This window comes from Brevundimonas sp. Bb-A, assembly GCF_009394735.1.
GTDB lineage: Bacteria > Pseudomonadota > Alphaproteobacteria > Caulobacterales > Caulobacteraceae > Brevundimonas > Brevundimonas aurantiaca.
This window is the reverse complement of the sequence record NZ_CP045456.1, coordinates 2,646,549-2,867,770: the sequence shown is the minus strand read 5'-3', so window position 1 is coordinate 2,867,770 and position 221,222 is coordinate 2,646,549. Positions and strand designations below refer to the sequence as shown.

Below are 221,222 nucleotides of genomic sequence, written 5' to 3'. Positions count from 1 at the left end.
CGTGATAGGCGATGTAGAGCGGGTCGGTGGTCCCGCACCAGCCGCAGCGGCCCGAGGCATGTGAGTCGGTCATACGGCGATGTTGCCGGTTTGTTCGAACGTGTCCAGTTCGCTCTCCCGTTGGGAGAGGGCTTGAGCGCCCGAGAGCGTAGCGATCGGTCTTGCGCGAAAGGGTGAGGGGCGCGGTGGTGCGAGCTGGCCCATCGGCGGGCCCTCATCCGGCCCTTCGGGCCACCTTCTCCCCTAGGGAGAAGGGAAGGGAGCGGGGTTCAATCCCGCACCAGTCCCCCGTCCACCACCAGGTTCTGACCCGTCACTGCGCGGCTCCAGGGGGAGGCGAAGAACAGGGCGGCGTCGGCGAATTCCTCCGGCGTCGTGACCGACCGCAGCGGGGTCATGCCGGCGATCAGGTCGAAGACGGCGTCCGGCGTGGCGGCGCTGGCGTCGGTGGTGCGCAAGAGGCCGCCGGAGACCATGTTGACGGTGATCCCGTCCGGACCCAGGTCGCCGGCCGCCGTGCGGGTCAGGGACAGGAGTGCGGCCTTGGCGGCGGTATAGTCGTGATAGGGCACGACCGGGTTCTGGAACAGGTTGGTGCCGATGTTGATCACCCGCCCGAACTTGCCGGCGGCCATGCCCGGCGCCGTCGCCTGGATGGTGTTCAGGGCGCCGCGCACCACGGTCGAGAACTGGGCCGCCAGTTCGTCCCAGCCGATGTCGGTCATCTGCGACCGGGCGTCGCCGTTGAAACTGTAGTCCAGGGCGTTGTTGACGACGGTGGTGACGGGGGCGCCGAAATGGCCTTGAGCGGCGGCGACCAGGGCGTCGACGGCGGCGCGGTCGGCCACATCGGCCTGAAGGGCGACGGCGCGGTCGCCGATCTCGGCCGCCAGGGCCTCGGCGGCCTCGCCGCTGGCGCGCCAGTTGATGATCACGCGGGCGCCTTCGCGGGCGAAGGCGCGGACGGCGGCGGCGCCGACGCCGCGCGCGCCGCCGGTGACGAGGACGATCTGGTCGGCGATCTTCATGGAAGGGTCTCAGTCGGTGGAGGAGGGGAGGACGTCCTGACCCATCCAGGCGGGCCGGCGCAAGCGCACCGGCCGACCCTCGACGGTCAGCTCGCCGTCGAGACGGTCGATGCGCAACAGGGCCATGGCCGAGCCGTCTCGGCCCGAAAGCACCTCGCCCGCGCGCAGCTCGCCCTTCAGCACCTCGGCGCCGAAGGGGGGCGGGGGGCCGTCGAAGTCGAGGACCAGCATCCGGTTCTTGATCGAACCCCGGCGTTTCATCCGCGAGGTGGTCTCCTGGCCGACGAAACAGCCCTTGTGGAAGTCGATCCCGTTCAGCAGGTCGAAATCGGCCTCGATCGGATAGGTCTTGTCCTGGGGGGCGTCGGCGGCCGGATCGGGCACGCCGACCGACAGGCGATGGGCGTCATAGTCGGCCTCGGTCGCGTCGGCTGTAGCCGGGCCATAGAGGCGGCCGCCCATCAGAGGTGTTCGGGGGTCGGGAATGAAGCCTGTGGGCGCGTCGGGCCAGGCGGCGAAGACGGGGCGGTCGTCGGCGGCCACCTGGACCCGGGCCCTCAGTTTGTACATCGACAGCCGCTGGATCAGGGCGTCGCGGCGGTCGGCGGCGACGTCCAGCAGGACGCCCTCGGCCTGGCCCAGGATGAACAGGTCGAACAGCAGCCGACCGGGCGGGGAGAGCAGGGCGCCGAACCGCAGTTCGCCTTCGGACAGGGTCTCGACGTCCTGGGTCAGCAGATTGTGCAGGAAGGGCCGGGCCTCGGGGCCGGTGACGGCGATCAGGGCGCGGCTGGACAGGCGGGCGACGGGCATGGCGCCTAGATAGGCAGGCCGGAGCCTGGGCATAAGGCGGCGGGACCGAAAATCTGGGCCTCAGACCACGGCGTAGCGGGCGACCACCCCGTCCGGCTGGAAATCATGGCGGTCCAGCCGGTCCAGCGACCGCATCAGCCGATCCAGGAAGTCGGCGGGATCGCCCTCCTCAACGGCCGGGCGCAGCCAGTCGGTGACGACCGCGCGGGCGGGATAGGTCCCCACGGGGCCGGGGACGCTGAGCGCCACCTCCACCCCTTCGGCGATCCAGCCGGCGATGGTGGCGAACAGGTCGACGGAGGCCAGGAAGTCGCTGCGCCGCAGGACGTACAGGGTGATCACCCCGTCCTCGATCCCATCCGGGCGGATGATGACGCCGCTGCGGTCCGGCCGCCAGTCGTCGGACAGTTCGACGACCCGCCACAGGCAGAACCAGATGCGGCAGGTGTTCGGCCGCACGGCATGGACCGAACAGCCCGCCGCCTCGACGCAATAGGCGCACAGCTCGCCGGTGGGCTTGGCCAGTTCGGGCAGGTCCAGCGGAATGGCCCGACAGCATTCGACGCAGGCGCCGCAGGTCCGGTCGGGCAGGAGGGGCAGGCTCAACCGACCGACCGCTCCAGCCGGGCGATGCGGCGGTCCATGTCGGCGACCACGGCCTGAAGCCGCGTCTTCTCAGAGGCCATGTCCACGGGCGTTCCGTCCTCATAGGTGATGACCGCGCCCTGGTCGATCAGGTCCAGCCGATAGAGGGCCGTGACCCGTTGAGCCTTGAAGCGTTCGAGGGCGGCGACGGCGGCCGGATCGGGGGTTTGAACCATGGCCGGGCTCTAAACCATTGCGGCCTGCGGGGAAACCGTCGGGCGAGGCGCAGACCCGCAGTTGGGGATTGGCGCTGAATCCCGGCGAGAATCCCTTTATACGGTGCACGGATGATCGGGCGCTTTCCCATCCTCTATATCGCCGAGGCGGACGCCGAGGACGCCGTCCTGTCTTCGGGCGTGCTCGCCTATCTGGTCGAGAGCCTGCCCAACGCCGTCTTCACCGTGGTGGGATCGGCCGCCAGCGCGCCCCTGTTCGCCGACACGCCCCGGCTGGAACGGCTGCTGGTGCTGGAGCGCGAGGGGCGGTTCGACTGGATCGCCCTGTGGAACCAGGTGCGGGGGACCCACTGGGGCCTGGTCGTGGACATGCGCGGCTCGACCCTGTCGGGCAAGCTGAGGCGCCAGAAGCGGGCGGTGCGGGGGCGCGATCCCGAGGGCCTGCATGCGGTCGAGGCCGCCGCCGCCGTGCTGAAGCTGGAGCCGCATGAGGCGCCGTCGCCCCGGCTCTATGTCTCCGACATCACCCAGGCCCAGGTCGAGGCCCTGATCCCCGCGACCGGCGGCGACGGCCCCATATTGGCGGTCGGGCCGGGGGTGGAGTGGATGGGGCGGCGCTGGCCGGCCGAGCGCTACGCCAAGGTGGCGACCAAGCTGTTGGCCGACGACGGCCCCCTGGCGGGCGGGCGTCTGATGATCGTGGGCGAGGAGATCGACCGGGAAGCGGCCCACACCATCCGCTACGCCGTGCCGCGCGCGCGGGTGATCGAGCTGCAAGGCCGGCTGACGCGGCTGCAGACCGTCGCGGCGCTGTCCAAGGCGCGGCTGTACATAGGGGCGGATTCGATCTGGACCCATCTGGCGACGGCGGCGGGCGCGCCCGTGGTGGCGGTCTTCGGCCCGTCGGACGAGACGCGGCGCGGCCCCTGGAAGGGGGTGACGGTGCGCGGGCCCCGATCGTTTGCGGAGTTCAAGACCCTGGACCCCCGGCTGAACCAGGCCATCCAGCATATGATGGACCTGCCGTGGGAGCGGGTGCTGAAGGCGGCGCAAAGGGTGTTGAAGGAGCGGGGCTGACCCACGCCGCCGTCATCCTCGGGCTCGACCCGAGGATCGAGGGTTCCGCACACGGGGCGCCTTCCGGTAGAAGCACACAGCCCATGCGTCTTCTGCCGTGACGCGGACGGTCCGATCCTCGGGTCAAGCCCGAGGATGACGGTGATGAATAGTCAGGAGCCCGCCCCATGACCCAGACCTATGACCTGATCGTCCGCGGCGGCGAGGTGGCCAACCATGCGGGGCGGGGCATGGCCGACGTCGGGGTGATCGACGGCAAGATCGCCTTCATCGGCGACCTGTCCCAGGCCTCGGCCGGAGAGACTTTCGACGCGACGGGCCTGACCGTCCTGCCCGGCGTCATCGACACCCAGGTTCATTTCCGCGAACCCGGCCTGGAGTGGAAGGAAGACCTGGAGACGGGCAGCCGCGCGGCGGCTCTGGGCGGGGTCGTCGCCGTGTTCGAAATGCCGAACACCAATCCCAACACCACCGATCCGGACACCATGGCCGACAAGCTGGCGCGGGCGAAGGACCGGATGTGGACCGACCACGCCTTCTATGTCGGCGGCACGCATGAGAACGCCGACTATCTGGGCGAGCTGGAGCGGCTGCCCGGCTGTTGCGGGGTCAAGGTCTTCATGGGCGCCTCGACCGGCGACCTGCTGATCGCCGACGACGAGGGGGTGCGCAAGGTTCTGTCGAACGTGCGCCGCCGCGCCACCTTCCACTCCGAGGATGAATACCGGCTGGTCGAGCGGCGCGGCCTGGCCCGCACCGGTGACTGGACCAGCCACCCCGAGGTGCGCGACGCCGAGAGCGCCATCCGCTCGACCCGCCGTCTGGTCGGCCTGGCCCAGGAGACGGGCGCCCGCATCCATGTGCTGCACGTCACGACCAAGGACGAGATGGAGTTCCTGCGCTTCCACAAGGATGTCGCCACCGTCGAGATCACGCCGCAACACCTGACCCTGGCCGCGCCCGAAGCCTATGAGCGGCTGGGCGCCTATGCCCAGATGAATCCGCCGATCCGGTCGCAGGAGCATGTGGACGCCCTGTGGCTGTGGGGCATGCAGCAGGGCGTGGCGGACGTGCTGGGCTCCGACCATGCGCCGCACACCAAGGAGGAGAAGGCCAAGCCCTATCCGGCCTCGCCGTCCGGCATGCCGGGGGTGCAGACGCTTGTGCCCCTGATGCTGACCCATGTGGCGCAAGGGCGGCTCAGCCTGGAGCGCTTCATCGACCTGACCTCGGCCGGCGCCCAGCGGGTGTTCGGCACGGCCAACAAGGGACGGATGGCCGTCAGCTATGACGCCGATCTGACCATCGTCGATCTGAAGGCCAAGAGAACAATCACCCACGACCAGCAGGCCTCGCGCTGCGGCTGGACCCCCTTCGACGGGGTCGAGGCGACCGGCTGGCCGATGGCGACGATCGTGCGCGGGCGGGTGGTGATGCAGGACGGCGAACTGATCGGCGCGCCCCACGGACGGCCGGTGCGGTTCATGGAGACACTGTGAGGGAAAAACTCGGCCTGATCGGCTTCGGCGCCTTCGGGCGGCTGACGGCGCGGCATCTGTCGTCCTGGTTCGACATCTACGCCCATGACCCGGCCGCTGAAGACGGCGAGGGCTGGGCGACCCTGACCGATCTGGCGACCGCCGCCGCCTGTCCGACGGTGATCCTGGCCGTGCCGGTCGAGGCGCTGGAGGCGACCCTGGGCGCCATGGGCCCCCATCTGGCGCCGGACGCCCTGGTCCTCGACGTCGGTTCGGTCAAGGTGAAGCCGGCGCGACTGATGGACGATAGGTTGGCGCCCGGCGTGCGCGTCGTCGGAACCCACCCGCTGTTCGGCCCCCAGAGCGGCAAGGCCGGGATCGCCGGGCTCAGGATCGCCGTCTGCGCGGTGCGTGGCGACCGTGACGCCCGCCGCGTCGCCGCCTTCTGCCGGAAAGCCCTGAAGCTGAGGGTCTTTCTGGTCACGCCCGAAGATCATGACCGGGAGGCGGCCGTGGTCCAGGGCCTGACCCATCTGATCGCCCGTGCGCTTCTGGCCATGGAGCCCCTGCCGACCCGCATGACCACCGCCAGTTTCGACCGGCTGATGGAGGCGGTGGACATGGTGCGCCACGACAGCCCCGCCGTCTTCCGCGCCATCGAACGCGACAATCCCTTCGCGGCCGAGGTGCGCGAGCGGTTCTTCACCCTGGCGGATCAGGCGCGGGGGGCGTTGGGGGAGGGGTAGGGGGCGTCTCTTTTGGGGCGTAGGCTGGATGGGTGCTATCGATCCGTTGCGGACGTTTTCCTTGAGGATCAAAGAGCCACGCATGGCACCGCTTACGGTTTATTCCTTCCGAGATTGGGCTTTCAGTCCAAGAGGCGACACTCACGTCTGCATCGTTGAGCGTGAAGCGTTGAAAGCATTCATGTCGCCGAAGGAAATCTCCGCCGCGTTCAGTGGGCATGTGGTCTATCGCCGTGGCGTCTTTGCTCGCTACGTCGGCGTTTGGGGGCGAAGAAACGGTAAGCGGCTTAGACGTTTCCTTTCAGAGCGAGGCGCGACCGTTGCCATCGTGCGATGCAGGCCCACTGGCGCACGCATTGCGATCTTCGAGACGCGAGCAACTCGTGAAAGGATTAGAGACATCGCGATGGTGGACGCTTAGGCGGTAAAGTCCGCTCCCAGCCCATGAGCGACGCTGAGTATGTCCGCTTCCCAAGTTGAACTCAGTGTTCATCGTTCGCCCGAATGAACGCCCCCACGTCCTCCGCCACCCCCGGCGCGAGCGGCAACGCCGGGTCGGCGTAGGTGGCCAGGTTGGCGGAGCGGGCGGCGGGGGCGGTTTTCAGGATGTGGTTGACGCCGTCCCACAGTTTCAGCGTCGCCCTGGGGTCGGCGGCGGCCAGGGCCTGGGCGTCGGCGATCCCGACCTGAAGGTCCGTGGTCCCCTGGCCGATGAAGACCGGGCCGTCATAGGCGGCGAGCAGGGCGGCGGGGTCCAGCGGCAGCCAGGAGATCAGATAGGGCTGGACCGAGGGACGGAACAGGGCCGCCAGGGCCGGGGGCGGATCGGCGACGGTGCGGCCGGCCTCAAGCTCGGCCAGGGCGGCGAAGGCCGGGGCCTTCAGCGGCTCGGGCAGGCCCTTTTCCAGCTGTTCGCGCAGGACCACGCCCGCGGGGCGGCCGGCGCCGGACAGCAGGACCAGGCCGCAGACCTTATCGTCTCCACCCTCGACCGCCTTCAGCGCGACCAGGGCGCCCTCGCTGTGGCCGATCAGCCAGGCGCAGGGCTTGTCGGCGCGACGGGCGGCCTCGGCGGCCCAGGCGCGGGCGTCGGCCACATAGGCGTCGAAGCGCAGATCGGCCTCGGCCGGACCCGCCGCCGCGCTGGCGGCTATGCCGCGCTTGTCGATCCGCACCGTGGCGATCCCCTGCGCCGCCAGTCCCTCGGCCAGCAGGCGATAGGTGGAGGCGGAAACGCCCATGGGGCTGTTGCCGTCGCGGTCCGTCGGTCCTGAGCCCGGCAGGATCACGGCGACGGCGGCGGGGCTGTCGGGCGCCAACAGGGTTCCGTGCAGGGGCGCGGGCTGTGCGGGCAGGGTCACCTCGCTGGAGACGGGACCGGCGAGCAGGGCGAGGGCGAGGCTGAGCATAGCGTCTCCTTTGAAGAGGGGGGGCGTTCAGAAGGGTGGCGGCTCTCGACCCTAGTCCCCTGAGCCGGTGCGGCAAGATGGCCGGGCGCCGAACACCGCCTTGCCATTGCAAACCAGTTGCAGAAGCGCGTATGGAGCCCGCCTTTCTGTTCTTGAGAATATGTTGCAGATCATGGCCCGCCCGATCCGTCTCGCCTGCGCCGTCAGCCTCCTGGCCCTGAGCCTCGCCGCCCCCGCCTTGGCGCAGCAGGGGCCGGCCGCGCCGACCGAGCTGGGCGAGATCGTGGTGACGGGGTCGCAGGTGAATCTGACGGCGCCGGCGGCGGGCGGCCAGGTGGCGCGGGGCGGTCGGGTCGGCCTGTTGGGCAATCTGGACATGATGGACACGCCCTTCTCCACCACCAGCTACACCGAAAAACTGGCGCGGGATCAGCAGGCGCGCGGGATCGGCGACGTGTTGCAGAACGATCCGACGGTGCGGGTGACCAAGGGCTTCGGCAACTTCCAGGAACTGTATGTGATCCGGGGCTTCCCGGTCTATTCGGACGATATGAGCTACAACGGCCTGTACGGCGTTCTGCCGCGCCAGTTCGTGGCGGCCGAGCTGATCGAGCGGGTCGAGGTCTTTCGCGGGGCCAGCGCCTTTCTGAACGGGGCGGCGCCGGGCGGAACCGGGGTGGGCGGCGCCTTCAACCTGACGCCCAAGCGGGCCAATGGACCGCTGACCCGTCTGACGGCGGGCGTGTCCGGCGCCGATGAAATCTACGCCGCGGCCGATCTGGCGCGCCGGTTCGGCGATCAGGATGAATGGGGCGCGCGCCTGAACGTCGCCGGCCGGGGCGGCGAAGCCTCGGTCGAGGACCAGACCAACACCCTGCGCGTGGTGGGCCTGAACCTGGACCGGCGGGGCGAGCGGGCGCGCTTTTCGGCCGATCTGGGCTGGCAGGACCACCGGATCGACGCCCCGCGCCCCAGTGTGACGCCCGGCGCCGCCATCCCCGAGGCCCCCTCCGCCGATCGGAATTTCGCCCAGCGCTGGACCTATACGGATGAGGAACAGCTGTTCGGCGCGGTGCGGGGTGAGTTTGACATCACCGACAGCGTCACCGCCTGGGCCGCCTTCGGCGGGCGTCAAGGCGAGGAAGACAACAGCCTGGCCAATCCGCGAGCCGACGCGGCGGGCGCCATCCGGGGCTATCGCTTCGACAATATCCGCAAAGACACGGTCTGGTCCGGCGACGTCGGCCTGCGGGCGGACCTGACCACCGGCCCGGTTGGGCACCGACTGGTCGCCTCGGCCTCTCAGATCCAGTCCAAGTCGAGGAACGCCTGGGCGGGGTCGAACTTCGCGGGTTACAGCTTCGGAACCCTAACCGATCCGATCCTGTCGCCGGCGCCGGCCATCGCCAGCGTCTCGGGCGACCTGAGTGACCCGAAGGTGACCGAGCGGGTCAAGAACACCAGCGTCGCCGTGGCGGACAGGCTGTCCTTCCTGGACGGCCGCCTGCTGGCGACCGTCGGCGTGCGGTATCAGGAGATCGAGACCAAGTCCTACGCCTATGCCGACGGCGCCTTCGGCTCGGGCTATGCCAGCGAGGCTGCGACCCCGGCCTTCGCCCTGGTCTACAAGCCCAGCGACCGGGTTTCGCTGTACGCCAACTATGCCGAGGCCCTGACGCCCGGTCGGGTCGCGCCTGCGGTGGTCAACGGCGCAGCCGTGGCGAACGCCGGCGAGGTGCTGTCGCCCTTCCGCGCCGAACAGGCCGAGGTCGGGGCCAAATATGACGCCGGAACCTTCGGCGGGACGCTGAGCCTCTTCAGGACGACCCTGCCCAGCGCCTTCTTCGATCCCGCCTCCCGCCTCTATTCCGACGGGGGCGAACAGGAGAACCGGGGCGTCGAACTGACCGTCTATGGCGAGCCGATCGACGGCCTGCGGCTGATCGGCGGGGCGACCTGGCTGGACGCCGAGGTCAAACGGTCGCTGACGGCGGCGAACGAAGGCAAGTCGGCCATCGGCGTGCCGGACCTCCAGACCAATCTGAACGTCGAATGGGACGTGCCGCGCCTCAGCGGCCTGACGCTGGAGGGGCGGGTGGTCCACACCAGCGCCCAGGCGGCGAATGCGGCCAATACGCTGGAGCTGGACGCCTGGACCCGGTTCGACGCCGGGGTTCGCTACGCCTTCGAGGCCGGCGGGCGTCCTCTGACGGTCCGGGCGCGGGTCGAGAACGTGGCCGACGAGGACCAGTGGGTCGCCGTCGGCGGCTATCCGGGCTCCAACTATCTGACCCTGGGCGCGCCGCGCACCCTGTCCCTGTCGATCTCGGCGGAATTCTGATCGGATGAGGACGCGGACGATCCGCGCCTGGTCCTGGACGCACAAATGGTCGAGTCTTGTCTCGACCCTGTTCCTGCTGATGCTGTGCGTCACCGGCCTGCCGCTGGTCTTCACCGATGAGATTGAAGAGGTGCTGCTGGAGCAGGCGTGGACGCCCGCCGCGCCCGACGGGCCGTTGTTGAGCCTGGACGAGGTGCTGGCGGCGGCTCTGGCGCGTCATCCGGGCGAGGTTCCGGCCTTCATGAGTTTCGACGTGGATCGGCCGGTGGTGAACGTCACCAGCGTCGATCCGAACGGCCCGGCCGGTCGCTACAGTTTCGAGCCGATCGACCAGACCAGCGGCGCCGTCGCCCCGCCGGTCGCCGGCCATCCGGTGATGGAGTTCCTGCTCCAGCTGCACACCGACATGTTCCTGGGCCTGCCGGGCATGCTGTTCCTGGGCCTGATGGGGCTGATGCTGATCACGGCGGTGGTGTCGGGGGTGGTGCTGTACGCCCCCTTCATGCGGCGTCTGCCGTTCGGGACGGTGCGGGCGACGAAGTCGGCGCGGACGCGCTGGCTGGACTATCACAACCTTCTGGGCGTCATCACCGTGGCCTGGGTGCTGGTGGTCGGGGCGACGGGGGTGGTCAACACCCTGGCGACGCCGATCCTGGCCTATTGGAAGAATACGGCGCTGAAGGAACTGACCGCCGCCCATGAGGCCCCGGCCTCCGTCGGCGAGCGGGCCTCGCTGGACCTGGCGGTGGAGCGGGCGAAACAGGCCCTGCCGGGCAGGACGCTGCAGTTCATCGCCTTTCCCGGAACCGACTATTCGACCGATCACCACTATGCCGTCTTCTTCCACGGCGACACGCCGCTGACGACCCATCTGACGACCCCGGCCCTGATCGACGCCAGGACCGGCGAACTGACGGCCGTGGCCCCGACGCCCTGGTATGTGAAGGCCCTGTCTTTGTCTCAGCCGCTGCATTTCGGCGACTACGGAGGGCTGGGGCTGAAGATCCTGTGGGCGCTGCTGGACCTGGCGACCATCGTCATCCTGGGGTCCGGCCTCTATCTGTGGCTGGGCAAGGGACGGCGGAAGGGGTCATGAGCCGCAAGGATCGCAGCCTGTGGGCCATCTTCGGCGCGCCGTTTTGGGTGTTCGTGCTCAGCCTGACGGGGCTGATCGGGGCCCTGCTGGAGGACGGCCTCTGGGACGCCGTCTTTTCGGCCCTCTTGGCTTCGAGCGTGGTCGTCACCGTCTGGGCCCTGATCCGGCGCCGACGGTGATCGGCGTCAGATCGAGAAGCTGACGCCGCAGCCGCAGCTTGAGGCGGCGTTGGGATTGCGCACCACGAACTGGGCGCCGGCCAGTTCGTCGACATAGGCGATCTCGGAATTCTTCAGGAAGGGGACCGAAACGGGGTCGATCAGGGCCGTCTGGCCCTGGGCCTCGATCCGCAGATCGTCGTCCTCGGCCGTCTCGACCAGTTCGAACCGGTACTGAAAGCCCGAACAGCCGCCCCCGTCGACAGCGACGCGCAGCATCAGGGACTTGCCCTCGGCCGCGCTGAGCCGGGCCAGACGATCGGCGGCGCTGGCGGCCAGGACGATGCCTTCCGGCGCGCGCGTGGCGACGCTGAAGGCGGGTGTGGACGGTTCTGTGGATTGGACGGTGCTCACAGCTGTCTATATGAGGCGCGTGCGGGCGTTCGCAAAGGCCCCGTCCGATCAAAGCCGCTTCAAAGTTGACGACTTGAGCCCGATGACTCTCGCCCCCTACGCCGAACGCGCCGATCTGACCAAGGGCCGTCGCTTCTTCGAACCGCCCAGCCGCACCCGCACCGCCTTCGCCCGCGACCGCGACCGGATCATCCACGCCACCGCCTTTCGTCGCCTGAAGGAGAAGACCCAGGTCTTCGTGGCCCATGAAGGCGACCACTATCGCACCCGCCTGACCCATTCGCTGGAGGTGGCCCAGATCGCCCGGTCCCTGGCCCATGCGTTGCGGCTGGACGACGACCTGGCCGAGACCATCGCCCTGGCCCACGATCTGGGCCATCCGCCCTTCGCCCATGCGGGCGAGGATGAGCTGGTGATCCAGATGGCCGACTACGGCGGCTTCGACCACAATGTGCAGAGCTTCCGCGTCATCACCGAGCTGGAGAACCGCTATCCCCAGTTCGACGGGCTGAACCTGAGCTGGGAGACGGTCGAGGGCGTCATCAAGCACAACGGCCCGGTGTCGCACCGGCTGGACGAGGCGGCCTGGTCGGTGGTGCGGCCCTATCGCGCGGGCGGGGAGGCGGGCTGGGACCTGCGTCTGGACAGTTTCGCCTCGCTGGAGGCCCAGTGCGCCGCCATCGCCGACGACATCGCCTATAACAATCACGATGTGGACGACGGGGTGCAGGCCGGGCTGATCACGCTTCAGGATCTGGATCAGGTGCCCCTGATCGGCCCGACCCTGGCCGAGGTGCGGCGCGACTGGCCCGCCATCGACGACCGGATGCTGCGGATCGAGGCCGTGCGGCGGATGATCGGCGTCATGGTCGAGGACGTGCTGGCCGAGACGGCGCGAAGGCTGGAGGAGGACCGGATCGGCTCGACCGAGGATGTGCGCAACGCCTCGCGGACTTTGGTGGACTTCTCGCGGTCGATGCACGCGGACCTGGCGATCCTGCGCAAATTCCTGTTCGAGCGGATGTATCGCCACTACCGCGTCAACCGCACGCGCAGTCAGGCGCGGCGGGTGCTGTCGCAGCTGTTTGAACTGTTCATGGCCGAGCCGGAGGTCATGCCGCCGGAATGGGGCGTGCCGGCCCAGACCGAGGATCGGACCCGCAGGGCGCGCGCCGTCTGTGATTACATCGCCGGCATGACCGACCGCTATGCGATCGAAGTCCACCAGAAATTGTTCAGCCTCGACCTGGCGCTCGATCTGTGATTCGAAAGACGGCGGCGGGGCGTTAAACTAACCGTTCGACGCGCCGATTCGCTGCGTCGGACAGACGGCGGAGCGACACCATGTCTTTCGATGACGAGAACCGACCCGGCCGAGGCGCCTATACGCCTCCGACCGACGACGACCTGCCGTTCCGCCGGAACACCTATGACCCGCGCGGCGGCGGCCGAAACGTCGGCTCGGGCGGGGGCAAGGCGCCGCCCGTGACCCTGATCGTCAGCGGCGTGGTGCTGCTGGTGCTGATCATCGCCGTCATCTTCTTCTATCGTTCGGGCATGCGGGCCTCGACCGACGCCCCGCCGGCCGTGGGCCAAGCCGTCGGCGAGATGAAGACCGCCGCCCCCCTGGACGCCCAGCCGGTCGATCCGGCCGAGGGCGTGCGCGTCTATCGCGACGAGACCGAGACCGCCGACGCGCCCGTGACCTTCACCCCGCCGCCCGAGACGCCCCAGCCGCGCCCGGCCGCACCGCCGACCGCCGCGCCGACCGGCCAGGGCCTGCCGCCCGCCGCCGCTGCGCCCCGTCCGGCCACCCCGGCGCCCAAGACCGAGGCGCCGACGCCCGCCGCTCCCGCGCCGACGGCTCCCGCCGCCGCCGGCGGTTCGGCCTCGGTCCAGATCGGCGCCTTCTCCTCGACGGAGATCGCCGACCGGGAATACGCCGCCGTCGCCGGCCGTTTCAGCCAATATGCCTCGGGCGCCGAAAAGCGGGTGACCGAAGTGACCTCGTCCAGCGGTTCGACCCTGTACCGCACCACCTTCACCGGCCTGTCGCGCGAGCGGGCGGTCGCCTTCTGCAACGCCCTGAAGGCCGCCGGGCGGGATTGCATCGTTCGGTGACCTCCGCCGCCATCTACGGCTGCGCGGGTCACCGGCTGACGGACGACGAACGCGCCTTCTTCGCCGAGGCGCGGCCCTGGGGTTTCATCCTGTTCCGGCGCAATATCGACAGCCCGGAACAGGTGCGGGCCCTGACGGACGAGCTGCGCGCCGCCATAGGCGACCGTGACGCGCCGATCCTGATCGACCAGGAGGGCGGGCGGGTCCAGCGGATGGGGCCGCCGCACTGGCCCAAATATCCACCGGGGAACGCCTATCTGAAGGCGACGAACGACCCGGCGGACGCGCGCGATCTGGTGCGTTTGGGGGCGCGGCTGATGGCGCACGATCTGCGCGAGGTCGGAATCAATATTGATCTGCTGCCGGTGCTGGACGTGCCCGTGCCCGGGGCCCACGACATCATCGGCGACCGCGCCTATGGCCGCGACCCGCAGAACGTGGCCCTGCTGGGACGGGCGGCGGCGGAGGGTCTGCTGGCGGGCGGGGTCCTGCCCTGCATCAAACACATGCCGGGGCACGGTCGCGCCTTCGCCGACACCCACAAGGACCTGCCGACGGTCCATGCCGATCTGGAGACGCTGGACGCCTGGGATTTCGCCCCGTTCAAGGCCCTGTCCGACATGCCGATCGGCATGACGGCCCATATCGTCTTCAGCGCCATCGACCCCAAACGCCCGGCCACCCAGTCCAAGAAGGCGATCCGGCTGATCCGCGAACGGCTGGGCTTCGGCGGTCTGTTGCTGTCGGACGATCTGGTGATGAACGCCCTGTCCGGCTCTCTGACCCAGAGGGCGCACAAGGCGCTGAAGGCGGGATGCGACGTCGTCATCCATTGGAACGGCGACATGGACGAGATGCGTCAGGTCGCCGAGGGCGTCGGTCCGCTGAAGGGCGGTGCGAAACGGCGCGCCGAGGCGGCCCTGGCCCGGATCGTGAAGACGCCGGAGCCGCTGGATCCCGTCGCCGGGCACGAACGCTTCTTCCGCGCAATGGCGGGCAAGACGGACGCGGCTAAGGGACCGGACGTGGGGGAGGCGCAGGCGTGAGCGAGGCGTTTCAGCCGAACCTCGATTTCAGCGCCGAGGAGGTCGAGGAACGCGAAGCCTTCGTCGTCGATCTGGACGGCTATGAGGGGCCGCTGCACGTCCTCCTGGCCCTGGCGCGGACGCAGAAGGTCGATCTGCTGAAACTGTCGATCACCCAGCTGGCGGAACAGTATCTGGCCTTCGTGCACGAGGCGCGGCGGCGCAACTTCGCCCTGGCGGCCGATTACCTCGTGATGGCCTCCTGGCTGGCCTATCTGAAGTCCCGGCTGCTGCTGCCGCGCACCGAAAAGGGCAAGGGCGAGGAGCCGCCGGCCGAGGCCATGGCCGCCGCCCTGGCCTTCCGCCTGCAAAAGCTGGAGGCGATGCGCAAGGCGGTCGAACAGCTGATGGCCCGGCCCCAGCTGAAGCGCGACGTCTTCACCCGCGGCGATCCCGAGGCCACGGTGATCGTGCCGTCCGACCGGATCGACGCCAGCCTGTATGAGCTGATGAGCGCCTATGTGACCCAGCGCCGACGCGAGGAGGCGCGACGCTATTCGCCCGGCCAGCGGGTCGAGGCCTTTCCGCTGGAGGCGGCGCGCGACTGGCTGCGCGAGATCATGCCGCGTCTCGCAGACTGGACCCCGCTGGACCAGGTCGCGCCCCGTCCCGAAGACCCTGAGGGGCCCAGCCAGGCCAGCTATACCGCCTCGACCCTGTCGGCCAGTCTGGAGCTGGTGAAGGAGGGGGCCATGGACATTCGCCAGACGGCGCCGTTTGCGGACCTGTATCTGAAGCGGCGGGGCCTGGGGCAGCCGCTGGAGCTGACGCCGTGATGCGTGTTGGTTTTTGCACCGTCAAGGCCGTCATCCTAGGGCTTGTCCCTAGGATCCAGAATCCCGGCGCCGGGCATGGGCGCATCTTCGGAGAAACCGGGAGTCTGGATCCTCGCCACAAGGGCGAGGATGACGAACTTTGGGCTAGGGGCGTCGGCGCCGAAAGTCGGGAGTTGGCCCATGTCTGACCTGCCCTCTCAGCCCGATGAGGCCGAGATCGAGCGCCGGGTTGAGGCCCTGCTGTTCGCCGCCGCCGGCCCGCTGAGCGCCGCCGAGATTGGGGCGCGCCTCCCCGAAGGCGCCGACGTCGGCCGCGCCCTGTCGGGCCTGCGCGCCCGTTACGAGGGGCGGGGGGTGGAGCTGGACTGTGTGGCCGACCGCTGGCGTTTCCGCACGGCCGCGGACCTGGCCTTCATGATGAGCCAAGAGCGGGAGGAGCCCCGCCGCCTGTCCAAGGCGGCGCTGGAGACCCTGGCCATCATCGCCTACCACCAGCCCGTGACCCGCGCCGAGATCGAGAGCGTGCGCGGCGTCAGCCTGTCCAAGGGCACGCTGGACCTGTTGCTGGAGATGGGGTTCGTGCGTCTGCGAGGGCGGCGGCGGACAGCGGGTCGGCCCGTAACCTACGGCACCGCCGACCGGTTCCTGGAGCATTTCGGCCTGGCCAGTCTGTATGACCTGCCGGGGGTTCAGGAGATGAAGGCCGCCGGCCTTCTGGACCTGTCGGCGCCCGTCGGGTTCGAACTGCCCGACCCCAGTCGTGCGACCGGGGCGGATGAGGAGGAGGCGCCCCTGCTGGACGAAGACAGCCCCGAGTTCGCCCAGGACTTCGTCGGCGAGGAGCGATAGCCGTCGGACGCCGCGCTCAGGCGGTCAGCTGGCGCGGCAGTTTGAAGGTCACGGTCTCACGCGCGCCGGCGTCCTCGGTCACGGTGGCGTCGAACCGTTCGGCGATGGCGTCCACCAGGGCGGCGATCAAAGGCTCGGGCGCCGAGGCGCCGGCGGTGACGCCGACCGTCTGAACCCCGTCGAACCAGTCCCAGTCCACCTGGGAGGCGTCATCGACGAGGCGGGCGTCGCGGGCGCCGGCGCGCATCGCCACCTCGACCAGCCGGGCCGAGTTGGACGAGTTCTTCGATCCGACCACCAGCACCAGTTCGCAGCCCTCGCCCAGCACCTTGACCGCCTCCTGGCGATTGGTGGTGGCGTAGCAGATGTCTTCCTTGTGCGGATCGGGCAGTTCGGGGAAGCGCCGCTTCAGCACCTTCAATATGCCGGCCGTGTCGTCGACCGACAGGGTGGTCTGGGTCGCATAGGCCAGGGGGGCGTCGCCGGGGCGTTCGAAGGCCTCGGCGTCGGCCTCGGTCTCGACCAGGCTGATGGCGCCCTCGGGCAGCTGGCCCATTGTGCCGATCACCTCCGGGTGACCGGCGTGGCCGATCAGGATGATGTGGCGGCCTGCGGCATGATGACGCTCGGCCTCGACATGAACCTTGGACACCAGGGGACAGGTGGCGTCCAGGAACAGCAGCTCGCGCGACCGCGCCGCCGCCGGCACGGACTTGGGCACCCCGTGGGCCGAGAAGACGACCGGTCGGTCGTCGGGGCATTCGTCCAGTTCCTTGACGAAGACGGCGCCCATGGCCTTCAGCCGCTCGACCACATGGCGGTTATGGACGATCTCGTGGCGCACATAGACGGGGGCGCCGAACTTCTCGATGGCGCGCTCGACGATCTGGATCGCCCGGTCCACCCCGGCGCAGAAGCCCCGCGGCGTCGCCAGCCGCACGGCGATGGGGCGGCGTTCGGGCGCGGGGGAGGGGACGTGCATGGTCATGGCCGCCAACCTAATGGTTCGCGGCCCATATCGCCATGCGGGGCGAGCGAATCCGGACCTCCAGGCAGCGACGCATCGCCACGGTCGGCTGGCGTGCGATTAAAATTCATTGGGAACAAAGATTTAGACTAAGTTCACGACGCCTTGACCAACCGGCCGCTCACGATTAGTTTCCGCGCCGAATTCAGACCTGCCTCAACACATTGTTCGGGCGCTGAGCGCACAGGCCATGTCCCCAATGTCGGAATCGCGCGAAGAGGCGATCAAACGCCTCCAAGACAGCGCATCCGCGTTGGAGGACAAGACGGCTCAGAAGGCGTCGGAGCACCTCGCGGCTCAGGCGGTGACGAGCCAGGCCTACAAGATCGTCGCCGAGCTGCTCGGCGGGGTCTTTCTGGGCTTGGGGCTAGGTTTTGGGGCGGACCGACTGTTCGGGACCAATCCCTGGGGTATCATCGGCGGAGTCCTTCTGGGCTTCGCTCTGTCGATTTACATGGCGCGCCGCACGGCCAACCGGCTGATGGCGCAGGCGAAGGCGAGCGGGATCGAACCGAAATCGGTCCCCTTCGACGACGAGGAAGACGAGGACCGATAGGCTGATGGCCGATCCGCTTCACCAGTTTAAGATCCAGCCGCTCGTCGATTTCGGCGCGGTGAACCTGCCTGTCTTCGGCCACACCCAGCTGGCGATCACCAATTCGCACGTCGCCATGACGGTCGCCTTCGTGGCCATCGTCCTGTTCCTGCAGTTCGTCACCTCAGGCGCCAAGGTGGTGCCTGGCCGCTTGCAAACGGCGGGCGAAAGCCTGTTCGATATGATCGACGGGGTGACCGATTCGATCATCGGCCACGACGGCCGCAAATATTTCCCGTTCGTCTTCAGCCTGTTCCTCCTGGTGCTGGTGATGAACCTGTTGGGCATGTTCCTCAGCTTCACCGCGACGTCGCAGCTGGCGGTTACGGTCACCTTCGCCGCCCTGACCATCCTGCTGGTCATCGGCGTGGGCTTCCTGAAGAACGGCCTGGGCTTCTTCAAACTCTTCTGGCCGGCCAGCGCGCCTCTGGTGCTGCGCCCTGTCGTCGGCGCGATCGAGTTCCTGTCCTTCCTGCTGCGTCCGGTGACCCTGGCTCTTCGTCTGTTCGGCAACATGCTGGGCGGCCACGTCGCGCTGAAGATCTTCGCCGGCTTCGTCGTGGCCCTGGGCGCCGGCGCCTTCGTCGGCGAGGGCCTGGGCCTCTGGGGCCTGCCGATCGCCGCCCTGTCGATGACCATGGTCGTCGCCCTGACCGCCCTCGAATTCCTCGTCGCCTTCCTTCAGGCGTTCGTGTTCGCCGTTCTGGCCAGCATCTATCTCAATGATGTGGTCAACCTGGGTGAAGGCCATTAAGGCCCGGCCCAGTTCGAGAACTCCCTTCTTCCAACCCACCTGACTGAAACAAGGATACTCACCATGGAAGCTGAAGCCGCCAAGTACATCGGCGCCGGCCTGGCCACCCTCGGCATGATCGGCTCGGCCATCGGCGTGGGCAACATCTTCGCCAACTTCCTGAACGGCGCGCTGCGCAACCCGTCGGCCGCCGCCTCGCAAGTCGGCAACCTGTTCGTGGGCGCGGCTCTGGCCGAAGCCCTGGGCATCCTGGCCTTCGTGCTGGGCATCCTGATCCTGAACTCCTGATCTATCCGGGGTTCGGGGCGGCGGCGGCTTCTCGCTGAGGCCGTCGCCGCCTTTCTGCTTTTCGGACGAACGGACACCATGGCCGCACCCAATTCTAACGACACGCACGCGACCACCGAGGCCGAAGGCCACGGCGGCGGCGGACTGCCCCAGTTCGAGACCCAGCACTGGGCCGGGCAGATGGGCTATCTGCTGGTCCTGTTCTTCCTGCTCTATTTCCTGATCGCCAAGGTCTTCGCGCCGCGCCTGCGCCGCGTGATGGATGAACGTCGCGAGACCATCTCCGGCGCCGTCGCCACCGCGCGTCAGGTCCAGGCCGAGGCCGCCGAACAGGCCGCCCAGGCCCAGGCCGATCTGGCCAAGGCCCGCGCCGACGCCCGCGCCACCGCCGCCGCCGCCAAGGCGCGCGTCACGGAAGAAGCCAACGCGCGCCAGGCTGCTGAAGAAGCCGTGGTCAATGCCCGCATCGCCGAAGCCGAGGCCGCCATCGCCAAGACCCGCGACGCCGCCATGGGCAATGTCTCGACCATCGCCTCCGACGCCGCCGCCGCCATGGTGGAGCGCCTGACCGGCCAGGCCGCGACCAAGGCCGAACTCGACCTCGCCAAGGGAGCCGCCTGATGAACCTGATCTTTGAACCGGGCATCTGGGACCTGTCGAATCCCGAGATCTGGGTCGGCGTCGGCCTGCTGATCTTCTTCGGTATTCTGATCGCCGTCGGCGTGCCCAAGATGGTCGCCGCCCAGCTGGACGCCAAGGGCGCCAAGATCCAGGCCGACCTGGACGAGGCCGCCCGTCTGCGCGCCGAGGCCGAAGCCCTGCTGGCCCAGATCCGCAAGGAGAAGGCCGAGGCAGAGGCCCAGGCCGCTGATATGATGGCCCAGGCGGAAGCCGACGCCCGTCGTCTGGAAGTCGAATCCAAGGCCAAGCTGGAAGAGACGCTGGAGCGTCGCCAGAAGATGGCCGAGGCCCGCATCGCCCAGGCCGAGGCCCAGGCGTCCGCCGAGGTCAAGGCCGCCGCCGCCGACCTGGCCGCCAAGGCCGCGGAACAGATCCTGGCCGCCCGCCTCGCCGGCGGCGCCAAGGATCCGCTGCTGGACGCCGCCATCGCCCAGATCGGCGACCGCCTGAACTGACGACCTCAAGTCTGACCGGGTCTCAACGCCCGTCCTTCGGCCGAAATCGCTCTGGCGGTTTCGGCCGAAGTCGTTTTGGGGCGGCCCCTCAGCGCCCGATGACGCCGCTGACCGTCAGAACCACAGCGATCATCACCAGGATGAAGACGATGACCCCGCCCATGATGCGGAAGGGCGGGCCGCTTTCACTGCGGCGGCTGAAGCCGTCTGGATCGCGGTCGGGCTCAGTCATCGGTCTGCATCGGCTGCGGGGGCGGCGTCGAGGTCGTGGAGCCGTTCAGGGGCGCGCCGTCGCCGCGCACGGCCGACTGGCCGCGCAGGGCCGGATTGTCGCCGGGCGCCACGGCGGGCGCGCTGGGCGGGACGGCGCCGCCGGGCGGCGGCACGACGGCCGGTTGGACTACGGCCGTCTCGCTGTCGCTGGCGGCCTGAGGATTTCGCCAGATCACCTCAGCGACGAGGTAATAGGCGATCAGGGCCAGGACCACGCCGCCGACCAGCAGAGGCTCCCAGCGGATGCGCCCTCGGCGCGTCGGATCTTCCTTGCGGTTCATCGCAGGGGAAGCCGTCGGCCCACCGTCCGGTTCGTCTGTGTAGAAAGCCGGACGCAGGGACGGCCTGGAGACCAGGCCGTCCGGCCCGCCGAGATCAGTGGGCCGTGGCGCCGCCGATCACATGGGGCGTCTGGCGCTTGTCGCGCGCGACCAGCCGGGCATAGACATTGCCCAGGACGATCCCGAACACGGCATGGGTGACCAGAAGCCAGGCGATGGTGCCGAAGCCCGAGCCGGCGTTGAAGGTACGGTAGTCGCCGACGATGAAGACGCCGGCCATCATCACCACCCAGGCGCCGACCGCAAAGACGATGCCCTTGGTCTCGGGCGTGTCGGTGGGCAGTCGCGGGCAGAGGTAGGCGAACAGGGGGCCCAGGATCAGCACCCCGGCCACCGCATGAAGAACCCAGCCCACGGCCAGGGCGTCGGGCATGCCGATCAGGGCGGCGATGACGCTCTGGAACGGGTCGAACCAGTTCAGGAACAGATTGGGTATTTCCAGCAGGGACACGGCGACCGTGGCGGCGAAACCGGCGATCAGACCTTTTTGTAAGCGTGACATCATGACCTTAGCGCCTCCCAACGCTTTTCTGGTTCTCTGATAACGCTGGGACAGAATACGCCTGACTCGGACGGTCGGCGTTCACGTTGCCGTGGTTAGCGAACGCAGCAACGCAAGCGCGAAATGATCGCTGATGCGCGCGCGGTCAGCGGAACAGTTTGCGGATGTAGCGGCGAAGGCCCTTGCGCAGACGGATCAGGCCGCGCCGACGCCGGGTCAGGATCACCTTTTCGGCGCGCAAGGCCTGTTGCCAGAAGACCGGCGCGAACTCCGGCTTTTTCCGCATCAGCCGCCGGAAGGGATAGACCCATTTGGGCCGGGCGTACTGGGCGCGGATGAACTGTCGCTTGGCCCAGAAGGAGCTCTTCAGGATCAGCATCAGGCCGACCGCGATCACCGGGACGCCGCCGGGGCCGGGCAGGGGGGCGATCAGAATGCCAAGCAGGACCACGAACAGCCCGCCCGCCATTAGGGCCCAACGCTTCAGCACCCGCAGCTTGCGGCTGCGAGGCGAGGCGGAGGACAGGACGAGAGCGGGTGCGGAGATCACGAGGGCGCCGGGAGGGAGGAGGACTGACTGAGGTGTGACAACGGTCGCCACGCCCACCCGATCCCAAGCCGGGAAGGGAAAGAGCGACCGTGGCGAGGTTGTCACATAACCCCTTAAGATCCGGTTCGATGGCCGATCCGTGGCTTTCCTATGAAGCTTTGGTCATGAAGCCGGATTGTCGCACTCTGTGTCCCACAGGACGCGGCTGGGCCTTGGTCAGCCGTAGTGGACGCCGGTCAGGCGTTCGGACTCGGACCACAGGGCGCGGGCGGTTTCGACATCCAGCGCCTGGGGCTTGATGAGGGCGCGGCCGGGCGCACCCCGCATCTCCTGCCAGCCCTGAGGGCCGTAATAGGCGCCGGGTTCGGCCTGGGGCAGGGTCGCCGCCATCAGGATCGGCAAGGCGCCGTCGGCCGCCGAATGGCTGGCCACGCGCGCCAGAAGGCGGCTGACCAAGGCGAAAAGTCCGGGCGGGCTGCCGGCGTGGCCGTTGGCGATCAGATCCGTCCGGGCGAAACCGGGATGGGCGGCCACGCTGGTCAGGCCCCAATCTTCGCGATCGCTGCGGCGCTGAAGCTCCAGGGCGAACATCAACATCGCCAGTTTGGACTGCTGATAGATGGGCCAGGGCCGGTAATTGGAGCGATAGTTCAGATCGCTGAGCTGAATCCGACCGCCGCGATGGGCGACGCTGGACAACTGCACCACTCGCGCCTGAGCCGCCGTCAGCAGTGGCAGGAGCCGGCCGGTCAGGGCGAAGTGGGATAGATAGTTGGTTCCGAACTGCATCTCGAAACCATCGATGGTCGTTCGGCGACGGGGCACGGCCATGACGCCCGCATTGTTGATCAAAATGTCGACCGGCCGACCCGCCGCCAGGAGGGCCTCGGCGAAGGCGGCGACAGAGCTGAGGTCCGCCAGGTCCAGCCGTTCGAACCGCACGAGGGCCTCAGGGTGGCGACTGCGGATCAGCCGTTCCGCCTGATCGCCCTTGTCCGGATTGCGCGCGGCCAGAACGACCTCGGCGCCCTTTTCAGCCAGAACGAGCGCCGCCTCCAAGCCGATGCCGCCGGTCGCCCCGGTGATGATGACCAGCTTGCCGCTCTGGTCGGGAATATCGGCTGTCGTCCATTGGGTCATTGCGGCTATCCTGGGGTGAACTGAATTTCCGAAGGGCTCCGGCTTGCATATCTGCATCCGGTGCAAATATGCAAGAAGTGCAAGAAAAAGTTTTTCCTGACGAGCAGGGTCTGCGTGCGCGAAAGCGGCAGGAAACCCACGCCCGCATTCAGGCCGAAGGCCTGCGGCTGTTCATCGAAAAGGGATTTGACGGCGCCACCCTGGACGAGGTGGCGGCGGCGGCGGGCGTATCGCGCCGCACCCTGCTGAACTATTTCGGCTCCAAGGAAGAGATCGTCTTTTCCCTCAAGGCCCAAATCCCTGAGATGATCGCCCAGGCGGTGGCGGCCCGGCCGTGCGACGAACCGCTGCTCGATATGGTGGAGGGGGGGCTGGCCGATGTCGCCGCGCGCTTCCAGACGCCCGACATGCTGGACCTGACGCGGCTGATCCATCAGACGCCCGCCCTTCAGGCCGGTGATCACGCAAAGTATGAAGGGGTGGAGCGGCTGCTGGCCCAGACGCTGGCCGAGCGGAAGGGATTGGCCCCGGACGACGTCGCCTGTCGCGTCGCGGCGGCGATCGGCGTCAGCATCATGAAACTGGCCGGCGAGGCCTGGCTCGCCCATCCGGGCGAAGGGCCTGAACGGTTCGGCCGCGAAGCCTTCGCCGTCCTGAGACGCATGGCGGGCCAGCGTCCGCCGCCCTGATCCAGGACGGCGGACGCCAAGAGCGGCTTAGGCCGCCTGGTTCGAACCCGCAGGGGCGGTCCAGCGCAGCACCGGCGAGCGGGCGGCGCGGGTTTCGTCCAGACGACGCAGGGGGGCGTGGAAGGGGGCGCCCTTGAAGCGGTCGACGTCGCCGGCCTTGGCCGCCTGGGCCAGCAGGCGCATGGCCTCGATGAAGCGATCCAGCTCGGCCTTGGACTCGGTCTCGGTCGGCTCGATCAGCATGGCCCCGTGGACGACCAGGGGGAAATACATGGTCATCGGGTGGAAGCCCTCGTCGATCATCGCCTTGGCGAAGTCGAGCGTGGTGACGTCCGTGCCCTTCAGCCATTCGTCGTCGAACAGGGCCTCGTGCATGCAGGGGCCGTCGGGGAAGGCTGCGCTCATCAGGTCCGACAGGCGGGCCTTGATGTAGTTGGCGTTCAGCACCGCATCCTCGGCGACCTGACGCAGGCCGTCGGCGCCGTGGCTCATCATGTAGGACAGGGCGCGCACATACATGCCCATCTGCCCCTGGAAGGCGCACAGGCGGCCGAAGGCCTGGGCTGCCTCGCCTTCTTCCCGTTCGATCAGCGCGTAACCGCTATCGTCATGCACGACCCAGGGGGCGGGGGCGAAGGGCGCCAGGGCCTGTGACAGCACCACCGGACCCGCGCCCGGCCCGCCGCCGCCGTGCGGCGTCGAGAAGGTCTTGTGCAGGTTGATGTGCATGGCGTCCACGCCCAGATCGCCCGGACGAACCCGGCCGACGATGGCGTTGAAGTTGGCGCCGTCGCAGTAGAAATAGGCGCCCGCCTCGTGCGTCAGGCGGCTGATTTCCAGAATGTCGCGCTCGAACAAGCCGCAGGTGTTGGGGTTGGTCACCATGATGGCGGCGACGTCGTCGCCCAGCTTGGACGCCAGGTCGGCCACGTCCACGCGGCCGTCCTCGGTCTGGGCGACCTCGACGACGGTATAGCCGACGAAGGCGGCGGTGGCCGGGTTGGTGCCGTGGGCGCTGGTGGGCACCAGCACCTTGCGGCGCTTCTCATGCTGGCCCGAGGCCTCGTGCGCGGCGCGGATGGCCATCAGGCCGCACAGTTCGCCGTGCGCTCCCGCTTTCGGAGATAGCGCGACGGCGGGCATGCCGGTCAGGGTCTTTAGCCAATGGGCCAGCGTATCCATCAGCTCCAGCGCGCCCTGAACCGTCGACATCGGCTGCAGGGGGTGGATGTCCGAAAAACCGGCCAGACGCGCCATCTTCTCGTTCAGGCGCGGGTTGTGCTTCATCGTGCACGAGCCCAGCGGATAGATGGCCAGGTCGATGGCGTGGTTCTTCTGCGACAGGCGCACATAGTGGCGCATGGCCTCGGGCTCCGACAGGCCGGGCAGGCCGATCGGATCCTTGCGGACCAGGTCGCCCAGGTCCGACGCATCGGTCTTCGGTTCGGGCAGGTCGACCCCGGTCTTGCCCCAGCCTTCGCCTTCGAAGATCAGCGGCTCGTTCTGCAACAGGCCGCGCCCGCCGGTCAGGGTGGCGGGCTTGGTCTGTACCTGGTTCGGGGCGGTCGGGCGGCCGACGGTGTTCATGGTGCTCATGGTCTTGTCTCCGCTCAGGCCGCCAGCACCTTGGCGAGGGCGGTCGCCAGGAGCTTGATGTCGGCGTCAAGGGTGGTTTCGGTCGCAGCGACCAGCAGGACGTCGTCCATGCCGGCGTCGGGGGCCAGGCGGCTGTAGGGCACGCCGGCCAGGACGTGATGGGCGGCCAACTGATCCACGACCTCGGCCGCGTTCTTGGGCAGGCGCACCGCGAACTCGTTGAAGAAGCGGTCGGTCAGGATTTCGACGCCCGGAACGGCGGCCAGGGCGTCGCGCGTGGCGAGGGCCTTCTCGTGGTTCAGCAGGGCCAGTTTGCGCAGGCCCGTCTCGCCCAGCAGGCTCATGTGGATGGTGAAGGCCAGGGTGCAGAGGCCGGAATTGGTGCAGATGTTCGACGTCGCCTTGTCGCGGCGGATGTGCTGTTCCCGCGTGGACAGGGTCAGGACGAAGCCGCGCTCGCCGTCGGCGTCCACGGTCTCGCCGGTCAGGCGGCCGGGCATCTGGCGGATCAGCTTCTCGCGCGTGGCGAACAGGCCGACATAGGGGCCGCCGAAGTTCAGTGCGTTGCCGATCGACTGGCCCTCGGCGGCGACGATGTCCGCGCCCATCTCGCCGGGCGACTTCAGCAGGCCCATAGACACGGCTTCCGTCACCACGACGATCAGCAGGGCGCCGGCTGCATGGGCGGCCTCGGCGATCTTCGTGACATCCGTTGCGGCGCCGAAGACGTTCGGGGTCTGAACCACGACGCAGGCGGTGTCGGGACCGATCTGGTCGATCACGGCGGCCTCGGCGTCGACGGCGGGAGCCAGGACTTGCGTCTCGACGCCGACGGCGTGGACCACGGTCTCGGTCGCCTTGACGTAGTGGGGGTGCACCCCGCCCGAGATCACCGCCTTGTTGCGGCGGGTCACGCGGGTCGCCATCAGCACGCCCTCGGCCATGGCGGTCGAACCGTCATAAAGCGAGGCGTTGGCCACCGGCATGCCGGTCAGGTTCGCGACCTGGGTCTGGAACTCGTACAGATACTGCAGAGTCCCCTGGGCGATTTCCGGCTGGTAGGGGGTGTAGCTGGTCAGGAACTCCGACCGCTGGATGATATGATCCACCGTCGCCGGGACATGGTGCTTGTAGGCCCCTGCGCCGCAGAAGAAGGGGACGGCGCCGGCTGTGGCGTTCTTGGCGGCCATGGCGGACAGGGCGCGCTCGACCTCCAACTCGCCCGCCACCCGCGGCAGGTTCACCGGCCCGTCCAGCCGCGCCGCCTCGGGCACGTCCACGAACAGGTCGTCGATCGATTTGGCGCCGATGGCGGCGAGCATCGCCGTGCGGTCGTCGGGCGTCAGGGGGAGATAACGCATTGCCGGTTTCCTTCACCCGTCATCCTCGGGCCTGACCCGAGGATCGGATGTTGTGCGGCTCGTGCGTCTAAGGCTTCGCACGAGTGGTTGATCCTCCGACCCTCGGGTCAAGCCCGAGGGTGACGGAGTTTGAGATTAGAGGGTGGCGAGGAAGGCGTCGTAGGCGGCCTGGTCCATCAGGGCGTCCAGTTCGGCAGCGTCCGACACCTTGATCTTGGCGAACCAGCCGTCCGCTTCCGGGGCCGAGTTGACGGTTTCCGGAGCGGTCGACAGGGCGTCATTGGCCTCGACCACTTCGCCCGAGACGGGGGCGTAGACGTCGGACGCCGCCTTGACGCTCTCGACCACGGCGAAGCTGGCGCCCTTGGCGACGGTTTTGCCGACTTCCGGCACTTCCACGAACACCACGTCGCCGAGGGCGTCGGCGGCGTGTTTCGAGATGCCCACGGTGGCGATGTCGCCGTCCAGGCTGACCCACTCGTGATCCTTGGTGAATTTCATTTCTCTTCTCCATCTCCCACCCCGTCATCCTCGGGCTTGACCCGAGGATCGGAGGCGGATCGTTCTCTGTGTTGATCCCGACGCAATGCGGCGGATAATCCGGCCCTCGGGTCAAGCCCGAGGGTGACGGGGTGAATGTTACGCCTTCGGCTTCCGGTAATAGCGTTGCGCCACGAAGGGCATGGCGACGACTTCGGCGGCGGCGGGCTTGCCGCGCACGATGACCTTCAACTCCGTGCCCAGCGCGGCATGGGCCGGCGGCACGAAGCCCATGGCGATATTCTTGCCCAGGGTGGGGGAGGGGCCGCCCGAAGTGACCTTGCCGATGACATTGCCGTCTGCGTCGGCGATCTCGGCGCCTTCGCGGGCCGGGGCGCCTTCCTTGACGATCAGGCCGATGCGGACGCGAGACGGGCCATCGGCCAGTTCCTTCAAGATGCGGTCGGCGCCGGTGAAGTCGGCGCGCTCCTTCCTCGACTTGGACAGGGCGAAGGTCAGGGCGCCTTCGACCGGGCTGGTGGTCGGGTCGATGTCGTGGCCGTGCAGCGGCAGGCCGGCCTCCAGGCGCAGGCTGTCGCGGGCGCCAAGGCCGATCGGCTTGACGCGGGCGTCTTCCAGGATGGCGTTCCAGACGCGCTCGGCCTGGTCCGCCGGGACCGAAATTTCATAGCCGTCCTCGCCGGTATAGCCCGAACGCGAGACATAGCAGTCGACGCCGAACAGCATCAGCCGGGCGCATTCCATAAAGCCCATTTCCGCCAGGATCGGTTCGTGGGCGGCCATGACCTCGGCGGCTTCCGGCCCCTGGATGGCGATCAGGGCGCGGTCGTCCAGCACCGTCAGCTTGGCGTCGCCTTCGAGGTTCGCCTGCCAGAAGGCGAAGTCCTCGTCCTTGTTGCCGGCGTTGACGACGACGAACAGGCCGTCGTGATCCGGGCGGCCGGCCATCAGGTCGTCGATGATCCCGCCGTCCTTGTTCAGAAGCAGCGAATACTTCTGCTTGCCCGCCTTCAGGATTTCATAGTCGCCGGGCACGAACCGCTCGAACTGGGCGGTGGCGTCGGCGCCGGTGATCTTGCACTGGCCCATGTGGGACACGTCGAACAGGCCGGCGTGTTCGCGGGTCCAGCGGTGCTCGGCCAGGACGCCCTCATACTGGACCGGCATGTCATAGCCGCCGAAGCCCACCATCCGGGCCCCCAGGGCGCGGTGCGCGGCGTTCAGGGGCGTGGTCTTCAGGGTCTGATCGGTCATGGTTCAGGCTTTCACGGTCGCGTGTTGTGGCGGAGCTCCGCCGTCCTCGCGCCCCCGCTGTCCTGAAGCCTGAGAGATTCCGGCGACCAAATCATGTCGCCTTGCTCCGTCGGCGCGCCCGTGAAGAGCGGCTTTCCAGCGTCCGTATGCTTCGCGGTCCGTTTGCCTGAGCGTTTCCGGGGCGGTTGCGCCTTCGGCGTCGACCCGCCGAGGCGTGCCGATCTCTCCCGCGAGAGCAACCGACCTAAGCCACCGACTCCGGCCGCAAGTCAAGCGCAGGCGTGTTTTGACGCCGCCTTGTCGCACTTCCTGACGTCCGGCGTCGGCTCGCCCTTGCTCTCCCTGCGTCCGCCCGCCAAGAACGGAGCGTCCCTCTCCGCCGCTCCGGACCGATCCCATGACCGCCGACCGCACCCGCCTCGACGCCCACATCGCCGCCCTGGAGGTTCCGGAAGGGCTGAAGACGGTCCTGACGGTCGCCGCCGCCACCTGCGCCGACATCAGCACTCTGGTCGCCGGCGGCGCCCTGGCCGGGGCCTTGGGCGCCTCGGGCCAGATCAATGTTCAGGACGAGGAGCAGAAGAAGCTCGACGTCATGACCAACGACATGCTGACCGACGCCCTCCTGGCCTGTCCCGCCGTCGCCGGCGTCGCCTCGGAGGAGATGGACGAGGTTCAGCCGGCGGCCAATTCCACCGGCCAATATCTGGTCCTGTTCGATCCGCTGGACGGCTCGTCCAACATCGACATCAACGCCATGGTGGGGACCATCGTCTCGGTGCTGAAGTCTGCGACGCCTTCGCCGACCGAGGCCGACTTCATGCAGCCCGGCCGCAATCAGGTCGCCGCCCTCTACGCCCTGTACGGTCCCCAGACCATGCTGGTCCTGACCACGGGCGCCGGGGTCAAGGGCTTCACCCTGTCGAACGACGGCGACTGGATCCTGACCCACGACGACATCGCCATCTCCCTGGACACCAAGGAGTTCGCCATCAACATGTCGAACCTGCGCCACTGGGCCGAGCCGGTGCAGACCTATGTGGGCGATCTGCTGAAGGGCGACGAAGGGCCCCGTGGCAAGAATTTCAACATGCGCTGGGTCGCCGCCATGGTCGCCGACGTCCACCGCATCCTGATGCGCGGCGGCGTCTTCTACTATCCGTGGGACAAGCGAGAGCCGAACAAGCCCGGCAAGCTGCGCCTGATGTACGAAGGCAATCCGATGGCCTTCCTGGTCGAACAGGCCGGGGGCAAGGCGACGACGGACGGGACCCAGCCCATCCTGGACATCCAGCCCGAGCATCTGCACCAGCGCATCCCCGTCGCCTTGGGCTCGGCCAACGAGATCGACGCCTACGCGAGCGCATGATGAAGATAGGTCCGACTGACGCCCTTCTGGTCATCGACCCGCAGAACGACTTCTGCGAGGGCGGTTCTCTGGCGGTCGCGGGCGGGGCGGGGATCATGCCGCTGATCAACCGGCTGGCCGAACGGTTCGACCGGGTGGTCCTGACCCAGGACTGGCACACGCCGGACCAGATTTCGTTCGCCTCCAACCACCCCGGCGCGGCCCCCTTCACCGAGATCGAGGTCGGCTACGGCAGCCAGATGCTGTGGCCCGACCACTGTATCCAGGGCTCGCCCGGCGCCGACTTCCACCCCGACGCGGCGCCCACGGTGCAAAAGGCCCTGGCCGTGATCCGCAAGGGCTATAACCCCGCAGTGGATTCCTATTCCGGCTTCTTCGAGAACGACCATCGCACCTCCACCGGCCTGGCCGGCCTGCTGCGCGACCTGGGCGTGACCCGCGTCTTCCTGGCCGGCCTGGCCTTCGACTACTGCGTCCGCTTCACCGCCGAGGATGCGGTGCGCGAGGGTTTCCAGGCCGTGGTCGTCACAGGCGCCAGCCGCGCGATCGCGCCACAGACCGAGGCGGCGGCGCGGGACAGCTTCCGGGCGCTGGGGGTTTCGGAGATGGGGGCTACAGCCCTACTCGGCTGACCCCGATACTGTCGTCATCCTCCGGCAAGCCGCGTCTTCGCGGCGCAGACCGGGGGACCCAGCGGCGCCGTCAGGCGAAATCTCAACACCGCAAGATGTTGGAGGACCGAGTCCGCGACAGGTTCGCACTCACGCGCGCCGCTGGGTCCCCCGGTCTCGCTAAGCTCGCCGGAGGATGACGAAAGGGAGAAGGATTCACCCCCTCTTCGCGTAGGCCTCCACCTCCGCCAGATACGCCGCCTTCTCCGCCTCGCCCAGGAACGACCCCTCGAAACTGTTCTTCGCCATCTGTGTCACCTGTTCGCGGGTCAGGCCCACCGCGGCCGCCAACCGGCTGTAGTTGTCGTTCACATAGCCCCCGAAATAGGACGGGTCGTCCGAGTTCAGGGTGACGTGCAGGCCCCGGCGCAGCATCTCCGGCACGGGGTGGTTCTTCAGATCGTCGACCACGCAGAGCTTCAGATTCGACAGGGGGCAGACGGTCAGGGTCATCTGCTCTCGGGCCAGCCGCTCCACCAGAACCTCGTCCTCCATCGAGCGATTGCCGTGGTCCATCCGGTCGATGTGCAGCAGATCCAGGGCCTCGTGGACATAGGCCGGCGGGCCTTCCTCGCCCGCGTGGGCGCACAGTTTCAGACCCAGGTCGCGCGCGGCGGCGAAGACGCGCTGGAACTTGGACGGCGGATGTCCGACCTCCGACGAATCCAGCCCCACCCCGATGAAATGGTGCAGATAGGGTTTGGCGGCCTCCAGGGTCGCGAACGCCTCCTCCTCGGTCAGATGACGCAGGAAGCTGAGGATCAGACCCGAACTCACGCCCAGTTCCGCCTTGGCCCGGTCCATTCCCGCGATCAGCCCCTCCACCACCACGCCGAAGGGCACGCCCCGGTCGGTATGGGTCTGGGGATCGAAGAAGATCTCGGCGTGGCGCACGTTGTCGGCGGCCGCCCGCTGGAAATAGGCGAAGGCCAGATCTTCGAAATCCTGGCGCGTCAGAAGGACCGCCGCCCCGGCGTAATAGATGTCCAGGAAGTCCTGCAGGTTCGAGAAATCATAGGCCGCCCGCACCGCCTCGACGCTGTCATAGGGAATGGACACGCCATTGCGCTGCGCCAGTTCGAACATCAGCTCCGGCTCCAGCGAGCCCTCGATGTGCAGGTGCAACTCCGCCTTGGGCAGGCCGGCGATATAGGCGTCTAACGACATGGGGCATCCTTCGAAGAGAAGGCGTCAATTCGACACCACCAGCCGCAGATGTCCAGCCTTGGTCTTCCCCGCGTCGTTCGTCGGCGGCGGATCGGGGGGCGGGGGCAGGCTGGGGCGGGCGCTCCAGGCCTCGGGCCGTTCGACCCAGCCCCTGGCCGTCTTCAGCCGGTCGGGCAGCATGGACCCGGCCAGCAGATTGGGCCCGATCCCGACCAGTTCGTCGGTCCAGGCGGCGATCTGGCGATTGTGCGCCCGGCCGGGCGGGGCGACGCTGACGATCCGCTTTTCCGGATAGGCCTCGCGCACGTACCGCACGGTGGCGGCGTGGTCCCCGTCGGTGGTCAGCAGATAGACGGAATCGACCCGGTTCGCCGCCACATCGTCCGCCACCGCCAGGGCCAGGTTGACGTCGCTCTGCTTCTCCGTGGACGCGCTCCAGACATTGCCGCAGGCGCGGCAGTGTTCGCCATGGACGATGAAATGGCCCATCAGGCAACGAACCTTGCGCGCCCTCAGCGCCGCCTCATAGCGGAACAGGGCCTCCATCCGCGAGCGGGATTGGGGCTTGTGGGCGCTGACCCAGACCACGCCGGCCAGCCGCTCCGTCGGATCGATCAGGCCCCGCCCCAAGGCCTGCAAGTCCAGCCACAGCCATTCGCGCCGCTTCTGGTTCAGCAGGGCGTGGAAAAGGTTGTAGCCGTCCACATAGAGGATCGCCCGGCGCTTCAGGAACGGCGGCGTCAGATCGCGGGGGCCGAACGGCCGCAGGGCGCCGTCCGCCACGCGGATGCGTCCCCGATGCTGACCCCAGCGACGCCCCTTAGACTGCTGACCGCCGGTCCCCATCCGTCGACCGCTCCCTGAACCCGGCGAAGGTTAATCAGAGCTGAAGAGCAGAGTCCGCGTCTTTCAGGTCACAGAACGGCGGTCACATCCGTTCGGGCGTCTCGATCCCCAGCAGGTTCAACGCCGTTTCCAACTGCAGCAGCGCCGCCGCCGACAGGGCCAGGCGCGAGGCCCGCGTCGCCTCGTCCGGCGCCACCAGCACCGGGCAGGCGGCGTAGAATTTCGAGAACGATTGCGCCACCCGATAGGCGTGTTCCGCCACCAGATGCGGCATCCGCTTGTCATAGGCGTCCGACACGGCGGTCGAGAAGGCGTCCAGCGTCAGGGCCAGATCCCGTTCCGCCTGTTCGGCGATGACGATGGCGCCGGGCGCGGCGCCCTGTTCGGCGGCCTTTCTCAGCAGGGATTTGATCCGCACCGCCTGGTACAGCAGATAGGGGCCGGTCTTACCCTCGAAGCTCATGAACCGGTCCAGATCGAAGACGTAGCTGGTGGTCCGCGCGTTCGACAGGTCGGCGAACTTCAGGGCGGCGATGGCCACCTTGTGGGCTATGGCCTCGAACTCTTCCGGCGACAGGTCGTCGCCCAGCTTGGCCTCATGCAGCCGCTCGCGCGCCTTGTCCGTCGCCTGGTCGATCAGGTCGCGCAGCTTCAGCACCCCGCCCGCGCGGGTCTTGAACGGCTTGCCGTCGGCGCCGTTCATGGTGCCGAAGCCCAGATGCTCCAGCGACCCTTCCGCAGCGTAGCCGACCAGATAGGCGGCGCGGAACACCTGTTCGAAATGCTCGGCCTGGCGTTCGTCGACGACGTACAGGGCCAGGTCCGGCGCCAGGGCCTTCTTGCGGTCCAGGATCGTGGCCAGGTCGGTCGTGCCGTACATGGCCGAGCCTTCCGAGCTGATCACCAGCAGGGGCGGGGGCGAGGGCGCCTCGATCACCGAGCCGTCGGCCAGCTTCTTCTTGCGGGTCTCGCCCGGCTTGGCGACATGCACCACCTGGGCGCCGTCGTCCTCGACCAGCAGGCCCGTCGCCTTCAGATGGGCGATCATCTCGTCCATCAGGGGATCGGCGTCGCTCTCGCCGTTCCACAGGTCGAAATCGACCGACAGGTCGCCGTATTCGCGCTTCAGCGCCTCGCGGCTGACCGCCACGAAATGCGACCACAGGGCGCGATAGCCGGGGCGGCCGTTCTGCAGCTCCGCCGTCGCCTTGCGGGCCCGGTCGCGGAACGCCGGGTCTTCCTTGGCCTTGCCGGCGGCCTGCGGATACAGCCGGTCCAGATCGGCCAGGGTCACCGGGCTTTCGGCGGGGAAGGGGCCGTCGCCGTCGGCCATGAAGGCGTCGGCCAGACCCTCGTCGCCGCACGCCGTGATCAGCAGCCCCATCTGGAAGCCCCAGTCGCCGAAATGGGCGTCGCCGGTGACATGGTCGCCGCGGAAGCGGAACAGCCGCTTCAGGCTCTCGCCGATGATGGCGCTGCGCAGATGGCCGACGTGCATCGGCTTGGCCACGTTCGGACCGCCGTAGTCGATCACCACCTTGCGCGGATCGGCCACGACGGCTGCGCCCGCGTGCTCGGCGTCGGCCGCCACCTCTGCGGCGCGTTCGGCCAGGGTCGCGTCGGCGATCTTCAGATTGATGAAGCCCGGCCCCGCCACCTCGACCGAGACGAAGCGGGCGTCGGCGGTCAGCCGCTCGGCGATCTTGCCGGCCAGTTCGCGCGGATTGGCCTTCAACGCCTTGGCGGCGGCCAGGGCGCCGTTCGACTGGAAGTCGGCCAGGTCGGGGCGGTCCGACGGGGTGACGCGCGCCAGGGCCGCATCCACGCCTTCGGCGGCGAAGGCGGCGGCGACCGCTTCGCTGAGGACGGTCTTCAGATCAGACATTACTGGCTCGGCGCAGAGGCTTGGGCGGCTCCGGCGTTGACGCGGAAGCGGCTGCCGGACCGGTTGAACTCGGCCATTTCGGGCGTGACGTCGAAACCGATCAGAACTTCGAAATTGCCACCGCTGGTGGTGGCCTCGGCGCGGGGAATGATGATGGTCCGCTGTTCGTTGACCGAGGCGGTGCGCTGGCCGTCGAACTTCACCGGCAGGTCGAAATATTCCTTGGCCAGGACGGCGCTGTTCCGTTCGGTCACCGCGACCCAGTAACGATAGGTCTTCTGATCCTCGGTCGCCTGGGCGCCGCGGCCCAGCTGGAACAGGATGTCCATGTCCAGTCGGATCGGATCGGCTTCGCGATATTCGCAATCGGCCGAGACGCCTTCGATCTCGCCGGTGTAGCCGACGTTGGCGATGGCGGCGCGACCGCCTTCCAGCTCCACATAGCGGGCGGCGTCGTACAGCACCTTGACGAAGGGGCAGGGGCCGGCGTTGGCGCGGCGGCGCAGGGGCGCGATCCGGGGCGCGCGGGTGGACGGCGCATTCTCCGACCCGTCCGCCTGCTGTCCGCTGGAACCGCGTTGACGCTGACGTTGCTGCGCCTCGGCGGCGACAGGCAGGACGGAGGCCGCGATGGAAACGGCGGCCAGGGCGGTGAGCAGGCGACGCATCAAATGATTTCCGACAGCGAAAGGACCAACGCCGCAGCCGGCGTCCGACAAGGGTTCGACCGGTTTACAGACCCGGCAGTTTGAAACCGCCGCTGCGACGCGGGGTGATGGTGATGGCCTCACGACCGCCCGTCAGGGCCTGAAGCCGGGCGGCCTCGGTCGAGGCGTCGATCGTCTGCTGGCCCTCGGCGGTCTGGCGGGTGGTGGCCGCCTGGGTCGAGGCGTCGTCCTTGCGCCAGAACATCACGCGGTTGGCGAAGCTTTCGTCCTTGTGGGCGATGTCGCCGAACTCGTCGTCGACGACGTAGCGGGCCAGGGGGTCGGCCTGATCGGCGCCGGCCTGGGCCACCAGGACCTGTTCGCCGGGGGTGCGGGTGACGGCCTGACGCTGACCCAGCAGAATCTGACGGGCGGCGCTTTCGGGCGCCAGCTCCTGCGGGCGGGGCTGGCCGGGCGCAGGGGGACGCAGGCCGTATTCCGGCGGCACGCTGAGCGGCGCGGTGGAGACGGTCACGAACTCGTCCGGCACGACCTTGGTCAGGCCGATGCCTTGCTTGAGGCTGCCGCAGGCCGAGACGGCGAGGGCGGCTGAGGCGGCGAGGGTCAGGGCGGCGACGCTGCGGATACGCATGGGTTCAGGCTCGATCGGCTGATGCACGGAGCGCCTCTGCGGGCGCTGTTGGCATAGTGAAGACGGGGTGATTACGACTTTTCGGGGGCCGCGCCAACCTTGCAGCCGTTTTCAGGCCTTGGAGGCCCGGTCGGACAGGAAGCTGTCGATGATTAGAAGGACGACCCCGATGGTGATGGCGCTGTCGGCGACGTTGAACACCCAGGGAAAGACGCCTGTGCCCGAAACGTCGATGAAGTCGACCACATAGCCGAACCGCACCCGGTCGATCACATTGCCCAGGGCGCCGCCGATCACCAGGCCGATGGCGGTGATCAGCAGACGACGATCGGCCCGCGTCGCCCACCAGGCCAGGGCGCCCGAGACCAGGACGGAGAAGATGGTCAGACCCCAGCGCGCTTCGCCCCCGCCGAACAGGCCGAAGCTGACGCCGGTGTTCTGGACGAAGGTGAATCGCAGGATCGGCGGGAACACCTCGGCGAAGACGTAGCCGACGGGGATTTGCTCGATCGAGGCCACGTCCGGAAGGCTCAGTATCCAGGCCTTGGTCAGCTGGTCCAGGACGATGATCAGAAGGGCGAAGCCATAGGCGGCGAAGGCGATGCGGGGGATCTTCATGCGGCGGCGGTTAGCAGGAAGCGGCTCAGGCGCGAAGCGGAAAAGCGGGACCGGACGTCAGAAGAGGTCGCCCTGGTCCGGCGCGGGGCGCTTGGGCCGAGACGTCGGTCGTGGAGTCGACTGGGGCTTTGACTGGGGCGTCGCAGAGGGCGGCGTAGGCGGCGGGTTCTGCGCCGCGCCGTCGATGACGGCCTCGCGCGCGCCGTCGCCGAACACCAGTCGGACAGTCTGGCCCGATTCCAGCCCCGCCGCTGCGGTGATCCAGCCGCCGTCGGCGCGCTCGACCCGGGCGAAGCCGGGTTTGGGGCGGCTGGGATCAAGCGTCGCCAGGGCGCGGGACAGGGCGTTCAGCCGGGCTCGGTCGCCGTCCAGTCGACGGGGGATGACGCCGTCCAGGCGCGCGGAGACCGCGTCCAGCCTGGCCTGGCGCTGGTCCAGGCGGCGGTGCAGCGGTTCGGGCGACAGGCGGCCGCCGATCTGCAACAGCCGTCGCTCGCCGCGCGCGACACCCGCCTGAAGCGCCGCCCCCAGCCGGTCCCCCGCGCCGCGCAGTCGATCCTGACCCCGCTCGATCCGGGTCCGCAGCAGCCCGGGGCTCAACTTTCCGCCGGTCACGGCCAGATGGCGTTCGTGAAGGGCGATGTTGCGTTGCAGGCCCGAACCCAGACGGCTGGACACATGGTCCAGCCTCTGTTGCGCCAGGGCCGTCAGGTCCTCCGGCCGAGCGGGCAGTCCGCGCGCCACGGCGCGCAGCCGGGTCCGCCGATCCTCGATCAGCCGCCCGCCCGCCAGCACCAGCCGTCGATCCAGGTCGGCGACGGCGTATCTCAGGTCGGCCAGCACAGGCGTGGCCATCTCGGCCGCCCCCGTGGGCGTCGGCGCGCGCCGATCCGAGACGAAGTCGATCAGGGTGGTGTCCGTCTCGTGTCCCACGGCCGAGATGATCGGAATCCGCGCCGCCGCCACCGTGCGGGCCAGCCCCTCGTCGTTGAAGCACCACAGGTCCTCAACCGACCCCCCGCCGCGCGCCACGATCAGCAGATCCGGCCGGGGGATGGGTCCGTCGGGCGTCATCGCATCAAAGCCGCGAATGGCGTTCGACACCTGGCCGCACGCCGCCTCGCCCTGGACCACCACGGGCCAGACGATCACCCGGCACGGCCAGCGTTCGGCGATTCGGTGCAGGACGTCGCGGATCACCGCCCCGGTCGGGCTGGTGATCACGCCGATTGCGCGCGGGAACTGGGGCAGGGGCTTCTTGCGCCCCGGCTCGAACAGGCCCTCATCGCGCAGGCGAACCTTCAGCCGCTCCAACTGGGCCAAGAGGGCGCCGGCCCCCGCCGCCTCCATGCTCTCGATCACGATCTGGTACGAGGACCGCGCCGGATAGGAGGTGATCTTGCCGGTGACGATGACCTCCAGCCCCGCCTCGGGCTGGACGCCCAGGCCGCGCACCGACCCCTTCCAAATCACGCCGTCGATGGCCGACTTGTCGTCCTTCAGCGTCAGATAGACATGGCCCGAGGCGTGGCGATTGACCTTGGACACCTCGCCCCTCAGCCGGACGTGGCCGAATCGCTCCTCCAGCGTCCGCTTCAGGGCAAAGGACAGTTCCGAGATCGACAGGGGCGGATTGTTGTCGCGCGGGGCGGCGGCCTCGGCTGGGCCTTCGAACACATAGGAGTCGTCGCTCATGACGCCACTCTAGCCCGAGGCGGATCGTTTTCGCACCCGTTTCCAAGGAAGAGGCGATATCGCGGACGCCCGCCGCTTGACCGCCTCGCGCGGTGCGGTCATTGCCGACCTTATGAACATTCTCCTCGTCGGATCGGGCGGGCGTGAACACGCCCTGGCCTGGAAGATCGCCCAGTCGCCGTTGGTCACCCGCCTTGTCGCCGCGCCCGGCAATCCCGGGATCGAGGCCGTGTGCGAGCTTCGTCCAGTCAAGGCTGACGACGCCGAGGGCCTGGCGGCCCTGGCGCGCGAGATCAAGGCGGACCTGGTGGTGGTCGGGCCGGAGGTCGCCCTGGCGGCCGGTCTGGCGGACCGGCTGGCCGCCGCCGGCATCCCCTGTTTCGGCCCCACCGCCAAGGCCGCGCAGCTGGAGACGTCCAAGGCCTTTTCCAAGGCCTTCCTGGAGCGTCATTCCATCCCCACCGCCGGCTACGGCGTCTATGAGACGGTTCAGGAGGCCAAGGCCGCGCTCGACGCCTTCCAGCCGCCCTATGTCATCAAGGCCGACGGCCTGGCCGCCGGCAAGGGCGTGGCCATCAGCCCGGATCGCGCCGACGCCGAGGCCGAGGTCGAGCGCATGCTGGGCGGCCGCTTCGGCGCCGCCGGCGCCCGCGTGGTGATCGAAGAGTTCATGGACGGCGAGGAAGGCTCCCTTTTCGCCCTGTGCGACGGCAAACAGGCTGTCCTGTTCGGCGGCGCCCAGGACCACAAACGCGCCTTCGACGGCGACACCGGACCCAACACCGGCGGCATGGGCGCCTATTCACCGGCCCCTGTCTTCACCGCCGACCTGGTCCAGCAGGCTGACGAACGCATCGTTCAGCCCACGATCCGCAAGATGGCCGTCGAGGGCGCCCCCTATCGCGGCGTCCTCTACGCCGGGCTGATGGCCACGACCGACGGACCCAAGGTGGTCGAGTTCAACGCCCGCTTCGGCGACCCGGAATGCCAGGTGCTGATGATGCGCATGGCCGGCGACATCGTTCCCTATCTGCTGGCTTGCGCGCGTGGCGACGTCTCCGGCCTGCCGGCGCCGGCGTTCAAGCCTCAGACGGTCATCTGCGTCGTCATGGCGGCCAAGGGCTATCCCGACAGTCCGCTGGAAGGCTCGATCATCCGCGGCGCCGATCAGGACTTCGGTCCCCATGTCCAGGTCTTCCACGCCGGCACCAAGCGTCGCGACGACGGCCAGCTGTGCGCCGCCGGCGGCCGCGTCCTGAACGTCTGCGCCGAAGGCGACGACATCGCCCAGGCCCGCGAGCGCGCCTACGACGCCATCAAGAAGATCGACTGGCCCGGCGGCTTCAACCGCGCCGACATCGGCTGGCGGGCCCTGGGCCGGGGCTGACCGTATCGGCGGGGTGTGGTAGGCTCGCGCCATGGCTGATCCCGCGTACCACGAAGATGACGACGAGCCGGGCGTCTTCGACATCGCCGACGACGCGGCGGACGAGGCGGCGACCCTGCGTGGCCTCGCCGACGCCGAGGCCGGGCGGGTCGTGAGCCATGAAGCCGTAAAGCGGTGGCTTCTGTCTTGGGGAACGGACAATCCGCTCCCGCCGCCGAAATGCGGCGAGTAGTCTGGACCGAGCAAGCTCGGGAAGACCTGATCGCCATCCAATCCTATGTGCAAGGTTTCAGCCCGCCAGCGGCGATTCGCCTGGCGGTTCGCCTGATCGATCTGGCCGAAAGTCTGAGCGCCTTTCCGGATCGCGGCAGGCAAATACGCCATGGGCTTCGCGAGGCGGTCTCGATCCGCCCCTATGTGATCCGCTACGCCATCCTGCCCAGCGAGATTCGCATAATCACCATCCGCCACTCGGCCCGACGCCCCGAGCGATAGGCCTTACGCCCAGGCGAACAGCAGCCGGCCTTCGCCCATCCGCTCGCGCAGTTCCGGCAAGTCGGTATGGGCCACCGAGAAACAGCCGTAGCTGCGGCCCAGCTTGCCCTCCCGCGCCAGGAAGTCCGGGTCGGCGTAGTCGGCGCCGTGAACGATGATGGCGCGCTCGCGGGCCTTGTCATTGGTGTATTCCAGCCCGTCCAGCAGGACGTTCGGCCCCTGCTGCTTGCCCCAGCTGGCGCCGGCCGTGGCGTAGGCGCCGATCGAGGACATGTTGGAATCGGGCGTGTTGGAAAAGCGGCGCGCATAGCCGGAATGGTCGGGGTCGGAGCCCCGGCCGTGGCAGGTCCGCAGCACCTTGACCTCGCCTGCGATCAGATCGACCTCGTACAGCCGCTCGTCGCCCGAGAACTTCTTGAAATCGACCAGATACATCCGGTCACGCAGGGGGAGTTTGCGGTGGTGGATGTCCAGGGCCGCCATGGCCCGGTCCATCAGATCTTTCGGAACGGCGCCGCGAGGATCCAGCGGCGGCGGGGTCACGCTGACGGTCTGAACCGGGGGAACGACCACCGGGGCCGCGACGGGCTGGAGCGCCGCCGTCGTCACGGGGGCCGTGGCGCTGGCGCTGGCGCACCCCGCCAGCATGGCCGAGCCGCCCAGAATGAGTCCTCGTCTCGAAAGCCGCATGCGACGCCCTCGTTGCGGTTTGTCTTCGGAGGTGTTTGTTTCAAACCGTTACGACCGAGGCAACCTGAGCCTTGTGGGGCGATTTTGCGGCGAGGCGTCGCGGGAGGGCGATCAATGAAGCGTTTGATCCTGGCTTTGTCGGTGCTGCTGGCGTCCGCTTCGGCGGCGGCGGCTCAGCAAACCCCCGCAGGGGTTGGACTTTCCGGACCCCCTGTGGTCACCTTCGTCGAGGCGGGGCGGCTGCTGGCGGATCCGTCGAACGGCGTTGTGCAGCGCAGTAAAACTCTCGTGATCAGCGGGAACCAAGTCGTCGATATTCGCGACGGCTTCGTCGGCGATCCGGCGCAGGGCCGGGTCATCGACCTGCGGGACTCCTTCGTTTTGCCGGGGCTGATCGACAGCCACGTCCACCTGACCGGCCAGCAAAACCCCAATTCGCGGCTGGAGGAGGTGACCCAGTCTGAGGCCGCCCAGGCCATGGTCGGCGCCCGCTATGCGCGCCGCACCCTGATGGCGGGCTTCACCACCGTCGCCGATCTCGGGGCCGACAACGAAGCGATCTTCGCCCTGCGCGAGGCGGTGAAGGCGGGCGACGTGCCGGGGCCGCGCATCATTGCAGCGGGCTCGGCCGTGTCGGTTCACGGCGGCCATGGCGACGCCAACGGCTTCCGCGCCGACGTCCTGCACCTGCTGTCGCCGGAAAGCGTCTGTTCGGGACCGGAAGACTGTATGCGCGCGGTCCGCACCCAGATCCGCGCCGGCGCCGACATCATCAAGATCACGGCCACCGGCGGGGTCCTGTCCAACACCGCCGCCGGTCTGAACCAGCAGTTCAGCGATCCCGAACTGACCGCCATCGTCGAAAGCGCCCACCGGATGGGCCGTCAGGTCACGGCCCACGCTCACGGCGTCGACGGCATCAACGCCTTCCTGCGCGCCGGCGGCGATTCCATCGAACACGGCACCTATCTGGACGACCAGTCGATCCGCCTGTTCAAGCAGAACGGCGCCTGGCTCGTGCCGACCCTGCTGGCGGGGGATTTCGTCGCGCGCGTCGCCTCCGGGCCCGACAATTTCTTCACTCCCGCCCAGACCGCCAAGGCGCTGGAGGCGGGGCCGAAGATGCTGGAGATGGCGCGCCGCGCCCACCAAGGCGGCGTCAAAATCGCCTTCGGCACCGACAGCGGCGTGTCCGCCCACGGCGACAACGCCAAGGAGTTCGCCCTCTTGGTCCGCGCCGGCCTGACTCCGCTGGAGGCCGTCCAGGCCGCCACGGTCGGCGCCGCCGAACATCTGCGCATCTCCAGCGAGGCCGGGCGGATCGCGCCGGGCATGCCGGCCGACATCGTCGCCGTCTCCGGCGATCCCCTGAGCGACGTCACCGAGCTGGAGCGGATGAGGTTCGTGATGAAGGGCGGCGTGGTCTACCGCGCCGACTGAACAGCCTGGGTCAGGAAGGCGGCGAAGCCGGCCTCATCCTCAAACCGAGCGACGACCGGCCAGGCGGCGACGCGTGCGCGTTGATCGGGCGTCAGCCGCACCCAGTCCTTTTCGGTGGTGACCAGGCCGGCGCCGTAAACCGCCGCCCGTTCCGTCAGAAACACCATGTCCTTGTCGCTATAGGCCGCATGGTCAGGGAAGGGGACGAAGTCGGCGAGGTCGCACCCCGCCGCCTTCAGCGATCGTTCGACCTTCCACGGCTTGGCGATGCCGGCGAAGCCCACCTGTGGGCCGGCCGGCGGCGGGCCTTGGGGCGTCAGCCGCGCCACGAACACCGGCAGACTGTCGAACAGCGCCAGCAGTTCGGGATCGGCGGTCTCCAGATCGGTCGGCAGCATCACCACAACGGCGTCGGCGCGCGCCAGCCCCGCTTTCAACGGCTCGCGCATCGGGCCGGACGGAAAGACCGAGCCGTCCCCGAACGGCCATTCATCGCCGCGGGTCTCTCCATCCGCGACGATCAGGCTGACGGTCTTCTTCAAGGCGGGGTTCTGGTGTCCGTCGTCCAGCACCAGGGCGTCGGCCCCGTCGGCGACGGCCGCCTCGGCGCCGGCGACCCGATCGCGGGAAATCCAGACCGGCGCGTCCTGGGCCAGCATCAGGGGTTCGTCGCCGACGTCCTCGGCCGTGTGGGTCGCGGGATCGACGCGGACCGGCCCGTCCAGCCGCCCGCCATAGCCGCGCGACAGACCCTGCGCCTGCACGCCCGCCGCGCGCAGCAGCCGCAGCGTCTCGCGCGCAACCGGCGTCTTGCCTGAGCCGCCGACCGTCAGGTTGCCGACCGAGATCACCGCACAGCCTGGGGCGTGGGGAACCGTCCGCGCGATGCGCCGCGCCGTGACCCCAGCCCAGATCCAGCTCAGCGGCTTCAACAGGGTGCGCGTCATGCGGGCGTGATCGCGGTCGCGCACATACCACCAGCGGGGCGTGTTCAGCTTCATCGCCGGGGTCTCTTCTGCGGCGTGAGCGGAGAGAGCCAGGACCATAGCCGCTCCAGATCCCCGCCCGCCTCGGCCGCCGCGCGGCGGGCGCGCTCGCCCATGGCCTTGGCCGCCGCCGGATCGGCCAACAGGGGGCCGATCGCCTGGGGCAGGTCCCAGGGCGCCTGGACCGGGATCAGCCCGCCCGATTGGGCCAATGCCGCCGTCACGCTGGCCCAGTTGGAGGCGTCCGGTCCCGTCACGACGGGCCGGCCCAGTCGCGCGGGCTCCAGCGGATTGTGACCGCCGACCGCGGGCAGGCCCAGGGCGGGGGCGAAGGAGCCGCCCATCACCACCACATCGGCCAGACGCAGGAACAGACCCATCTCGTTCAAGGTGTCGGCCAGATAGACGTCCGTGTCGCGCCCGATGGTCTCGCCCCGCGAGCGCATGGCGAAGGCTGCGCCGTCCCGGTGCAGGGCCTCCGCGATCAAGGGACCGCGCTCGGGGTGGCGCGGCAGCAGGATCAGGCAGACGCGCTCGCTCAGCTTGTCCAGGGCGCGGACGATGGCGATCTCTTCGCCCTCATGGGTGCTGGCGGCGACGATGACGGGCCGGTCGCCGATGGCGGCGCTCAGACGGCTGAAGGCGGCCGTATCATGGGGCAGGGGCTCGCCCGCCAGCTTCAGATTGACCAGGCCGTCGATACAGGCGCCCATCCGCTCCAGCCGCTCGGCGGAGGCGGCGTCCTGGGGCAGGACAAGGTCGAAGGCGCGCGTCACCGCCTGAGCCGAGGCCGGAAACCGGCGCCAGCCCTCGACCGTCTTGTCGGTGATGCGGGCGCTGACCAGGGCCAGCTTCACCCCGCGCCGGTGGGCCTCCAGCAGCAGATTGGGCCATAGTTCGCTCTCGACGAAGACCGCAAGCGCAGGCCGCCAGTGATCCAGGAAACGGCCGACCGCGCCCGGTCCGTCCACCGGCGCATATTGGTGGATCACCCCCTTCGGCAGCCGGTCCTCAAGAATCCGGGCGGACGTCACCGTGCCCGACGTCACCAGAACCGTCAGGTCCGGTCGCGCCTTGGCGAAACGTTCGACCAGGGGCAGCAGGGACAGGGTCTCGCCCACGCTGACGCCGTGCAGCCAGACCAGGTCGCCCTCAGGCCGTTCGACACGGGTGAAGCCCATCCGTTCATCGACACGGGCGGGGTCTTCCTTGCCCCTGGCGGCGCGGGCGTCCAGCAGGCGCGGCGCCAGGGGCTCCAGGGCGCGGGTCAGCAGCCGATAGGCCAGCAGGGGCAGGGGCGTCACGGCTTCAAACCCGTGATCGCATCCGCCCGCGCCTCGACCGCATTCAGCCGCGCCGTCCAGTCGCGCGTCACCTGGGCCATGTCGGCTCCCTCGGGATAGTCGGCCCGATCCCAGACAATGGCGCCCTTGCCGAACGGCAGGGGCAGGACCGCTCGATCCCAGCTGTTCAGCCGGATCGCCGGATTGCAGGACAGGCCGATGAACAGGACAGGGGCGCCGGACAGTTTCGCCATCAGCGGCAGGCCCTCGGCCATGATGTTGACCGGGCCGCGCGGGCCGTCCGGGGTGATGGCCAGGGCGCCGACCTTGAGCTGCTTCAGCCCGTCGCGCAGGGCCTGGGAGCCGCCCTTGGCCTTCTGCGCCTTGTCCTTATTGGCCGATGAGCCGCGCACGGCGGGAAAGCCCTGGCGCGCCACCGCCTTGGCGATGAACTCCCCGTCGGCCGACAGAGAGATCAGGGCCTTGGCCGGCTGGGCTCGGTCCAGCGGCCAGCAGGCGGGCGACAGGCCAATGCGCGAATGCCAGAAGACGCACAGAACCCCGCCGCCCTGCGCCCAGACAGCCTCGGCCGCCTGCTGGTTCTCATGGGTCCAGCGGATGGTGGCGAAACAGACCTGCATCCATTTGGCCAGGGTCCAGGCCAGGGCGGACTGGATGATCGGATTGCGCAGCGGCCTCACGCGACGGCCTCGACCGCCGGGGTTCCGTCCAGCGACTGTTGCCGGGCCAGGCGGGCGTAGAGTCCGCCACGGGCCACCAGGGCGTCATGCGTCCCTTCCTCGACCACCCGCCCGGCCTCGATCACATAGATGCGGTCGGCGTTCCTGACGGTGGACAGACGGTGGGCGATCATCAGGGTGGCGCGCCCCTCCATCAACCGCTCCAGCGCCGCCTGGACCAGGGCCTCGCTCTCGGTGTCCAGGGCGCTGGTCGCCTCGTCCAGCAGCAGGATCGGCGCGTCCTTCAGGAAGGCGCGGGCGATGGCGATCCGCTGGCGCTGCCCCCCCGAAAGGCGCAGGCCCGCCTCGCCCGCACGGGTGGCGTAACCGTCCGGCAGGCTCGTGATGAAGTCATGGGCGGCGGCGGATCGCGCGGCGTCCTCGATCTGGGCTTGCGTCGCGCCCGGCCGGCCATAGGCGATGTTGGCGGCGATGGTGTCGTCGAACAGGAAGGGCTCCTGGGTCACCAGGGCGATGTGGTCGCGCAGATCGCTGATCCGCACCTGACGGATATCCATCCCGTTCAGCCGCACCGCCCCGGCCGTGACGTCATAGAAGCGCGGCAACAGGCTGAGGATGGTGCTCTTGCCGCCGCCGGAGGGGCCGACCAGGGCGACCGTCTCGCCCGGCGCGACCCGCAGGGAGACGGCGTCCAGGGTCGGGGCGTCCGTCCCCGCATAGGCGAAGGACACCTGATCCAGCGCCACCTCGACCGGGCCGGACGGTAGGGTCTCGGCGTCGGCCGCCTCACGGATTTCCGGCTCGATGTCCAGGGCGGCGAACAGGCGACGCGCGGCGGTGAAGCCTTCGCTCATCACCGTGGCCAGGTTCGTGACCTGGCGCAGCGACTGGCCGGCCGCCAGCAACAGGCCGATGAAGGCGGCGAACCCGCCCACCGTCATCTCGCCCGACTGGGCCCGCCATCCGGCATAGGCCATGACGGCGGCGACGACGACATAGGCGACCAGATCGCTGGACGGGCCGGCGAAGGCGCGGGCGTTGGCGCCCTTGATGACGTGGCGCTGGCGACGGGCCACCACCTCGGCCACGCGATCCTGCTCGGCCGCCTCGCGGTTCTCGATCTTGATCAGGCGAACCCCGTCCAGATTCTCCATCAGGGCGGTGGACAGGTTCTCGGTCTCGGCCATGGCGCCGACGGCGGCCTTGCGCGTCCTTCGCCCGAACCGGCGCAGCACCAGGGCCACCAGGGGCACGCCCAGCAGGACCACCATGGTCAGCTGCCAATCAATGATCCCCATATAGATCAGCACCGCGATCAGGGTCAGCAGGTTCTGGGTGTAGTTGACCACGCCCGAGGTGAAGGCCTCGCGCACCAGATTGGCGTCGAACAGGACCGAGGAGACGAAGCCGCCCGAATGCTGGCTGCGCAGTCGGGCCAGATCGGCGCGGATCATGGCGCCGAACAGGCGGATCTGGATGTCGCCGACGATCGTATGGCCCAGTCGATTGACCAGGGCGGCCTGCCCCAGGGCCGCCAGGGTCCGCACCACCGCCACCGTCAGAATGGCGGCGGGGATGACGATCAGGGCCTCGTCCGCCGGGAAGCGGAAACGGCCGAACAGGACGATCGGCTGGTCGCCGCCGAGGAACAGGCCGTTCACCGCCGGCTCCAGCAGCTTCAGCAGGGCCGCCGTCAGCAGACCTGTCGTGGCGGCGCACAGGATCGACAGGATCAAAGATCCCTTGCGGCTGCTCAGATAGTCACGCCAGATCCGCGCCAGCAGGGCGCGCAGGGGCATGGAGGGGGCGGGCTCGCTCATCGGCCTTCGGTCGTCCGAGCCGCCCCTCAAGTCAAGGCTTGTCAGGCGCCGGCGTCAGCGGACGCCCCGCCTCGTCGGCCCGGATCAGGGTTTCGCCCGGGGCATCATCGATCCTCATCGCCGGGGGGACGGTGGGATTGGAGGCGTAGCGTCGCCCGTCGAATGGCACGGCGGCCTCATAGCCCTGGATGATCCCGCCGCCCGCCACCTGCACGCCCAGAGCGCGCCGGCCGTGATCCTCGCGTTCCAGAAGACGAATGGGCGCGCGGGCCACGCTGATCTCGCCGACCGAGCGATAGGAGGACCCGTCGCGGTCCAGAACCAGCAGGCGGCATCCGCCCGATCCGCACCAGGCCGGTCCGGTCAGATAGACCAAAGCCGTCTTGCCGTCGGGGGTGAGGGCGGCGGTGTAGCGGGTCGTGTCCGCCGCCTCGCCGGCGCGCTGTTGCAGATAGGCGATCAGGGACGGGTCTTCAGGCGGCGTGCTCTGGGCGACGGCGCCGCCCGGCAAGGCGACGGCGATGACGGCGGCGAAGATCTTCATGGCGGCCTTTCGGGGTGAGGAGCTTGGATGTCTGAACGCCTGAACGCCCAGGTGGTTGAAGATCAAGCGGCCCCTTTCTAAGTAGGGCGGGCAGGTTCGCCTGCGGTGTTCTCAGGGCGGGGTGCGATTCCCCACCGGCGGTAAGGCGGCGACGCCAAGCCCGCGAGCGCTCCCCCCGCTTGGGGAGGTCAGCAGATCCGGTGCGATTCCGGGGCCGACGGTATAGTCCGGATGAAAGAGAACGGGACCCAACGCCTCGCGGCGTGCGTCGCTCTTGCTTGAGCGGCGGGCGCGGCGCGTCGTCGCCCGTAACCCTGGAAAACTGGTTACGGAAAGGACGACCAATTGAACCAGATTTCCTCGTCTTCGCTTCGCGCCCCCGCCTTGGGGGCGCTGTTGATGCTGTCGGCCAGTCTCGTCTTCGCCTGCGGCAATATCCTGCAATCCCTTTTGCCCCAACGGTTCGGCATGAGTTCGACCGGAATGGCCTTCTGGCAGTATCTGATCGCCTCGGTCCTGATGCTGCCCATCGTTCTGCGGATCGGCCTGAACAGGCTGAGGACGCGCCGTCCTCTGGCCCATCTGATCCGCGCCTTCGCCTCGGCCCTGGGCGTCCATGTCTTCGTCTACGGCTTCGCCTCGGGCGTGCCGATCTGGCAGATGGTGACCCTGCTGGCGACCGGCCCCCTGTTCGTCATCATCGGCTCGACCCTGTGTCTGGGCGAGCGGGTGTCGAGCCCCCGGATCGTCGCGGCCATGGTCGGCTTCCTCGGCGCCGTGATCGTTTCGGGGGTCGGGTCCGAAAGCCTGGGGTGGGCCGCCCTGACCCCGGTCCTGGCCGCCGCCCTGTGGGCCGTCACCGATGTGATGACCCGCTGGCTGGCGAGGGAGGAGACGCCCGAGACCCTGACCCTCTCCCTGCTGGTCCTGATCACGCCCAACCATCTGGCGCTTCTGTTGCTGGCGAACGCCTTCGCCTTCGCCTTGCCGGCCGGGGTGGCGACGGACCTGCCCTTCGCCCTGCCTCAGGGTGCGGGCCTGCTTCTGTTGCTGGCCCTGGGCGGCCTGACGGCGGCGGCGCAATATCTGCTGGCCTTCGCCTATCGGCTGGCCGACGCCGCCTATCTGCAGCCCTTCGCCGATCTGAAGGCGCCGCTGGCCGGGCTGGTCGGTTGGCTTCTGCTGGGACAGACGCCGTCGCCCTGGTTCTGGCCGGGCGCCGCCCTGATCGTCGGAGCCTCGATCTTCATCTTCTGGATCGAGGGTCGGGCGCCGCAAGACGGGGCGGCGACGGCCCCGGTTGCAAGCGGAGGATGACGCGGCGGCCCCGGATCGCTATCTGGCGGCCATGGCGCGCTTTGACCTTTCGACCGCAATGGGCCGTTTCCGGGCCCATTGGCATTATTTCTGGGCGGATCACGCCTTTCTGCGCCTGGTCTTCTCCAACGCCCACTGGCTGGGGCCGGACCTTGTCCGCACCAACCAGCCGTCGCCGCGCCAACTGGCCTATTGGAAGTCCAAGGGGGTCAAGACCGTCATCAATCTGCGGGGCGAGCGGGACGAGGGCTATTACTGGCTGGAGAAGGAGGCCTGCCGGCGGTTGGGTCTGACCTTGATCGACGCGCCGCTTGACTCGCGCGACCCGCCGCAGAGGGATCGCATTCACCGGGCGCGCGACCTGTTCAAGACCATCGACTATCCGGTCCTGATCCACTGCAAGTCCGGCGCCGATCGTGCGGGGATGATGGCGGTCTTCTATCGCCACTTCCATCTGGGCGAGCCCATATCGGTCGCCATGAAGCAGTTGTCGAAGAAATATCTTCACTCGCGCGAAGGGCTGACCGGCGTCCTGGACTATACGCTGGAGAAGTACGTGAACGAGGTCGAGCCGCAGGGCGTCAGCTTCATCGACTGGGTCGACAGTCCCGACTACGACCCCAAGGCCATCCGCGCGGAGTTCAAGGCCGGCTGGTGGGGCACGCTGCTGACCGAAAAGCTGCTGAGGCGGGAGTAGGGGCCGACACCGTCAGCCCCAGGGGCCGGTCTTCGGTCTTTCGTCGTCTTCGCCGGCCTGGCGCGCCTCGGCGGCCAGTTCGGCGTCCCGTCGCGCCTTGCGTTCGGCCTCCCACCGCTTGAACCAGCGCGCATAGCCGATGTGGCCTCGCAGCGAAAAGCTGAACAGGGCCAGGACAGCCAGCAGGCTGACCAGTTGAAAAATCTGTTGGGGTTCCAGGTTGATCACGGTCGTTCAGCGTCCGTGTCAGGGAACGGGTTCCCGCTCCCTGACGTCGCACTCAGGCCGCGTCGCCGCGCGGGTCGATCAGCTTGTGGGCGTGCAGGATGAAATAGCGCATATGGGCGTTGTCCACGGTCGCCTGGGCGCGCGCCTTCCAGGCCTTCTTGGCTTCGTCATAGCTGCCGTAGGCGCCGACGAACTCGACCTGGGACAGGTCGCGGAAGACGGGCTCCTTCGGGTGGCGCAGTTCGCCGCCGATGACCAGGTGCAGCAGTTGCGTGGGGACGGAGGATTGGTCGACCATCGGATGTCCTTGAAAGGCTCGGGTGGGGCTCTGGCCGGGGCATAGGCCGAGAACGGCTAAGGATCAATGTATGACGGGGTTTTCAGACCCTGCCTTACGTCGAAAGCGGCACGTTTTTACAGCCGCGCTCCCGTTTGCCCGTCATCGCAGCTTGGGGCATTATGCGGTCATGAGCAGTGATCCGGAAAATCTGACGCTGGTGTTCCTGCGGCGGATCGACGCCAAGATCGATACGCTGGCGCTTGATCTGCGTGAGTTGAAGGAACGGGTCTCCGGCGTCGAAATCGGGCTGACGTCCGTGCGGCGCGATATCGCCGGGTTGGCGGAGACTGACGCTCGCCTCCAGGTGTCTCTGGACCGAATGCGAGACGATGTGGGCCGTATTCAGCGTCGGCTCGACCTGCATGAAGAGCCGGCCGCCTAGGTTTCAGGTCGAAAGCGGCACGTTTTTACAGCGCCGTATGATCAGCGGATGCAGGGCCGGGGCGGCGCAGACCAGACTGGCCTGGCGTGGATCGGCCCGGTTGAACCGCCAGGGGCGGCCGTGGTGGTCGGTGACGCGCGCTCCCGCCTCTTCGGCGATCAGACTGCCCGCCGCCACGTCCCAATCCCATTTCGGCGTCAGGGCCAGGGCGGCGTCGAAGGCGCCGGCGGCGACCAGAGCCATCCGATAGGCCAGGGCGTTGCGCTTGGAAAACCGCAGCGGCGGCCAGGGCTCGTCCCAGTGCGGCCCCTCGATCATCCGGGCGTCGCCCAGCACCGAGGCGTCGTCCAGCGTGTCCACGTCCGAGGCCCGCACCGGGGCGCCGTTGCGCCAGGCGCCGCCGTTCCGAACCGCCGCATAGGTTTCCTGAACCTCCGGCGCATGGATGACGGCGGCGACCACCTGGCCGTCCTCGACCACGGCGATAGGGGTGCACCACCAGGGTTGGCGCTTCATATAGGCCACCGTGCCGTCCACCGGATCCACCACGAAAATCCGGCATTTGGACAGGCGCTCGGACGAATCCGCCGTCTCCTCCGACAGCCAGCCATAGTCGGGGCGGGCGGCCAGCAGACGGTCCTTCAGCATGGCGTCCACCGCCAGGTCGCCGCTGGTCACGGGCGAACCGCCGACCTTCGCCTCAACCTTCAGCCCCGCCTCACGTTCGGCGAGCGCCAAGGCGCCGGCGTCGAGCGCGGCCTGGCGGATCAGTTCGAGGTCGGCGTCCAGGTCCGTCATTTTCCGGCTATGGCCACCGCGTCGAACATCAGGCTCGGCACGTTGAAACTGCCTCGGAACTCCAGGTCCGAGCCCCGAACCAGCCGCAGATAAAGGTCGGGCAGCTTGCCCGCCACGGTCACCTCATTGACCGGATAGGCGATCGCGCCGTTCTCGAACCAGAAGCCCGACACCCCGGCGGACCAGTCGCCGGTGTTTCCGTTCAGCGACGGCCCGAACATGGAGGTGACCAGAAGTCCGGTCCCTGCATCGGCCATCAGTCCCGCCAGATCCCGCTCGCCCGGCTCCATGTGCAGGTTGTGGGTCGAAACCCCCGCTGATCCCGCCAGGCCGCGCGAGGCGTGGCCGGTGGACTCCAGCTCCAACTGCCGGGCCGAGGCGCTGTTCAGCAGCCAGGTGGTCAGCACCCCGTCGTCGAACAGGGCGAGCCGTTCGACCGCGACGCCCTCATCGTCGAACGGGGTCGATCCCAGGCCGCGCGGCCGGAACGGATCGTCGATCAGGGTGACGCCTTCGGCGAACACCCTCTGGCCCATCCGGTCCTTCAGGAAGGAGGTGCCGCGCGCGATCGACGGCCCCGAAATCGCGCCGATCGCCGGCGAGACGATCTGGCCGGCCATGCGGTTGTCGAAGATGACGGGGGCGGTGGTCGAGGCGATCTTGCGCGCCCCGGTCCGGGCTGCGGCGCGTTCGCCGGCCGTTCGCCCGATGATTTCGGCGCCCGGCAGGTCCGACAGATGCCGGGTCGAGCGGCTCTCGCCGCCGCGCTCCATCGCTCCGTCCTTCTCGGCGATCACTCCGACGCCCAGCGAGAAGGCCGAACCCTGATAGTCCCCGTCGAATCCATGCGAGGTCACCAGTCGCCAGCGGCTGGACGACCAGGACGCATGCCCGCCCTCGGACCGGGCGACGCCCTTCACGGCCAAAGCCGCGGCCTCTGCCTCGGCGGCGGCCTGCTCCAGCGCTTCCGCACTGCGTTCGCTGGGATCGAACAGGTCCAGTTCGGCGAAGGGCGCCTGCGCCAGCCGATCCTGCGGCGCCAGACCGGCGTGGGGGTCTTCCGGCGCCAGCCGCGCCATGGCCACCGCGCGTTCGACCAAACGTGTGCGAGTCGCCGGCGACAGGTCCGAGGCGGAAACCGAGGCCTGCCGCTGTCCGACGAAGACCCGCAGGCCCAGATCGCGCGACTCTTCGCGTTCGACGTCCTCCAGCCTTCCATTGCGCACCCCGACCGACAGGGCGCTTCGGTCGGCGCTGACCGCCTCGGCGGCGTCCGCGCCGGCTTTCAGCGCGGCCTGGACGATGTCATGCAAAAGATCGGTGGAGGCGGAGGCGTCGCGGGCTTCAGTCATGCCCCGATATGGCGGACCCTTTGCTGCGTCGCAACCTCGCGCCTCACACCACGGCGAAGGCGATCAATCCGACCGCCGCCGTCAGCAGGGCGACCCAGGTCAGCAGCATGCCGATCACCCGACCCAGCGAGGGCCCCGTCTGGAACAGAAGGCCCAGGGCATGGGCCGAGCGCCCCACGAACAGGGTCGCCCCCACCCCATGCACCATCCAGGCGGGCGCTCCGACGGCGGCCAGAAGCAGCATGGCGATCATGCCGGGCGCGGCGTATTCGGCGCAATTGCCGAAGGCGCGCGTGGCGGCCGCGAGGTCCGCGATACCGCCGTCCCCCAGCGACACCATATGTTTGCGGCGGCCGCTGACCACAATGCCCGACAGAACCAGGAGCAGCAGGATCAGCAGGCCGCTCCACAGGGCGGCGGCCTGGACGGCGTACATCATGGGGGTGGTCATGGATCAGTCCTCGCGCCCGACGGGATAGAGCAGATAGCGGTCGTCATAGAAGGGCGTCCGCTCATAGAACCAGGCCAGCCGCGCCTGCGGATCAGCCGCGAACGCCGGTTCGGCCGCCAGCTTGGCCTCGAACTCGGCCTTCAGCGCCGGATCGGCCGCCAGCATCTTCTCGGCCAGGGGCGCGATGGCGTAGGCCTCGATATATTCGACCCGGCTCATGACTTCGGGGAACAGGCCCCAGGCGAAGAAGCTCTCGCTGGACTGCGGCTCCAGCAGCAGGACGACGACGTCGCCCAGCGGCTGGTCAGTGGGCACGCGCACCGAGCCGGTCGGGAAGGTCCAGTCGTGGCGCTCGACCTCGACCGTCTTCACCGAGGCCTGGACGTGGCCCTCGTTGGCCCGCGTCGCCAGTTTCGGCTCGACCAGGCGCAGCATCGACAGGTTCACCGTGCGCGGCGCCGCCAGCGTCTCCATCTCGACGCCGTGGATTTTCAGCCGCTCGATGATGTCGGTGCGATAGCTCGGCACCCAATAGGCGGTCGGGCGGTTCAGGGTCAGCGTCGGCTTGGATCCGTAGAAGGGCATCTGCCACAGCTCGGGATCGGGCCGGCCCAGCCAGCGCACCTCGTCGCGACCCGAGGCGGGGCTGTGATACATCTCGTACAGCATCCCCTTGAACGGGCGGGTGGAGGAGGGGGTCTCTTCCGCCTGGAAATTCGCCAGGATCTGCGCCGGTCGCAGGGCCCGGTCCTGATCGGTCGCCGCCTTCAGCGCCGCGCCCTGATCGGCCAGCAGCCGCATCGCCTCCTCGATGAAGACATAGGTCCCCAGCACCCGCTGCTCATGCGGTTTCAGACTGTGGTTTTCGATCAGAATGGTCGGCACATGGGCGGCCGCGCCCCAGCCGTTGGAGTAGCGTTCGCCCAGGCCGCCGTCTGACAGGCCCTTCTTCGGTTCGTCGTCGTCGATGCCGAACACCAGTTCGCCGGGGATATGGCCCTCGCGCTCCAGGGCCGCGTTCATCGCCGGTTTGAACACCGTATCCAGCCAGGCCGAGCTGTTGGGCGAGCGGCTGAAGGTCCCGTCCTCGCCGTTGAAGCCGTAGGTGACGTCGTACTGATAATCCAGGCCGTCGGTGACGTGGACGTCGACATAGAGGTCCGGCCGGTACTTCAGGATCAGGCCCCGCACCGCCCGCATCTCTGCCTGGTCCAGTTTCAGATAGTCGCGGTTCAGGTTCTGGTTGGTCGCCGTATTGCGCCAGCCCTGGATGCGCGGCCCGCGCTGGTTCGGGCGGGAATAGGGGCCGGCGCGCTCATGCCCGTCCACGCTCAGGATCGGGATCAGGATCAGATTGACCCGGTCCAGCAGGGCGTCCTTGCCGTAGAAGGCGATGTCGCGCAGCACCATCATGCCCGCGTCCTTGCCGTCGATCTCGCCGGGGTGAATGCCCGCCTGGATCATCAGCACCGGCTTGGCCGGATCGAAGGCCGCGCCGTCCTTCGAGGCGATCACCGCATAGATGGGCCGACCCTCGGGCGAGACGCCGAACTGTTCGATGCGGATCAGGTCGCTGGCGGCGTCCAGTCGGTCGAACCAGGCGCGGGTGTCGACATAGTTCGGTGAAAAGTCATGGCCCCGATCCGCCTCGAACGGCGTCACCCAGGGATCGCTCGCATCGCGCAGCAGGGCCTTCGACGCCCCGTCCCAGGCCGGCGTGGGCGGCAGGAAGGGCTGGTCCCAGGGCGCGATATTGGAAAGAACGGGCGGACGGCCCGGCGACTGGGACATGGCGGGACTCGAGACTAGGGCCGCGACGGCGGCGAACAGAAGCGCGTGACGCATGGATGAAGTCCTCGACCGATCCGGTCCTTATGGCAAGCCCGCGGGCTCAGCCGGCGACGGCGGCGGGCGGGGATGGGGCGGGGGCGGCGAGGGTCGCCGGCAGGCAGGCCAGGATCAAATAGATGGCGACGTGCAGGCCCAGCAGGATGGCGAAGGTCCGCCTGCTGCGCGTCAGGGCCGCCGGAACGACCAGCACCAGATACAGCGGATAGGCGATCGCATAGTTGATCAGCAGCAGGGTCGCACCCGGCTTGCCGAGTATTTGAGAGATTGAGACCGCCACCATCAGCGTATTGGCCACGGTGGTCAGGATCAGCACGATCCTCTTGTTGCCCCAGAAATGATCGTCCAGGTCCATGCCGTCGACGATCTGATGCGGAAAGACCAGAGAGGCCGCGATGAAATAGACCATGGCGATCGCCAGGCCGATCACCAGCATGCCGTAGCTGAACGGGGCGTCTCGGAAGGTGTGCCAGGCGGCGTCCCAGAAGGTGGCGATGTCCAGGCCGACGAACAGGGCCAACAGGGGCGTCAGCCAGCCGATGCGCAGGGTCTTGCGATGCTGGATCGCCGCAGCCAGGCCCGTGGCGATCACCGCCACCGACAAGCCGAGCGCCAAGCCATAGAAACTGAAATAGAATTCGAACGCGCTCACCTGTCCCCCGATCTGACGCCACGCCCAGATATGGAGTTATCGCGCTTGTCTTGGCAAGCGCGCCTCGGCGGCCGATCCGCGATCGGCGGACTATTCCTTCGCCACCAGGGACCAGCCGCCCTTTTCAACCAGGGGCGCCGCAGCCCGGCTGATGTTCAGGCCGTAATAGGCCAAGAGCGCGATCAGCGCCGCCTTCACGATCCAGGGGCGGCGCGCCAGGGCGGCGATCAGCGTCAGACCGGTGAACAGACTCACGCCGAACCAGAAGAACCAGCTCTTGGCCACCAGATGCAGTTCGCCCTGGGCGGCCGCGACGCCGACGATCAGGCTGGCGACAATGACATTGGCGCTCAGCAGAAGCAGAAGGATGGTGCGCTTGTTGCGCCAGAAATGGGCGTCCAGATCCTCGACCTGATCCTCGTCACGCGGAAAGACCAGGGTGGCCGAGATGTAGAACAGGCCTGCGATCACCAGGCCCAGCATCAGAAGGGCCAGATTGAACGGGGCGGGGCGGAAGATGATCCAGGCCTGGAACCAGAAGGTGGTCACATCCAATGCGGCGAACACCACCAGCAGCGGCGTCAACAGGCCGAAGCGCGGCCTTGGATTACGGTTCAGCGTCCGCGCGAACCCGCCCAGCAGTTCCGCCACCGACAGGCCCAGGATCAGCCCATAGAAGCTGAAGAAAAATTCGAACGCGCTCACATCGCCCCCTCGGCGTGAATCAAGGCTTCCGCCCTATTTCCAGATCGACCTCTTGTCGCCGGGCAAGCCGAGCGTGTCCCAGATAGCGTCGATCCTTTCGACCACCGCCTGGTCCATCCGGATCTCCTCGCCCCATTCGCGCTTGGTCTCGGGCGGCCATTTGTCCGTCGCGTCCAGGCCGATCTTGGAGCCCAGGCCGCTCTCGGGGCTGGCGAAATCCAGATAGTCGATCGGGGTGTTCTCGATCACGGTGATGTCGCGCGCCGGGTCCATCTTGGTCGAGATGGCCCACATGACGTCCTTCCAGTCGCGGGCGTCGATGTCGTGGTCCACGACGATGACCCATTTGGTGTACATGAACTGGCGAAGATAGCTCCAGACGCCCAGCATCACTCGCTTGGCGTGGCCCGGATAGGCCTTCTTCATCGACACCACCGCGATCCGGTAGCTGCACCCCTCGGGCGGCAGCCAGAAGTCGACGATCTCGGGGAACTGCTGGCGCAGCAGGGGGATGAAGACCTCGTTCAGCGCCTCGCCCAACACGCTGGGCTCGTCCGGCGGCCGTCCGGTGAAGGTGGTCAGATAGATGGGGTTCCGCCGCATGGTGACGGCGCTGACCTTGAAGACCGGGAACTTTTCGACCGAGTTGTAATAGCCGGTATGGTCGCCATAGGGGCCTTCGTCCTCGAACGCGTCCAGCAGGACGTGGCCCTCCAGCACGATTTCGGCCTGGGCCGGGACCATCAACGGCACGGTCTTGCAAGGTACCAGCTCGGCCTTGGCGCCGCGCATCAGGCCCGCGAACTGATATTCCGACAGGGTGTCCGGCACCGGCGTCACCGCCGCCAGGATGGTCCCCGGATCGGCGCCCAGGACGACGGCGCAGGGCAGGGGCTCCTTGGGCCGCGCCTTCTTGTGCCGGGCGTAGTGCTGGGCCCCGCCGCGATGGGCCAGCCAGCGCATGATCGCCCGGTCCTTGCCCAGGACCTGCATCCGATAGATGCCCAGGTTGAAGTCGTCCTCGCGATCCTCGCTGGGCCCCTTGGTCACGACCAGACCCCAGGTGATCAGGGGCGCCGGCTCGCCGGGCCAGCATGTCTGGACGGGCAGGGCGGCCAGATCGATCTGGTCGCCCTTCAGCACCACCTCCTGCACCGGCGCCTTCTTCACCGTCTTGGGCCGCATCGACATGACGGTCTGCGCCAGGGGCAGCATCTCCATGGCGTCGCTTAAGCCCCGCGGCGGCGTCGGATTTCTCAGGAAGGCCAGCAGTTCCCCGACCTCGCGCAGCTCGCCCGCCGTCGTGCGGTTCTTGCCCTCCAGCGTCACCCCCATGGCGACCCGTTTCACCGTGCCGAACAGATTGGCCAGGCAGGGGATGGGGCTGATCGTCCCGTCCGGCATGACCGGCTTTTCGAACAGCACCGCCGGGCCGCCGTTGCGCAGCAGCCGGGTCTGGATCTCGGTCATCTCCAGCACGGTGGAGACGGGTTCGGACACCCGCACCAGCTCGCCGTCGGCTTCCAACTGGTCGATGAAGTCACGCAGGGATTTATAGGCCATGGCTCCGCCTAAAGCGCCGGGGCCGAACTGTCACGCCTCGTTCGGCTTAAGACCCGGTCCATCCCGACCAGCGCCGATCCGACCAGCAGGAAAAAGACCAGCAGCCCGCCGAACGTCGCCAGCACCCGGCCCAGCCCCAGGGCGTCAACATTGACGAACCCATAGGGCCACCAGTGGGTGGCGAGCCCGTGACCCAGGGTCCATGCGCCGAAGATCAGCGGAAATCCGAGGGCCTTCACCGGGTCGATCCACCGCAACGCGCCCCTCGGCGTGAACCAAAGCCAGTCCAGCAGGAAGGCGGCCAGCATGACGTAGTGCAGCACCAGATTGACGGCCAAGGTCAGCCCCTCCGGCCGCCAGTAGGGGGCGATCATGAAATGATACACCAGCCCGACGATCAGAATGTAGGTCGTCACGGCGGCGCGGAAGGTCGGCGACGCCGTCCAGCGGGCCAGGGGCCATGTCGGTTTCAGCAAAGGCCCGGTCAGGGCCAGGGCGACCAGTATATTGGTCAGAATCGTGAAGAAGCTGAAGTACTGGACGGTCCGCGTCGCCACCGCCCAGCCGTCCGCCGGCCCCGCCATCAGCAGATACTGCAACGCCAGCGCCGCCCAGCCGATGACGGCGAAGGCGGCGCGCCACAGACGCGGCCGATCTCTTTCCCGCACCATGCGCGCCTCCTCTGATCAGGCGGCGGACTTGTCCCATTCGTAGGCGGGGTCCAGCCAGTCGCCCAGCCGTTCGCCCCGGTCCAGGGCGTCCATCCGCTGCATCTCCTCGCCCGACAGTTCGAAGTCGAAGATGTCGAAATTCTCGCGCGCCCGGCTTTCCTTCGTCGTGCGCGGAATGGCGATGATCCGGTTCTGGATCAGCCAGCGCAGGGTGACCTGGCCATTGGTCTTGCCATGGGCCTGGGCGATCTCGGAAATCGTGGCGTCGTCTGCGATCTTGCCCTGGGCCAGGGGCGACCAGGCCGTGATCGACGACCCCAGCTCGGCCGCCGTCGCGACCAGGGCGTCAACGCCCAGATAGGGATGGTGTTCGACCTGATTGGTGATCAGCCGCGCCTTGGACAGGGCCTGGGCCTGCCGGAATTCCTTGGACGGGAAGTTGGACAGGCCGATGTTGCGCGTCAGTCCCCTGTCCTTGGCCTCGTTCAGCGCGCCCAGGGTCTCTTCGAAGGTCGGCGTCGGCTTGGGCCAATGCAGCAGCAGCAGGTCCGGCGTGGTCCCCAGGCTCTCGGCCGATTCCTCGGCCTGTTTCAGCAGGGCGTCATGGGTGAAATGCTCGACCCAGATCTTGGTGGTCAGGAAGATGTCCTCACGTGGCACGCCCGAATCCCGGATGCCTTCGCCGACCGCCTTCTCGTTCTTGTAGATCCAGGCCGTGTCGATGTGGCGATAACCGATCCGCAGGGCCTCGGCGACCATCCGGCGCGCGTCCGCCGGCTCCAGCTGCCAGGTGCCGAAGCCGAGCAGGGGAATCTCGACGCCGTCGACGCTGAGGGTGGGCTGATCGCCATAGGTCATGGGGGGAACACCTTCTTACTGGGGGAGCCGAACAGTTAGGCGCCGGGTCCAGCCTTCGAAACCCCTGCGTCGAACCAATCCAGAATTTCCTGCCACAGCGGCTCCAGTCCCTTGCGGAAGGCGCCCTCGTGGCCGATCCGTCGGGCGCCGTAGTCTTGGGAGCGTCGCACCACGATCTCGGACGAGGCGTTGGGATAGGCCTTCAGCAGGGCCGCGCCTGTGCCCGGTGTGGCGATGGGGTCGTCGGGAAAGATCCAGGACCGGATCGGCGCCCGAACCTTGTCGAACCCCTGGGGCTCAAGGGCGCCGGACCTCAGCTCGTCCAGGAAATAGGCGGGCTTCAGGCACCACCGCTTCCAGGTCTGAAACACCCCGCGCGGCAGGTCGGTCCCCCGCCACAGCCGGCCCGCGCGGATATAGCCGTGGCGGCGCAGCTGGTGCGGTCCGAAACCGAACCAGAAGAAGAGCTCCACCGGATTGTACGACCGATGATGTCCGCCCCACCATCCGGTCCCGACCGAGACGAAGGCGTGGCGGGTGATCTCGCCCTGGTTCGGCATGAAGCCGACGAAATGACCCCCGACGCTGTGTCCGACATGGAAGATCGGCAGGCCCGGCGCCGCCTTCTTCAGAGCCTTCAGCGCCGCCGGCATGTCCAGCCGACCCCAGTCCGGATAGTCCATCTCCATGGCCGCCAGATCCTCGGGCCGCGACCCGCCGATGCCGCGATAGTCATAGGTCAGAACCACGCCGCCCCGTTCGGCCATCCACCGCGCGAACCGGGCGTAAAAGCCGCGCGGAAATCCCGTTCCGGCCGAGACCAGCACCGCCATTCGCGGCCTGTCGCCCCGAAACAGGGTCGCTTCCAGCGGCCAGCCGTCCTCGGCCTTGATCGACCGGTCTTCGACCGTCAGCCCCATGTCGTTTCCGTCCGTTGCTATTTTCAACGGACCCTGACTTATTTCCCCGACGTCAGGTCAAGCCGCGTCATGGGCCTTCACCAAGCGCTTCGGCGCGACCTTGCGCCACCGTTTCCACAGCGCCGCCTTCAGCCAGACGGGATCGACATGGGCGATGCGGGCCAACACGATCGGATAGTCGCGGTAGTGGTCCGTGAAATGAAAGGCGTCGGGGTCCATCTCGATCAGCAAATCCCGCTCGTCCAGATTATCCAGGTGCACCACGATACTGTCGTCCAGCTTCGGACGCAGCCAGGTGAAGAACTTCCCCGCCACCTTGAACGACGGTTCCCCATAGGAGACGCCGTCCTCGACGCCGGGAAAGGACAGCAGCAGAGCACGCACCTCTTCGTGGGTCATTTCCGAACGCCAATCTCAATAGGCCCAACCTCAATAGGCCAGGGCGATCCCGTCCTTGCGCATTTCGGTCGCCGCGCCATAGGTCCAGCGCCCGCCCGGGTTCATCTGCTTCATCACGTTCTGATAGCCGCCGAAGCCGCCGTCCGGCTCGCCCAAGGTCCAGCCCATGGCCCGCAGCTGCGCCTTGGTCGCCTCGGGCACGCCGCTCTCAAGGTGCAACACCCCGGTTCCTTCCTGCGGCTGGCCGGTCGGTTCCGACGAGCCATAGTGCTGCCAGCGCGGCGCATCACCCGCCGCCTGGGGCTCCAGCCCATAGTCGACCATGTTGATGATGATCTGGGCCTGGCCCTGGGGCTGCATGGCGCCGCCCATGACGCCGAACGCCATCCAGGGCTCGCCGTCCTTGACCGCGAAGCCGGGGATGATGGTCTGGAACGGCCGCTTGCCCGGCGCATAGATGTTGGGGTGGCCGTCGGTCAGGGCGAACAGTTCGCCCCGGTCCTGGAACATGAAGCCCAGCGGTTCGGAGCCGTTGTCGGGCGCCAGGCCCGAACCCATGCCGCGATAGTTGGACTGAATCCAGCTGACCATCATCCCGTCAGCGTCGGCGACGCTGAAATAGGTGGTGTCGCCGTGGTGCGGGGCGTCGCCCGGCATGACGCGGTCCATGACCCGATCGGGCCGGATCAGCTTGGCCCGCTCGGCCGCATAGGCCTTGGAGTTCAGCCATTCGACCGGCGTCTTGGAGAAACGGTCGTCGGCGAACCAGCGCGCCCGGTCCTCGAACGCCAGCCGCTTGGCCTCGGCTTGGACGTGCAGCGAGGCGGCGGACTGGAAGCCCATGGATTTCAGGTCGAACTGTTCGCAGATGTTCAGGATCTGGTTGGTCGACAGGCCCTGGGTGTTCGGCCCCAGGCCGAAGACGTCCACCCCGCGATAGTTGGTCTGGATCGGCTCGACCCATTCGGTGCGATGGGCCGCCATGTCGGCGCGGGTCATCCAGCCGCCGATCCGCTTGAAATAGGCCTCGATCTGATCGGCGATGGGCCCGTCATAGAAGGCGTCGCGTCCGCCCTCGGCGATCATTCGCAGCGTCTTGCCCAGGAAGGGATTGGCGAAGACCTCGCCCACCTTGGGCGTCGCCCCGCCCGTGGCCCAGATGCGCTTCCTGTTGTCGTTTTCCTCGATCGGGATCCGGCCCCGGTCGAAGGCGGCCATGTTGCGTTCCAGGTAGTAGGCGATGACCTGGGGCACGGGCGCGCCCTGTTCGCACAGTTCGGCGACCGGCAGCAGGACCTCCTTCCACGGCAGTTTCCCATACCGCTGGTGCGCGCTCCACCAGGCGTCCACCGTGCCCGGCACATTCACCGTCACCGCGCCGTAGCGGGGCAGATAGCCGTCGATGGCCCTGGACCGCGCGGTCTCCAGACTCAGGCCCCGCGGGCTGGGGCCGGACCCGTTCAGCCCGACCACCTTCTTCTGCTTCGGATCCCACAGCATGCAATAGGCGTCGCCGCCGATGCCGTTGGCCACCGGCTCCAGAAAGCCCAGGGCCGCATTGATGGCGATGGCGGCGTCTATGGCCGATCCGCCACGTCTCAGGGTGTCGATCCCGATCAGGCTGGCGGTCGGATGGGCCGTCGCCGCCGCCCCGTTCATGCCCCAGACGGTCGAGCGGCCCGTGAACCTGGGTCCCGTGATCCGATCTCCGATGCCGATCCCCGCATAGGGATCAGCCGGACGGGCGGGGGAGGGGGCAGCGCCCGCCGCCTGTCTCGCCTCGGTCCCGGTCGCGGCCAGGGCGCCGGCGGCCAGGGTTCCTGCGGGCAGGGCGGATAGGAAGGTGCGACGGCGCATGGGCGGACTCCTCGAACAGCCGGAACTTATCAAGTCTGCCTCTGGCGCGTCCGACAAGCTTCACCGCAAAGAAAAAGGCCGCGCCCCTTTCGGAACGCGGCCCTGATCCTGGATAGACCCCAGGTCCTATTCGATGTCTTCGTTCAGCAGGCCGACCTTGAAGAAGCCGTTCTCCTGCATCTTGTTCATGACTTCCATGAACTGCGAATATTTCACTTCCGGCTGGGCGCGGACGAAGACGCGCTCTTCCTGGCAGGCGCCGCCGCCCAGGGCGGTGCAGACGTCAGCAGCCAGGTTGTCGATCGAGGTCTGCTTGTCGGAGATGAACAGCTGACCGTTTTCCTGGATGGTGATGTACACCGGTTCCTTCTCTTCGGTCGGATTGGTGGGCGGCTGCGCCGGCGGCAGGTCCAGGCGGATCGAGACCGTCGCCATCGGCGCGGCGACCATGAAGATGATCATCAGCACCAGCAGAATGTCGATGAACGGCGTGATGTTGATATCCGCCGTCTGTTCGATGGTGTGCTTGTCCCCGCCGGAACCACCGATCTTCGCAGCCATGCACCGTCTCCGTTACTCGCCGGCCGTCGTATGCGCCGACATTCCCTATGGATCGCCCGAAAGCTTGATCGGTTCTTGGCGTTCCGATCGCCGCTTGTAAAGCGCTTCTAAACGATCGCGCCTTCCTGCACGTCAATTATATGCGACAGCCATATATATGCGACAGCCATATGCGACAGGGTCGCCGGCTCAGCCCTTCGCCAGCTTCAGGAAACGCTCCGCCAGGGCGGGATCGGACTTGAAGGCGCCGGTGAAGCGGGTCGTGACGGTCGAGACGTGCCGGTGATGCACGCCGCGGGTGGTCATGCACTGGTGGGCAGCGTCGATCATGACCGCGACGCCCTTGGGCTGAAGCTGCGATTCGATCGCTTCGATGATGTCGTTGGTCAGGGTTTCCTGATTCTGCAGCCGCCGGGCGAAGATCTCGACCACCCGCGCCAGCTTGGAGATGCCCACCACCTTCTCGCCGGGCAGATAGGCGACATAGGCCTTGCCCAGGAAGGGGGCCAGGTGGTGCTCGCAGTGGCTCTCCACCTCGATCTCGCGCAGGATGACCATGTCGTCATAGCCGGTCACGTCCTCGAAGGTGCGGCTCAGCTCCTTGGCCGCGTCGGCCTCATAGCCGTCGAACCACTCCCCATAGGCGTCAACCACCCGCTTGGGCGTGTCGATCAGGCCTGGCCGGTCGGGATTGTCGCCGGCCCAGGCGATCAGGGTCCGCACCGCCTCCAGCGCCTGTTCGCGGCTGGGACGCTGCACAGCCGCATCGCTGACGAGGACGGGTTTGGCGGGGGTGACGCTCATGGACTGGATTTCCGGCCGGCGCGGGCGAGGGCGCCCGGTTGTATCTCAGGCCGCTATATGGGACGGACCCTCCGTCCTGCAAGAAAACCTGCCGAAGACCGCTCCATGCCGCTGCACATCCACGACACCCTGCGCCGTGAAAAGCGCCTGTTCGAACCGCGCGATCCGAACCGGGTGACCCTCTATGTCTGCGGCCCGACGGTCTATGACTACGCCCATATCGGCAATGCGCGCCCGCCGGTGGTGTTCGACGTCCTGGCAAGGCTGCTGCGAAGGCAGTACGGGGCGGACAAGGTGCTTTACGCCCGCAACGTCACCGACGTGGACGACAAGATCAACCAGAAGGCCGCCCGTGAAGGCGTGCCGATCGGCGAGGTCACGGCCCGGTACGAGGCCGCCTATCTCGCTGACATGGCCCTGCTGAACGTCTCGCCGCCCGACCTGGCCCCCCATGTCACCGACTATATACCGGCCATTGTCGATCAGATTCAGGCCATCATCGACGCCGGCTGCGCCTATGCGGCGGAAGGGCATGTCCTGTTCGACGTCTCGGCCTATCCGTCCTACGGCGCCCTGTCGGGCCGGAACCTGGACGACATGATCGCCGGCGCCCGGGTCGAGGTCGCGCCCTACAAGAAGAATCCGCACGACTTCGTCCTGTGGAAGCCGTCCAAGCCGGACGAACCGGCCTGGCCCTCCCCCTGGGGCGAGGGGCGTCCAGGCTGGCATATCGAATGCTCGGCCATGATCGAACAGACCCTGGGCCTGCCGATCGATATCCACGGCGGCGGCGTCGATCTGGCCTTCCCCCACCACGAGAACGAAATCGCCCAGGGCGTCTGCGCCCACGGCTGCGCCCATGCCGAGAACGCCCACGACCACTACGCCCGCTACTGGATGCACAACGGCTTCCTGACCGTGGACGCCGAGAAGATGTCCAAGTCGATCGGCAACGTCCTCTTGCTGCACGACCTGGTCCAGTCCATGCCGGGCGAAGTCGTCCGCTGGGCGCTGCTGAGCGCCCACTACCGCCAGCCGCTGGACTGGAACCAGGGCCTGCTGGAACAGAGCCGCAAGAATCTGGACCGACTTTACGGCGTCCTGCGCGACGCCGACGCGGCCCTGGCCGACTTCGATGAGGCCACGCTGGACGAGGCCGAGCTGGAGCTGGCCGAGAACGCGCTCGATCCAGTGCTGGACGCGCTGGAGGACGATCTCAACACGCCCGGCGCAATAGCTCAGCTCTTCGGGCTGGCGAACGCCTTGCGCGATCTGCTCAATGACGCCGAGACCGACATCAATGACGTCGCCATGGCTCGCTGGAGCCTGAAAGAAGCCGCCGGCCTGCTCGGCGTGCTGTCGCTGACGCCGGACGCCTGGTTCGAGGGCGGTGATCCCGCCCTGAAGGCCGAGGTCGAGGCCCTGCTGGAGCAACGCGCCGCGGCCCGCGCCGCCAAGGACTGGCCCGAGGCCGACCGCATCCGCGACCGCCTGAACGAACTGAACGTCGTCGTCATGGACGGCCCCGACGGCGCCGCCTGGCGGCTGAAGGGGTAAATCGTCCTCCCTCCCGTCACCCTCGGGCTTGTCCCGAGGGTCCACCTCGATACCGTTCGAAACAGAAGAGGGGCGCACGATCTGTGCGCCCCTCATACGTTTTGAATCGGCTCGATCCGTAGCCCCTCAGGACAAGCCCGAGGGCGGCGGAGTGCTGGATCAATACCGCGCCCGCAGCGTGATCCCCACCGTGCGCGGATCGCCGGGGTTGCCGATCACCAGGCCCGAGTTGCCCGACTGGATGCTGACGAACTGCAGATAGTCCTGATCCAGCGCATTCTTGACCCAAAGCGACGCCTCCCAGCCGTTATCGGCGCGGAAGCCCGCCCGCAGGTTCAGGATCGTATAGCCCTCGATCTCGGTATAGCGAGAGACCGAGGCGTCGGAGTTGTAGGTCGAGCGGAAGCTGGCGTCCGCCCCGCCGTAGAACTGACCCGGCAGACCCAGGAAGCCCCCGTTCCCGTGCACTTCGCCGCCCGCCGACGCCGCCCAGGGCGACACACCCGGCAGGTCCTTGCCTGACAGATCGCAGGCCACGGTCGAGGTTCCGATCCGCTCCAGCGGGCAGGGGCCGTTGGCGAAGGAATCGTACTTCGCATCGGTCCAGGCGACGTTTGCGTACAGGTCCAGGTTCTGGTTCGGCCGCGCCACGGCGTCCAGTTCGATCCCCTGGATCACCACCTTCTCCGCATTGGCCAGATAGCCGCGCAGGGCGCCGGGACCGCTGTCGACCACATTGGCCTGATAGTCGTCCACGTCGGTGCGATAGGCGGCCAGATTGGCCGTCGCCCGGCGATCGAAGCCTTGCGTCTTCAGCCCCAGCTCATAGGTGGTCACCACCTCGGGCTTGACCACCGCATTGGCCAGCGAGGGCTGGCCGTTCGGCAGATTGGGAATGCCGGCCATGTTGATGCCCGCCGACTTGTAGCCTCGCGCCACGCTGCCGTAGGCCAAAACGTCGGTGCGGACGTCATAGGACAGCGACAGCTGACCGGACAGGTCGTCGTCCGACAGGTTGGCGGCATAGGCCTGTGGCCGAGCCACGCCCAGGCGGCGTGAAATCAGCGTGGCGTCCGCCGTCGCCAGCCCCCCGGTCGTGGTGGCCGTATAGGCGCCGGCCTTGTCCTCGTAGGTGTAGCGCAAGCCCGGGGTCAGGTGCAGCCGGTCGGTGATGTCCCAGGTCAGCTGGCCGAAGACGGCGTAGGAGTCCGTCTCGATCCGGCTGTCATTATAGACCGTGTAACCGTCCAGCAGGGCGTTCGGCAGGCTGGGGCTCAGCAGCCAGTGGGTGGCGTCAGCCCCGTATTCGGTGACCCCGTGGGTCTCGACAGCCTGGTGGAAGGCGTACAGGCCGGCGGTCCAGTCGATGCGGTTGTTTCCGTTCGAGGACAGCCGCAGCTCCTGGCTCCACTGATCCTGCCAGGAGGGGTTGGCCGACTGCCGAACGATGTCCAGCGCCGTATAGTCGCGGTCGTTCTTCGGTCCCCAGTCCCAGGCGCGCCAGGCCGAGACCGAGGTCAGGGTGGCCCAGCCGAAGTCGTAATCGACGATGGCCGAGACGCCGCGATGGATCTGATCGGCCTGAATGTCGCTGTCGACGTCCGCCAACCGGTCATAGGGATTGGTGCTCGCGGGGGCGTAGCCGCGCCCGGTCGCCAGGGCGGCGAACTGCTGGGCGGCGGGTTTCAGCGTCTGGCCTGCCGTCACATAGACCTGGGTGCAGCATTCCGGCGTCAGGTCGGCGTAGTCGGCGAACAGCCGCACCCTCAGTTGGTCGGTCGGCTGGAACAGCAACTGGCCGCGCAGGCTGATCGAGTCCTGGGAATTCTGCTTGGTTCCGGTCGTGACATTGTCCAGCACCCCGTCGCGCCGGGTCGAGACCACCGAGAACCGCCCGGCGACCTTGTCGTCCACAATGGGGCCTGAGACGCTGGCCTTGGCCTGCAGGAAGCCATAGTCGCCGAAGCTCAGCTCGGCCTGGCCCTCGGGCGTGAAGGACGGGTCGCGGGTGGTGATGTTCAGGGCGCCGGCGGTGGTGTTCTTGCCGAACAGCGTCCCCTGCGGCCCGCGCAGGATCTCGATCCGGTCCAGATCGACGAAGTCCAGCGTCGCCGTGGCGGGGCGGCCGTAATAGACCTGGTCCACATAGATCCCGACGCCCTGTTCCAGCCCGTCGTTCGCCAGGCCGTAGCTGGCCCCCAGGCCCCGGATGGTGATGGCGGTGTTGCGCGGGTTCGAGGTCAGCAACTGCACGCTAGGGGCCAGCTGGGTGACCTGGCCGACGTTGTAGGCGCCGGTCCTGTCCAGCAATTCCTCGTTCACCACCGTCAGGGCGATGGGCACGTCCTGCGCCCGTTCGTCCCGCCGACGTGCGGTGACGACGATGTCGCCCAGGCTGGCGGTCGGCGGGGTGGCGGACTGTCGCGCCTGCGTCGAATCCGCAGCGGCGCCCTCCGCCTCCGCCAGGGCGACGGCGGGTACGCTGAGGCAAGCCGTCAAGGCCGCAACCGAAGCCAGAGTGCGGGCGGACGCCCTGGTGACGACAGACATGTTCCCCTCCTGTGATCCGAAGGGAAATGCGCCCTAATTAAATCTACCAATCAACTAGGAATTTCTAACACCGGTGTATAGCGCCGCTGGGGGGCGCTCCTCAACTCGCCTTCAGCAGCCGGATCAGCGCGGTCTCGAACCCCTTGGCGTCCGGTCCCGGCAGGGCGGTCTTCAACGCGCCGCTCTCGAACAGGGCCATCACCTTCGGATGGACATAGGAGGCCCGGCACACCGTCGGCGTATTGCCCAAGAAGCCCGCCACCGCCTTGACGCAGACGGTGATCTTGCGTTTCGCGTCGGTGGGCGAGGTAGGGGGCTCCATCTCGCGCAGGGCCCGCGCCGCCGAGACCGTGCCCGCCCAGGTGCGGAAATCCTTGGCCGAGAACTGGTCGCCCATGGCCGCGCGGATATAGGCGTTCACATCGTCCGAGGTGACCGGGCACAGATGGCCCTCGGCGTCGCGGTATTTGAACAACTGGCGCCCCGGCAGCTCCTCCAGGGTCCGAACCACCCGCGCCAGCCGCCGGTCGCGGACGCTGACCCGGTGGTCCTTGCCGCTCTTGCCGCGGAACTCGAACGTCAGGGCGGCGCCGTCCACCTCCAGATGCCGCTTGTTCAGTGTGGTCAGCCCATAGCTGCGGTTCTGCCGGGCGTAGGTCGCATTCCCGACCCGGATCAGGGTGATCTCCAGCAGGCGCACGGCGGTGGCCAGAACCTTGGCCTTCACCGGCCCGCGCAGGCCCAGATCATGTTCCACCTGCGCCCGTAGTTTCGGCAGGGCGCGCGAAAAGGCCGGCAGCTTGTCGAACTTGTTCTCCGACCGGGCCGTGCTCCAATCGTTGTGATAACGGTACTGTTTGCGGCCCTTCAGGTCTCGGCCCGTGGCCTGGATATGGCCGTTGGCCTTGGGGCAAATCCAGACGTCGGTCCAGGCGGGCGGAATGGCCAGGGCGCGGATCCGGTCCAGAACCTTGGGGTCCTTCACCGGCCGCCCCTCGGCGTCGCGATAGGACCAGCCCTTGCCGGCGCGGCGGCGGGTCAGGCCGGGGTTGTCGTCGCTGCACCAGCTCAGCCCCTGCGGAACCTCGACCACGGGGTCGAAGCCATGCGATCCGTCCGCCATCCCGGCGTTTCCTTTTCAGCGGTCTTTCAGCGGCTTGCCTCAGACCTGCGACGAACGCGGCGCCGCCTTGGCGAGTTCCCCTTGACCCTGCGCGCCCGGCGCGACACGAGGCGGCATGAACTATCGCCACAGCTTCCACGCTGGAAACTTCGCCGACCTGGTCAAACACGCCCTGGTGCTGTGGCTGGTGAAGGCCCGCGCGGCGGCGGGCCCGCTGACGGTGCTCGACACCCACGCCGGCGCCGGCCTCTATGACCTGTCCGGAGACGCCGCCCGGTCGAAGGAGGCCGAGGCCGGGGTCGCGCGCCTGATGACCGGCCCGGATCGTCCGCCGCTGATGCAGGCCCTGGCGGATCGGGTGGCGGCGCTGAATCCCGACGGCGGCGCCCGCTTCTATCCTGGCTCGCCGGTGCTGATCGCCGACGCCCTCGGGGCGGGCGGAACCTATGTCGGCTATGAGCTGAACCCGCCCGTCCGCGCCCTGCTGGATCAAGCCCTGGCGGAGCGCCCCAACGCCGAGGCGCGCGAGGGCGACGGCTACGCCCTGGCCACGGCCGAGGCGGCGCGGGCCAAGGCGCCCCTGATCCTGATCGACCCGCCGTTCGAGAAGCCCGACGACTATATCCGCTCGGCCGAAACCGCCCTGGCGGTGATTCGCCGCGATCCCGCAGCGACCATCGCCGTCTGGACCCCGCTGAAGGATCTGGAGACCTTCGACGCCTTCACCCGGCGGCTGGAAGGCCGGGCCGGCCCGACCCTGGTCGCCGAGGCCCGCCTGCGGCCCCTGACCAATCCGATGAAGATGAACGGCTGCGCCCTCGTGATCGTCAATCCGCCGCCGGGCGCCGAGGACGCGGCCCGCCAGGTGTGCGGCTGGGTGGCCGATTGTCTGGGCGATCCGGGCGGCCGGGCTGAAATCTGGTCCTTCTGATCGGCGCGCGGCCCGTCTATGGTCGGGTCATGACCCGTATCGCCATTCTGGAAACCGGCCATCCGCCCGCGGCCCTGAAGGACAGTTTCGACGACTATCCGGCCCGGTTCCGCGCCCTCCTGGGCGAAAACGTCCCGACCACCCGGTTCGACGTCCAGTCCGGGCATCTGCCCTCCGACCCGTCCGCCTTTCAGGGGGTGATCGTCACCGGCTCGGCCGCCGGCGTCTATGACGACCTGCCGTGGATTCCCCAGCTGGTCGACTGGCTGCGCGCGGCGCGGGGGCGGACCCGGATCGTCGGCATCTGCTTCGGCCACCAGGTCCTGGCCCACGCCTTCGGCGGCGAGGTCGTGAAATCGGACAAGGGCTGGGGCGTCGGCCTGCACCGTTACGACGTCCTCAGCGACGAGCCCTGGATGCACCCCCGCGCCCGCACCATCGCCATTCCGGTCTCGCACCAGGATCAGGTCGTGGCCATTTCGCCCGACGCCCGCGTCCTCGCCTCCAGCGGCTTCACCCCCTACGCCGGCCTGGCCTGGGGCGAAGACGCCATCTCCTTCCAGTGCCATCCGGAGTTCCAGCCCGACTACGCCGCCGCCCTGGTCGAGACCCGACGCGGTTCGCGCATCCCCGAACCCCTGGCCGACGCCGCCCTCGAAAGCCTGAAACGCCCCAACGACCGCGCCGTTCTCACCGCCTGGATCCGCGCCTTCCTGCTGCTGACCCCGCCGCCGGTGGAGGACCAGGGCAGCGGGATCTGATCATTCCTTCGTCATCCTCCGGCGAGCGCAGCGAGACCGGGGGACCCAGCGGCGCGCGTGAGCGCGAACCTGTCGCGGACACTGGCTTCAAACAAGGAGCGGCGGATGGATTTCGCCTGCCGGCGCCGCTGGGTCCCCCGGTCTGCGCCGCGAAGGCGCGGCTTGCCGGAGAATGACGAAAGTGGAAGGGCTAAACCCCCAGCACCGCGATCAGCCCCAAGCTCAGCCCCACCAGGGCCGCCAGCGACAGCACCACGGCCGCCGCCACTCGCCCGCCGGCGCGCGCCACGGCCCGGATGTCGGTCTGCAGCCCCAGGGCCGCCATGGCCGCCACGGTCAGCAGGCCCGACGCCGCCGCCATCGGCTCCAGCGCCGCCTGCGGAATCAGGTCCAGGTTCCGCAGGGCGATCATCCCCAGGAAACCGACGATGAACCACGGCAGCAGCCGGTGCAGACCCGGCCCCGTCTTGCCCGCCGCCCGGTCCCGGAAGATCAGCGACAGCACCAGGATCACCGGCCCCAGCATCAGCACCCGCGCCAGCTTGACCACCGTCCCCGTCTGGGTCGCGACCGCGCCGAACGGGGCGGCCGCCGCCAGCACCTGGGGCACGGCGTAGACGGTCAGCCCGGCCAGGGCGCCGTACTGCAGGCCGCTCATGGACATCAGCCCGCCCAGCAGCGGCAGGGTCAGAACCACAACCACCCCCAGCACGGCGGTAAAGGCGATGGAGGCGGCCACCTCTTCGCCGTCGGCGTCGATCACCGGGGCCACGGCGGCGATGGCCGAGTTGCCGCAGATGGCGTTGCCGCACGCCACCAGCAGGGCCATGCGCGGCGTCAGTCCCAGCAGACGGCCGATCCCGAACCCGACCAGGATGGCGGCGGCCACCAGGGCGAAGACCCCCGCCACAAACCCCAGGCCCAGCGAGGACAGGGTCGCCGCGCTGACCGAGGCACCCAGCAGGACCACGGCGACCTCCAGCAGAATTTTGGCGCTGAAATCGATCCCGACCCTGAACCGCTCATCCGGCGTCCAGGCCGCCCGCACCCCGGCTCCCAGCAGAATGGCCAGGACCAGCGGCTCCAGCCAGACCTTGCCGACCGCCTCGCGTTCCAGGCCGCCCAGGCCCACCGCCGCCAGGGCGACCACCAGGCTCATCATCAGGCCGGGCCAGACCGAACGGGCAAACGCGCCGAGCCGCGCCGCCAGGCCGACGGGGCGGGGCAGGGACGGGGTCGCGACGGCGGCAGAGGCGGCGGACTTCATGGTTCCGCTTGATGCGCGCCCGCTCGACCTCGGTCCAACGGATTGTTATGGTCGTTTCAATCCGATTTGGAGATTGATTGTGACTTTGGAGCGCCTGCGCATCTTCGTCGCCGTGGCCGAGCGTCAGCATGTGACGGCGGCGGCGCGGGCGTTGAACCTGACCCAGTCGGCCGTCTCCAACGCCATCGCGGCGCTCGAGGCCGAGCACGACGTCCACCTGTTCGACAGGGTGGGGCGGGGCGTGGTGCTGAACCAGACCGGCCAGGCCTTCCTGCCCGAGGCCAAGGCCGTTCTGGCCCGGGCGGCGGCGGCCGAAGCGGCGCTGGCGGATCTCAGCGCCCTGCGGCGCGGCCGCCTGACCGTCTTCGCCAGCCAGACCATCGCCTCCTACTGGCTGCCCCGTCGCCTGGTCGCCTTCCACGCCGCCCATCCGGGCATCGAACTGGACGTCCAGATCGGCAATACGCGCCAGGCCGCCGCCGCCGTTCTGGGAGGCGAGGCCGAGATCGGCCTGGTCGAGGGCGCGGTCGACGAATCCGCGCTGGAACAGACCCGGATCGGCTCGGACCGGCTGGCCGTCGTGGTGGCGCCGGACCACCCCTGGGCGGGCCTGCGCCGTCTGTCGGCTCAGGATCTGACCACATCCCCCTGGGTGCTGCGCGAAGCCGGCTCGGGCACCCGTTCGACCCTGGAGGAGGCGGTGCGCCAGGTCGGGATCGATCCCGCCGATCTGCCCGTCGCCATGACCCTGCCGTCGAACGAGGCCGTCCTGGCCGCCGCCGAGGCCGGGGCCGGCGCCACCGCCCTGTCCGAAAGCGTCGCCTACGCCTCCGTCGCCGCCGGCCGCCTGGTCACCGCCGCCTTTTCCCTGCCGGAACGCCCCTTCCGCCTGCTGCGCCACGCCGAACGCTACCGCAGCCGCGCGGGCGACGCCTTCACGGCGGCGATGGGGTGAGCGGACGGGCCCTGGGCTCCTCATTCCGCTCTGGGCCACACACTCCCGTCATCCTCGGGCTTGACCCGAGGACCGGGCTGTCCGCCGCATTGCGTCAGCGGCGGGCGCACAGCCCGATCCGCATCCGGTCCTCGGGTCAAGCCCGAGGATGACGGGAGTGTGGGGTGCGGCGGCTTACAGCCCGAACCGGGGAAACACGAACCGCTCCAGCAGCAGCGAGGCCGCGAAGTAGAAGCCGATCACCACAAACAGGGTCAGCGGAATATCCGGCTGCTTCGCCAGGACCAGATAGATCCCGTACAGCACGGCGAACAGCACCGAGGTGGCCAGGGGCCGCAGCAGGATCTTCGCGAGGGGGGATTTCACGGCCATTTCACCACCGGGGGCATGGAGCTGAGGATCGAATCGACGTTGCCGCCGGTCTTGAGGCCGAACATGGTGCCACGGTCATACAGCAGGTTGAACTCCACATAGCGCCCGCGCCGCACCAGCTGCTCCTCGCGCTCCTCCGGCGTCCAGGCCTCGCCCATCCGCCCGGCGACGATCTTCGGATAGACGTCCAGGAAGGCCAGGCCCACGTCGCGGGTGAAGGCGAAGTCCCGGTCGTGATCGCCGCTGTCGTGGTGGTCATAGAAGATGCCGCCCGTGCCGCGCGGCTCCTGCCGGTGCGGCAGGAAGAAATACTCGTCGCACCAGGCCTTGTACTTGGCGTGCCAGTCGGGGTCATGGGCGTCGCAGGCCGCCTTCATCGCGGCGTGGAAGGCCAGGGTGTCGGGGTGGTCCTGGCGCCGGTCCGCCTCCAGCACCGGCGTCAGATCGCCCCCGCCGCCGAACCAGCTCTGGGTCGTGGCGATGAAGCGGGTGTTCATATGCACCGCCGGAACCCTGGGGCTGACCGGATGGCAGATCAGGCTGATCCCGGTGGCGAAGAACCGGGGGTCTTCCGCCGCCCCCGGAACCGTCTTGGCGTAGTCTGCAGGGAATGTTCCGTGCACGGTCGAAACATGGACCCCGACCTTCTCGAACAGCCGGCCGTGCATCATCCCCATCACGCCCCCGCCGCCTGCCTCGCGCGCCCAGGGGGTCCGCACGAACCGTCCCGGCTCCCCCGGAAACAGATCGTCGGGCGCCGCATCCTCCAGCGCCTCGAAGGCAGAATGGATGCGGTCGCGCAGATGCTCGAACCAGGCGCGGGTCTCGACCTTCTTCAGGTCGAGCGGATCGGAGAAGGCGGCGTCGCTCATGCCGTCTCTTAGACCTTCCCCCGCTTGGGGGGGAAGTGTCAGGTCGTGGCGCGCAGCGACACGCCTGACGATGGGGGAGGTCTTCTTATGGGCGAGACTTCCCTCTCCGTCGCTGGATCGGCTTTGCCGATCGACGCGACACCTCTCCCGCAAGCGGGAGAGGGTTCTTTTCTCGAGGTCGGTCTGTCAGTGTGCGTCGCAACAAGGGAGTCGCATCATGATCCGTCGTCTTCTGGCCGGCGTCGCCGTCGCCGCCATCGCCACCGTCGCCCACGCTCATTCGGCCAATGAGGCCAGGGTGATGGAGATCCTGAAGACCACCCCCCTGATCGACGGCCACAACGACCTGCCCTGGGCCCTGCGCCAGCAGTACGGCAATGACGTCTATGCCGTTGATCTGACGACCAATCTCGAAGCGACGACACGGCTCCACACCGACATCGCCCGCCTGCGCGCCGGCGGCGTCGGCGGCCAGTTCTGGTCCGTCTACGTCCCCGCCAGCCTGACCCCGCTGGAGGCGGTCGAGGAGACCTTCGAGCAGATCGACACGGCCAAGCGGATCATCGCCGCCCACCCCGACGTCTTCGGTCTGGCGACCACGGCGGACCAGGTGGACGCCGTCTTCGCCTCGGGTCGGATCGCCAGCCTGATCGGCATGGAGGGCGGCTATTCTATCGACGACTCCCTGGCCCTGCTGCGCGAATTCTATCGCGCCGGCGCCCGATACATGACCCTGACCCACTCCAAGACCACCACCTGGGCCGATAGCGCGACCGACGCCCCCAAATGGGGCGGGCTCAGCCCCTTCGGCGAGGATGTGGTGCGCGAGATGAACCGCCTGGGCATGATGGTGGACCTCAGCCACGTGTCCGAGGACACCATGCTGGACTCTATGCGGGTGTCCGACGCCCCGGTCATCTTCTCCCACTCCTCGGCGCGGGCGATCACGGCCCACCCGCGCAACGTGCCCGACCGGGTGCTGCGGATGATGCCCGAGGACGGCGGGATCGTGATGATCAACCTGGCCCCCGGCTTCGTCTCCGAACGGGTCCGCGCCTGGAACGCCGACCGCGCGGGCGAGGAGGCGCGGCTGAAGACCTTGAACCCCGGCGATCCGACCGCCGTCGAGGCCGGCCTGACCGCCTGGTCCGCCGCCCATCCGACGCCGGAGGCGACCCTGGCCGACGTCGTCGCCCATATCCAGCATGTGCGTCAGGTCGCCGGGATCGATCACGTCGGCCTGGGCGCCGACTTCGACGGCATCGGCAGCCTGCCCGAGGGCATGACCGGGGTGGACGCCTATCCGCGCATCCTCGCCGCCCTGATGGACGCCGGCTGGACCGAGGCCGACATCCGCAAGATCGCCGGCGAGAACCTGCTGCGCGTCATGCGCGCCGTCGAGGCGACCGCCGCCGCCAAGGCGAATGAACGACCGTCCCTGGCCAAGCCGAGCGCCGGCTAGGTCGTCAGCCCCAGGCTTCGACCGCGCCGCGACGTCGGATCGGCGCCGCGCTGGCCAGCTGGGTCCGCGGCTCGGCCTCGGCCCGGCCGAACAGCCAGCCTTGGCCGTATTCGACTCCCAGGGCCTTCAACTGATCGGCGACCTGGTCGGTCTCGATCATTTCGGCGATGGTCTCCAGCTTCATCGACCGGCACAGATCGACGAACCCGCGGATCAGGCCCTGCGTCATGGGATCGCCCAGCCCCCCGACCAGATCGCCGTCGATCTTGACCGCGTCCACCGGCAGTTTGCGGACATAGTCATAGGAGGTCGCGCCGGCGCCGAAGTCGTCGATGCAGACCTTGATGCCCGTCTCGCGCAGGGCGGCCAGGCGTCTGTTCGCCGCCTCCAGATCCGCCAGGGCTGAGGTTTCGGTCACCTCCACGATCAGCCGCTTGCGCTCCTCGGGGGAGCCGGAGGTCATCTTCAGCAGGTTCTCGACATAGGTGTCATCACCCAGCGACGCCCCCGACACATTGATCGCCATCTTCAGCAGGCCGGCGCCGGGCGCCCGCATCCGCTTCAGGACCTTTTCAGCCACGGCCAGGTCGAAGGCCTCGATCATTTTCAGCTCTTCAGCCATGCGGATGGCTTCGGCCGGGCCGTTGGGGGTATTGAACCGCGCCAGGGCCTCGAAATGGTGGACCGCCCGCGAGTCCAGTCGGACGATCGGTTGGTAGTGGACCTGGAAGTCGCGAGCCTTGACCACGCCGCGGAACGCCTCGGCGTCGCGGAAGGTCCGCTTCAGGGACTCGGTGAAGGCGATCTGAGGATTGGCCAGGCCGCCGTCCTTCAGACATCCCTCAATGGCGAAACGCATGGCGCGCAGCACGCACAGGCTGTCCGCGCCCTGGGGAACGGGGGCGGTGAAACTCTCGGCGGCCAGTTCGGCGCCCTCCGCTCGTCCGGCCTCGACCACTTCCGCCGCCAGGTCGCGTTTGTCGGTTTCCGGCCGCAAGAGGGCGAAACGCTCCTGGGTGATCTGGGCGGCGGAGGATCCGTGAACGGCGGCCGACTGAAGCGTGGCCTCGATCCGGCGTTGAACCCGGTCCGCCAGCGCCTCCGGCAGCTGCTCCAGGCCGTGAACGTCCAGGAAGCCGAACGCCAGATCGCGCGAATTGTCGATGATGCGGGGCGCGTCGATCAGGAAGCGTTCGGCGTCGATCAGCGGCGGAACGTCCAGTTCGCCCAGCGGGATGGCCGGACCCTCATAGGCGATGGCGCAGGATATCGCGGGCGCCAGCTGGGGCAGGACGAAGGCGCGGATCGAAGCGCGTCGCACTCGGTCGGCGCCGGCGGTCAGAAGAATCTGCAGGGGCGCGCTGCGGGCGCCCGCTTTGCTGTTCATCAGCGTCTGGAGGACATGATCGCCCTGATGAAGCAGTTCGGTCAGGGGTTTGCCGGTCCACAGGGCGCCGACGTCCTGTCCCGCAGCGGGGCCCGCGCCCAGGGCGAAGCCGACGCGCCCTTGGGCGTCGATTTCCACCAGGGCGTCGGCGGACGCAAAGGCAAGTCCCAAAAGGCGCGTGGTGATCGGCATGGGGCGACTATGATCCCCGTCGCTTAAAAAACCCGCAACACGGCGGGAACGAGGCCCGCAGAAATCAAAAAATGTCGCTTAAGCCTTGCGGTTGAACGCCACCGCGCGTCCGTCGCCCATGGCCGCCCGTCCATCGGCGGCATAGGCGGCGGCCGGCGTTCGGGCGGCTGCGACCTCATGGGCGATGGCCCGCACCAGGCCCTCGGAAATACGGCGGGCGGCCTCAACAGCGCCGGCGTGACGGGCCAGGACGGCGTCGAAGGCGCGGGTGGCCTCGATCAGAGCGGACCGATCAGCCGAAGGCGCGTCGGCCAGAAGGGCGGGGTTGGCCTTCACATGGGCGGAGTCGCGGCGATAGAGGTTGGCCATCTCCTGGGTTTCGGCCAATCCCTTGGCGACCTCCTGGGGGCGCCCCTCTTGGAAGGCGCGCGTCTCGGCCGCCAAACGCTCGGTCAGGCGCCGCGTCAGATCCAGCAGTTGGCGCACGCGCGCCCCGGCCAGTTCAGCGTCGCTCATGGCCGCGCCTCCTGCATCTTCAGCATTTCGTTCATCACCGGCCCGGCTAGGCCGATCCCGCCGGCGGCCACGGTCTTCTTGGCCATTTCGTCCAGCAGAAAACTGCGCCAGGTCGCCTCGCCCTGACCGCCGCCGAACAGGCCGTCGGTCGACAGGCCTTCGAACATCGGTTTCAGCATCTGAGACAGGAAGCTGGCCTCGAAGGCTTCCGCCGTGGCCTTGATCTTCTCACGGCTCGCGCCGGCTGCGGCCGTCGCAGCGGCGGGCAGGGGCCGGATCAGTTCGGCGGGGGCGGACAGGTCCGTCATGCTCACATCACCTCGATCTCGGCCTGCAAGGCGCCGGACGCCTTGATCGCCTGCAGGATGCTGATCATGTCCCTGGGGCTGACCCCCAGGGCGTTCAGGCCGTTCACCAGGGTGGACAGGCTGGTTCCGCCGCCAACGAGCCGCATCTGGGTGCCCAGATCTTCTTCGACATTGACCTGGGTGCTGGGCACGACCGCCGTCTGTCCCTGGCTGAAGGGGGCGGGCTGGCTGACAAAGGGCTGTTCATCGACCGAGATGGTCAGATTGCCCTGGGCGATGGCCACCCGCGAGATCCGCACCGCATCGCCCATGACGATGACGCCGTTCACCTCGTCGATGATGACCTTGGCGGGTGAATCGACGGTGACGGGCAGGTTTTCCACACGGCTGATGAAGCCGGCCATACCCATTTGTCCGGGCGCCCGCAGGGCCACGACCGTTCCGTTCTCAGCCAGGGCGGTTCCGGGGAAGGCGGCGTTGACGGCGGCGGCGACGCGCTGGGCGGTGGTGAAATCCGGATTGCGCAGATTCAGCCGGACCTCGTTCATATTGGCCATTTCGAAGCCTGTCTCGCGCTCGACAGAGGCGCCCGAGGCGATCCGGCCGGCCGTCGGCACCCCCCGCGTCACCGAAGAACCTGATCCTCCGGAGGCCGAGACGGCGCCGGTCTGGACCGAGCCCTGGGCCACCGCATAGACCTGACCGTCCGCGCCCTGAAGGCTGGTCACGACCAGAGATCCGCCCAGCAGGCTCTTGGCGTCGCACATGGAGGAGACGTTGACGTCAATGCGCGAACCCGGCGTGGCGAAGGCCGGCAGTTCGGCCGTGACCATGACTGCGGCCATATTCTTGGTGTTGGCGTTTGCGCCGCGGATATTGACCCCGAGCCGCTCGGTCATGCCTTCCAGCGACTGCCGGGTGAAGGGACAGTTGCGCAGCGAATCGCCGGTGCCGTTCAAACCCATGACCATGCCGTAGCCGACCAGTTGGTTGCCGCGAACGCCTTCAACGGCGGCGATGTCCTTGATCCGCGACTGGGCTGCGGCCGCGGACGCGCTGACGCCCAGGGCCAGGACGGCCAAGGGCGTGACGAGGCGGGCGAGCAGATTCTGCATGGGTCGGACGTCTCTGAGGCTTCTTCTGATGCCTTATGCCAGGATCGTGCCGTGATCTAAGCTGTTGAAAATATGGTGGTGTGGCGGCTTGTGGGTGGATGGTGAGGGCAAATTCTGCCCAGCTGTTAACCAAACGGTCACTCCGTTCCTCAAGGATATGATCATGAGCCGGAGCATGCGCGGATGAAGGTCACAGGGACCACGGGCCCCCAAGCCCCGACCAGCGGCAAGTCCGCTCGCTCGGCCAGCGGCTTTTCGCTCGGTCAAGCCGGCGGGGCGTCGGCGCCCACCGCCGCTTCAGCCGCCGCCGCACCGACGAGCGTCGCCGACGTCTCGGCCCTGATGGCTCTCCAAGGCGTGGAGGGGCCGCTGGAAAAACGTCGGCGCGCCATCAAGCGGGGCGCAGGGCTTTTGGACCGGCTCGACGAGATGAAACTGGCTCTGTTGTCCGGCGAGGGCGATCCCGCCTTGTTGGAACGGCTGGCCCGCAATCTGCGCGAAGAGCGCCCCGATGGCGGGGATGCGGGGTTGAACGCCGTGCTGGATCAGATCGACCTGCGCGCCGCTGTGGAACTGGCCAAGGCCGAACTGCGTCGCGGCGAGGCTTGATCGTAAAAGCTTCGGCTTTTCAAGATCGAGGACGGGGCCTTAGCTGGGTTCCTATTTCATCAAGGCGCTCACGGAATCATGATCACGGAATCGCGAACGCCGTTGCCGCGACTCGTCGGGCTGACTATACGGCCCCTACGCCACAGGGGGGCGTGATTAGAGAGCGTGAGTGGGATGAGCGCCTTGGCGTCCGTTGTGTCCGACGAAACCGGTCCTTACCGCCCGTCGGACGACGAGCCGTTCATGAATGAGCGGCAACTGGCTTACTTCAAAAAGAAGCTGCTGGACTGGAAGGATGAAATCCTTCGCGAGTCCAAGGGGACGGTCGTCAACCTGAAGGCGGAGACGGAAAACCATCCCGATCTGGTCGATCGCGCCTCTTCGGAGTCGGATCGCGCCCTGGAATTGCGGACCCGCGATCGGCAGCGCAAGCTGATCTCCAAGATCGACGACGCCCTGCGGCGGATCGAGGACGGCTCCTACGGCTATTGCGAGGACACCGGCGAACCCATTGGCTTGGGTCGTCTGGAGGCTCGCCCCACCGCGACCCTGTCGGTCGAGGCGCAGGAGCGCCACGAACGCCGCGAGCGGGTTCACCGGGACGACTGAAGTTCGAGGGACCCAAGCCTTGACTTCGCGGGGTTGCGGCGCGACCTAGCCGCCTCGCTTTTGAGGTCTAGGTCTTCATGTCCGTCAAGGTTCGTTTCGCCCCGTCGCCGACGGGTAAGCTGCACGTCGGCAATGTCCGCACCGCCCTGGTGAACTGGCTGTTCGCAAAAGGGCAGGGCGGATCCTTCGTGCTGCGGATCGACGACACCGACCTGGCGCGCTCCACGCCGGAGTTCGAGCAGGGGATCGAGGACGATCTGACCTGGCTGGGGCTGACCTGGGACGAGCGCTATAATCAATCCAAGCGCTTCGACCGCTATGAGGAGGCCGCCGCCAAGCTCAAGGCGTCGGGCCGGCTCTATCCCGCCTATGAGACGGCCGACGAATTGGATCGTCGCCGCAAGGTGCAGCTGTCGCGCGGCCTGCCGCCCATCTACGACCGCGCCGCGCTGGACCTTACGGACGCACAGAAGGCGGCCTATGAGGCCGAGGGGCGTCGTCCTCACTGGCGGTTCAAGCTGGAGGGCAAGCGGGTCGCCTGGGAAGACCTGGCGCGCGGCCACGCCGAGGTCGATACCTCCTCCATGTCCGACCCGGTTCTGATCCGCGAGGACGGCCTGTTCCTCTACACCCTGCCGTCTGTGGTGGACGACATCGACATGGCGATCACCCACGTCATTCGCGGCGAAGACCACGTCACCAACACCGGCGCACAGATCGAGATCTTCGAAGCCCTGGGGGCGACGGTTCCCGGCTTCGCCCACATGCCCCTGCTGGTCGGCGCCGACGGCGCGGCCCTGTCGAAACGGTTGGGCTCCCTGTCGATCAGCGACATGCGCGACCAGGGTTACGAGCCGATCGCCATCACCAGCCATCTGGGCCGGATCGGCACCTCCGACCCCTTGGAGGTCGCCGCATCGGTTCAGGCCCTGGGCGAGAGCTTTGCCTTCACCAAGATGGGCCGGTCGCCGGCTCGGTATGACACGGCCGATCTGGACCGGCTGAACGCCCAGGCGCTGCACGTCATGGATTATGCTTCGGCTCAACCCCGGCTGCAGGCTCTGGACGCGGATCTAGGCGAGACCTTCTGGTCCGTGGTGCGGGGCAATCTGAACAAGTTCGCCGATGTGGTTGAAATGGCGAAGGTCGTGCGGGGGCCGATCCAGCCCGTCATCGAGGACGCCGCCTTCATCGAGGCCGCCGCCGGCCTGTTGCCCGAGGTCATTGATGAGACGGCCTGGTCCGCTTGGACGAACGCCGTCAAGGCCGAGACGGGCGCCAAGGGCAAGGCCCTGTTCATGCCCTTGCGGCTGGCGCTGACGGGCCAGGCCCATGGGCCGGACATGGCGGCCCTGGCGCCGCTGATCGGTCGCGAGACCATCCAGCGGCGCCTGAAAGGCGAGGCGGCCTAAGCCGCCTCACGCCTGGATCAGGCGTTGCAGGCGGCCAGTTCTTCGGCGCTGAGCGTCTTGCCCTTGTAGGAGAAGGCCGTCACCGGGCCGAACTTCTGCACCACGCGGCGGCAGGCGCGCGTCGCCGGCTGTTCCGTGCCGCCCGAGGCGGTGCAGGCCGAGCCCTCGCAGGACCAGCGCGCGCCGTCGATGATGGTCGGGCGGGCGGGGGCCTTGGCCGCATCCGCCAGGACCAGGCTGGTGGGGGCGGGCGTCTGGGCGACGGCGGGGGCGGCGGCGAAAACGGCGGCGGCGATCAGCAGGACGCGCATGAAAACTCTCCGAAATTGAAGAACGGCGTCGTGCCGTCGGGCGTCAATGTCAGTTTTCGATAAAAACTGTCAAGATGCGCGGCGTCGATTGTGACCGGCGATCACCTATCGGCGATCATAGATACGCGCCCCGTCCATGGGATCCGTCTGAATCTGCTCCAGCGCAGCCTCCACCGTGTCCGCCACCGTCCAGGCGTTCAGGAAATCGGCCGGCGTCATTCCCTCGTCGACGCTGTGACGCATCAGATCGAAAAAGCCGTTCCAGAAGCCGTTTAGGTTCAGGAAGACCACGGGCTTCTGATGGAGATCCAGCCGCTTCCAGGACAGCAGTTCGACGACCTCTTCCAGGGTTCCGATGCCGCCCGGAGCGACCACGAAGGCGTCGGACTGGTCGTACATCAGTTGTTTGCGTTCATGCATGGAGGTCACGACGACCGTCTCGACCTCGTCGAACAGGCGCTCGCGGCTGCGCAGGAAGGCCGGCATGATCCCCAGCACGCGTCCGCCCGCCTCATGGGCTCCGCGCGCCGAGGCGCCCATCAGGCCCACGCCGCCACCGCCATAGACCAGGCGCCATCCCGCCTCGGCCGTCGCCCTGCCAAACTCTCGCGCGGCTTGGACGTAGGTGGGATCGGCCCGATCGGACGAACCGCAGAACAGGCAGACGGAGGGGCCTTCGAAAGGCTGGATCGAAACAGGGGGCAGGGACATGAGGCCTCGAAATGAACGGATGCGCCGTCGGCCATGGCCAAACGGGCGGCGATCGAGCTAACAGACTCTCGGCCGCTGGGCGCCAGCCATATCGTGTCGGAACCAAGGATGAAACGCTGGATCGTCGCCAAGGCGGCCCTATCGACGGCTCTGGTCCTTGTGGCGCCGACCTTGAGCGCCTGTTCGGAAAAGAAGGACGCCGCCGTCGCGTCCGAGCCGGGCGCTCCGGTGGAATCGCCCTGGACGCAGCCGCCGATGGTTGACGCCGCCCGGCGCGAGGGGGGGCAGGTGGTGGTGCGGGGCGCGGCGGCGCCCAACGCCCGGGTCGTGCTGCGCGCGGGGGACGGAGCGGCCGTGGCGGTCAGCGCAGACGCCGCCGGCCGGTTCGAACTGCGGGCGCCCTTGACCTCAGGCGACATGCGGTTGAGGCCGGAGGTGCAGATCGGAGAGGACGCCGCGCCCTCGCCCGAGACCTTGGTGCTTCTGCAAGGCGGCGCGGGGCCGATCATCCTGATCGCGGCCGGAGAACCCACGACCCGGCTGGACGGCCGGGGTCGGTTGGATGCGGTGGATTCCGACGGCGCGGTCCTGATCGTCTCCGGTCGCGCGAACGGACCGCCGCCGGAGGTGACGATCAACGGAAGGCGGGCGCCGGTCCTGAGCCGCACCGGCGGCAGTTGGCGTGCGACGGCCCCCGACGGGGGTGCAGCGTCGATCGTCGTGGACGGCGAACGGTTCGACTATCCCGGCGTCGGTTCTCAGGCGGACTTTCAGTCGCAACGGGCCGGCGACGGATGGCGGCTGACCTGGCCGACCGGACCGAGCGGTCGTCAGACCACATGGCTGCCGGATCGCGGCGGTTAGGACTTCGTTAACCGAAGCGGCGGACAGATGAATCTGTCCCGTTCTGGGACACGCCATCACCGAACTTCCATTCAAAGCCCGGCGCCTGCGTCGGGCTCTTTTTTCAGACGGCCAGGTTGTCGATAAGCCGCGTCTTGCCCAGCCAGGCGGCGGCGAGAATGCGCGCGGGGGCGTCGACCACGCCGTCGCGAAAGACTGACAGGTCTTCGGCCCGCCGGACCGCCACATAGTCGATGCGCTCAAAGCCGGCCTTCAGCACGGCGGCATAGGCGTCTCGTTCGACGCCGGGCAGGGGACGCCCCGACGCGGCATCGGCCGCCGCCGCCGCCAGGATGCGGTTGAGCCGGCGGGCCACGGCCAATTCGTCTTGCGACAAATAGGCGTTTCGCGACGACAGGGCCAAGCCGGCCTCGTCCCTCTGGGTCGGAACGGCGACGATGTCGATCGGCAGATCCAGGTCGCGGACGAAGCGCCGGATCACCATCAGCTGCTGATAGTCCTTCTCGCCGAACACGGCCAAGTCCGGCTGAACCTGGTTGAACAGCTTGGTCACCACCAGGGCGACCCCGCCGAACATCTGAGGCCTGAAATCGCCTTCCAGGCCCATCGCCGGACCCGTCACGGCGATGCTGGTGGCGAAGCCTTCGGGGTACATGTCCTCTGGCGCGGGCGCGAACATCAGAGGGCAGCCGACGCCGGACAACAGCCGCGCATCCTCCGCCTGCTGGCGTGGATAGCGGGCCAGATCCTCGGTCGGGGCGAACTGGGTCGGATTGACGAAGTTGGAGACCACCACCCGATCGGCGCGCCGAACGGCTTCGCGCACCAGGGCGAGATGGCCGTCATGCAGGGCGCCCATGGTCGGAACCAGGCCCACCGTCAGGCCTTGTCTCTTCCAGTCGCTTACCGCGGCGCGCAGTTCCGCGACGGAGCGGACGACGAGGAGAGAAGCGGGCTGGGTCATGGTGAACCGGTTAACCTTGTGCCTTAAGCGTGTCGATGCACCAGACCTCAAGCCCTGGCGACTAGGGTGGTGCTTATGACGCCAGCAGCAGCGACCCGTCCAGTTCTGATCGCCCTCACCCTCGGGCTTGCGGGGTGCGGGGCCGTCGAAGGCGACCGTCATTCCTTCCAGTCCGCCGCCGATCGGATCGCTGCGATCGAGATTCCGATGGACCCGGACGCCCCGAGGCCCGCAACTGCGCACGAAACTCGCGCCGAAACCCAGGGGTTGCGGTCCGCAAAATTCTCGCCCGTGAAAATCGCCCTGATGACGCCCTATGAGATGTGGGACGCCCGCGACGCCATGGCGGGGCGGCTTGGCGCGGACGAAGGGCGGACGGAACCCGAGCCTGACCGGGAACCCGGTCTAAGGGGGGCGGTGACGCGGATGGTCCAACCGGCCGTGCAGCCCGCCATGCGCGCCGCCGCTCCTGCGCTTGTCGAGGCGGTTGATCGGGCCGACAGGCCGGTCTTGCGCCCCGCCGTCATCCGATCGGAGGCGCGGCCGACGTCGTCGGCGGAAGGCCGACTGATCCAGCTGGGCGCCTTTTCCAGCGAAGCTGCGGCGCGGGCCGCCTGGGCGCGGCTGAGAACCCAGGCGGATCTGTCCGACTTTTCGCCGCGATTCGAGGACGTCGAGGTCGCCGGTCGTCGTCTGACCCGGCTGCGGGTTGGGCCTATTCCAACCGAGACCGCCAGCGCCCTGTGCGCGGCCGCCCAGGTGGCCGATCCCTGGTGCCGTCGCGCCGGCTGACCGGCGGGCGTCCCTTCCACCAGAGCAAAGTCCACAGATGGCCGTTAACGCCGCGTTGACGTTTGGCCTCTGTGCGCCGAGTCTAAGGCGTCCGAAGGCCGCGCTGCACTGAGTCGCGTCGGCCGCCACAGAGGGTTTCCTCCATGACGCAGCCACACGTGATCGTCCTCGGCAATGAGAAGGGCGGGGCGGGCAAGTCCACCCTGGCGATCCACATCGTCACCGGCCTGCTGCATGCGGGGCGGACGGTGGCGATCATCGATCTGGATCTGCGCCAGCGCTCCATGCAGCGCTTCTTCACCAACCGTCAGGCTTGGCTGGCCGCGAACGGCCAAACGCTGCCCCAGCCGTTCATGCCCGACATGGGCGACGGCAAGGCCTTGGCCAAGGGCGGGACAGATGAGCAGATCGCGGCCTTCGAAAAGGCCTTCGCCGAGGCTGCGGCCGCAGGCGTGGACGCCATATTGATCGACACCCCCGGCGGCGACACGGCGGTGTCCAGCGCCGCCCATGCGCGCGCCGATCAGATCGTGACCCCCATGAACGACAGTTTTGTCGACTTCGACCTGCTGGGCGAGGTGGACCCAGTCTCGCTGGAGCTGCTGAAGCCCTCCATCTATTCCGAAAGCGTCTGGGAGGCCCGCAAGGTCCGGGCGATCACCCAGGGCCGGCAAGCGACCATCGACTGGCTGGTCGTGACGAACCGTCTCGCCGTCGCCGAGGCGCGCAACCGCAAGCGACTGGAAGAGCGGATGAACAAGCTGGCCAAGCGGGTCGGCTTCCGCGTCGGGCCGGGCTTGCGTGATCGGGTCATCTATCGCGAGCTGTTCCCCTTCGGCCTGACGGTTGCAGACCTGTCCAATGAGGTGCGGCCGGTGGCGGTGTCCCTGGCCCATGTCGCGGCCCGCCAGGAGCTGCGCAATCTGATGAAGGCCATGGGTCTGGAACAGGCCCTGGCGCCGCTGGACGTGGCGGCCTGAAAGGCCGGATGACCGCGTGGCTCTGATTGGACTGGCCCTGGCGGCCGTCGCCGTCTGGGCCCTGGTGCGACTGGGACGACAGACGGAAAGACGTGGTCGGGCCCATTGGCGGGTGACGGCGACCCTGCTCGCGTCTGCGCTTCTGGCCGGCGGGGCTTTGGCGGCCTTCAGGGGCGCTTGGCTGTGGGGCGCAGGCCTCGCGGCGGCGGGCCTCTATCTGGTCTGGTCGTCGCGGATGCGGACGCCCGTACGTTCCGAGCCGATCACCGAGGCCGAGGCGCGCGCAGTGCTCGGCGTCCCTCCGGACGCGGACGAGGCGCAGATTCGCGCGGCTTGGAAACACGCCATGAGCCGCGTCCATCCCGACCAAGGCGGCACGGCCGGGTTGGCGATCCGAGTCAATGCGGCGCGGGACCGCCTCCTGAAGAAGAACAGAGGCGCTTGAGACGCGCGATCAGCTGACCAGGCGAAGCGGCGGCGGCGCGTCCAGCAAGGCCTCCAGGCCTTCCCGCCAACTGGGATAGGCCGGTCGCCAGTCCAGTTCGGCCTTGGCCAGGGCGTTCGAGACCCGCTTGGAATCGAGATAGAAGCGGCGCATCGCCTCGCTGACGCTGTCATCGGTCCAATCGACTTCCGGCGGACGGGGCAGGCCCATCCGGTCGGCCGCCCATTCCACCACCATGTTGGCGGGCGAGGGCTCATCGTCGGTCAGATTATAGGCGGCGCCGGGCCTGGGCCGGTCCATGGAGGCGAACAAGGCCGAAACCACGTCATCGACATGGATGCGGTTGAACACCTGGCCCGGCTTCCGAACGAGTCTCGCCGTGCCGTCTCTCAGCCGATCGATGACGCTGCGACCGGGGCCGTAAAAACCGGGCAGACGGAAAATCTGGACTGTCAGCCCCATGCCCTGCGCCCCGTCCAGCCAGTCGCGTTCGGCCCGCACTCGACGGGCGCCCTCCAGGCTGGCGGCGTTCAGCGGCCCGTCCTCGACCACCCAGCCGCCGGCTCGGTCGCCATAGACGCTGGTTGATGACACATAGCCGATCCAATCCGGCCAAGCCTGGGACGCGACGGGCGCCAGGGCGCGCAGGCCCGGACAGCCATGGGCGTCCGGCGCCGCGGTGATCAGCACTGCCGTGGCCGATTCCAGCGCAGTCTTGAGGGCGTCAGAGTCTGCAGGATTGATCGCGGAAACACCTTCCGCCGCAAGGCAGCGTCGGCGTTCGGGATCGCGAGAGGTCGCCGCCGCCTGTCCCCCTCGCTTCAAGGCTTCGCGCGCTGCGGCCCGCCCCAGATAGCCGCCGCCGAAGACCAGTAGGGAGGGGGCGGTGACAGGGCGGTTCATCGGCAGGCTCAGGCGGTCAGGATGTTGGGCGAACCGGGCGAACTCGCGCACGGCCGCGCTTGGCTTTCCAGCGCCTTGGCGCGGCGTTGGTTCCAGGCCGAGACGCAAGGAATGCGGCTCAGATCGGCCCGCTCGGCGTAGCGCCGGGCGATCTCGGTGACGTCCTGCATCAGACCTTCAGCCAAGGTGATCGGCTTCAGCCCCAGTTCCCGGAACTGGTCGTTGGCGACGACCAGATCGTTTTCGTCGGCCTCTTGGCGGGGGTTGGGCACATTGTGGACTTCGGCGCCGGTCATGTCGGCGACCATCCGGGCCAGGTCGCGCACACGCCGACTCTCGGTCATCTGGTTCAGGATCTTGACCCGATCGCCGCGCTTGGGCGGATTGTTCAGCGCCAGTTCGACGCAGCGCACCGTGTCCTGAATGTGGATGAAGGCCCGGGTCTGGCCGCCCGATCCGTGCACGGTCAGCGGATAGCCGACCGCCGCCTGCATCAGGAACCGGTTCAGCACCGTGCCGTAGTCGCCGTCGTAGTCGAAGCGATTGATCAGACGTTCGTCCAGCCTGGTCTCGGCCGTTTGGGCGCCCCAGACGATGCCCTGATGCAGGTCTGTGATCCGCAGGCCGTCGTTGCGGGCGTAGAACTGGAACAGCAGGGCGTCCTGAGTCTTGGTCATGTGATAGATGCTGCCGGGGTTTGGCGGGAACAGAATCTCCTGCTCGGCCGGGCCGTTGTCGGTCTGGACCGTCACCTTCAGATAGCCCTCGGGGATGCGCAGGCCCGCAGTGCCGTAGCCATAGACCCCCATGGTGCCCAGGTGGGCCAGATGCACGTCAAGCCCGCTTTCGACGATGGCGGCCAGCAGGTGGTTGGTCGCGTTGATGTTGTTGTCGACCGTGTACAGCTTGTGCCGCGCCGACTTCATCGAATAGGGGGCGGCGCGCTGTTCGGCGAAATGGACCACGCTGTCGGGCGTCAGGTCGCGGATCAGGGCCACCAGACGGTCGAACTCCTTGCCCACAGTCATGTTGACGAAGCCGATGTCGCGGCCTGAGACCTCTTTCCAGGCCTTGATCCGCTCGCCCATGGTGCGGATCGGCGTCAGCGACTGGACCTCCAGCTCATTGTCGATATTCCGCCGACTGAGATTGTCGACGATGGTCACGTCCCAGCCCTGGGCCGAGAGATGCAGGGCCGTCGGCCAGCCGCAGAAGCCGTCGCCGCCTAGAACCAGAACCCGCATGGAAGAATGCCTCATCGTCGCCTTAAAGAACCTGCCTAGCCCACCCGACGCTCGTCGGCAAAGCGGAGCCGTGGTTCAAGGTGCGACGCTTTGTCGAAAACCCCTTGGAAAGGGACGGCGCACACGCTAAGTCTCTCTCGTCTCCCACTCAAACGCAGCTTTACGGGTTTTCGCCCGGCTGTTCGCGGCTTGAGCCGGCCATGACGGTCGGTCCCCACAGGGCCGGCGCACCATGCGGGCGACAAGGCATTCCGACAGATCGACAATCGGGGATCGGCCCCGAGCGAAACGGAACCACGAAACGGACGGACCCGGCCCGACGGCTTGGCTCCATCCCTGCACACGGTAGCGCGAATGAGAGATTTCAAGGGCATGAAGCGTCAGCGCGGACGCAATCGGAACAAGGCGGGCGCCAATAACGCCAACAACGCCAATCCGAATCGTTCGTGGGATTCGCAAGGCCCCGAAAACATCAAGGTCCGCGGCAACGCCCAGACCGTCTATGAGCGCTATCAGCAGCTGGCCCGCGACGCGGCGTCCAGCGGCGACCGGGTGCTGGCCGAGAACTACCAACAGCACGCCGAACACTATTACCGGGTTCTGCGCGCGCTTCAGCCCCAACGCTCCTTCTCCGACATCGCCGCGCGCGAACTGTCGAACCAGGGCTTCGACATCGATTTCGAAGACGAATCCGGCGCCCAGGCCGCGGCCTTCATGGCGGCGCAGCAGGCGGCGGATCGCCAGGCTCAGGAAGCGGCGGAGCGCGCGGAGCAGTCCCAAAACCGCGACCAGAACCGGGATCAAAATCGGGACCGTGATTACAATCGCGACCGCGACCAGAACCGCGACCGCGACGGCCAGTCATCGCGTGACGACGGCGAGATGCGCGCTGAGGGCGAAGGCGGCGGTCGCCGCGAAACCCGCCGTGAGCGCTGGGAGCGGCGTCGCGAGGAGCGTCAGCGCCGATTCGACACCCAGGGCGAAGGCCAGTCGGGCGAAGGCCGCCCGATCGAAGCGGTCGCCGATGACGCCGCCGCCGCGACCCAGACCGAGTCGGTGGCTCCGGTCTCGGATCAGAGCGACGTCCCTCAGACGGACGAGCGGCCGGCGCGCCGGTCGCGCCGTCCCGCCGTTGCAGCCGAAACGGGCGATGATGAGACTCCGACGGCTCTGCCCGGCTTTCTGACCCGCTCGTCCGCCCCCGCTCCGACGGTCGAGGAGGGCGAGCCGGCCCCGCGCCGCCGCGCGCCCCGCCGCAAGGCCGAGGCTGCGGCCGAGGCTGCGGCCGAGAGCGAAGGCTGATCCCCCGCCAAGCCGTGATCTGCGGCTGCGGTCTTGACGCGGGCCGCCGACCAAGGGCCTAAAAGACCGACTTCGCCGCAAGGTCCGTCCCCTCGGACGCCTTTTCACAGGGAAGCGTTGATGCGCCAGATACGTCCGCCTTGTCCCTCGCTTAGACGCCTGGCCTCAGGGGCCGGGCCGAAGGGCGGTCTGGCTCTGGCGGGCCTTCTCGCTCTGGCGGCCTGCGCCTCCACCCCGCCGCCGCCTCCGCCCCCGCCGCCGCCCTCTTCCGTAACGGGCGGGGTTCTGATGGACTGGCGCGGCGTCATCACCTCGACCGATCGGGATCGCTATCAGCGTCGTGACGCCGCCTGGGATCTGGCCCTGCAACAGGCGCGGCGCCAGCGCGGTTCGGGCGATTTGAACAGTCTGGGCGATCTGATCGATCCGTCCGCCGCACGCCCCGGCGTGACCCCGCCGACCGGCGACTACCGCTGCCGCACCGTGAAACTGGGCTCCCAGGGCGGCGAGGACGGACTGGGCTATGTGGTTTACGGCTGGTTCGCCTGTCGCATCGAACAGACGCCGCGCGGTCTGAAGTTCACCAAATTGACCGGCTCCCAGAGGCCTTCGGGCCTCCTGTTCCCCGAGAACGACCGGCACATGCTGTTGCTGGGGTCCATGGCCCTGGCCCAGGAACCGGCCGCCAACTCCTATGGCCGCAACAGTGATCGCGATCTGGTCGCCGTTCTGGAACGGATCGGCGAGGCGCGCTGGCGTCTGGTGCTGCCGTGGCCGCAGTATGAGTCGAACCTGGACCTGATCGAACTGGTTCCGGCCAAGACCGACTGAACCGCGCGGCGGCTTGACCGTTCGTCTCCTGAACCGATGGAGACGCCGATCATGCGCCGCACCCCGACCTTCTTTGCGCCCTTGCTTCTCGGCTTGGCGGTGTCCGCCTGCGGTGAGAACAGTCCGGGCAGCCGCGCCGAAACCTCGCCGGCCGTCAGCGCGCCCGCCAAAGGCGTCCCCCCGCGCGTCGCGCCGCCCGCGACAGCCGCCGCCGCAGCCGCACCTTCCGCAGCTCAAGGCGGGCTTCAAGGCGGAAGCGACGATTGGCGTCAGGTCGCCTCGGCGGCCGACGCCAGCCTGCTCGGTCGGTTGGACCAGGCCTGGCGTATGGCCCGCGCCGAGGCCGAGGCCGCCGGCTTCGCCTCTGAGGTCGAGGCCCTGGGGCCATTGGTCGACCCCAACGCCGCCTTGCCGGACCGCCTCCAACCGCCGCCTGGAACCTATCGGTGCCGCACGATCAAGCTGGGGCGGCGCGGGGAGGGAACCGGTCTGGCCTATGTCGACTATCCCTGGTTCGCCTGTTCGGTGGAGACGACCCCCGGCGGGGATCTGGTTCTGACCAAGACGACGGGGTCGCAGCGGACTCAGGGCCTGCTCTATCCCGACACGGATCGTCGCCTCGTCTATATCGGCGCCCAGGCCCTCAGCGACGCCGAGACCGGCTTTCCCGCCTATGGCGATCGTCCGGAACGCGATCAGGTGGGCGTTCTGGAGCGAATCGGCCAGAGCCGCTGGCGGCTTGTCCTCCCTTGGCCGAAGCAGGAAGCCAAGCTGGAGCTGCTGGAAATCAGGACCTGAAGTCCGCAGGAGGGGCTTCAGGTCTTTGGGGTCAACGATTGCCGGTTGAACGCGAAATAGCGGCCCGCATGCCCTCGGCGTGGAGTGCGCCCGAGGGGGCGATCTTGGTGTTTGGAGTTTCGCTCGGTCCTTGATCCGCCGTGCGGTCCTCGGGGCCGGTCCAAGTCGGGTTCTCAGCCTTGCGCCGGACTGCGTCGCGAAGATTGTCGGTCGCCCTCTTGGTCTCTCCGTCGCCCTCGCTCCGACGGGCGTCCATCGCTTCGGCGACGCGCGCGATCGCCTCCGTCAGCAGCGCCTTCTTCTCTCGCGCGCCGGTGTCGGCCCCGGCGGTTCCGCCTCGCGCTTGAGCCGAACGGGCGCGGGTGCGGATTTGGCGCTGCGCCTTGTCTCGGCGCGCCCGCAGCCGACCGATCAATTCCCGCAGTTCTGCCGGCGACCGCTCGTCCAGGGCCTGGCTTTGCCGGACCATGTCCGCTTCTTCACGGTCTAGCGCGCGGGGCGTTTCTGAATTCGACATGGCTGTCCTCCTTTGGGTTGATGGAAGGACAGCGTTTGCTGGTTCTAGGCGTTCCGCCCTTGCGCGCCTAGGTCACAGGCCGAACGTTCAAATCCGCGTCAGTCTCAAATCCTGGTAATCGTAGGAGAAGTCGATGTCCGGCGAGACGCCCTTCATCGTCGCCGTGGCGGGTTTGGCGGTCTGGATGTCGAAAGTCACAAAGGCGTCTTCCTCCCGCTTGTCCGGGAAGCGGGTGCGGAAGGTCTCGCCGTCATAGGGTTCTAACCAGCCTTGCAGGGCCGGGGTGTGGGTGAAGGTCAGCCACAAGCCCGGCTTGCGGTCGCGCCCCCGCCCTCGGGTCTTGGGCGCGATGACGATGTCGCCATACCAGGGATCCCGCCAAGTTCCGGCATAGGCGTCCAGAGGCATGGAGGGCGGCGCGCCCGCCGCCTGTTTGGCGTCGATCTCGGCGGCGGCCGCGACGGACTTGGCGTTGCCCTCGGCCTCCAGTCGCTTGGAATCGGCGATCCAGTCCTTGTCGATCTTGCCCATGCAGATGTCGGCGATGCCTGAGCGAAGAGCCCGCAGCAGGAAGCTCTCTTCCGCGTTGGAGAAGATGCTGAACCCAACCTTGCGGCCGGGGATCAGAACGGTCGCGGAAATGCCGCCGGGCGATCCGCCGCCGTGGCTGATCAGCCGTTCGCCGCGATAGTCCTGAACCTGCAGGCCCAAGGCGTAGGTCGAGGCGATGGAGCGGTTGGGCAATTCCGCCGTCGGGCCCGGCGAGTTGCCGACGATGATGTTGGGGCGATACATTTCCCTGGCGGACTCTTCGGAGAACAGGCGCGTCCCGTCGGGCAGGCGCCCGTCGTTCAGCCGCACCGTCATCCATTTGGCCCAGTCCGCCGGGGTGGTGCAGATTCCGCCGGCTGCGGCGGCCGAGTCCCAATTCCAGACCTCCACGATCGAATCCGCGATCGGAGTCATGGCGCCCTGATAGCGCAGCGGCGGCCCGACCCGGCCGTGGGGCAGGGCGGACTTGGCCGGGTCAGCCAGGCGCGCCAGGGGCACGGTCTCGCCCATGCCGACGCGGTCCAGAATCCGCGTCTGGATGAAGTCTTCCCAGGTGTGGCCCGAGACGGCCTCGATCACCGCCCCCGCGACCACGAACATCAGATTGCAATAGTGGTAGCGAGCGCGGAATCCGTCCTCGATCGGCACGAAGGCGGCCTGAGCCAAGACCTCGGCGCGGGTCCGGTCGCTGTTGGGCCAGAACAGCAGATCGCCGGCGCCCAGGCCGAAACCGGCGCGGTGGCTCAAGGTATCGCGAACCGTGATGTGGTCGGCGATGTACGGATCGACCAGCCGGAAATCGGGCAGATAGGTCTTGATCGGCGTGTCCCATTTGACCTTGCCCTCATCGACCAGAATGGCCAGGGCGGCGGCGGTGACGTTCTTGGTGTTGGAGGCGATGGCGAACAGGGTGTGTTCATCGGCGACGGCCGGCTTGCCCTGAACCTTCACCCCATAGCCGCGGGTCAGCACGGCGGCGCCGTCCTTGACCACGGCGATTCCCAATGCAGGCTGGTCGGGCCAGGCGGCCATCGCCTTTTTCACATAGGCGTCGATCGCCTCGGCCAGGGCCGCATCGTCGTTGGCGGCGTTCCAGGCCAGGGCCGGGCGGGCCGCGAGGCTCAGCGGGAGGGCGCCGGCCAGGGCGCGACGACGGGTCAGGTTCAGGGGCAAGGCGCAGGCTCCAACTCTCGATGCGGCGACACGCTAACGCGCCGCTTCGCGCGCGTCACCCATCGCTTTCGGAGCAAGCATGACGAAGGTGTAATGGACCTGTCCAAGATGTAACTTTGCATTGCAAAGCAGGCTCGATACGCAACGATTATCGATAAGCGTCGGAAGCCGTCCGCCGCACCTTCAGGATCATCGGGGATGACGTCGTCCAAACTTGTTCTGCTGCTCGGCGCGGCCTGGGCCGTGCTGCCCGCCGCCGCCCTGGCCCAGGCGCAAACGCCGCAGCCGTCGCAGACGCCCGCGCCGGCTCAGCAGAGACCGACCCAGACGCCGGCTGGGCAGACGCCGGCCGGGCAGACGCCGCCCGCCTCCGGCCAGCCGGCCTCCGACCAGCCCGCCTCGGTCGGCGACGTCACCGTGACGGCGCGCGCCGACGACGTCCGCACCTCGATCGATTCCGTCAGCTACAGCCTGGCCAATGATCTGCAGGCGACCTCCGGCAGCCTGGCCGACGCCCTGCGCAACGTGCCCTCGGTCGATGTGGACTCGGAGGGCAATGTCTCCCTGCGCGGCGACGCCAATGTCACCATACTGGTCGACGGTCGCCCGTCCGGCATTCTGACCGGCCCCGGTCGCGGGCAGGCGCTGATCCAACTGCCCGCCAGCCAATATGCGCGGATCGAGGTGATGACCAATCCCTCGGCCGCCTACATACCCGAGGGGTCGGGCGGAGTCATCAATCTGATCACCAAGCCGACGGCGCCCAAGCCGGGCACGCAATCCACCGGCTCGGTGCGGGCGAACGTCGGCGACAACGGTCGCTGGAACGCCGGCCTCAGCGGATCCTGGCAGAAGGACCGGCTGACCCTGTCGGGCGACCTCAGTTACCGCTCCGATCCGACGGAGCTGAGCTTCAGCCGGACACGGGAGCAACTGGACCCGACGACCGGCGCCGTGGTCGCGACAACCACCGTCGATCAGCCGATCGAGTCCGAGCAGAACGGCGCCTTCGGCCGCTTCACCGCCGAATACAAGCTGGACGACAAGACCCAGATCACCGGCGAACTGCGCGGCGTGGCCTTCGACGGCACGGGCTCGGCCTCCAGCCTGTTCGAAACGCGCAACGCGGGCGGGGCGGTGACGAACGCCTATCGGCGCGAGGGATCGTCGGACTTCGACTTCGCCAACTGGGGCGCCACGGCCCGCGTGCTGCGTCGCTTCGACGGCGAGGGCCACGAATGGTCCAACGAACTGCGTTATGATTCCAACAGCAATGAAAACACCAGCCAGGCCCTGACCACCTTTCTGACGCCGGCGGCGGCGGCCCTGTACGAGCGCACTCGGACTGACGTCGATCAGGTCACCTGGGGCTTCACCAGCGCCTATACCCGCCCGATGTCAGACGGCGGCAAGCTGCGCCTGGGCTATGAGCTGAACCTTCAGCGGCCCGAGCAGGACGCCGGCTTCCTGCGGGGCCCGTCCGAGGCCGCCCTGACGCTCGTCCCGGCCCTGAACAACCGGTTCGAGGCCGAGCAGACGGTGCACGCCCTCTACACCACCTACGAACGTCCTCTGGGCGAGAAGCTGTCGGCTCAGCTGGGCCTGCGCCTGGAGCAGGCGGACATCGAGATCAAGGATCTGACCGGCGGCGCCTCGGCGTCCCAGGACTATTTCCGCGCCTATCCGACGGCCCATCTGCAATATCAGCTGTCGGCCGAACAGACGCTGCGCGCCAGCTATTCGCGCCGCATCCAGCGGCCCCGGCCCAGCCAGTTGAACCCCTTTGTCGTCTATCAGGACCCGTTGAACGTCCGCTCGGGCAATCCGGATCTGGAGCCGCAGGAGACCGACAGCTTCGAGGCCATGTGGCAGATGCGCAAGGGGCAGAGCTTCTATCAGGCGACGGCCTATCTTCGGAACACCGACAAGGCCTTCACCGATGTGGCGACCGACATCGGCGGCGGCGTCTTCCTGACCCGGCCCGAAAACCTGGGCTCGCGCCAAGACGTGGGCGTCGAGGCGACGGCGAACGGGCGCCTGCTGTCGACCCTGCGCTACAGCGCCGGGGTCAACGTCTTCCGTCAGGAGATCGACTCGGGCGCCGTGGTCGGCGGCGGAGACCGCGAGGCGACCCTGGCCAGCGGACGCCTGAGCCTGAACTGGCAGCCGACGGCCAAGGACTTCGTCCAACTGTCCAGCTTCTGGCAGGGCGACAGTCTTCTGGCCCAGGGGCGGCGCGAGGCCGGCGGCATGGTCAATCTGGGCTATCGTCGCAAGCTGAACGAGCAGCTGTCGTTCAACTTCACCGCGCGCGACCTGTTCAACACCTTCAACACCACGACGATCTATGAAACGCCGCAGTTCCGCGAACGCTCGGAGCAGGACATCAAGCTGCGGGCCTTCTACGTCGGCCTGACCTGGAACTTCGGCGGGCCGCGCCGCCAGCCGGAACAGTTCGACTTCTCGACCGGTCCGACAGGCGGCTGACGCCCTCGGACGGTTCTGAGCGGGCGGGGTGAAATCTCCCGCCCGCCACCCCTTGTGTGCCCGACGGGTCACACCATCTGGATTTCACAGACCCGTGTCGTCGCTTCCTGAAAGGGCGGCGCGGGCGAAATCCGCCTGATGAGGGGACACCTATGAATCTCGATCTCTATTCCGACCGCGCCAAACAGGCGGTCCAGTCCGCCCAGTCGCTGGCCCTGGCCCGTCGCCATCAGCAGTTCGCGCCCGAACACCTGCTCAAGGTCTTGCTTGAGGAACGCGACGGCCTGGCCCGCAACCTGATCACCGCCGCCGGCGGCGACGCCCGCCGCGCCGAGGCCGATGTCGAAACCGCGCTGAAGAAGCGCGCCCAGGTCACCGGCGGCTCGGGTCAGCTCTATCTGGACGGCGACACCGCCCGCGTCTTCGCCGCCGCCGAAGAGTCCTCAAAATCCGCCGGCGACGCCTTCGTCACCACCGAACGCCTGCTGGCGGCCCTGGCCAAGGAGGGCGGAGCCGCCGCCGAGGTGCTGAAGGCCTCGGGCGTCACGGCCGACAAGCTGGAGGCCGCCATCGCCGAGGTGCGCAAGGGCAAGACCGCCGACAGCGCCGCCGCCGAGGACGGCTACGACGCCCTGAAACGCTATGCCCGCGACCTGACCCTGGCCGCCCGCGACGGCAAGATCGACCCGGTCATCGGCCGCGACGAAGAGATCCGCCGCACCATCCAGGTCCTGGCCCGCCGCACCAAGAACAACCCCGTCCTGATCGGCGAGCCCGGCGTGGGCAAGACCGCCATCGTCGAGGGCCTGGCCCTGCGCATCGTCAACGGCGACGTGCCCGAATCCTTGCGCGACAAGACCGTGATGGCGCTGGACATGGGCTCCCTGATCGCCGGCGCCAAATACCGCGGCGAGTTCGAGGAGCGGCTGAAGGCCGTGCTGTCCGAGGTCTCGGCGGCCGAGGGCGGCATCGTCCTGTTCATCGACGAGATGCACACCCTGGTCGGCGCCGGAAAGGGCGACGGCGCCATGGACGCCTCCAATCTGCTCAAACCCGCCCTGGCGCGCGGCGAACTCCACTGCGTCGGCGCCACGACGCTGGATGAATACAGGAAGCACGTCGAAAAGGACGCCGCCCTGGCCCGCCGCTTCCAGCCGGTCTTCGTCTCCGAACCGACGGTGGAGGACACGGTGTCGATCCTCCGTGGACTGAAGGAGAAGTACGAGGTCCACCACGGGGTCCGCATCTCCGACAGCGCCATCGTGGCCGCCGCCACCCTGTCGAACCGCTACATCACCGACCGCTTCTTGCCGGACAAGGCCATCGACCTGATCGACGAGGCCGCCAGCCGCGTGCGCATGGCCGTGGACTCCAAGCCCGAGGCCCTGGACGAGATCGACCGCCGCCTGGTCCAACTGAAGATCGAGCGCGAGGCCCTGAAGAAGGAGACCGACCAGGCCTCTCAACACCGGCTGGAGAAGCTGGAGGACGAGATCGCCGATCTGGAAGGCCAGTCCGACGACCTGACCGCCCAGTGGAAGGCCGAGAAGGAAAAGGTCGGGCAGGGCGCCCAGTTGCGCGAGACCCTGGACCGTCTGCGTCTGGAGCTGACCAACGCCCAGCGCGCCGGCGACCTGGGGAGAGCGTCCGAGATCGCCTACGGCCAGATCCCCCAGATCGAGAAACAGCTGGCCGAGGCCGAGGCGAACGAGGCCGACAAATCCGGCCCCCTGACGCCCGAGGTGGTCGACGCCGAACAGATCGCCGCCGTCGTCAGCCGCTGGACCGGCGTGCCCGTCGACAAGATGCTGGAGGGCGAGCGCGAAAAACTGCTGAAGATGGAGGAGGCCCTGTCCGCCCGCGTGGTGGGCCAGGACGAGGCGCTCGCCGCCGTCTCCGACGCGGTGCGCCGCGCCCGCGCCGGCCTGAACGACCCCAACCGGCCCCTGGGCAGTTTCCTGTTCCTGGGCCCGACCGGCGTGGGCAAGACCGAACTGACCAAGGCTTTGGCCGACTTCCTGTTCGACGACGAGGCGGCCATTACCCGGCTGGACATGTCGGAATATATGGAGAAGCACAGCGTCAGCCGCCTGATCGGCGCCCCTCCCGGCTATGTCGGCTATGACGAGGGCGGCGCCCTGACCGAGGCCGTGCGTCGCCGCCCCTATCAGGTCGTCCTGTTCGACGAGGTGGAAAAGGCCCACCCCGACGTCTTCAACGTGTTGCTGCAAGTGCTGGACGACGGCCGCCTGACGGACGGGCAAGGGAGAACCATCGACTTCCGCAACACCCTGATCATCATGACCTCCAACCTGGGCAGCCAGTATCTGGCCGATCAGGGCGAGGGCGAGGATGTGGAGGCCGTCCGCCCCTTCGTCATGGAGGCCGTCCGCGCCCACTTCCGGCCCGAGTTCCTGAACCGGATCGACGAGATCATCCTGTTCCACCGCCTGGGCCGCGACCAGATGGGCGGGATCGTGCGGATCCAGCTGTCACGGTTCGAAAAGCTGCTGGCCGACCGCCGCATGACGCTGGACCTGGACGACGCCGCCCTGGCCTGGCTGGCCGACCGCGGCTACGACCCGGCCTATGGGGCGCGGCCGCTCAAGCGGGTGATCCAGAAAGAGCTGGTGGACCCGATTGCGAGGAAGCTGCTGGCGGGCGAGATCGAGGACGGCGGGGTGATTGCGGTGACGGCCGGCGAGGGCGGGTTGGAGATCGGGAAGGCGCGGGTGCATTGACTAAGCGGCCTCCAGGTTGCCCGAGACGAATTGCTCAAGCAGTTTGAGCCGATCGCCTGAGACGCCAACGAACGACTGCGGAGGACCGTCAAGCAAACCCCGGCCCTCCAAGTCTGCTCGCAGAAGCGGTTCTTTGAGGTAGCCGTAAAATAAGAAGGTGAGAGCCTTCAGGCCCGGCTTCTGGACAAGGACTTCTAGCTCCTCGTTTGTATAAACTGAACGCTTGGCGACGATAGCGACCGCTTGCTCATATTCGTCGATGCGGTCGTATCGCTCAGCGATTCCAACGGCTGTGACAGCACTTTTGACGCCCATTTCATTGTCGCTGGACCGGTAAAACGCGACAAGCGTCCCTGGCTCAATAGTGGCGGTGGGTGTATAGCCGAGATAGACTTTTCTAATGCTGTTCGATGGGCTGGAGCGTTCAGGAGTGCCCTGAGACCAAGCTGATGCAAAGAGATCGCCGGGCATGTCTGCCAAGCGTGATGCGGCTTCTGGGAAAAGTCGATCATGGTAGCCCGGTCGCACAGGAACGATGAGCCCCCTGTGAAACTTTGCCGGCCAAGCAGGGTAGTTCCGGCGCACTCGTACTACGTCGGACGCGTCTAACTTTAGGTGACGATCCCAGTGTTTGGCATACACAAGCTCACCGTTCGCCTGTTCTGACACGTTACGAAAACCGAACGACTGAATCAGCTCGCGAAGCGCAATTTGTTTTGGAAAAACTGTCAAGTACGCGGCGTCGTATCCGCCATCGTATCCAAACCACATAGCCTGTCTGAGTAGCTGTTCGCCTAAACGGCCTCCACGATACCGCTCTGAGACTTTGAATGTGCAGAGTTTGAGAACGCGATCTCCGAGTACTCCCGACGGCGTTTCGTCGCTGCTTTCGTCCTTGAATATGACCAGCGCAGCTATTGAGCTATCGTCCTCGACGACCCAACATTCGCGATCATTCCTTCGGCATTTTTCCATCCAACTGGCGAAAGGTGGATAGTCCGAAATAAGTGAATCGAAGATCGGGTCGGTCGGTCTAAGCTCGTAGCAAAATTTCCGAGAGACTGATTTGAGCACGTAGTCGATGCGCGCGTACGTGCCGTTGATAAAGTCTAGCGCCTGACGTACCGTGAGGACTTTCTGTCCAAGTCCTCGACGGTGCGCCCTAGTGTGGAGCCCTTGATCTTCTGTGATCAGCGCATCGACAATACCGTCGTAGAGGGCGCTGAGAATGTGGGCGTCAGACAGGTCATTTTCATTCCGTATTTCGCCGAACTCTTTCGTCAGCGCAGACCTGTCTCTCCAGCTGTTCTTAATCCGGGGGTACTTTGCCGCTTTTGATAACGAGATCGATCTGCGCGCAGCATCCTGGTCGCGTTTGATGTCAGCCAGTGTGGCATCATGGACGTGAGATGTATGGCCTTTGGCCTGTAGGTCACGCAGCAGCGAGGCGTAGGAATCCGGCGTCGCTCTCGCATCTTCCACCGGTATCAGAATATTGGTGTCCAATAGAAATTTGGCCATGCCGTAGAAGTGCTGCCGTTAGATGGTCAGGTATCTCTCGGTAAGATTGCGGAGCTTGCAAGCTATAATATTGGGTCAGCGCATTGAGGGGGACTGGCGTGGGAAATTGTACCGCAGATGCTAGGCCAATCGCAAAGCCATCCTCTAGCCCATCGAAATAGGCGAAAAACGCATCCCGTAAGATGCCTCCTTCTCGTTCTGCCAACCCCCAAAGCGACCGCAAAGGCATGGCTTTGACCGAGGTTATGACTGCGGCTCCCGTGACTGCTTTCGTGGGTGTGGTCTCGTAGATTAGCATCAAGGAGCCCACTGAGATTTTCGGCGAAACTCGGCGCCGGAGTTCAACCGTTTTCAATCCATCGAAAATCTGAGCGCAGTACTCGGGTTTGATGCTGAATAGATATGCCATGCTGCGCTCGTTCTATCTGATGGAAACAAGGTGATCTGACACGCCTTAAGGTGCCGTTAATCACGTTAACATTGACGTAGGTGGGGCCTCCGTCATTTTTGGACGTAGAGGCTACCTCCTTAAAATCCGACACGACCTCCACGTCGGCGCACGGAAAGATCGCCCCGTGCGGCGGTCCTCTTACAGGAACGGCGACCTCGTGGCTGTCGTAACGCCTGCCATCCTCCTTGCGGGCCGTGAGCACTCCGGACAAGCTGGAGGATGACGGGGCGGGTGCGGGCTGGTGATGCGGTTTAGAGCCCCACCGTCACGCCGCTTCGCGTCGCGCTGCGTCCCCATTTCATGGGGAGGAGACAGGCAAGGGCCGGCGCTCCGTCTCCTCCCCGCCTGCGGGGAGGGTGACCGCCGCGCCGCTTGCGCGGGGGTGGAGGGGTTCTGGACGCCGCACGATGCGGGATCGCCCCCACGCCGGGTCATAGGCGAAAGACCCTCTCCCGCTTGCGGGGGAGGTGGCCCGGCGTCCGCGTAGCGGACCAGGGTCGGAGGGGGAAGTGTCGCCAAAAAGGAAGACTTCCCCCATCGTCAGGCGTGTCGCTGCGCGCCACGGCCTGACACTTCCCCCGCAGGCGGGGGAAGATTTGTGTCGCCTCCGGGCCGCTCCCTCAGGCGTAGTTGAAGCTGATCGAAATCCGGTCGGACTTGGCCTGGTTGGTCGGCACCTCGTGGCGCAGCCAGCTTTCCCACATCAGCACCGTCCCGGCCTGGGGCCGCAGATAGACGAAGGGGCGTTCGGCCTCGGGGGCCGCGTCGGTGACGCCGGGGCGGGCCATCATGAAGGGCAGGCGGGGGTCTTCCAGCTTCAGCGCGGAGGCGCCGTCGGGCACGTCGATATAGACGGTGCCGGACAGGAAGGCGTGGGGGTGGACATGGCCCGTGTGACCGCCGCCGGGCTTCAGGATGTTGACCCACAGATTGTCCAGACGCGGCTTCCGGGCCAGGTCGAAGTTCAGCGCCTGGGCATAGGCCAGGGCGTGGCGGTCCAGATGGCGTTTCAGCTCGGCGAACTCGGGGAAGCGCTGGGGCAGGTCGTTCAGAGAGGCGTAGGAGGTGTAGCCGCGATAGGCGTTGTCGCGGCACCAGCGGCGGCCGGCGGCGTCTTCTTCGGCCATCATGCGGACCACCTCGATCAGCTGGGCATTGAAGGCGGGCCAGCCGCTTCCCTCGGCAAGGGAGGCTTCATAGACCTGGGTGACGAAGAGGGGGCGCAGGGACATGGGGCCGGGATAGCCGGTCTGGCGCGGGGCGCAAGGCCTCGCCGTCGCAGCCGGGGAGAACCGCTGGGCAGGGGCGCACGATCCGGCTAAGACCGGGGCATGTTCAAGTCCGTCCTTGTCGCCAATCGCGGCGAAATCGCCTGTCGCGTCTTCCGCACCGCCCAGCGGATGGGGATTCGCACCATCGCCGTCTATTCCGAGGCCGATGCCGACGCCCTGCATGTGCGGGCGGCGGACGAGGCGGTGCTGATCGGGCCGGCGGCGGCGCGTGAGAGCTATCTGGACGGGGCCAAGGTGCTGGCGGCGGCCAAGGCGACGGGGGCCGAGGCCATCCACCCCGGCTATGGCTTCCTGAGCGAAAACGCCGACTTCGCCGAGGCGGTGGCGGCGGCGGGGCTGATCTGGATCGGGCCGGACCCGGCTTCGATCCGGGCCATGGGGCTGAAGGACGCGGCCAAGGAACTGATGATCCAGGCCGGGGTGCCGGTGACGCCGGGGTATCAGGGGGCGGACCAGTCGCAAGAGACGTTGACGGCCGAGGCGGCGCGGATCGGCTATCCGGTGCTGATCAAGGCGGTCGCGGGCGGCGGCGGCAAGGGGATGAAACGGGTCGATGATCCGGCCGACTTCGCCGCCGGCCTGGCCAGCGCCCGGCGCGAGGCGGCGGCCGCCTTCGGCGACGACCGGGTGCTGATCGAACGCTACATCACCCGTCCGCGCCATATCGAGGTGCAGGTGTTCGGAGACCGGCACGGCGAGGTCGTGCATCTGTATGAGCGGGACTGCTCCCTGCAACGCCGCCACCAGAAGGTGATCGAAGAGGCGCCGGCTCCGGGCATGAGCGAGGCCGTGCGCGCCGCTGTAACGGACGCGGCGATCAAGGCGGCCAAGGCGGTCAACTATGTCGGGGCCGGGACGATCGAATTCATCGCCGACGCCTCGGACGGGCTGAAGGCGGACGGCGTCTGGTTCATGGAGATGAACACCCGGCTTCAGGTCGAACATCCGGTGACCGAGAGCGTGACCGGCGTCGACCTGGTCGAATGGCAGTTCCGGGTGGCGGCGGGCGAGCCCCTGCCGCTGAAGCAGGATCAGATCCGCCTGAACGGCTGGGCCATGGAGGCCCGCCTCTATGCCGAAGATCCGGCGACCGGCTTCCTGCCGTCCATCGGGCGGCTGGACCATTTCGTCATGCCCGACGGGATTCGGGTCGATACGGGCGTGGAACAGGGGGGCGAGGTCAGCCAGTTCTACGACCCGATGATCGCCAAGCTGATCGTCCATGAGGACACCCGCGAGGCGGCTGCGGCGCGCCTGGCCGAGGCGGCGGGCGAGGTCGAGGTTTGGCCGGTCAAGACCAATGCGGGCTTCCTGAAACGCTGCCTGGACCATCCGCGCTTCGTGGCGGGGGATGTGGATACGGGCTTCATCGCGGCGGAGGAGACAACGTTGCTGGTTAGCGGCCCGTCGTCGAACGCTCGGATCGCCGCGTTGAACCTGATCGCAGACCGTCATGATTTGTCGCCGCAGCGGGGCGAGTATCTTTCGCCTTGGTCGTCGGACGCCGACAGTGCGGCGGTTGGTTTCCGCCTCAATGGACCTTCACGTGCGCTGTTTCAGGCGCAGATCAATGGCGAGAAGGTAGCGGGCTCGGTTCTGACCAACGGCAGCGGAGATTTTAGCTGGAAGATCGAGGCCGATGGTCGAACGGTCGTTAGCCGCGCCGATGAAGACCGGATCGTCGTCGGCGACGGCGTGAGCTTAGGTTACGCTGGAGGGTTGTCGGGCGTCGAGGGCGTCATCTTCGAGCAGGGTGACGCATGGTCTGTCACCACAGCCAGCAATGAGCGTGGACCGGGTGAAGGTTCCGCTTCCGACGGCTCCCTTCGCGCACCCATGCCCGGCAAGATCGTCGCCACGCCGGTCAAGGCGGGCGACCTTGTCGCCAAGGGGCAGCCGGTCGTGGTGCTGGAGGCGATGAAGATGGAGCACGCCCTGACTGCGCCCTTCGACGGGGTAGTCGAAAGCGTCGCGAGCGTCGGTGATCAGGTGGTCGAGGCGGCGGTTCTGGCGGTGGTCAAGGCGCCGGACTGATCGCGGATCAAAACCCGATCCCGCCCAGGGGGCGGGTCAGGATGGACTCATCCATCTTGGCCATCAGGCCGTAAACGGCTCGCCAGGCGCCGCTGGCGCGCAGGTCCCGGCTCCAGGACTGGTGGGTGGGCTGATCGACCCAGACCTCCGTCACCCACAGGGTTTCCGCGTCGGCCAGGTCGTGGGCGACGATGTAGGAATGGCATCCGTGTTTCTTCACGGCCGGATCGGTCAGCAGAAGCGCCAGTTCGTCGCGGCGGCCGGGATGCGCCGTCAGGCGCGTAATCAATCCGTACATGGTCGTTCCGTTGCGCCGTGAATGAGAAGAAGGCACGGACCGCACCCTAAGGTCCGACCGTAAAGAGAAACTGGCGAAGGCCCTTAAGGGAGATTACGTGGTCGCCATGCCGCTTCACATGATCAAGCTGGGCGTCGGGGTGCCCGACGTCGAATGGCTGGAACGCCGCGCCGCCAAGGGCGGACCTCTGGTGGTTCACACCCGAATGACGCCCAAACGCGCTTCGGAAATCGAGGACGGCGGGTCGCTGTACTGGGTGGTGAAGGGCGTGATCGTCTGTCGCCAGCCGGTTCTGGACATCGCGACCCTGGGCGAGGGCAAGCAGAGCCGGTGCGAGATCAAGCTGGAGCCTCGGGTGATCCGCACGGCGCCCCTGGCGCGGCGGCCCTTCCAGGGCTGGCGCTATTTCGAGCCCAAGGACGTCCCGCCTGATCTGGATACGCTGGACGCCGGCGAGGCGCCGGAGGAGCTGGTCCGTCAACTGCGTGAACTGGGCGCCTGGTAGCCAAGACCCCAGAGTTTTTGGGAGTTGACCCCGACGATCCCGCATGGCCTGTGCCGCGTCCGATGATCGCGCTCAACTCCCAGACCCGCACCGCCTTCCACGACCTGCTGAACCTGGCCTGGCCGGTGATCCTGGCGCGGATCGGCATCATGACCATGGGTCTGACCGACGCCATTGTCGTCGGCAATTTCTCAAGCCGCGAACTGGCCTTCCACTCTCTGGCCTGGGCGCCGACGTCCATCGTGGTGACGACGGCGGTCGGTCTGATGCTGGGCGTTCAGGTGATGACCGCGCGGATGCTGGGCGAGGGACGGCGGCACTCGGTCGGCTCGGTGCTGCGCCGGGGCATGACCTATTCGTTGCAGATCGGCGTGGTCTCCATGATCGCCCTGATCGCGATCGGTCCGTGGGGGCTCGGCAAGATGGGCCTGGAAGACGGTCTGGCCGAGGGGGCGAGCCCCGCCCTGATCGTCTTCGCCCTGTCCATGCCCTTTTATCTGATCTCGGTGACGGGCCAATTCTTCCTGGAAGCCCTGGGGCGGCCCAAGCCCGGCATGGTCGCCATGTGGGTCGCCAATGGGGTCAATCTGACGCTGAACCTGCTGTTGGTGCCGGATCTTTTGGGGATCGGCTTCAACGGCGCCTTCGCCTCGGCCTGGGCGACCTTCGGGGCGCGGGCGGCCCTGGCGCTCTTTCTGGTGGTTTATATTCTGCGCCTGCCCGAGGCGCGGGCGCTCGGCGTCTTCGACAAGCCCGAACGCGATCCCCAGGCCGCGCGGGAACAGGTCAAGGTCGGCCTGGGCGCCGGCGCCTCCTATTTTATCGAGGTCGGAGCCTTTTCCGGTTTCACCTTCTTCGCCGGCCAGATCGGCGCGGCCGAGACGGCGGCCTGGGCCGTGGTGCTGAACGTCTCGGCCATCGTCTTCATGCTGCCCATGGGGCTGTCCTCGGCGACGGCGGTGCTGGTGGGCCGCAGCTATGGCGCCAGCGATGGCCGAGGGGTGTTGCGGGCCGGTCTGGTCGGCCTGGGCGTCGTCACGGCCCTGACCTTCGTCGTCGCCCTGGCGGTCTGGCCCAGCGCCCATCTGATCGTCGGCGCCTATAACCGCGACCCGGCGCTCTTGGCCATCGCCGCCCCGGCCCTGGTGCTGGCGACCCTGTTCTTCGTGGCGGACGGCATCCAGGTGGTGGCCGCCCAGGCGAACCGCGCGGCGGGCGACGTCTGGTGGCCGACCATCCTGCATTTCACCGCCTATGGGGCTGTGATGATGCCGCTGGGCTGGGTCTTGGCGCACCAAATGGGCGTGAACGGTTTGGTGTGGGCGGTGGTCATCGCCAGCCTGGCCTCCTCGACCCTGTTGACGGGGCGATTCATCCGTATTGCGCGCCGACTGCCGCAAGGCGTTTGAGGAAACGACGTCGCCGCTCTATATCCCTGCGCTTCCCCGAACTCCTGGACGATCATGGCCCGCATCCTCATCACCTCGGCGCTGCCCTACATCAACGGCATCAAGCACCTGGGGAATCTGGCGGGCTCGATGTTGCCGGCCGACGTCTGGGCGCGGTTCAAGCGGGCCCAGGGCCATCAGGTCCTCTATATCTGCGCCACCGACGAGCACGGCACCCCGGCTGAACTCGCCGCCGCCGCCGCCGGTCAGGACGTGCGGACCTATTGCGACGAGCAGCACGAGATCCAGAAGGCCGCCGGCCAGGCCTTCGGCCTCAGCTACGACTGGTTCGGCCGGTCCTCGAACCCGCAGAACCATCGGTTGACCCAGCATTTCGCGGAGGCGCTGGAGAAGAACGGCCTGATCGAGGAGCGGGTGGATCGGATGATCTATTCGATCGACGACGCCCGTTTCCTGCCCGACCGCTATGTCGAGGGGACCTGCCCCCACTGCGGCCATGTCGGCGCGCGCGGCGATCAGTGCGACAACTGCGGACGGCTGCTGGACCCGACAGACCTGATCGATCCCTATTCGTCGGTGTCGGGCTCCCGGAATCTGGAGGTGCGGGATACGCGCCACCTGTATCTGCTTCAGACCAAAATCGAGCCCCAGATCCGCGCCTGGGTGGACGGCAAGACCGGCTGGCAGACGCTGGCCAAGTCCATCGCCTACAAGCATCTGGACGAGGGGCTGATCGACCGGGGCATCACCCGCGACCTGGCCTGGGGCGTGCCGGTGACCAAGGACGGCTTCCCCCGCCCGGGCATGGAGGACAAGGTCTTCTACGTCTGGTTCGACGCCCCCATCGAATATATCGCCGCGACGGAGGAATGGGCCGAGGCGACGGGCGGGTCGTGGCGTGACTGGTGGCGTCTGGACGAGGGCGCTGAGAACGTTCGCTATGTCCAGTTCATGGGCAAGGACAACGTGGCCTTCCACACCGTGAGCTTCCCCGCGACCATCATCGGCTCGGGCGAGCCGTGGAAGACGGTGGACCAGCTGAAGGCCTTCAACTGGCTGAACTGGTACGGGGGCAAGTTCTCCACCAGCCAGAAGCGCGGCGTCTTCATGGATCAGGCGCTGGAGCTGCTGCCGGCCGACTACTGGCGCTGGCGCCTGACGGCCTATGGGCCGGAGCACGCCGATTCGGCCTTCACCTGGGAGGATTTCCAGGCCTCGACCAACAAGGACCTGGCCGATGTGCTGGGGAATTTCGTCAACCGGATCGTCAAGTTCGCCGAGTCGAAGTTCGACGGCGTGGTGCCCGAGGGCGGCGAGGCGGGACCGGTCGAGATTAAGCTGGAGGCCGACATCCGGGCCGCCGTGGCCGAGGCGACCGAACAGTTCGAGGCGATGGAGTTCCGCAAGGCCGCCGTCGCCGTCCGCGCCGCCTGGGTGCTGGGCAACGAATATCTGCAGGTCGCGGCCCCCTGGACCGCCCTGAAGACCGATCGCGACCGGGCGGCGGTGGGCGTGCGCACCGGCCTGAACCTGGTGGCCCTGTTCGCCCGGCTGGCGGCGCCGATCCTGCCCTTCTCGGCTGAGAAGATCGCCGCCTCGGTCGGCTCGACCGATCTCAGCTGGCCCGCAGCGGACGAGGACTTGCTGAACCGTCTGCCGGTCGGCGGCAAGGTCGAGGCTCAGGGCGTGCTGTTCGCCAAGATCGAAGACGCCCAGGTCGCGGAATGGTCCGAACGCTTCGGCGGGGCGGAGTAGGGCGACCGCCTCAGTCCGCCTGCAGGCTGCCGCAGAAATGGGCGTGCAGCACGTCCATGACCTGAACCGCCGCCGGATGGACGATGAAATAGGTCAGGGTGCGGTGGTCGCGGCGAACGTCGATCACCCCCTCGTCCTTCAGCTTGGCCAGATGCTGGGACATGGATGTGGGGGCCATGCCGGTCTCGGCGATCAGGGTGGAGACGTTGCGCTCTCCCTGGGCCAGGGCGCACAGGATCAGCAGCCGGTGCGGACTGGCCAGCCCCTTCAGAAACGCCGCCGCCTGATCCGCTCGGGCCGGAAGGCCGTCGAAGACAGCGGTCATCGGTAGGTCTTTACATTTCATATTTCGATCATATCATAAATATCGAAATTGAAAAGGAGGCCGCCATGGCCAAGGACTATACGGCGCTGACACGCGACATCTCGGCCTATATCGGTGAACTGCGCCGGGCGCAGCCGGGGCCGATGCAGGCCTTTTCGGAACTGGCCAAGACGGCGACCGCCGACGGCGCCCTGGACAAGAAGACCAAAGAGCTGATCGCCCTGGCGATCGGCGTGTCCCAGCGGTGCGACGGCTGTATCGGCTTTCATGCCAAGGCGCTGAAGGATTTGGGCGCGACGCGCGACGAGATCGCCGAAGTCATGGCCATGACGGTCTATATGGGCGGCGGCCCGGCCCTGATGTACGCCGCCGACGCCCTGCGCGCCTACGACCAGTTCGCCGAGGCCGACTAACCCTCGATGATCGGCAGACCGGCGGCGTACCAGGCCTGGATCCCACCGGTCAGGTTGAACAGCGGCTGACCCTCCGGCCCGGTCGGGCCGATGAAGGCGCAGACCTGATGGCTGCGACCGCCCTTCAGGCACATGACCACGATCTTGCGGTCGGCCGGAAGGTCCAGCGCCTGCCAGGCTGCGGGCATGGCGCTGAGCGGGGCCAGGATGGCGCCGTCGATGCGGGCGGCGGCGAACTCGTCCGCCTCGCGCACGTCGATCAGCACGGCTTCGCCGGACTGAAGCCAGGCCGCCGCCTCTTCAACGGTGACGGTCGCGACCGTCATGCGGCCGGAACCGACGCAGGCTCGGCCGGGGCTTTAACCGCGCTGTCTTCTGCGCGCTTCTGACCCAGATGTTTGGCGGCTTCCTCGGGGTTGATCTCGATGAAGGCCGGCGCCGAGGCGTTGAACTCATCCATATGGCCGGTGCGGACCACCACCTGACGCGCGCCGTCCCAGATCATATGCAGGGCGACGTACAGAACCACGACCAGACCGACATAGCCGATCCAGCGGAAGCGGTGCAGCAGACGGGCGATATAGGTCGCCGCCACACCCATCAGGGCGATGGATAGGATCAGGCCGAAGACCATGATCCAAGGGTGTTCGTGGGCGGCGCCGGCGACGGCCAGCACATTGTCCAGCGACATGGTGATGTCGGCGATCATGATCTGGAGCAGGGCGGCGCCGAAGGACTTGCGCTTGACGCCCAGCTCTTCGGGCGAGGGGCCGGTGCCGTGCTCGATGCTCAGGGCGAGCTCCAGCTCCTTTTCCGCCTCGGCCTGATCGTGGGTGCGCTGCTCCTGCAGTTCTCGCCACATCTTCCAACAGACCCAAAGCAGCAGCAGACCGCCCGCCAGCAGCAGCCCGACCAGGGCCAGCAGCTGCACGGTGATCAGGGCGAAGCCGATGCGCATGACCACGGCGGCGGCCAGGCCGATCAGAATGGCCTTCTTGCGCTGTTCCTGGGGCAGGGCGGCGGCGGCCAGGCCGACGGCGACGGCGTTGTCGCCGGCCAGGACCAGATCCATCAGCAGAACCTGGCCCAGCGCGGTCGCTTGGCTGGCGAGTTCGGGAGAAGAGAGGAATTCCATGGCGGCTCCTTAACCTCGCCCGCGCCGTCTGTCAGCCGCGTTGCGCGCGCGCAGCCTCATAAAGCGCCACGGCCGCCGCATTGGAGACGTTCAGGCTCTCGAATCCGCCCGGCATGGGGATCTTGGCCAGGACGTCGCAATGTTCGGCCACCAGACGACGGATGCCGTCGCCTTCGGAACCCATGACCAGGACCGTCGGCTGGGCGTCCAGCGCCTCTTCCAGCGTCTGGTCGGCCGAACCGTCCAGGCCGACGGCGCGCCAGCCCAGATCCGCCAGTCTTTCCAGGGCGCGCGACAGATTGGTCACTCGCGCATGGGGCAGGCGTTCGGTGGCGCCGACCGCCGCCTTGGCCAGGGCGCCGGCCAGGGCGGGCGCATGGCGATCCTGAACGACGATCCCCCGAGCCCCAAAAGCCAGGGCGGAGCGGAAGACGGCGCCGACGTTCTGCGGATCGGTCAACTGGTCCAGCATGACGATGACCCCCTGGGCCGGATCGGCCAGATCGTCCAGCGACACTCCTTCCAGCGGCTGGACCTTGAAGGCCAGGCCCTGATGGACGGCGCCGGGCGGCAGCATGCGGGTCAGGATCTGGCCCTCGACCACTTCGATCTTGTGGCCGTGCGCCAATCGGCCCTCCTCGATTTCGGCGGCGCGCTCGGGCGTGGCCAGCAACCGGCCCATGCCGCGCCGCGCCGGATTCGCCAGGGCGGCGAGGACGGGGTGACGGCCCCACAGAAAATTATCGGCGTCCGCCTTGCCGCGATCGGGCGAACGCGGGGTTCGGCTCGCATCATCTCGGCCGGAAAAGCCTTTTGCGACAGGCTTTTGGCCCCTTTCCCGCGGGCCGGAAGATGGGTTTGCTGGGATTGGCTTTTTACCGCTTCTACGGTCGTTGCGTTCTGATTTCGACGACACTATAAGACGCCCTCCGATTTGGAGCCCCAAGGGCTTTCGGGTCTGGGCGCCCCCTCTATCGCAGAGGAGGCGACATGCCGAAGGCTTTTGTTTCGTCCCGCTTGATTATGGGCGGAACGAGGGGTCCGGCGGTTCGACAAGGCGCGTTGGGGGAATGTCCCGAGCGGCAAAGGGGGGGGACTGTAAATCCCCTGCGTAAGCTTCGAAGGTTCGAGTCCTTCTTCCCCCACCACGCGCCTTCGAACACGACGGATCAGGACGACGGAGAGGAATCGGCTGCGGCGTTCCCCGGAACTTCCGCAGTCTCCGCGCGGGTATAGCACAATGGTAGTGCAGCAGCCTTCCAAGCTGAGGATGTCGGTTCGATCCCGTCTACCCGCTCCAGGTTTTTAGATCAGCATCGCGCCCCTCAACCCGGGCCATCAGGAGTTTGGCCATGGCCAAGGAAAAGTTCGAACGCACGAAGCCGCACTGCAACATCGGCACGATCGGTCACGTTGACCACGGCAAGACGACGCTGACGGCGGCGATCACGATGACGCTGGCGAAGGCCGGCGGCGCCAAGGCGATGAACTACGCCGACATCGACGCTGCGCCGGAAGAGAAGGCGCGCGGCATCACGATCAACACGGCGCACGTGGAATATGAGACGGCGAACCGTCACTATGCGCACGTCGACTGCCCCGGCCACGCCGACTATGTGAAGAACATGATCACCGGCGCGGCGCAGATGGACGGCGCGATCCTGGTGGTTTCGGCCGCGGACGGCCCGATGCCGCAGACGCGCGAGCACATCCTGCTGGCCCGTCAGGTCGGCGTGCCGGCCCTGGTGGTCTTCATGAACAAGGTCGACCTGGTCGACGACGAAGAGCTGCTGGAGCTGGTCGAGATGGAAGTGCGCGAGCTCCTGAGCTCGTACCAGTTCCCGGGCGACGAAATCCCGATCACCAAGGGCTCGGCCAAGGCCGCGACCGACGGCGTGAACCCGGAGATCGGCGAACAGCGCATCCTGGCGCTGATGGAGACGGTCGACAGCTACATCCCGCAGCCGGAGCGTCCGGTGGACCTGCCGTTCCTGATGCCGGTGGAAGACGTCTTCTCGATCTCGGGCCGCGGCACCGTGGTGACCGGCCGCGTCGAAAAGGGCGTGATCAAGGTCGGTGAAGAAGTCGAGATCGTCGGCATCCGTCCGGTCCAGAAGACGACCTGCACGGGCGTGGAAATGTTCCGCAAGCTGCTGGATCAGGGTCAAGCCGGTGACAACGTCGGCGTTCTGCTGCGCGGCACCAAGCGTGAAGACGTCGAGCGCGGTCAGGTTCTGTGCAAGCCGGGTTCGATCACCCCGCACACCAAGTTCCTGGCCGAGGCCTACATCCTGACCAAGGAAGAGGGCGGCCGTCACACCCCGTTCTTCACCAACTATCGTCCGCAGTTCTACTTCCGCACGACCGACGTGACCGGCATCGTGAAGCTGAAGGAAGGCGTCGAGATGATCATGCCCGGCGACAACGCCGAGCTGAACGTCGAACTGATCACCCCGATCGCCATGGACCAGGGCCTGCGCTTCGCCATCCGTGAAGGCGGCCGCACCGTCGGCGCCGGCGTCGTGGCCAAGATCGTCGAGTAATCGACGGTCCAAACGACCCGAAGACCTCAGCGGCCCCCGGAGAAATCCGGGGGCCGTTTGCTTTGGGGGCGTCGGGGGTTAGCGTGAGTTCAGGCTGAAGACGGACGGCACGTCACAGCGCCAGGTCTTCAATCGCAAGGTGATGGCGGCGGCTTCTATTTGGGAGATCACGCCCAGGCCGAAGGCGGCCCACAGCAGGGCGGTGGGTTGACCCGTCACGAAAAGTTGGGCGAACAGGGCCCAGAGCGCGAGGCAGAATACCTTGGACATCCAGTGATGGGGCGAGGCTTCGCGTCTGAACTTCGCGATGCTCAAGGCGTGATTGGCGGTTTCAAGGGCGACCAGCGCCAGGGCGGGGGGGAGCAAGGTCGCCACCAGCGCAGGGTGCATCAGAAGCAGGGCGATCGCAGCGCCAAGCCAGAAGACGACATCGGCGCGGCTGTCCCAATGTCTCAAGTTCGGCGTGACGCAATCGAGACGGCGCGCGATCACGCCGTCTAAGATATCGGACAGGACGGCGAGCGAGAGCAGGACTGCGGCCGTAATGGCTGCCGACGGGCCGATAAGCGCCAGGCCAAGCAGGGCTGGGGCCGCCACCAGCCGAAAGATCACCAGAGCCCAGGGCAGCCGCCGCATTGTGCTTGGCCTTATCGCTTCGCCGCCTCGATCATGCGGGCGATTTCGGCCGGGTCGATGCTGGCGGCGGCCATGCCGTTGACGAAGAAGGTCGGGGTGCCTTGAAGCTTCAGGGCGGCGGCCGTGGTGTGGATGTCGGCGATGTGGCGGGTGGTGTCGGGTGCGGCCAGGGTCGCCTTGGCGCGGGCCAGATCGACGCCGTGTTCGACCAGGATGCGGTCGATGGTCTCTGGCGTCAGAGCCCTTTCGGTCATCAGGGCGTCATAGACCTCGAGATACTTGCCCTGCTGATGGGCGGCCAGGGCGGCGCGGGCGGCGTATTGCGAGGTGATGTCCTCGCCCCGATCCAGGATGGGCCAGTCCTTGAAGACGAAACGGACGTCCGGGTGGGCCGCCATCAGGGCGCGGTACTGGGGCGCCACCGCCTTGCAGCCGGGGCAGCGGAAGTCGAAGAATTCGATCACCGTCACCTTGGCGTCGGCGGGACCGAAGGCGGGGTCGCGGCGGTCGGGGGCCAACAGGGCGGCGTTGGCGGCGGCGGCCTGGTTGGTTTCATCGACCCGGGCCTGTCCCTCCTTGGCCTGCAAGGCGAGGCTGGCTTCCTGCAGGACTTCGGGATGTTCCAGGAGATAGGCGCGGACGTCGCTGGACCCGCCTCCGAGATAGGGCGCGGCGGCCAGGCCCAGGGCGACCACCGACACCCCCAGGGCGACATAGCCGGCGACCGCCCCGTTCATCCGGCGGGCCGGGGCGGGCGGAGCGGCGGGTGTCTCGGGCGCGGGGGCGTCGTGGGTCATGAGGTCTCGCAACAGGCGGAGAGGGGGATCAGTTCAGGGTGGCGGGGCGACGGCCGGCTTCGCGGCGATCGAGGTCCAAAAGATCATCGGGCGTCGCGCCGGACGCCAGGACGATATCGACCGCCCGGCGCCATTCGATGGAGTTCGGGTCCAGCATGCTGCGGGCGCGCAGGGCGAACTGGGTGGCCTGCTGTTCCTGGCCGGCGGCGAAATAGTATTCCGCGGTCGCCAGCCGGGCCTCGCCCTCCTTGCCCTGGGCGGCGTAGGCCTGTCCCAGCAAACGCCAGGCCATGGTGTTCTCGCGCTCGGCGACCGTGGCGTGTTTGAGCTGGTCGATGGCCTCGTCGAGGTTCTTGGGGTCCTCTGTGCCGATCAGGGCGTGGGCCAGGTTGATCCGCAGCAGGGGGGCGTCAGGCTTCAGCCGCACCGCCTCGCGGTGGGCGGTTACGGCCTCGGTCGGGCGGCCCTCTTCGAAATAGATCTGGCCCTTCAGTTCCGCGAAATAGGGGTTCTGAGGGTCTTCGGCGATCAGGGCGTCCACAGCCGTCAGCGCCTTGTCGGTCTGGCCGTCCCGATACCAGGCGATGGCGCGGGCGTAGCGGCCGGGCAGGCTGACATCGGAAGACGGATAGGCCCGCAGGGTGGTGTTGGGCGGGTCCATGAAGGCGTGGATCTTGGCCAGGATCAGGGCGTGCTGGGCCATCCGCTCGGGACTGTCGCGATGGTCGTAATGGGGCTGGTCCTGCACGAAACGCCGGAGGGATTCGATCCGCTGCGACGACAGGGGGTGGCTGCGGAAATAGGGATAGCGGCGGGCGTCGGAGAAGACCTCCTGGGCGCGGAAATTCTCGAAGAAGGACACCAGGCCCGCGCCGGATTCACCGGCCGCCTCCAGGGCGCGTGCGCCGGTCAGATCGGCCTCGCCCTCCTGGCTCTGCATATATTGCAGGGCACCGATCGTGCCGAAATACTGGCTGGAGCCCAAGAGGGCGACGCCCGCATCCGGCGCGCCTGCGGCGATGGCCAGGGCGCCCAGGGCCATGGTCATGAACATCGGCTGTTTGGCCGCGTTTTGGGCCCCGTCGCGCTGGGTGTGGCGGTTCTTGATATGGCCCGCCTCGTGCGCCATCACGCCCAACAGCTCATTGGGGTTCTTGGTCCGCAGGATCAGGCCGGTGTTCACGCCCATGATCCGCCCGCGCGTGGCGAAGGCGTTCAGCTCATTGTCATTGACCAGAAGAACCTCGACGTCGGACGGGTTCAGACCCATGGAGACGAAGACCGGATCGACCCATTCGCGGATGATCCCCTCGATCTCGGTGTCGCGGATCAGGCTCTGGGCCGAGGCCTGACCGGCGGCGACGAGGGCTGCAAAGCCCACCGCCGCCGCGGTCAGAAGGCGGGATGCGGATCGGGGAAGCCACGTCATGGCGTACTCCAAAAACGACCGGCCCCCGCCTGCATCCTGACAGCTTAATCGTGACCGATCAGCGGCGCCACCACCCGCGCTTGGGCTTTTCAGGCGGGGCGACGATTTGATTGGGGTCTTCGGCGATGATGGCTTCGATATCGACCTCGGGCTTGGGCGCCTCGAAGGTTTCCAACTCCGCCGTCGCGGCCGTCAGCACCGGCTGGTCGGCCTCGACCGCCGTCGGCGTCGCTTCCGGCTGGACCGGTTCAGGCTCAGGCGTGACGGCGGCGGCTGGCGTTTCGCTTTCGACTTCGACCTCGACCTCCGCCTCGGCCGGCGTCGCGACGGCTGGGGCGGCGGCGGTCTTGCGGCGCACGCGACGGCGCTGCGGCTCGGGCTGTACGGCGGATTGCGGTTCGGCTTGCGCCTCCGGCTGAGCCTCGGCGGCGACGGTCTCGGTCAGGACCGCCGCCTCCGGGGTCTCGTCGGCGGTTTCGGCGACGGCGGCGTCCGCCTTGAGGTCCTGGGCGTCGCCGCCTCGGCCCCGACCGCGTCTGCGACGGCGCCGCGAACGTCCGCCCTCTTCGCCGCCGCTTGCCGCAGCGACGACGTTCAGACCTTCAACCTCGGCCTCGGCCGCCGCGGGGCGATCGCCGCGCTCAGCACGGTCGGAGCGGGGCTCTGGCCGTCCCGGATTCAGCGGATCGAACCATACATAGGGATTGTCCAGCGACGGCGTGCGGCCGCGCACCCAGCTGTAGACGTCGCGCTCGCCGTCCTCGCGCACCCGGCGCCCGCCGCGGCGTCCCCGGCGGCGGCGGCGGCCGTTTTCGTCGTCCTCGTCATCCGAGGCGTCGGCGATGTCCAGCGCATCAATGGTTTCCGTCTCGGCGCCCTCGTCGTCGCGACGCCCGCCGCGACGACGGCGACGGTTCCGTCCGCGACCGCCACCGTCGTGACGTTCGGCCCGCTCGCGCGGCTCGTCATCGTCGCTGTCCTCGCGGTCCAGGGCGTCCAGATCGTCGTCCTCGTCGTCGGTGATGATCTCTTCGTCGTCCTCCTCATCCTCGTCTTCATAGAGGGAGGCGTCGAAATCGTCGTCGAGGTTGGGCATCTCGATCTCGGGCGCGACGAAGTCCTCGTTGGTCTCGGTACGCTCGATATTGTGTTCGCCCTGGCCCAGGCTGTCGTCGATCTGGACGATGACGTTCAGACCGCGACGCTCCAGCAGCGACTGCAGATAGGCGCGCTTGTGGTTCAGGATGTAAAGGCCGACGGCGGTGCAGACCTTCAGCACCACGACGCCCGCGCCGTTCTTGCCGGCCTCGATATCGACAGCGCGCAGGGTCATCAAGGCGGCGGATTCGGCTGAGCGGATGCGGCCGGTGCCCTGGCAGTGCGGGCACGCCTCGGTTGCGCCCTCGATCACGCCCAGGCGACGGCGCTGGCGGCTGATCTCCATCAGGCCGAAGGGCGAGATTCGGCCCATCTGGATGCGGGCGCGGTCGGTCGACAGGGCCTCCTTCAGCACCCGCTCGACTGCGCGGTTGTTCTTGCCTTCATCCATGTCGATGAAGTCGATGACCACTAGGCCGGCGAGGTCGCGCAGGCGCAGCTGGCGGGCGGCTTCCTCGGCCGCTTCCAGATTGGTCTTGAACGCCGTCTGTTCGACGTTGCGCTCCTTGGTCGCACGACCCGAGTTGACGTCGATGGCCACCAGGGCCTCGGTCTGGTTGATCACCAGATAGCCGCCCGACTTCAGCGGCACGACCGGCTGGTGGATCTGGGTCAGCAGCTCCTCGATGCCGTTGGCGGCGAACAGGGGGCGCGAGCCGCGGTACAGGTGAACCTTCTTGGCCTGGGCGGGCATCAGCACGCGCATGAAGTCGCGCGCTTCCTTGAAGCCCTCGACGCCCTCGACCTGAATGCCGTCGAAGTCCTTGTCGAACATGTCGCGCACGGCGCGCCGGACGAGGTTCTCTTCTTCGTAGATCAGAGAGGGGGCGTGGGAGGCGAGGGTTGTCTCGCGGATCGTCTCCCACAGACGCAGCAGATATTGATAGTCGCGCTTGATCTCGGCCTTGGTGCGCTTGGCGCCGGCGGTGCGGATGATCAGGCCCATGCCCTTGGGCACGTCGAGGGCCGCGACGGCGCTCTTCAGCCGGCGACGGTCCGAGGTGTTGGTGATCTTGCGGCTGATGCCGCCGCCCTTGCCGGTGTTGGGCATCAGGACGCAGTAGCGGCCGGCCAGCGACAGCCAGGTGGTCAGGGCTGCGCCCTTGGCGCCGCGCTCGTCCTTGACGACCTGCACCAGCAGGATCTGGCGACGCTTGATGACGTCCTGGATCTTGTAGCGGCGCATCAGCCGGCGCTTCAGCCGCTCTTCGTCGGCCAGGGCGGCCTCCGGATCGACGTCGTCGCCGGTGGATTCCCGATCCAGATCGTCCTCGTCCTCGTCGTCATGCGCCTCGGCCATGATGGCTTCGCGGTCGGCGACGGGGATCTGGTAGTAGTCCGGGTGGATTTCGTTGAAGGCCAGAAAGCCGTGACGGTTGCCGCCGTATTCGACAAAGGCGGCCTGTAGGCTGGGCTCTACGCGAGTGACCTTGGCAAGATAGATGTTGCCGCGAAGCTGGCGCTTCGCGCGGGATTCGAAATCGAATTCCTCAATCTGGCGTCCGTCTACGATCGCGACCCGGGTTTCTTCCGGGTGGGCCGCGTCGATCAGCATGGTCTTTGACATGGAAAGTCTCTCTCTGGCGCGCACAAGCCGACCGTCCCGGAACACCGGGCAGGGTCATGGCGGCTCGCCGAATGGGGGTAGGGGCCGGCGCGTGCGACTTCCCTTCGCCGAGGAGGGCGAAAGAGGCTTGGTCAAGCCGTAGGGGAAGGCAGGCGGAAAGGCCCATGGAGGTCGTCGGTCCTGAACCGGGCGCGCCAAACCTGGGGGGAAGGCCGCGACCCTGGTCCGCTCTTCGAACCATCGGCGACGCCGGGGCGGTTCTCGGATTGGTGAAAGTCAGCGCCGCGAGGAGGGCGCGCCCCCATTCGCAAGGGCGAAAGGGCGCGATCGTTTCGCGGACGGACCACAGCATAGTCACGCTGCATGCGAATTAAAAGGTGTTCGGCCTTAACCCCCTGAATACGAGCCTCTGGCATGATGGATCCGAAGTCGCAGTAGGAGTGGTTTGCAGGCGTCATGGGTGGTCGCGCTGTCACAGGGATGAGCCGTTGGGGCGCGAAGGAATGGGCGATGACCGCCCTGGCCTTCGTGGTCATCTGCGCCTGCGTCCTGTTTGCGACGCGCGGTTTCGCCTGGGGCGCCCAGGGCGACGTGCTGGCCGTGCGTTTCGGCGCCGATCGGGATCGGACCCGTGTGGTCATTGATCTGGACAAGTCCACACAGGGGCGCGTGGTCAATGCGGGAGACGGCGGACGGATCACCCTGGCTCTGGCCGGAGTGGCGCCGGGACGCGGCCTGAACGGCGGCGGATCGGGCCTTGTCCGCGCCTATCAGGTGACGGCGGTCGGCGGCGCCTCTCGCGTCGAGTTGGAGCTGGCGCGCGACAGCCAGATCGAGCGACGCTTTCTTCTGCCGCCTGGCGACGGGGTGGCCCACTATCGCTATGTGGTCGATCTAAAGGCGAACGGCGGCGCCGTCGGCCCCGCTGCGCCGCGTGTCTCGCCGACCCCGGCTCCCCGACGCGCCGAAAAACCGCTGGTGGTCATCGACGCGGGCCACGGCGGCCGCGATCCGGGCGCAAGCGGCGCGAAGGTGAGTGAGAGTGAGGTGACTCTTGCCGCAGCCCTGGCCCTGAAGGCCGAGCTGGAGCGCACGGGCCGGTATCGCGTTCTGCTGACACGCGAAACCAACACCTATGTCGATCTGTATCGCCGTGTCGCCATTGCGCGTCGGGCCGACGCGGATCTGTTCATATCGCTGCACGCGGATGCTGGGACGGACCCGGCCGTGCGGGGCGCCAGCGTTTACACCCTGTCCGAACAGGGCGCAGGGCGGGCGGTGCGCGAGTTCACGCGGAGCGACAACTGGCATCGCGAACTGCATCTGCCCGGCCGCGACCCTTCGGTGGACCGCATCCTGCTGGACATGACCCAGCGTGCGACCCAGAACCGGTCGGCCCAGTTCGCCCGTGTGCTGCTGACGCATTTGGAGGCCTCGGACCATCCGCTGCTGCGCCGCAGCCATCGCGATGCGGGCCTGGCCGTGCTTCTGGCGCCGGATGTGCCGGCGGTTCTGCTGGAGATGGGCTTCATCACCAATCCTGAGGACGAACGGCTGTTGACCGACGAACGGGCGCGTCGCCGCCTGATGAGGTCGGTCGCCGACGGCATCGACCGCTATTTCCGCGAGCCCGCCGCGGCCCTGGTGACCGCCTCCACCGACGGACCCGCCGGTCAGCCCTGACCGGTCGGCAACCAAGCCGGGGCTTGGCGGTTGTCGGATCATGAAGAGAGCAATCGTCACGGGAGGCGCCGGCCTGATCGGCGCCGGCATATGTCAGGCTCTGGCCAGCGAAGGCTGGCAGGTCGTGTCATTCGACAAGAAGGCCGCCGCGCCGGGCACGCGGCAGATCCTTTGCGACGTCGGCGACGAAGCCTCGGTCGCCGCCGCCTTCGAGGATCTGGGGTGGTCCGAGCTCGATCTTCTGGTCAACAACGCCGGCATCGCTGATCCCGCGAATGGTCCGTTGGCGGAATTGTCGCTGGAGGCATGGCGCCGCACCCTGGACAGTCACCTGACCGGCGCCTTTCTGATGAGCCGTGCGGTCATTCCCCGCCTGAAGGAAGGGGCAAGCGTCGTCAACATGGCTTCGACCCGCGCCTTCATGTCCGAGCCCGAGACGGAAGCCTACGCCGCGGCCAAGGGGGCCCTTGTCGCCCTGACCCACGCCATGGCGATCAGCCTGGGGCCAAAGGTGCGGGTCAATGCGATCGCGCCGGGGTGGATCGCTGATCCTGACGATGTGACCGCTGCCGACCACGAGCAGCATCCGGTCGGTCGGGTGGGGCGGGCTAAGGACGTCGCCCAGGCCGTGCTCTATCTGGCGGCGGCCGAGTTCGTCACAGGACAGGTGCTGACCCTGGACGGCGGGATGACGCGAAAGATGATCTATGCCGACTAGGGGCGAGCTGCCCTAGGCCAGGCCCGCCTTCTTCAGCGTCTTCCAGGCCTTGATCACCCGCTGCAGCTTGGCCTCGGCGCCGCGGTCTCCGCCGTTGGTGTCGGGATGAAAGCGCTTCAGCATCTCGTGGTAGCGGGCCTTGACCGCCGCCTTGTCCGCGCCGGGCTCCAGGTCCAGATCCGCCAGGGCGCCGCGCTCCAGCTTGCCGACGCGCCGATCCTCGGTCGGCGACTGGGGCGCCTGATCGCCGCGACGGCCGAAAAGGCCGAAACTGTCGCGCCATGAGCCGGCGCCTGTGGTGTTCGACGTACCCATCTTCGCCGAGAAGGCGGCGGCTTCGCGCGTGAATCGACCCGCCTTCATCTCCCAGGTCGGGCGTCCGCCCGTCATGGCCTCGTTTTCCTGAGCCGCGCGAATCTCGCCTTCGGTCATGCCGGCGTAGAAGTTCCAGCCCTTGTTGTACTCACCCGCATGGGCCTGGCAGAACTCATAAAAGTCGTTCAATCGTTCGCGCGACTTGGGCGCCTTGGCGGTTGCGGCGCGGCGGCAGTCCGGCCACTGGCACGGCTTTTCGCCGGGCTTGAGATGCAAAACATCCGCCTGGGCCGCTTCCTCCTCGGCCTTTGGCGGCTTCACGCGAATGTCGGTGAATCGCGGCTTGTATTGAAAGGAGGCGGACATCACACGAAGTGTAGTTCGGATTTGGACCTCTTCAAGGAAACGATCATGTCAGACGGGCCCGTGGCGACGATTATCCGTGAAAAACTGACCGCTGCGTTGTCGCCGCAACGTCTTGAGATCGAGGACGACAGCTGGCGGCACGCCGGCCACCATCACGAGGGCGGCATGGACGCCCAGCCGGGTGGGGAGAGCCATTTCAACCTTGTGATCGTGTCGTCCGCCTTCGAGGGCGTTTCGCGGGTGCTGCGCCAGCGGCGGATCAACGACCTTCTGCGCGCCGAACTGGCCGGGCCTGTACACGCCCTGTCCATAAAGGCCCTGACGCCGGCGGAGGCCGTTCACAGCGTCTGATTGCGGCGGAGACCAGCGTTCACTCCGTCTTAGAACCTTCGTACTAGCGTCGCGCCTTACAAAGAACGTGGGGGCGGGTTCATATGGTTGAATCGGACGGTGTTGCTAAGACATTTCCCGGTGATCGGCGCGCGGGCGACCCGGCCCAGGCCCTGACGGCCATCCTGCAAACCCAGTATCTGCGCTATGTCATCATCGCCTCCTGGGCCCTGGCGCTGTTGGGCACCGCCCCTTGGTGGCAAGCTCTGATCTGGTTCGTGATGACCCTGGGGGCCGGCACGATCCGGGGCGTGGTCGAGCACAAGCTGCGTGATCGGGTGGAGGCGGGCTGGGGCATGGTCTTCCCAGCGGTCGCGACCGTCACCACCGCCGCCTGGGCCGTCGCCCCCCTGATGGCCTGGTACTCCGGCGCGGTTTTCGGCCAGGCTTTGGCGGTCGGATTCATCATTTGCGGCTATGTGCTGGTCTTCGCCCAGCTTCGTAATTCGCCGCTGCACGCGATCATCGTCTCGTCGCCCTATGGGGCGGCGGCGGCGGTCATGTTGCTGAGCTGCTGGGGCGAGCCTCAGTTCTGGTCGATGATTGCGGTGCTGCCGTGCGTGGTCGCCGTGCTGTTCGTGCTGGTTACCATGACCATGTTGCGCGAGAGCCGGATCGAGGCCTTCCAAGCCCACCAGGCCCATCTCATCGAAGAGCTGGAGGCCGCCCGTGACAAGGCGGATGCGGCGAACCAGGCCAAGTCCAACTTCCTCGGCGTGATTTCGCACGAGCTGCGAACGCCGATGAACGGCGTCCTCGGCGCGGCGCAGCTGCTCAGCGCAACCCGACTGGAGGCCGCCCAGCGCGAATATCTGTCGATCATCCGCAACTCCGGCGACAACCTTCTGTCGCTGCTGAACGACATTCTCGACATGACCAAGATCGAGGCCGGCAAGATGACCTTCGAGGTCGTCGATGTTGTGGTGGAGGACCTTCACCGTCGGATCACCGGACCCTTCGAGGCCCAGGCCGAGGCCAAGGGTCTGACGTTCGCGTCTGAACTGGAAGGCGAGATTCCGGCGGTCGTGCGCGGCGATCCGCTGCGCGTCTGTCAGGTCGTGCAGAACCTGTTGTCCAACGCCGTGAAATTCACCGACGGCGGCGAAATTCTCTATCGCGTGCGCGGCACGCGCATCTCCGATCGGCGCGTCGGCTTTGAATTCTCGGTGACGGACAGCGGATCGGGCATATCCGAAGCGGATCTGGCCCGGCTGTTCCAGCCCTTCACCCAGGTGGACGCCTCATCCACGCGGCGCTTCGGCGGAACGGGCCTGGGTCTGACCATCGCACGCCGGATGGCCAACATCATGGGCGGCGACATCACGGTGGACTCCGAGGTGGGGCGCGGATCGTGCTTCACCCTGACCGTAGAGGCCGAGGTCGTGGAATGGGTTCGCCCTGTCGCGACCGGCGCCGTAGAGGCCGAGGTCGAGGAAGGGGTTGCGCTGAGGGTGCTGGTGGTCGAGGACCACCCCGTCAACCGCATGATCCTGGAAGCCTGGATGAGCACGGCCTCCCACGCCGCCGTCACGGCGGAGAATGGACAGTTGGCCGTAGAGGCAGCGTCCGAACAGCCGTTCGATCTGATCATCATGGACGTCAACATGCCGGTCATGGATGGGCTGACGGCGACTCGGCGCATTCGGGACGGAGACGGGCCGAACGCCGACACGCCGATCGTCGTGCTGTCGGCCTCAGCCCGCAGCGAGGATCACGAAGCCGGGCTGGAGGCCGGCGCGGACGCCTATCTGACCAAGCCGATCGACTTCGCCGCCCTGGCGGAGATGATGGGCCGTGCCGCCGGCGGGCGCGCAGCCCTGAGCGCCGCCGAGGATTCGCCGAGCCAGTCGGCCGCAGCCTGACGCGACTCATTTAAAGGGGGCGCGCAAGGCGCGGCGGCGGGAAACCTCCGTCGCCTTCTTCGTTCTGGGCTGACGGCGCCGCTCGCCGCGGCCAGACTGGATCATCATGCGCGCCTTCGCCGAACTTCTGGATCGCCTGTCTCTGACGGCGTCGCGCAACGCCAAACTGGTGCTGGTCCGGGACTATCTGAAGGCGACGCCCGATCCGGATCGGGGCTGGGCCTTGGCGGCCCTGACGGGGGATCTGACCTTCGACGCCGCCAAGCCGGCCATGATCCGAAAGGCGGTCGAAGGGCGGGTCGATGCGACCCTGTTCGGCTGGTCCTACGACTATGTCGGCGATCTGGCCGAGACCGTCGCCCTGATCTGGCCTAGTCAATCGGATCATCGCCCCAACCGCGAACCGGAACTGGGCGAGGTGGTGGACGCGCTGCGCGCTGCGGGCCGCACCGAGGTTCGAGGCTTGCTGGAAACCTGGTTGGACGCTCTGGAGCCGAAGGGGCGATGGGCCTTGCTGAAGCTGATGACGGGCGGACTGCGGGTCGGTCTGTCCGCGCGCCTGGCCAAGACGGCGGCGGCCATGATGCGCCCCACCGAAGCGATTGCGCCTCCTAAGGCGGAAGGCGGGGAGGCGCGCGCGGCCCTGGAGCCGGTGGACGTATCGGCGGTGGAGGAGGTGTGGCATGCTGTGGACCCGCCTTACGCTGATCTGTTCGCCTGGCTGGAAGGTCGCGCCGAACGGCCGAGCCCCGATGCGCCTGGACGGTTCAGGCCGGTCATGCTGGCCGTGGCCGTCGATGAGACGGCCGATCTGCCGCGGCTCGATCCAGCCGACTACGCCGCCGAATGGAAGTGGGACGGCATCCGCGTTCAGGCGGTGGTCGAGGGCGGTGTGCGCAAACTGTGGTCGCGCACCGGCGACGAGATTTCAGCCGCTTTTCCTGACGTGATGGAGACCCTGGCCTTCGCGGGCGCCTTGGACGGCGAACTGGTGGTCTGGCGGGACGGGGCCGTGGCGCCCTTCGGCGATCTGCAGCAAAGGCTGAACCGCAAGACGGTCGACGCCAAGGCCATGGCCGCCTTTCCCGCCGCCGTCATCGCCTATGATCTGCTGGCCGATGAGACCGGCGATTTACGGGCGCTGCCCCTCAGAGACCGCCGCGCCCGGCTGGAGGCGCTGGTCGGCGCCCATCCCGAGGCGCGCCTGCATCTCTCGCCTCTGGTCGATTACGCAGACTGGACGGAGTTGGCGCGGCTGCGGGCCGATCCGCCGGTCGGGGCGGCGGCCGAGGGCTTGATGCTGAAACGGTGGGACAGCCCCTATGTGGCCGGCCGACCAAAGGGGCCGTGGTTCAAGTGGAAACGTGATCCCCACGTCATCGACGCCGTTCTGATGTACGCCCAGCGCGGTCACGGCAAACGGTCGAGCTTCTACTCAGACTACACCTTCGGCGTCTGGACCGAGGCGGGCGCGCTGACCCCCGTCGGCAAGGCCTATTTCGGCTTTACCGACGAAGAGCTGAAGCAGTTGGACAAGTTCGTGCGGGACCATACGGTCGAGCGGTTCGGACCGGTGCGGTCGGTTCGGGCAGAACGGGATTTCGGCCTGGTGCTGGAGATCGCCTTCGAGGGTCTTCAACGATCGTCGCGGCACAAGTCCGGCGTCGCCATGCGCTTTCCCCGCATCAGCCGAATCCGCTGGGACAAGCCGGCGCGCGAAGCCGACACCCTGGTCGGGGTTATGGATCTTCTGGACGCCCTGGAAAGCGGCGGCGGACGGGTGGCTCAGAGTTGACGACCCGCGCCGGTTGCGGCGTCAGTCCGGGCGCACGACCATGCAGGTGACGCGACGTTCCGACAGAGCCTCGCACGCCGCCTTGGCGGCGTCCTCGGTCAGTCCGGTGAAGCGCGACCGGTACCATTCGCCCGCCGTCTGAACATTGCGTTCGGCGTTGGCGAATTGGGTGCGGAAGCGGCGATTGACCTCCGTCAGCCAGTCGGAAGCGACCTTTTCATCCTTGAAGGCGCCGACCTGAACAGCCCACCGGCCTGAGGCGCGTGATGGGGCGGCCCTTGCGGCTTCGCGGGCGGGCGGCGGCGTGGTTCGGCGCGCAGGCGCCGCACCGCCGGATCCACCGTTCAGAGAGGCGGTGAGGTTGGCGGGCGCCCGACCGGCTGTGTCGGCGGCGGCGCGTCGTTCCGAAGGGGCGGGCGTGACGCGTGTCGGCAAAGCCGCCGGGGCCGGGGCCGCCGTATAGGCGACGGCCGAGGTTTCGCCGCCGATAGCGTCTTCGTCATCCGACAAGGCGGCGTAGGCCACCGGGGCGCTGGGCGACAGGGCTTCGGAGCCGACGCCGAAGCCGCGTTGTTCGAAGAAGGACTGGGCGATCTGGATCGACTCGCCCTGCGCCCGCCGCCGTTCGACCTCGAAGCCGGTGTCCATCAGTTCGGCGACATGGGCGTTGCGGCTGGCGCTGGAGCGACCGCCCAGCACGACGGTGATCAGCCGACGTCCATCGCGCACCGCAGAGGCGGCGAGATTGTAGCCCGAGGCGTTGGTATAGCCGGTCTTCATCCCGTCATAGCCGTTTCCAGTGGGTAGGAGACCGTTGGTGTTGCGATAGCTGCGGCCGTTGTAGGCCCAGTCATGCAGGCCGAAATAGCTGTAGTACTGGGGAAAGTCTCGCATGATGGCGCGGGCCAGGATGGCCTGGTCGCGGGCTGAGGTCACCTGGCGCGCATCGGGCAGGCCGTTGGCGGTGAAATAGCGCGTCTGGGTCATGCCCAACTGTTGGGCCTTCTGCGTCATCAGGCTGGTGAACCGGCTTTCGGAACCGCCCACATGTTCGGCGATGGCGACGGCCATGTCGTTGGCCGACCGCACGGCGGTGGCGCGCATGGCGTCGTCCAGGGTGATGGTCTGGCCCGCCGCCAGGCCGAGTTTCGACGGCGGCTGGGAGGCGGCGTGGGGCGAAACCGTCAGGACGTCGTCAGCCTTGACCCGGCCCTGAGACAGGGCCTCGAAGGTCAAATAGAGCGTCATCATCTTGGTCAGGGAGGCCGGATAACGACGGGCGTCGGCATGGCGCGAAAACAGAACCTCGCCCGAGGCGGCGTCTATGACGATGGCGGCGTAGCGGCTGTTTTCCTGGCTTTGAGCCTGGGCTTCGATCGGCCGGACGTTCGCGCTGAACACCAGCGACAGGGCGAGAACGGCGAAGAGACCACGGCGGAACAGTGAAAGCATGGGCGGATACGACCCTCGGTGAGCAGGGTGCGACAGGCCCCCCGGCCGACGCGATTGGAGGTCTAGCATAGGAGAGGCGGGTTTCAGGGTGGTTAACCGATCATCAACGCGAATTTGAAGAGCGAGTCACGAAATGGTGCAATGCACAATGATCCTTGATTTTCGTTCGCTTGTGCAGCATAATGGCGATGACCCTGGGTCAACTAGATTGCGCCGTCCCCCTAACCAATCGGAAACATGACCATGGCCGACACCGCCGAAACCATTAAGAAGACCGCCGATTCCGCCGCCAAGGCCCAAAACCAGGCTCAGGCCCATGCCGCCGAATTCCAGGCCGCCGGCGCCAAGGCCATGCGTGAAGGCATCGACAAATCCGTCGCCTCGCTGACCGAACTGAACGCCCACGGCAAGAAGAACCTGGACGCCATGGTCGAATCCGCCACCGTCGCCCAGAAGGGCGCCGAAGCCCTGTCGCAACAGGCCCTGGGCTTCGCCAAGACGAGCTGGGAAGACGGCGTCGCCGCCGCCAAGGAACTGTCGACCGCCCGCTCGGTCCAGGAGTTCTTCGAACTTCAGACGACCTGGGCCAAGAAGTCCATGGAACGCTATATGTCCGAACTGGCCAAGACCAACGAGATCGTCACCACGACGGTCAAGGACAGCCTGAAGCCCATCAATGAGCGCGTCACCGCCTCGGTCGAGACCTTCCAGGCCGCCCGCTAAGTCTGGCGATCGAAGCATTCGAAGGCCCCGAGGTTCGCCTCGGGGCCTTTTCTTTGTCTTCAGGGCAGGGGCGTGTGGTCGTAGCTGAAGACGCGCGCCAGCTTCCAAGTCTCGCCCTCGCGCTTCCACATCTGGGTGAAGCGGGCGCGGCCGACGCGGGTTTCGGGGCCGTCCCCGCGCCGCTCATAAAAGACGTGTTCGCCGGTTTCGACGGCGCCGTAGTTTTCGATCGGATAGACCGCCACCGCGTCCGCAAGCGCTTCGCGTCGAGACCGCCAGGCGTCCGGCGCAAGGCGGTCCTGACACCGATCGGCGTACTGGGCCACGAAACCGTCCGCATCCGTCGCCACCCGACCGCCCCTGTCGTCGAAGAATTCGAAATCGTCCGTAACGAGCGTCCGCAGGGTCGCAGGGTCGCACGCTTCGAAGAAGACGGAAAAGAGCCGGGCGTCCGCCGCCATGACCGACTCGCGCAGGGTCTGGCCCGGCGAGGGGGCGGCGAGCAGCGCCAATGCGGCCAATGGCGCGGCGGCGAGGGCGACAGACATGGGGGCGACCTTTGATTGGCGATGTCCCAACCTGTGGCGAAAGGGTTGCGGGATCACGTGAATCTTTCGTCAGCCTCCGCTCACGAAAGCCGTGACTGGACGCCGCTTCAAATCAGGCCATCATTCCCTATCTGATAGACAAGACGACTCCCCGATACGGAACACGAATGCCCATACAAAGGCCCGGTGAAACAGGCAGCGGACAAGGAACCGCCGTCGTCACCGAAACAAAGCCCAAGCTTCAGAAGCCCTCGCTTTACCGAGTGCTCATACTGAACGACGATTATTCGCCGATGGAATTCGTCGTCTATGTGCTGGAGCGGTTCTTCCAGAAGAGCCGAGAAGAAGCCACCCGCATCATGCTGCATGTGCATCAGCATGGCGTGGGGGTCTGCGGCGTCTACACCTATGAAGTCGCCGAGACCAAGGTCGCGCAGGTCATCGAAACCGCGCGCCGCCACCAGCACCCTCTGCAATGCACGATGGAAAAGGACTGAGAGGAGCCTCCCTATGCCTTCATTTTCCCGTCCTCTCGAAGAAACCCTGCACCGCGCCGTCGGCTACGCCAATGCGCGTCGGCACGAATACGCCACGCTCGAACACCTGTTGCTGGCCCTGATCGACGACCCGGACGCCGCCAATGTGATGCGGGCCTGCAACGTCGATCTGTCGGCCTTGAAGGCGGCGCTGAACCTCTATGTCGACAATGATCTGGCCGCCCTCGCGACGGCGGACGGCGAGGACGCCAAGCCGACGGCGGGCTTCCAGCGCGTGATCCAGCGCGCGGTCATCCACGTCCAGTCCTCGGGTCGCGAAGAGGTGTCCGGCGCAAACGTGCTGGTCGCCATCTTTTCGGAGCGCGAGAGCCACGCCGCCTACTTCCTGCAAGAGCAGGACATGACCCGCTATGACGCGGTCAACTTCATCGCCCACGGCATCGCCAAGAAGGCCGGCGCCGGCGAGACCCGTCCGGCAAAGGGCGCCTCGCCTGAGGAGGCCGAAGACCAGTCGGCGGTCAAACAGGGCGGTGAGGCGCTGGAAGCCTATTGCGTCGACCTCAATGAGAAGTCGCGCCAGGGCAAGGTCGATCCACTGATCGGCCGTCAGGCCGAGGTCGAACGCTCGATCCAGATCCTGTGCCGCCGGACCAAGAACAATCCGCTGCTGGTCGGCGACCCCGGCGTCGGCAAGACCGCCATCGCCGAAGGCCTGGCCCGCAAGATCGTCAACGGCGAGGTGCCCGACGTCCTGAAGGACGCCACCATCTATTCGCTGGACATGGGCGCTCTTCTGGCCGGCACCCGCTACCGCGGCGACTTCGAAGAGCGGCTGAAACAGGTGGTCAAGGAGCTGGAGAACCACGACAACGCCGTGCTCTTCATCGACGAGATCCACACGGTGATCGGCGCCGGCGCGACCTCGGGCGGGGCCATGGATGCGTCGAACCTGCTGAAGCCGGCCCTGGCTTCGGGTTCGCTGCGCTGCATGGGATCGACGACGTACAAGGAGTATCGCCAACACTTCGAGAAGGACCGCGCCCTGGTGCGCCGCTTCCAGAAGATCGACGTCAACGAGCCGACGGTCGAGGATACGGTGAAGATCCTGAAAGGTCTGAAAACCTATTACGAACAGCACCATAAGGTTCGTTACACTGACAGCGCCGTGCGGACGGCGGTCGAGCTGTCGGCGCGCTACATGACCGACCGGAAACTGCCGGACAAGGCGATCGACGTGATCGACGAGGCCGGGGCGTCGCAGATGCTGCTGACCGAGTCCAAGCGCAAGAAGGTCATCGGTCAGAAGGAGGTCGAGGCCGTCATCGCCAAGATGGCCCGCATCCCGGCCAAGTCGGTGTCCAAGTCGGACACCGAGAGCCTGCGCGAGCTGGAGGTCGATCTGAAGCGCGTGGTCTTCGGGCAGGAGCAGGCGATCGAACAGGTGTCGGCGGCGATGAAGCTGGCGCGGGCGGGTCTGCGTGATCCGAACAAGCCGATCGGCAGCTTCCTGTTCAGCGGTCCGACCGGCGTCGGCAAGACCGAGGTGGCGCGTCAGCTGGCCTCCACCCTCGGCATCGAGATGCAGCGTTTCGACATGTCCGAGTACATGGAGCGGCACACCGTCAGCCGCCTGATCGGGGCGCCTCCCGGCTATGTCGGCCATGACCAGGGCGGTCTGCTGACCGACGCCGTCGATCAGCATCCCCATTCGGTGGTGCTGCTGGACGAGATCGAGAAGGCGCACCCGGACGTCTACAACATCCTGTTGCAGGTGATGGACAACGGCTTGTTGACCGACGCGGTCGGCAAGAAGGTGGACTTCAGGAACGTCATCCTGATCATGACCACCAACGCCGGCGCCGCCGACAACGCCCGCGCCTCCATCGGCTTCGGCCGCGGCAAGGTCGAGGGCGAGGACGAAAAGGCCATCCAGCGTCTGTTCGCGCCGGAGTTCAGGAACCGCCTGGACGCCATCGTGGCCTTCAAGCCGCTGCAGGCCGACACGATCCGCTCGGTGGTGACCAAGTTCATCCTTCAGCTGGAAGCTCAGCTGGCGGACCGCAACATCACCATCGAACTGACCGACGAGGCGGCCGACTGGCTGGCCAAGAACGGCTTCGACGAACTGTACGGCGCGCGTCCGCTGGCGCGGGTCATCCAGGATTCGATCAAGAAGCCGCTGGCCGACGACATCCTGTTCGGGCGTCTGACGCGCGGCGGACACGTCAAGGTCCAGCTGAAGGACGGCAAGATCGACTTCGACATCAAGAGCGCCGGCGGCGTTCCGGCGAAGTCGGAGGAAGAAGAGACGGCCTGATCAGCCCGAGCGACGACGAGCGGAAGGCCCGGGCGTCTCCGCCCGGGCCTTTTTTCTGTCTCAAGTCACTGGCGAAATCGGGGGCGGAGGGCGTTATGAAACTAAAGATCTTGAGGGCTTTGCTCGTGATGGCGGCGGCTTTGGCTGTTCTGGTCATTGCCCTCGTTGTCTGGTTTCAAGGCTTTAGCCTTCAAAGTGATGGAATATTCGTGGTCACATTCGCTATGTGTCTGTTGGGTGCGGATCGCACCTACGAATGGATTTCCAAGCGATCTAGCAATCGCATAGCCGCCTATTCGTCAGCAGCGACGGCTTTGATGATTGGCGCCTTCGTCATGGCCGAACTGATGGCCCGTCTCAGCTTCGACAATCGAGCCTCGACCTACCGATGGATGGCCGGCTTTGGGATGGTGACGGCTTTGGCCTGGGTGTCGTTTGACCTGCTGCTGCGTGGAAGGCTCGACACATCCGACAAATGGGTCAAACCCACAGCGACCGGGTTGGCCATTGTGGTGTTCCTCATTTCGCTCTGGGCGGCTTTCGCCGTTCCGTTTGTCCGGGTAGGGACCGTCAGCCCCCATGACTGCGCCTTGATGGCCCAGGCGCTGAAGGAGTTTTCGCCGGAAGGCGTATCTGGTGGAATGCGGTTAAGCTCGAAGGCGAACTGCAACTGGCGGACCCTAGGTCTCCCTGAGCCAAATGCTAATGTTATTTCCCAGAGCGGGGAGTTTCACCCTTGGTTCTCAGTGGAGCCTCCCGTCTATTCTCTGCTGCGAACCCGTGCGACCCTGTCAGTAGGACAAGAATGGATCATGCTGGGTGGAGGCGGACAAGATTGTCTCTATTCGCGCACCTTGAAGGGATGGCGACGAGATAGATGCGAAACAAGCTGGATCAGTTGAGCGCGCACGACGAATGAGCGTTGCCGATGCAGAACGCACCATTCAAGCTGCTCAGGTCGCCCTTGAGAATGGCCGAAAGCAGGAGGCGTTTGAGTGCCTTAAGGCGGCTATCGCCGCGGATACTGATCATCCGGCTGCCCTGGCGGCCATGGGGATGTTCCTGTCGGTCCATGGCGATCCGGGGCAGGCGAGCCAGGTCCTGAGTCGGGCCTTGGCGAAGGCCGTAGATCCCGGGATGCGTGGGAAGGTGGCGGCGGCTCTGGCTGAGCGGCTGTCCGGTCTGGCGCCGAACGGCTGGCATCCCGTGCTGGACGCGGATCTTACGGTGTTGCTGGGCGAAGCGGCGGTCGATCCGCAGAAACTGGCGCGGGTCGTTGCGCGGACCCTGCTGCTGAAGACGCCGGACTTTGACGGCTCCGTTGAGGCGCTGGAAGCGATTGGCCGCGATCCGCTGTGGCGGGGGTTTTTGTCGCGCTGCCTGAATCTGGATGCTGCGATGGAGGCGCGGTTGAATGCCGTGCGCGCCGCCCTGGTCGCGACCGATGGGACGGAGGGCGAGGGCCGCGCGGCCTTGCTAGAGGCACTGGCGGTGAATGGTTTCGCCGCGGAATATCTCGACGCAGGACCAGAGGGTTTGACGGGGCGCCTGGCCTGGCTGTTTCGGACGCCGGGGCTGGATGAGGAGGTGAGCGGCGAACTAGCGCGTCGGGCCGTTGAGCAGCCCAAGCGAGAGGGTGAGCTGGCGGCAGGGCTCGAGTGTTTGACGCCGTCCGACGACGCGGTTTCCGTGGCGGTGCGCGATCAGTATGAGGCCAGTCCCTATCCGCGTTGGGTCGCACCGCCCGCGCCCGAAGCGCGCTCACTGATTTCGTGCGTTAAGGCCTTGCCTGGGCTGGATCGGGAGGCTTTCGCCGGACGGCCCGAACGGGTTCTGGTCGCCGGCTGCGGCACAGGGTTCGAGCCGATCGACCTGGCCCGGACCGATCCGACCTTGTCGATCACCGCCATGGACCTGAGCCGCGCCAGCCTGGCTTATGGCGCACGGGTCGCAGGCGAACTTGGGCTTGATCGGGTTCGGTTCGTCCAAGGCGACATACTGGCGCTGGACCAGATCGAGGACCGGTTCGACGTCGTGACTTCCACCGGCGTGATCCACCATATGGCGCGGCCGGACGAGGGCTTGGCGCGCCTGGCTGGGGTGCTGCGGCCGGGCGGAGTGGTGCGGCTGGGCCTCTACAGCGAGCGGGGGCGCAAGCGGGTGAAGCTGGCTCACGCCCTGATCCGGGAACGCGGCTGGCGAGCGACGCCAGAGGACATCCGCGCCTTCCGCGCCCACGTCCTGTCCTTGCCGGACGGGGCGCCCTTGGCCGCCTTGAGGGAGAGCGACGACTTCTACAGTCTCAGTGGATGCCGTGATCTGGTCTTCCACGTGCAGGAACATTGCTACACGCCGCCCCAACTGGACGATCTGCTGGCCGTCGCTGGTCTCCGCCTTATCGGTTTCGACGCCCCGCCCGAGGCTCAGTCGGCCTTCCGTTCGGCCTTCGGGCGCGCCGATCCGCTGGATATGGACCTATGGGACCGGCTGGAGACGCAAAACCCGACCCTGTTCGCCGGCATGTACCATCTGTGGGCGCAGAGGCCGGCCTAGGTGGACCTTCCCCCGCTTGCGGGGGAAGTGTCAGCTCGTCGAGCGTAGCGAGACGGCTGACGATGGGGGAAGTCTTCTTCCAGCCAAACAAGACTCCCCTCTCCGACCCTGGTTCGCTTCGCGAACGACGGGCCACCTCTCCCGCAAGCGGGAGAGGGTCAGTTTTCTTTTTTGAAGGGCGACAGTTCCTCGGTCATCTCTCGCCTCTGCGCCTCCACTGCGGGGCCTTCGCGACGGAGATAGTCGGCGACCGGGCCGCGCAGCGCGGGGTCGGCGATGAAGTGGGCGGAGTAGACGGGGGAGGGCAGATAGCCGCGTGCGATCTTGTGCTCGCCCTGGGCGCCCGCCTCGACGCGGGACAGACCGTGCGCAACGGCGAACTCGATCGCCTGATAATAGCAGAGCTCGAAATGGAGGAAGGGCACGTCTTCCAGCGCGCCCCACTGGCGGCCGTACAGGGCGTGGCGGCCGATGAAATTCAAGGCGCCGGCGATGGGCCTTTCGTCGCGGAAGGCCATGACGAGGGCGATCCGGTCCGCCATGGTCGCGCCCACGCGGGAGAAGAAGTCCCGCGTCAGATAGGGCCGCCCCCATTTGCGGTCGCCCGTGTCCATGTAGAAGGCGAAGAAGGCGTCCCAATGCGCCTCGGTGATGGCGGCGCCGGTCAGTATGCGAATGTCCAGACCCGCCTGGGCGTCGCGGCGTTCGCGGCGGATGGTCTTGCGGCGGTTGGCCGACAGGGCGGCCAGGAAGTCGTCGAAGGTCTGATAGCCGTCATTGCGCCAGATGAACTGGATGTCCTGGCGGGGCAGCAGGCCGGCCTGGGCCATGTCCGTCCATTCCGTCTCGGTCGGGAAGTTGACGTGCAGGGACGAGACGCCCAGCCGCTCGACCAGGGTCAGGGCGCCCTGGAGCAGGGCCTGCCGCACCGTTGCGGCGTCTGAATCGGGGTGGTTGAGAAAGCGCGGGCCGGTCGCCGGAGTGAAGGGCACGGCGCCCAGCAGCTTGGGGTAATAGCGGCCGCCGGCGCGCTCATAGGCGTCGGCCCAGCTGTGGTCGAAGACATATTCGCCCTGGCTGTGGCCCTTCAGATAGAGGGGCATGACGCCCAGAACCGCGTTATCCTCGTCCCGCAGGGCCAGGTGGCGCGGCGCCCAGCCCTGGTGCGGGGCGGCGCTGCCGGACGCCTCGCAGGCGTGCAGAAAATCGTAGGAGACGAAGGGATCGCCGGTGGGACGCGCGCAGGCGTCCCAGGCCTCGCGGCCGATGGCGGCGATCCCGTCGTGAACCGTCAGTGTGAAGGTCAACGGATCTCCACGACGGCGTCCACCTCGACCGCGAATCCGAGCGGCAGCTTGTAGACGCCGACGGCGGAACGGGCGTGGCGGCCGGCGTCGCCGAACACCTCGACCATCAGGTCCGAGCAGCCGTTGATGACGGCGGGAATGGCTTCGAAATCCGGTCCCGCCTGGACGAAGCCGCCCAGTTTCACGATCCGAACGACCCGGTCCACGTCGCCGTCACAGGCGGCCTTGATCTGGGCCAGCAGGTTGATCCCGCACAGGCGGGCGGCGGCGTTGGCCTGTTCCGGCGTCACGTCCACGCCGACCGTGCCCTTGATCCCGCCCGAAGCGTCGTTCGACAGCTGGCCCGAGATATGGACGACCGCGCCCGACTGGACGAAGGGCACATAGTTGGCCACCGCCTTGGCGGGTTCCGGCAGGGTGATGCCGAGTTCGGCGATACGGGATTCGATGGTCATGGGGGCTCCTTGATCTGGTCGGCGGTTTAGCGCGGCGCAAGGGCGGCGTCACCCGTCCGGCGTCTTAAGCCTTCGCCAATCGCCATATGCCAGGATGGCGCTCATGGATCTGCACCTGACCTCTGACGTCGCCGCCTTTCAGGCCGTGTTGGCGCGCCTTTCGCCGTCGGACTGGGCGCACGTTGATGCAGCCATGGAGCCCGCCGCCGCCAAGGCCGCAGAGGCCGCGCCCCACTGGGATTTCGAAATGCCAGCCAGGGCGGTGGACGCCGTTCTGGGCGCATCCGCCTCTGACGCGGTTCGACGCGGCCTCATCGCCAGTTGGGCCCTGCGCTTGCCGGATCGGGTCGCGACCCTGGCTCTGCCGCCCGAAGTGCTGTCCCTCTATCCCTATTGGATCGAACAGCTGGCGGCCTTCCTGACCCAGGCGGAGGGCGATTACGACTTCGACCACTGGGCCAAGGATGTTCGCTTCAGCCTGGCGCTCAGCGTGCCGGCGGCCAAGAGCCAGGTCATCGACCTGAGTTCGCCGGTGGGGCCGGGACAGATCATCAAACATGTGCGCGACGGCTGGGGCTTCGGCCCGCTGTTCCGCTATCTGAAGGCGGGCGCCAAACGCGAGCCCTGGCTGGAGGTCCATACCGAGAGCCGCTGGCTGCGCGGCTTCAACGAGGAGGGTTGGAACGACGCCTGGGCCACGGCGGCGGAAATCTGTCGGACGCGACCGGAGCTGGCGGGGATGATCGGCTCCAGCTGGTTCTACGACCCGCCCCTGACCGAGATCAGCCCCCGCCTGGCGCACCTGCGGCTGAACCCGCTGAAGGGCGGGGCCTTTATGGTGCATCAAGGGCCGGGCGAGATCCACACGCAGCGGGCGGCAACAGCCTCTGCGTCGCGAAAGGCGTTGATCGACAGCGGTGAATACACCGCGCGGTCATGGCTGATGGTCTGGCCGAGGAAGGAACTGATCGCCTGGGCGGACCGGCGCAAGGCCATCGCCCTCGTCTGAGAGCCGGCGATGTTCGATAGCCCGATTATCGATTAGTGTGCTGACATTTTCGGATTGGAGCGACGGCATGTCGATGGCGGCGAAGCGTGCGGGCGGGACGCATCCTCTGCGTTTGGTCGGTTGGGCCTTGTGGCCTTGGCCCTATCGGCGCCGCTGGTGGCCATGCAGTTCACTCGCGAGGTCGCCTGGACGGCGTCGGACTTCCTGTTCGCGGGCGTCTTGCTGGTCGGAGCGGGCGTCTTGATCAAACTGACGCTGGCTTTGATCAAACGTCGTTCTTTGGCTCTGGCCGTCTGCGCCGCGGTGGTCCTGGCGGTTCTGCTGATTTGGGCCGAGGGCGCCGTGGGCGTTTTCTAAGCTGTTTCAGCCGGTGACGCGGCCCCAGGCTGAGGCCACGGGTTGAATGTCCAGCCCGGCGGCCTTGGCTAGTCCGATCAGCCGGTCGATGTCTTCCGGGCGGCAGCCATAGGGGGTGGGCGCGTCGCTGACGTCGTGGCCGTAGGCGATCAGCCAGCCTCTAGAGCCCGCCGTGTCTGCGACAAGCTGTTCCAGATCATAGCCGGGCAGGCGACGACTCTCCAGGCCGATGGCCTGCACCAGATTGCGATCCACGCGGCCGGTGTTGATCCCGTCGCGCACGCCTCGGCCGCACAGGAAGCGCCGCTCAATCACCGCCTTGGACCCCAGGGCGCAGTCGCCGAACGGATAGGCGAAGGTCTGCATCCGATAGCCGTCCAGCCGTTCCGACACCCAGGCGGCGTTGCGGGCCAGGCTGGCGTCCAGTTCGGCTGGCGACAGGCGCAGGGTCGAGACGTGTTCATAGGTGTGGCAGCCGACCTCGTGCCCCGCCGCGTGCAGGGCCTGAAGGTGTGCGGTCTCGAACTGCGGCAGATCCAGATTGCGCCCGCCCGCCAGACCGCCGCAGACATAATAGGTGGCCTTCACCCCGTGCTGGGCCAGCACCGGCCCGGCCTCCAGCCAGGCGGAGGCGGGGATGTCGTCGAACGACAGGCTCAGCACGCCTCGCGGGGACCGGATGGCCACGGGGCGGACATCCAGATAACGGCCGGCGCGGCGGCGCATCTTATCGACGAAGGCGTTCATGTCGCCCTTATCGCGGATCGGGCTTAAGGCCGGGTTTCAGACCGCAACGGGTCGAGCGGTCAGGCCGCGCTCGCCGAAGACGCGGCGATAGCGTTGGATTTCGGCCGGATCGCCCACGGCCTTTTCCGGATTGTCCGACAGTTTGACGGCGGGGCGCCCCCCGGCCTCGACCACCTTGCAGACCAGGGAGATAGGCTCAAGCTCGGGGGCGAAGGCGGGCGAACACTCGCGGAAGTCATTGGTCAGATTGGTGCCCCAGCCGAAGCTGAGCCGGGTGCGGCCATGGAAATGGGCGTGGGCCGCTTCGATGCCGTCGATGTCCATGCCGTCGGAGAAGATCAGCAGCTTCTCGCGCGGATCGCGGCCCCGTTCGCGCCACCAGTCGATCAGCCGTTCGCCCGCCGGGATCGGTGGGGCCGAGTCGGGGCGGAAGCCGGTCCAGTCGGCGACCCAGTCGGGAGCCTGATCCAGAAAGGCCTCGGTGCCGAAGGCGTCGGGCAGGACGACCAGCAGATTGCCGCCGTAGTGCCGCCGCCACTCGTCCAGCACAGCATAGGGCGTCTGGGCCAGGCTGGCGTCGTCGGGGGCCAGGGCGGCCAGGACCATCGGCAGTTCGTGGCCATTGGTGCCGATGGCCTCCAGATCGTTCTCCATGGCGTGGAGCACATTGGAGGTGCCGATGAAGGACCGGCCCAGGCCTTCCTTCAGGGCCTGAATGCACCAGCGTTGCCACAGGAAGCCGTGGCGACGACGGGTGCCGAAGTCGGACAGGGCCAGATCGGGCAGGGCGCGCAGCCGCTCGACCTTGGACCACAGCCGGGTCTTGGCCCGGGAATAGAGGACGTCCAGTTCGAACCGTCCCAGCCGACGCAGCCCTGTGCGGCAGCGCAGTTCATTGAGGATGGCCAGGGCGGGGATTTCCCACAGGGTCACCTCGGCCCAGGCGCCGGAGAAGGTCAGGACATATTGGCCGTCCTGAACCGACAGGTCGTAGTCGGGCAGGCGGTAGTCGGTCAGCCAGGCGATGAAGTCCGGCGAGAAGATCTGCTTCACCCCATAGAAGCTGTTGCCCGCCAGCCAGACCAATTCCTTGTTGGTGAAGCGCAATGTGCGGGCGTGGTCCAGCTGGTCGCGCAGTGCAGCGACGTCGATCTCGTCCGCCATACGGACCGACCGGGTGCGGTTGATGACCTGGAAGACGACGGGCGTGTCGCGATGTTCACGCCAGATCATCTGCAACATCAGCAATTTGTAGAAATCGGTGTCCAGCAGGCTGCGGACGATCGGGTCCAGGCGGAACCCGTGGTCGAAGGCGCGTTTGGCGAGGTCCATGCGCCCTCTTAGGTCTTAAGCGCCCGACCCGCCACCACGGCGTCCTTGCCGAACTTTTCCCGCAGCCGGTCGATGGCCCGTTCGGTCTTCAGGAGGCGGGTCTCGGCGCTTTGGAACAGACCGACAGGCGCGTCTTCGGCATCCTGAATATCCGCCATGCCGATGCCGATCAGCCGATAGGGCGGCCCCAGTTCCGGTCGCAGCAGATCGCGACCGGCGGCGAACAGGGCGCGGGCGGTCTGGACCGGTTCGGCCAGGCTGATCCGCCGGGTGACGATCTTGAAGTCGGTGCGGCGCAGTTTCAGCACCAGGACGCGGCTGGCGACGCCATCGCGCCGCGCCTTTGACGCCAGCTTCTCGCACAGGGGCCAGAGCTCGGCCTCCAGCGCCTCGGCTGTGCTGAGGTCCTCATTGAAGGTGGTCTCGGCGCTCATGCCCTTGCGGTCCCGCTCCGGGTTCACGGCGCGGGCGTCGCGGGCGTGCGCCAGGTCGTAGAGGCGCAGACCGGACTCCCCATAGCGTTTGACCAGGTCGCGGACGTCGGCCCGGGCCAGATCGCCGATGGTGGCGTAGCCGTCGCTGCGCAGCGCCTTGCCGAACACCGGGCCGACGCCGGGCAGGGCGGTGACGGAGCGGGGCGCCAGCAGGGCCCGGGCATCCCCTGCGCCGATCACGGAAAAGCCGCGCGGCTTGTCCATCTCCGAGGCCATTTTCGCAAGGAAGCGATTGGGCGCCAGGCCGATCGAGACGGTCAGGCCGGTCTCGTCCTCGATCTGCTTCTGGAACCGGATCAACTGAAAGGCCGCAGGCCCGCCGTTCAGTCGCTCCGTGCCCGACAGATCGACCCAGGCCTCGTCCAGCGACAGCGGCTGGATCAGGGGCGTCAGCCGGCCCAGGGCGCCCAGGATGCGATCTGACTCAAAGACGTATTTGGCGAAGTCCGGCTTGATCACCACGGCATCGGGACAGGCCTTCAGGGCCTTGAACATCGGCATGGCGCTGCCGACGCCATATTGGCGGGCGACATAGCAGGCGGTCGAAACCACGCCGCGCTTTCCCCCGCCGACGATCACCGGCCGGTCGCGAAGCTCGGGCCGATCGCGCTTTTCGACCGAGGCGTAGAAGGCGTCGCAGTCCATGTGCGCGATCGTCAACCGATCCAGTTCCGTGTGGGCGACGATGCGGCGCGATCCGCACGACGGGCAGCGCCGATCCGGCGGCCCGGCGGGGTCGGTTCCGGTCCACAGACAGTCGCGACAGACGGCCTTTATGGCCACGCTTAAGGTCTCCGTAACCTTGGCTTCACCCCAACTTAAGACTGGGCAGGCAGTATGACGTTCAACGCGGCGTCGCCAATTCGCCGGCGACCCAGGTCAGGTGATGATGTCCAAGAAAGTCCTCATCGTCGAGGATAACGAGCTGAACATGAAGCTTTTTCATGATCTGCTCGATTCCCAGGGCTACGAGACCTTGCAGACCCGAGAGGGGCTGCAGGCCTTGGCCCTGGCGCGCGCGCACCATCCGGACCTGATCCTGATGGATATTCAACTGCCTGAAATTTCGGGTCTCGAAGTCACCAAATGGCTGAAGGACGACGAGGAGCTGAACCATATTCCCGTCATCGCCGTGACCGCCTTCGCCATGAAGGGCGATGAGGAGCGGATTCGTCAGGGCGGTTGCGAGGCCTATATCTCCAAGCCGATATCGGTCATGCACTTCCTCCAGACCATTCGGCAGCATCTGGGATGAGCGCGCGAATTCTGGTCGTCGACGATGTAGACGTGAATGTGCGTCTGCTCGAGGCCAAGCTGACCATCGAATATTATGACGTGCTGACCTGCCACGACGGTCAGACGGCCTTGACCCTGGCGGCGAAAGAGCAGCCGGACCTGATCCTGCTGGACGTCATGATGCCGGGCATGGACGGTTTCGAGACTTGTCGGCGGTTGAAGGCGCGAGCTGAGACGCGGCACATTCCAGTGGTGCTGGTGACGGCGCTGGACGGACGAGCCGACCGTATTCGCGGTCTGGAGGCCGAGGCCGACGACTTTCTGACCAAGCCGATCGACGATGTGGTGCTGCTGGCGCGGGTCAAGTCGCTGACGCGGCTGAAGCAAGTGATGGACGAACTGCGCGAGCGCGAGGAAAGCAGCCGGCGCATGGGCGTGGGCGACGAGGCTGCAGCGCGTCTGAGAACCGAAGGCGGCCGGGTTCTGATCGTCGATGACGACGAAAGCCAGGCCGCAGCGGTCGCTGCGGAACTGGGCCGCGAACACCGCGTGGTGGTGGAGACCGACCCCCAGGCGGCGCTTGCGGCGGCCAAGGGGCCGCTGGATCTGATCATCGTCAATGTGGCGGCCCAGAGTTTCGACGGATTAAGGGTCGTCGCCACGCTGAAATCCGGCGACGCGCGGCGCGCGCCGGTCCTCGCAATCGTGGAGCCTGGCGAGCGACCGCGGATGGTCAAGGCGCTGGAGTTGGGGGCTACCGACATCCTGCCGCGTCCGATCGACACCGAGGAGCTTTCCGCCCGTGTCCGCACCCAGATCCGGCGCAAACGCTATACGGACTTCCTGCGCCAGAAGCTGGACAGCAGTCTGGAAATGGCCGTCACCGACTCTCTGACGGGCCTGCACAATCGGCGCTACATGGCCGGCCAGCTGCAGGCCCTGGTGGGGCGCGCCACACACGGCGGCTCGCCGGTGGCTGTGCTGGTCTTGGATATCGACCACTTCAAGGCGGTCAACGACGGTTTCGGCCACGACGCCGGCGATGAGGTTCTGGCCGAGTTTGCGGTCCGGCTCGCCACCAATGTGCGCGCCGTGGACCTGCCCTGCCGTATGGGCGGGGAGGAATTCGTGGTGGTCATGCCGGGCGCGGGTCTGGAGGACGCCCGCATGGTGGCCGAGCGTATTCGCCGCGACATCGCCGCAGCGCCGTTCCGCGTGATGGGCGGCGAGGAGTTTTTGACCATCACCCTGTCGATCGGCGTCGCCGCGACCACCGGCGCCGGGGACACGCCTGAGGCCCTGCTGAAGCGGGCCGATGAAGGCGTTTATGAAGCCAAGGCCGGCGGCCGCAACAAGGTCGTCGCGCGCGCGGTCTGACGTCGCAACGGCATAGCCGCAACGAAAAACGCCCGGCTGCGACCAGCCGGGCGTTTTCCTTTGTCAGCGGATCAAGGCGTTACTTGATCTTGCCTTCCTTGAACTCGACGTGCTTGCGCACGACCGGGTCGTACTTCTTGACGACCATCTTTTCGGTCATGGTGCGAGCGTTCTTCTTGGTGACGTAGAAGAAGCCGGTGTCGGCCGTGGAGTTCAGGCGGATCTTGATGGAAGCCGGTTTGGCCATCGGAATTACCTCTGCGACGGCGAAAGCCGCTTAAAATAAGAGGCGCGGAACATACTCAGACTCGATCCAAAGTCAACGGCCCAATCTCAGACGGCCGTCCACGGCTGAAGAGGCCGCACAGTCGCGCAGGCGGGGCCGCCGTCGCGGGCACGGCCGGGCAGAATCACCTCAAGCGTCTGACCGGCGCGGGCCTGGGCCAGAAGGGCGGCGGGAATGTCGTGGACATCGATCTTGGCGCGACGGATCCATTCGCCGTGCTGTCCAGCCGATGTGCCGATGGCGATATAGATGAAGCGTCGCGACGGTCCCTCGCGGCGTACGAAGGGACCGGTCAGCCGTCCGTCATCGGACAGGGTGACGAGGACGTCGAAACTGATCGGACCGTCGTCTGCGATGCGGGGTCGACCGGCGCGTTGGTCTTGTCCTGCAGGCTGTAGGCGACGCCTGGGACCGGGTCTGCTGTGGTCAGCCGCAGGGTGATGGCGCTGGGCATGGTCAGTCCCTGTGATCGACGATGTGGCGGCCGCGCACCATGCGGACGAAGGGGAGGGGGCGGTCGGGGCTGGTTCGATCCTGGCCAAGCCGCTCGGCCAGTTCGCCCAGCACGAAGCGGGTGATGGCGGGCAGATCAAGGGCGCGAGCGTCTTCCAGGGGAAGCCAGGCGATTTCGTCCAACTCGCCCGACCCTGTGGTCGGCTCGGGCGTCAGCAGGGCCTCGGCTGGGGCCATGAAAAAACGAGCGTCGAACCGGCGCGTGCGGCCGGGCGGCGTAACGGCGCGGGCGATGTAGGACAGGACCGAAAGATCGGGCAGGGCGCCCGCTTGGCGGTATTCGCGCCACGGTCCAGCGACGCTGGCCGACGGCGCGGCGCGCCCCAGGATCAACCCGGTCTCCTCGAAGGTCTCGCGGATCGCCGTCAGGGCCAGGGCGCGGGCGCGGCGGGCGGGAACCTCGGCCTCCAGCCGACGCGCGACGTCTGACGCCAAGGCGCCGGTCGAGGCGGCGGTGAAATCCGCCCGGTCGATCCGCCCACCGGGAAACACCCACTTCGACGCCATGAAGACATGGCCCGGCGCCCGCCGCCCCATCAGCACCTCAGGCCGCGACCCGCCCCGTGTCACGATCAATGTCGCCGCGTCCTTGGGGCGTTGGGCGCCGCCGACGCGAGGCGCGTCGGTCAGGTCCTGCGCGGCGTCGAAGGGGGTCACCTGCGCTTGCCTTTGCGCACGCCCTTCAGCCCGCCCGAAGGTTTGGAGCCGTTGCGGGGCTTGGGGCCGCCCGGCCGGTTCTTGCCGCGGATCGGCGGGCCGTCGCCGCCTCGTCCCCGGACGCCGTAGCGAGGGGGCGGGGCGTTGGGATCGCGCGGCTCCGGTTCGCTGAGCATTTCGAACACCAGTCCGCCGGTGACGGGGGTGGCCTCCACCAGCCTGACCTCGACCATCCGGCCCAGGGTGAAGCGCTTGCCGGTGCGTTCGCCGACCAGGGCGTGGGCGCGGTCGTCGTGGGCGAAATACTCGCCGCCCAGGGTGGAGACGGGAACCAGGCCGTCGGCGCCGGTCTCGTCGAGGCGGATGAACAGGCCGAAGCGGGTCACGCCGGTGATCCGTCCGGTGAAGGTCGCGCCGACGCGGTCCTCCAGGAAGGCGGCGATATAGCGGTCCATGGCGTCCCGCTCGGCCGCCATGGACCGGCGCTCGGTCATGGTCACGCCCTCGGCGATGGCCGGCAGTTCGGCGATCTCGCGGTCGGTCAGCCCGTCCTTGCCGAGGTTCAGCGCCCGGATCAGGCCGCGGTGAACGATCAGATCGGAATAGCGCCGGATCGGCGAGGTGAAGTGGGCGTAACGGTCCAGGTTCAGGCCGAAGTGGCCGACGTTGTCCGGTGAATAGATGGCCTGCATCTGGGTGCGCAGAACCACTTCGTTGACGACATCGGCGTATTCGCCGTCGCGGGTCTCGTCCAGCAGCTTGTTGAACCGTTTGGTGGTGCCCGGCTCGCCCTTATTCCACGGCTTGCCGATGGTCGAGAGGAAGTCGGCCAGGTTGAAGATCTTCTCCTGACTGGGGGCGTCGTGGACGCGATAGATCAGGGGCGTCTTCTTCTGTTCCAGGGTCTCGGCGGCGCAGACGTTGGCCTGGATCATCATCTCCTCGATCAGCCGGTGCGCCTCCAGAGAGGCGCGCTTCTCAATCGAGGCGATGCCGCCGTCTGGAGCCATGCGGATGCGGCGTTCGGCGGATTCGATCTGCAGCGGACTACGTTTCAGCCGGCCCTTCAGCATGGCGTGATAGGCGTTCCACAGCGGATAGAGGATGGTCTCCATGATCGGGCCGGTCGTGTCGTCGGCCCCGCCTCCCTTTTCAGGCCCGTCGATGGCGGCCTGGGCCTGTTCGTAGCTGAGCTTGGCGTGCGACCGCATCAGGCCGCGCACGAACTTGTGGCCGGTCTTGCGGCCGTCCTTGTCGAACACCATCCGCACCGCCAGACAGGCGCGGTTCTCGCCCTCCTTCAGGCTGCACAGACCGTTCGACAGCACCTCGGGCAGCATCGGCTCGACGCGGTCGGGGAAGTAGGTGGAATTGCCCTTGTCGCGCGCCTCGCGGTCCAGCTGGCTGCCCGGCCGGACGTATGCGGCGACGTCGGCGATGGCGACCCAGACGATCCAGCCGCCGGGGTTCTTCGGATCTTCGTCGCGGGCGGCGTAGACGGCGTCGTCATGGTCGCGCGCATCGGCGGGGTCGATGGTGATGAAGGGGATTTCGCGCAGGTCTTCGCGCCCCTTCAGCGTCGGCAGTTCCTGATCCTCGGCCTCACGCTCGACGGCCTCGGAGAAGCCGGTCGGGACGCCGTGGGCGTGGATGGCGATCAGGGAGGCGGCGCGGGGATCGTCCTCCTTGCCGATATGCTCCAGGATCTTGCCGCGCTTGGGCCCATAGCGCTGGTCGCCCTTTTCAATGGCGGCCAGGACCAGATCGCCGTCGCGCAGATCGCCAGACTGGGCCTGGGGCACCAGCAGCACGTCCTTGGAGCGACGATCGACCGGCTCGACGCGGGTCTCGCGCGCCGACTTGCGGATGACGCCCAGAACACGGTTCGTCCCGGCGTCCAGCCGTTTGATCAGTCGCGCCTCCCAGCCGTCGTCGCCGCGCTGGAACTTGACCAGCAGCCGGTCGCCCAGGCCAGGCGCGGGACCGGGCTTTGCCTTGTCAGGCATCAACAGGGCGCGGGGCGCATCGGCGCCGGCCTCGACCAGGCGGACGTAAAGTTCGCCGTCGCCGTCGCGTTCGATCACGTCGGCGACGCCGACGGGGGGCAGGGCGCCGGCTTCTGAGAAACCCTTGCGGCCGCGTTTGCCCAGCCGGCCCTCAGCCTCCAGCTCGCGGATCATTTCGCGCAGGGCCCGGCGATCGCCGCCCTTCAGGCCGAAGTGGCGGGCGATATCGGTCTTCTCGGCCGATCCGGCCTCGCGCAGGAAGGCGAGGAGGGTGTCTTTGTCGGGGAGACCGGCGGGCGGCCTCTTGGGTGATTTGGTCATTGCGTCTTTCGTAGCGCGGAACCGCGCCCTTGGGTCAAATCTTGCGTGAGTTGACCATGTGAATGTGAGGCCTCAGCCTCGCTGCGTCCCGAACCGGAGCCTACGATGTCCCTGACCGCCCCCGCCCTGAGCGCGACCGTGAAGTCGCCGCTGGATCTGATCGGCAAGACGCCGATGGTGGAGGTGACGAAGATCGACACCGGCAAGTGCCGGCTGTTGCTGAAACTGGAGTCCCAGAACCCCGGCGGCTCGATCAAGGACCGGATCGCCGTCGAGATGCTGGATGCGGCCGAACGCGAGGGATGGCTGAAGAAAGGCGGCACGATCGTCGAGGCGACGGCCGGCAATACCGGCCTGGCCCTGACCCTGGTCGGCCGCGCTCGGGGATATAAGGTGCTGCTGGTCATTCCGGACAAGATGTCGAAGGAAAAAATCCAGCATCTGCGAGCCATGGGCGCCGATGTTCGCCTCACCCGGTCGGATGTGCCGCACGGTCACCCCGATTACTATACCGACATGGCCGAGCGCCTGGCCCAGGCCATTCCCGGCGCCTATTACGTCAACCAGTTCGCCAACCAGTCGAACGCCGAGGCCCATGTGAAGACCACGGGGCCGGAGATCTGGGAACAGACGGGCGGCGACATCGACGCCTTCGTCGCCGGCATCGGCTCGGGCGGGACGATCACCGGCGTGGCGCGCTACCTGAAGAGCGTCGGCTCCAAGGCGCAGATTATTCTGGCGGATCCGGTGGGATCGACCCTGGCCGGCATCGTCAACGACGGCGTGCCGGGGCCGGACGGCAGCTATACGGTCGAGGGCATCGGTCAGAACTTCGTGCCCGATACGGCGGACATGAGCCTGATCGACAAGGCCTATTCGATCCCGGACGCGGAAGCCATCGCCACGGCGCGCGAACTGCTGCTGAAGGAAGGCATTCTGGCCGGATCGTCTTCGGGCACTCTGATCGCCACGGCCCTGCGCTGGTGCCGCGAACAGACTGAGCCCAAGACCTGCGTCACCTTCGTCTGCGACACCGGGGCCAAGTATCTGTCCAAGGTCTATAACGACGCCTGGCTGGCGGATCAGGGCCTGGGCGAGCGCGAGCTGCACGGCGATCTGTCGGACCTGATCAACCGCAAGTACGAGCGGGGCGACGTGGTCGTGGCCGGGCCGGGCGACACCCTGGACACGGCCTTCAAACGGATGAAGGGCGCCGATGTCTCCCAGCTGCCGATCATCGAGGACGGGCGTCTGGTCGGCATCCTGGACGAGAGCGACCTGGTCCATGTGATGAACACCGATGAGATCACCCGCAAGGAGCGGTTCGCCAAGCCGGTCGCCGACGCCATGACGCGCGATCTGGACACGGTCCAGGTCAATGAGCCGCTGGACGCCCTGATCCCCCTGTTCGACCGCGACCGGGTGGCCATCGTGCTGGACGGCGAAAAGTTCGTGGGCCTGATCACCCGCACCGACCTGATCAACCACCTCAGCCTGAACCGCTAACATGTCCTGGCTCAAGAAGATCTTCGGTAAAGGCGGAGACGTCGCGCCGCCCTTTGACGGCCGGCTTGAGACCCATTTCGTCTATGTCCGTATGCCGGGTGACGTACAGCCGGTCGAGCGTCACTACCTCTTCGAGGATCCGATCCAGGAACAGCTGAAGCTTCGCAACCTCGGCTATGTCAGCGGCGGCGGCACAATGCAGTCCGCGCCGGATGAGAACGGCGCGACAACCATCATACTGACTGGCATCGATATCGAGGCGGACGATCTGGACGGCGTTCGCGGCCTGCTTAGAAGCCTGCTGCCGGGCTTGGGCGCGCCGCTCGAAACCCAGATCGAGTACACTGTCGGCGATACGCGGCTGCAGGATCGGTTGACCGCCGAGGGATGGATCGAGAACGAGCCCCGGACGGACCTCCATCCTGGCTTCGATCTTTAAGGAAGACCAATGAGCGACAAAAAAAACAGCCAGGGCTTCTCGACCCGCGCCATCCACGCCGGGCAGCATCCCGACCCGACGACGGGCGCGGTGATGACGCCGATCTACGCCACCTCGACCTACGCTCAGGAAAGCCCGGGGGTAAACAAGGGCTATGAATACGCGCGGGGCAAGAACCCGACGAGGGAGGCGTTCGAGGCCTGTATTGCGGATCTTGAGGGCGGCACGCATGGCTTCGGTTTCGGCTCGGGCATGGCGGCGACCTCGACGGCGCTGGAGCTGCTGGACGCGGGCGATCATATCGTCACGGGCGATGACCTGTACGGCGGTTCGTGGCGGCTGTTCGAGCGGGTGCGTCGGCGCACCATGGGGCTGGACTTCGCCTATGTGGACCTGAACGACATCGGCGCGGTCGAGGCGGCGATCACGCCCAAGACAAAGATGCTGTGGGTCGAGACGCCGACCAATCCGCTGATGAAGCTGGCCGACATCGCCGCCCTGTCGAAGGTGGCCAAGGCGCATGGCCTGCTGCTGGTGGTCGACAACACCTTCGCCACGCCCTTCTGCCAGCAGCCCTTGAGCCTGGGGGCGGACATCGTCATGCACTCGGCCACCAAATATCTGAACGGCCATTCGGACATCATCGGCGGGGTGCTGGTGACGGGCGATCCCGAGCTGGCGACGCGGGTCAAGTTCCTGCAGAACTCGGTCGGCGGCATCATGGGGCCGTTCGACGCCTTCCTGGCCAACCGGGGGCTGAAGACCCTGGCCCTGCGTATGAAGGCGCACTGCGAGAACGCTCTGACGGTGGCGCGCTGGCTGGAGACGCGGGCCGGAGTGGCCAAGGTCATCTACCCCGGCCTGATCGCCCATCCGCAGCACGCGCTGGCGGCGCGGCAGATGCACGGCGGCTACGGCGGCATGGTGACGGTGGTGCTGGAGGGCGACCTGGAGCGGACCAAGCGGGTGCTGGAGCAGGTGCAGGTCTTTACGCTGGCGGAGTCGCTGGGCGGGGTCGAGAGCCTGGTGAACCACCCGGCGATCATGACCCACGCCAGCGTGCCCAAGGAGGTCCGCGAGGCCGGGGGCATCACCGACAGCCTGATCCGGCTATCGGTCGGGGTCGAGAACGTCGAGGACCTGATCGCCGATCTGGATCAGGCCCTGGGGTGATCCTGGGCGTCGCTCATGCTCAGGGCGACGAAGCTGCCTTCGAACCGTCCTGCGGCTTACCATCCTCGGTCAAGGTCGCAACGACTGTGATTCGCGCCTTGCCGCGCCGATTGAACAGGGCGACGAAGCGCGGCCAGCCGGCGGGATCGGCCAATGTGGCGGTGGACTGGAATGTCCCCGCTATGGCTCGGTCATAGTGGACGGTGTTGGACTGGATCACCAGTCGCGCCTTCAGCCCTTCGGCTGTCAGCCGGGTGTGCACGAGCGACCAGGCGGAGAGAATGGCCAAGGCTGAGGCGCTTCCACTAAACACTGTGTCGCGGTGATTGATATTGGGCGCGAGAGGCGCCTGAAGCGTCAGGGTGTCCGGTGTGATGGCCTCGACACAGACCTGCATCGCGCGGGAGAGCGGGATGTGGTCTTGGAGATAGGACTGGAGGGCGTCAGGCGTCATGGACGCCTTTTAGCAACCTTGCAGCACGCCCAGCCAGCCTGGTGTCGTCGTCAGCCTCAGCTGGACGGCAGAGCCGTCTGGTGGCCGGTGACGGGGGGCAGCTTTTTCTTGGGGGCGGCGCGTTTGGCAGGCGGAGCCTTGGCGGGCTTGGGCAGGGCGGCGCGGCGGGCCATTTCCGTGTCGATGACCGGCAGGATGTCGCTGGCGGCCATCACCTGGGTGGAGGCGCCGTGTTCGACCAGACGGGCGGCGTTGGCGCGCAGGGTGGTCAGGTCGGCGTCGGTCATGGTGGGGATCATGTCGGCGAGCGGGGTCATGTCGTCATCCGTGCAGAAAGGCTTCAGGGCCGGCGCGCGAGGCGCCAGCCCTTCAGCTGATTGAAGGCGATCTCGACCACGACACGGTCGCCGAGCAGGGACACGCCGTTCGGCGCACCCAGGGTCGGCAGGACCGTGACGATGTGGCCGTTGTCCAGGCGGACCTTCCGGCCGCCCAGAGGCAGGAGCTTCGTCACCTCGCCGTCGAAAGCGATGGCGGGCGAGCTAAGAAGCTTGTCCTACTCCGCCGCCGAAAGGCGGCCGGCGGATTCCTTGCCGGAGCGCTGGTCGCGCTCGATCTCGTAGCCGATCTTTTGGCCTTCGTTCAGCGAGCCCAGGCTCGAGGTTTCGACCGCCGAGGCGTGGACGAAGACGTCCTTGCCGCCGTCATTAGGGGCGATAAAGCCGTAGCCTTTGGTGGGATTGTACCATTTTACAGTGCCGGTAGCCATTTGGAGACCTCCGTCTGGCGTTGGCCGCAGGGAGGAATCCCTGGTCGGCCTGTCGGGTCTGAATGGGATCGGCGTTTGGACCTCGGCGCGTGATGCAAAGGGAGCAGCGGCGTTACGCAGAGAGATTGACACCTTCGATATGGGAGGCCCAAGGCGCGGGCGCAAGGGTGCGGTCAGAAGGCGTAGGCCACTTCCGCCACCAGGGCCTCGCGGTACTGGTCGCCGACCCTGTGGGCGTCGGTATCGTGGTAGCGCAGATCCAGCGCCAGGGCGTCCGTCAGGGCGTAGGTCGCGCCCGCGTTCCAGCCGGTGTAGTCTGGGGCGCCGTCCTGTTCGCGGCGGCCGACGGCGGCAGAGCCCTCCAGACGGGGACTGAAGGCCCAGGCGAGTTGGGCTTCGACCCAGGTGAAGGACTGTGTGGACCCGGCCGCGTCGGGCGAATACTGGACCTGTAGTCGGGCCTCGGCGGGACCGACGGCGCGGCTGATGTTGCCGGTCAGCTCCCAGCCGTCGGCGTCATAGCCGGGATCGACGTCGAGCCGGTGCTTGTAGGCAAGGCTCAGGTCGAAGGCGTAGCCCCACACCTCCGGCCGGTAGCCGGCGACCAGTTCGGTCTCCAGCCGGGAGCCGCCCGCCTGGATCGTCTCGAAGCCGGGTCCGGCGTAGAAGCGGCCGTCGGCGGACTCCCAGGTCGCCGCGCCGAAGACGTAGCCGTCGTTGCCGGACTTGGACGCCGCCTTGGAGCGGTTGTCCGTCCCAGCCCCCAGCTCGAAACCCCAGTCCGAGGAAGGACCGGAGGTCTGGGCCAGGGCCGGTGCGGCGAGGGCCGCAAGGGCTACGGCGAGGGGAACGGGGAGGCGGGCGACGCGTGTGTTTCGGATCATGGGGGCTCCAACGCGCGAACCGCGCGAAAGAGCCCCTTAGCCTGTCGGGAAGCGGGCTGAAAACTGTTCCGTAGCCTGAGCGAACTCTTGTCGCAGGCGGGCGACCAGTTCGGCGGTCGGAACGACGTCGTGGATGGCCCCGGCGCCCTGGCCGGCGGACCAGACCGTCTTCCAGGCCTTGGCCTCGTCGCCCATGTCCAGCTTGTGCTCGGGCAGGTGTTTGGGATCGATCCCGTTTTCGACCAGGGACTTGGTCATGAAGTTGGCCGGGATGCCCGAGACCGCAGGGGTGTGGACGATGTCGGTCGCGCCGCTGTCGATGACCATCTGCTTGTAGGCTTCGGGCGCCAGGGCCTCGGTCGTGTTGATGAAGCGGGTGCCCATATAGGCGAAATCGGCGCCCATCATCAGGGCCGCCGCCACGTCTCGGCCCGTCGAAATGGCCCCGGCCAGGATGATGGTCCCGTCGTAGAAGGACCGGACCTCGTTGATCAGGGCGAAGGGATTGATGATGCCGGCGTGGCCGCCGGCGCCGTTGGCGACCAGGATGAGGCCGTCGACGCCCGCCTCGGCCGCCTTCCTGGCGTGACGGATGTTGGCGATGTCGTGGAAGACCACGCCGCCGTAGCCGTGGACCGCATCCACCACGTCGCGCACCGCGCCGAGGGAGGTGATGATCAGGGGCACCTTCTCCTCGACCGACACCATCATGTCGACCATCAGCCGGGGGTTGGTCGGGTGGACGATGTGGTTGACGCCGAAGGCGGCGGCGTCGGGGGACAGGCGTCCCTTGATCTCCTGCAGCCAGTCCCGATAGCCCTCGGTGGTGCGCTGGTTCAGCGACGGGAAGGTGCCGATGATCCCGGCGTTGCAGGCCTCGACCACCAGATCCGGCCCCGAGACCAGGAACATCGGCGAGGAGATGACCGGCAGGGTCAGGCCTTTTTGAAGCGAAGCGGGAATGGCCACAGGCGTCTCCTTCAGTTTCGTTTCAGGACGCATACCGGGCTGTCGTGGCGTAAGGCAATCCGTTCCGAAGTCCGACCGAAACCTTCAGTCTGTCAGGAAAGGCGCCAGCAGGGGATGGGCCAGGACGGGCGCGGCCAGACGAACCACGGCCTGCGGATCTTCCAGCCGGACGGCGGCGGTGGCGTCGGCGACGATAAAGTCGGCGTGGGTGCGCGACGGCTCGGTCAGCCGCTCATGGCCCGGCCGCACGGTCGCCAGATACTGGGCTACGACCGAATCCGCCGACCGACCCCGCTCGGACTGGTCGCGCAGCAGGCGCCGGATGAAGCGGATGTCGGCGGGGGTGTCTACGAAGACCCGGATGTCAAACAGGGCGGTCAGCTCGGGCGTACAGAGCACATGGGTGCCTTCGACGATCACCACCTCGGCTGGCGGGATCGGTTCGCCGCCCGGCTCGCGTCCATGATGGATGAAGGAATAGACGGGCGCCGTCACGCCCCGACCCGACTTCAACGCCTTCAGGTCTGTGATCATTAGCGCATGGTCGCGCGCGGCCACATCGTCGAAGTCGAAGGTCGCGGGGTCGAAGCCGGGCAGGGCGGCGGCGTCTTTATAATAGGAGTCTTCACGCACCAGCACGGCCGCCCCGTCGGGCAGGCTGGACACAAGCGCCTCCGCCAGTGTGCTCTTACCGGAGCCGGAGCCCCCCGTGATTGCGATCAATATGGCCATGGACGGCCTTCTACGGCGCCGGCCGGCGCATCGCCAAGCGCCGGTCCGACGGGGCGATCGGTCGCGCGACGGCGCGCCGGGGTCGCATTGCTTATCGCTGATCACCCCTATAGCGTCTCATCAAGCGTCGCGGGCGAGCAGACGCATCAAGGGACAAGGAAGACGCACATGCTGGGATTGATGCAGGATTGGCCTCTGACGGTCGATAAGATCCTCGACCACGCCAAGAACTGGCACGGCGACCGCGAAGTGGTCACCCGTTCCGTCGAAGGCCCCATCGTCCGCACCACCTACAGCCGGATTCACGACAGGGCCAAGCGGGTGTCCAACGCCCTGAAAGCCTGGGGTATCGAGCCCGGCGATCGCGTCGCCACCCTGGCCTGGAACACCGACCGCCATATCGAGACCTGGTACGGCGTCATGGGCATAGGCGCGGTGTGCCACACCCTGAACCCCCGTCTGTTTCCCGAGCAACTCGTCTATATCATCAACCACGCCGAGGACCGGGTCATCTTCACCGACCTGACCTTCGTGCCGCTGCTTGAAGCCATTCTGCCCCACATCCCGAAGGTCGAGCGGGTCATCATCATGACCGACGACGCCCACATGCCGCAGACCCGGCTGCCGCGCGCAGAATCCTATGAAAGGATCGTGGCTGAACAGTCCCCCGACGTCTTGTGGGGCGACTTCCCGGAAAACACCGCCTGCGGCCTGTGCTACACCTCCGGCACCACGGGGAATCCCAAAGGGGTGCTGTATTCGCACCGCTCCAACTTCCTGCACACCTTCATGGCCCTGCAAGCTTCGGTGGTTGGGGGCAAGACCAGCGACGTCATACTGCCGGTGGTGCCCATGTTCCACGCCAACGCCTGGGGCATCGCCTTCGTCGGTCCCGCATCGGGCTGCAAGCTGGTGATGCCGGGCGCCCGGATGGACGGGGAGGCTCTGTATGAGCTGCTCGAGACCGAGGGCGTCACCTTCTCGGCCGCCGTGCCCACCGTGTGGCAGGGGCTTCTGGCCCATATGCGGCAGAACGGATTGAAGCTTTCTACGGTCAAGCGCGTGCTGATCGGCGGTTCGGCCGTGCCGGAAAGCCTGATCCGAGCCTTCCACGACGATTATGGCGTCGAAGTGCTCCAGGGCTGGGGCATGACCGAGACTTCGCCGATCGGCACCCTGTCGAACATGACGCCGGAGACGGCGGCCCTGCCGTTCGAGGAACAGCTGAAATACCGCACCAAACAGGGTACGCCCCCACTGGGCATCGAACTGGCGCTGAAGGACGACGCGGGTCAGAGCCTGCCGCATGACGGGGCCACCTTCGGCCATTTGATGGTCAAGGGGCCGACGGTCGCCCGCGCCTATTTCCGTGAGGAGAGCTCGATTCTGGACTCAGACGGCTTCTTCGATACGGGCGACGTCGCGACCGTCGACGAGCTGGGCTTCATGCAGATCACCGACCGGTCAAAGGACGTGATCAAGTCGGGTGGGGAGTGGATCAGCTCCATTGAGATCGAGAACATCGCCGTCGGCCATCCCAAGGTCGAACTGGCGGCGGTGATCGGCGCCCCTCATGCCAAATGGGACGAGCGCCCGGTCCTGCTGGTCAAGCTGAAGGCGGGAGAGATCCTGGACAAGCAGGAGCATCTCGACTTCCTGAAAGGCAAGATCGCCAAATGGTGGATGCCCGACGACGTGGTGGCGCTGGACGAGATTCCCCTGGGCGCCACAGGCAAGATCGACAAGAAGCTTCTGCGCGAGCGGATGAAGGACTATCGTCTGCCCGACGTTCAGCCCGCCTGACCTGCCGGAACGCCGATGCGATCGACCAAGCCCGTCCCCGCCTTGATCCCTGTCCTGACCGCCGTGACGGCGGCGGCTCCGGTCTTGGCGGTGGGGGCCATGGCCGCCACCCTGTTCGGCGGGGTCGATCGGGCGGTCACCTATGATCTGCTGACCTGGACGGTGGGGCGGGGTCTGGCCTGGGTCGGCCTCGGTGCGGCCTTGGTCGTCTCGGTCCTGGCTCTGCGCGACCTCGGCCGACGTGGGGCCTATGCCGCGACGGCCCTGGTGTTGGCGGGAAGCGTGCTGGGCGTCTTCCTCTATCAAGGGGCGCGTCTGGCCCAGCCGACGCCGCGCGACGTCAGCACCAGTGTGGAAGAACCGCCGGCCTTCAGCCGTTTGGCCGCCCTTCATCCTCGCGCGAATGACGTTCAGGGGATGCAGGCCTGTCCCGCCGCCCGCTCCATTCCCTCGCAGATCTTGGCGCAGCAGGCGGTATCGGCCCTGGTGGACGCTGGTTTTCCAGTGGTTCGCGCCGCGACCTTCGAGGTCGAGGGGGTGCATGAGGGCGCCTGGTTCGGCTTCGCCTATGACGCGGTGATCCGCATCCGGCCCGGACGGACCGACATTCGAGTTGCAGCGCGCGATCCGCGCCCCGACGGCGGCGCGACCTGCCGTCTGATGGGCAAGATCGTCGCGGCCCTGGAGGAGGAAGTCCGCTAGAGCATGATCGTTTCGGACGGAACCGCGCAGCGGTTCCAACAGAAGCGTGAATCATGCTCTCGCTTTGATCTGGGGCTTGATTCACCGTTTCAGCGAACCGCGTAGCGGTTCCTCCTCAACGGATCAGGCTCTAGGCCGGACGAAACTCCGTCGTCACGCTGGGCGGGCCCGAAACGGTCGCCGTCCCGTCTTCGACCAGTTTGATCAGATGGGCCAGGACCGACAGGGCGGCGGCCGGCCACAGCCGCTGATCCACGGCGGCGTAGAGAATCGGCGTCATCTCCGCCGCCGTTCGGTCGCCCGCCCTCAACCGCGCCGCCACCTGGGCCTCGCGCTCCAGCCTGTGGGCGCGATAGGCTGACAGAAAGGGCCCAGGGTTCGTCACCGGGGCGCCGTGTGTGGGCCAGAGGGTGGTGTAGTTACGCGCGATCACGGCGTCCAGGCTGGCCATATAGTCGCGCATGTTTCCATCCGGCGGCGCCACCACCGTGGTGGACCAGCCCATGACGTGGTCGCCGCTGAACAGGGCTTTCTCCTCCCGTAGAGCGAACGCCATATGGTTCGAGGCGTGGCCGGGCGTGAACAGGGCCTCCAGCGTCCAGCCGTCGCCCTCGATCCGTTCGCCGCCCGTCAGCACCCTGTCGGGGGCGAAGTCCGCATCCTCATCCTCATCCAGCGCGCCCGAGGCGTGGGTTTCTCGCAGCGGGGGCCGCGCCGCGAGAATCGTCGCCCCCGTACGATCGGCGAAGGGGCGGGCGAGGGGGGCGTGGTCGCGGTGGGTGTGGGTGACGAGGACGTGGCTGACGACGCGCCCTTCCACCGCCGTCAGCAGGGCGGCCAGATGCGCCTCGTCCACAGGGCCGGGGTCGATCACCGCCACCTGCGCCCCCGGCTCCGCCCGCCCAACGATATAGGTCCCCGTCCCCGTAAAGGTGAAGGGGCCCGGATTGTCGGCGATCACCCGCTGAATCAGCGGCGAGACCTGATCGCGCCGCCCATAGGCGAAGTCGAAATCGCGAACGAAGGGAATCACGCCGCCGCCCCCGTCCTCTGGCGCGACCCTTGCCTTAACTCCTCGGTAACCTTCGCCGGAGCGCCCGTCATGGCTCGTTCGATCGCCTTCGCTGTCTCAAATCGGCTCCAGCCTATCGCGGCGGCGCTGCTGTGTCTCATGGCGGCGCAACTCGTCACAGCGTCGTGCACGCCCGAGCCGGCGCCTTATGCGTCAAGGGTGGCGGTGGAGCGGTGATTTGAGCGGAATGCTCCTAGGGACCACCTAGAGGGCTGTGGGGGAAATATTGCGCATTCGATGACGCAGCAGACAAAAAATCTCAAAGTGTCGCGTTTTTGCGGGCTCAGATTGATGAATTGGTGGATTTCGCCGCAATAACGACGTATTGTGGCCTTCCTCGCCTTTCTGTGGCCATATTGCGACAGGTGGACGACTAAAGGGTTACGGGCCTGTAATAGACGTAGCGCGCCCTATGTGGCGGATTAAGCTCTCCTCCGATCTACGTGCATGGGGACGTAGAGTTTAGGCGGCATTTTAGCGTCGCCCGATCGTTTCAGGAGGATGATTTTGAAAAACCGATCCATTCGGCAGCGGATGCTCGCTACGACCATGATGGGCGGCGTGGCGTTCGCCATGATCGTGGCAGCGCCTGTCCTGACGCCAACGGCTGCTTTGGCTCAAAGCACGACGGGCGGCCTTCGCGTGACCGTCAATGGCCCTGACGGCGCGCCCCTGGCCGGCGCAACGGTCACTGTCAGTTCGCCGCTCTCGCTTGTGTCTCGTACTGGCGTGACGGATAGTGCGGGTTTTGTGCGCTTGTCGGGCCTTGACCCGGCCGCCAACTACACGGTCTCGATCTCGGCGCCCAACTATGAAACCTTTACGGCGACCGGCATTGCGGTGACGTCGAACAGTGACCTGTCGCAGACGTTCAGCATCGGTGGTGCGTCGACCGTGGACGACATCATCGTGACCGGCACCTCTTTCGCCGCTGTCGATGTGACCTCCGCCACGGTTCAGACTGTTTTGACGCTGGACACTGTGGAATCCCTGCCTACGGGCCGGAGCTATCAAAGCTATCTGCAACTCGTTCCTGGCGTGAAGCCTGGCTCGAACCCGTCTTCAAAGTCGGGCATTAACTCGTCAGTCACTGGTGTGGTGGGTTCGTCTTCGGACAACGTCTACTACATTGATGGCGTAAATGTCACCGACCCCGTCACCGGCACCTTTGGCGCCAACCTGAACAACGAAATCATTCAGGAGCAGAAGGTCATTACTGGCGGTGCACCTGCTGAGTACGAAGGTGGTTCGGGTCTCATCTCACAAGTGGTGACAAAGTCCGGGTCAAATGAGTTCCACGGTTCTGTCAACTACTACTTCCAGAATGACAGTCTCGTTCAGGAAGACAAACATAATGAGTCGGCTGGATTCTCCACCTACGACACGGCAGTGACGCTCGGCGGACCCATTCTTCGTGATAGGCTGTGGTTCTTCGGTTCTTATCAGCGCACGCATCGCGAAGACGACGTTCTGAACAGAACCACCGGCGCGGTTCAGCGGACGGTCGAACGCGACGCTGAGTACGGCTTCGCGAAGTTGACTTGGCAGATTACCGACAATGACCGGTTGACCGCGACCTACCTGAGCGATCCGACGGAAATCAGCGGCAGCTCCTCGGCATCTGTTCGCAACTATCGTGACTCGGCGACGGACCAGGGTGGCGAGCGTTACAAGATCGATTACACCAAGACCTGGGGCGATCTGACGCTGAACGCTTACTACTTCAACCACGAGTCTGAGCTCAACACGATCGCCGCCGACAGCTCCACGCGTAATAACGTCGTGTTTGCTCGTGGGGCGACTTATACCTACGAAGAGCAGAACATTGGTGGTTCGGGCGGGAATACGCTTCGTAACCGCAATCGGGATGAATGGGGCGTCAGCGCCGAGTACTTCCTGGACACGTCCTTCGGCAGCCATACGTTCAAGGCGGGTTACACATCGACCAAGAACGAAAACATCGTCGAGGGTACGGTGAACGGAGGCGCGACCTATACCTCGCTGTCGAGCCGTTACCCGGGCACGACCTTTGCTCAACTGGCGGGCACGGGCTTTACGAGCGCTGTCTTCTCCGCCGATGACCGTAGTCGTATCATCGATGGCATCAACGCAGCCTCGAACCGGGCCGCGCTTTATGCGATCGTTGACACCAACCGTGACGGATCCCTGTCGCTGGGTGAGATCGACGCCATCAGCTTCTCCGATACGGCAGGAAACCCGGGCAGCCAGATCAACTCGTATCGCTCGCTGCGGACACAGAACGGCATCAACAATGTGGGTTCCGAAGGCAAGGCCTTCTACATCCAGGATAGCTGGACCAAGGGACAACTGACGGTGAACGCCGGCGTGCGAGCCGAGGAGTGGACCCACACCGATTCGAACGGAAGCGAACTGTTTACGTTTGAATGGGAACTCGCGCCGCGTGTCAGCGTCGTCTATGATTTGTTCGGGGACGGCCGCACCAAGGTCTGGGCCTTCGGCGGTCGCTATTACGATCCCGTACGTAACGACATGACCGCCTTCGCCGGCAGCCTGTCAGGGGCAGTCGATGAAGAGCAGATCAACATTGGCGGCAACTGGGTGACTTATCGCACCCGCGGTGGCGCTGCTGTGCTCGACTCCATCTTCTCGCCCAGCACCAAGACGCCCTACACGGATGAATTCCTGATCGGCTATTCGACCACCTTTGGACGTGACATCGGTCTGTCGGTGGTCGCCACCCAGCGGAACACCCGTAACATCTTCGAAGACTACGATCTGCACGTCTATTCGGACCCGACCAATACGGGTCTGGACGGCAACGCGGTTCCCGGTGGGCCCTTCTTCCTGGACTACAGCTACTTCGGTTTGAGCGCCGCTCAGATTGCTGACGTCCAAGCGGGTCGGATCAACTATGTGTTGGGCACCCTCGCCGGCGGCAAGCGTGACTATCGCGGCATCGAAGTGGCGCTGACGAAGTACCGTACCGAAAACTGGTTCGGACAGCTGTCCTACACCTTCAACGACGCCAAGGGTAACTCGAGCTCGGACGGCAATGCAGGCGTGCAGGGTGACTTCATCTACCTGGATCCCCGCGCTCCGAACGCCTGGGGTGATCTGCCTGGGAACATCAAGCATCAGTTCAAGGCTTACGGCGGTTACGAGTTCGACTTCGGCCTCGAAGTGGCTGGCGTCTTCAACTGGAACAGCGGTGTAATCTACACCCCCATCTCGTATCTGTATGGATATGTGGCGGGACCGCGCGATCCCGCTTACAACTTCGGCGGCACGACCTCGACTTGGCTTTCGCCCGGCTTCACCGGCTCGGAGACGGGCCCGTCGTACTTCACCTTCGATGTTCGGGCGACCTACACGCTCGACCTGTCGTTCGGTAAGGTCGAGCTGTTTGCGGACATCTTCAACATCTTGGATCAGCAGTCCGCGACGTCGGAATTCACTGACGTGGCTGGTAACGCTGACTTCGACTACCAGGAAGCGAATGCTTGGGTTGCGCCTCGCCGCGCCTATCTGGGGGTGCGCTACTCCTTCTAAGACGAGAACCTCAGGATGTCGGCGGCTCCGCCGTCATCCTCAAGGCCAAGTCATAGCGGAAGAAGCACTGGGCGGCGGACTTCGGTCCGCCGCCCTTTCTTTTTGTGCGCCGCACTGGCGCCATCTTGGCGGTGGAGCGTTACAGCTTGGCTGGGCGCTGGGGCGCCCTCTCGTCTAGGATTGCAATGCTGAAGTTTTCCGCCGCCGCGCTCGCCGCGACCCTTTCGCTTTCCGCCGCCGCCGCCGCCTTCGCCCAGTCCCAGGACGGGCCGATCGTCACCGGCAATCGCACCGCCGAGACGGCGGAGGCCCTGAAGGTCCGTGAGGCGATCGCCTATTCGCACACGCTGCCGCGCGGGGCGCCGACACAGGATTATCCGCTGGTGGCCTGGTGCGACGCCCTGGTGACGGGGCACGCGGATCTGGGCGACAGCCTGACGAACCGCTCGCCGGAGGATACGGAGCTGGTGCGGCTGGGTCGTCTGGAGGCCCAGGATTTCCGCAGCGCCCTGGCGGCGGCGGAGCCGAGGCAGACGGCGGCGACCAAGGCGGCTGCGCAACAGGCGGCGGCTGCGGCCAAGGCCCAGTGGGCGCCGCTTCTGGCGAGCGAGGACGAGGCGGCGCGGAGCCAGTCCTTCGGCCTGTTCTACGGCCTGCCGGGCCGGTGCGAACATGCGGCGCGGCGCATCCGGAACAACATCACCACTCCGCCGGCGACCCCGGCCGAAGTGGGGCTTGAGGCGCCGGCGCCCGCAAACTAAGCGGCGGGGTCTCGAAGATTAACAGCGGCGGCCTGGGTCCGGCTCAGGCCGCCGTTTCCCGTTTGGCGGCGTAGGGATCGTAGTTGAGGATGGGGGCCAGCCAGCGTTCGCAGGTGGCCACGTCCCAGCCCTTGCGACGGGCGTAGTCCTCGACCTGGTCCAGATCGATCTTGCCGACGCCGAAATAGTGGCTGCCGGGATGGCCGAAATAGAGGCCCGAGACCGAGGCCGGGGGCGTCATGGCGAAGCTTTCCGTCAGGGCCATGCCGGCGTTGGTTTCGGCCTGAAGCAGGCGGAACAGGGTGGCTTTTTCCGTATGGTCCGGCTGGGCCGGATAGCCGGGCGCGGGGCGGATGCCCTGGTACTGTTCGGCGATCAGATCGTCGATGCTGGTCGCCTCGTCGGCGGCGTAACCCCACAGCTGGGTGCGGACCGTCTTGTGCAGCCGTTCGGCGAAGGCCTCGGCCAGGCGGTCGGCCAGGGCGGTGGCGAGGATGGCGGAATAGTCGTCGCCCGCGTCCTTGAAGCGTTTGGCGATCTCCAGCTCGCCATGGCCGGCCGTGACGGCGAAGGCGCCGATATAGTCCTGGTCGTCGGCGATGAAGTCGGACAAGGCGAGGTTCGGCTTGCCGTTCGACTTCTTGATCTGCTGACGCAGGGTGTGGAAGCGGGCGATCTCGGCGTCGCGCGCCTCGTCGGCGAAGATGATGATGTCGTCGCCGTCGGCGCGGGCGGGCCAGAAGCCGACCACCCCCTTGGCGGTGAACCACTTCTCGTCGATGATCCGCTTCAGCATGGCTTGCGCGTCGGCGAACAGATCCCGGGCGGCCTGGCCGACGATCTCGTCTTCGAGGATCAGCGGATAGCGGCCGATCAGCTCCCAACTGGCGAAGAAGGGAGTCCAGTCAATGTGGTCGGCGAGATCCTGAAGATCCCAGGCGTCGAAGGCCCGCACGCCGATGAAGCCGGGCTTGCCGGGGCGGGGCTGATCGGGGTCTAGCCTGAAGCGGTTCCCGCGCGCCTGATCCAGGGTGGAGCGGGCCTTGACCTCCTGGCCCCGGGCGTATTGTTCGCGGATGCGGATGTATTCGTCGCGGGTGGCGGCTTCGTTCCTGGCCCTTTCGGTGGGAGACAGCAGGCCTGAGACCACGCTGACGGCGCGCGAGGCGTCGACCACATAGGTGGTCGAGCCGCGGCGATAGGCCGGCTCGATCTTGACCGCCGTATGGGTGCGGCTGGTGGTGGCGCCGCCGATCAGCAGGGGAATGTCGAAGCCGCGTCGCTCCATCTCGGCGGCGACGAAGACCATCTCGTCCAGCGAAGGCGTGATCAGGCCGGACAGGCCGATGATGTCGACGTTATGGGCCTTGGCCTCGTCCAGGATCCGGTCGGCCGGGACCATGACGCCCAGGTCGATGACTTCGTAATTATTGCACTGAAGCACGACGCCGACGATGTTCTTGCCGATGTCGTGGACGTCGCCCTTGACCGTGGCCATCAGGATGCGGCCCGCCTGCTCGCGCGGTTTGCCGGCCTTTTCGGCCTCCATGAAGGGTTCCAGCCAGGCGACGGCCTGTTTCATCACCCGGGCGGACTTGACCACCTGGGGCAGGAACATCTTGCCCGAGCCGAACAGGTCCCCGACCACATTCATCCCGTCCATCAGCGGACCTTCGATGACGTGCAGCGGCCGTTCGGCGGCGAGACGCGCCTCCTCGGTGTCGGTCTCGATGAACTCGGTGATGCCGTGAACCAGGGCGTGCTCGATCCGCTTGCCGACCGGCTGTTCACGCCAGCTGAGATCGACGACGCGGGCCTGACCCTTTTCGCCCTTGTAGCGCGGCGCCATATCGACCAGCCGCTCGGTGTTCGAGACATTGGTCCGCTGCGGCCGGTTCAGAATGACGTCCTCGACCGCCTCGCGCAGCTCGGGGTCGATGTCGTCATAGACGGGCAGGTCGCCGGCGTTGACGATGCCCATGTCCATGCCGGCGTTGATGGCGTGGTACAGGAAGACGCTGTGGATGGCCCGGCGCACCGGCTCGTTGCCGCGGAAGCTGAACGAGACGTTCGAGACGCCGCCCGAGATGCGGGCGTAGGGCAGGGTGGCCTTGATGACCTTGACCGCCTCGATGAAGTCGACGGCGTAGTTGTCATGCTCTTCGATCCCCGTCGCCACGGCGAAGATGTTGGGATCGAAGATGATGTCCTCGGGCGGGAAGCCGACCTCGTTGACCAGGATGTTATAGGCGCGGGTGCAGATCTCGATCTTGCGGGCGGCGGTGTCGGCCTGGCCCACCTCGTCGAAGGCCATGACCACGACGGCGGCGCCGTAGCGCAGGCATTTGACGGCGTGTTCGCGGAAGGCGGCCTCGCCCTCCTTCATGCTGATCGAGTTGACGATGGGCTTGCCCTGGACGCACTTCAGCCCCGCCTCGATCACCTCCCATTTGGAGCTGTCGATCATCACCGGCACGCGGGCGATGTCGGGCTCGGCCGCGATCAGGTTCAGGAAGGTCCGCATGGCGACGGCGCCGTCCAGCAGCCCCTCGTCCATATTGATGTCGATGATCTGGGCGCCGGCCTCGACCTGTTGCCGGGCGACGTCGAGCGCGGCTGAATAGTCGCCCTCGACGATCAGCTTGCGGAATTTGGCCGAGCCGGTGACGTTGGTCCGTTCGCCGACGTTGATGAAGGTGGGACGCATGGGCAGATTCACGTTCTCGCAAACCAAGTGAGGACGCGTTTACACACCTCAAACTTGGAGCCATAGACGTCGGTGAACTCAACCTCGACCGTTAGTGTCGCTAAGATGTTGCGGACCGAATTGTGGGCCGTAACAAAAATCGGATCGGTTGGTTCGCCGTTAAGAGCAATCAGGATCATCTCGTCGTTCGAGCGGATACTTCTACCGGTCGCTTCTACGACGAAGTCCTCCCAAACTATCTTCTCGGAAATCTCTGACATGAACGCCAGAACGTTGTCGGTAGTCGTGGTGCCGTCGGACACACGAACGGCCTCGATGATCATCGGCCCGGGGCCATCGTTGACGACCTTCACGTGGAGTCGATTGACGTAGTCGCCTACTGCAATACGGGGTAGCGGCCTGAGAGACAGACGATTGTGCTTGTCTTGTGATCTGACGGAAGACCGCGTCAGCAGGACCGAAATGATCGCGCCTAGAAGTGCTGCGAAAGAGATGCCAACGCCTATCCAGTCGGCAAGACCCGTCGATTCTGGGGTGATGATCTGAATCACGCCACTAACTCAAAAGGTTCGAGGCCTGACAATCTGAGGGCCACCGGCCGTTCCGGGATAGCGCGCGGCTTCAGGGGAGCGACTTCCTCGGCGACGTGCTTGATGTGATCCGGCGTCGTGCCGCAGCAGCCGCCGACGATGTTGACCAGGCCGGAGGCGGCCCATTCCTCGATGAAATGGGCGGTCTCGTGCGGCTCCTCGTCGTACTGGCCCATGGCGTTGGGCAGGCCGGCGTTGGGATAGGCCGCGACCAGGGTGTCGGCGACGCGGCTCAGTTCGGCGATGAAGGGCCGCATCAGGTCGGCGCCCAGGGCGCAGTTGAAGCCCACAGCGAAGGGTTTGGCGTGGCGCACACTGTTCCAGAAGGCCTCGGCCGTCTGGCCCGACAGGGTGCGGCCCGATCGGTCGGTGATGGTGCCCGAGATCCAGATGGGCAGGGCGTCCATGCCCTCGTCCTCCAGATCCTTGATCGCCTTGATCGCGGCCTTGCAGTTCAGCGTGTCGGTGATGGTCTCGATCAGATAGAGATCGACGCCGCCCTCGTTCAGCGCCTTCACCTGATGGCGATAGGCCTCATAGACTTGGTCGAAGGTCACGCTGCGGGCGCCGGGGTCGTTCACGTCGGACGACATGGACAGCATCTTGTTCAGCGGACCGATGGAGCCGGCGGCGAAACGCGGCTTGTGCGGCTCCTTCTCCGTCCAGCGGTCGGCGGCGGCGCGGGCCAGTTTGGCGCCTTCCAGATTGATGTCCCACACCGCCTGGGCGTCCAGGGCGTAGTCCTCTTGGGCGATGGTGGTGCCGGAGAAGGTGTTGGTCTCGGAGATGTCGGCGCCGGCGGCGTAATACTGGTCGTGCAGGTCCGAGATGATGTCGGGCCGGGTGATGCAGAGGATGTCGTTGTTCCCCTTCATCTGGTGCGACTCGTCATAGCCGTTGGCGGCGACGAAGCGGTCGGCGCGGAAGTCGGCTTCGGACAGGCCGCGACGCTGGATCATCACGCCCCAGCTGCCGTCGAGGACCAGGATGCGTTCCTTGGCCGCCGCATGCAGGGCGGCTATCCGTTCGGCGCGGGTGAGGGGAGAGGTCATTACGCCACAGCCTTTGTTTCACGCACGCCCAGCACGCGGCAGATCGCATAGACCAGATCGGCGCGGTTCAGGGTGTAGAAGTGGAAGTCGGAGAAGCCTTCCTCGTGCAGACGCGCACAGGTCTCGGCGGCGACGGAGGCGGCCAGCAGTTTGCGGGTCTCCGGGTCGTCGTCCAGCCCGTCGAAATGCGCTTTCAGCCAGTCGGGGATGCCAGCGCCGCAAGCGCCGCACATACGGACCAGGCCGGCGAAGTTGGACACGGGCATGACGCCGGGGATCAGGGGAATGGTCACGCCCGCCGCCCGCACCCGGTCGCGGAAACGCAGGAAGGCGTCGATATCGAAGAAGAACTGGCTGATGGCCCGGGTGGCGCCGGCGTCCACCTTGGCCTTGAGCACCTCGATGTCGTGGTCGATGGAGGGGCTCTCGGGGTGTTTCTCGGGATAGGCGCCGACCGTGACGTCGAAACCGCCGATGCGGCTGATGGCGGCGGTCAATTCGGTGGCGTTGGCGTAGCCGTCTGCGCGGGGCTGATAGACGCCGCCGATGCCGCCGCCGCCGGGCGGATCGCCACGCAGGGCGACGATGTGATCGACGCCGATGGCCTTATAGCCGGCGATCACCTCGTCCACCTCATCCCGACTGGCGTCGACGCAGGTCAGGTGTGCGGCGGGACGCAAGGCGGTCTCGGCGATGATCCTTTGCACGGTCCGGTGGGTGCGTTCCCGCGTCGAACCACCCGCTCCATAGGTGACGGAGACGAAGGCGGGGTTCAGCGGCTCAAGCCGGCGGATCGCCTTCCACAGATTGACCTCGGCCTCGTCAGTCTTGGGCGGAAAGAACTCGAAGGAGACCCGCACCGTTTCGCGGTTCGATCCGGCGCGCGCGACCGGCCCCAGCGGCGAGAGCAGCAGGGCGCGCGCTTCCGCCAGATTGGTGGAGGAACCGGTCATCATGCGCTCTTTCTGCCTTGGGCGGCGGCCGGCGCCGCCCTGCGCTCCGCCGTCCAGATCGTCACGGTCAGCCCTTCGTTATCGGGGGGCAGGGCGATGGGCGCAGAGGGTGTCAGGTCGTTCTCGACCAGCCAGTCGGTGATTTCGGCGTCGGCGAAGCCCAGGCGGCGGTGCTGATGCGCCTCACGCATATGTTCGAAGTCGTGGGGTGCGAAATCCACGATGACCAGCCGCCCGCCTGGGCAGACCAGACGCGCCGCCTCAGCCACGGCGGCGGACGGGTCGGCGAGATAGTGTAGGACCTGATGCACGATCACCAGATCGGCGCTGCCGGCGGGCAGGCGGGTGGCGAAGATGTCGCCGTGACGCAGTTCGACCTTGCTCAGCCCGGCCTTGGAGACATTGGCGCGGGCGATGTTGAGCATGTTCTGGCTAAGATCCAGACCCACTGACATCTTGGCCTTCTTGCCGAACAGGGTCAGCATCCGTCCCGAGCCGGTGCCCAGGTCGACGACACGCTTGAAGGGGCCCGGCCCCACCGCCCTTTCCAGCGCGGCCTCCACGGCGCTTTCGCTGACATAGAGGGAGCGCAGCCGGTCCCATTGCGGCGCTATCTGTTCGAAATAGCTTTCGGCCGCCTGCTGTCGGTCCTTCTGCACCTCGCTCAGTCGCCGATGGTCGGCCTCTCCGGCGTCGTCGGCCAGGATGTCCAGAACGGTGTCGATCAGCCGCCGCGCATGGGGATCGTGCGACAGGCGGTAATAGACACGGGCGCCGTCGGGAAACCGCTCGATCAGCCCGGAATCGGTCATCAGCTTCAGGTGACGGGAGACGCGGGGCTGGCTCTGGTCCAGAATGCGCGACATCTCCATGACCGACAGCTCTTCACTGGCCAGCAGAGACAGGATGCGCAGGCGGGTGGGTTCGCCGGCGGCGCGAAGCGCTTCGACAGTCTGATCGGCGTTCAGGCTCATATGATCATATAAAGATATCTTTATATGATTTGGCAAGCAGAAACCTTGTCGCAAAGGCCGCGACGGGAAGGCTTCTGTTCGCCGTTGAAGGAGATGCAATCCCTTTGGAGTGGTTCCATGCGCAGTCTTCTGATCTCAACCTTCGCCCTCCTCGTCGCCGGACCGGCCCTGGCGCAGAGCGATTTTCCGGAGCCGCCGATGGGCGGGGGGCAGATGTCCGGCCCGCCGCCGATGGGCGGGATGCGTCCGCCGGAGCGCGAGACCCTCGCTGACATGAAGGCGAGGATGGGCGCCATGTTCGACCGTATCGACGCCAACCATGACGGCGCGATCAACGCCTCGGAGCTGGCCGCCTCGCCGGGCGGTCGGATGCTGAGCCGCGCCGATGCGGATGGGAACGGACTCATCACCAAGGCCGAGATGGAGGCCGCCGCCGAAGCCATGTTCAAGACCATGGACAAGAACGGCGACGGCGTCGTCACGGCCGATGAACGCCCCCAGCGTCCGCAACGCCCGAACTGATCACTCGACCGGCGTCTTCAGCGGCTGGCCCGCGAAATGCGCCTGAAGATTCTGCATCAGCAGCATCAGCATGCCCTGCACCCCGGCGGACGTCGCGCCGGCGGTGTGGGGCGTCAGGACGAGGTTCGGAACATCGGCCCAGCGTGAAGGCTCGGTCGGCTCCTCCATGAAGACGTCCAAGGCCGCCTGACCCAGGGCGCCGGATTTCAGCATGTCGATCAGGGCTGCCTCATCGATCAACTGGCCGCGCGCGACATTGACCAGCAGGCCGTCCGGCCCCAGGGCCTGAAGCACCTCGCGAGACATCAGGCCGCGATTGGTTTCATCGGCCTTGCAGGCGACGACAAGGATGTCGCTGGCCTTGGCCAGGGCCGACAGGCTGTCGGCCCGCGGCCATTCGGCGTCCTTGGGGCGAGGGCCCCACCAGCTCACATCCATGCGGAACGTCTCGGCGCGCCGGGCCACGGCCGCGCCTATGGCGCCCAGGCCGACGACGCCCAGTTTCTGGCCGCCGAGCGAGGGGGTGATGCTGCGGGTCTCGGCGGTCCAGCCGCCCGACCGGACCTGACGATCGCCCGAGACGATCTGGCGGCGTGCGGCCAGGATCAGGCCCAGGGCGTGGTCGGCCACGTCTTCATGGTTGACCCCCGGCGCATGGGTGACGGGCAGGCCGCGTTCACGACACCAGTCGATGTCGATCCCGTCATAGCCCGAGGTGAAACAGGCGATCAGATCGAGGGCGGGGAGGCGTTCGATCAGCCCCTTGTCCAGCGGCGCCTCGCCGGCGACGATCAGGGCGCGGATGTCGTGGGCGGCCTCGATCGGCGGACCTTCCCAGAAGCGGTAGACGTCATAGACGCTCTCGAGGATCGGCGAGAGCGGGGCGAGATGCCGTTGCATGATCAGGACGGCGGGGCGTTGGGTCATGCGCGCACCTCGATCAAATGGAGGCCGTCGAGGAGGCCTTGTTCGATCCTGGCCCATCGGGGTTCAAGCCATTCGATCAGCACACGCCGGGTCGCGTTGCCAAGACGAAGCCAGACGATCTGAGGCCCTAGCCGGCGGTCCGCCGCCCAGATGGCGAAGTCCCGATCCTTGGTGATGATGACGCGCGATTCCGCTCGGGCCAAATCCCAGATGTCCTGGTCACGCGCATGTACCGCCAGAAGCGTGGAAACATGGTCGGCCGCGTGCCCATTAGCTCTCAGCCAATCGGCAAGAGCGATAGGCAGCTGGGCGTCCACGATGAATTTCACGCGGCGATCACGCCGGTGTCGCCGATGCTTGCGGCCGCATAGGCAAGGCTGGCCCGAATGTCGTCAGCTTCCAGGTAGGGAAAGTCCGCGAGGACTTCCTCCGGGCTCGCGCCACCGGCCAGCATGTCCAGAACGTCCTGCACGCGAATTCGCATGCCTCGAATGCACGGACGGCCCCCGCACTGGCTGGGATCAATGGTGATGCGGGACAGAAGATCGTCGCTCATGTCCCGCATCCTATCACAGATCAATCAGCGCCCGAACTTCTGGTGTTGCAGGCGCTTGGGAATGATGCTGTCGGCGCCCAGGCGGCGCATCTTGTCCTGTTCGTAGGCCTCGAAGTTCCCTTCGAACCATTCCACATGGCCGTCGCCTTCAAAGGCGAGGATGTGGGTGGCCAGACGGTCCAGGAACCAGCGGTCGTGGGAGATGACCACGGCGCAGCCGGCGAACTCCTCCAGAGCCTCCTCGAGGTTCTGCAGGGTCTCGATATCCAGGTCGTTGGTCGGTTCGTCGAGCAGGATCAGATTCCCGCCGGCGGCCAGGGTCTTGGCCAGATGGACGCGGTTGCGCTCGCCGCCGGACAGCTGACCGACCTTCTTCTGCTGGTCGCCGCCCTTGAAGTTGAAGCTGCCGACGTAGGCGCGGGTGTTGATCTCGCGCTTGCCGACCATCATCACGTCGGTGCCGCCGGAGATGGCCTGCCAGATGGTCTCGTCCGGCTTCAGGTCGTCGCGCGACTGGTCGACGTAGGCCAGCTTGACCGTCTCGCCGACGCGGATCGAGCCGCCGTCGGGCTTTTCCTGGCCGGTGATCAGCTTGAACATGGTCGACTTGCCGGCGCCGTTGGGGCCGATGACGCCGACGATGCCGTTGGGCGGCAGTTTGAAGGTCAGATTGTCGAACAGCAGCTTGTCGCCATAGGACTTCTGCAGGCCCTCGACCTCCAGCACCACATTGCCCAGGCGCGGGCCGGGCGGGATCTGGATATGGGCGTGGGTCTGGGCCCCGCGCATCGATTCCTGTTCCTCGACCATCCGTTCGTAGGCGGCCAGACGGGCCTTGGACTTGGCCTGACGGGCCTTGGCGCCCGAACGGACCCATTCCAGTTCGCGGGTGAGGGCGCGCTGGCGGGCTTCGGATTCCGACTGTTCCTGAACGACGCGCTTCTGCTTGGCTTCCAGCCAGGAGGAATAGTTGCCCTCGTGCGGGTGACCCTTGCCGCGGTCCAGCTCTAGGGTCCACTTGGTGACCTGGTCCAGGAAGTAGCGGTCGTGGGTGACCAGGATGACGCAGCCGGGGAAGTTCTCCAGGTGGTGCTGCAGCCAGGCGACGGATTCGGCGTCCAGGTGGTTGGTCGGTTCGTCCATCAGCAGCATGTCGGGCTTGGACAGCAGCAGGCGGGCCAGGGCGACGCGGCGCTTCTCACCGCCGGACAGGTTGGTGACTTCCCAGTCGTCGGGCGGGCAGCGCAGGGCGCCCATGGCCATTTCGATGCGGCTGTCGATGTCCCAGACGTCGGCGGCGTCGATCTTCTCCTGGAGGCTGGTCATTTCCTCCATCAGCTCGTCGGTGTAGTTCTCGCCCAGTTCGGCGGCGACGGCGTTGAAGCGGTTGACCCACTGCTTCTCCTCGCACCAGGCCTCGACGTTCTCGCGAACATTCAGGGCGGGATCGAGCTGGGGCTCCTGCTCCAGATAGCCGCGCTTGATTCCGTCGGCGGCGCGGGCCTCGCCGGAGAACTCGGTGTCCAGGCCGGCCATGATCTTCAGCAGGGTGGACTTACCCGAGCCGTTGACCCCGACCACGCCGATCTTGGCGTCGTTGTAGAAGCTGAGCCAGATGTTCTCGAAGATCTTGCGGCCGCCGGGGAAGGTCTTGGTCAGACCCTGCATCTGGAAAATATATTGTTGCGCCATGAGGTGCGATTTCGCCCTTGGGGTTTTCGTCGAATGGGGGAGGTTGCCGCGGATGTAGCGATCCTGAGGCGCGAGAGCAAATAAGGCGAGTATTGGCGGGTCGGGCGCCCTGTGTCGGAACGGGGCCTCTCACCAGTCCAGAGCGGCTTCGCCTCTCAGAAGGGCTTCGGATTCGGGCGTGTGTTTGGCGCCCGATCGGTTGTGCAGCACCAGCGGCGGCAGGAGGCGCAACGGCGCCTTGCCGGTCTTGATCGCCCGGACCAGCACCCGTTTGGCCGGTTCCTCGGCGAAGGGCTGAATCGGTCGAATGGCGAAGGACCCGGCCTTGTCTCCCAGCAGGGCCAGAAGATCGGCCAGGCGGTCGGCGCGGTGGATGATCACGATCCGGCCGCCCTCGCGCACCGCTTTCAGCAGCAGGCCGGTCCACGCCGCCAGACCGTCGTCGGCCATCCAGGCGCCGTGCTTGCCCGGGGCCGGCGCGCGCAGGGCGCCCGGGTCGTCGAAGAAGGGGGGATTGGATACGGCCCAGTCGAAGGCCGGCAGCTCCAGGGGGCGGAAGCCCGCCGCCACTTCGCCGTCGATGACGGTCATACGGTCCGTGAAACCGTTCAGCGCCGCATTCTGACGCGCCAGATCGGCGGCGAGCGAGTCGCGCTCCAGCCCCGTCAGGAAAGCCCCCTCATGACGGGCGGCGATCTGCATCAGGACCGCCCCCGTGCCGCAGCCGGCTTCGAACAGCCGCTCGCCCGGCCGTGGCGCGACGGCGGCGGCCAACAGGGCGGCGTCCATGCCGGCGCGATAACCCCGCGCGGGCTGTCGCAAGCGCACCCGCCCGCCTAACAGGGCGTTCTCGACGACTTCCGGCGCGGCGGGAACGCTGTCCAAGCCTCAATCTCCTTGACCCTCCGGGGGGTGATCACCATTGTGCGCGCCATCGCGATCCGGCAAGCGGACGCGGTCGGAATTAGCTGCGCGGCGGACGTTGCGCGACCTGCGAAAGAGTATCCCCTTGGACCTCGCCCCTGCCGTGTTTCCCCGTCCGAAGGGGGATGTGAACGCCCTCGTCCGGCTGGCCGGAACCGATATGGCCGAGGTGGACGCTCTGATTATCGACCGGATGCAGTCGGATGTGCCGATCATCCCAAAACTGGCCGAACATCTGGTCTCGGCGGGGGGCAAGCGGTTGCGGCCCCTGCTCACAGTCGCCGCCGCCCGGGCCACGGGCGCGCAGGGGGACATTCTGTCGCCCAAGAAGCTGGCGGCGGCGGTGGAGTTCATCCACACCGCCACCCTGCTGCACGACGACATCGTGGATGCGTCGGAGCTGCGTCGAGGCAAGGTCGCCGCACATCTGATCTGGGGCGCACCGACCAGCGTCCTGGTCGGCGACTTCCTGTTCGCTCGCGCCTTCGAACTGATGGTCGAAACGGATTCGATGCGGGCTCTGGGCATTCTGGCCGAGGCCTCGCGCGTGATCTCGGAAGGCGAGGTGCTGCAGCTGACCCGCGCCCACGACCTGAACCTGGACCAGGCCACCTATCTTCAGATCATCTCGGCCAAGACCGCCGAACTGTTCGCCGCCGCCGCCGAGGCGGGGGCCGTGGGCGCCGGGGCGTCGGCCGAGGCGGTCAAGGCCCTGCGCGATTACGGCATGGCCCTGGGCATCGCCTTCCAGCTGGCCGACGACGCCCTGGACTACGGCGCGACCGCCGAGGCCCTGGGCAAGAACGCCGGCGACGATTTCAACGAGGGCAAGGCCACCCTGCCGCTGCTGCTGGCCGTGGCCCGCACCCGGGGCCGCGAGGACGCCTTCTGGGAGCGGACCGTGACCAAGGGCGAACGCACGCCCGACGACTTCGCCCGCGCCCGTGAACTGGTCGTCGGCTCCGGCGCCATCGGCGCGACCCTGGACCTGGCCGGCGACTACGCCGATCAGGCCAAGGCCGCCCTGTCGGTCCTGCCCGCATCCGACTGGCGCGCGGCCCTGGAAGACCTGGCCGATTTCGCCGTTTCGCGTGCCGCCTGAACCTGCTCCTGCGGCAGGGGGGGCAGGCCTGGACGCCCAGGTTCGCGCCGCCGATCTGGACCGCTGGCTGTCCAGCCGACTGGTCGCCGATGATCGCTCCCGCGCCGATCTGATCACCCTCTACGCCTTCGAGGCCGAGCTGATGGTCATACCCACGCGCGTGACCCAGCCCCTGCTGGCCGAGATGCGCTACACTTGGTGGGCCGAACAGCTGGATGGAGTCTTCGCCGCCGTCCCGCGCAAGGGCCATCCGGTGCTCGAGGCCCTGACGGATCTCGTCGCCCGTCACAGCCTGGACCGCGCCCCCTTCGACGCCCTGATCGAGGCCCATATCGGCCGCGTCCACAGCCAGCCCCATGATCTCGACGCCTTCTACGTGGGGCCCATGCAGACGGCGGTCCATGTGTTGGCCGGTCCTGGCCATGTGGATAAGGTGATCGAGGCCGGACGGGTCTGGGGCCTGACCCAGGTCGGGCGAGCGGACGAGGCGAGGGCCGGGCGCAAGGCCGCCAACGCCGCCCTGAAGACCCTGCCGGTCGCCGCCTTCCCCGCCGTGGCCCACGCCGCCCTGTCCGGGCGTGACCGGCCCGAGGCCTTCCGGCGGCTGCGGTTGATCCTGGCCGCCTTCGTCGGGCGGATTTGATCCAGATCGGGCTTGCGCCCACGGGCTTTTGGGTCTGGTCTAGAGGTGCAGACACACGGAGGCCGCCATGGCCCGACCCCATTCTGAACGCCACCTAATCGAGCGTATCGGCTGGCTGAGAGCCGCTGTCCTTGGGGCTAACGACGGCCTCGTCTCCACTGCAAGCCTGATCGTCGGCGTCGCCGCCGCCGAGGCCTCGAAGGGCTCGGTTGTGGTTTCGGGCGTCGCCGGACTGGTCGCCGGCGCCATGTCCATGGCCGCTGGCGAATATGTCTCGGTCAGCTCCCAGTCCGATACGGAGAAGGCCGATCTGGCCAGAGAGGCGGCCGAACTGGCCGCTGCGCCTGAGGCCGAGCTGGACGAGCTGGCGGGTATCTATGTCGCGCGTGGGGTCCAGCCCGACACGGCCAGAGCCGTGGCCGAACAGCTGATGGCTCACGACTCCCTCGGCGCCCATGCGCGCGACGAACTGGGCATCTCCGGCTTCACCACCGCGCGCCCCATTCAGGCGGCCCTGACATCCGCCGCCACCTTCGCCGCAGGCGCGGTTCTTCCCCTGGCCGCCGTGGCGATCGCGCCGACCGACGGCCTCCTTATCTGGGTCTCCGCCAGCGCCGTTGTCGGTCTGGCGGTCCTGGGCGGCATGGGCGCGCGTGCGGGCGGGGCCGACATCCCCCGCTCGGTGGTGCGCGTCGTCTTCTGGGGCGTGCTCGCCATGGCGGTCACCGCCGGAATCGGACGTCTGTTCGGAACGGTGGTTTAAGCCGTCACCGCGTCCCGCCAGGCCTTCAGGCTCTCCATCGCCCGAATGCTCTGCAACCGCTTCTTCGCCCGGCCGCGTTCCTTGGGATGGATGCGCTTGCCGTCTTCATCGACCTTGGGGGCCTCCAGCGGGGGCAGCAGGCCGTAGTTGATGTTCATCGGCTGGAACTTCGAGCCTTCCAGGTGTCCGCCGGTGATGTGTTCGACCAGGGCGCCCATGGCGGTCTCAGGCGGGGGCGCCGACAGGTCGCGACCCAGGGCCTGGGCGGCGGCCAGGCGGCCGGTCAGCAGGCCCATGGCCGCGCTCTCGACATAGCCTTCGACCCCCGTGACCTGGCCGGCGAAGCGCAGGCGGGGCATGGCCTTGAGCCGCAACTGCTTGTCCAGCAGCTGGGGGCTGTTCAGATAGGTGTTGCGGTGCAGGCCGCCCAGGCGCGCGAACTGGGCGTTCTGAAGCCCCGGTATCATGCGGAAGACCTCGGCCTGAGCTCCGTGCTTCAGCTTGGTCTGGAAGCCGACCATGTTGAACAACGTACCCAGCGCATTGTCCTGACGCAGCTGGACGATGGCGTGGGGCTTGACCGTCGGATTGCGCGGATTGGTCAGCCCGACCGGCTTCATCGGCCCGTGCCGCAGGGTCTCGCGCCCCCGCTCGGCCATGACCTCGATCGGCAGGCAGCCGTCGAAATAGGGGACGTGCTCCCAATCCTTGAACTCGGCCTTGGGGCCGTTCAGCAGGGCGTCGATGAAGGCCTCGTACTGGGGCTTGTCCATCGGGCAGTTGACGTAGGCGGCGGCGTCTCCGCCGGGGCCTTCCTTGTCATAGCGGGACTGACGCCAGGCGATGTCGAAGTCGATGCTGTCGGCATGGACGATGGGGGCGATGGCGTCGAAGAAGCTGAGGCTTTCCTCGCCCGTCGCCTTCAGGATCGCCTCGGCCAGGGCGGGCGAAGTCAGGGGGCCGGTAGCGACGATCACATTGTCCCAATCCTCAGGCGGCAGGCCGGCGATCTCCTCACGCACGACGGTGACCAGGGGGTGGGCTTCCAGCTTCGCCGTGACCGCTTGGGAAAAGCCGTCGCGATCCACCGCCAGGGCGCCGCCCGCCGGCACCTGATGGGCGTCCCCGCAGGCCATGATGACCGAGTCCAGCGCCCGCATCTCGGCGTGCAGCAGACCGACCGCATTGTACTCCCAATCGTCCGAGCGGAAGGAGTTGGAGCAGACCAGTTCGGCCAGTCCGTCCGTCTGGTGGGCGTCGGTCTTCACGCCGGGGACTCCGCGCATCTCGTGCAGGATGACGGGCACGCCGGCCTGGGCGATCTGCCAGGCGGCCTCCGAGCCGGCCAGGCCGCCGCCGATGACGTGAACAGGGGAAGGAGATGTGGGGGAAGCGTTCATCGCGGCCTTCTAGCGGCCGTCTGGCGTGATGTCATGATCCCCTGCTATGTCGCGGCGGGGATGAGGGGGTGCGCGTGAACCGTCACAGACAGTTGCCGTTAGGCGAGACCCTGAAGGCCGCCTTCGCAAAGCTGCCGCTGGCCTGGCGGGGCGCGTGGGGCGCGATCCTGGTCTGCGCCGTCGTTTGGAGCGTCGCCGGGTGGAGCGCCCATGCGGTTGAAGCCTCCTGGGCGATGATCGGGCGGGGTGTCGGCCAGATCGCCGGCCTCGTCGCCGGCTTGGCCCTGGCGGGCGGCCTGACGCGGATTGCGGTCAGCGCCGATCTGGATGAGGCGCGGCGACGCGGACTGGGTCCGGCCGGTCTTCAGTTCGGATGGCCGGAACTGCGGTTGCTGGGCGCCGCCCTGCTGTGCGCGGTCTTCATGGCCATGATCCTGTCGGTTGCGGCCCTGCTGCTTCTGGCCCTGTTCGGAATGGCGGGGCTGGACGCTGAGGCGATCAACCAGCGGAACTGGGCTGCGGTCGGTCCGGTGTGGAAGCTGGTGCTGCTCGCGGTCGTGACCCTGCTGGTGGCCTATGGGGTTCTGGTGATGGCCGTGCGGCTGTCCTTGTTCGCCCCGGCCACCCTGGGGCGCGGGCATATGGTCTCGCTGAACAGCATGGGCGTCGCCCAGGGCAGTTTCTGGCCCCTGCTGGGCGGGCTGATCGTGGTCGGCCTGCCCAAGCTGGTCCTGATCGGGCTCTCCGCTGCGGGCTTGCTGTCCGGCGCCGCCAGGGACGTGGCATCCGCCCTGGTCCTGTCGGGGCTGGAGGCGCCCTTGGCCGCCGTCTTCCTGGGCGAAGCCTATCAGCGGCTGGAATATTGGGCTCCGGACGCGCGCGATCCGGGCTGACGCCTAACGGATCGAAACTGAGCGTTCCAGGCCATACAGGGCCTCGACCACGTCCTCCGCCTTCTGCTGGACCAACTGCTGGGCGTCCTGAACGCCGCGATTGTAGAAGATCGCGCCGATTTCCTTGCCGATGAAGTCCAGCAACATCTCGGCCGGCAGTTGAGCCAGCTCCTGCTCCAGCTCGTCGCGGAAATAGGCGCGCAGCCTGGCCGTGGCGGCCGCGCGCTGATCCTTGGACAGTTGAACGGGCTTGATCATCACGCCACCTCGGCCAGCGCCTCTTCCGCCGCGATCCAGGCGGTTTCAGCGGCGTCCAGATCGGCCTGGGTCTTGGCGCGGGCGCGGCCCAGGCTTTCCAGCTTTTTAGAGTCATTGGCGGCCGCCGCAGCGGCGAGGTCGGCGTCGATCCGGGCCAGGTCGGCCGTCAGGCGGGCCATCTCCTCTTCCGCCTTCTTCACCGCATGGCGCAGGGTAGAGGGGGAGGGGCCTGATTTCTTCTTCTCCGCCTTGGACGCAGCGACAGGCGCCGCTTCGGCCACGGGCTCGGGCTTGAGCTGACTGGGCTTCATCCCGGCTTGTTTGGCGCGGTCGAGGACGAACTTGGCGTAGTCGTCCATGTCGCCTTCGAACGGCTTCACCGTACCGTCGGCGGCCAGCCACAGCCGGTCGGCGACCAGCTCCATCAGCGACCGATCGTGGGTGATCAGGATGACGGCGCCCGTGTACTGGTTCAGGGCGTCCAGCAGGGCGCGACGGCTGTCGATGTCCAGGTGGTTGGTCGGTTCGTCGAGGATCAGGATGTGGGGCGCATCCATGGCCACCAGGTTCAGCAGAAGACGCGCGCGCTCGCCCCCGGACAGGGCCCCCACCTTGGTGTCCTGCTTCTGATAGGGCAGGCCGAACTGGGCCAGGCGGCTGCGCCGGCTGCTTTCGGACGCTTCGGGCATGGCGCGCAGGATGATCTGCAACGGCGTGTCCTCGGGATCCATCGCCTCGATCTGGTGCTGGTGGAACCAGCCGACCCGCATCTTGCCGTCGCGGTGAAACTCGCCGGCGTCGACGGTCAGGGCCTTGGCGATCAGCTTGGCGAAGGTGGACTTGCCGGCGCCGTTGACGCCCAAGAGGCCGATGCGGTCGTCCAGGTCCATCCGCAGGTTCAGGTTCCGAAGGATCGGCTTGCCCGGCTCATAGCCGACGCTGGCCTTCTCCAGACGGATCAGGGGCGGGGGCAGGGGGCGTTCAGGCGAGGGCAGGACAAAGGGGGCGACCCGTTCTTCGGGCGGCAGCTCGATCCGCTCCATCTTCTCCAGCTTCTTGACGCGCGACTGGGCCTGGGTGGCCTTGGAGGCCTTGGCCTTGAAGCGGTCGATGAACTTCTGAAGGTGGGCGCGCTCGGCGTCCTGCTTGGACTTGGTGGCCTCCATAAGCCGCAGCTTTTCGGCCCGGGTGCGCTCGAAGGTGTCGTAGTTGCCGGTGTAGAGCTCCAGCTTGCGGTTCGAGAGCTGAAGGATGTGGGTGCAGACCGAGTTCAGCAGATCGCGGTCGTGCGAGATCATCAGGGCCGTGTGCGGGTATTTCTTCAGCCGCGCCTCCAGCCACAAGGCGCCTTCCAGATCGAGGTAGTTGGTCGGTTCGTCCAGCAGCAGCATGTCCGGTTCGGCGAACAGGGCGGCGGCCAGGGCCACGCGCATCCGCCAACCGCCCGAGAAGTGCGACATGGGCCGTTGGATGTCTTCCTGGCTGAAGCCCAGGCCGACCAGGATTTCCGAGGCGCGCGCCGGGGCGCTCTCGGCATCGATCTCGATCAGCCGGCCCCAGATTTCGCCCATCTCCTCGGGATCGGCGGTTTCCAGCCGCGTCATCAGCTCGTGGCGCTCGACGTCGGCCTCAAGGATGGTCTCCAGCACGCTGACGGGGGTGGCGGGGTGTTCCTGATCCACCGAGGCGATGCGGGCGGTCTTGGGCAGGCTGATCTCGTCGCCGTTGGCGGCCAGTTCGCCCAGGATCACCTTGAACAGGGTCGATTTGCCGATGCCGTTTCGGCCGACCAGACCCACCTTGGAGCCGGGTGGCAGGCTGACCGAGGCGTCGTCCAGAAACTGGCGGCCCCAGGCGTTCAGGGTCAGGTTGTTGATCTGGAGCATGCGGACGAATTGACTTTCTGACTGGTCATCTCAATATGACCAGTCATGACGTATGACCATGTAGGCGGCGAGGTCGTCATAACGGCCACGGAGTTCAAGGCCAAGTGCCTGGACCTGCTGGATCGTGTGAACTCGGGCGAGATTCGTCGTGTTCGCATCACCAAGCGCGGCAAGGAAGTGGCGGTGGTAAGGTCTCCCGATCACCCAGCGGAGAAGCCGTGGGATCCCCACAGCATCTTCGGTGGTATGAAGGGCACGTTGATCATACCTGAAGGGCTGGACATCGACGGCCCGATCTACGACCCCGCCCTACACGGGGTATGTGATCCGGAGCGTGGCCTGTGGGATGAAGAATGAGCGGCGTGCTCCTGGACACGAACGCTTTCATCAGAATGGTTCTCGGAGCTTCGATCAGGCAAGAGGCGCGCGACGTCATCGCCAAGGCGGCGCAAGCCGACGATCTCTGGATTTCGTCGGTCTCGGCCTGGGAAATCGGCATGCTCGCGACCGCGACCCGAACGGGACGCCTTCTCCAGATCGCTGGAGATCCTGTCGTCTGGTTCGAAGCGGCGATGTCCAGCGCCACTGCGCAGGCTTTACCTCTTTCCGCGGCGGCGGCTTTGACCGCAGCAAGGCTGCCTGAACCGTTTCACAAGGATCCTGCTGACAGACTGCTCGTGTCGCAGGCGCGGGTAGACGATCTGCTCGTCGTCACCCGAGATCGCGCCATTCTGGACTATGCCGCCGCTGGCCACATCCGGGCCATCGCCTGCTGAAAGACGGCTTGGCGCGGGGGCGGGGCGTCGCTATAAGCCCGCGACCTCATTCTCCCTAACAAGAAGTCAATTCCCATGACCGAACGCACCTTCTCGATCATCAAGCCCGACGCCACGCGCCGCAACCTGACCGGCGCGATCAACGCCGTGATCGAAGGCGCCGGCCTGCGCATCGTGGCCCAGCGCCGCGTCAAGCTGACCACCGACCAGGCCAAGAAGTTCTACGAAGTCCACGCCGAGCGCCCGTTCTACGGCGAGCTGGTCGAGCAGATGACCGCCGAGCCGGTGGTCGTCCAGGTTCTGGAAGGCGAGAACGCCGTGGCCAAGTACCGTGAAGTCATGGGCGCCACCAACCCGGAACAGGCCGCCGAAGGCACGATCCGCAAGCAATTCGCCCTGTCGATCGGCGAGAACTCGGTCCACGGCTCGGACAGCCTGGACAACGCCAAGATCGAAATCGAGCAGTTCTTCACCGAAGACCAGATCGTCGGCTAAGCGCTCAAGCCGCGAGGGACCGCGTCCCGAGCGTAGCGCCAGAGACAGAGGCCCGCGTCCGGAACCGGACGCGGGCCTTTTCGTTGGGTCAACATCATCTCATCCCCCCGGAGAAGACCTATGAAAACTCTGCTGAAACTGACCCCCGTCATCGGCACCGTGGCCCTGCTGGCCGCCTGCGGCCAGACCATGGAACAACGCGCCGCCACCGGCGCCCTGGGCGGCGCCGTCGCCGGTCAGGTGGTCGGCGGCAACACCGGCTCAACTGTCGCCGGCGCCGCCATCGGCGCCGTCGCCGGCGCCGCGACCACGCCGAAGTAAGGCTTTTCGCCTTCGGTTGAAAAAGAAAGGCCCGGAGCGACGCTCCGGGCCTTTTTCGTTCGGGCTTGTGCGACCGCTCACCAGATGCGGGCGCGGGCCTCGGGGGCGATGTATTCCTTCTGGTCAGGCGAGACGCCGAAGGCGGCGTACCAAGCGTCGATGTTGCGCGGCGAGGTGGCGGCGCGGACCGCGCCCGGCGAGTGTGGGTCGGTGGTCAGCTGTTCGCGCAGGGCCTCGGGCCGCGATTTCTCGCGCCAGACCTGGGCCCAGCCCAGGAACACCCGCTGGTCGCCGGTCAGGCCGTCGATCACCGGCGCCGGCTGGCCGTTCAGCGACTTGTGATAGGCGTCCAGAGCCAGCAGCAGGCCGCCCAGATCGGCGATGTTCTCGCCCATGGTCAGGTCGCCGTTCACGTGGACGCCGGGGATGGGCTCCAGCGAGTTGTAGATGTCGCCCAGCACCTTGGCGCGCGCCTCGAAGCGGGCGGCGTCTTCCGGCGTCCACCAGTCGCGCAGCACGCCGTCGCCGTCGGACTTGCGGCCCTGGTCGTCGAAGCCGTGGGTGATCTCATGGCCGATGACGGCGCCGATGCCGCCGTAGTTGACGGCCGGGTCCGCGTTCGGATCGAAGAAGGGCGCCTGCAGGATGGCGGCCGGGAAGACGATCTCGTTGCGCGGCGGGTTGTAATAGGCGTTCACCGTCTGGGGCGTCATGCCCCATTCCAGCGGATCGACCGGCTTGCCGATCTTGCCGCGCTGATACGCCCACTCGAAAGCGCTGGAGCGTTCGACATTGCCGTACAGGTCGCCGGGGGTCAGTTCGAGACCGTCATAAGACCGCCACTTGTCGGGGTAGCCGATCTTCACCCCGAACTTGGACATCTTGTAGAGGGCCTGTTCGCGCGTCGCCTCGCTCATCCAGTCCAGGGTCTTCAGCCGCTCGGTCATGGCCGCGCGGATGTTGTCGACCAGGGTCTCCATCTGGGCCTTGGACGAGGCGGGGAAGTGAAGGCGGACATATTCCTGGGCCAGGACCTCGCCCAGCTGGCCGTCGACAAGGGCCACGCCCCGGTTCCAGCGCGGACGGTTCTCCGGTTGACCGCGCAGGGTCTTGCCGCGGAATTCGAAGCGGGCGTCGACGAAGGCCTTGGACAGATAGGGGCTGGCCTGATCGACGATCTGGGTGGCCTCCCACGCCTTCAGGGTCTCGATCGGGGTGTCGGCGAAGACCTGGGCGATGCCGGGGATGGCCGTGTTCTCCATCAGCACCAGGGTGTCGAGGTTTCCGACCTGGGCGCCGTCGAGGAAGGCGGCCCAGTCGAAGCCGGGGGCCAAGGCGGCCAGGTCGGCGACCTTGCTGGGGTTGTAGAGCTTGTCGATCTGGCGACGCTCGACCGTGGTCCAGTGCTTCTCCGCGATCTTGGTCTCGAAGGCCAGGATGTCGGCGGCCGTCTCAGCCGGCTTGGTCCAGCCGATGGCGGTCAGGGTCTGGGTCAGATAGGCCAGATAGGCCTCGCGCTGGGCGGCGAAGTCCGGCTTCAGATAATAGTCGCGGTCGGGCAGGCCGAGCCCGCCTTGGCCCAGATAGGCCGAGTTGATGTTCGGGTTCTGCAGGTCCTCGAACACGGCGACGCCGAACAGCGAACCGCCGAAGCCCGAATGACTGGCGCCCATCAAACGGGCCATGGCGGCGTGGTCGGAGACGGCCTTCACGGCGGCGAGATCGGCGGCCATGGGCGCGGCGCCCAGTTGTTCGACGCGGGCCTCGTCCATGAAGCTGGCGTAGAGGGCGCCCACCTTCTGGGCGTTGGCGTTGACCGGGTTGGCGGCGCTGGACTCGATGATCGCGCGCAGCTGGGCCTGGGCGTTTTCATAGAGGACGTCGAACGGGCCGAACCGGGCCTTGTCAGCGGGGATCTCGGTGGTGCGCAGATAGGTCCCGTTGGCGTATTCGTTGAAGTCGTCGCCCGGCTTCACCGCCGTATTGCGACCGGCGAGGTCGAAGCCCCAGGCGCCGAAGCCGGGCGCGGCGTGGGCCCCGTGCGAATGGTCCTGGGCCGAGGCGCCGCCGGTCAGGGCGACGAGGATGCAGGCCGAGCAGGCGGCCATCAGGCGAATACGTTGCATGAAAGATAAGGTCCCGATTTTGGTCGGCGGCACCTTTGCGCCGGTGCGGCGCGGTGTCGCATGAAGTTTTCGTAATCTGGGGGCGGAGGTGTTTAGAGAACGGGGACGCGCCGCCGACAAGTCATCATCCTAGGCCTCATGCCTAGGATCCATAAACTCAAGACGGAGGGACGAGCGCACGCTCGCAGACCGTGCCACACGCCATAAGCCGAGCGTATAGATCCTAGGCACAAGGCCTAGGATGACGGGCCTTTGGTAGAGGGTTTCAACCCCGCGCCAGACCCTTGCAGAAATCACCCAGCACCTGCGGATACAGCCGATGCTCCGCCGTCTTGACCCGTTCTGCCAGGCTCGCGGGCGTGTCGCCGTCGACGATGGGAACGCGGGCCTGGCCCAGGATCGGGCCTTCGTCGACACCTTCGGTGACCAGGTGGACGGTGCAGCCGGCTTCGGCGTCGCCCGCCGCTATGGCGCGGGCGTGGGTGTCGAGGCCGGGATAGAGGGGCAGAAGACTGGGGTGGATGTTCAGCATCCGACCCTCCCAGGCGCGCACCAGCCAGGGCGTCAAAATGCGCATATAGCCGGCCAGGGCGACCACCTCGACGCCGACGGCGCGAAGGGCCGCGTCCACCGCCCGCTCATGCGCCTCGCGGTCCTTGCCGAAGAGCTTGTGCGGAACGGCGACTGTTTGAACCCCCTTGGCTGCGGCGATGGCCAGACCGCCCGCGCCCTCGATGTTGGACAGGACCAGGGCGACCTCATAGCCGCTGTCCGCCGCCTGACTGGCGTCGATCAGGGCGGCCATATTGGAGCCGGTCCCCGAGATCAGGACCGCAACGCGCGTCTTCACGAGATCAGGCCGCTTCCAGCTGTCCGCAGACGAAGGCGACCTCGCCCGCGTTGAGCAGGGCGGCCAGCACCGGCTCGGCGTTCTCGGGCGAGACGATCAGGATGAAGCCGACGCCGCAGTTGAAGGTGCGGCGCATCTCGTGGTCGCTGATGCCGCCGGCCTCGGCCAGCCACTGGAAGACCTGGGGCATGGGCCAGGCGTCCCAGTCGAACGAGGCTTTCAGCCCCTCGGCGATGCACCGCGGCGGGTTTTCGATCAGGCCGCCGCCGGTGATGTGGGCCGCGCCCTTGACCAGGCCCGCCTTCATCAGCGGCAGGACCGGCTTCACATAGATGCGGGTCGGCTCCATCAGGGCCTGGGCCAGGGAGCGGTCCTTGGCGAAGGGGGCGTCGTCGCCCCAGGCCAGGCCGGACTTCTCGACCACCTTGCGGACCAGCGAATAGCCGTTCGAGTGCGGACCGGTGGAGCCCAGGCCGATGATGATGTCGCCGGCGGTCTGACGGTCTAGATAGGGCAGGGCGTGGCCGCGCTCGACCGCGCCCAGGCTAAAGCCGGCCAGGTCATAGTCGCCCTCGGTGTACATGCCGGGCATTTCCGCCGTCTCGCCGCCCACCAGGGCGCAGCCCGCCTGGCGGCAGCCCTCGGCGATGCCGGCGACCACGCGGCGGGCGGCGTCGATCTCCAGGCGGCCGGTGGCGTAATAGTCGAGGAACAGCAGCGGCTCGGCGCCCTGGGCCAGAAGGTCGTTGACGCACATGGCGACCAGGTCGACGCCCACGCCGTCATGACGCCCGGTTTCGATGGCGATCTTCAGCTTGGTGCCCACGCCGTCGGTGGTGGTGACGATCAGCGGGTCCTCAAACCCGGCGGCCTTCAGGTCGAACAGGGCCCCGAATCCGCCCAGCGAGGGCTCGGAACCGGGCCGCGCCGTGGACTTGGCCAGGGGCTTGATATGTTCGACCAACATCTCGCCTGCGTCGATGTCCACGCCGGCGTCGGCGTAGGTCAGGCCGTTTTCGAGAGGTTTTTGGGTGTCGCTCATGGGTCTCGGGCCTGGAATCGGGGCGGAAATGCAGCGCGGCTCTTGCCACAGGTGGGTTGCGGGGGGCTATAGCATCGGAATGACGCCGATCACCACCAATGAGGCGCTGGCCGATTTCTGCGCCCGCCTCGCCGCCGCCCCGTTCATCACGGTCGACACCGAGTTCATGCGGGAAACGACCTACTGGCCCAGGCTGTGCCTGATCCAGGCCGCGTCCGCCGATCACGCCGGCATCATCGATCCGATGGCGGAAGGCCTGGACCTGGAGCCCTTCCTGGATCTGCTGCGCGACCCGAAGATCATCAAGGTCTTCCACGCCTGTCGACAGGACGTAGAAATCTTCGTGCGCCTAGGCGCCATGCCCAAGCCGATGTTCGACACCCAGGTGGCGGCCATGGCGGCCGGGTTCGGCGAGCAGGTCGCCTATGATTCCCTGGTGCGGCAGATGCTGCGCGTCGAACTGGACAAGGGCAGCCGCTTCACCGACTGGGCGCGACGCCCCCTGTCGGACAGCCAGCTGGTCTATGCCCTGGGCGACGTGACGCATTTGGCGGCCCTGTATCCGAAGCTGCGCGACCGGCTGAAGAAGGAAGGTCGGCTGGACTGGGTGATGGCGGAGATGGAGAGCCTGGTCGATCCGGCCCTTTACGACACCAATCCCGAGAACGCCTGGAAGCGGCTGAAGCCCAAGAAGTTCTCAGCCAAATATCTGGCGGCCTTCAAGGCCGTGGCCGTCTGGCGCGAGCGGGCGGCCCAGGAGCGCGACCAGCCGCGCGGCCGCATCCTCAAGGACGAGGGCATCGACGAGGTCGCGCAACAGGCGCCGACCGACCCCGACGCCTTCAACCGGCTGCGTTCGGTGCCCAAGGGGTTCGGCGGATCGCGGTTGGGGCTGGAACTGGCCGAGGAGCTGAAACGCGTTCTGGCCGATCCGGAATCCCATGCGCCCGAGATGGAGCGCCCTGCCCATCGCCAGCCGGCGCCTCCGTCGGTGGTCGAGTTGCTTAAGGTGCTGCTGAAGGCCAAGAGCGACAACGCCGGCGTCGCGCCCAAGCTGATCGCCACGGTTTCCGACCTGGAGAAGATCGCCGTTACGGACGACGCCGACGTGGATGCGCTGAAGGGCTGGCGGCGCCAGATCTTCGGCGAGGACGCGCTGAAGCTGAAACGGGGCGAGATCGCCCTGGTGCTGAGCGGCGCCCGGGTCGAGGTGGTCGAGATCGAAGGCTAGAGGCCGGGGCTCGACGCGCCGTCGATCCTCTAGGTCTGGATCTTCAGGCCCAGGTCCATCGCCTCGGCCAGAGCCTTGGCGCGTTTGCGCGTCTGTTCGCCCAACAGAACGTCGGCATAACCTTCCGTCGCCGTCAGCCGAAGCTCTCCGCCCTTCACACGCGCCGTGGCGTTGGCGAGAAGTTGCGGCGAGCGGCCGGACAGATCGCAGGCCAGGCGGATGGCCAGCCCCAGGGCGCGGGCGCGTCTGGCGGCGACGGCGTCCAGCAGCCGGTCGATAACCTCGGGCTGGGGCGTGGCTGCACCGCCGCCGTAGCGGGCGTTCAGGGCGCTGGCCAGAAAGGCGCGTTCGTCGTGGCTGATCCCCGCCACGGGCGCGCGCAGCACCTGGTCGAACACCAACTCCAAGCGGTGATCCGGGTGCAGCCGCGCGCCCAGATCCGCCAGCCGGCAGGCGGCCGCCACCAGCACGTCGTCGCGCTTGGCGCCAAAGACGGAGGGGAGGGCTGCGACGATGTCGGCGATCCATCCCTTCAGAGCGCCCGGTAGGGCGGGCGCCACTCCTTGACGGCCGCCCAGGGCCGCACAGCCGGCAAGAAGAGGATCAGCCGTCCGGGTGGCCTTGTCCAGGGTTTCGAACAGGAGGCCCTCACGCACGCCCCAGGCCGACATTTCAATGTGTTTGAGGCCCAGATGATTGATCAACCCCTCCAGCACCAGTCCGGCGTAGGGCAGGGTTTCTGCGCGGGTTTTCGAGACGCCGGGCAGTTTGGCCAGGCTGACGGCGGATTGTCGGGACACCAGCCGCGCGGTCTCCAACGCCTCGTTCGCCGACATCTGATATTGATGCACCACCTTCAGCGGATAGGATTTCAGCCCCATGTGAACCTGGGCCAGGGTGCGCCAAGCGCCGCCGACGGCGTAGAGCCGGTCCGTTCGGAACCGTGAAGCGACCGGCTTCAGCTTCTGGTCGATGCGGCCCCTGATCCGTTCAGCGTCAAAACCGCTTCCCTCGGCCAGGGCGAAGGGCCCGAGCGGCAGGGTCAGGCCCTGTCCTCGAGTCCATTTCAGAGCCTTCAGACCCTTCAACTGAGTCAGCTCCAGGCTGGAGCCGCCCATGTCGGCCGAAACGCCCTGGGCCGTCGGGGCGCCCGCCAACACGCCCATGGCGGCGTACTTCGCCTCTTCCTCGCCGCTCAATACGCGGATGTTCAGCCCGGTCTCCGCCGCCACCCTCTGGCAGAAGTCAGGCCCGTCTTCGGCTTCTCGCACCGCAGCTGTGGCGGCGATCAGGGTCGCGTCCGGGCGCACACCTTCCAGGACGGCGGCGAAACGGCGAAGCGCCGTCAGGGCCATGGCGACGCCCTCGGGCGACAGCCGACCGGTGACGGGCAGATCGCGGCCCAGGCCCGCCAAGACCTTTTCATTGAACACCGTCCAAACGGCGCGGCCTTCCAGATGGTACAGGACCAGGCGAACCGAGTTGGAGCCGATGTCGATGGCCGCGATGTCACGGCCGGCTGGGGCTATGTCACCCATCAACGGCCGGGGCGCTCGTAGCGGAGGACGGCCGGCAAGGTCTTCACCTTGCGGCCGCGGCCCGACAGGCTGGGATTGGTCATGAAGTAATCATGGGCGGAGAAGGGGCGTTCCGGATCGGCGGGGGAAACGCGCGTATAGCGTCCTTCGGCGTCCAAGACCCAGCTCTGCGCATCATCCTTCAGATTGGCGACCATGATTTGATCCAGCACCTGATCATGGACGGTGGCGTTGAGGATGGGGGTCATCACTTCGACCCGCCGATTCAGGTTCCGGGTCATCCAGTCGGCTGACGAGATGAAGACCTTGGCCTTGTCGTGCGGCAGATCCTTGCCGTTGGCGAAACAGACGATCCGGCTGTGTTCCAGGAAGCGGCCGACGATGGACTTGACCCGGATGTTCTCCGACAGGCCCGGCACCCCGGGACGCAGACAGCAGATGCCGCGCACCACCAGGTCGATACGCACGCCCCATTGGCTGGCCCGGTACAGGGCGTCGATGATCTCGGGATCGACCAGGGCGTTCAGCTTCACCCAGATGGCCGCCGGCTTGCCCATTGCGGCGGCCGACATCTCCTTGCCGATCAGTTCGATCAGCTTGGCCTTCATGTTGAGCGGGGAAACGATCAACGCCTCCAACTCGTCCGGGGTGGCGTAGCCGGTGATGTAGTTGAACACCCGGCTGGCGTCGCGCGCCAGAGTCGGATCACAGCTGAAAAGGGACAGGTCGGTGTAAATCTTGGCCGTGACCGGGTGATAGTTGCCGGTGCCGTAGTGGCAATAGGTTCTAAGGCCGTCCCCTTCACGTCGCACCACGACGCTCAGCTTGGCGTGGGTCTTGTATTCGACAAAGCCGAAGACGACGTGGACGCCGGCCCGCTCCATCGCTCGCGCCCAGCGCAGGTTGGCCTCCTCGTCGAACCGGGCCTTCAGCTCGACCAGGGCGGTGACGTTCTTGCCGTTCTCGGCCGCCTCGATCAGGGCGGCGACGATGGGGCTGTCCTTGGAGGTGCGGTACAGGGTCTGTTTGATGGCGATGACGTTCGGGTCACGCGCCGCCTGACGCAGGAACTGCACCACCACGTCGAAGCTCTCGAACGGGTGGTGAATCAGCATGTCCTTTTCTCGGACGGCGGCGAAGATGTCGCCCCCATTGTCCCGAACCCGTTCCGGATAGCGGGGCTCATAGCCCTTGAACTTCAGATCGGGATGGCCGCCGGGTATCAGGTCCGACAGCTGAGCCAGGCCCAGCATGCCGTCCACCAGCACCACGTCCTGGGGCGTCGCCTCCAACTCGCCGATGATGAAGTCGCGCAGATCGGCGGGCATCGAGGCCTCGATCTTGACGCGCACCACCGAGCCGAGGCGTCGCTGCTTCAAGGCCTCCTCGAACTCCAGCACCAGGTCCTCGGCCTCTTCCTCGATCTCGATGTCGCTGTCGCGGATCAGACGGAGCAGGCCCTTTTCCAAGACCTCACAGCCCGGGAAGAGGTGGTTGATGAAGAGCAGAAGCACGTTCTCCAGGGTGATGAACCGCTTGCGACCCGGCGCGGATCGCCCGTCGGTCGGCAATTCCCAGAAGCGGCGCACCTGGGTCGGCACCGGCACCAGGGCGTAGAAGGTCTTGGCCTCGCCCTTGCGCTTCAGCTTCAGCGCCAGGGAAAAGCCGAGGTTGGGCAGGAAGGGGAAGGGGTGGGCCGGATCAATGGCGAGAGGCGTCAGAACGGCGAACAGCTGGTTCAGGAACTCGGGCTCCAGCCGCTCCCTTTCGGTCTTGGTCAGGCGGTTGCGATCGACCACCTCGATCCCCGCCGCAGCCAATTCCTTCTTCAGCTGACGCCAGCGGACCTGTTGTTCGGCCATCAACTGGCCCGCAGCGATATTGATGCGCTCCAGCTGTTCGGCCGGGGTCAGACCGTCCGCGGACAGGATTCTGAGTCGCTCGCGCAACTGGCCCTTCAGGCCTGCGACCCGCGTCATGAAGAACTCGTCGAGATTGTTCGCCGAGATCGAGACGAACCGCAGCCGCTCCAGCAGCGGATGGTTCGGATTGGCCGCCTCTTCCAACACGCGTTCGTTGAAGGCCAGCCAGGAAATTTCGCGATTGAAGAAGCGCGACGGCGAAATCATCAGATCTTCGTTCAGGGCCAACTGAGGCGCGCGGGAGGCTGGAACTTCCTCGCCCCGGGTATCGTCTTGAATCGCAGCGTCGGTCATGCGCCGGTTGTCGCGCGCGACTGTGACGGCCGCAAGCGGATGAGCCGGAAATTTGCAGGGGCCGGGAAGATGGTAGGGAGGGGCCGCGTCAGGCGGCGTCTGCGTCTCCGAGCTGGTCCAGAACCTCGCGGGCCAGGGGGCGGGTCACCGGGCGATGCAGGGCGTCCAGCCGATCCACCACCTTCACGGCCATGTCCGCTGAACGGTCCAGGCGTCGCACCAGATAGTCGATGACGTCGTCGGCGGGGGCGATGCTGCGCTCTGCGAAGCGGGCGCGAAGAATGGCCGACAGCACCTTGTCATCCGGCGCCTCGACGGGCACGGCCCGCACCGCGTCCAGACGCGAGCGCAGGTCGGGCAGGGCTGCTCGCCATCGCCGCGGGGCCGCCCGATCCACCAGCAGGAGGGCGCCGCCGGAGACGTTCGCCAGATTGATCAGATGAAACAGGCTTTCATCATCCGCATCAGAGGCCGAGTCCAGCAGGACGGGGCGGCCTTCCAGCTCCAGGGGGTCGATCACAGCTGCTTCCGCGCCGTGCAGGGGCAGGGCGCCGACCCGTTCGGCCCAGTCGGCGGCCAAACGGCTCTTGCCGGCTCCCGCCGGTCCATAGAGCGCCAGGACAGAACCCACGCCGTCCGGCCAGGCCGCCAGCACCCGCGCGGCCTCGGCGTTGCTGTCTGAGACCACGAAGGCGTCGCCTACGGGGCGTTCCAGCGGCAGACGCAGCTGTTCGGCGGGCTTTGGGCTCAGGGCGCTCGGCGCGGACATGGTTCTGTCATAGCAGAGGCCCGGTCGGCCTGTGTCAGAGCGGGCCTGTTGGTAATGGGGAGGGACGTTAGACCCTGTGGAGCGTTTCAGGCGAAATCGGCCAGGGCGGGGTTCAGCTTGCCCGCCTTGAACTCGGTCACCTTGTAATCGGCCAGGCCGTGGACCTGGAAAGGATCGTCCTTCAGCAAGGTTTCCAGCGCCTCCTTCGTTCCGCCGCCACGGACGACCAGAATGCCGCCGGTGCGAGGAACCATCGGGCCGGCGGCGAGGATCAGGCCGCTGGCGACGTGTTGGTCCAGCCAGGCGCGGTGCTCGACCGTCTTTTGCTCAATGGCCTCGATCGGCTGGGTATAGGTGATGGTGACGATGAACATGGGCGCCTTCAGCTTTGACTGGAACCGCTATTGCGCGCCGCAGCGGGGTTTGCAACGGCTGAAACCTTGACTTTCCGGGGCGATGATGCGCCCTACGCCGCTTCGATTTCAGGCGCCGAAGGCGTCAGATTCCACCGCCAGATTTCCAGACGGTCTGTTCATGCACGCCTACCGCTCCCATACCTGCGGCGCCCTGCGCGCCTCCGACGCCGGTTCCGCCGTCCGCCTGTCCGGCTGGGTTCACCGGAAGCGCGACCACGGCGGCCTGCTGTTCATCGACCTGCGGGATCACTACGGCCTGACCCAACTGGTGCTGCACCCCGAGACGCCCGGCTTCGCGGCCGTCGAGCGCCTGCGCGCCGAGAGCGTGATCAAGGTGGACGGCGAAGTGATCGCCCGCGACGCCGCCGTCATCAATCCGAACCTGCCGACCGGCGAGATCGAGGTTCGGGTCCAGGGCGTCGAGGTCCTGTCGGAAGCCGCCGAACTGCCGCTGCCGGTCTTCGGCGAACCGGAGTACCCTGAGGAGATCCGCCTCAAGCACCGCTATCTCGACCTGCGGCGCGAGACCCTGCACAAGAACATCGTGCTGCGCTCGCGCGTGATCCAGTCGATCCGCAACCGCATGTTCGACCAGGGCTTCCTGGAATATCAGACGCCGATCCTGACGGCTTCGTCGCCCGAGGGCGCGCGCGACTTCCTGGTGCCCAGCCGCCTGCACCCCGAGAAGTTCTACGCCCTGCCGCAGGCGCCCCAGCAGTTCAAGCAACTGCTGATGGTCTCGGGCTTCGACCGCTATTTCCAGATCGCGCCCTGCTTCCGCGATGAAGACCTGCGCGCCGACCGGTCGCTGGAGTTCTACCAGCTCGACGTCGAGATGAGCTTCGTGACCCAGGAAGACGTCTTCGCCGCCATCGAACCCGTCATGCACGGCGTCTTCGAAGAGTTCGGCGAGGGCAAGCCGGTCTCGCCCATCGACCAGACCCACACCTTCACCAACGACTTCGGCCAGAGCTTCGAACACAAGGGCTTCGAACGCCTGACCTACGCCCAGTCGATGGCCTGGTACGGCTCCGACAAGCCCGACCTGCGCAACCCGATCAAGATGCAGGTCGTATCCGACCATTTCCGCGACGGCGGTTTCGGTCTGTTCGCCAAGATCCTGGGCGCCGACGAGAAGAACGCCGTCTGGGCCATTCCGGCGCCGACCGGCGGCAGCCGCGCCTTCTGCGATCGCATGAACTCGTGGGCGCAGGGCGAGGGCCAGCCGGGCCTGGGCTATATCTTCTGGTCCGACGACCAGGGCGCCTGGGGCGGCCCCATCGCCAAGAACCTGGGCCAGGAGCCGACCGAGGCCCTGATGCAGTCCCTGGGCCTGGGCCAGGGCGACGCCGCCTTCTTCGTCGCCGGCCTGCCGTCGGCCTTCGCCAAGTTCGCCGGTCTGGCCCGCACCCGCGTGGGCACGGAGCTGAAGCTGGTCGATGAGGACCAGTTCAAGTTCTGCTGGATCGTCGATTTCCCGATGTTCGAATGGTCCGAGGAAGAGAAGAAGGTCGACTTCAGCCACAACCCCTTCTCCATGCCCCAGGGCGGGCTGGAGGCCCTGGAGACCCAGGATCCGCTGACCATCCGCGCCTATCAGTACGACATCGTCTGCAACGGCTATGAGCTGTGCTCGGGCGCGATCCGGAACCACAAGGCCGAGATCATGCTGAAGGCCTTTGAGATCGCCGGCTACGACGCCTCGGTGGTCGAGGAACAGTTCGGCGGCATGCTGAACGCCTTCCGCTTCGGCGCCCCGCCGCACGGCGGCCTGGCGCCCGGCATCGACCGGATCGTCATGCTGCTGGCCGGTCAGCAGGCCATCCGCGAGGTGATCGCATTCCCGCTGAACCAGCAAGGCGAAGACCTGCTGATGAGCGCCCCGGCCTCGGTGCAGGATCGCCAGCTGAAGGAGCTGCACATCCGCACGGCCCCGCCGATCAAGGTCTGATCGGCCTATCTGAGCGAAAGAAAGGGCGCGCCTAGAGGCGCGCCCTTTTTTCATTCGACCGCGTTCAGCCGGGCGTCAGCGCTCTGCAGCCACGAAGTTGCGGACGCGCGGCGGCGCGGGCGGCGTCGGCGGCGCGGGAACGGCGCGGATGACGCGGATTGCGCCGCGGCAGGCCTGAGCCGTCAGACGGCCGGGAAGGCGGGTCGATCCATCGCCGCAGGCTTCCCGCACCTGATCCTGGGTCAGATTGCGCGCGCCGGACAAATCTGCGCCTCGAATATCGGTGCGCCGCAGGGAGGCGTCTCTGAAGTCGGCCCGGCTAAAGACGCCGCCGGTCAGCCGCGCGCCGTCCAGGCTGGAATCCCGGAAGGAGGCGCCGGTGAAGTCCCCGTTGGTCAGGTTGGAGGCGTTGATCTCAGCGTCGCTGAAATCGGCCCCGGCGGCGCGGACATTGGCCAGGGTCGCGCCGAACAGCTCGCTGCCCGAAAAGTCGGCCTCGATCAGGGTGGCGCCGTTGAAATTGACCCCGTGCAACTCGCCTCCGGAAAGGTTGGCGCGGGAAAGGTTGGCGCGCACGAAGGAGGCGCCCTGGGCCTCTGCTCCCGTCAGGACGGCGTTTGCGAAGCTGGTGGAGGTGAAGTCGGCGCCGACGATCTCGACTCCGGTCAGATTGGCGCGGCTGAAGTCGCTGCCCGTGAAGTTCGACCCCACCATTTCCGCGCCGCGAAGATTGGCGCCGACCAGGGTGGCGTTTATGAAGCTGGCGCCGGTGAAGGTCGCACCGGAAAGATTGCGCCCCGACAGCTCGCAGCGATTGCAGGAGCCGCCGAGCGAGACCGACCGGGCCACGTCGCGATCTTGCAACGTCATCTCGACGCCGGCGAAGGCGGACGGCGCCAGCAGAAGGCCGCTCGCCGCAGCCAGGGCGGGCAAAAGGGCCGAAAGGGTGGGGCGGATGATCTGTTTCACACCGCCTGAATGCCCTGAAACCGTGACGGGACCTACTTAAATCGAGGTAATTTCGTTAAATGCCGGCAAGATTGGCGGCCTTCAGCAGGCCGGAATACGCAGCCCGTGAGGCAGGACGGTGGAGCCGTCGCCGCAGGCTCGGTTGAGCTGGCTCTGCGTCAGACCGGAGGCGCGCGACAGATCGGCGCCGGAGAGATTGGTTCCCTGGAGCGTGGCCCCCGCGAAGTTCGCCCCTTGCAGATAGGCGCCGACGAAACTGGCGTTGGTCAGGTCCGCGCCTGAAAAGCTGGAGCCGGAAAAGACCCCGCCATAGGCCTCCACGTCGCGCAGATCGGCGTTGGAGAAGCGGGTGCGGTTCATCACGCTCAGGCTCAGGTCCGCTTGGCGCAGACGCGACCGCGACAGGTTCAGGCCCCGCGCCTCAAGTCCTGAAAAGTCTCCCTGAAAAAGGTTGCAGCCCGCGCAGGACGCGCCACGACGCACCGAGGCGATCTGACCGGCGTTCTGGGCCGAGGCGGGGACGGCCAGGGTCGCGAGAAGGACGGCGGCGAGGGATAGGGCGGTCAGGCGGGACATGGGGTCGCTCCGGCGAAGGCGTCGCATTGATCCAAGCCTAGGGGCGACCCGTTAACTTAGCCCTGATCCCCGCCTTGCAAGGCCGGCGCCGCGCCGCAGGTGTCGCAGGTCCAGCCGGCGCCGCGTTGTTGCAGGCTGAAGTCCCCGCAGGAGGGACAGGCCGCCGCCTCCGCCTCGCCGCCCGGCCGGGGCTCTGTCTCCAGCTTGCGGCCGAAGGGCACGACGACCAGATTGTCCGGCGCCGAGCCGCGCGCGAACCCCTTGGATATAAAGCGTGCGGCGGGGACGGCCTCGCCGTCCTTGGGCTTTCCATCGCCCAGTTCGCCCCAGTTTTGGCCCTCGGCCTGGGTGTGATCCGCCTGGGCGTTGGCCAGTTCCTGGCGGCTCAGATAGGAGACGCCCAGTTCGCGGAAGATGTAGTCGAGGATCGAGGTCGCCGAACGGATGGAATCATTGCCGGTGACCCGTCCCGCCGGCTCGAAGCGGGTGAAGACGAAGGCGTCCACGAACTCGTCCAGCGGCACGCCGTATTGCAGGCCGATAGAGATGGCGATGGCGAAGTTGTTCATCAGGCTGCGGAAGGCGGCGCCTTCCTTGTGCATGTCGATGAAGATCTCGCCCAGTTCGCCGTCTTCATATTCTCCGGTGTGGATATAGACCTTGTGGCCGCCTACGGCCGCCTTCTGGATATAGCCCTTGCGACGGTCGGGCAGTTTGCGGCGGGCGCGTTCGCGTTCCACCACCCGTTCGATGATCCGCTCCTTGGGGGCGGGTGCGGCGGCGGTCTGGGGTGCGGCTTCGAAGCGCGGCGCAGGGTCGGTCTTGGGCAGGGTCAGCAGAGGGCCGGGGGGAGGCGCGGCGCGGTTCAGGCGGATGGCGCGCCGTCCGTGATCCGCCGCCTGGCTGAGCGTGCGCACGGCCTGGGCGGCGGTGGCGCGCCAGTCGAGGGCTTCAAGGGCGATGTCCGGGGCGTCGCTGAAGGGTTCGACCGCCAGACGCAGGCGACCCTCGAAGCCGGCGGGATCGGCGAGAAGGGCTGCGAGGTCGGTCGGCGCGCCCTCCCAATCCCGCAGATGCCCGTGGCCGAACACCCATTGAGCCGCGGCGGCCTCAGCCTCTTCGGGCACCCCCAGCAGGTTCAACAAGGGGCCGTCGCCGTCTTCCAGTCCCAGAACGTCGCGGATGAAGCCGGGGTCGAGGACGGGTGCGGTGAAGACGGCGTCGAAGCTTTCCGCAGCACCCAGAGCCTGTTCCACGGCGGCCAGTTCCACATCGGTGAAGCCGAAGGCGCGAAGCGCGGAATGATCCACGCCAGGCGCCTCGACCAGGGTGCGTCGGCCGAACAGGCGACGCTCGGCCGCCTGGACGTCCCCTCCGCTGCGGACCAGGGCGGCGGCCAGGGCCGGGGCCAGGCGGCGACCGATTCCACCGTCTGCGGTCTCGAATAGATCGACGACGGCGGGCGCGCCCCGGCCGAGACGCAGGCGGGCCTCGGCGTCGTCAACGAACAGATCCACGGCGACGTGGCGGCGGGGACCGGACGTCCGATCCAGAATCTCGATCGCCTGGGCGGCGAGGGGAGAGGGATTGGCCGACAGCCGGTCGCGGCGCGCCTTTTCGACGTCGATGATCTGGGCCTTCAAACCCTCCCACTCGCCACAGGGACTGCGCAGCCGCGCCAGCTCGACCGAGGTTTGGACTGCGACCGACGCCGTCAGGGCGCCCAAGGCCTCGGCGCGGGCGGCGGGATCGCCGTCGAGCGGCGCCAGGGCGTCCAAAAGCCCCTCCAGTCCCAGCGCGAGCACGGCGTCGTCCGATTGGAGGTCCAGGGCCGTCACCCACAGACGAACCAGATCGGGCAGAAGATCGAACGTCCCATCGCTCAGGGTCGCGACCGCAGCCAGGTCGATCAGAACCCGATTGGCGGCGGGTTCGGCCAGAACCTCAGCGTCCCGCGGGTCGAAGACGACGACCAGGCCGCCGTCCAGGGCGGCCTCTGCAGCGGCCAGAACTTCAGGGGAGCCGGCGGCGGTCTGGGTCCGGTCGGCCAGGACCACCAGCTGGGCACCGTCCGCCAAGGGGCGAAGCGTCAGGCTGGGACGCTCACCATCGACGGCGCGCAGGATGTCGGCGTCGGTCGCCCCGCGGCCGCGGGCGGCGGCGGCGGCCCGGCCCAGCGCGGGATTTCGCATCGGGTCGGCGCAATCCCCCCGGGCCCCCTCGCAACGATCGACCGCGTCGGCGACGGCGCAGAGGGCGTCGGTCAGGGCCTCCGCTGATTGTCGCGCCAGCCGCTGGGTCGTCCGATCGGCCCTGTGGGCGGAAAGCCGGGCGGCGGCGGATGGATCGGCGAGGTCGACGACGCCGGCCGTTGCCGCGTGTCCCACCGGGGTCGCCAGGCCGAGCTGCATCGTAGCCGCCAGCTCCGCCGCAAAGGCGCCCGCCGCCTTGGTGTCGGCAAAGACGCCCTCGGCCAATCCCTTGGCCGCCAAACGCCCAGCCCAGGCGTCCGGCGCGCCGTTCAGCCAGCCGCCTGCGACGGACGGCGGGGGCGAGAGCGAATCGCCCCAGTCCAGCCAGGCTTCGATCCGGGCGTCGGACCAGCCGGCGGGCGCCAGAACCTCCTGGACCAGGAAGGGGCGCTCTATGGCGCGGGTCTCCATCGCGACCCGCACGGCGCGAGCGACGAAGCCGGATTGAAAGCGCATAAACCGCATCTCCCCTTAGAGCTGGCGCCAGATTACGGTGTCGCGATGACCCGCGCTACTAGATGTAGTCGTTATCAACCGCTGAATTCGCGGTGGATCATGCCGCCCGACCCCAGGGATCGCACCCAGGGGCGGTGGCGGCCGAAGCCTGGACGGGAACACCCGTCGGGGGAGGAGAAATCGAGAAGGGGCGACATCTCGCCGCTTGCGGTGACTGAGCCTCCTGTGTCATGTAACCGATTACATTTGTTATCGACGGACCTTCGATAAGTGGGCCGGCACGATGAACGCTCAGAGAGGAAACCGTGGACGTCTCCACCCCGTCAGCCGTTAACGGACATGCGCCGGCCGCCAAGGCCGCCACGATCCGTGACGTGGCGGAGCGGGCGCAGGTGTCCGTCGCCTCAGTGTCGCGCGTGCTTAACGGCTCTGACGCCATCACGGAATCGACCCGGCGTCGGGTGCTCGATGCGGTCGAATATCTCCGGTATGTGCCTCACGTCGGCGCCCGCAGCCTGTCTACCAGTCGGACCGACACGATCGGCGTCATCCTGCCGGACCTGTACGGCGAGTTCTTCTCCGAGCTGATCCGCGGCATGGATTTAGCCGCCCGCGCGCACGGCAAACATCTGATCGTATCCAGCTCCCACGGCGATACCGAGGAAACCCTGGCCGCCCTGCGATCGATGCGCGGTCGGGTCGATGGAATGATCGTCCTGTCGCCCCATCTGCGCGCCGCCAACCTGGCCGCCGACGTGGCGGGCCGCATGCCGGTGGTGTTGATGAACGGCGGCCTGGACGAGGCGGGCCGCCCCTCCATCGCGATCGACAATCACGGGGCGGCCGTCACGGCGGTCGAGCATCTGCGCGCGACGGGCCGGCGCCGCATCGCCCACATTCGGGGCGCGGCCGGAAACCTGGAGGCGGACATCCGCGCCGAAGGCTACGCCAGCGCCCTGGTCGACCAGGAACCGATCATCGTCGAGGGCGATTTCACCCAGGCGGCCGGGCATCGCGCCGCCACCCGGTTGCTGGCTCTGGACCAGCGCCCCGACGCGGTGTTCGCGGCCAACGACATGATGGCCCTGGGCGCCATGCTGGCCTTCCAGGAGGCGGGCGTGCGCTGCCCTGAGGACGTGGCCGTGATCGGATTCGACGACGTGCCGCTGGCGGCCCTGGTCCGGCCGACCCTGACTACGTTGAGAGTGAATATTGCGGAAATGGGCCGAAGGGGCGTGGAGCGCCTGATCGGCCTGGTCCAGGCCGGCCCGAACGGGGCGCCGGATTCCGCCTGCGAAATCGTTCGGCCGCTCCTGGTCGAACGACAATCCACCGCGGCGGCTGAAACCGCCGGGTCGACCACCGTCAATCCAACCGCACAGCCGTTGTGAAACGGGCCCATCAGGAGGGGAAAACAGGATGAGAAAGTTCAATACACGCAGCACCGCCTTGGCGGCCGCGTCGGCTCTGGCCATCGCGGCCGGTTTCGCTGGGGCGGCGACCGCGCAAAACGCAACGACTACGCTCCGCGGCGCCGTTTACGACGGCGCGACCGCTGAAGCCGGCGCGCAAGTCACAGCCACGGAAGTGGCGACCGGCTATGTGGCGCGCGCCCGCGTCGGCGCCGACGGCCGCTACGTCTTTTCCGGTCTCCGTCCCGGCACTTATCGCGTTCAAGTGACCAGCGCGGACGGCCAGACGGCTGAAGAAACCGTCACCCTGGCCCTGGGCCAGGTCGGCACGCTCAATCTGGACGTCGCCGCCGCTTCGACCGCGCCCGCGACCAGCGGCGCGACCGAGCTGGGCGACATCGTCGTGACCGGCCGTCGGGTGTTTGAAGTCCGCACGCCCGAAGTCGCCACCAATGTGACCCAGCAGCAGATCAACAACCTGCCGCAGATCAGCCGCAACTTCCTGAACTTCGCCGCCCTGGCCCCCGGCTTGCGTGTTCGCGAAGACGATACGGAGCGGACCATTTCGGCCGGTGGTCAGACGGCTCAGGCCATCAACGTCTTCATCGACGGTCAGAACCGAAAATCCCTGATCAACGACGGCGGCGTGGCTGGTCAGGACGACAGCCGCGGCACCCCTTTCCCGCAGGGCGCGGTTCAGGAGTTCCGCGTCATCAGCCAAAACTTCAAGGCTGAGTATGAACAGGCCGGTTCGGCCATCATTACGGCCGTGACCCGCTCTGGCACGAACGAGTTCCACGGTGACGCCTTCGTCTTCTATCAGGATCCCGACTGGATCGCTCAGGATGAGATTTCGGAACGTCGTGGAGCCGAGAAGGCGCCGCTGAAGCGACTGCAATACGGCGCCAGCCTGGGTGGCCCGATCATCCAGGATCGTCTGCACTTCTTCGGCGCCTACGAGCGCAAGGATGAGGACCGGATTTCGCAGTCCTTCCTGAACCGCACGGAATACAATGACTTCTTCGCCGCCGATCTGGGCACAACCTCGACGCCGTATGAACAGGACATCTTCTTCGGCAAGCTGTCGTGGCAGATCAACGACCGGCAGCGTCTGGAACTCAGCGCCGAGTACAAGACCGAAGAGGATATCCGTGGGGCCAGCGGCCAGAACGCCCCCAGCCGCGCGGCGCGCAACAGCGGTGAGAACAAGGCGTTCAACCTGCGTCACCAATACCAGGGCGATCGCTTCCTGAATGAGTTCGCGATCGATTACCTGCAGTCCAGCTATGAGCAGTCGGTGATCAACGGCGGCGACTACGGCCGCCGGTATGTCATCTTCCGGGACGACAGTCCGACGACGCCCGGCTTCCAGTACAACATCAACAACCGCGAGGCGACGGTCTTCACGGCTGGCGGTCGCGCGGACTCTCAGTTCCTGGAGCAGAAGAGCACGACGATCCGGAACGACCTGACTATCCCCGACCTGTCCTGGATGGGTACCCACACCATCAAGATGGGTGCGAAGTATTCGATGCAGAATTACTTCGTGCAGAAGGACTTCGGCCGCAACCCGACCTTCACCTACGACATCGAGGCGCGTCCTGAAATCAACGGAAGCCGAACCATTCCGGTCTCTGTTGACCTCGGCGTGGCCGTTCCTCCCGCTGACGCTGACAACAATGTCATCGGACTGTACATTCAGGACGACTGGCAGATCACCGACAAGCTGGAACTGAACCTAGGCATCCGCTGGGACTACGAGGACAACGCGGTCAACAACGACTACCGGACGCCGGACTCCATTCGGAACATGCTGGCGGCGATTCAGAACCTGCCGAGCTACGATTTCCCGTCCTACTTCAATCCGGCTGACTATATTTCCGACGGTGATCGTCCTGCTTTCAAGGACGCCTTCCAGCCTCGCTTCGGCTTCTCCTATGACGTTTTCGGCGACGAACGCACTGTGCTGTTCGGCGGTGCAGGGCGCTATTACGACCGGATCGGCTTCAACTTCGCCTTCGATGAACGGTTCAAGCCGTTCCAGTTCAACAAGACTATCTACTTCTCCAACACCGGCGGCCTCGTCGGGGGGCAGCAGACGGTAGCCTGGAACCCAGCCTATCTGACGCCGGCCGGCCTTGATCCGCTGCTGGCCGCGTCGCCGGGCGCCGGAGAGGTCTTCCTTGTCAAGAACAACTTCGAACCGCCGCGCACCGATCAGTTCAATATCGGCGTGCGCCAGAAGTTCGGCCAATGGCAGACGGCCCTTACATTCGCGGCCGGTCATACGGAGGGTGAATCTGCTTGGTACATCGCCAACGCCCTGACCGAGACGGGTGGTCGCTTCAACGGACCGTCGCCCACCTCGGTCGGCTTCCCGCAGTTCCGGAACACCATCTTCTTCCAGAACACGGACAAGGAACGCGACTATAAAGCGATCTATTTGACCGCTGATAAGCCGTACAACGCTCAGGACGGCTGGGGCTTCAATCTGGCCTACACCTATATGGACGCGACCCAGAACGGCAGCCGTGACAACGGATATGCGGCCTTCGACTTCGACTACAATGTCCCCAGCCAATCGCCGGAATATCGATCGGCGACGGACGAGCGGCACCGCATCGTCGCCTCGGGCACCCTGGGTCTGCCGGCCGATTTCCTGCTGTCCGGCATCGTGACCTTGGGTTCAGGCCTGCCGTATAATGTTTTCAACTGCCCTGACGCGCCGGCGGGTGGTCCCAACATCTGCTGGAATGCCGGGAACCCCGAAAAGCGCGCCTTCCTGCCGGGCCTGAACTTCGCCTATCGGCAAGTGGATCTGCGCTTGACGAAGGCCTTCGAAGTGTTTGGCGGACAGCGAGTGGAGTTCATTGCTGACGCCATCAACCTGTTCAACTTCACCAACTACAGCTCGTTCGAAGGCAGCTACACCAGCCCGCGCTTCGGCGCTGGCACCGGAGTCTTCACGCCGACCCGCAGCTTCCAGGTCGGTCTGCGCTACTCCTTCTAACCACCCTGAGCCTGGGCCGCCTTCCGCTTGCGTGGAAGGCGGCCTTCTTTTTTCAGATATTCAGTGAGCGTGCCTATGAACCGCCGAGACTTCCTGATGCGAACCACGGCAGGGGCTGCGGCCCTGGCGGTCGGGGGCCTCGTTGTGGGCGAGGCGGCGGCGCAGCAGGCGGTCACTGGGGCGGTAAACGGCACGCAGCGCCGGCCTCTGCGGCTGGACCGCGAGGTCGATGAGCTTCAGGAACGCACCTTCCGCTGGTTCGAAAAGGTCACGGACCGGGCCACCGGCCTGACGCCCGATCGCTGGCCCAGCAAATCCTTCTGCTCTATTGCGGCGGTCGGTTTCGCCCTGACCTGCTGGCCCATCGGCGTCGAACGCCGCTGGATGAGCCGGGCCGAGGCGCGCGAGCGGACCCTGACCACCGTCCGCTATTTCCACAGCCTGCCCCAGGGGCCGGAGCCGACCGGCACGGCGGGGCACAAGGGCTTCTTCTATCATTTCCTCGACATGGAGACCGGCCACCGCTACCGGACCAACGAGCTGTCGACCGTGGACACGGCCCTGCTGATGGCCGGCATGTTGTTCGCCGCCCGCTATTTCGACGGCGACCACCCGGACGAGGTCGAGATCCGCAGCCGGGTCCAGGCCCTGTATGAACGGATCGAATGGGACTGGGCCGTCGTGCGCGACAATCGGATCACCATGGGCTGGCACCCCGAGACCGGCTTCATCCCGTCGGACTGGCACGTCTATAACGAGGGCATGCTGGTGCTGCTGCTGGCCATCGGCAGCCCGACCCATCCGGTCTCGGTCAATGTCTGGCACGAATGGGCCGCCAGCTATGACGAGAGCTGGACCGACCGCTGGGGCAGTTGGCACCTGAATTTCGCGCCGATCTTCGGCCACCAGTACAGCCATATGTACGTCGACTTCCGCGGAATTCAGGACGCTTGGATGCGCGGTCAGACGGCTCAGCTGGGCGAACATCTCGACTATTTCGAAAACAGCCGCCGCGCCGTCTACGCCCAGCAGAAATACGGCCACGACAACCCGGGCCAGTGGGTCGGCTATTCGTCCGAGACCTGGGGCCTGACGGCCTGCGACGGGCCGGGCGATTTCAAACAGACGATCAACGGCGTCGAGCGCGAGTTCTTCAGCTATTCAGCGCGCGGCCCCGGCGACCGCGACGACGGCACCATCGCTCCCACGGCGGCGGCCAGCTCCATCGCCTTCGCGCCCGAGATCGTCGTGCCCTGCATCAAGGCGATGAAGAGCCGGTTCGGCGCGGGCATCTATACCGAATGGGGCTTCCTCGACAGCTTCAACCCGACCCTGACCCAGCGCGACGGGCCCTTGCAGCACGGCAAGATCATTGACGGCGTGGGCTGGGTCGCCGACGACTATCTGGGCATCGACCAGGGGCCCATCGTCGGCATGACCGAGAACCATCGTTCCGACTTCATCTGGCGCTACATGCGCGGCGAGCCGCACATCCGTAAGGCTCTGGAGACAGCGGGCTTCACCGGCGGCTGGCTGAACGCATGACCTCTGGCCCGCACAGACGCGGGGCCCTGGCGCTGCTGGCGGGCGGGGCGGCGGCGGCCTGCACGCCGCGTCGTGACGGCGAGACCGTGCTGCGCTTCTGGGCCATGGGCAATGAGGGCGGGACGGTGGGCCAGCTGATGCCCGAGTTCGAGCGGCGCAATCCCGGCGTCCGCGTCGCGGTCCAGCCCCTGCCTTGGACGGCGGCGCATGAGAAGCTGCTGACAGCCTATGCTGGCGGCTCCCTGCCGGACGTCAGCCAGATCGGCAATACCTGGGTGTCGGAACTGACCGCCATCGGCGCCCTGTCGCCGACCCCGCCGGCCGCCGCTGACCTGCTGACCGATCAGTTCAACGCGGTGCTGGAGACCAATGAGGTGGCCGGCCGGGCCATGACCACGCCCTGGTACGTCGATACGCGTCTGCTGTTTTATCGCACCGACCTTCTGGCCCGCGCGGGCTTCGGCGCGCCGCCTCGGACCTGGGCCGAGTGGAAGCGGGCCATGCACGGGATCAAGCGCGTGGCGGGCGGCGACAACTACGCCATCCTGCTTCCGTTGAACGAGTTCGAGCAGCTTCTGACCTTCGGCCTTCAGACCGAGGAGCCCTTGCTGCGGGACAGGAATACGCGCGGCAACTTCTCCAACCCTGGCTTCATCGCGGCCCTGGCCTTCTATCGCAGCCTGTTCGCCGAGGGCCTGGCGCCCCTGGCGTCGGCGGCGCAGATCTCCAACGTCTGGACCGAGTTCGCGCGCGGCTATTTCAGCTTCTACTTCTCCGGCCCGTGGAGCGTGGGCGATTTCCGCAGCCGTCTGCCGACGTCGTTTCAGTCCAGCTGGGCCACGGCGGGCGTGCCGGGGCCGAACGGCCTGGGCGCCTCGGCGCCGGGCGGCTCCAGCCTGGCGGTCTTCCAATCCTCGCCGCATCAGGAGGCGGCCTGGGCCCTGGTCCGCTATCTGTCCGAGCCGGCGGTGCAGGCTCGGTTCAACACCATCGTCGGCGATCTTCCGGCGCGGAAGAGCGCCTGGGACATCGCCCAGGTCGAGCGCGACCCTATGCTGGCGCCCTTCCGGGGCCAGTTGGAACGCGCCAAGGCCGTGCCCAAGGTTCCCGAATGGGAGCGGATCGTGACAGAGATGCAGATCGTCGCCGAACGGATGGTGCGCGGCGAATATACGCCCGAGACTGCGGCGGCCGAGATCGATCGCCGTGCTGATCGACTGCTGGAGAAGCGCCGCTGGATGATGGAGCAGGGCAGGGCCGTATGACCGTCGCCGATCCGACATTGGTCCAGCCGAGACCGTCGCGTGGCCTCGCAGCCCGCGAACGCGCCGCCTGGGGCTTCGTCGCCCCGGCCATGATCGCCATCGGCCTGTTCTTCGCCCTTCCGGTGATCGCAGCCCTGCTGCTCAGCCTGACCGACTTCGACATCTACGCCCTGGCGGACCTCGACAATCTGCGCTTCGTCGGTCTGCAGAACTACGAGCGGCTGATGACCAATCCGCTGTTCTGGGGGGCGATGAAGAACACCCTGACCTTCGCGGTCCTGGGCGTGCCCCTGTCCATCGCGGCCTCCCTGGCGGCGGCGGTGGTCCTGAACGCGCGGGTGGTGAAGTGGCGGCCGATCTGGCGGGTCATGTTCTTCGCCCCCTATGTCACCACCCTGGTCGCGACGGCGGTGGTCTGGCGCTATCTGCTGCACACCCGCTACGGCGTCATCAACTGGGGGCTGGAGAGCATCGGCCTGCCCGCCGTCGACTGGCTGGGCCAGCCCTCGACCTCCATTCCCGCCATCCTGATGTTCGTGGTCTGGAAGATCTTCGGCTACAATATGCTGATCTTCCTGGCCGTGCTTCAGACCGTGCCGGACGACCTGTACGAGGCCGCCCGCATCGACGGCGCCGGGCCGTGGAAACAGTTCCGCCACGTCACCCTGCCGGCCATCGCCCCGACCATGCTGCTGGTCTCGATCATCTCGGTCGCCAGCTTCTTCCAGCTGTTCGCCGAACCCTATGTCATGACCCAAGGCGGCCCGGCCCAGAGCACGGTGACGGTGCTGTATTTCATGTACGAGGAAGGCTTCAAATGGTGGAACCTGGGCTCCGCCAGCGCGGTCGCCTTCGTCCTGTTCCTGTGCATCCTGGCCATCACCCTGGTGCAGCTGGCCGTGGCCAAGCGGGTGGGGGCGTACCAGTGATGGGGTTGTCCTGCCGTCAGTCTCGCGCTCTGAGAGTTCGTCATCCTCGCCCCTGTGGCGAGGATCCAGACTCCCGGTGTGTCCGCAGTATGCTCCCCCTTCAAACACCGGGAGTCTGGATCCTCGGGACAAGCCCGAGGATGACGGGAATGGAGGCGGTGCGATGAAGATCAGGAGCCTCCTCCTCAACCTCGCCGTCGCCGCGATTGCCCTCATCGTCCTTTTCCCGCTGGTCTGGATGGCGTCGGTCAGCTTCATGCCGACCGGTGAGGCCGCGACCTTCCCGCCGCCCCTGGTCCCGTCGCGCTGGACGCTGGAGCACTATCAGGACCTGTTCCTGAACCAGGGCATGGGCCGCTATCTGTGGAACAGTTTCGCCCTGGCGACCCTGGCGACGCTTCTGGCGCTCAGCTTCACCGTCCCGGCCGGCTACGCCTTCGCCAAGCTGAAGTTCACGGGGCGCGAACGCCTGTTCCAGTTCCTGGTCGCCGCCCTGGTGGTGCCGGCCCAGATCGGCACCCTGCCGCTGTTTCTGATGCTGAAGGGGATGGGGCTGGTGAACACCTACGCCGGCGCCCTGGTGCCCTGGCTGGCCTCGATCTTCGGCCTGTTCCTGGTGCGCCAGTATGCGCTGAGCATTCCCGACGAAATGCTGGAGGCGGCCCGCATCGACGGGGCCAGCGAAGGCCAGATCTTCCGCCGCATCGTCCTGCCGACGCTGCAGCCGATCATCGTTACCCTGGGCCTGTTCGTCTTTCTGGGCAGCTGGAACGACTTCCTGTGGCCGTTGATCATCCTGACGGACCAGTCGAACTACACCCTGCCTGTCGCCCTGGCGGCGCTCTCTCGCGAACATGTCCAGGATGTCGAACTGATGATGGCGGGCGCGGTCGTCACGGTCGCGCCTGTGCTGATCCTCTTCCTCGCCCTGCAACGCTACTACATCCGCGGCATGCTCGCGGGCAGCGTGAAGGGGTAAATTTCTCGTCTCTCTACGCCGTCATCCTCGCCCTTGTGGCGAGGATCCAGACTCCCGGTGCGGCCGCCCTATGCACCCCGTCCAATACCGGGAGTCTGGATCCTCGGGACAAGCCCGAGGATGACGCGGAGAGGGAAAGCTGGAGTCATCCAATGCGTATCCTGACCTCCATCCTCGCACTCAGCGCCGCCCTCATGGCCGTCCCCGCCGTCGCCCAGGACACGCGCGTTCTCGACAGCATGGACGACGCCTCGCGGTGGCAGGCCAGCGTCTCGACCGACGTCCACGCCGCCGTCTCCGCCGTCGCGGGGCATGACGGTCGGGCCGTGCGGCTCGATTATGATTTCGACGGCAAGGCGGGCTATGCGGTGCTCAGCCGGCCGCTGCCGTTCGACCTGCCTGACAACTACGAGATCAGCTTCTGGGTGCGCGGCGCCGGGCCGGTCAACACGTTCGAGGTCAAGCTGACCGACGCCTCGGCCGAGAACGTCTGGTGGAGACAGACGGCGCGCTACGACTTCCCCGACGGCTGGACGAAGTTCGTGATCAAACGCCGCCAGGTGTCCAAGGCCTGGGGGCCCAGCCCCGAGACGGTGCTGCGCCGCGCCGAACGGGTCGAGTTCGTCGTGGTGGCGGCCGAGGGCGGCAAGGGCGCGGTCGAGATCGATCAACTGAGCCTGCGCGCCCTGCCGGTCGAGCCCCTCGCGCCGCCCCAGCCGATCGCCGCCGATGGGCGGGCGCAGACGACGGCCGCCAACGCCGTCGACCTGGACCCGAAGACCGCCTGGACCCCGCCTGTGGGCGAGCCGTCGGCCCTGACCCTGGATCTGGGATACGAACGCGAGTTCGGCGGCCTGACCCTGCGCTGGGGCGAGCGGGGCGCGGCGGCGGACTATAGGATTTCAGCGTCTCTCGACGGACGCGACTGGCGTGAGCTGACATCCGTGAAGGGCGGCAACGGCGGCGTCGACTGGCTGCGCACGCCCGAGACGAGCGCCCGCTGGCTGCGGCTGGAGCCGCTGAAGCCGGTCCCCGCCTCGGACGTCGTCGGCTCGTCCGGCGCCGGCCAGCGGCTGGGCGCGGGGCAGGCGACCACCTATGCGCTGAACGAGATCGAGGTCGAACCCCTGGCCTTCGGCGAGGACGCCACGGCCTTCGTCGAGGCGGTGGCCAAGGAGAACCTGCGCGGCCTCTATCCGCGCGGCTTCTTCGGCGAACAGCCCTACTGGACCCTGGTCGGCGTGGACGGCGGCGGCGAAAGCGGCCTGATCGGCGAGGACGGCGCCATTGAACTGCGCCGCGCGGGCCCCAGCATCGAACCCTTCGTCGTCGATAACGGCCGGCTGATCACTTGGGCCGACGTCAATATCGAACAGGGGCTGAAGGACGGCGATCTGCCCATTCCCTCGGTAACCTGGATCGCCGACGACTGGACGCTGAAGATCACCAGCTTCGCCGTCGGAACGCCGGACCAGGCGCGGCTGTGGGGCCGTTATGACCTGACCAACACCTCCAACCGGCCGCGCAGCCTGACCCTGGCCCTGACGGCGCGGCCGTTCCAGGTGAATGGGCCGGTGCAATTCCTGGCCATTCCGGGCGGGGTGGCGCCGGTCGAGCGGATCGCCTGGGACGGCGCGAGCCTGACGCTGAACGACGACGTCCGGGTCCAGCCCCTGACCGCGCCGGACGCTGTGGCGGCTTCGAGCTTCGACGCCGGGGCCGATCCTCAATCATTGATTTTGCCTACGGCGCGACGCCCAGTGGGTGAGCCGGTCGCCGTCTCCGACGCCACGGACCTGCCGGCCGGCGCCCTGCTGTACGAGGTGACGCTTCAGCCCGGTGAGACGCGCACCTTCGGCTTCCTGTCGCCGCTGGCGGGCGATCCGTCGCAGGCCGGGCAGGGCGTCGCCGCCCTGGATCAGGCCGAGCAGGCGCTGGCGGCGCAGTGGCGTGAGAAGCTGGACCGGGTGGACCTGACCCTGCCGCCCGCCGCCCAGCGGATCGAGGACGCGCTGAAGTCGTCGCTGGCCCATATGTTGATGTCGCGTCAGGGGCCGATCCTGCAGCCCGGCACCCGCAGCTACAACCGTTCCTGGATCCGCGACGGCGCCATGATGGCCGAGGGGCTGAACCGGCTGGGCATGGCCGAGCACTCCGCCGACTATCTGCGCTGGTACGCCCCCTATGTGTTCGACAACGGCAAGGTCCCTTGCTGCGTCGATGCGCGGGGCGCCGATCCGGTGCCCGAGAACGACAGCCACGGCGAGTTCGTCTTCCTGGCCGCCGAGACCTATCGCTACACCGGCGACGAGGCCCTGCTGCGTCAGGTCTGGCCCCAGGTGCAGAAGGCGATCACCTATATGGACGAACTGCGCGCCTCCACCCGCACCGCCGCCTTCCAGCCCCCCGACCAGCGCCACCTGTACGGCCTGCTGCCCCCGACGATCAGCCACGAGGGCTATTCGGACAAGGCAGCCTATTCCTACTGGGACGATTTCTGGGGCCTTCTGGGCTACAAGGACGCCGTCTTCATCGCCCAGACCCTGGGCGACGCCGAGGCCGCCGCCCGCTATGCTGCGGCGCGCGATCAGTTCGCCGCCGACATCCGCGCCTCCATTGTCGCCACAGCCGCACACCACGACATCGACTGGATCGCCGGCGCCGCGGACCGGGGCGATTTCGACGCCACCTCGACCACCATCGCCCTGTCTCCGGCGGGCGAGCAGGATAATCTCCCGCCCGAACTGATGGCGCGAACCTTCGACCTCTATTGGGAAAACTTCCAGAACCGGCTGACCAATCGCACGGGGTGGAAGGACTACACCCCCTACGAATGGCGGCTGGTCGGCGCCTATGTGCGGCTGGGCCAGAAGGACCGCGCCCTGGCGGTGCTGGACTTCCTGATGGCCGACCGCCGGCCCGAGGCCTGGAACGGCTGGGCCGAGGTGGTGGGGCGCGACAAGCGCGAGCCGCGCTTCATCGGTGACATGCCCCACGCCTGGATCAGCTCCGACTATATCCGCTCGGCTCTGGACCTGTTCGCCTACGAGCGGGACCGCGACCACGCCCTGGTGTTGGCGGCGGGCGTGCCTCAGGTTTGGCTGGATACGGCCCAGGGCGTGGGGGTCAAGGATCTGCGCACTGCCTATGGGGCGCTGACCTACGCCTATCGCAAACAGGGGGCGGCCTATGTGCTGACCTTGGGCGAGGGCGCGACGCCGCCGGGGGGCTATGTGCTGCAATGGCCGGCGGGCGAGGGGCGGCCGGAGCGGGTGCGCATCGACGGGCGGGCCGCGCAATGGACCGATGACGAGCTGGCGATCCCGGCAGGCGCGCGACGGGTGGAGATGCGCTGACGAAAGGTCTTCCTTCTCCCATTGGGAGAAGGTGGCCCGGAGGGCCGGATGAGGGCCGGCCGGTGGGCCGGTTCGCACCGCCGAACCCTCACCCTTTCGCGCCAGAACGATCGCTTCGCTCTCGTGCGCTCAAGCCCTCTCCCGGCGGGAGAGGGGCCTTATGAGTCAGTCTTCCGCCTTCGCCTTGGCCTTCTTCGCCGGCGCCTTCTTGGCGGCGGGCTTCTTCGCAGCCGCAGCCTTCTTCGACGCAGCCGTTTTCTTCGCCGGCGCCTTCTTCTTCGGCGCCGCGCCGGCCTTGGCGGCGAGCAGGGGCAGGGCGGCTTCCAAGGTCAGGTCTTCGGGCGCCGTGCCTTTCGGCAGGGTGGCGTTGATCTTGCCCGATTTGACATAGGGGCCGAAGCGGCCGGCCATGACGTGGATCGGCTCGCCCGTCTCCGGGTGTGCGCCCAGGTCCTTCAGCGGGGCCGCAGCCGCCCCGCGGCCGGGACGACCGGCGCGCTTCTCGGCCAGCAGGGCGACGGCGCGGTTCAGACCGACCTCGAACACCTCGTCGATGTCCGAGACATTGGCGTAGGTGCCGGCGTGCAGGACGAAGGGACCGTAACGGCCCAGGCCCGCCGTGATCATCTTGCCGTCCTCGGGGTGAACCCCGACCTCGCGCGGCAGGGCCAGCAAGCGCAGAGCCTGGTCCAGCGTCAGGGACGCGGGCGACCAGCCCTTGGGCAGGGACGAGCGTTTTGGCTTCTCGCCGTCCGGCGGCGCGATTTCGACATAGGGGCCGAAGCGGCCGATCTTCAGCTGCACGGGGTGTCCGGTCGCCGGATCGACCCCCAGTTCGCGATCGCCGCTCTCGGCCGACCCGTCCTCGGCCGAAGGACTGGCGACGGGACGGGTGTATTTGCAGTCAGGATAGCGCGAGCAGCCGATGAAGGCGCCGAACCGGCTGGTCTTCAGGCTCAGTTGGCCCTGGTGGCACAGGGGGCATTCGCGCGGGTCGGACCCGTCGCCCTTGTCGGGGAAGATATGGGCGCCCAGGCTCTCGTTCAGGGCGTCCAGAATGGCCGTGGTGCGCAGCTCGCCCGCGGCTTGGGTCGCGGCGTGGAAGTCCTGCCAGAACTCGCGCAGCAGCACCTTCCAGTTCAGATCGCCGGCCGAAACCTCGTCAAGCCGGGTCTCAAGCGCGGCGGTGAAGTCGTACTCGACCCATTTGCTGAAGAACTGCTCCAGGAAGGCCGTGACCAGCCGCCCCTTGTCCTCGGGATAGAAGCGGTTCTTCTCGACGCGGACATATTCCCGGTCGCGCAGGGTCGATAGGGTCGAGGCGTAGGTCGATGGCCGGCCGATGCCCAGTTCTTCCAGCTTCTTGACCAGGGTGGCTTCGGAATAGCGCGGCGGCGGCTCGGTGAAATGCTGCTCGGTGCGGATGGCGTCGACCTTGGCCTTGGCGCCCTCCTTCAGGGCGGGCAGGCGGCTGGTGTCGTCTTCGCCCTCGTCGCCTTCCGCGCCCTTCTGCTTCTCGTCGCGGCCTTCCTCATATACGGCCAGGAAGCCGTCGAAGGTCACCACTTGGCCGGTGGCGCGCAGGCCGGTCTGGCCGTCGGAGGTCTCGATCTCGACCGTGGTGCGGTCCAGGCGCGCGGCCTCCATCTGCGAGGCGACCATCCTTTTCCAGATCAGCTCATAGAGGCGCTGAAGATCGGACTCGAGGCGCAGGCTGTCGGGATGGCGGGCGATGTTGGTGGGCCGGATCGCTTCGTGCGCTTCCTGAGCATTCTTCGCCTTCACCTTGTAATGACGAGGTTCCGCCGGAACATAGGCCGGGCCGAACTCCTTGCCGATCACCTCGCGCGCCTGGGCCAGACCCTCGGGGCTGACGGACACGCCGTCGGTCCGCATATAGGTGATCAGGCCGCCGGTCTCGTCCACGCCCTCATACAGTTTCTGCGCCGCCTGCATGGTCCGCTGGGCGGTGAAGCCCAGTTTGCGCGCAGCCTCCTGCTGCAGGGTGGAGGTGGTGAAGGGCGGCGCCGGGTTGCGACGGACCGGCTTCTTCTCGACCGAGTTGATGGTGAAGTCGCCGGCCTGGATGGCGGCGCGGGCGGCTGCGGCGGTGGCCTCGTCCTTGATGTCCAGACGCTGCACCCGCTTGCCGGCGTGCTTGACCAGGCGGGCGGTGAAGGGCGGGCTGTCGGCGTTCAGGTCGGCCTCGATGGACCAGTATTCCTGAGGCGTGAACTTCTCGATCTCCATCTCGCGATCGACGACGATGCGCAGCGCCACCGACTGCACCCGCCCGGCCGAGCGCGCGCCCGGCAGCTTGCGCCACAGCACCGGCGACAGGGTGAAGCCGACCAGATAGTCCAGGGCGCGGCGGGCCAGATAGGCCTCGACCAGCTCCATGTCGATCTGGCGCGGCTTGGCCATGGCGTCCAGAACGGCGGACTTGGTGATGGCGTTGAAGGTGACGCGCTCGACCTGGGTGTCCTTCAGCGCCTTCTTCTTGTTCAGCACCTCCAGCACGTGCCAGCTGATGGCCTCCCCTTCGCGGTCGGGGTCGGTGGCCAGGATGACGCGGTCGGCGCGCTTGGCGGCCTCGGCGATTTCGGACAGGCGTTTGGCGCCCTTGGCGTCGGCCTCCCAGTGCATGGAGAAGTCGTCATCGGGCAGGACCGATCCGTCCTTGGACGGCAGGTCCCGGACGTGGCCGTAGGAGGCCAGAACCTCATAGCCGGAGCCGAGGTATTTATTGATGGTCTTGGCCTTTGCGGGGCTCTCGACGATGACGAGGTTCATGCGTGTTCGGTCTCGGGAAGGGGCGCGAACGTGGTTGGAGCGGAGCCATGTGTCAATGCACCGGCCGCCGGACGCCCGTAAACTAGCCCTCTGTCGGGGGGATCAGGCCTGACTATCACGGATTGAAGGCGAGTCCGGAAGAGACTTCGCTATATCGAGGCCCCTATAGCGAAACGAGACCGCCCGGCAGCAGCTCGGCCCGGCCCGCCAGGCTCAGCTCCAGCAGGGCGGCGGCGACCTGGCCCATCGGTGCGTTCAGGGCGCGGGCGATCTCGTCGCGCGGCGTCGGGGTGGGGGACAGGATGGCGGCGACCCGGTCCAGGAAATCGTCGTCCACCTCGCCATAGGCGATCGGCTCCGACGACGGCGCGCGCAGGGTGCGTAAGGTGTTGAAGGCGCGCTCGATATCCTCGATCCCCTCGCACAGGACGGCGCCCTGGCGCAGCAGTTCGTTCGGCCCCTTGGCGCGCGGGTCCAGCGGCGAGCCCGGCACGGCGAAGACGTCGCGCCCCTGTTCGGCCGCCAGCCGGGCGGTGATCAGCGAGCCGGACCTGATCTCGGCCTCGACCACCACGACGCCGCGCGACAAGCCCGAGATGATGCGGTTGCGGCGGGGGAAGTCCCGCGCCTGGGCGCGGGCGCCAACGGGGCTCTCGGACACCACGCAGCCCTGATCAACCAGCCGGCCGTAGAGGTCCGCATGTTCGGGCGGATAGATGTCGTCCACCCCGCCGCCCAGGACCGCGACGGTCCCCGTCGCCAGGGCGCCTTCATGGGCGGCGGCGTCGATGCCGCGCGCCATGCCCGACACGACCACATGCCCGGCCTGACCCAGTTGCAGCGCCAGGCCGCGCGCGATCCTCTGCCCGCCCGCCGAGGCGATACGGGCGCCGACGATGGCGATGCTGGGCATGTTCAACAGATCGACCCGACCCCGCGCCCACAGAATCGGCGGCGGCGGGTCCAGGTTCGCCAACATCTCAGGATAGTCAGGATCGCCCAGCACCAGCAGGCGCGCGCCGATCCGCTCGCCGTCAGCCAGTTCGCGCTCAATGCCTGCGACGGGCGGCGGAATGGAGGCCGCGCCGGACTTGCGGACCAGGTCGGGCAGGACCTCCAGCACGCGGACAGCTGACCCATAACGGCCCAGCAACTGGGAAAAGGCGACGGGACCGATGCGGTCGGTGCGGGCGAGCCGCAGCCGGGCGAACCGTTCGTCCGCCGCCGGGGTCACGCCTTCTTGGCCCCGATGCGCGGCTCCTCGCCCTTCAGCAGCCGGGCGATGTTCTCGTGGTGGCGGATCCAGATCAGCACGGCGGCGAAGACGGTCAGGGCCAGGATCGGCATGTCCACCGGCAGGCCGACGGCGGCCAGCGGCAACAGGGCCAGAAGGGGCGCAGTCGCCGAGGAGATCAGGGCCGCCAGCGACGAATAGCGGAAGGCGAAGGCGCTGATCAGCCAGACGGCGCCGGCCATCAGGCCCAGGGGCCAGGCGGCGGCCAGCAGCAGGCCATAGAAGGTCGCCACCCCCTTGCCGCCCTTGAACTTCAGCCAGACGGGAAACAGGTGGCCCAGGAAGGCCGCGCCGCCGGCGATGGCGCCCGCAGCCTGGCTGTCGAACAGGGCGCGGGCGATCAACAGGGCGACGGCCCCCTTGCCGGCGTCCAGCAGCAAGGTGGCCAGGGCCAGGTCCTTGCGCCCGGTGCGCAGCACATTGGTCGCGCCGATATTGCCGGAGCCGATGTTGCGCACGTCGCCGGCGCCGGCGGCGCGGGTGATCACCACGCCGAACGGGATCGAGCCGAGCAGATATCCGCCCAGCGCGACCAGCGCCAAGGTCCCGACCGCGGGCCCCACCAGATCCTGCACTTTGATTCTCTCCCCGGGAAATGCAGCGGCAAAATGCGTCGGCGCGCCTTACGGAGCAAGGGCGATCCGGCCTCTTGACCCGATGAATGACGCAGGGTCAGGTCCGCCCGCCTTTCCGGAGACTCTCATGAGCCGATATTCCACCGCCGTCGCCGTCTCGATCCTGCTGATGTCGGCTTCGGCCTGCGTCGGCGCTCCGACCGGCGGGGAGGGGGCCGTGTCCCGCCCGGCCATGGCCGCCTATTTCGACTGTGTCCGCGACGGCGGCGTGGCCATCTCCGCCCATAGGGCGGTCTCGGCCCCGGACCAGCCTGAGAACTCCATCGCCGCCATCGAGGCGACCGGGCGAGCCATTCCCGGCGCCATCCTCGAACTGGACGCGGTCCTGACCAAGGACGGCCATCTGGTGCTGATGCACGACGAGACGATGGAGCGGACCACGACCGGCCGGGGCCGCGTCGCCGACCTGACCCTGGCCCAGGTCAAGGCCGCCCGGCTGAAGGCGTCGAACGGCGCCTTGACCGAGGCCGCGCCCCCGACGTTGGCCGAGGCGCTGGACGCCGCCGGGCGGGTCGGCGCCATCGCCAGCCTGGACCTGAAACCGGCCGAAGGCGCGACCACGGTCGATCTGGCGAAAGCCATCATTGCCGAGGTGCGGCGCTCGGGCGCGCAGAACCGGGTCATCCTGATCACCTATAATGACGCAGACGCCCGCGCCGTGGCGGCCCTGGCGCCGGAGATGATGATTTCGGCCGGTCTGGACGGCGTCGAGGATCTGGACGGTCTGAATCCGGCCCAGATCCTGGCCTGGACCGGCACGCGCGAGGAGCGGCCCGGCCTGTGGTCGGCCCTGCGTCAGGCGGGGGTCGAGGTCCAGTTCGGCACCCTGGGGGCGGAGGGCCGCCGCCGCGATGACCGCTACGCCGCCGACGGCGACGTCTCCGAATACCGCGACCTGTTCCGCCAGGGCGTGACCGTCATCGCCACCGACACGCCCCTGGCGGTCCAGTCGGTGCTGGGCGCGGAAGTCGCCAAGGCCGCCGCCTGCCGCCGCCCGCGCTGACGCGACGATTTGCGCTCGATCAAGGAGCGGACGAACGGGCTAGGGCAGGGGAAGATCAGGAGTTCAGCATGCGCGATGATCTGATGTTCGACGTGGCCGTGGTCGGGGCCGGACCGGCGGGCCTGGCCTTCACCCGGTCGCTGGCCGGGGCGGGGCTGACGATCGCTCTGATCGAGGGACAGGACGAGGCGGCCTTGCGCGACCCGGCCTTCGACGGACGCGAGATCGCCCTGACCCACAACTCCATCCGCCTGTTAAAGTCCCTCGGCGCCTGGGACCGGGTTCCGGCGCAAGAGATTTCGGACCTGCGCGAGGCGCGGGTGCTGGACGGCGGCTCGCCCTTCGCCCTGACCTTCGACGTCGGCGGCGCCGACCGGCTGGGCGTCCTGATCCCCAACCACCTGATCCGCCGCGCCCTGTTCGACGTTGTCGAAGGCCAGGCGGGCGTGATCCTGATGGCGGGGCGGCGAGTGGCCAGCTGCGCCGTCCAGGGCGCCGCCCCGCGCGGCCGGGTCGTGCTGGACGATGGGACGACGATCCGGGCCAGGCTGATCGTGGCGGCGGATTCCCGCTTTTCCGGCGTGCGCGACCAACTGGGCGTCGGGGTCGAGATGAACCGGCTGGGCCGGTCGATGATGGTCTGCCGGATGCGCCACGACCAGGCGCACGGCCATGTCGCGACCGAATGGTTCGACCATCGCCAGACCGTCGCCCTGCTGCCGGTCGCGGACGCCCAGGAGCGGGTCTCCTCCGTCGTCCTCACCCTGGCCGCCCCCGCCATCGCCGACCTGATGCGCCTGTCGCCCGACGCCTTCGCGGTCGAGATGGAACGGCGGCTGAAGGGCCGGCTGACCGGGCTGGAACTGGTCAGCGAACGCTGCGCCTATCCGCTGGCCACCACCTGGAGCCGCCGGTTCGCGGGCGAGGGTTTCGCCCTGATCGGCGACGCCGCGGTGGGCATGCACCCGGTCACCGCCCACGGCTTCAACCTGGGTCTGCGCGGACAGGACGTCTTGGCCAAGGTGTTGAAGTCGGCGCGGGGCGGGGACATCGGGTCGGAACGTCTGCTGGCCCGCTATGAACGCGACCACCGCCTCGCCAGCTGGCCCCTGTACCAGGGCACCAACGCCCTGGTCCGCCTGTTCACCCAGGAAACGCCCCCGGCCCGTCTGGCGCGCGGCGCCGCCCTGCGCGCCGGCCAGGCCACGGCGCCGTTCAAACGGGTGGTGAAGCGGATGCTGACGGCGTGAACACCGTCATCCTCGGGCTTGACCCGAGGATCGGAAGGTCCGCCGTTGATGCGACGAAGGTTTAATCGGTCCAGGACCGCGTCCGATCCTCGGGTCAAGCCCGAGGATGACGAAAGTAGCGAAGCGGGCTTCAGAAAACCTTACGGCCGCCCACCCAGGTCCCGATCACCTTGCCCTGCAGTCTGCGTCCGTCGAACGGCGAGTTCTTCGACTTGGAGCGCAGCGCATCCGCATCCACGATCACCGGCGCCCCGGGGTCGAACAGCACCAGGTCGGCGGGCGCGCCTTCGGCCAGCACCCCGGCGTCGAGGCCCAGAAGCGCCGCCGGTCCCTGGGTCAGGGGCCGCAGCACGTCCAGCAGGTCCAGACCGTCCTCGTGGTGCAGGGTCAGGGCGGCCGGCAGCAGGGTCTCCAGACCCACGGCGCCGGGCGCGGCCTCGGCGAAGGGGCGGCGCTTGTCCTCGGCCGGGGCGGGGGCGTGGGCCGAGGTGATCACGTCGATCAGCCCCTCGCGCACCGCCTCGATCAGGGCCTGACGGTCGGCCTCGGAGCGCAGCGGCGGGTCCAGCCGGTAGAAGGTGCGATAGTCGCCGATATCCACCTCGTTGAAGCACAGGTGGTTGATCGAGACGCTGACGGCGACCTCCAGCCCCTTGGCCCGCGCCCGCGCCAGGGTCTCCAGCGCGCCTTCGGTCGAGATCTGATCCACCAGGAACCGGGCGCCCGTCTGTTCGACCAGGGCCAGGTCGCGCTCCAGCCCGATCCGCTCGGCGATGGCCGGGCTGCCGGACAGGCCCAGCCGCGTGGCCAGCTCGCCGGAGGCGGCCACCGCTCCTTCTGTCAGCCAGGGGTCGGCCGGACGACAGGCGATCAGGGCGTTGAAGGCGGCGGCGTAGCTCATCACCCTTTGCAGGGTGCGGCTGTTGACGATCACCTTGTCGCCGTCGGTGAAATAAAGGGCGCCGGCCTCGTCCATCAGGCCGATCTCGGCCATCCGCTGGCCGTCCAGGGCCTTGGTCGCGGCGCCGGCCGCACGGACATTGACCAGATTCAGGGCCGCGCCGCGCCGCTGGATGAAGTCGACCATGGCCGGGTCGTCCACGGCGGGATCGGTGTCGGGCTGGACCACGATGGTGGTCACGCCCCCGGCCGCGGCGGCCAGGCTGGCGGACTTCAGCGTCTCTTTCGGTTCAGCGCCGGGTTCGCCGGTCTTGACCCGGATGTCGATCAGGCCGGGCGCGAGGCAGTGGCCGTCGCAGTCGATAATCTCGAAATCTGCGCCGAGCTCAGTATGAAACTGCCGCTCGAATGCGACTTCTATGATCTTGCCGTGCTGGACGATGAGTGTGGCGGGGCCGTCCCTGCCTGTGGCCGGATCCAGAAGGCGGGCGTCCGAAAAGACGATGATGGTGTCGCTCATGCGGCGTCTCCCCAACGGGCCGACAGGGAGGCCAGCACGGCCATGCGGGCGGCGACGCCCATCTCGACCTGATCCTGGATCAGGGAGACGTCCAGGTCGTCGGCCACGTCGGAATCGATCTCGACGCCCCGGTTCATCGGCCCGGGATGCATGACCCGGGCGCCCGGCTTGGCCCAGGCCAGCTTCTCGCGGTCCAGACCCCAGAAGCGGAAATATTCGCGGGTCGAGGGCACCAGGGCGCCGGCCATCCGCTCCAGCTGAAGCCGCAGCATCATCACCACGTCGCAGCCCGCCAATCCCTCGCGCATGTCGTGGAAGACCTCGCAGCCCCAGCGGTCGGCGTCGCCGGGCACCAGGGTCGGCGGCCCGACCAGACGCACCCGCGCGCCCATCATCTGCAACAGGGCGACGTTCGACCGCGCCACCCGGCTGTGGGTGATGTCGCCGCAGATGGCGACCGTCAGGCTGGTCACATCGCCGAAGGCCCGCCGCATCGACAGCAGGTCCAGCAGAGCCTGGGTCGGGTGCTCATGCCGGCCGTCCCCGGCGTTGACGACGGCGCAGCCGACCTTCTGGCTCAGCAGCTCCGCCGCGCCCGAGGCCGAGTGGCGGATCACCAGAATGTCCGGCTTCATTGCATTCAGCGTCACCGCCGTATCGATCAGGGTCTCGCCCTTCTTCACCGACGAAGAGGCCACCGGCATGGTCACCACGTCTGCGCCCAGCCGCTTGGCGGCGATCTCGAACGAGGAGCTGGTGCGGGTCGAGTTCTCGAAGAACAGGTTCACCACCGTGCGCCCGTGCAGCAGGTCCAGGGCCTTGGACGACTGGCGATTGAAGTCGACGAAGGCGTCGCCCAGGTCCAGCAGCTGCGGGGTGACGAAGGGGTTCAGATCCGAGGCGGCCAGGAAATGGGCCTTGGGGAACGGAATCAGCCGCTCTCGAATGGTCTGGTCGGTGACGTCGTGGGGCTGGGTCATCGAGACGCGCCTATAGGCGGGAGTCGCCGCAAACGCCAGACCGGGGGCCGGCCGGGCCGCGGATCAAACGAAGTGGAACAGGGCCAGAAGCATCGGAATCACCACCGCGCTGCCGACGGTGGTCGAGGCGATGATCCCCGCGATCAGGGGCGCGTCCCCGCCCATCTGCCGCGCCAGCATATAGGAGGCGGCCGATCCCGGCGCCGCCCCGCAGATCAGGGCCACCCCCTGGGTCAGGCTGTCGCCGCCGAGCGCCCAGGCGATCAGCCACATCAGCGGCGGCATGACCCCCAGCTTGACCAGGGTCACGGCGGCGATGGTCCCCTGGCGGCGCCTGACCTCGGCGAAGGACAGGCCGGCCCCGGCGACGATCAGCCCCAGGGGCAGGGCGGCCGCGCCCAGCAGGTCCATCGCATCCGACAGGCCGGGGATCAGCGGGACCCGCAGCAGGTTCAGCCCCAGACCGATCAGACAGGCCAGCAGGATCGGATTGGCGATCATCGACTTCGCCAGACCCGGCACCGAGGGCTCGCGCTTCAGCGCTCCCCATTTGGCCAGAACCGCCACACAGGTGATATTGGTCACCGGAATGATGAAGGCGATGGCCACCGCCGCCATGGCCGTCCCGGTCGAGCCATAGACCGACTGGATCACCGGCACGAAGACGAAACTGTTCCAGCGGATCACCCCCTGGAACACGCTGGTGTAGGCCGGCCCGTCCAGCGGGATCAGGGGCTTGGCCGCATAGGTCGCCGCCGCCACGATCAGGGTCGCCCCGACCGCCGCCGCCCCCGCCACCGTCGCCCCGCCGCCGGCCAGATCGGCATGCCAGATCGCGGGGATCAGGAAGCTGGGATAGAAGATATTGATCGACAGCTTCTCGATCGGCCGCCAGGCCTCGTCCGGCAGGAAGCCGGACTTTCGCAAGCCATAGCCCAGGGCGATCATCAGAAAGACCGGCAGGACGCCGGCGATCAGCCCGTTCAAATCCAGCTCGCCTGATCCCGCACCCGGTCCAGCGCCCCCTGCAGGATCCAGGCGGCGGCGGTGCGGTCCACGACCTCGGCCCGGCGCTTGCGGTTCAGGTCCAGGTCCTCGATCAGGAACCGTTCGACCGCGCTGGTGGACAGCCGCTCGTCCCAGAAGGCGACGTTGACCGGCCGCAGCCGCTCCAGATTGCGGGCGAAGGCGCGGCACGACTGGGCGCGCGGCCCTTCGGTCCCGTCCATATTGACCGGCAGGCCGATCACCAGGGCCGAGACCTTGCGATGGGCCATCAGCTTGAACAGCTGTTCGGCTTCCAGCGTGAACTTGGACTTGCGGATCAGCTCCAGCGGCGAGGCGATCATGCGAATGGCGTCCGACACCGCCACCCCGATCGTCTTCTCGCCCAGATCCAGCCCCATCCACGGGGTGTCGGGCGGGCAGGCGGCGGGCAGGTCGAGGAGGTCGAGAACAGGCACGGCCTGCGGTTAGGACTGGCGCGGGCTTAAGTCAAAGGCGATGGTTCGAGAAATCTCGGGCGGGGAGGGCGTAATGCGTACGATTTCACGGGTGGTTGCGTTTGTCGTTCTGGCGACTGTAGCGGGCCCTGTTTCGGCTTTTCCCCCGGCGACTTCGGTGAAGTTGAGGCCCGTTGAGGCCGGAGTGCTGACACCCCAAGAGAAAAGCGCGGGCCTCCTTCTCGGCTCGCCCGGCGTTCGCCTGTACGGCAAGTCCCAACGCAGGAACGGACGGGCTGCGATGCTCTACATCGGCGTCCCCGGTCGCGATGGTGAGCGGCTGTTCCGGCTTGAACACGTGGTGAACTGGAGCGGCAGCCACATGCCGGTTGGCTGCATTGCGAGGCAGCCTGGAGATACAGAACGGATCATGTCCGTTACGCTCGACCTCGATGTGGTCATCCCCGGCCCGAGCGGCGTACAGGAGGTCGTACTGATGCAGTATAGTCTCACTTGGCCGGAACAGCACCCGCATCTCCTTTCGGCCGAGGTAACGGGGCGAGCTAACCCCATCGTTTGGCGTGCGCCGCGTGCAGAGCCGCTGCCTGACTGCTTGCGCTGAACAGCGCGGCGACCAGCCGACAAAATTTATTGGCCGCCCACGCTGTACTGCGTCTGCACAAGCGTTTGAGGCTGATTTCACGCCCGCCAACCCATCGCTCTTTCCGGCCGGGTTATAGTGTCAGGTCGTAAACGCGGGAGGGCGCGATGCAGTGAGTTTGGCGGTTTGGCGGTTTGTCACCCTGTTTTTACGACACGGGATGCGACCCATATCCGGCCAGTGGCGCGCCAGCGGGGCGATGTTCTTGTGAATCCGCGCCTGTGCCGCTAATCCCGCCCCCTAGACCCCTTTACCGACGTGCATTGGAGGGCCGCATGGCCATCGACGCTGCGACGGTGCGCAAGGTCGCGCATCTCGCCCGCATCAAGACCCCCGAGGATCGGCTGGAGCCGCTGGCCCAGGAACTGAACGGCATCCTGCAGTGGATCGAGCAGCTGAACGAGGTCGATGTCGACGGCGTCGAGCCCATGACCTCGAACGTCGCCCAGCCCCTGCGCCTGCGCGAGGACGTGGTCACCGACGGCGGCAAGATCGACGCCGTTCTGTCCAACGCCCCGAAGTCCGCCGACGGCTTCTTCGTCGTGCCCAAGGTGGTCGAATAGTCATGAGCGATCTGACCAAACTGACCCTGAAGGGCGCCGTCGACGGCCTGAAGGCCAAGGACTTTTCCTCGGCCGAAATCACCCAGGCCTTCCTGACCTCCATCGAGGCCGCCAATCCGACGCTAAACGCCTATGTCGAGGTGACGGCGGACAAGGCCATGGACATGGCCCGCGCCTCCGACGCCCGCATCGCCTCGGGCGAGGGCGGGGTGCTGGAAGGCGCGCCGCTGGGGATCAAGGACCTGTTCTGCACCGAGGGCGTCCAGACCACGGCCGGGTCCAACATGCTGCGCGGCTTCGTCCCGCCGTATGAATCGACCGTCACCGCCAATCTGTGGCGCGACGGGGC

General features: G+C 67.2%; 217 protein-coding genes, 2 tRNA genes, 1 pseudogene and 2 riboswitches (2 of these 222 cut by a window edge). Of the genes and pseudogenes, 95 read left to right on the top strand and 125 right to left on the bottom strand.

The genetic code is table 11. The features are described 5' to 3' along the window. The 5 genes from BSP_RS14090 to BSP_RS14070 all read right to left on the bottom strand — a co-directional run. Positions 1–73: the start of a DNA-3-methyladenine glycosylase I gene (locus BSP_RS14090; RefSeq protein ID WP_152950747.1), read on the bottom strand. It extends 527 nt beyond the left edge of the window; 73 of the gene's 600 nt are visible here — the first part of the coding sequence; it begins with the start codon at positions 71–73; the stop codon falls past the left edge of the window. Between the two features lie 196 nt (positions 74–269). After that, positions 270–1,028: a 3-oxoacyl-ACP reductase gene (locus BSP_RS14085; protein WP_152950746.1), complete on the bottom strand. Its 759-nt coding sequence runs from the start codon at positions 1,026–1,028 to the stop codon at positions 270–272. 9 nt (positions 1,029–1,037) lie between these two features. Next, positions 1,038–1,841: a folate-binding protein YgfZ gene (locus BSP_RS14080; protein ID WP_152950745.1), complete on the bottom strand. Its 804-nt coding sequence runs from the start codon at positions 1,839–1,841 to the stop codon at positions 1,038–1,040. Between the two features lie 60 nt (positions 1,842–1,901). After that, positions 1,902–2,447: a hypothetical protein gene (locus BSP_RS14075; RefSeq protein ID WP_152950744.1), complete on the bottom strand. Its 546-nt coding sequence runs from the start codon at positions 2,445–2,447 to the stop codon at positions 1,902–1,904. Continuing rightward, positions 2,444–2,662, bottom strand: coding sequence for a hypothetical protein (locus tag BSP_RS14070; RefSeq protein WP_054766288.1), 219 nt, complete (start codon positions 2,660–2,662; stop codon positions 2,444–2,446). The genes BSP_RS14075 and BSP_RS14070 overlap by 4 nt, the downstream gene beginning before the upstream one ends. A 111-nt stretch (positions 2,663–2,773) precedes the next feature. On the opposite strand from BSP_RS14070, the gene BSP_RS14065 reads away from it, so the two are divergent. The 3 genes from BSP_RS14065 to BSP_RS14055 all read left to right on the top strand — a co-directional run bounded on the left by BSP_RS14065 (position 2,774) and on the right by BSP_RS14055 (position 5,963). After that, complete coding sequence (locus tag BSP_RS14065) at positions 2,774–3,739, top strand: glycosyltransferase family 9 protein (RefSeq protein ID WP_152950743.1); 966 nt, start codon at positions 2,774–2,776, stop codon at positions 3,737–3,739. Positions 3,740–3,906: 167 nt separating this feature from the next. Further along, positions 3,907–5,238 (top strand): dihydroorotase, encoded by a 1,332-nt coding sequence (locus BSP_RS14060; protein ID WP_152950742.1) that lies wholly within the window; start codon positions 3,907–3,909, stop codon positions 5,236–5,238. Continuing rightward, positions 5,235–5,963, top strand: a complete 729-nt coding sequence (locus BSP_RS14055; protein ID WP_152950741.1) for a prephenate dehydrogenase/arogenate dehydrogenase family protein — start codon at positions 5,235–5,237, stop codon at positions 5,961–5,963. Before BSP_RS14060 ends, BSP_RS14055 begins: the two co-directional genes overlap by 4 nt. Positions 5,964–6,445: 482 nt before the next feature. Here the strand turns inward: BSP_RS14055 and BSP_RS14050 are convergent, their stop codons facing one another. Further along, the gene (locus BSP_RS14050) at positions 6,446–7,372 is read right to left on the bottom strand and encodes an alpha/beta hydrolase (protein ID WP_152950740.1); all 927 of its coding nucleotides are present in this window, start codon (positions 7,370–7,372) and stop codon (positions 6,446–6,448) included. A gap of 172 nt (positions 7,373–7,544) precedes the next feature. Here BSP_RS14050 and BSP_RS14045 point away from each other — a divergent pair, with 172 nt between their 5' ends. The 3 genes and pseudogenes from BSP_RS14045 to BSP_RS14035 all read left to right on the top strand — a co-directional run bounded on the left by BSP_RS14045 (position 7,545) and on the right by BSP_RS14035 (position 10,988). Continuing rightward, on the top strand, positions 7,545–9,713 hold the full coding sequence (locus tag BSP_RS14045; protein WP_152950739.1) for a TonB-dependent siderophore receptor: 2,169 nt from the start codon (positions 7,545–7,547) through the stop codon (positions 9,711–9,713). Further along, positions 9,623–10,809 (top strand): annotated as a pseudogene (locus tag BSP_RS14040) (PepSY-associated TM helix domain-containing protein). Before BSP_RS14045 ends, BSP_RS14040 begins: the two are co-directional and overlap by 91 nt. Next, positions 10,806–10,988, top strand: a complete 183-nt coding sequence (locus tag BSP_RS14035) for a hypothetical protein (RefSeq protein ID WP_152950737.1) — start codon at positions 10,806–10,808, stop codon at positions 10,986–10,988. Before BSP_RS14040 ends, BSP_RS14035 begins: the two are co-directional and overlap by 4 nt. A 6-nt stretch (positions 10,989–10,994) precedes the next feature. Here BSP_RS14035 and erpA read toward each other — a convergent pair whose 3' ends face one another. Beyond that, positions 10,995–11,312: an iron-sulfur cluster insertion protein ErpA gene (gene erpA / locus BSP_RS14030; protein WP_224764437.1), complete on the bottom strand. Its 318-nt coding sequence runs from the start codon at positions 11,310–11,312 to the stop codon at positions 10,995–10,997. A 151-nt stretch (positions 11,313–11,463) separates the two neighbouring features. On the opposite strand from erpA, the gene BSP_RS14025 reads away from it, so the two are divergent. The 5 genes from BSP_RS14025 to scpB all read left to right on the top strand — a co-directional run bounded on the left by BSP_RS14025 (position 11,464) and on the right by scpB (position 16,212). After that, positions 11,464–12,645 (top strand): deoxyguanosinetriphosphate triphosphohydrolase, encoded by a 1,182-nt coding sequence (locus BSP_RS14025; RefSeq protein WP_152950735.1) that lies wholly within the window; start codon positions 11,464–11,466, stop codon positions 12,643–12,645. Positions 12,646–12,725: 80 nt separating this feature from the next. Next, complete coding sequence (locus BSP_RS14020; protein WP_152950734.1) at positions 12,726–13,502, top strand: SPOR domain-containing protein; 777 nt, start codon at positions 12,726–12,728, stop codon at positions 13,500–13,502. Then, on the top strand, positions 13,499–14,548 hold the full coding sequence (gene nagZ, locus BSP_RS14015) for a beta-N-acetylhexosaminidase (RefSeq protein WP_152950733.1): 1,050 nt from the start codon (positions 13,499–13,501) through the stop codon (positions 14,546–14,548). The genes BSP_RS14020 and nagZ overlap by 4 nt, the downstream gene beginning before the upstream one ends. Continuing rightward, the gene (locus BSP_RS14010) at positions 14,545–15,363 is read left to right on the top strand and encodes a ScpA family protein (protein ID WP_152950732.1); all 819 of its coding nucleotides are present in this window, start codon (positions 14,545–14,547) and stop codon (positions 15,361–15,363) included. The genes nagZ and BSP_RS14010 overlap by 4 nt, the downstream gene beginning before the upstream one ends. A 180-nt stretch (positions 15,364–15,543) precedes the next feature. Further along, the gene (gene scpB / locus BSP_RS14005) at positions 15,544–16,212 is read left to right on the top strand and encodes an SMC-Scp complex subunit ScpB (RefSeq protein ID WP_152950731.1); all 669 of its coding nucleotides are present in this window, start codon (positions 15,544–15,546) and stop codon (positions 16,210–16,212) included. Positions 16,213–16,228: 16 nt separating this feature from the next. Here the strand turns inward: scpB and ispH are convergent, their stop codons facing one another. Next, positions 16,229–17,200, bottom strand: coding sequence for a 4-hydroxy-3-methylbut-2-enyl diphosphate reductase (ispH, locus tag BSP_RS14000; protein ID WP_152950730.1), 972 nt, complete (start codon positions 17,198–17,200; stop codon positions 16,229–16,231). A 238-nt stretch (positions 17,201–17,438) separates the two neighbouring features. On the opposite strand from ispH, the gene BSP_RS13995 reads away from it, so the two are divergent. The 5 genes from BSP_RS13995 (at position 17,439) to BSP_RS13975 (ending at position 20,012) form a co-directional block, all read left to right on the top strand. After that, positions 17,439–17,795, top strand: coding sequence for an AtpZ/AtpI family protein (locus tag BSP_RS13995; protein WP_152950729.1), 357 nt, complete (start codon positions 17,439–17,441; stop codon positions 17,793–17,795). 4 nt (positions 17,796–17,799) lie between these two features. After that, positions 17,800–18,588 (top strand): F0F1 ATP synthase subunit A, encoded by a 789-nt coding sequence (locus BSP_RS13990; RefSeq protein WP_152950728.1) that lies wholly within the window; start codon positions 17,800–17,802, stop codon positions 18,586–18,588. Between the two features lie 63 nt (positions 18,589–18,651). Then, positions 18,652–18,876, top strand: a complete 225-nt coding sequence (locus tag BSP_RS13985; RefSeq protein WP_054766272.1) for a F0F1 ATP synthase subunit C — start codon at positions 18,652–18,654, stop codon at positions 18,874–18,876. A 78-nt stretch (positions 18,877–18,954) separates the two neighbouring features. Beyond that, positions 18,955–19,497 (top strand): hypothetical protein, encoded by a 543-nt coding sequence (locus BSP_RS13980; RefSeq protein ID WP_152950727.1) that lies wholly within the window; start codon positions 18,955–18,957, stop codon positions 19,495–19,497. Further along, on the top strand, positions 19,497–20,012 hold the full coding sequence (locus BSP_RS13975; RefSeq protein WP_054766270.1) for a F0F1 ATP synthase subunit B: 516 nt from the start codon (positions 19,497–19,499) through the stop codon (positions 20,010–20,012). The genes BSP_RS13980 and BSP_RS13975 overlap by 1 nt, the downstream gene beginning before the upstream one ends. Before the next feature lie 88 nt (positions 20,013–20,100). Here the strand turns inward: BSP_RS13975 and BSP_RS13970 are convergent, their stop codons facing one another. The 5 genes from BSP_RS13970 to BSP_RS13950 all read right to left on the bottom strand — a co-directional run bounded on the left by BSP_RS13970 (position 20,101) and on the right by BSP_RS13950 (position 22,818). Continuing rightward, positions 20,101–20,244 (bottom strand): hypothetical protein, encoded by a 144-nt coding sequence (locus BSP_RS13970; protein WP_152950726.1) that lies wholly within the window; start codon positions 20,242–20,244, stop codon positions 20,101–20,103. Further along, a complete protein-coding gene (locus BSP_RS13965; RefSeq protein WP_152950725.1) occupies positions 20,237–20,566 on the bottom strand; it encodes a hypothetical protein in 330 nt (109 codons plus the stop codon). The genes BSP_RS13970 and BSP_RS13965 overlap by 8 nt, the downstream gene beginning before the upstream one ends. A gap of 94 nt (positions 20,567–20,660) precedes the next feature. Continuing rightward, on the bottom strand, positions 20,661–21,131 hold the full coding sequence (locus tag BSP_RS13960) for a DUF6789 family protein (RefSeq protein WP_054766268.1): 471 nt from the start codon (positions 21,129–21,131) through the stop codon (positions 20,661–20,663). A gap of 142 nt (positions 21,132–21,273) precedes the next feature. Next, positions 21,274–21,678, bottom strand: coding sequence for a hypothetical protein (locus tag BSP_RS13955; protein ID WP_224764434.1), 405 nt, complete (start codon positions 21,676–21,678; stop codon positions 21,274–21,276). 216 nt (positions 21,679–21,894) lie between these two features. After that, positions 21,895–22,818: an SDR family oxidoreductase gene (locus tag BSP_RS13950; RefSeq protein ID WP_152950724.1), complete on the bottom strand. Its 924-nt coding sequence runs from the start codon at positions 22,816–22,818 to the stop codon at positions 21,895–21,897. A 77-nt stretch (positions 22,819–22,895) separates the two neighbouring features. Between BSP_RS13950 and BSP_RS13945 the strand changes: the two genes are divergently transcribed. Next, entirely contained in the window at positions 22,896–23,507 is a 612-nt protein-coding gene (locus BSP_RS13945) for a TetR family transcriptional regulator (protein ID WP_370513361.1), read from the top strand. Positions 23,508–23,534: 27 nt separating this feature from the next. Here BSP_RS13945 and gcvPB read toward each other — a convergent pair whose 3' ends face one another. From gcvPB to gcvT, 4 genes are all read right to left on the bottom strand, one after another. Then, positions 23,535–25,103, bottom strand: coding sequence for an aminomethyl-transferring glycine dehydrogenase subunit GcvPB (gene gcvPB / locus BSP_RS13940; protein ID WP_152950723.1), 1,569 nt, complete (start codon positions 25,101–25,103; stop codon positions 23,535–23,537). Between the two features lie 14 nt (positions 25,104–25,117). After that, complete coding sequence (gcvPA, locus tag BSP_RS13935; protein WP_152950722.1) at positions 25,118–26,464, bottom strand: aminomethyl-transferring glycine dehydrogenase subunit GcvPA; 1,347 nt, start codon at positions 26,462–26,464, stop codon at positions 25,118–25,120. Positions 26,465–26,599: 135 nt separating this feature from the next. Beyond that, positions 26,600–26,965, bottom strand: a complete 366-nt coding sequence (gene gcvH / locus BSP_RS13930) for a glycine cleavage system protein GcvH (protein WP_152950721.1) — start codon at positions 26,963–26,965, stop codon at positions 26,600–26,602. Between the two features lie 138 nt (positions 26,966–27,103). Beyond that, positions 27,104–28,219: a glycine cleavage system aminomethyltransferase GcvT gene (gcvT, locus tag BSP_RS13925; RefSeq protein ID WP_152950720.1), complete on the bottom strand. Its 1,116-nt coding sequence runs from the start codon at positions 28,217–28,219 to the stop codon at positions 27,104–27,106. Positions 28,220–28,363: 144 nt separating this feature from the next. Continuing rightward, a riboswitch (glycine riboswitch) is annotated at positions 28,364–28,459 on the bottom strand. Between the two features lie 157 nt (positions 28,460–28,616). Here gcvT and BSP_RS13920 point away from each other — a divergent pair. Further along, positions 28,617–29,588: a class 1 fructose-bisphosphatase gene (locus tag BSP_RS13920; protein ID WP_152950719.1), complete on the top strand. Its 972-nt coding sequence runs from the start codon at positions 28,617–28,619 to the stop codon at positions 29,586–29,588. After that, positions 29,585–30,220, top strand: coding sequence for a nicotinamidase (locus BSP_RS13915; protein WP_227975972.1), 636 nt, complete (start codon positions 29,585–29,587; stop codon positions 30,218–30,220). The genes BSP_RS13920 and BSP_RS13915 overlap by 4 nt, the downstream gene beginning before the upstream one ends. A 195-nt stretch (positions 30,221–30,415) precedes the next feature. Here BSP_RS13915 and BSP_RS13910 read toward each other — a convergent pair whose 3' ends face one another. From BSP_RS13910 to xseA, 7 genes are all read right to left on the bottom strand, one after another. Further along, positions 30,416–31,426, bottom strand: coding sequence for an adenosine deaminase (locus tag BSP_RS13910; protein ID WP_152950718.1), 1,011 nt, complete (start codon positions 31,424–31,426; stop codon positions 30,416–30,418). Positions 31,427–31,450: 24 nt separating this feature from the next. Next, positions 31,451–32,209 (bottom strand): NYN domain-containing protein, encoded by a 759-nt coding sequence (locus tag BSP_RS13905; RefSeq protein ID WP_152950717.1) that lies wholly within the window; start codon positions 32,207–32,209, stop codon positions 31,451–31,453. Between the two features lie 145 nt (positions 32,210–32,354). Continuing rightward, on the bottom strand, positions 32,355–34,157 hold the full coding sequence (gene argS, locus BSP_RS13900) for an arginine--tRNA ligase (RefSeq protein WP_152950716.1): 1,803 nt from the start codon (positions 34,155–34,157) through the stop codon (positions 32,355–32,357). Beyond that, a complete protein-coding gene (locus BSP_RS13895) occupies positions 34,157–34,825 on the bottom strand; it encodes a Tat pathway signal sequence domain protein (protein WP_152950715.1) in 669 nt (222 codons plus the stop codon). The genes argS and BSP_RS13895 overlap by 1 nt, the downstream gene beginning before the upstream one ends. A gap of 64 nt (positions 34,826–34,889) precedes the next feature. Continuing rightward, positions 34,890–35,456 (bottom strand): DUF3035 domain-containing protein, encoded by a 567-nt coding sequence (locus tag BSP_RS13890; protein WP_152950714.1) that lies wholly within the window; start codon positions 35,454–35,456, stop codon positions 34,890–34,892. Positions 35,457–35,567: 111 nt separating this feature from the next. Next, positions 35,568–36,074 (bottom strand): signal peptidase II, encoded by a 507-nt coding sequence (lspA, locus tag BSP_RS13885; RefSeq protein ID WP_152950713.1) that lies wholly within the window; start codon positions 36,072–36,074, stop codon positions 35,568–35,570. Positions 36,075–36,131: 57 nt separating this feature from the next. After that, on the bottom strand, positions 36,132–37,769 hold the full coding sequence (xseA, locus tag BSP_RS13880) for an exodeoxyribonuclease VII large subunit (protein WP_152950712.1): 1,638 nt from the start codon (positions 37,767–37,769) through the stop codon (positions 36,132–36,134). Positions 37,770–37,881: 112 nt separating this feature from the next. Between xseA and purD the strand changes: the two genes are divergently transcribed. The 3 genes from purD to BSP_RS13865 are packed head-to-tail and all read left to right on the top strand — an operon-like array spanning position 37,882 to position 39,651. Continuing rightward, positions 37,882–39,156: a phosphoribosylamine--glycine ligase gene (gene purD, locus BSP_RS13875; protein WP_152950711.1), complete on the top strand. Its 1,275-nt coding sequence runs from the start codon at positions 37,882–37,884 to the stop codon at positions 39,154–39,156. Between the two features lie 31 nt (positions 39,157–39,187). Continuing rightward, positions 39,188–39,388, top strand: coding sequence for a hypothetical protein (locus BSP_RS13870; protein WP_007442400.1), 201 nt, complete (start codon positions 39,188–39,190; stop codon positions 39,386–39,388). Continuing rightward, entirely contained in the window at positions 39,376–39,651 is a 276-nt protein-coding gene (locus BSP_RS13865; protein WP_152950710.1) for a type II toxin-antitoxin system RelE/ParE family toxin, read from the top strand. Before BSP_RS13870 ends, BSP_RS13865 begins: the two co-directional genes overlap by 13 nt. 3 nt (positions 39,652–39,654) lie before the next feature. On the opposite strand, the gene BSP_RS13860 is transcribed toward BSP_RS13865, so the two are convergent. Beyond that, the gene (locus BSP_RS13860) at positions 39,655–40,341 is read right to left on the bottom strand and encodes a murein L,D-transpeptidase catalytic domain family protein (RefSeq protein WP_054766250.1); all 687 of its coding nucleotides are present in this window, start codon (positions 40,339–40,341) and stop codon (positions 39,655–39,657) included. 114 nt (positions 40,342–40,455) lie between these two features. Here BSP_RS13860 and BSP_RS13855 point away from each other — a divergent pair, with 114 nt between their 5' ends. Continuing rightward, on the top strand, positions 40,456–41,781 hold the full coding sequence (locus BSP_RS13855) for an amidohydrolase family protein (protein ID WP_054766249.1): 1,326 nt from the start codon (positions 40,456–40,458) through the stop codon (positions 41,779–41,781). Here BSP_RS13855 and lpxK read toward each other — a convergent pair. Genes lpxK through BSP_RS13830 form a run of 5 tightly spaced genes read right to left on the bottom strand, consistent with a single transcriptional unit; the run spans position 41,766 to position 47,115 of the window. After that, positions 41,766–42,782 carry a tetraacyldisaccharide 4'-kinase gene (lpxK, locus tag BSP_RS13850; RefSeq protein WP_054766248.1) on the bottom strand — a complete coding sequence of 339 codons (1,017 nt, stop codon included), beginning with the start codon at positions 42,780–42,782 and terminating at the stop codon, positions 41,766–41,768. The genes BSP_RS13855 and lpxK overlap by 16 nt on opposite strands. Beyond that, entirely contained in the window at positions 42,779–44,071 is a 1,293-nt protein-coding gene (locus tag BSP_RS13845; protein ID WP_152950709.1) for a 3-deoxy-D-manno-octulosonic acid transferase, read from the bottom strand. Before BSP_RS13845 ends, lpxK begins: the two co-directional genes overlap by 4 nt. Then, positions 44,068–44,751, bottom strand: coding sequence for a lysophospholipid acyltransferase family protein (locus tag BSP_RS13840; protein WP_152950708.1), 684 nt, complete (start codon positions 44,749–44,751; stop codon positions 44,068–44,070). The genes BSP_RS13845 and BSP_RS13840 overlap by 4 nt, the downstream gene beginning before the upstream one ends. Continuing rightward, the gene (locus tag BSP_RS13835; protein WP_152950707.1) at positions 44,748–46,571 is read right to left on the bottom strand and encodes an ABC transporter ATP-binding protein; all 1,824 of its coding nucleotides are present in this window, start codon (positions 46,569–46,571) and stop codon (positions 44,748–44,750) included. Before BSP_RS13835 ends, BSP_RS13840 begins: the two co-directional genes overlap by 4 nt. A 31-nt stretch (positions 46,572–46,602) precedes the next feature. After that, complete coding sequence (locus BSP_RS13830; RefSeq protein WP_054766244.1) at positions 46,603–47,115, bottom strand: hypothetical protein; 513 nt, start codon at positions 47,113–47,115, stop codon at positions 46,603–46,605. Positions 47,116–47,218: 103 nt separating this feature from the next. Further along, positions 47,219–47,362, top strand: a riboswitch (FMN riboswitch). Positions 47,363–47,460: 98 nt separating this feature from the next. Between BSP_RS13830 and BSP_RS13825 the strand changes: the two genes are divergently transcribed. Both BSP_RS13825 and BSP_RS13820 read left to right on the top strand, forming a co-directional pair. Next, entirely contained in the window at positions 47,461–48,432 is a 972-nt protein-coding gene (locus tag BSP_RS13825) for a DMT family transporter (protein WP_152950706.1), read from the top strand. A 31-nt stretch (positions 48,433–48,463) separates the two neighbouring features. After that, entirely contained in the window at positions 48,464–49,129 is a 666-nt protein-coding gene (locus BSP_RS13820) for a beta-lactamase hydrolase domain-containing protein (protein ID WP_054767003.1), read from the top strand. Positions 49,130–49,141: 12 nt separating this feature from the next. Here the strand turns inward: BSP_RS13820 and BSP_RS13815 are convergent, their stop codons facing one another. Both BSP_RS13815 and BSP_RS13810 read right to left on the bottom strand, forming a co-directional pair. Next, a complete protein-coding gene (locus BSP_RS13815; RefSeq protein ID WP_054766242.1) occupies positions 49,142–49,357 on the bottom strand; it encodes a hypothetical protein in 216 nt (71 codons plus the stop codon). 52 nt (positions 49,358–49,409) lie between these two features. Then, complete coding sequence (locus tag BSP_RS13810) at positions 49,410–49,655, bottom strand: DUF4170 domain-containing protein (protein WP_152950705.1); 246 nt, start codon at positions 49,653–49,655, stop codon at positions 49,410–49,412. 70 nt (positions 49,656–49,725) lie between these two features. On the opposite strand from BSP_RS13810, the gene BSP_RS13805 reads away from it, so the two are divergent. Beyond that, positions 49,726–50,079 (top strand): hypothetical protein, encoded by a 354-nt coding sequence (locus BSP_RS13805; RefSeq protein WP_224760985.1) that lies wholly within the window; start codon positions 49,726–49,728, stop codon positions 50,077–50,079. Positions 50,080–50,082: 3 nt separating this feature from the next. Here BSP_RS13805 and BSP_RS13800 read toward each other — a convergent pair whose 3' ends face one another. From BSP_RS13800 to folE, 14 genes are all read right to left on the bottom strand, one after another. Further along, positions 50,083–50,877: a 3'(2'),5'-bisphosphate nucleotidase CysQ gene (locus tag BSP_RS13800; protein WP_152950704.1), complete on the bottom strand. Its 795-nt coding sequence runs from the start codon at positions 50,875–50,877 to the stop codon at positions 50,083–50,085. Then, positions 50,874–52,229 (bottom strand): TldD/PmbA family protein, encoded by a 1,356-nt coding sequence (locus tag BSP_RS13795; RefSeq protein WP_152950703.1) that lies wholly within the window; start codon positions 52,227–52,229, stop codon positions 50,874–50,876. The genes BSP_RS13800 and BSP_RS13795 overlap by 4 nt, the downstream gene beginning before the upstream one ends. 43 nt (positions 52,230–52,272) lie before the next feature. Next, positions 52,273–52,680, bottom strand: coding sequence for an MAPEG family protein (locus tag BSP_RS13790; RefSeq protein ID WP_054766237.1), 408 nt, complete (start codon positions 52,678–52,680; stop codon positions 52,273–52,275). Between the two features lie 3 nt (positions 52,681–52,683). Then, complete coding sequence (locus tag BSP_RS13785) at positions 52,684–54,525, bottom strand: M14 family metallopeptidase (protein ID WP_152950702.1); 1,842 nt, start codon at positions 54,523–54,525, stop codon at positions 52,684–52,686. 46 nt (positions 54,526–54,571) lie between these two features. Next, positions 54,572–55,180 (bottom strand): hypothetical protein, encoded by a 609-nt coding sequence (locus tag BSP_RS13780; RefSeq protein WP_152950701.1) that lies wholly within the window; start codon positions 55,178–55,180, stop codon positions 54,572–54,574. A gap of 90 nt (positions 55,181–55,270) precedes the next feature. Then, positions 55,271–55,885 carry a hypothetical protein gene (locus BSP_RS13775; protein WP_152950700.1) on the bottom strand — a complete coding sequence of 205 codons (615 nt, stop codon included), beginning with the start codon at positions 55,883–55,885 and terminating at the stop codon, positions 55,271–55,273. Between the two features lie 33 nt (positions 55,886–55,918). Then, positions 55,919–57,448 (bottom strand): UbiD family decarboxylase, encoded by a 1,530-nt coding sequence (locus tag BSP_RS13770; RefSeq protein ID WP_152950699.1) that lies wholly within the window; start codon positions 57,446–57,448, stop codon positions 55,919–55,921. Between the two features lie 8 nt (positions 57,449–57,456). Beyond that, complete coding sequence (locus BSP_RS13765) at positions 57,457–58,119, bottom strand: Pr6Pr family membrane protein (protein WP_152950698.1); 663 nt, start codon at positions 58,117–58,119, stop codon at positions 57,457–57,459. Between the two features lie 15 nt (positions 58,120–58,134). Then, complete coding sequence (locus tag BSP_RS13760; protein WP_152950697.1) at positions 58,135–58,977, bottom strand: aldo/keto reductase; 843 nt, start codon at positions 58,975–58,977, stop codon at positions 58,135–58,137. A gap of 35 nt (positions 58,978–59,012) precedes the next feature. Beyond that, on the bottom strand, positions 59,013–59,897 hold the full coding sequence (locus BSP_RS13755; protein ID WP_152950696.1) for a serine aminopeptidase domain-containing protein: 885 nt from the start codon (positions 59,895–59,897) through the stop codon (positions 59,013–59,015). 57 nt (positions 59,898–59,954) lie between these two features. After that, on the bottom strand, positions 59,955–60,296 hold the full coding sequence (locus tag BSP_RS13750; protein WP_054766229.1) for an MmcQ/YjbR family DNA-binding protein: 342 nt from the start codon (positions 60,294–60,296) through the stop codon (positions 59,955–59,957). 30 nt (positions 60,297–60,326) lie between these two features. After that, complete coding sequence (locus BSP_RS13745) at positions 60,327–62,153, bottom strand: gamma-glutamyltransferase family protein (protein WP_152950695.1); 1,827 nt, start codon at positions 62,151–62,153, stop codon at positions 60,327–60,329. A 126-nt stretch (positions 62,154–62,279) separates the two neighbouring features. Beyond that, positions 62,280–62,714, bottom strand: a complete 435-nt coding sequence (locus BSP_RS13740; RefSeq protein WP_152950694.1) for a biopolymer transporter ExbD — start codon at positions 62,712–62,714, stop codon at positions 62,280–62,282. A 189-nt stretch (positions 62,715–62,903) separates the two neighbouring features. Next, positions 62,904–63,518, bottom strand: a complete 615-nt coding sequence (gene folE / locus BSP_RS13735; protein WP_054766226.1) for a GTP cyclohydrolase I FolE — start codon at positions 63,516–63,518, stop codon at positions 62,904–62,906. A gap of 105 nt (positions 63,519–63,623) precedes the next feature. Here folE and cysS point away from each other — a divergent pair, with 105 nt between their 5' ends. After that, positions 63,624–65,075, top strand: coding sequence for a cysteine--tRNA ligase (gene cysS / locus BSP_RS13730; protein WP_152950693.1), 1,452 nt, complete (start codon positions 63,624–63,626; stop codon positions 65,073–65,075). 159 nt (positions 65,076–65,234) lie between these two features. Here the strand turns inward: cysS and BSP_RS13725 are convergent, their stop codons facing one another. Continuing rightward, positions 65,235–67,625: a TonB-dependent receptor gene (locus tag BSP_RS13725; RefSeq protein WP_152950692.1), complete on the bottom strand. Its 2,391-nt coding sequence runs from the start codon at positions 67,623–67,625 to the stop codon at positions 65,235–65,237. A gap of 100 nt (positions 67,626–67,725) precedes the next feature. After that, positions 67,726–68,748: a DNA topoisomerase IB gene (locus BSP_RS13720; protein ID WP_152950691.1), complete on the bottom strand. Its 1,023-nt coding sequence runs from the start codon at positions 68,746–68,748 to the stop codon at positions 67,726–67,728. Positions 68,749–68,863: 115 nt separating this feature from the next. On the opposite strand from BSP_RS13720, the gene rlmJ reads away from it, so the two are divergent. Both rlmJ and BSP_RS13710 read left to right on the top strand, forming a co-directional pair. Next, positions 68,864–69,679 carry a 23S rRNA (adenine(2030)-N(6))-methyltransferase RlmJ gene (gene rlmJ / locus BSP_RS13715; RefSeq protein ID WP_152950690.1) on the top strand — a complete coding sequence of 272 codons (816 nt, stop codon included), beginning with the start codon at positions 68,864–68,866 and terminating at the stop codon, positions 69,677–69,679. 29 nt (positions 69,680–69,708) lie between these two features. Further along, positions 69,709–70,440 (top strand): type 1 glutamine amidotransferase, encoded by a 732-nt coding sequence (locus BSP_RS13710; RefSeq protein ID WP_152950689.1) that lies wholly within the window; start codon positions 69,709–69,711, stop codon positions 70,438–70,440. 190 nt (positions 70,441–70,630) lie between these two features. Here BSP_RS13710 and BSP_RS13705 read toward each other — a convergent pair whose 3' ends face one another. Beyond that, positions 70,631–71,707 (bottom strand): YeiH family protein, encoded by a 1,077-nt coding sequence (locus BSP_RS13705; protein ID WP_152950688.1) that lies wholly within the window; start codon positions 71,705–71,707, stop codon positions 70,631–70,633. Between the two features lie 79 nt (positions 71,708–71,786). On the opposite strand from BSP_RS13705, the gene BSP_RS13700 reads away from it, so the two are divergent. Next, a complete protein-coding gene (locus BSP_RS13700; protein WP_152950687.1) occupies positions 71,787–72,662 on the top strand; it encodes a LysR family transcriptional regulator in 876 nt (291 codons plus the stop codon). 174 nt (positions 72,663–72,836) lie between these two features. Here BSP_RS13700 and BSP_RS13695 read toward each other — a convergent pair whose 3' ends face one another. Together BSP_RS13695 and hemF are read right to left on the bottom strand one after the other, a co-directional pair. Continuing rightward, the gene (locus BSP_RS13695) at positions 72,837–73,028 is read right to left on the bottom strand and encodes a hypothetical protein (RefSeq protein ID WP_152950686.1); all 192 of its coding nucleotides are present in this window, start codon (positions 73,026–73,028) and stop codon (positions 72,837–72,839) included. Beyond that, positions 73,025–73,906, bottom strand: coding sequence for an oxygen-dependent coproporphyrinogen oxidase (gene hemF, locus BSP_RS13690; protein WP_152950685.1), 882 nt, complete (start codon positions 73,904–73,906; stop codon positions 73,025–73,027). Before hemF ends, BSP_RS13695 begins: the two co-directional genes overlap by 4 nt. Positions 73,907–74,123: 217 nt before the next feature. Between hemF and BSP_RS13685 the strand changes: the two genes are divergently transcribed. Then, complete coding sequence (locus BSP_RS13685; RefSeq protein ID WP_152950684.1) at positions 74,124–75,368, top strand: dipeptidase; 1,245 nt, start codon at positions 74,124–74,126, stop codon at positions 75,366–75,368. A gap of 4 nt (positions 75,369–75,372) precedes the next feature. Here the strand turns inward: BSP_RS13685 and BSP_RS13680 are convergent, their stop codons facing one another. The 4 genes from BSP_RS13680 to BSP_RS13665 all read right to left on the bottom strand — a co-directional run bounded on the left by BSP_RS13680 (position 75,373) and on the right by BSP_RS13665 (position 78,886). Continuing rightward, the gene (locus tag BSP_RS13680; protein WP_152950683.1) at positions 75,373–76,947 is read right to left on the bottom strand and encodes an EAL domain-containing protein; all 1,575 of its coding nucleotides are present in this window, start codon (positions 76,945–76,947) and stop codon (positions 75,373–75,375) included. A gap of 78 nt (positions 76,948–77,025) precedes the next feature. Next, a complete protein-coding gene (locus BSP_RS13675; RefSeq protein ID WP_152950682.1) occupies positions 77,026–77,463 on the bottom strand; it encodes a flagellar basal-body protein FlbY in 438 nt (145 codons plus the stop codon). Beyond that, positions 77,460–77,771 (bottom strand): rod-binding protein, encoded by a 312-nt coding sequence (locus BSP_RS13670; RefSeq protein ID WP_054766216.1) that lies wholly within the window; start codon positions 77,769–77,771, stop codon positions 77,460–77,462. The genes BSP_RS13675 and BSP_RS13670 overlap by 4 nt, the downstream gene beginning before the upstream one ends. 2 nt (positions 77,772–77,773) lie before the next feature. Next, positions 77,774–78,886, bottom strand: coding sequence for a flagellar basal body P-ring protein FlgI (locus BSP_RS13665; RefSeq protein ID WP_054766215.1), 1,113 nt, complete (start codon positions 78,884–78,886; stop codon positions 77,774–77,776). A 183-nt stretch (positions 78,887–79,069) separates the two neighbouring features. On the opposite strand from BSP_RS13665, the gene BSP_RS13660 reads away from it, so the two are divergent. From BSP_RS13660 to gltX, 3 genes are all read left to right on the top strand, one after another. Next, a complete protein-coding gene (locus tag BSP_RS13660) occupies positions 79,070–79,495 on the top strand; it encodes a flagellar assembly protein FliX (protein WP_054766214.1) in 426 nt (141 codons plus the stop codon). Between the two features lie 174 nt (positions 79,496–79,669). Further along, positions 79,670–80,104: an RNA polymerase-binding protein DksA gene (gene dksA, locus BSP_RS13655; RefSeq protein WP_054766213.1), complete on the top strand. Its 435-nt coding sequence runs from the start codon at positions 79,670–79,672 to the stop codon at positions 80,102–80,104. 77 nt (positions 80,105–80,181) lie between these two features. After that, positions 80,182–81,516 (top strand): glutamate--tRNA ligase, encoded by a 1,335-nt coding sequence (gene gltX / locus BSP_RS13650; protein WP_152950681.1) that lies wholly within the window; start codon positions 80,182–80,184, stop codon positions 81,514–81,516. Positions 81,517–81,533: 17 nt separating this feature from the next. Here gltX and BSP_RS13645 read toward each other — a convergent pair whose 3' ends face one another. Beyond that, positions 81,534–81,827 (bottom strand): hypothetical protein, encoded by a 294-nt coding sequence (locus BSP_RS13645; RefSeq protein ID WP_054766211.1) that lies wholly within the window; start codon positions 81,825–81,827, stop codon positions 81,534–81,536. A 105-nt stretch (positions 81,828–81,932) separates the two neighbouring features. After that, positions 81,933–82,538, bottom strand: a complete 606-nt coding sequence (locus tag BSP_RS13640; RefSeq protein WP_152950680.1) for a TIGR00730 family Rossman fold protein — start codon at positions 82,536–82,538, stop codon at positions 81,933–81,935. Between the two features lie 108 nt (positions 82,539–82,646). Between BSP_RS13640 and BSP_RS13635 the strand changes: the two genes are divergently transcribed. Beyond that, positions 82,647–83,402, top strand: a complete 756-nt coding sequence (locus BSP_RS13635; protein ID WP_152950679.1) for a hypothetical protein — start codon at positions 82,647–82,649, stop codon at positions 83,400–83,402. A 103-nt stretch (positions 83,403–83,505) separates the two neighbouring features. Here the strand turns inward: BSP_RS13635 and panC are convergent, their stop codons facing one another. Next, entirely contained in the window at positions 83,506–84,366 is an 861-nt protein-coding gene (panC, locus tag BSP_RS13630; RefSeq protein ID WP_054766208.1) for a pantoate--beta-alanine ligase, read from the bottom strand. Between the two features lie 291 nt (positions 84,367–84,657). Between panC and BSP_RS13625 the strand changes: the two genes are divergently transcribed. The 3 genes from BSP_RS13625 (at position 84,658) to BSP_RS13615 (ending at position 86,583) form a co-directional block, all read left to right on the top strand. Then, on the top strand, positions 84,658–85,158 hold the full coding sequence (locus tag BSP_RS13625) for an SPOR domain-containing protein (RefSeq protein ID WP_054766207.1): 501 nt from the start codon (positions 84,658–84,660) through the stop codon (positions 85,156–85,158). Between the two features lie 143 nt (positions 85,159–85,301). Further along, entirely contained in the window at positions 85,302–86,138 is an 837-nt protein-coding gene (locus tag BSP_RS13620; RefSeq protein WP_054766206.1) for a division plane positioning ATPase MipZ, read from the top strand. A gap of 16 nt (positions 86,139–86,154) precedes the next feature. Beyond that, positions 86,155–86,583 (top strand): molecular chaperone DnaJ, encoded by a 429-nt coding sequence (locus BSP_RS13615; protein ID WP_082382722.1) that lies wholly within the window; start codon positions 86,155–86,157, stop codon positions 86,581–86,583. A gap of 9 nt (positions 86,584–86,592) precedes the next feature. Here the strand turns inward: BSP_RS13615 and BSP_RS13610 are convergent, their stop codons facing one another. Together BSP_RS13610 and BSP_RS13605 are read right to left on the bottom strand one after the other, a co-directional pair. After that, entirely contained in the window at positions 86,593–87,486 is an 894-nt protein-coding gene (locus BSP_RS13610) for an SDR family oxidoreductase (protein WP_152950678.1), read from the bottom strand. Between the two features lie 8 nt (positions 87,487–87,494). Continuing rightward, complete coding sequence (locus BSP_RS13605; RefSeq protein WP_152950677.1) at positions 87,495–88,730, bottom strand: NAD-dependent epimerase/dehydratase family protein; 1,236 nt, start codon at positions 88,728–88,730, stop codon at positions 87,495–87,497. A 354-nt stretch (positions 88,731–89,084) separates the two neighbouring features. Between BSP_RS13605 and BSP_RS13600 the strand changes: the two genes are divergently transcribed. The 3 genes from BSP_RS13600 (at position 89,085) to BSP_RS13590 (ending at position 91,661) form a co-directional block, all read left to right on the top strand. Then, positions 89,085–90,032, top strand: coding sequence for a DUF4167 domain-containing protein (locus BSP_RS13600; protein WP_152950676.1), 948 nt, complete (start codon positions 89,085–89,087; stop codon positions 90,030–90,032). Between the two features lie 120 nt (positions 90,033–90,152). Beyond that, positions 90,153–90,863: a DUF4893 domain-containing protein gene (locus tag BSP_RS13595; RefSeq protein ID WP_152950675.1), complete on the top strand. Its 711-nt coding sequence runs from the start codon at positions 90,153–90,155 to the stop codon at positions 90,861–90,863. 51 nt (positions 90,864–90,914) lie between these two features. Beyond that, positions 90,915–91,661 (top strand): DUF4893 domain-containing protein, encoded by a 747-nt coding sequence (locus BSP_RS13590; protein WP_152950674.1) that lies wholly within the window; start codon positions 90,915–90,917, stop codon positions 91,659–91,661. Between the two features lie 31 nt (positions 91,662–91,692). Here the strand turns inward: BSP_RS13590 and BSP_RS13585 are convergent, their stop codons facing one another. Then, positions 91,693–92,178 carry a hypothetical protein gene (locus BSP_RS13585; protein ID WP_152950673.1) on the bottom strand — a complete coding sequence of 162 codons (486 nt, stop codon included), beginning with the start codon at positions 92,176–92,178 and terminating at the stop codon, positions 91,693–91,695. Positions 92,179–92,265: 87 nt separating this feature from the next. Further along, positions 92,266–93,903 (bottom strand): serine hydrolase, encoded by a 1,638-nt coding sequence (locus tag BSP_RS13580; protein WP_152950672.1) that lies wholly within the window; start codon positions 93,901–93,903, stop codon positions 92,266–92,268. Positions 93,904–94,101: 198 nt separating this feature from the next. Here BSP_RS13580 and BSP_RS13575 point away from each other — a divergent pair, with 198 nt between their 5' ends. Together BSP_RS13575 and clpB are read left to right on the top strand one after the other, a co-directional pair. Then, the gene (locus BSP_RS13575; protein ID WP_152950671.1) at positions 94,102–96,390 is read left to right on the top strand and encodes a TonB-dependent receptor domain-containing protein; all 2,289 of its coding nucleotides are present in this window, start codon (positions 94,102–94,104) and stop codon (positions 96,388–96,390) included. Positions 96,391–96,542: 152 nt separating this feature from the next. After that, a complete protein-coding gene (clpB, locus tag BSP_RS13570) occupies positions 96,543–99,131 on the top strand; it encodes an ATP-dependent chaperone ClpB (protein ID WP_152950670.1) in 2,589 nt (862 codons plus the stop codon). Here the strand turns inward: clpB and BSP_RS13565 are convergent, their stop codons facing one another. From BSP_RS13565 to BSP_RS13555, 3 genes are all read right to left on the bottom strand, one after another. Then, positions 99,132–100,652 (bottom strand): GNAT family N-acetyltransferase, encoded by a 1,521-nt coding sequence (locus BSP_RS13565; protein ID WP_152950669.1) that lies wholly within the window; start codon positions 100,650–100,652, stop codon positions 99,132–99,134. Next, a complete protein-coding gene (locus BSP_RS16655; RefSeq protein WP_152950668.1) occupies positions 100,564–101,061 on the bottom strand; it encodes an ASCH domain-containing protein in 498 nt (165 codons plus the stop codon). The genes BSP_RS13565 and BSP_RS16655 overlap by 89 nt, the downstream gene beginning before the upstream one ends. Positions 101,062–101,723: 662 nt before the next feature. Then, positions 101,724–102,335, bottom strand: coding sequence for a TIGR02466 family protein (locus BSP_RS13555; RefSeq protein WP_152950667.1), 612 nt, complete (start codon positions 102,333–102,335; stop codon positions 101,724–101,726). Positions 102,336–102,434: 99 nt separating this feature from the next. Between BSP_RS13555 and BSP_RS13550 the strand changes: the two genes are divergently transcribed. Then, positions 102,435–104,429 (top strand): biotin carboxylase N-terminal domain-containing protein, encoded by a 1,995-nt coding sequence (locus BSP_RS13550; RefSeq protein WP_152950666.1) that lies wholly within the window; start codon positions 102,435–102,437, stop codon positions 104,427–104,429. A 7-nt stretch (positions 104,430–104,436) separates the two neighbouring features. On the opposite strand, the gene BSP_RS13545 is transcribed toward BSP_RS13550, so the two are convergent. After that, a complete protein-coding gene (locus BSP_RS13545) occupies positions 104,437–104,727 on the bottom strand; it encodes an antibiotic biosynthesis monooxygenase family protein (protein WP_054766195.1) in 291 nt (96 codons plus the stop codon). A 106-nt stretch (positions 104,728–104,833) separates the two neighbouring features. Here BSP_RS13545 and BSP_RS13540 point away from each other — a divergent pair, with 106 nt between their 5' ends. From BSP_RS13540 to metG, 3 genes are all read left to right on the top strand, one after another. Further along, a complete protein-coding gene (locus tag BSP_RS13540; protein ID WP_194166972.1) occupies positions 104,834–105,232 on the top strand; it encodes a DUF1489 family protein in 399 nt (132 codons plus the stop codon). Between the two features lie 62 nt (positions 105,233–105,294). Then, a complete protein-coding gene (locus BSP_RS13535) occupies positions 105,295–106,641 on the top strand; it encodes an MATE family efflux transporter (protein ID WP_152950664.1) in 1,347 nt (448 codons plus the stop codon). Positions 106,642–106,695: 54 nt separating this feature from the next. Continuing rightward, complete coding sequence (gene metG, locus BSP_RS13530; RefSeq protein WP_152950663.1) at positions 106,696–108,396, top strand: methionine--tRNA ligase; 1,701 nt, start codon at positions 106,696–106,698, stop codon at positions 108,394–108,396. A gap of 10 nt (positions 108,397–108,406) precedes the next feature. Here the strand turns inward: metG and BSP_RS13525 are convergent, their stop codons facing one another. Beyond that, on the bottom strand, positions 108,407–108,721 hold the full coding sequence (locus tag BSP_RS13525; protein WP_152950662.1) for a helix-turn-helix transcriptional regulator: 315 nt from the start codon (positions 108,719–108,721) through the stop codon (positions 108,407–108,409). Between the two features lie 65 nt (positions 108,722–108,786). On the opposite strand from BSP_RS13525, the gene BSP_RS13520 reads away from it, so the two are divergent. Further along, on the top strand, positions 108,787–109,134 hold the full coding sequence (locus BSP_RS13520; protein WP_054766191.1) for a carboxymuconolactone decarboxylase family protein: 348 nt from the start codon (positions 108,787–108,789) through the stop codon (positions 109,132–109,134). Here the strand turns inward: BSP_RS13520 and BSP_RS13515 are convergent. From BSP_RS13515 to rlmB, 3 genes are read right to left on the bottom strand one after another with little or no spacing between them, the layout of a single operon-like run. Next, positions 109,131–109,460, bottom strand: coding sequence for a rhodanese-like domain-containing protein (locus BSP_RS13515; RefSeq protein WP_152950661.1), 330 nt, complete (start codon positions 109,458–109,460; stop codon positions 109,131–109,133). The two genes, BSP_RS13520 and BSP_RS13515, sit on opposite strands and share 4 nt — an antisense overlap. After that, a complete protein-coding gene (locus tag BSP_RS13510; RefSeq protein WP_152950660.1) occupies positions 109,457–110,269 on the bottom strand; it encodes a YjbE family putative metal transport protein in 813 nt (270 codons plus the stop codon). Before BSP_RS13510 ends, BSP_RS13515 begins: the two co-directional genes overlap by 4 nt. A gap of 31 nt (positions 110,270–110,300) precedes the next feature. Beyond that, on the bottom strand, positions 110,301–111,185 hold the full coding sequence (gene rlmB, locus BSP_RS13505; RefSeq protein WP_152950659.1) for a 23S rRNA (guanosine(2251)-2'-O)-methyltransferase RlmB: 885 nt from the start codon (positions 111,183–111,185) through the stop codon (positions 110,301–110,303). A 148-nt stretch (positions 111,186–111,333) separates the two neighbouring features. Between rlmB and BSP_RS13500 the strand changes: the two genes are divergently transcribed. From BSP_RS13500 to tuf, 3 genes are all read left to right on the top strand, one after another. Next, a tRNA-Tyr gene (locus BSP_RS13500) sits at positions 111,334–111,417 on the top strand. Positions 111,418–111,495: 78 nt separating this feature from the next. Next, positions 111,496–111,569, top strand: a tRNA-Gly gene (locus BSP_RS13495). A 52-nt stretch (positions 111,570–111,621) separates the two neighbouring features. Further along, positions 111,622–112,812, top strand: coding sequence for an elongation factor Tu (tuf, locus tag BSP_RS13490; RefSeq protein WP_152950524.1), 1,191 nt, complete (start codon positions 111,622–111,624; stop codon positions 112,810–112,812). A 78-nt stretch (positions 112,813–112,890) separates the two neighbouring features. Here the strand turns inward: tuf and BSP_RS13485 are convergent, their stop codons facing one another. The 4 genes from BSP_RS13485 to BSP_RS13470 are packed head-to-tail and all read right to left on the bottom strand — an operon-like array spanning position 112,891 to position 118,399. Then, positions 112,891–113,448, bottom strand: coding sequence for a CDP-alcohol phosphatidyltransferase family protein (locus BSP_RS13485; protein ID WP_054766187.1), 558 nt, complete (start codon positions 113,446–113,448; stop codon positions 112,891–112,893). A gap of 11 nt (positions 113,449–113,459) precedes the next feature. After that, positions 113,460–114,245 carry a thioredoxin domain-containing protein gene (locus BSP_RS13480; protein ID WP_054766186.1) on the bottom strand — a complete coding sequence of 262 codons (786 nt, stop codon included), beginning with the start codon at positions 114,243–114,245 and terminating at the stop codon, positions 113,460–113,462. 28 nt (positions 114,246–114,273) lie between these two features. After that, positions 114,274–115,674 carry a M48 family metalloprotease gene (locus BSP_RS13475; protein WP_152950658.1) on the bottom strand — a complete coding sequence of 467 codons (1,401 nt, stop codon included), beginning with the start codon at positions 115,672–115,674 and terminating at the stop codon, positions 114,274–114,276. Between the two features lie 58 nt (positions 115,675–115,732). After that, entirely contained in the window at positions 115,733–118,399 is a 2,667-nt protein-coding gene (locus BSP_RS13470) for a ribonuclease E/G (protein WP_194166971.1), read from the bottom strand. Between the two features lie 510 nt (positions 118,400–118,909). Between BSP_RS13470 and BSP_RS13465 the strand changes: the two genes are divergently transcribed. Together BSP_RS13465 and BSP_RS13460 are read left to right on the top strand one after the other, a co-directional pair. Next, on the top strand, positions 118,910–120,082 hold the full coding sequence (locus tag BSP_RS13465; RefSeq protein WP_152950657.1) for an N-acetylmuramoyl-L-alanine amidase: 1,173 nt from the start codon (positions 118,910–118,912) through the stop codon (positions 120,080–120,082). 40 nt (positions 120,083–120,122) lie between these two features. Next, complete coding sequence (locus BSP_RS13460; RefSeq protein ID WP_152950656.1) at positions 120,123–120,800, top strand: SDR family oxidoreductase; 678 nt, start codon at positions 120,123–120,125, stop codon at positions 120,798–120,800. Positions 120,801–120,812: 12 nt separating this feature from the next. On the opposite strand, the gene BSP_RS13455 is transcribed toward BSP_RS13460, so the two are convergent. Continuing rightward, complete coding sequence (locus BSP_RS13455) at positions 120,813–121,481, bottom strand: J domain-containing protein (RefSeq protein ID WP_054766181.1); 669 nt, start codon at positions 121,479–121,481, stop codon at positions 120,813–120,815. Between the two features lie 45 nt (positions 121,482–121,526). Here BSP_RS13455 and BSP_RS13450 point away from each other — a divergent pair, with 45 nt between their 5' ends. The 3 genes from BSP_RS13450 (at position 121,527) to BSP_RS13440 (ending at position 125,528) form a co-directional block, all read left to right on the top strand. Further along, positions 121,527–121,832: a BolA family transcriptional regulator gene (locus tag BSP_RS13450; protein ID WP_054766996.1), complete on the top strand. Its 306-nt coding sequence runs from the start codon at positions 121,527–121,529 to the stop codon at positions 121,830–121,832. A gap of 83 nt (positions 121,833–121,915) precedes the next feature. Next, positions 121,916–123,733: an ATP-binding protein gene (locus BSP_RS13445; RefSeq protein WP_054766180.1), complete on the top strand. Its 1,818-nt coding sequence runs from the start codon at positions 121,916–121,918 to the stop codon at positions 123,731–123,733. Positions 123,734–123,839: 106 nt separating this feature from the next. Continuing rightward, positions 123,840–125,528 (top strand): cisplatin damage response ATP-dependent DNA ligase, encoded by a 1,689-nt coding sequence (locus BSP_RS13440; RefSeq protein WP_152950655.1) that lies wholly within the window; start codon positions 123,840–123,842, stop codon positions 125,526–125,528. A gap of 21 nt (positions 125,529–125,549) precedes the next feature. Here the strand turns inward: BSP_RS13440 and BSP_RS13435 are convergent, their stop codons facing one another. Next, positions 125,550–126,980: a D-alanyl-D-alanine carboxypeptidase gene (locus tag BSP_RS13435; protein ID WP_152950654.1), complete on the bottom strand. Its 1,431-nt coding sequence runs from the start codon at positions 126,978–126,980 to the stop codon at positions 125,550–125,552. A gap of 243 nt (positions 126,981–127,223) precedes the next feature. Between BSP_RS13435 and BSP_RS13430 the strand changes: the two genes are divergently transcribed. Beyond that, positions 127,224–127,703, top strand: coding sequence for a phasin family protein (locus tag BSP_RS13430; RefSeq protein WP_152950653.1), 480 nt, complete (start codon positions 127,224–127,226; stop codon positions 127,701–127,703). Between the two features lie 59 nt (positions 127,704–127,762). Here BSP_RS13430 and BSP_RS13425 read toward each other — a convergent pair whose 3' ends face one another. Beyond that, a complete protein-coding gene (locus tag BSP_RS13425; RefSeq protein WP_054766177.1) occupies positions 127,763–128,251 on the bottom strand; it encodes a nuclear transport factor 2 family protein in 489 nt (162 codons plus the stop codon). Between the two features lie 167 nt (positions 128,252–128,418). Here BSP_RS13425 and clpS point away from each other — a divergent pair, with 167 nt between their 5' ends. The 3 genes from clpS to BSP_RS13410 all read left to right on the top strand — a co-directional run bounded on the left by clpS (position 128,419) and on the right by BSP_RS13410 (position 131,967). Then, the gene (gene clpS, locus BSP_RS13420; protein ID WP_152950652.1) at positions 128,419–128,748 is read left to right on the top strand and encodes an ATP-dependent Clp protease adapter ClpS; all 330 of its coding nucleotides are present in this window, start codon (positions 128,419–128,421) and stop codon (positions 128,746–128,748) included. A 13-nt stretch (positions 128,749–128,761) separates the two neighbouring features. Then, a complete protein-coding gene (gene clpA / locus BSP_RS13415) occupies positions 128,762–131,065 on the top strand; it encodes an ATP-dependent Clp protease ATP-binding subunit ClpA (protein ID WP_152950651.1) in 2,304 nt (767 codons plus the stop codon). A gap of 95 nt (positions 131,066–131,160) precedes the next feature. Next, positions 131,161–131,967: a hypothetical protein gene (locus BSP_RS13410; RefSeq protein WP_152950650.1), complete on the top strand. Its 807-nt coding sequence runs from the start codon at positions 131,161–131,163 to the stop codon at positions 131,965–131,967. Here BSP_RS13410 and BSP_RS16250 read toward each other — a convergent pair. Continuing rightward, a complete protein-coding gene (locus BSP_RS16250; RefSeq protein WP_194166970.1) occupies positions 131,960–132,139 on the bottom strand; it encodes a hypothetical protein in 180 nt (59 codons plus the stop codon). The genes BSP_RS13410 and BSP_RS16250 overlap by 8 nt on opposite strands. Here BSP_RS16250 and BSP_RS13405 point away from each other — a divergent pair. Continuing rightward, complete coding sequence (locus tag BSP_RS13405; protein WP_370513384.1) at positions 132,077–133,618, top strand: class I SAM-dependent methyltransferase; 1,542 nt, start codon at positions 132,077–132,079, stop codon at positions 133,616–133,618. The genes BSP_RS16250 and BSP_RS13405 overlap by 63 nt on opposite strands. A gap of 158 nt (positions 133,619–133,776) precedes the next feature. On the opposite strand, the gene BSP_RS13400 is transcribed toward BSP_RS13405, so the two are convergent. Together BSP_RS13400 and BSP_RS13395 are read right to left on the bottom strand one after the other, a co-directional pair. Then, positions 133,777–134,925 (bottom strand): GNAT family N-acetyltransferase, encoded by a 1,149-nt coding sequence (locus BSP_RS13400; protein WP_152950648.1) that lies wholly within the window; start codon positions 134,923–134,925, stop codon positions 133,777–133,779. Next, positions 134,922–135,380, bottom strand: coding sequence for a RidA family protein (locus BSP_RS13395; RefSeq protein ID WP_152950647.1), 459 nt, complete (start codon positions 135,378–135,380; stop codon positions 134,922–134,924). The genes BSP_RS13400 and BSP_RS13395 overlap by 4 nt, the downstream gene beginning before the upstream one ends. 103 nt (positions 135,381–135,483) lie before the next feature. Between BSP_RS13395 and BSP_RS13390 the strand changes: the two genes are divergently transcribed. Both BSP_RS13390 and BSP_RS13385 read left to right on the top strand, forming a co-directional pair. Beyond that, a complete protein-coding gene (locus tag BSP_RS13390) occupies positions 135,484–136,389 on the top strand; it encodes a hypothetical protein (RefSeq protein WP_152950646.1) in 906 nt (301 codons plus the stop codon). A 162-nt stretch (positions 136,390–136,551) separates the two neighbouring features. After that, positions 136,552–136,746 carry a hypothetical protein gene (locus BSP_RS13385; RefSeq protein WP_227975971.1) on the top strand — a complete coding sequence of 65 codons (195 nt, stop codon included), beginning with the start codon at positions 136,552–136,554 and terminating at the stop codon, positions 136,744–136,746. A gap of 6 nt (positions 136,747–136,752) precedes the next feature. On the opposite strand, the gene BSP_RS13380 is transcribed toward BSP_RS13385, so the two are convergent. Genes BSP_RS13380 through BSP_RS13370 form a run of 3 tightly spaced genes read right to left on the bottom strand, consistent with a single transcriptional unit; the run spans position 136,753 to position 140,102 of the window. Next, positions 136,753–137,493, bottom strand: coding sequence for a polysaccharide deacetylase family protein (locus tag BSP_RS13380; protein ID WP_152950645.1), 741 nt, complete (start codon positions 137,491–137,493; stop codon positions 136,753–136,755). Between the two features lie 36 nt (positions 137,494–137,529). Next, a complete protein-coding gene (gene pncB / locus BSP_RS13375) occupies positions 137,530–138,825 on the bottom strand; it encodes a nicotinate phosphoribosyltransferase (RefSeq protein WP_152950644.1) in 1,296 nt (431 codons plus the stop codon). 8 nt (positions 138,826–138,833) lie between these two features. Then, positions 138,834–140,102, bottom strand: a complete 1,269-nt coding sequence (locus tag BSP_RS13370; RefSeq protein WP_152950643.1) for a DNA polymerase IV — start codon at positions 140,100–140,102, stop codon at positions 138,834–138,836. A 106-nt stretch (positions 140,103–140,208) separates the two neighbouring features. Here BSP_RS13370 and BSP_RS13365 point away from each other — a divergent pair, with 106 nt between their 5' ends. Next, entirely contained in the window at positions 140,209–140,574 is a 366-nt protein-coding gene (locus BSP_RS13365; RefSeq protein WP_182713570.1) for a response regulator, read from the top strand. Then, complete coding sequence (locus tag BSP_RS13360; protein ID WP_054766168.1) at positions 140,571–141,932, top strand: PleD family two-component system response regulator; 1,362 nt, start codon at positions 140,571–140,573, stop codon at positions 141,930–141,932. The genes BSP_RS13365 and BSP_RS13360 overlap by 4 nt, the downstream gene beginning before the upstream one ends. 79 nt (positions 141,933–142,011) lie before the next feature. Here the strand turns inward: BSP_RS13360 and rpmG are convergent, their stop codons facing one another. The 4 genes from rpmG to rnr all read right to left on the bottom strand — a co-directional run bounded on the left by rpmG (position 142,012) and on the right by rnr (position 145,715). Continuing rightward, positions 142,012–142,179, bottom strand: a complete 168-nt coding sequence (rpmG, locus tag BSP_RS13355) for a 50S ribosomal protein L33 (RefSeq protein ID WP_003164451.1) — start codon at positions 142,177–142,179, stop codon at positions 142,012–142,014. Positions 142,180–142,265: 86 nt separating this feature from the next. After that, a complete protein-coding gene (locus BSP_RS16425; RefSeq protein ID WP_227975970.1) occupies positions 142,266–142,760 on the bottom strand; it encodes a DUF5990 family protein in 495 nt (164 codons plus the stop codon). Then, a complete protein-coding gene (locus BSP_RS13350; RefSeq protein ID WP_152950642.1) occupies positions 142,675–143,388 on the bottom strand; it encodes an NUDIX hydrolase in 714 nt (237 codons plus the stop codon). The genes BSP_RS16425 and BSP_RS13350 overlap by 86 nt, the downstream gene beginning before the upstream one ends. Next, positions 143,385–145,715: a ribonuclease R gene (gene rnr, locus BSP_RS13345; RefSeq protein WP_152950641.1), complete on the bottom strand. Its 2,331-nt coding sequence runs from the start codon at positions 145,713–145,715 to the stop codon at positions 143,385–143,387. Before rnr ends, BSP_RS13350 begins: the two co-directional genes overlap by 4 nt. Positions 145,716–145,820: 105 nt before the next feature. Between rnr and BSP_RS13340 the strand changes: the two genes are divergently transcribed. Genes BSP_RS13340 through BSP_RS13330 form a run of 3 tightly spaced genes read left to right on the top strand, consistent with a single transcriptional unit; the run spans position 145,821 to position 148,833 of the window. Beyond that, positions 145,821–147,221, top strand: coding sequence for a cystathionine beta-synthase (locus BSP_RS13340; protein ID WP_152950640.1), 1,401 nt, complete (start codon positions 145,821–145,823; stop codon positions 147,219–147,221). 1 nt (position 147,222) lies between these two features. Further along, positions 147,223–147,660 carry a hypothetical protein gene (locus BSP_RS13335; RefSeq protein ID WP_054766163.1) on the top strand — a complete coding sequence of 146 codons (438 nt, stop codon included), beginning with the start codon at positions 147,223–147,225 and terminating at the stop codon, positions 147,658–147,660. 9 nt (positions 147,661–147,669) lie between these two features. Further along, positions 147,670–148,833 carry a cystathionine gamma-synthase gene (locus BSP_RS13330; RefSeq protein ID WP_152950639.1) on the top strand — a complete coding sequence of 388 codons (1,164 nt, stop codon included), beginning with the start codon at positions 147,670–147,672 and terminating at the stop codon, positions 148,831–148,833. A gap of 19 nt (positions 148,834–148,852) precedes the next feature. On the opposite strand, the gene BSP_RS13325 is transcribed toward BSP_RS13330, so the two are convergent. From BSP_RS13325 to udk, 7 genes are all read right to left on the bottom strand, one after another. After that, positions 148,853–149,287, bottom strand: coding sequence for a YiiD C-terminal domain-containing protein (locus BSP_RS13325; protein WP_152950638.1), 435 nt, complete (start codon positions 149,285–149,287; stop codon positions 148,853–148,855). A 56-nt stretch (positions 149,288–149,343) separates the two neighbouring features. Continuing rightward, on the bottom strand, positions 149,344–149,604 hold the full coding sequence (locus BSP_RS13320) for a hypothetical protein (protein ID WP_152950637.1): 261 nt from the start codon (positions 149,602–149,604) through the stop codon (positions 149,344–149,346). A 23-nt stretch (positions 149,605–149,627) separates the two neighbouring features. Further along, entirely contained in the window at positions 149,628–149,801 is a 174-nt protein-coding gene (locus BSP_RS13315) for a hypothetical protein (RefSeq protein WP_152950636.1), read from the bottom strand. Between the two features lie 42 nt (positions 149,802–149,843). Beyond that, complete coding sequence (locus tag BSP_RS13310; protein WP_152950635.1) at positions 149,844–150,056, bottom strand: cold-shock protein; 213 nt, start codon at positions 150,054–150,056, stop codon at positions 149,844–149,846. Positions 150,057–150,229: 173 nt separating this feature from the next. Beyond that, positions 150,230–150,940, bottom strand: a complete 711-nt coding sequence (locus BSP_RS13305) for a TorF family putative porin (RefSeq protein WP_152950634.1) — start codon at positions 150,938–150,940, stop codon at positions 150,230–150,232. 36 nt (positions 150,941–150,976) lie between these two features. Further along, positions 150,977–151,909, bottom strand: a complete 933-nt coding sequence (locus tag BSP_RS13300) for a nitronate monooxygenase family protein (RefSeq protein WP_152950633.1) — start codon at positions 151,907–151,909, stop codon at positions 150,977–150,979. 84 nt (positions 151,910–151,993) lie between these two features. Next, entirely contained in the window at positions 151,994–152,641 is a 648-nt protein-coding gene (udk, locus tag BSP_RS13295) for a uridine kinase (protein ID WP_054766158.1), read from the bottom strand. Between the two features lie 168 nt (positions 152,642–152,809). Here udk and BSP_RS13290 point away from each other — a divergent pair, with 168 nt between their 5' ends. Next, on the top strand, positions 152,810–154,444 hold the full coding sequence (locus tag BSP_RS13290) for a long-chain-fatty-acid--CoA ligase (RefSeq protein ID WP_152950632.1): 1,635 nt from the start codon (positions 152,810–152,812) through the stop codon (positions 154,442–154,444). A gap of 15 nt (positions 154,445–154,459) precedes the next feature. Then, positions 154,460–155,146, top strand: coding sequence for a DUF1499 domain-containing protein (locus BSP_RS13285; protein ID WP_152950631.1), 687 nt, complete (start codon positions 154,460–154,462; stop codon positions 155,144–155,146). A gap of 130 nt (positions 155,147–155,276) precedes the next feature. On the opposite strand, the gene BSP_RS13280 is transcribed toward BSP_RS13285, so the two are convergent. Then, positions 155,277–156,179: an MBL fold metallo-hydrolase gene (locus BSP_RS13280; RefSeq protein ID WP_152950630.1), complete on the bottom strand. Its 903-nt coding sequence runs from the start codon at positions 156,177–156,179 to the stop codon at positions 155,277–155,279. Between the two features lie 540 nt (positions 156,180–156,719). On the opposite strand from BSP_RS13280, the gene BSP_RS13275 reads away from it, so the two are divergent. Next, positions 156,720–159,749, top strand: a complete 3,030-nt coding sequence (locus tag BSP_RS13275; protein WP_227975969.1) for a TonB-dependent receptor — start codon at positions 156,720–156,722, stop codon at positions 159,747–159,749. A gap of 185 nt (positions 159,750–159,934) precedes the next feature. Then, on the top strand, positions 159,935–160,510 hold the full coding sequence (locus BSP_RS13270) for a hypothetical protein (protein ID WP_152950629.1): 576 nt from the start codon (positions 159,935–159,937) through the stop codon (positions 160,508–160,510). A 43-nt stretch (positions 160,511–160,553) separates the two neighbouring features. On the opposite strand, the gene metH is transcribed toward BSP_RS13270, so the two are convergent. Genes metH through BSP_RS13245 form a run of 5 tightly spaced genes read right to left on the bottom strand, consistent with a single transcriptional unit; the run spans position 160,554 to position 166,786 of the window. Next, complete coding sequence (gene metH, locus BSP_RS13265) at positions 160,554–163,229, bottom strand: methionine synthase (RefSeq protein WP_152950628.1); 2,676 nt, start codon at positions 163,227–163,229, stop codon at positions 160,554–160,556. After that, positions 163,226–163,768, bottom strand: a complete 543-nt coding sequence (locus BSP_RS13260) for a hypothetical protein (protein ID WP_152950627.1) — start codon at positions 163,766–163,768, stop codon at positions 163,226–163,228. Before BSP_RS13260 ends, metH begins: the two co-directional genes overlap by 4 nt. Further along, positions 163,765–164,859: a homocysteine S-methyltransferase family protein gene (locus tag BSP_RS13255; protein ID WP_152950626.1), complete on the bottom strand. Its 1,095-nt coding sequence runs from the start codon at positions 164,857–164,859 to the stop codon at positions 163,765–163,767. Before BSP_RS13255 ends, BSP_RS13260 begins: the two co-directional genes overlap by 4 nt. Next, on the bottom strand, positions 164,859–165,815 hold the full coding sequence (gene metF / locus BSP_RS13250; protein WP_152950625.1) for a methylenetetrahydrofolate reductase [NAD(P)H]: 957 nt from the start codon (positions 165,813–165,815) through the stop codon (positions 164,859–164,861). Before metF ends, BSP_RS13255 begins: the two co-directional genes overlap by 1 nt. Next, positions 165,812–166,786, bottom strand: a complete 975-nt coding sequence (locus tag BSP_RS13245; RefSeq protein WP_152950624.1) for a metalloregulator ArsR/SmtB family transcription factor — start codon at positions 166,784–166,786, stop codon at positions 165,812–165,814. The genes metF and BSP_RS13245 overlap by 4 nt, the downstream gene beginning before the upstream one ends. Before the next feature lie 117 nt (positions 166,787–166,903). Between BSP_RS13245 and BSP_RS13240 the strand changes: the two genes are divergently transcribed. Beyond that, a complete protein-coding gene (locus tag BSP_RS13240) occupies positions 166,904–167,308 on the top strand; it encodes an EF-hand domain-containing protein (protein ID WP_194166968.1) in 405 nt (134 codons plus the stop codon). Here the strand turns inward: BSP_RS13240 and BSP_RS13235 are convergent, their stop codons facing one another. The 5 genes from BSP_RS13235 to BSP_RS13215 all read right to left on the bottom strand — a co-directional run bounded on the left by BSP_RS13235 (position 167,309) and on the right by BSP_RS13215 (position 171,368). Further along, the gene (locus tag BSP_RS13235; protein WP_152950622.1) at positions 167,309–168,235 is read right to left on the bottom strand and encodes a 2-hydroxyacid dehydrogenase; all 927 of its coding nucleotides are present in this window, start codon (positions 168,233–168,235) and stop codon (positions 167,309–167,311) included. Next, a complete protein-coding gene (locus tag BSP_RS13230) occupies positions 168,232–168,564 on the bottom strand; it encodes a DUF5615 family PIN-like protein (RefSeq protein ID WP_054766147.1) in 333 nt (110 codons plus the stop codon). The genes BSP_RS13235 and BSP_RS13230 overlap by 4 nt, the downstream gene beginning before the upstream one ends. Next, positions 168,561–168,791: a DUF433 domain-containing protein gene (locus BSP_RS13225; protein ID WP_054766146.1), complete on the bottom strand. Its 231-nt coding sequence runs from the start codon at positions 168,789–168,791 to the stop codon at positions 168,561–168,563. Before BSP_RS13225 ends, BSP_RS13230 begins: the two co-directional genes overlap by 4 nt. Positions 168,792–168,815: 24 nt before the next feature. After that, complete coding sequence (ettA, locus tag BSP_RS13220) at positions 168,816–170,483, bottom strand: energy-dependent translational throttle protein EttA (protein ID WP_054766145.1); 1,668 nt, start codon at positions 170,481–170,483, stop codon at positions 168,816–168,818. A gap of 129 nt (positions 170,484–170,612) precedes the next feature. Then, on the bottom strand, positions 170,613–171,368 hold the full coding sequence (locus BSP_RS13215) for a tRNA1(Val) (adenine(37)-N6)-methyltransferase (protein ID WP_054766144.1): 756 nt from the start codon (positions 171,366–171,368) through the stop codon (positions 170,613–170,615). Positions 171,369–171,492: 124 nt separating this feature from the next. Here BSP_RS13215 and BSP_RS13210 point away from each other — a divergent pair, with 124 nt between their 5' ends. The 3 genes from BSP_RS13210 to BSP_RS13200 all read left to right on the top strand — a co-directional run bounded on the left by BSP_RS13210 (position 171,493) and on the right by BSP_RS13200 (position 173,915). After that, on the top strand, positions 171,493–172,509 hold the full coding sequence (locus BSP_RS13210; RefSeq protein WP_152950621.1) for a polyprenyl synthetase family protein: 1,017 nt from the start codon (positions 171,493–171,495) through the stop codon (positions 172,507–172,509). Continuing rightward, positions 172,499–173,152: a squalene/phytoene synthase family protein gene (locus tag BSP_RS13205; protein WP_054766143.1), complete on the top strand. Its 654-nt coding sequence runs from the start codon at positions 172,499–172,501 to the stop codon at positions 173,150–173,152. The genes BSP_RS13210 and BSP_RS13205 overlap by 11 nt, the downstream gene beginning before the upstream one ends. 67 nt (positions 173,153–173,219) lie before the next feature. Next, positions 173,220–173,915 (top strand): VIT family protein, encoded by a 696-nt coding sequence (locus BSP_RS13200; protein ID WP_054766142.1) that lies wholly within the window; start codon positions 173,220–173,222, stop codon positions 173,913–173,915. Here the strand turns inward: BSP_RS13200 and trmFO are convergent. Beyond that, entirely contained in the window at positions 173,912–175,315 is a 1,404-nt protein-coding gene (gene trmFO, locus BSP_RS13195; protein ID WP_054766141.1) for a methylenetetrahydrofolate--tRNA-(uracil(54)-C(5))-methyltransferase (FADH(2)-oxidizing) TrmFO, read from the bottom strand. The genes BSP_RS13200 and trmFO overlap by 4 nt on opposite strands. 74 nt (positions 175,316–175,389) lie before the next feature. Here trmFO and BSP_RS13190 point away from each other — a divergent pair, with 74 nt between their 5' ends. After that, positions 175,390–176,208: a hypothetical protein gene (locus BSP_RS13190; RefSeq protein WP_054766990.1), complete on the top strand. Its 819-nt coding sequence runs from the start codon at positions 175,390–175,392 to the stop codon at positions 176,206–176,208. A 3-nt stretch (positions 176,209–176,211) separates the two neighbouring features. On the opposite strand, the gene BSP_RS13185 is transcribed toward BSP_RS13190, so the two are convergent. Further along, the gene (locus BSP_RS13185; protein WP_197273309.1) at positions 176,212–176,466 is read right to left on the bottom strand and encodes a DUF2164 domain-containing protein; all 255 of its coding nucleotides are present in this window, start codon (positions 176,464–176,466) and stop codon (positions 176,212–176,214) included. After that, the gene (locus tag BSP_RS13180; RefSeq protein WP_152950620.1) at positions 176,466–178,352 is read right to left on the bottom strand and encodes an ABC-F family ATP-binding cassette domain-containing protein; all 1,887 of its coding nucleotides are present in this window, start codon (positions 178,350–178,352) and stop codon (positions 176,466–176,468) included. Before BSP_RS13180 ends, BSP_RS13185 begins: the two co-directional genes overlap by 1 nt. Before the next feature lie 45 nt (positions 178,353–178,397). Here BSP_RS13180 and BSP_RS13175 point away from each other — a divergent pair, with 45 nt between their 5' ends. The 4 genes from BSP_RS13175 to BSP_RS13160 all read left to right on the top strand — a co-directional run bounded on the left by BSP_RS13175 (position 178,398) and on the right by BSP_RS13160 (position 179,944). Next, positions 178,398–178,709 (top strand): type II toxin-antitoxin system Phd/YefM family antitoxin, encoded by a 312-nt coding sequence (locus tag BSP_RS13175; protein WP_152950619.1) that lies wholly within the window; start codon positions 178,398–178,400, stop codon positions 178,707–178,709. Continuing rightward, positions 178,706–179,128, top strand: coding sequence for a type II toxin-antitoxin system VapC family toxin (locus BSP_RS13170; RefSeq protein ID WP_152950618.1), 423 nt, complete (start codon positions 178,706–178,708; stop codon positions 179,126–179,128). Before BSP_RS13175 ends, BSP_RS13170 begins: the two co-directional genes overlap by 4 nt. 75 nt (positions 179,129–179,203) lie before the next feature. Then, complete coding sequence (ndk, locus tag BSP_RS13165) at positions 179,204–179,623, top strand: nucleoside-diphosphate kinase (RefSeq protein WP_054766137.1); 420 nt, start codon at positions 179,204–179,206, stop codon at positions 179,621–179,623. A 120-nt stretch (positions 179,624–179,743) separates the two neighbouring features. After that, complete coding sequence (locus BSP_RS13160) at positions 179,744–179,944, top strand: hypothetical protein (RefSeq protein ID WP_152950617.1); 201 nt, start codon at positions 179,744–179,746, stop codon at positions 179,942–179,944. A 77-nt stretch (positions 179,945–180,021) separates the two neighbouring features. Here the strand turns inward: BSP_RS13160 and BSP_RS13155 are convergent, their stop codons facing one another. The 3 genes from BSP_RS13155 to purM all read right to left on the bottom strand — a co-directional run bounded on the left by BSP_RS13155 (position 180,022) and on the right by purM (position 183,962). Further along, the gene (locus BSP_RS13155) at positions 180,022–182,070 is read right to left on the bottom strand and encodes a M13 family metallopeptidase (protein ID WP_152950616.1); all 2,049 of its coding nucleotides are present in this window, start codon (positions 182,068–182,070) and stop codon (positions 180,022–180,024) included. A gap of 265 nt (positions 182,071–182,335) precedes the next feature. Next, positions 182,336–182,920, bottom strand: a complete 585-nt coding sequence (gene purN, locus BSP_RS13150; RefSeq protein WP_152950615.1) for a phosphoribosylglycinamide formyltransferase — start codon at positions 182,918–182,920, stop codon at positions 182,336–182,338. A 4-nt stretch (positions 182,921–182,924) separates the two neighbouring features. After that, positions 182,925–183,962 (bottom strand): phosphoribosylformylglycinamidine cyclo-ligase, encoded by a 1,038-nt coding sequence (gene purM / locus BSP_RS13145; protein ID WP_152950614.1) that lies wholly within the window; start codon positions 183,960–183,962, stop codon positions 182,925–182,927. 79 nt (positions 183,963–184,041) lie between these two features. Here purM and rnd point away from each other — a divergent pair, with 79 nt between their 5' ends. After that, positions 184,042–185,193 (top strand): ribonuclease D, encoded by a 1,152-nt coding sequence (rnd, locus tag BSP_RS13140; protein WP_152950613.1) that lies wholly within the window; start codon positions 184,042–184,044, stop codon positions 185,191–185,193. A gap of 29 nt (positions 185,194–185,222) precedes the next feature. On the opposite strand, the gene BSP_RS13135 is transcribed toward rnd, so the two are convergent. The 4 genes from BSP_RS13135 to BSP_RS13120 form a co-directional block, all read right to left on the bottom strand. Further along, entirely contained in the window at positions 185,223–186,731 is a 1,509-nt protein-coding gene (locus BSP_RS13135) for a Ppx/GppA phosphatase family protein (RefSeq protein WP_054766132.1), read from the bottom strand. Further along, positions 186,731–188,947 (bottom strand): RNA degradosome polyphosphate kinase, encoded by a 2,217-nt coding sequence (locus tag BSP_RS13130; protein WP_152950612.1) that lies wholly within the window; start codon positions 188,945–188,947, stop codon positions 186,731–186,733. Before BSP_RS13130 ends, BSP_RS13135 begins: the two co-directional genes overlap by 1 nt. A gap of 88 nt (positions 188,948–189,035) precedes the next feature. Further along, positions 189,036–189,716: a chromosomal replication initiator DnaA gene (locus BSP_RS13125; protein WP_152950611.1), complete on the bottom strand. Its 681-nt coding sequence runs from the start codon at positions 189,714–189,716 to the stop codon at positions 189,036–189,038. Between the two features lie 86 nt (positions 189,717–189,802). Beyond that, on the bottom strand, positions 189,803–190,090 hold the full coding sequence (locus BSP_RS13120) for a YciI family protein (protein WP_152950610.1): 288 nt from the start codon (positions 190,088–190,090) through the stop codon (positions 189,803–189,805). 160 nt (positions 190,091–190,250) lie between these two features. Between BSP_RS13120 and aspS the strand changes: the two genes are divergently transcribed. Then, positions 190,251–192,083, top strand: a complete 1,833-nt coding sequence (gene aspS / locus BSP_RS13115; RefSeq protein WP_152950609.1) for an aspartate--tRNA ligase — start codon at positions 190,251–190,253, stop codon at positions 192,081–192,083. 75 nt (positions 192,084–192,158) lie between these two features. Here aspS and BSP_RS13110 read toward each other — a convergent pair whose 3' ends face one another. The 3 genes from BSP_RS13110 to BSP_RS13100 form a co-directional block, all read right to left on the bottom strand. Next, the gene (locus BSP_RS13110) at positions 192,159–193,052 is read right to left on the bottom strand and encodes a pentapeptide repeat-containing protein (protein WP_152950608.1); all 894 of its coding nucleotides are present in this window, start codon (positions 193,050–193,052) and stop codon (positions 192,159–192,161) included. 81 nt (positions 193,053–193,133) lie between these two features. After that, positions 193,134–193,628 carry a pentapeptide repeat-containing protein gene (locus tag BSP_RS13105; protein ID WP_152950607.1) on the bottom strand — a complete coding sequence of 165 codons (495 nt, stop codon included), beginning with the start codon at positions 193,626–193,628 and terminating at the stop codon, positions 193,134–193,136. Between the two features lie 56 nt (positions 193,629–193,684). Next, positions 193,685–196,336: a TSCPD domain-containing protein gene (locus tag BSP_RS13100; protein WP_152950606.1), complete on the bottom strand. Its 2,652-nt coding sequence runs from the start codon at positions 196,334–196,336 to the stop codon at positions 193,685–193,687. A gap of 305 nt (positions 196,337–196,641) precedes the next feature. Between BSP_RS13100 and BSP_RS13095 the strand changes: the two genes are divergently transcribed. From BSP_RS13095 to BSP_RS16540, 7 genes are all read left to right on the top strand, one after another. Beyond that, positions 196,642–197,727 carry a LacI family DNA-binding transcriptional regulator gene (locus BSP_RS13095; RefSeq protein ID WP_197273308.1) on the top strand — a complete coding sequence of 362 codons (1,086 nt, stop codon included), beginning with the start codon at positions 196,642–196,644 and terminating at the stop codon, positions 197,725–197,727. 28 nt (positions 197,728–197,755) lie between these two features. Then, positions 197,756–200,758 carry a TonB-dependent receptor domain-containing protein gene (locus BSP_RS13090; protein WP_152950605.1) on the top strand — a complete coding sequence of 1,001 codons (3,003 nt, stop codon included), beginning with the start codon at positions 197,756–197,758 and terminating at the stop codon, positions 200,756–200,758. Positions 200,759–200,833: 75 nt separating this feature from the next. Continuing rightward, a complete protein-coding gene (locus BSP_RS13085; protein WP_054766122.1) occupies positions 200,834–202,303 on the top strand; it encodes a glucoamylase family protein in 1,470 nt (489 codons plus the stop codon). Then, positions 202,300–203,568: a sugar ABC transporter substrate-binding protein gene (locus tag BSP_RS13080; protein WP_054766121.1), complete on the top strand. Its 1,269-nt coding sequence runs from the start codon at positions 202,300–202,302 to the stop codon at positions 203,566–203,568. Before BSP_RS13085 ends, BSP_RS13080 begins: the two co-directional genes overlap by 4 nt. Further along, the gene (locus BSP_RS13075; RefSeq protein WP_054766120.1) at positions 203,565–204,497 is read left to right on the top strand and encodes a carbohydrate ABC transporter permease; all 933 of its coding nucleotides are present in this window, start codon (positions 203,565–203,567) and stop codon (positions 204,495–204,497) included. The genes BSP_RS13080 and BSP_RS13075 overlap by 4 nt, the downstream gene beginning before the upstream one ends. Before the next feature lie 163 nt (positions 204,498–204,660). Further along, complete coding sequence (locus tag BSP_RS13070) at positions 204,661–205,476, top strand: carbohydrate ABC transporter permease (protein WP_054766119.1); 816 nt, start codon at positions 204,661–204,663, stop codon at positions 205,474–205,476. Positions 205,477–205,628: 152 nt separating this feature from the next. Continuing rightward, the gene (locus BSP_RS16540) at positions 205,629–208,832 is read left to right on the top strand and encodes a discoidin domain-containing protein (protein WP_152950604.1); all 3,204 of its coding nucleotides are present in this window, start codon (positions 205,629–205,631) and stop codon (positions 208,830–208,832) included. A 165-nt stretch (positions 208,833–208,997) separates the two neighbouring features. Here BSP_RS16540 and topA read toward each other — a convergent pair whose 3' ends face one another. From topA to plsY, 3 genes are all read right to left on the bottom strand, one after another. Continuing rightward, a complete protein-coding gene (gene topA / locus BSP_RS13060) occupies positions 208,998–211,625 on the bottom strand; it encodes a type I DNA topoisomerase (protein WP_152950603.1) in 2,628 nt (875 codons plus the stop codon). A 163-nt stretch (positions 211,626–211,788) separates the two neighbouring features. Beyond that, entirely contained in the window at positions 211,789–212,859 is a 1,071-nt protein-coding gene (dprA, locus tag BSP_RS13055) for a DNA-processing protein DprA (RefSeq protein WP_152950602.1), read from the bottom strand. Further along, positions 212,856–213,494, bottom strand: a complete 639-nt coding sequence (plsY, locus tag BSP_RS13050; protein ID WP_152950601.1) for a glycerol-3-phosphate 1-O-acyltransferase PlsY — start codon at positions 213,492–213,494, stop codon at positions 212,856–212,858. Before plsY ends, dprA begins: the two co-directional genes overlap by 4 nt. A 127-nt stretch (positions 213,495–213,621) precedes the next feature. Between plsY and BSP_RS13045 the strand changes: the two genes are divergently transcribed. Further along, a complete protein-coding gene (locus BSP_RS13045) occupies positions 213,622–214,557 on the top strand; it encodes a glycerophosphodiester phosphodiesterase family protein (protein ID WP_054766114.1) in 936 nt (311 codons plus the stop codon). Positions 214,558–214,625: 68 nt separating this feature from the next. Continuing rightward, positions 214,626–215,807, top strand: a complete 1,182-nt coding sequence (gene ubiM / locus BSP_RS13040; RefSeq protein ID WP_054766113.1) for a 5-demethoxyubiquinol-8 5-hydroxylase UbiM — start codon at positions 214,626–214,628, stop codon at positions 215,805–215,807. A gap of 130 nt (positions 215,808–215,937) precedes the next feature. On the opposite strand, the gene pyrC is transcribed toward ubiM, so the two are convergent. The 4 genes from pyrC to ruvX form a co-directional block, all read right to left on the bottom strand. Continuing rightward, a complete protein-coding gene (pyrC, locus tag BSP_RS13035) occupies positions 215,938–217,227 on the bottom strand; it encodes a dihydroorotase (RefSeq protein WP_152950600.1) in 1,290 nt (429 codons plus the stop codon). Beyond that, entirely contained in the window at positions 217,224–218,207 is a 984-nt protein-coding gene (locus BSP_RS13030) for an aspartate carbamoyltransferase catalytic subunit (protein WP_152950599.1), read from the bottom strand. Before BSP_RS13030 ends, pyrC begins: the two co-directional genes overlap by 4 nt. A gap of 63 nt (positions 218,208–218,270) precedes the next feature. Further along, entirely contained in the window at positions 218,271–219,194 is a 924-nt protein-coding gene (locus BSP_RS13025) for an AEC family transporter (protein WP_152950598.1), read from the bottom strand. Beyond that, positions 219,191–219,670: a Holliday junction resolvase RuvX gene (gene ruvX, locus BSP_RS13020; protein WP_152950597.1), complete on the bottom strand. Its 480-nt coding sequence runs from the start codon at positions 219,668–219,670 to the stop codon at positions 219,191–219,193. Before ruvX ends, BSP_RS13025 begins: the two co-directional genes overlap by 4 nt. A 73-nt stretch (positions 219,671–219,743) precedes the next feature. Here ruvX and BSP_RS16410 point away from each other — a divergent pair, with 73 nt between their 5' ends. From BSP_RS16410 to gatA, 3 genes are all read left to right on the top strand, one after another. Beyond that, positions 219,744–220,271, top strand: a complete 528-nt coding sequence (locus BSP_RS16410; RefSeq protein WP_227975968.1) for a hypothetical protein — start codon at positions 219,744–219,746, stop codon at positions 220,269–220,271. Between the two features lie 314 nt (positions 220,272–220,585). Further along, on the top strand, positions 220,586–220,873 hold the full coding sequence (gene gatC / locus BSP_RS13015) for an Asp-tRNA(Asn)/Glu-tRNA(Gln) amidotransferase subunit GatC (RefSeq protein WP_008261275.1): 288 nt from the start codon (positions 220,586–220,588) through the stop codon (positions 220,871–220,873). Between the two features lie 2 nt (positions 220,874–220,875). Beyond that, a protein-coding gene (gene gatA / locus BSP_RS13010; protein WP_152950596.1) for an Asp-tRNA(Asn)/Glu-tRNA(Gln) amidotransferase subunit GatA crosses the window boundary here: on the top strand, positions 220,876–221,222 show its 5' end (the start). Its footprint extends 1,132 nt past the window's final position; 347 of the gene's 1,479 nt are visible here — the first part of the coding sequence; its start codon is at positions 220,876–220,878; its stop codon lies beyond the right edge, outside the window.

What these genes read in the sequence shown, in the direction of transcription:
- BSP_RS13070 (WP_054766119.1), top strand. Translation starts at nt 204,661, where the DNA reads ATGAAGATCAGGAGCCTCCTCCTCAACCTCGCCGTCGCCGCGATTGCC.
- BSP_RS14065 (WP_152950743.1), top strand. Translation starts at nt 2,774, where the DNA reads ATGATCGGGCGCTTTCCCATCCTCTATATCGCCGAGGCGGACGCCGAG.
- BSP_RS13710 (WP_152950689.1), top strand. Translation starts at nt 69,709, where the DNA reads ATGACCCGTATCGCCATTCTGGAAACCGGCCATCCGCCCGCGGCCCTG.
- BSP_RS13395 (WP_152950647.1), bottom strand. Translation starts at nt 135,380, where the DNA reads ATGACCATCGAATCCCGTATCGCCGAACTCGGCATCACCCTGCCGGAA.
- purM (WP_152950614.1), bottom strand. Translation starts at nt 183,962, where the DNA reads ATGAGCGACACCCAAAAACCTCTCGAAAACGGCCTGACCTACGCCGAC.
- BSP_RS13665 (WP_054766215.1), bottom strand. Translation starts at nt 78,886, where the DNA reads ATGCAGAATCTGCTCGCCCGCCTCGTCACGCCCTTGGCCGTCCTGGCC.
- gcvT (WP_152950720.1), bottom strand. Translation starts at nt 28,219, where the DNA reads ATGACCGATCAGACCCTGAAGACCACGCCCCTGAACGCCGCGCACCGC.
- BSP_RS13575 (WP_152950671.1), top strand. Translation starts at nt 94,102, where the DNA reads ATGACGTCGTCCAAACTTGTTCTGCTGCTCGGCGCGGCCTGGGCCGTG.
- BSP_RS13865 (WP_152950710.1), top strand. Translation starts at nt 39,376, where the DNA reads ATGCGGCGAGTAGTCTGGACCGAGCAAGCTCGGGAAGACCTGATCGCC.
- rlmJ (WP_152950690.1), top strand. Translation starts at nt 68,864, where the DNA reads ATGAACTATCGCCACAGCTTCCACGCTGGAAACTTCGCCGACCTGGTC.
- BSP_RS13805 (WP_224760985.1), top strand. Translation starts at nt 49,726, where the DNA reads ATGACGGGGTTTTCAGACCCTGCCTTACGTCGAAAGCGGCACGTTTTT.
- BSP_RS16410 (WP_227975968.1), top strand. Translation starts at nt 219,744, where the DNA reads ATGCGTACGATTTCACGGGTGGTTGCGTTTGTCGTTCTGGCGACTGTA.
- clpB (WP_152950670.1), top strand. Translation starts at nt 96,543, where the DNA reads ATGAATCTCGATCTCTATTCCGACCGCGCCAAACAGGCGGTCCAGTCC.
- BSP_RS13160 (WP_152950617.1), top strand. Translation starts at nt 179,744, where the DNA reads ATGAAAACTCTGCTGAAACTGACCCCCGTCATCGGCACCGTGGCCCTG.
- BSP_RS13460 (WP_152950656.1), top strand. Translation starts at nt 120,123, where the DNA reads ATGAAGAGAGCAATCGTCACGGGAGGCGCCGGCCTGATCGGCGCCGGC.
- BSP_RS13045 (WP_054766114.1), top strand. Translation starts at nt 213,622, where the DNA reads ATGAGCCGATATTCCACCGCCGTCGCCGTCTCGATCCTGCTGATGTCG.
- BSP_RS13770 (WP_152950699.1), bottom strand. Translation starts at nt 57,448, where the DNA reads ATGGCCTATAAATCCCTGCGTGACTTCATCGACCAGTTGGAAGCCGAC.
- BSP_RS14060 (WP_152950742.1), top strand. Translation starts at nt 3,907, where the DNA reads ATGACCCAGACCTATGACCTGATCGTCCGCGGCGGCGAGGTGGCCAAC.
- BSP_RS16250 (WP_194166970.1), bottom strand. Translation starts at nt 132,139, where the DNA reads ATGGACCGACAGGAACATCCCCATGGCCGCCAGGGCAGCCGGATGATC.
- BSP_RS13485 (WP_054766187.1), bottom strand. Translation starts at nt 113,448, where the DNA reads ATGCGGCGGCTGCCCTGGGCTCTGGTGATCTTTCGGCTGGTGGCGGCC.
- BSP_RS13090 (WP_152950605.1), top strand. Translation starts at nt 197,756, where the DNA reads ATGAGAAAGTTCAATACACGCAGCACCGCCTTGGCGGCCGCGTCGGCT.
- BSP_RS13360 (WP_054766168.1), top strand. Translation starts at nt 140,571, where the DNA reads ATGAGCGCGCGAATTCTGGTCGTCGACGATGTAGACGTGAATGTGCGT.
- BSP_RS13455 (WP_054766181.1), bottom strand. Translation starts at nt 121,481, where the DNA reads ATGTCCGCCTCCTTTCAATACAAGCCGCGATTCACCGACATTCGCGTG.
- BSP_RS13750 (WP_054766229.1), bottom strand. Translation starts at nt 60,296, where the DNA reads ATGACCCACGAAGAGGTGCGTGCTCTGCTGCTGTCCTTTCCCGGCGTC.
- BSP_RS13985 (WP_054766272.1), top strand. Translation starts at nt 18,652, where the DNA reads ATGGAAGCTGAAGCCGCCAAGTACATCGGCGCCGGCCTGGCCACCCTC.
- gcvH (WP_152950721.1), bottom strand. Translation starts at nt 26,965, where the DNA reads ATGAAATTCACCAAGGATCACGAGTGGGTCAGCCTGGACGGCGACATC.
- BSP_RS13585 (WP_152950673.1), bottom strand. Translation starts at nt 92,178, where the DNA reads ATGTCGAATTCAGAAACGCCCCGCGCGCTAGACCGTGAAGAAGCGGAC.
- BSP_RS13510 (WP_152950660.1), bottom strand. Translation starts at nt 110,269, where the DNA reads ATGGAATTCCTCTCTTCTCCCGAACTCGCCAGCCAAGCGACCGCGCTG.
- BSP_RS13670 (WP_054766216.1), bottom strand. Translation starts at nt 77,771, where the DNA reads ATGACGGACCTGTCCGCCCCCGCCGAACTGATCCGGCCCCTGCCCGCC.
- BSP_RS13760 (WP_152950697.1), bottom strand. Translation starts at nt 58,977, where the DNA reads ATGACCTATGGCGATCAGCCCACCCTCAGCGTCGACGGCGTCGAGATT.
- BSP_RS13870 (WP_007442400.1), top strand. Translation starts at nt 39,188, where the DNA reads ATGGCTGATCCCGCGTACCACGAAGATGACGACGAGCCGGGCGTCTTC.
- dksA (WP_054766213.1), top strand. Translation starts at nt 79,670, where the DNA reads ATGAGCGCCTTGGCGTCCGTTGTGTCCGACGAAACCGGTCCTTACCGC.
- BSP_RS13745 (WP_152950695.1), bottom strand. Translation starts at nt 62,153, where the DNA reads ATGCGCCGTCGCACCTTCCTATCCGCCCTGCCCGCAGGAACCCTGGCC.
- BSP_RS13895 (WP_152950715.1), bottom strand. Translation starts at nt 34,825, where the DNA reads ATGCGTCGCCTGCTCACCGCCCTGGCCGCCGTTTCCATCGCGGCCTCC.
- ettA (WP_054766145.1), bottom strand. Translation starts at nt 170,483, where the DNA reads ATGGCGCAACAATATATTTTCCAGATGCAGGGTCTGACCAAGACCTTC.
- ubiM (WP_054766113.1), top strand. Translation starts at nt 214,626, where the DNA reads ATGCGCGATGATCTGATGTTCGACGTGGCCGTGGTCGGGGCCGGACCG.
- BSP_RS13175 (WP_152950619.1), top strand. Translation starts at nt 178,398, where the DNA reads ATGACGTATGACCATGTAGGCGGCGAGGTCGTCATAACGGCCACGGAG.
- BSP_RS13475 (WP_152950658.1), bottom strand. Translation starts at nt 115,674, where the DNA reads ATGACGTGGCTTCCCCGATCCGCATCCCGCCTTCTGACCGCGGCGGCG.
- BSP_RS13535 (WP_152950664.1), top strand. Translation starts at nt 105,295, where the DNA reads ATGATCGCGCTCAACTCCCAGACCCGCACCGCCTTCCACGACCTGCTG.
- BSP_RS13170 (WP_152950618.1), top strand. Translation starts at nt 178,706, where the DNA reads ATGAGCGGCGTGCTCCTGGACACGAACGCTTTCATCAGAATGGTTCTC.
- BSP_RS13920 (WP_152950719.1), top strand. Translation starts at nt 28,617, where the DNA reads ATGACCGCCGACCGCACCCGCCTCGACGCCCACATCGCCGCCCTGGAG.
- BSP_RS13290 (WP_152950632.1), top strand. Translation starts at nt 152,810, where the DNA reads ATGCTGGGATTGATGCAGGATTGGCCTCTGACGGTCGATAAGATCCTC.
- BSP_RS13330 (WP_152950639.1), top strand. Translation starts at nt 147,670, where the DNA reads ATGAGCGACAAAAAAAACAGCCAGGGCTTCTCGACCCGCGCCATCCAC.
- BSP_RS13085 (WP_054766122.1), top strand. Translation starts at nt 200,834, where the DNA reads ATGAACCGCCGAGACTTCCTGATGCGAACCACGGCAGGGGCTGCGGCC.
- BSP_RS13725 (WP_152950692.1), bottom strand. Translation starts at nt 67,625, where the DNA reads ATGTCTGTCGTCACCAGGGCGTCCGCCCGCACTCTGGCTTCGGTTGCG.
- gltX (WP_152950681.1), top strand. Translation starts at nt 80,182, where the DNA reads ATGTCCGTCAAGGTTCGTTTCGCCCCGTCGCCGACGGGTAAGCTGCAC.
- BSP_RS14025 (WP_152950735.1), top strand. Translation starts at nt 11,464, where the DNA reads ATGACTCTCGCCCCCTACGCCGAACGCGCCGATCTGACCAAGGGCCGT.
- clpA (WP_152950651.1), top strand. Translation starts at nt 128,762, where the DNA reads ATGCCTTCATTTTCCCGTCCTCTCGAAGAAACCCTGCACCGCGCCGTC.
- BSP_RS13465 (WP_152950657.1), top strand. Translation starts at nt 118,910, where the DNA reads ATGACCGCCCTGGCCTTCGTGGTCATCTGCGCCTGCGTCCTGTTTGCG.
- panC (WP_054766208.1), bottom strand. Translation starts at nt 84,366, where the DNA reads ATGACCCAGCCCGCTTCTCTCCTCGTCGTCCGCTCCGTCGCGGAACTG.
- metG (WP_152950663.1), top strand. Translation starts at nt 106,696, where the DNA reads ATGGCCCGCATCCTCATCACCTCGGCGCTGCCCTACATCAACGGCATC.
- BSP_RS13565 (WP_152950669.1), bottom strand. Translation starts at nt 100,652, where the DNA reads ATGGCCAAATTTCTATTGGACACCAATATTCTGATACCGGTGGAAGAT.
- BSP_RS13675 (WP_152950682.1), bottom strand. Translation starts at nt 77,463, where the DNA reads ATGAGCGACGCTGAACTGGCCGGGGCGCGCGTGCGCCAACTGCTGGAT.
- BSP_RS13610 (WP_152950678.1), bottom strand. Translation starts at nt 87,486, where the DNA reads ATGAACCGCCCTGTCACCGCCCCCTCCCTACTGGTCTTCGGCGGCGGC.
- hemF (WP_152950685.1), bottom strand. Translation starts at nt 73,906, where the DNA reads ATGAGCGACGCCGCCTTCTCCGATCCGCTCGACCTGAAGAAGGTCGAG.
- BSP_RS13310 (WP_152950635.1), bottom strand. Translation starts at nt 150,056, where the DNA reads ATGGCTACCGGCACTGTAAAATGGTACAATCCCACCAAAGGCTACGGC.
- BSP_RS13605 (WP_152950677.1), bottom strand. Translation starts at nt 88,730, where the DNA reads ATGCGGGTTCTGGTTCTAGGCGGCGACGGCTTCTGCGGCTGGCCGACG.
- BSP_RS13440 (WP_152950655.1), top strand. Translation starts at nt 123,840, where the DNA reads ATGCGCGCCTTCGCCGAACTTCTGGATCGCCTGTCTCTGACGGCGTCG.
- BSP_RS13520 (WP_054766191.1), top strand. Translation starts at nt 108,787, where the DNA reads ATGGCCAAGGACTATACGGCGCTGACACGCGACATCTCGGCCTATATC.
- ispH (WP_152950730.1), bottom strand. Translation starts at nt 17,200, where the DNA reads ATGACCATGCACGTCCCCTCCCCCGCGCCCGAACGCCGCCCCATCGCC.
- BSP_RS13540 (WP_194166972.1), top strand. Translation starts at nt 104,834, where the DNA reads ATGCCGCTTCACATGATCAAGCTGGGCGTCGGGGTGCCCGACGTCGAA.
- BSP_RS14045 (WP_152950739.1), top strand. Translation starts at nt 7,545, where the DNA reads ATGGCCCGCCCGATCCGTCTCGCCTGCGCCGTCAGCCTCCTGGCCCTG.
- BSP_RS13590 (WP_152950674.1), top strand. Translation starts at nt 90,915, where the DNA reads ATGCGCCGCACCCCGACCTTCTTTGCGCCCTTGCTTCTCGGCTTGGCG.
- BSP_RS13450 (WP_054766996.1), top strand. Translation starts at nt 121,527, where the DNA reads ATGTCAGACGGGCCCGTGGCGACGATTATCCGTGAAAAACTGACCGCT.
- lspA (WP_152950713.1), bottom strand. Translation starts at nt 36,074, where the DNA reads ATGAAGATCCCCCGCATCGCCTTCGCCGCCTATGGCTTCGCCCTTCTG.
- BSP_RS13790 (WP_054766237.1), bottom strand. Translation starts at nt 52,680, where the DNA reads ATGACCACCCCCATGATGTACGCCGTCCAGGCCGCCGCCCTGTGGAGC.
- rnd (WP_152950613.1), top strand. Translation starts at nt 184,042, where the DNA reads ATGACGCCGATCACCACCAATGAGGCGCTGGCCGATTTCTGCGCCCGC.
- trmFO (WP_054766141.1), bottom strand. Translation starts at nt 175,315, where the DNA reads ATGAACGCTTCCCCCACATCTCCTTCCCCTGTTCACGTCATCGGCGGC.
- BSP_RS13080 (WP_054766121.1), top strand. Translation starts at nt 202,300, where the DNA reads ATGACCTCTGGCCCGCACAGACGCGGGGCCCTGGCGCTGCTGGCGGGC.
- BSP_RS13980 (WP_152950727.1), top strand. Translation starts at nt 18,955, where the DNA reads ATGGCCGCACCCAATTCTAACGACACGCACGCGACCACCGAGGCCGAA.
- BSP_RS13545 (WP_054766195.1), bottom strand. Translation starts at nt 104,727, where the DNA reads ATGTACGGATTGATTACGCGCCTGACGGCGCATCCCGGCCGCCGCGAC.
- clpS (WP_152950652.1), top strand. Translation starts at nt 128,419, where the DNA reads ATGCCCATACAAAGGCCCGGTGAAACAGGCAGCGGACAAGGAACCGCC.
- BSP_RS13185 (WP_197273309.1), bottom strand. Translation starts at nt 176,466, where the DNA reads ATGATCAAGCCCGTTCAACTGTCCAAGGATCAGCGCGCGGCCGCCACG.
- BSP_RS13240 (WP_194166968.1), top strand. Translation starts at nt 166,904, where the DNA reads ATGCGCAGTCTTCTGATCTCAACCTTCGCCCTCCTCGTCGCCGGACCG.
- pyrC (WP_152950600.1), bottom strand. Translation starts at nt 217,227, where the DNA reads ATGAGCGACACCATCATCGTCTTTTCGGACGCCCGCCTTCTGGATCCG.
- BSP_RS13430 (WP_152950653.1), top strand. Translation starts at nt 127,224, where the DNA reads ATGGCCGACACCGCCGAAACCATTAAGAAGACCGCCGATTCCGCCGCC.
- BSP_RS13600 (WP_152950676.1), top strand. Translation starts at nt 89,085, where the DNA reads ATGAGAGATTTCAAGGGCATGAAGCGTCAGCGCGGACGCAATCGGAAC.
- BSP_RS13975 (WP_054766270.1), top strand. Translation starts at nt 19,497, where the DNA reads ATGAACCTGATCTTTGAACCGGGCATCTGGGACCTGTCGAATCCCGAG.
- BSP_RS13135 (WP_054766132.1), bottom strand. Translation starts at nt 186,731, where the DNA reads ATGGGTGACATAGCCCCAGCCGGCCGTGACATCGCGGCCATCGACATC.
- BSP_RS13030 (WP_152950599.1), bottom strand. Translation starts at nt 218,207, where the DNA reads ATGACCCAGCCCCACGACGTCACCGACCAGACCATTCGAGAGCGGCTG.
- BSP_RS13130 (WP_152950612.1), bottom strand. Translation starts at nt 188,947, where the DNA reads ATGACCGACGCTGCGATTCAAGACGATACCCGGGGCGAGGAAGTTCCA.
- BSP_RS13075 (WP_054766120.1), top strand. Translation starts at nt 203,565, where the DNA reads ATGACCGTCGCCGATCCGACATTGGTCCAGCCGAGACCGTCGCGTGGC.
- tuf (WP_152950524.1), top strand. Translation starts at nt 111,622, where the DNA reads ATGGCCAAGGAAAAGTTCGAACGCACGAAGCCGCACTGCAACATCGGC.
- BSP_RS13795 (WP_152950703.1), bottom strand. Translation starts at nt 52,229, where the DNA reads ATGACTGAAGCCCGCGACGCCTCCGCCTCCACCGATCTTTTGCATGAC.
- BSP_RS14070 (WP_054766288.1), bottom strand. Translation starts at nt 2,662, where the DNA reads ATGGTTCAAACCCCCGATCCGGCCGCCGTCGCCGCCCTCGAACGCTTC.
- BSP_RS13155 (WP_152950616.1), bottom strand. Translation starts at nt 182,070, where the DNA reads ATGCAACGTATTCGCCTGATGGCCGCCTGCTCGGCCTGCATCCTCGTC.
- BSP_RS13325 (WP_152950638.1), bottom strand. Translation starts at nt 149,287, where the DNA reads ATGACGCCTGACGCCCTCCAGTCCTATCTCCAAGACCACATCCCGCTC.
- BSP_RS13410 (WP_152950650.1), top strand. Translation starts at nt 131,161, where the DNA reads ATGAAACTAAAGATCTTGAGGGCTTTGCTCGTGATGGCGGCGGCTTTG.
- BSP_RS13305 (WP_152950634.1), bottom strand. Translation starts at nt 150,940, where the DNA reads ATGATCCGAAACACACGCGTCGCCCGCCTCCCCGTTCCCCTCGCCGTA.
- BSP_RS13270 (WP_152950629.1), top strand. Translation starts at nt 159,935, where the DNA reads ATGCTGAAGTTTTCCGCCGCCGCGCTCGCCGCGACCCTTTCGCTTTCC.
- folE (WP_054766226.1), bottom strand. Translation starts at nt 63,518, where the DNA reads ATGAGCGTCACCCCCGCCAAACCCGTCCTCGTCAGCGATGCGGCTGTG.
- BSP_RS13335 (WP_054766163.1), top strand. Translation starts at nt 147,223, where the DNA reads ATGTCCTGGCTCAAGAAGATCTTCGGTAAAGGCGGAGACGTCGCGCCG.
- BSP_RS13765 (WP_152950698.1), bottom strand. Translation starts at nt 58,119, where the DNA reads ATGGTGCGGGAAAGAGATCGGCCGCGTCTGTGGCGCGCCGCCTTCGCC.
- BSP_RS16540 (WP_152950604.1), top strand. Translation starts at nt 205,629, where the DNA reads ATGCGTATCCTGACCTCCATCCTCGCACTCAGCGCCGCCCTCATGGCC.
- BSP_RS13470 (WP_194166971.1), bottom strand. Translation starts at nt 118,399, where the DNA reads ATGTCAAAGACCATGCTGATCGACGCGGCCCACCCGGAAGAAACCCGG.
- BSP_RS13995 (WP_152950729.1), top strand. Translation starts at nt 17,439, where the DNA reads ATGTCGGAATCGCGCGAAGAGGCGATCAAACGCCTCCAAGACAGCGCA.
- BSP_RS13645 (WP_054766211.1), bottom strand. Translation starts at nt 81,827, where the DNA reads ATGCGCGTCCTGCTGATCGCCGCCGCCGTTTTCGCCGCCGCCCCCGCC.
- BSP_RS13915 (WP_227975972.1), top strand. Translation starts at nt 29,585, where the DNA reads ATGATGAAGATAGGTCCGACTGACGCCCTTCTGGTCATCGACCCGCAG.
- BSP_RS13830 (WP_054766244.1), bottom strand. Translation starts at nt 47,115, where the DNA reads ATGAAGATCTTCGCCGCCGTCATCGCCGTCGCCTTGCCGGGCGGCGCC.
- cysS (WP_152950693.1), top strand. Translation starts at nt 63,624, where the DNA reads ATGCCGCTGCACATCCACGACACCCTGCGCCGTGAAAAGCGCCTGTTC.
- BSP_RS13275 (WP_227975969.1), top strand. Translation starts at nt 156,720, where the DNA reads ATGATTTTGAAAAACCGATCCATTCGGCAGCGGATGCTCGCTACGACC.
- BSP_RS13635 (WP_152950679.1), top strand. Translation starts at nt 82,647, where the DNA reads ATGAAACGCTGGATCGTCGCCAAGGCGGCCCTATCGACGGCTCTGGTC.
- BSP_RS13860 (WP_054766250.1), bottom strand. Translation starts at nt 40,341, where the DNA reads ATGCGGCTTTCGAGACGAGGACTCATTCTGGGCGGCTCGGCCATGCTG.
- gcvPA (WP_152950722.1), bottom strand. Translation starts at nt 26,464, where the DNA reads ATGCGTTATCTCCCCCTGACGCCCGACGACCGCACGGCGATGCTCGCC.
- BSP_RS13365 (WP_182713570.1), top strand. Translation starts at nt 140,209, where the DNA reads ATGTCCAAGAAAGTCCTCATCGTCGAGGATAACGAGCTGAACATGAAG.
- BSP_RS13120 (WP_152950610.1), bottom strand. Translation starts at nt 190,090, where the DNA reads ATGTTCATCGTCACCATCACCTATACCCAGCCGATCGAGGCCATTGAG.
- rnr (WP_152950641.1), bottom strand. Translation starts at nt 145,715, where the DNA reads ATGACCAAATCACCCAAGAGGCCGCCCGCCGGTCTCCCCGACAAAGAC.
- rpmG (WP_003164451.1), bottom strand. Translation starts at nt 142,179, where the DNA reads ATGGCCAAACCGGCTTCCATCAAGATCCGCCTGAACTCCACGGCCGAC.
- BSP_RS16655 (WP_152950668.1), bottom strand. Translation starts at nt 101,061, where the DNA reads ATGGCATATCTATTCAGCATCAAACCCGAGTACTGCGCTCAGATTTTC.
- BSP_RS14050 (WP_152950740.1), bottom strand. Translation starts at nt 7,372, where the DNA reads ATGCTCAGCCTCGCCCTCGCCCTGCTCGCCGGTCCCGTCTCCAGCGAG.
- BSP_RS13685 (WP_152950684.1), top strand. Translation starts at nt 74,124, where the DNA reads ATGATCCGTCGTCTTCTGGCCGGCGTCGCCGTCGCCGCCATCGCCACC.
- BSP_RS13200 (WP_054766142.1), top strand. Translation starts at nt 173,220, where the DNA reads ATGGCCCGACCCCATTCTGAACGCCACCTAATCGAGCGTATCGGCTGG.
- BSP_RS13810 (WP_152950705.1), bottom strand. Translation starts at nt 49,655, where the DNA reads ATGGTCGACCAATCCTCCGTCCCCACGCAACTGCTGCACCTGGTCATC.
- BSP_RS13445 (WP_054766180.1), top strand. Translation starts at nt 121,916, where the DNA reads ATGGTTGAATCGGACGGTGTTGCTAAGACATTTCCCGGTGATCGGCGC.
- BSP_RS13960 (WP_054766268.1), bottom strand. Translation starts at nt 21,131, where the DNA reads ATGATGTCACGCTTACAAAAAGGTCTGATCGCCGGTTTCGCCGCCACG.
- lpxK (WP_054766248.1), bottom strand. Translation starts at nt 42,782, where the DNA reads ATGAAGCTGAACACGCCCCGCTGGTGGTATGTGCGCGACCGCGATCAC.
- BSP_RS13855 (WP_054766249.1), top strand. Translation starts at nt 40,456, where the DNA reads ATGAAGCGTTTGATCCTGGCTTTGTCGGTGCTGCTGGCGTCCGCTTCG.
- BSP_RS13550 (WP_152950666.1), top strand. Translation starts at nt 102,435, where the DNA reads ATGTTCAAGTCCGTCCTTGTCGCCAATCGCGGCGAAATCGCCTGTCGC.
- gcvPB (WP_152950723.1), bottom strand. Translation starts at nt 25,103, where the DNA reads ATGAGCACCATGAACACCGTCGGCCGCCCGACCGCCCCGAACCAGGTA.
- BSP_RS13555 (WP_152950667.1), bottom strand. Translation starts at nt 102,335, where the DNA reads ATGTCCCTGCGCCCCCTCTTCGTCACCCAGGTCTATGAAGCCTCCCTT.
- purD (WP_152950711.1), top strand. Translation starts at nt 37,882, where the DNA reads ATGAACATTCTCCTCGTCGGATCGGGCGGGCGTGAACACGCCCTGGCC.
- BSP_RS13755 (WP_152950696.1), bottom strand. Translation starts at nt 59,897, where the DNA reads ATGGGGCTGACGGTCGAAGACCGGTCGATCAAGGCCGAGGACGGCTGG.
- BSP_RS14080 (WP_152950745.1), bottom strand. Translation starts at nt 1,841, where the DNA reads ATGCCCGTCGCCCGCCTGTCCAGCCGCGCCCTGATCGCCGTCACCGGC.
- BSP_RS13965 (WP_152950725.1), bottom strand. Translation starts at nt 20,566, where the DNA reads ATGAACCGCAAGGAAGATCCGACGCGCCGAGGGCGCATCCGCTGGGAG.
- xseA (WP_152950712.1), bottom strand. Translation starts at nt 37,769, where the DNA reads ATGAGCGACGACTCCTATGTGTTCGAAGGCCCAGCCGAGGCCGCCGCC.
- BSP_RS13105 (WP_152950607.1), bottom strand. Translation starts at nt 193,628, where the DNA reads ATGTCCCGCCTGACCGCCCTATCCCTCGCCGCCGTCCTTCTCGCGACC.
- BSP_RS13595 (WP_152950675.1), top strand. Translation starts at nt 90,153, where the DNA reads ATGCGCCAGATACGTCCGCCTTGTCCCTCGCTTAGACGCCTGGCCTCA.
- ndk (WP_054766137.1), top strand. Translation starts at nt 179,204, where the DNA reads ATGACCGAACGCACCTTCTCGATCATCAAGCCCGACGCCACGCGCCGC.
- BSP_RS13385 (WP_227975971.1), top strand. Translation starts at nt 136,552, where the DNA reads ATGCAGTTCACTCGCGAGGTCGCCTGGACGGCGTCGGACTTCCTGTTC.
- BSP_RS13435 (WP_152950654.1), bottom strand. Translation starts at nt 126,980, where the DNA reads ATGCTTTCACTGTTCCGCCGTGGTCTCTTCGCCGTTCTCGCCCTGTCG.
- BSP_RS13720 (WP_152950691.1), bottom strand. Translation starts at nt 68,748, where the DNA reads ATGGCGGACGGATCGCATGGCTTCGACCCCGTGGTCGAGGTTCCGCAG.
- BSP_RS13680 (WP_152950683.1), bottom strand. Translation starts at nt 76,947, where the DNA reads ATGCCGATCACCACGCGCCTTTTGGGACTTGCCTTTGCGTCCGCCGAC.
- BSP_RS13320 (WP_152950637.1), bottom strand. Translation starts at nt 149,604, where the DNA reads ATGACCCCGCTCGCCGACATGATCCCCACCATGACCGACGCCGACCTG.
- argS (WP_152950716.1), bottom strand. Translation starts at nt 34,157, where the DNA reads ATGTCTGATCTGAAGACCGTCCTCAGCGAAGCGGTCGCCGCCGCCTTC.
- BSP_RS13480 (WP_054766186.1), bottom strand. Translation starts at nt 114,245, where the DNA reads ATGACCCACGACGCCCCCGCGCCCGAGACACCCGCCGCTCCGCCCGCC.
- BSP_RS13425 (WP_054766177.1), bottom strand. Translation starts at nt 128,251, where the DNA reads ATGTCTGTCGCCCTCGCCGCCGCGCCATTGGCCGCATTGGCGCTGCTC.
- scpB (WP_152950731.1), top strand. Translation starts at nt 15,544, where the DNA reads ATGTCTGACCTGCCCTCTCAGCCCGATGAGGCCGAGATCGAGCGCCGG.
- BSP_RS13180 (WP_152950620.1), bottom strand. Translation starts at nt 178,352, where the DNA reads ATGCTCCAGATCAACAACCTGACCCTGAACGCCTGGGGCCGCCAGTTT.
- BSP_RS13390 (WP_152950646.1), top strand. Translation starts at nt 135,484, where the DNA reads ATGGATCTGCACCTGACCTCTGACGTCGCCGCCTTTCAGGCCGTGTTG.
- BSP_RS13705 (WP_152950688.1), bottom strand. Translation starts at nt 71,707, where the DNA reads ATGAAGTCCGCCGCCTCTGCCGCCGTCGCGACCCCGTCCCTGCCCCGC.
- pncB (WP_152950644.1), bottom strand. Translation starts at nt 138,825, where the DNA reads ATGGACCTCGCCAAACGCGCCTTCGACCACGGGTTCCGCCTGGACCCG.
- BSP_RS13910 (WP_152950718.1), bottom strand. Translation starts at nt 31,426, where the DNA reads ATGTCGTTAGACGCCTATATCGCCGGCCTGCCCAAGGCGGAGTTGCAC.
- BSP_RS13800 (WP_152950704.1), bottom strand. Translation starts at nt 50,877, where the DNA reads ATGACGGACCTGGACGCCGACCTCGAACTGATCCGCCAGGCCGCGCTC.
- BSP_RS13740 (WP_152950694.1), bottom strand. Translation starts at nt 62,714, where the DNA reads ATGGCTGCGAAGATCGGTGGTTCCGGCGGGGACAAGCACACCATCGAA.
- BSP_RS13340 (WP_152950640.1), top strand. Translation starts at nt 145,821, where the DNA reads ATGTCCCTGACCGCCCCCGCCCTGAGCGCGACCGTGAAGTCGCCGCTG.
- BSP_RS14085 (WP_152950746.1), bottom strand. Translation starts at nt 1,028, where the DNA reads ATGAAGATCGCCGACCAGATCGTCCTCGTCACCGGCGGCGCGCGCGGC.
- topA (WP_152950603.1), bottom strand. Translation starts at nt 211,625, where the DNA reads ATGAACCTCGTCATCGTCGAGAGCCCCGCAAAGGCCAAGACCATCAAT.
- BSP_RS13820 (WP_054767003.1), top strand. Translation starts at nt 48,464, where the DNA reads ATGGCGCGCTTTGACCTTTCGACCGCAATGGGCCGTTTCCGGGCCCAT.
- BSP_RS13525 (WP_152950662.1), bottom strand. Translation starts at nt 108,721, where the DNA reads ATGACCGCTGTCTTCGACGGCCTTCCGGCCCGAGCGGATCAGGCGGCG.
- BSP_RS13245 (WP_152950624.1), bottom strand. Translation starts at nt 166,786, where the DNA reads ATGAGCCTGAACGCCGATCAGACTGTCGAAGCGCTTCGCGCCGCCGGC.
- gatC (WP_008261275.1), top strand. Translation starts at nt 220,586, where the DNA reads ATGGCCATCGACGCTGCGACGGTGCGCAAGGTCGCGCATCTCGCCCGC.
- BSP_RS13125 (WP_152950611.1), bottom strand. Translation starts at nt 189,716, where the DNA reads ATGTCCGCGCCGAGCGCCCTGAGCCCAAAGCCCGCCGAACAGCTGCGT.
- BSP_RS13380 (WP_152950645.1), bottom strand. Translation starts at nt 137,493, where the DNA reads ATGAACGCCTTCGTCGATAAGATGCGCCGCCGCGCCGGCCGTTATCTG.
- BSP_RS13660 (WP_054766214.1), top strand. Translation starts at nt 79,070, where the DNA reads ATGAAGGTCACAGGGACCACGGGCCCCCAAGCCCCGACCAGCGGCAAG.
- BSP_RS13785 (WP_152950702.1), bottom strand. Translation starts at nt 54,525, where the DNA reads ATGCGTCACGCGCTTCTGTTCGCCGCCGTCGCGGCCCTAGTCTCGAGT.
- BSP_RS13100 (WP_152950606.1), bottom strand. Translation starts at nt 196,336, where the DNA reads ATGCGCTTTCAATCCGGCTTCGTCGCTCGCGCCGTGCGGGTCGCGATG.
- BSP_RS13255 (WP_152950626.1), bottom strand. Translation starts at nt 164,859, where the DNA reads ATGACCTCTCCCCTCACCCGCGCCGAACGGATAGCCGCCCTGCATGCG.
- udk (WP_054766158.1), bottom strand. Translation starts at nt 152,641, where the DNA reads ATGGCCATATTGATCGCAATCACGGGGGGCTCCGGCTCCGGTAAGAGC.
- BSP_RS13950 (WP_152950724.1), bottom strand. Translation starts at nt 22,818, where the DNA reads ATGACCCAATGGACGACAGCCGATATTCCCGACCAGAGCGGCAAGCTG.
- BSP_RS13285 (WP_152950631.1), top strand. Translation starts at nt 154,460, where the DNA reads ATGCGATCGACCAAGCCCGTCCCCGCCTTGATCCCTGTCCTGACCGCC.
- aspS (WP_152950609.1), top strand. Translation starts at nt 190,251, where the DNA reads ATGCACGCCTACCGCTCCCATACCTGCGGCGCCCTGCGCGCCTCCGAC.
- metF (WP_152950625.1), bottom strand. Translation starts at nt 165,815, where the DNA reads ATGATGACCGGTTCCTCCACCAATCTGGCGGAAGCGCGCGCCCTGCTG.
- BSP_RS13640 (WP_152950680.1), bottom strand. Translation starts at nt 82,538, where the DNA reads ATGTCCCTGCCCCCTGTTTCGATCCAGCCTTTCGAAGGCCCCTCCGTC.
- BSP_RS13890 (WP_152950714.1), bottom strand. Translation starts at nt 35,456, where the DNA reads ATGCGTATCCGCAGCGTCGCCGCCCTGACCCTCGCCGCCTCAGCCGCC.
- BSP_RS13235 (WP_152950622.1), bottom strand. Translation starts at nt 168,235, where the DNA reads ATGACCCAACGCCCCGCCGTCCTGATCATGCAACGGCATCTCGCCCCG.
- BSP_RS13515 (WP_152950661.1), bottom strand. Translation starts at nt 109,460, where the DNA reads ATGACGGTCGCGACCGTCACCGTTGAAGAGGCGGCGGCCTGGCTTCAG.
- BSP_RS13970 (WP_152950726.1), bottom strand. Translation starts at nt 20,244, where the DNA reads ATGACTGAGCCCGACCGCGATCCAGACGGCTTCAGCCGCCGCAGTGAA.
- BSP_RS14020 (WP_152950734.1), top strand. Translation starts at nt 12,726, where the DNA reads ATGTCTTTCGATGACGAGAACCGACCCGGCCGAGGCGCCTATACGCCT.
- BSP_RS13620 (WP_054766206.1), top strand. Translation starts at nt 85,302, where the DNA reads ATGACGCAGCCACACGTGATCGTCCTCGGCAATGAGAAGGGCGGGGCG.
- BSP_RS13225 (WP_054766146.1), bottom strand. Translation starts at nt 168,791, where the DNA reads ATGAGCGACGATCTTCTGTCCCGCATCACCATTGATCCCAGCCAGTGC.
- BSP_RS13835 (WP_152950707.1), bottom strand. Translation starts at nt 46,571, where the DNA reads ATGAGCGAGCCCGCCCCCTCCATGCCCCTGCGCGCCCTGCTGGCGCGG.
- BSP_RS13990 (WP_152950728.1), top strand. Translation starts at nt 17,800, where the DNA reads ATGGCCGATCCGCTTCACCAGTTTAAGATCCAGCCGCTCGTCGATTTC.
- BSP_RS14035 (WP_152950737.1), top strand. Translation starts at nt 10,806, where the DNA reads ATGAGCCGCAAGGATCGCAGCCTGTGGGCCATCTTCGGCGCGCCGTTT.